This window comes from Microbacterium murale (genome assembly GCF_014635185.1).
Lineage (GTDB): Bacteria > Actinomycetota > Actinomycetes > Actinomycetales > Microbacteriaceae > Microbacterium > Microbacterium murale.
The window spans coordinates 1-223,372 of the sequence record NZ_BMCM01000006.1 but is presented as its reverse complement, the minus strand read 5'-3'; the positions used below and the strand labels follow the sequence as shown (position 1 = coordinate 223,372).

The window sequence follows — 223,372 nt, the reverse complement described above, 5'->3', positions numbered from 1 at the left end:
AGGCTGACGCATCGAAGATCATCATCGAGAACGTCAACCGTCGACTCGGCACCGACTATTCGCCGCGCAAGGTTCAACGTCAACGCGCGGCACTGGAAGCCTCCGGGGTCGGCGGCCTACTCGATGGGCGACGCTTCGGGCTCGCCAACATGCCGCCCCGCGCCTACGATGCTCGCCTCGTAGAAGCGTTCGCACACGTGGTCGGCGACCAGACCCGAAAATCCACCGGGACCGGGACACGGGTGATCTGGCTCGCCTTGCGGGAGCTCGAACAACGCCACGGCCCTGGCGTCGTCCCGGTACCGAGCCGAGCCACACTCTTTCGGCTTTTGGGGGAGATTGAGGGAGGCAGGTACACCTTCGGCAGCGCGCGAACCCGGCGCACCAAAGCAAACCAACCGTCGCATATGTTCGGGAACCGAGTAGGTGTCAGGCCTGGTGAGCAGGTACTGATCGACACCACCCCAATGGAAATCATGGTCGAATGTGACGGCCAGTCCGTGCGGCCTGACCTGACGATTCTCCTCGACGAGGCGTCCCGCAGCGTGCTATCGGCCATCGTGACAGTCGGCACCCGAAGCATCGACCTGGTGGTCGTACTCGCTCGTGCCCTCGTTCCGTACGCATTCCGACCTGAGGGAGTCCGAGCAAACCGCCGCGCCACGTCGGAAGCCTGGATAGGAGAGGACGAGCTCCTAGCTCAACGGTTCGAACACGCCAGGGACGCGCAGGCGTATATCTTCCCGGAAACCATCACCACAGACCACGGATCCGCCTATGTCTCACGCCACTTCACTGACGCCTGCCGATCCCTCGGCATCTCTCTCACTTTGGCCGCAAAGTACACGCCGACGCACAAGGCCAAGGTCGAGAAGATGTTCGACACGATCAAGGTCCTGTTCACCCAATACGCCATCAGCTTCCTCGGCGAAAGCCCTGACATGCGAGGTGACGAGTCGATCTCGACCAGCGAACTTCTCACCCTGGAACAGTTGCAGGAACTACTCGAAGACTGGATCGCAGTCGCTTGGCAAAACCGTCCTCACAGTGCGCTTCGAGATCCGCGGAACCCGAGACTGAAGTTGACCCCCAACCAGATGGTTGACGCTTTCCGAGAAATCGCGCCTGAGTTCCACGTACCTCTGGACGCCGATCGATACCTGGCCATGCTGCCCACAAGGTGGCGCACAGTGCTGCCGTACGGTATCAACCTCGATCTCCGGATCTACGACTCCGAGGCCCTCAGCGCAATCCGCAACGTACGCTCTCGACACCGCAACCACGGCGGCAAGTGGCCGATCCATGTTGACCCTTACAACCCCATGACCGTTTGGATAGAAATTGGAGATTCCTTCGTTCCGCTCACCTGGCGTTCGCCGCACAACGGTGCGCCCATGGCAAACGAGGTCTGGCGCGTGGCCCGGGCGCAGGCGGCCACCCGGGGTGAGGAACCGAGTCAGGACGACCTCAATGAAGTCATGCGTCGCTTCATGAACACCGGCAATAAGCCGCTCACCGCACGCGAAAAGAAGCGCGAGAAATCAAACGCGTCCGACCTGCTCGGGATCACAAACCAGATCGCGAAAACCAACTTTCAAGAGGCGACCGCTGAGGCCGCGACCTCCGCGGATAGCGGTATCGCCCCCACGACTGTCCACGACGACAAGAAGCCCATCTGGCCGGTGGCCCCGCCCTTCGGCTTCACGCGACAAACAGAAGGCGGATAGCCATGTTTGACGACCTGCTGACCGACTTCGACTTCGATGCCCCCACCGTCAACTTCGAATACACGACGAAGGAGGGTTGGCGAGAGTTCGTTGAGTTCGAGGCGGATCAACCGGTTCCTTGCAGCATGCGCGAGTACGACGCGATGGCCTCTTCTGACCGCGCGCTCTACAACATCGCCCGGGAAAGATTCATGTCCGTCGGCGCGCGAATCTCCACCCCCTCGCTACGTAGCTTCGCTGCCGCAGCTCGTAACGCCATGGCCGACAACCGTTCACCGGACGCCAGCAAGTCCGGTGTGATTATCTCTGGCCGCCCCAGCATGGGCAAGACCACCGCGGTCCAGGAGTTCGGCCGCGCATTCGAGCGGGCACGCCGCGCCAGAAGTATCCAAAAGAAGCGAGATCTGATTCCCGTCGCCTTCGCCCAGGTGCCGACCCACGCGACAGAGAAGACAATGATGAAGAAGCTCGCTGACTTCTATGCACTTCCCTACTCGCAGACGGCCTCCTACGAGACCCTCCTGGCTCGCGTCTGCAACGTAATGCGGGAATGCGCGACGGAGATCGTCATCATCGATGACATCCATCGACTCGACCTTCGATATCACGCGAACGAGGGAGCGGCCGACGCCCTGAAGGAATTGTCTGAACGGTTCCCTGGCACGATGATCTACGCCGGAGTAGACGTCGCACGCAACGGGCTGTTCTGGGGTTCACGCGGAGAACAGATCATGGCGCGATTCGAGACCGTGCAGTTCGACGAGTACGACATTGCGACCAACGAAGGCGCCGCCGTATGGGGCAGGATCCTCGCTGAGCTGGAAACGTCACTCTGCCTCATCGATCAACCGGAGGGCGATATCTTGAGGATCGCGGCCGAACTCCGCGACATCTCACGCGGATCGCTGGGGCGCATGGCCAAAGCAATCCGCCGCTGCGCCCGCGATGCGATACACGATGGATCAGAACGACTGGACCTGGACAACCTCCTGGTTGTGCTCGCGACCATCCGAAAACTAGAAGACCGCGTCGCCGACGAGGCTGGAACAGGGGCGAAACGCCGCAGAGGTCGGCGGGAAAAAGTCCGGCAATGAGGGCACTGCCCGCGCCCGTGCGAGCATTCCGGGGCGAAACAGTCGCGAGCATCTATGCCCGTCTCGTCACCCGCAACGCACTGACACCCGGAGAACTCTGGACCGCCATACGGAAGTCGCAGCGGGGGCTTCCGTTGCGGACAACACCGGAGGCCGTGCCTCGAGTGGTCGCACAGCTCGCCGGTTTGCCCGCGAACTGGTTCGACGAGGATGACACCAGGAGCCGACTTTTCACCCGTTGCATGCACAGCGGATGGGCCCACTCGCAATGCGCAACCTGTGCTGCGCTCCCCAAGCCGCTCACGATGTGTCGACGCTGCGCGGGTGGCGCGCACGTCGAAGTCCAGTCCCGAGCTGGCGCCTTCTGCGCACGCCACGGACGTTGGCACTACGACGGACGCGACGACGGCATTGGGACCCGAGCCGCATATGCACGCGCGGAAAGATGCCTGACAGGAACTCTATGGGCGCGCGGGATCGGCCTCGACACGGGTGAGCTCGAGCTCGCTTGCGAACTCATCTCGACCTACCGTGGACTTGTCGACCGCGATAGCTCCGACCGCAGTGCAGACCAGCGCCTGCGCGACTTCTATCCTGACGCCGTCGAACTGACCGCATTCCTCACGGCGCCTTGGGCACAGGCGTTCCTTCGCAACAGACAGATCGGACACCTGCCCGTCGCCGCAATGGTCGAGGCAAGTGCGGCGGCAGTCGCGTCGAGATCTCGGAGCAGGCTCAGTTCCGTGCGTGAGACGTTCCTGGCGTCCGGTCGCGAACTGCGACTGGGCGAATCAGCGACGAGGCCCCTGCGGCACGGCCGTTCCGTTGAAATGGGGACGCTTGGCATCCTGGTCCGTGACAGTGTTCCGCGCATTCGAGCTGTCTTTCTGCGCCATGACGATGCCCGTCGTCCACTGACGGCGGGGCGCGGCCGACCTCCACGCCGTCAATAGACGCGATGCGCACCCTGCCGATCTACGTCGAACCGGTGCCCGCCGAGACCATCAGCGGGTATATCGGACGCCTAGCCGAGAGCCATTGTCTGGAAGTCGGCGAAATCCGTCGCGCGCTGATTCGGGAGGCGGGACGGTCAACGTGGAGCGACAGTGATCCACGTGTCGCGGTCGCGCTAGCCCGGCTCTGCGGCTTGCCGGATGATGCCCTCGAGGTGTCTTTCGAAGAGCACGGGATGTGGACTCGCTGCGGTCATCCGCGCTGGGTGCCACAGAAGTGCTGGCGGTGCCGCACGCTTGCCGAACCACACGCTGCTTGCGCAGAATGCGCCGGCGGATTCACAACCACTACCAGAGCGAGAACCGGACCTCTCTGCCTGATGCACAGTCGCTGGACCCTACGGGGTCTGGCCGTCAAGCTCCCCGCCGGGACGTACATGAGTCAGGCGGAACGGAACCTGCGTGGACCCCTGTGGGAACGTGGCATCGCAATACATACCGGCGAATTCAACCTCGCGGCCGCAGCGATACTCGCATGGGCCCAAGGAAACGATGGTGGCACATTCCTCGAAGAGCGCGCCCAACGGTTCGGCTTAGCTGGCCCCGCCAGCTTCGAGGAAGTGATGCTATGCGGCTATCCCGAAGTAGTGAGAATCGTCGAGGTCGCCATGAGCCCACGGATACTTCGCGGCGTCCTCCAAGTGTCGCGATCGGCGCTGCCACAGATCGACGGCTTCGCAAACGTCATCGCAAACACGCTTGGTGCAACCGTAAACGACAGTCTTCACGACTGGGCTGGTGCGGTCATCGGTCACGCGCACCGTGCGGTTCTCTACGCTGCTGGGCTCAGACGAACCAAGAGCGCCAAGAACGCGCTATGCCCGCAAGATCGCGCGCTAATCGTCGCTTCGGGCACGAAACGGGCATGCCTGCTGCGGCACGTCTCGCCACGAATACTGGACGGACTCAGGCGAGGCCATACTGAGGGCACGTCTCGACTGAGCGTGACCCGAAGATTTCCCCTGGAACCAGATGAGTTGGCGCTGCAGTGACTTAGCGGCTTCGAAGATCGGGGGCGTCTCCCGGAACCAGATCCGCCAGCGAAGTCCCGAGCACCTGCGAGAGAGCGAGGACGGTGCGAAGCGTCGGGTTCGCCGGAGATCCGGGGCGAGACTCGCCCTTTTCGTACTTCTGGTACGTGTAGCGCGTGAGGCCGGCGCGGTAAGCGACATCCTCTTGACTCAGTCCGGCGCGCTGGCGCGCGGAACGAAGCGATGTCGCGAAGCGTTGCGAATACACGCTCCACTCCGCTTCAGTCTTGTCGTTCCGTCGAGGCACCTAACCAGCGTCGCGAGTAGGAGCAAGTGGTGTGGCCTAATCGGTATGGCATAATTTGGAAGGCCATACGAAACAATCTCGTCCTCGTCGGATCGCTCCGCCATTCCCTGCACGTGTGCTGCCCATCCCGATAAAAAGCGGTCGCATCCCGGGGTAGGCCCGTGCATGCGACCGCGAATGCGATGGTTGAGATGGGCGAGTCATATCCAGTCTGGTGGCAGGGCATAGCAGCGCCCCCACCCGCCGCATGGGTTTACGTTTTCGAGGAGTTCACCGGCGACGACACCGCTGAACAATGGGCGCTTGCCGCGGCGATCTTCGTCGCTCAGACGCGCCGGCGTACTGCTGCTGGACCGACTTACGCGGAGCTGTTCACGCATCTGCTCCCAGACACCGGCGGTCTCCCTGGGCCGATGCCGCGGAGCCTTGATTTCATCGAGCGTAGGCGAGCAGTCGCGGGGTTTCGTGGCCAAGCCGCGATCGAGTGGCGGAGGCGAGGAATGATCAGCTTCGACAAGGGAGTCATGCGCAGCCTTCGTGTCGGGCGTGAGTTTCGCGAACGGTCACGGCGACGGCAGCAGACTCGCGCAGGGGTGATCGCGGGAAACAAAATCGACGTATCTGCGATGTCGGTGCTTACCGATATCGATGAAGGTGTGAGATGAAGGGAGAGGCAAGATGCTCGGATACTCAGCGACTGTGTACCAAGTCGCGCCAGGCGTTGGTGATGCGAAATTCGATCGGATCCGCGAGGTTCCGTATCGGCAGGTGACGACATACTTCCAGACGCTGGCTGCCGAGACGCTCGCCGACGTCCCGTATCGAACGTGGGTCGATCATCTCCTCAAAGCTTCCGAGGAAGGAAGAGCGAGAATGCTGCACGGCGGTGGATACCCGTTCCTCTTCCACGCGCAGGGCCGAGACATCAAGAATGACTTCGCGGCCTCCGGCGTCGAAGCCATCGCCGACCTCGATGACGAAAAGTGGTACCTCGTCGAGGCGTGGGATCAGAGCTGACATGGAGGAGAACTACCCGCCGGAGGTCCAACGGATCGTCGCTCGCATCGAGCCCAGCTGGCTCGCAGCCGTTGACGTAAGCCCGGGCTGGTACCCGCTCCTCGGACGTCTCGACGAGCGGCTGTCATCGATCGCGCCGGCGTACGTCGTGCAGCAGGTCAAGTCGAAGTTCGGGTCGCTGAGCTTCTACGCCAGAGCCTCTGAGGACCCGTACGACTACAACGAAGAGTTTCACGAGGCGATCCGAGCCGCGGAATGGGAGAGCATCGAGACTTGCGAAGAATGCGGCGCGCCAGCACGGACCTACACAATCCGAATGTGGGTGTGGACCCTTTGTGGTGATCACGCCCGGGAGAGGGCCGCCTCGCGGGCGTGATCTTCGACGGTGCTAGGCGCAACGTTACGATCGGGGCTCCAGATGTTCGTCTAGGAAGTCCCGGATGCAGTCGATGTCGGCGACCGTGAGTCCGACGAACTTGTCGGGCACCACAACGAACGAAGGAACTTCCGTCATTCCGGTCAGCCGGCTCACCGCATCGTCTGGCGCCCGATCGTCTGCCCATGCGACCGCGCTGGTGTTTGACCTCCGAACATAGGAGATCAGGCTTTGCATCCGCCATCCCTCGTTTGGCCAGTTTTGCCACGGTACGTATGCGCCGTCGAGTTTGCCCCGTAACGGTCCTTGGATCAGCCACCTGACCTGATCATGCGACCAGGTTGTCAACCAGGCGACCTGAACGCGGGGGTGCAAGGTGAGCGCCTCCAGAGCATCGACGACCTCGTCGCTGACAGCCATCCACGAGTGCCAACCAGGTGCGGTGCGCTGGCTCTCTTGCTCATGATCGTGATAGATCCTCGCGATCGTGCCGTCGACGTCCAGCGCGATCAGGACTCCGCGGGCCCCGTCAGAGGCGTGCAACACGATGGGTGCCTTCCAGTCGCTACGGCGTTCAATAGCTACCTTGAATGTATCGGTGCAGCACGCGAGATGCGACCGAGCCAACTGATTTGGTTGTCGATACTCGAGATCGTCAGCGCGGTCTATTCGGCGTATTCTGACGTGCGCGATCGCGGAGCGGGGTGGATTTAGAGCAGCGTCATTTCACCGGATCAGACGACCGATGGCTTGAGATGCTTCCCGAATCTTGTCCTCGGCGGTGTCTCTGCCGGCGCGGACGGCGTCGGTGACGCAGTGGCGGAGGTGGTCTTCGAGGAGCCCGACGGCGATGCTTTGCAGGGCGCTGGTGAGGGCTGAGATTTGGGTGAGTATGTCGATGCAGTATTGCTCTTCTTCGACCATGCGGTGCACGCCGCGTGCTTGGCCTTCGATGCGTTTGAGGCGGGCGAGGTAGCGGGATTTGTCGGTGATGTAGCCGTGCTCGCCGTGGTCACACGAGGTTGCAGGCGCGATGACGTTGGTCATCATCTTCTCCGGATTCGACATGGTCATCGGTCGAGGATGGCGCGGGTCGTGGTCTCGGGACGAAGGTCCAGGCGGCGCAGCAGCTGGGCGTTGAGGGCGACGACAATTGTGGACAGCGACATGAGGACCGCGCCGACCGACATCGGCAGCACGAACCCAATGGGGGCGAGGACACCGGCCGCGAGGGGGACGGAGATGAGGTTGTAGCCCGCAGCCCACCAGAGGTTCTGCTTCATCTTCCGGTACGCGGCACGGGACAGTTCGATCACCGAGAGCACGGAGCGGGGGTCATCGCTGGCGAGGATGACGCCAGCCGAGGCAATCGCAACGTCAGTGCCGGCCCCGATTGCGAGCCCGACATCGGCTTGGGCGAGGGCGGGGGCGTCATTGACGCCGTCGCCGACCATCGCGACCTTCCGACCTTCTCGCTGGAGCTCCTGGACCTTCGCGGCCTTGTCTTCTGGGCGCACGCCGGCGAAGACCCGATCGATGCCGAGATCTTGAGCGACGGCGTGTGCGACCGCTTCGGCATCGCCGGTGATCATGACCACTTGCACGCCGAGGACGTGTAGGGCGTCGACCGCTTCGCGCGACTCCGACCGCACCTCGTCGGCAAGCTTCAGCGCACCGATCACTCGTCCGTCTTGAATGACGTGGAGGATGATGGCGCCGTCCGTGCGCCAGGTGTCGGCGATGGGGAGTTCGTCCGCGCTTTCCTCCGCGAGAAGGTGTGGTCCGCCAACGCGGACCGTGGTGCCGTCGACGGTGGCGGTGACACCAACCGCGGGAGACGAGGTGAAGTCGTGGCTTCCGGGCACCGTGAGGTTCTTCTCTGCGGCGGCGCGGACGATCGCTTTCGCCAGAGGGTGCTCACTGTCGGCTTCCGCGGCGGCCGCAAGGGCGAGAACCTGGTCGGGGTCGCCTCCATCGGTGACCGATACTTCGGAGATGCTGGGCTCGCCCTTCGTGAGGGTGCCGGTCTTGTCGAACAGCACGGTGTCGACGGTGCGCATGCTTTCCAATGCCAGACGGTCTTTGACGAGCACACCGCCGCGCGCGGCGCGCTCGGTCGCGATGGACACGACCAGCGGGATGGCCAGTCCGAGTGCGTGGGGGCAGGCGATTACTAGGACGGTGATGGTGCGGATGACGGCGGCGTCGGGGAATCCCACCAGTGTCCATACGAGTGCGGTGATGGCGCCTGATCCGAGTGCGAACCAGAAAAGCCATCCGGCGGCGGTGTCGGCGAGGCGTTGGGCACGGGACGATGAGCTCTGCGCTTCGGTCACCAGACGCTGGATGCCGGCGAGGGTGGTGTCGTCGCCGGTCGCGGTGATTTCGACACGGAGCCCGGAATCGGTGGCGACAGTGCCCGCCGCGACCGGGTCGCCGGTGCCGCGGGTGACGGTGCGGGATTCGCCGGTGACCATGGATTCGTCCATTGACGCGCGTCCATCGACGATGCGCCCGTCTGCCGGCACGCTGCCTCCGGGTCGGATGACGACGACGTCGCCGACGGCGAGGTCGGTGGGTGAGACGACGACGACTTCGTCGTTCTCGACGCGTTCTGCCTCGTCTGGCAGGAGTGCTGCCAGGGAGTCGAGGGCGGAGGTGGTTTGGGCGAGGGAGCGCATCTCGATCCAGTGGCCGAGCAGCATGATGACGATGAGGAGCGCCAGCTCCCACCAGAAGACGAGCTCATGATGCAACAGGCTGAGAGTCGCACCCCACGACGCGACGAATGCGACGGTGATCGCGAGGCCGATCAGAAGCATCATGCCCGGTTTGCGGGAGCGGATCTCGCTGACGGCGCCGACGAGGAACGGTTTCCCTCCCCAGACATACATCACTGTTCCCAGCACCGGGGACACCCACTTGATCCCTGGGATGTCCGGGAGCGGGTAGCCGAGGATCATCGAGAACATGCCCGACAAGGCAACGGTCGGGACCGCCAGAATGAGCATGATCCAGAACAACCGACGGAACTGACCGACATGGTCTCCGTGTCCCGCATGGCCACCGTGCCCCTCGTGGGACCCGTGAGCGTCGTGCCCTCCTTCGGCGCCGTGCGCGCCGTGCGACATCGTGTCGGGATGTGGAAGGTGCGAGGAGCCCTCGGTGTCGGCATCGGCAACATCCGCATGGGCATGATGCGCCATCTCGTGATGGGACTCGTGATGTCCGTCGGTGTGTTCAACGCCGTCGTGGTGCGAGTTGCTCATGGATCGATCCTCCTCGGAATGGTGACGCCGTGCAGGGTGCTTTTGGTGGCGGTGGGTGTGCTCAGGCGGCTGCGACGTACTTTGCAGGGTCCGCGTCGAACCGGGGGCCGCATCCTGCGCAGCAGAAGTAGTAGCGGGCGCCCTCGTAGTCACGGAACAAGCCCGCGGCTTCTGCATCTGCCTTGACGACGGTGCTGCCGACCATCACCGGACATTCGGCGAGCTCGTCCGCGGATGGGGCGAGCAGATCCTTGCGCCCATCGGCGGCGACCGCACCGTGGCTGTTGTGGCTGCAGCAGGATCCAGCGGGGGAATCGGACATGGTGTGTTCCTCTTTCAGGCTTCGCGGTTCGACTCTGACACGCACAACCATATACCCCCTAGGGGTATTCCTGTAGAGTGAGCGGAACAGGCTTCACCACCATCGGGCGACCGTCTGATCGGCGAGATCCGCGCATTGTGTCAGACCCATCACGCGCTCGGCGGCGGCGGGTTTCTCCCCAGGGTGTTCGCGAAGTCGGGGTGTTAGCGTGTGTGAAGGAGCGGAGGGTCGAGCATGCAGATCACGCTACGCATCGCGCGTCAGCAGCTATCGTTGCGCGCACTTTTGCTGATCGCCGGTGCTGCACTCATGATCATCGTGGGGCTGCTCGGCATGCACACCTTCAGCGCCGACATGGCAGGCCACGACGCCCACCATTCCGCGACAGTGTCAACGGCCACCGATCACTCCGCGCCGATGGCAGCCACCTCTGAAACTAGCGGCTCTGTCGCGTGTGATGACACGTGCGTGATGGGAACAGGGCAAAGCCATTCGGACATGGTCACCGCGTGTGTCCTCGCGCTGCTCGCCGGTCTTCTTCTGCTGTTTCGCCCGATGCTCCTGGAGCATCTCGGACCGCCCCTGCAGGCACTGGTATCTTCTTTGCGCTTGCGGGCTGTGAGCATCCTGCCGCGCACACCCTCACTCATATTCCTTTCGATTAGTCGTACCTGATCGGTCGTCGTCGGCGTCTTGCCGACATCGTGGCGTCGCCTCTGCGCGGCGCTGTATCTACGACCCCTCATATCTGACTCAATCGAAGGAATTACTCATGAAGAAGCTTCCCCTTGCCCTCGGCACTGGCGTGCTCAGCCTCGCTCTCGTTCTCACTGGCTGCTCTGACGCATCTGCGCCGACAGGCGAAAACACCGCCTCGTCGGACACCTCCTCGGCCGCCACCGCGAATGACGCCGACGAGATGTTCGTAACGATGATGATCCCGCACCACCAGCAGGCCATCGAGATGGCCGACATCGTGCTGGCGAAGGACGGACTCGACCCGGCCGTCGCTGAGCTCGCCCAGCAGATCAAGGATGCCCAAGGCCCAGAGATGGAGCTGATGCTCGGCTGGCTGGACGACTGGGGCGTCGAATACGACCCTGACGGCATGGGCGGTATGGACCACGGATCGATGGACGACTCCGGTGACGGCATGATGTCCGAGGAAGACATGGCAGCGCTGGAAGACGCAGATGCGACGCAAGCAAGCCGCATCTTCCTCGAGCAGATGATCGTGCATCACGATGGCGCCGTGGATATGGCGCGCACCGCGCTCGAAGACGGCCAGAACCAGGACGTCCTTGACCTTGCCCAGCAGGTGATCGACGACCAGACCGCCGAGATCTCCACCATGCAGGACCTCCTCAACGAGCTCTGACATACCGGGCGGGCCGACACTCGACACGGCCCGCCCGGACACCGCCGGCCCTCACGCAGCAGGTCCCGGCCCTGAACCTCTCAGCCGCATCCCACGAGCTGCGATCTGCTATCTCGTCGGACCGCGATGTACCTCTATCGGAGCACCCATGAACCGCCTCCTGCCCCTGACCGCACTCACCGCATTCGCTCTCGTTACGACCGGATGCGCCAGCACCCAAACCACCGAACCCGACGTTGCCCCGCCACGGATTGAGCATGTCCATGGCATCGCCGAGGACCCCCGCGGCACTGACTTGCTCGTCGCCACCCATAACGGCATCTTCACCGTCACCCCAGCCGGTGACGTCTCCGGCCCCATCGGCGATCACGACTTCGACGCGATGGGATTCACCATCACCGCCGACACCTTGTACGCATCCGGACACCCCGGACCCGACACCGATGCCGAGCTCGGCGCCCCCAACCTCGGCATCATCCAAAGCGACGACTACGGCCAGACATGGTCTCCGGTTGCGCTGAACGGCAGCACCGACTTCCACGTCCTCACCGCCGGCCCCGACGGCACCCTCTACGGGATCGCGTCCAGCGACATCGATCTCCTCGTCAGCACCGACGGCGGCCACGAATGGACCATAGGAGCACCGATCGGAGCGGCGGATCTCGTCGCCACGGATAACGGCCTCTACGCCGCCGCTGAAGAAGGACTCCTACGCAGTGACGACGACGGCGTGACGTTCGTTCCGGTCGAGGGTGCCCCGCTGCTGTACGCGCTCGACGCCCGCCCGGACGGCACCCTCGTCGGTGTCGGCACGGACGGCGCTCTGTGGGAACAGGGCGCCGACCAGAGCTGGCAGCGCCTCGAGGCCGTCGATGGTGCTGTACAGGCCTTCGCCGCGATCGGCGATGAACGAATCGTTCTCGTCGACGATCGCGGCATCGTCGACATCAGCACAGATGACACCACCGTCCTCAGCCCCGCACGGTAGGCAACATTGCACTCTTCGGATCGAGGCATCATGACCCAACGAAAGAACCCGCTCAGTAACCCGGTGATCTTCATCGCGGCCGCGACCATCGCCCTCATACTCGTGGCGATCGCGAGCTACCTCGCCATCGGGGCTATCTTCCAATGACCCGCCGCCTACCCCCAGACGGGAGACCCACGGATTCAATGCGGCACCTCCGGCATCTTGCTGACATCTCGCCGTCCCCGTCCGTACCGACATCGACGGTCTCACATAACGAACGGACGCACCGCCGGCTCGTGCGCCTGGGACGAGTGCTGTTGGTGCTCGGACCGGCGCTCATCGTGAGCCACATCCTCAGCGATACACAGCTTGCTGGCGAGACCGCGGTGTGGATCTACACCCTGGCAAGCTACGACGTCGCTGTCGTCGTCACGATCATTGGCGCAGCCCTCACCTGGCGAACCCCACCCGCCGAGCAGATCCGGAGCAGATGAATCGAGCAAGACCTCGCAGCGCTTCGAGTACCCACTCGCCCCCCATAAGCGAAGCTCCGTGTGCAATAATCTGCGTATGGATGCAGATAAGCAGGTGTGCGGGCGTGAACCGGACAGCCAGTTCGTCGAGTTGGCGGTTGAAGTCTTCTCGATGCTCGCCGATGCGACTCGCGTTCGGATCGTCCTTGCGCTTCGCGAGGAGGAACTCTCGGTGAATCACCTGGCGGACATCGTCGACAAATCTCCGGCCGCGGTGTCTCAACACTTGGCGAAGTTGCGTCTGGCGCGGATCGTCGCCACACGACAGGACGGGCAACGCGTCTTCTACCGACTCGAGAACGAGCATGCGAGCCAGCTCGTCACGGACGCCATCTTCCAGGCAGAGCACACCCTCGGTGGCACACCTCGCCACCACCACCCCACAGGCGAGGCCGGCCAGTGAGTGTCCCCGCCGACCACACCATCCCGCACGACCACGACCACAGTCATGACCACGATCACAGTCATGACCACGATCACGCCTCGGGTGTTCACTCACACCCGACTGGGCTCAAGGGGTTCTTCTACGGCCTATTCGTACCGCACAGCCACGATGCCGCCGACTCGATCGATGACGCTCTGGAGGCAAGTAAAGAAGGAGTTCGGGCGCTGAAGATCAGCCTGGTCATCCTCCTCGCCACGACGGTGCTCCAACTCGTCGTTGTTCTGATCAGCGGCTCGGTCGCGCTGTTGGCCGATACCATCCATAACTTCTCCGACGCCCTCACTGCTGTGCCACTGTGGATCGCATTCATCCTCGGTCGTCGCGCTGCCACCCGCCGATACACCTTCGGCTACGGCCGCGCCGAAGACCTCGCCGGCCTGTTCATCGTCGCCGTGATCGCCCTGTCCGCGATCCTCGCCGCATGGCAGTCCATCGAACGCCTCTTCAATCCGCAGCCCCTGCAGAATCTGTGGTGGGTGCTCGCCGCCGGCATTATCGGATTCATCGGGAACGAAGCCGTCGCGATCTACCGCATCCGCGTCGGACAGAAGATCGGATCAGCTGCGCTCGTCGCCGATGGCGTACATGCCCGCACCGACGGGTTCACCTCCCTCGCGGTGGTTCTCGGCGCGATCGGCGTCATGCTCGGCTTCCCGCTCGCCGATCCCATCGTCGGCCTCATCATCTCCGCAGCCATCATCATCTTGCTGTGGGGCACCGTGCGAAACATCGGCCGTCGCCTCATGGACGGAATCGAACCGGAACTCATAGACCGCGCCGAAACCGCACTCACCGCCACACCCGGGGTGCTCGCTGTCCTCAAACTGCAGCTGCGCTGGGTCGGCCATCGGCTCCAGGGGGCGGCCGTCGTGAAAGTCGAAGACTCTGCCCTGTCGAACGTCGAGAAGGTGCTGCACGACGCCGAGCATCGGCTCACAGATGCGCTCCCTAACCTCGACGACATGGTCATCCGCGCCGTGACTGCGGATCTAAACTCGTAGCCAGCTTCGACACCGAACCTAGATCGCATGACTGCGTGCGCAGCAGATCCGGGCGCGGATCAAACAACGTTTGAGTCAGCTGTCCTAATGGGCGATCCGACAACTGGCTGTACGCCCCAGAGGCTGACGATGGAACGCGCAACGTAGCTTGCAGCCTTTGCGTTCTCGAGCTTGCCGTTGACGACCTGGTCGAGGGCAAGTTTCATTAGTGCGTGGAGCGTGTCGACGAGCCATTCGGCGGGAAGGTCGGTGCGAAACAACCCCATGTGCTGACCGCGCCGTAGCAGCAGGTGCGCGCGCTCGGCCGGCTGGTCGTGGAGCGTTCGTACCTGGGTGGGGCTGAGGTGTTCGTGGGCGGCCACCCAGACGTTGCTGCTGATCGCTGAGAGCTCCCAGCTGGCGTCGATGAACCGGTCGAGCGCCTCTTTCGGGTCGCCGTCGAGGTCGATGGAGGAGAGAACGGCCTCGCCTCGGTCTATGGTGCGCGCGAGTGCCGCTTCGACGAGTGTGGCGCGGGAAGAGAAGTGGGCGTAGGCAGTCACGCGGCCGACGCCGGCTTCTGAGGCGATCTCTTGCATGGTCGCGTTCGGATCCCGACCGAGGCACGTGATTGCCGCATCGAGGACGCGGTCGACGTTGCGTTGCGCATCCGCGCGAAGAGTTTTCTGTTCTCCCATGACACCTCTCCGATCCCGTACGGGAATGTACGAGTTAGTCTAGTCGTTGATAACCCGTACACGATTGTTCGACTAATTGGAGGACCGCATGACTTCGCCCGGCCAGGCCATTATCGCGACTAGCTCACCCCATCCGCGACGATGGGGCATCCTGTGGCTGCTCGCCACCGCGCAACTGATGCTCATCCTCGACATCACCGTGGTCGCCATCGCGCTGCCACATATGGGCGCGGAGCTCGGCCTGGCGCGAGAACCGCTGACGTGGATCATCAGCGCCTACACACTCACGTTCGGCGGGCTGATGCTCCTCGGCGGTCGCCTTGCTGACGTTGTCGGGGCTCGAACAATCGTCTTGATCGGCGTGGGCATCTTCACAGTCGCATCCCTCACGATCGGCCTGGCGCCGGATGGTGCATTCGCGATCGCTGGTCGCGTGGCACAGGGCGTCGGTGCAGCGCTGCTTTCACCGAGTGCCTTGTCTTGGGTCGTGACGCTATTCGATGGGAAGGAACGGGCAAAAGCACTCGGAATCTGGTCTGCACTCGGCGGAGGCGGGGCCGCACTCGGTGTGCTCGTCGGTGGCGTCGTCACCGCTCTCGCCGGGTGGCGCTGGGCGTTCTTCCTCAACGTCCCAATCGGGCTGGCATTATTCATCGCTCTGATCGTCCTGCTACCCAAGAGCATCCGCCGGACCTCTTCGCGCAGCATCGATCTGCTCGGCGGGCTATTGGCTACAGCTGCGACTGGCGCGCTTATCTGGGCGATCATCAACGCCGGCGAGCTCGGTGCCTGGCACTGGGCCAATGGCGTCGCGGTCCTCGTTTCGCTGCTCTTGTATGGCATGTTCATCATCCGCCAACGCACGGCGAAGACTCCCTTGATGGACCTAGGCATTCTCACTCGTAGGCCCGTCACCGCCGGGATCTTCCTCATCTTCATGGCTACGGCTCTGATGATCGCGGTGTTCTTCCTCGGATCGTTCTACTTCCAACAGCACCTGGGCTACGGTCCCCTTGTCACCGGGCTGCTGTTCCTCCCCGTCGCGATCGCGACGATGGTCGGCGCGAACCTCGCCGGAACGCTTGCCGCTCGCATCGGCCTACCAGCCCTTGCCGCGGCAGGGCTTGTAGTCGCCGCCATCGGCCTGGGCGTGACGGGGCTGTGGTTGCACCCGGTTGTGGCAACGATTGGAATCGCCGTGGCCGCCGCTGGGACCGGTGTTCTTTTTGTTGCCGCATCTGCATCTGCGTTAGGGAACGTCGCACCACACGAAGCGGGCATCGCTTCTGGCATTGTCAGCACGTTCCACGAGTTCGGCGCATCGACCGGTGCAGCGGTGATGTCTAGCGTTGCCGCGGTGAGTCTCGCCGGAGGCACAACAATCGGATTCTCGAGCGCGCTGATCGTCGCCGGTATTGCCGCGCTCGTTGCTGCCGTGATCGCCGTGATGATCACACCCCGCGCACCGAAATCTGTATCGGCCAACTGATTCCGCCGATGACTAATCAGGAGAGTCCCGTGATAACTGAAAGTCGCACTGCTCTTGGGCTGCTGCGCGGATAAGAGACTGCATCCAGCCACCCATCCACCGTGGCTGGTTTGTTCATGGTCGCGAAAATTCTAAGATCGTCGAACAGCAAGCGAGTCGACGTCCGGAGTATCCAATAGCATCCAGTCATGACCGCCGCTTCTAAGTCTCCGGGACCCGATCCGCTCAAGTTGCGCAGTTTGGCGCCCGAGTATGACGAAGATCAGCATGGCGTCTACGTCTCCGCATTGGTTCACGCCATTACCGAGCAGCCGGATGTGCGGAACATTGCTCTCACCGGACCGTACGGCACCGGGAAGAGCAGCATCCTCGAGCGCCTCGCGGAACTCGATCCCTTCGAAGACCGAGTGCTTCAGCTCTCCTTGTCGACCGTCGGACACGAGGTTGATCCTGCAGAAAACGAGTCAAAGTCGAACCCAGCAGCGCGAACGAAAACGAATGCCATTCAGAAGGAGATCGTCAAACAGATTCTCTATCGAGACGCCCCGAATCGTACCCGCGGGTCGAGGTTTCGTCGCATTTCACGCTTCGCGTGGGGCCGCGAGAGCATTATTGCGGTGGGCGGTGGTGCGGCGCTTGGCATCGCTCTGTACGTCCTGCAGCTCCTCCAGCCGCAAGTAACGAGTCTCGGTCAGGCTCCGCTGGAGATCGCGCCCGTGGCCGCCTACGGGATGATTCTCCTTGTGCTGTGCGGACTTGTATACCTGGTTCGTTGGGCAACACACAATCGCGTGTTCCTTGAGCGATTCAGCGCCGGACCTGCGACCGTTTCACTATCGGCGACGTCTTCCAGCTTTTTCGACCAGTACATGGACGAGATCGTCTACTACTTCGAGCAGAGCGGCCGGGACATCGTCGTGTTCGAAGACATCGATCGCTTCCAGGACATCCACATCTTCGAAACGCTCCGTGCGTTGAACTCTCTACTCAACGGCTCAGAACAGGTCCAACGCCGACGCTTGGCCAAGCGACCTGGTCGATGGAAGCAACCCCGACCCGAAGTGAAGTTCATCTACGCGCTGCGTGACAGCGTATTTGAGAAACTTGGCAATGAGATTATTGGGGAGGATGCTGCCGATGATGAAGTTAAACGCGCCAACCGAACTAAGTTCTTCGATCTCGTCATCCCGGTTGTCCCGTTCATCACACATAGGAACGCACGTGATCTAATGGCTCGCGCCTTGGATGGGGCGGGCGTGTCGGCCGCGCTGGTCAATCTCGCGGCCCAGCACGTTGCCGACATGCGGTTGATCAAGAGCATGCGCAACGAGTTCGACGTGTATGCCAGCCGCCTGCTCCACACCCCAAACCGCATGCCCGGCCTGGACGCTGATCGGTTGTTCGCAATCATCCTGTACAAGAGTGTTCACATGGGGGACTTCGAGGCCATCCGGTTCGGAAACAGCGAACTCGACAACCTCCACAAGATCTGGCGCAATGTCGTTGACGCGTCGATCTCTAGTGCCGGTGATCGCCTGCGCAACACGAATGCGAACATCGAGCGAGCAGGCATCCTCGATGCGCGTGCGAAAAAACTCGGCGACCGACTCGAAGCCGTGGCCCGCAGCCTCGCTGACCCACGTTTCGCCGACCAATGGACGATCCAGATCGGACCAACTACGCACGACGCCGCTACGATCCGCTCGCCCTTGTTCTGGAGCGAACTTACAGCGGCCGAGCACACGGTCAACATCGGTACACAACGTAACGGCACGGTTCCTATGCAGTTCGTAAGACTTGAGGGGCTGATGGGCCTGACCCTCGATACGACAGCCTGGGCGAACGTCGACCACGCCGCCGAACAGATTCGTAAGAACCACGCGCTGGACGACATTGCGTTCCTCCGCCACCACTCGTGGCAGGAAGTCTATCGGCGCACGGACTTCACTCATGCGTACGGCGAAGGCCAAGAGTCTTTCGCAGAGGCGACGGCACGCTTACTGAAATCGAAGCTCGCCAGAGAACTTGTTTCCGGCGGCTACCTCAACGACTACTTCGCCCTATACATCTCGTCCTACTACGGCGATCATCTTCGCCACGATGCGCAAAACTTCATCGTGCACGCTCTCGACCGAGGGCAAGCCGACGTTCACTATTCACTGAATGGCGCGGATGTCGAATCAATCATCACCGACAAAGGCACAGACATCTTCCGGGACCGGGCTGCCTACAACATCGGCGTGCTCGACCACCTGCTCGAGGCGCGAGAGGTCGAAGCCAAAATGATGATCGCCGAGATCGCCACGTGGGCACCGGAGGATCGCGAGTTCTCCGATCAATACATTCAGAGCGGTTCTGCGCAAGTCAAGTTCACCCAGCTTCTCGCGCCGATGCTCGCCGACGTGCTCCGGTACCTCGTCGAGGACGCCCCTGCATCGCTCGACGAACGCCCAATGCTGGTCGACGCAGCCCTGAGCGAGCTCAGCGAGGACGTTGACTACGTCACAACCGCTGACGTGCTTGCGTACGTCCGCGACCACTACTCCAATTTCCCCTCTTTAATCACGGAGCCTAAGAACGGAAATGAACTGGGTGCGCGCTCTGTGGATGCGATGGCGCGGCTTGGCGTTCGAATACCCCGCGTTAAGGGTCTCAGCGCTGCCGCGATCAAACGGGTGATCCACCACGGCACCTATGATCTGACCGCAGAGAACCTTCAGGATCTGACCAGTCAACCGTCACTGGCACTCGACACGATCCGCGCCAAGAGCCCGCAGGTTCACAGCACGACGCTCGCCAGATTGACGGACTATCTTGCCGTACTCGAGTCCGAGCACGAGGCAGTCTCGGTGGATACGTCAAATGAGTTTTCGGCGGTCTTGACCGAGGTTGATCGCGCCGCTGACGAGGACGAAGGGGTGGTCGGAGCGATTGTCCAGCGAGCAGCCGCGGACTGTCACATCGTCAATCTGGATGAAGTGCCACAGTCCGCCTGGCCGGCACTGGCGGCCCAGAAGCGCATGACGTTATCGGCCAGCAATCTGCTGGCCTACCTCGACGTCTTCTGCGAGATCGATGACGAGATCGCAGCGCTCCTGATCGCCGATATGGCGATCTCGGCTCCGGAGCAGATCGAACCAGCGGAACGTATCCGAATCGCGATCGAGATCATCAGTGCACGCGACACCATCAGTTCGCCCCAAGACCGGGTTGCGATCGCACGAAGCTTGGAACTGACGACGCCCCTTCCTTGTTCCGTGCTCTCACCCGAGTCCGGACCGCTCGTGGGCGTGCTGATCGACGCTCAGTTGTTGGCTGACAGCGAGGAAACGTTCGAAAGTCCACTCGTCGCTGACTGGCCCACGTGGGAGTTTGCCTGTACAAGATCAAAACAGATCAGTGAGTTCATCGTCCCAAGCGTGCTGCCGGCCGGCTATCTCAGATCCTTCTTCAGCAGTGATCTAATATCGCAGGCATTGAAGGAAACAGTGCTCGCAGATATCGCCGACTATGCAGCCGATGGCGGTGCGCCCGACATCCGCGCCGCCGCCACATACGCGATCTCCTCGCAGGCCGGGCTGGAGCCCGAACAGATCGAGTTCCTTCGAGCCGGCGGCGCGTCAGCCCGAAGCATTATCAACCTGCTCGCCGCTACCACGCTGGTTCCCATCAGTGATCTCCGAGCGATACTGCGTGAGATGCCGTACCCATACGATGTCATCGCCGACCGAGGAACGGTGCGACCGCTCGTGCCCGATGACGCTCAGCACATCACTGTGCTCAACCGGCTGAAGGTCGCTCGCATCGTGAGCGCCCACAAGGCTGATAAGAACCAGCGGCGAGTGTTCCTCAGGCGACGTTAACGAAGGTGATCATTTTGGATCCGATCGGGAGCGATTTTGATACCGAGATAGACGGTGTCATGCTTTTCTCGCAGGTTCCCACGGATTGACTTGCGGACTACAGTTGCTGTTCGACCCAGGCGAACGCGATGCGGAAGGCTTCGGTTTCGAGGCGATCCTTCGATCGGAGCAGGAATGTCTTCAATCGTGCCGCCGCCTGTTGGCGCCGCGTGAGTGGCAAATCGTCGTCGGACAGCTCTGCGATTGTCCCCATCTGCCTGGGCGATATCCCGCCGTCCGGGAGGTCGGAGAGCGCCTGGGCGACAATCGTCGGTGCGGGCACGTCTCCCAAGGTCTGCTGCACGTTCCCATATACGGCATGAAACGTTTGATTGTTGATGTACACCGAAGTAGCACCACCGTCCCTCGGTCCCGCCGTGGACGGCCCCGGGAGAATCTCTACCACCAACGCACGAATGCTGTCCGTTGATGCATCTGCCCGGGCAAGTTCGATCAACTCTGATTCGGCGCTCTGGCGGAGCGAGAGTTCGCGTCGCTCACGTTCATGAGTGATGTCTATTCTGATGCGCTTCAGAAGCATGCCGTGGCGCAACACGAACTCGCTCGCGTCGTTCTCGCCCACTCCGAGACCCTGCAGCATCGCCGTCGCAGCCTCTGGACTTGAGACCAAGTCGACGTAGTCCTGGAACTTCGCGAGCTCTTTTTGAAAGTCCGCGTGACTGGTCGAGTCGCTGGCAAAGAACTCGATGACTTCGCCGTGCTGAGTGCGATGAGTCGAGAGCCGCACTCCCATATGCCGTACGTTCACAAGCCATTCCCGGAATACGTCGAGCAAACGGGACCCTTCATCTGAGTGCGGTGCAGTGCTCGGAAGGTAAATCCTCAGAAGCAAGTGGGTTTCGGTGTCATCGAGGAAGGCTGACGCGAGTTCCGTCGCTTCCGCGTTTCGCCGGTATGCCGTCACTTGCACCCCGGCGGAGTCGAGCATTCCAAGCACGGATTGGCGGGCAGCATCGGACAGGGTCTCTTCGTACTCTTCACCCGAGTGCACCCACGCCGCAGGGGTCTCTGTTACCCAGTCGCTGCCACCGAGGATGTCCTGGTGGACCAGGACGAGGTGCGGCACGCCGGCGATGGCGCGAAGGAGGTCGGGTGCCACTTGCGCGTGTGGAGCATAGAGCGAATCGGTTGTCGCATTGCCCGTGTTGCCCGATAGTTGTTCAAAATTGTGGCGGTTGAACTTGAAAATCACCCCGTCGCTCTCGGCTACCGCATCAACGATTGCCCGCCAGTTGGCCGGCCCGGAGTTCAGATTCTTGTGCACATAGCGAATGCCGCGCGCCTGCAAACGAGATGTGGTGGCGTCCTCTGCTGCCCCGACCAGCACGAACTGCTTAGCAATGCCCATGCCTCATCTTCTCAGTGCGAGCGTGCTGGAAGTACTGCCCGACGTCATCGAACCGAAGATCGCTTCGCTCCGTGGCGTCGCCTTAAGCCCCCGGAGTGTGCCACCAGAATCCGACTCCTCCGGAACTCCAGGTCCACCGAAGAAAGTTGCTTGGTGAAGATTTCGACAACTCTCGTGAGACAGAGCACGTCACCATGTCATCGCGGCTCCCGCGTATTTCCGCAGGAGCCGCGTCTCACTTCGCGACAACTCTCGTGAGATCGGACATCGAGGGCCATCACCCCTAGGCTGGCGCGATGGCTGCCGCTTCCGAAGAGATCACTTCTTCGTTGGTTCGCTCCCTCGTGTCGGAGCAGTTCCCTCAGTGGTCGGAGTTGCCGATCCGCCCGGTGGAAGTTCAGGGGTGGGACAACCGCACCTTCCGGCTTGGCGACCGGATGACTGTCCGCCTCCCGAGCGCTGACGGCTACGTCGCCGGCCTAGTCCGGGAGGAGCAGACCCTCGCGATCCTCGGCTCCAGCTTTCACGTCGCGATCCCCCGCGTAGTAGCGACCGGGGCCCCCTCGGCGGCATTCAACCGACCTTGGTCCGTTCGCGAGTGGATTGAGGGGCACACTTTGGCCGCGGTTGAAACGCGCGAGCGAGAGAGCGCCATCAGTAGTTTGGGCGACGCCTTGAGGGAGTTGCAGGCTTGCGACACGGTCGGAGGCCCATGGGCGGGGAGCGCCTCTGCTTACCGCGGCTGTCACATCAGTGCGGTTGGTGAGGAGATTCATGGCCGGCTCTCCCTCCTGGCCAGGCGCCAGGCTGAGGGATGTCGGGCACTCTGGGATGCGGCCGTGGCCACAGTGTGGTCCGAGCCGCCGGTGTGGGTCCATGGCGATGTCGCGCCAGGCAACATGTTGTTCGATAGCAGCGGCCAATTGGCGGCGCTTATCGACTTCGGACAGACGTGCGTTGGTGATCCCGCCTGCGACCTGGCCTTCGCATGGTTGAGTTGCAGTTCTCGCGAACGTGATCGACTGCACGACCGGCTAGAGCTACCGGACGATGCATGGTTGCGAGGAGCTGCGTGGGCGTTGTGGAAGGCCCTCATCAGTTCCCCCGAAGAGGTGCTTACCAAATACGGGCGCTCACGTGATGCCGTGCTGAGCGACGTGGCGGACCTGACGACGGGATAAGAACGAGGCAGCTCGTATTTGCGAGCGATGGAGCGCTCACCGGAGGCTCCTCAGCCCAGCTCGGATTTCGCTGACCAGGAAGTCAGGCTGCTCCATTGCCGCGTAGTGTCCGCCTTTGGCCGCCTTGGCGTAGTGGAGCAGGTTGGTGTACTTCTTTTCGATCCAGGTTCGTGGCAGAAGGGGAATGTCGCGGGGGAACACCGTCACCGCGACCGGCAGAGTCAGGCGCGGTCCAGCCATACTGCTGCTCTTGTTCTCCCAATAGATGCGAGCTGACGATGCGGCACTGTTGGTGAACCAGTACAGCGAGATCGCGTCGAGGATCTCATCGGTGGTGAGGGCGTCTTCGGCGAGCCCGTTGTTGTCGGTTTTGGATTGGAACTTCTCGTAAATCCAGGCCGCCTGGCCAGCCGGCGAGTCCGCCAGAGCGATTCCGAGGGTTCGGGCTTCGTGCCTTGAAGGTGGTTCGCTCCGCCCATGTCGCCGTTGTACAGGACGAGCGTGTCCAGGGCCTTTTGCTCTTCGGGTGAGAGCGTGTCGGGGATCTGGGAGGGGAAGGCGTATTGGCTGTTGAGGTGAATCCCGAGCAGGCCGTCGGGCTGCAGAGCCCCGAGGGTGGTGGTGATGGCGGGACCCCAGTCGCCGCCCTGCGCGACCCAATGCGTGTAGCCGAGGCGATTCATGAGGGCTGTCCATGCCTTGGCGATACGGATGACATTCCATCCCGTCTCGGTCGGCTTGCCGGAGAATCCGAAGCCGGGCAGTGAGGGAATCACGACGTCGAACGAATCCTCGACGCTGCCACCAAATGCCACCGGGTCGGTCAGGGGGTCGATCAGCTTCAGGAACTCGGCGATCGAGCCAGGCCAACCGTGCGTCAAGATGAGCGGCAATGCATTGGGGTTCTTCGATCTGACATGGATGAAGTGGATGTCCACTCCGTCGATCTCTGTCAGGAACTGGGGATGACGGTTGAGTTCGTTCTCGAAACGACGCCAGTCGTACTCCTGCTCCCAGTATCGGATGAGCGACTGCGCGTTCTCGACGCGGACGCCCTGCGACCAGTCAGGGACGGTCTCCGGACTCGGCCACCGCGTCCTCGAGAGCCGCTCCTTCAGATCCTTGATCTCCGCCTCGCTGACGGCGACCGCAAAGGGGCGAATGAGGGCTGAGCTCGCTGGCGTTGAATCAGTCATGATCTGGACTCCCGGACTCGAATCTGTCCGTGCAACAACTCATTGCACACGCGTGCGCAATGCACACTGGTGTGCACTCTATCTCGTTGCACACCCTTGTGCAATACTGAGGACATGCAGACTGATACCGCCCGGGCACATGCCATGGAGGAGACCAGCAGGCGTATTCTCGACGTCGCACTCGAAGTCCTGGGGCGGAACCCGGACGCGGGCATGGCCGATATCGCTGCCGCCGCAAGGGTGGTCCGCCGCACTGTCTACGGCTACTTCCCCACCCGCTCCGTCCTCGTGCAGACTCTTGCACACCAGGCAGTGGACGAGATCGCCTCCGCTCTCGATTCGATTAAAGTCCCCGGACGAGCTCCTGAGGCGATCTGGGTGGGCTTCATCGAATACCTCTGGCCTGTGGCACACCGATACCGAGTGCTACTGGCACTCCGACGCGGCGAGTATGGCGAAGAGATTCACGCCGTTTTAGGGCCAGTGGACCGGGCCCTGGCCGAACTGGTCCAAGAGGGTCAAGACACTGGAGGCTTCGGCCGGCATCTGCCCGCGACCGTCCTCAGCCAAGTCGCTTTCGCTGCCGTGTTCGCCCTCGCGGACAGCAGCCTTGCCGGATCAAGCATCAGTAGCCAAGCGGCAGCAATAACGAGTCTTCTCATGCTGGGCGTTCCCGATGCGCGCGCGAAGATGCTCACCGAGGCGTCGTATGGAGAATCGTGACCTGACCGACGAATCGAGGACGGTGCTCCCGGCAGTCGAACGGCCACGCCGGCGAACTCATCAAGAAGTGACGTTGTCGGTGTGTTCACCGCTCTCGGCTCTGGCCGCTATCTTGTCGAGATGAGCGCGCTACCTGTCGTCGAAGTTCTTGTGTCCGTCACCGATGCCGACGCGTCCGATCTTGAGCATCTTCTCGGGCAGTTGTCGGCGACGGCGATCTTCGACCGGGCCCGCCTGGCGACGATCGTCACCCATGATGCAACTGAGTTGCTCGTGGTGCGGGATGGTGGACGAATCGTCGGTGCCGCAACGCTCGTGACGTTCCCTCTGCCGTCGGGAGTGCGGGGACATGTAGACGACGTGGTGGTCGACGAGGCGATGCGGGGGAAGGGGATTGCCCGAGCACTGCTCCTGCGGATGACAGAACTCGCGACCGATCGCGGACTGCGCACCCTCGATCTCACGTCACGACCGTCGCGCGAGTCCGCACTGCGACTGTACGAATCCGTCGGATTCGTGCCGCGGGAGACAAACGTGCTTCGCTTCACGCCAGCACTCGCGTAGGCGGCACTCGCGAGCACAATTGTTCGCGACCGAATCGGCTGCTACTGCCTGGGCGGCCGCAGTCGTATCGCCGCGCTCACCCATATCTTCGCGTCGATCAATCTGGCCCCGGGTTCGCGCTGCGAGAATAGCTGAGTGAGCTACGACGCGCGAGAGACGGTTTTCGAACACGCGGGGCGTCGCATCCGGATCGAGACGAACGCGCAGTTCGACGCACTGGTTGCGGCGTTCGAAGAGGCAGTGCCTGCGCTCTCGGATGACGAGACGCTGGCAGAGCTGTACGGCGGTGACTGGTCGCGGTTCGTGCGCGGCCTGCAGTGGGAGGCGCCGAGCGGATTCGTGCGGGCCTTGACGTCGCATCCGAGCGACATCATGCGACACGCGGGCAGCACCGACCGCAGCGTGGTCTGGATGATCGCGCACCACGCCATCGCGGCTCGGCTCTTCCGTCACGACCCGGGTGCGATGCTCTACTCCCCGGTGCGCATCGAGGCGCGGTCATGCGCGCCGATCTTCGCCATGATGCGCTTGACGTGGGTCTTCGCGGTGTGGGCGGAGATGTAGAGGGCAGCGGCGATCTCGTCGTTGGAGAGACCGCGGGCGACAAGAAGGAGGATCTCGGTCTCGCGAGGCGTGAGGATGCCGGGATCCGCGTTCGTTGAGTGCCGAGCCTGTACGGGATCGGCGTCAAGGTACCTGCCGATCAGGCTTCGCGTTGCCGCGGGCGAGAGCAGCGCGTCACCCGCATTGACGGCGCGCACGGCCCGGGCGATCTCGTCAGGGTCGGCGCCCTTTCCGATGAAGCCGCTGGCGCCTGCACGCAGCGCCGCGACGACGTACTCGTCCTCCTCGAACGTGGTGAGGATGAGCACGCGAGTGGAAGACAGCGTCGGGTCGAGGCAGATCTTCGCGGTGGCCGCGATGCCGTCCATGTTCGGCATCCGGATGTCCATCAGGACGACGTCGGGATGCGACTGCACCGCGAGATCGACCGCCTTCGCCCCGTCGTCGGCCTCGCCGACGACCTCGATGTCGGGCTCGGTCGCGAGCAACTGTGACACAGCGGTGCGGATGAGAGTCTGATCATCGGCGATCGCGACGCGGATCATGCGGGCGCCTGCGGCACTTCGACGGCGAGCGGGATGAACGCGTCGACCCGGAACGTGCCGCCGTCGCGGCCAGTACTGAGCGATCCGCCCACGCCGGTGACCCGCTCGCGGATGCCGAGCAGCCCATGCCCCGCGGAAGCTTCGCCGGCGGAAGCATTGCTCGACGTCGGATTCGTGATGACGAGGCGGAGCGCGCCTTCTTCGCGCTCGATCCAGACGTGGGCGCGCGGTACGGAGCCGTGCTTGTGGGCGTTCGTGAGCGCCTCCTGCACCAGCCGGTAGCCGGCCAGATCCACGGCGGCCGGCAGGTCGGTGAGCTCGCCCTCGATTCGAGCGGTGACGTGCAACCCGGATGCTTCGAACTCGTCGATGAGCGCGCCCACCATGCCCAGGCCCGGTGTGGGAACGAGCGACTGCGACTCATCGGGCGCCCTCAGCGTCGAGAGCAGGTCGCCGATCTCGCTGAGCACGCGCCTCGATGCCGTGCTGACGGTCGTCAGAGCGGACTTGGCAGCATCCGGATCGTCGTCGATGGCACGGCTGGCGACGGCGGCGTGCAGATTGATCACCGAGATCTGGTGGGCGACCGTGTCGTGCAGATCCCGTGCGATGCGGAGCCGGTCCTCCGCCACGCGCCGCGAGGCCTCGGCCTCGCGCGTCTGCTCCGCCTGCACCGCCCGCTGGGTGATCTCGTCGATGTAGGCCCGGCGAGATCTGATCGCGTCACCGGCGGCGGCGAAGAAGCCCACCATCACCAGCACGAGCATCGTCAGCGGATGCAGAGATGCCCACTCGTGGAAGACGGATGCTGGGATCATCACTGCGAGCACGCAGAGCACGGTGATGACGATCGTCCGGCGATTCGTGCGGGTGGCGATTGTGAACACCGCGAGGCCCGTCGGCAGGGCCGAGAACGGCGTGAGCATGAGCGTCAGGGATACGACGACGAAGCACGCAACGCATGCGACGAGCACGGCCCACGGATATCGGCGGCGCACGAACATGAGCGCGACCGGGAGGCCGACGACGATCCAGCCGACGGGCGAGAGGCCGTCGGTGAATCGCATCAGAGGCCCGAATGACGTCACCAGCACCACCGCGGCCGCGATGAGATCTCTCGCCCATCCCGGTATCCGGGCGCGCACAGCCGAGCCCTCCGGTGCTGGTGCGCTGCGCATGCTCCCATTATCGAACCGGACGGTGCCGCTTCTGCAGCTTCGGGCCCGAGATACCCCATTCGGGGTACGCAGCTGCCCTGCTGGGGCGACGCGCCGCCACTCCGCTCCGAGGGAGCCTGGATGCATCCGAATCAAGAGGAGACTCCAGTGACATATCCGGCGACGGTCGAAGACCGAAGCGCACCGATCCTTTCCGTCCGCGATCTGCACAAGACGTACGGGCGCGGCCCGAACAGGTTCGACGCGTTGCGTGGCGTCAGCCTCGACATCCGCGAGGGGGAGAGCATCGCGATCGTCGGCAAGAGCGGCTCCGGAAAATCCACGCTGATGCACGTGCTCGCGCTACTGGATCAGCCGAGTGAAGGGACCGTGTTCCTCGATAACCAGGACACGCGGAACCTGCGAGGAAAGCGGCTGAACGGGGCTCGGAACAAGACCTTCGGCTTCGTGTTCCAGCAGTTCTTCCTCACCGGCAGTCAGACCGCGCTCGAGAATGTGACGCTGCCGTTGAAGATCGCCGGTGTCGGGCGACGCGCTCGTCGCGACCGGGCAATGAATGCTCTCGAGCAGCTCGAGCTCGGCGACAAGGCGAAGAACAAGGCGATCGATCTCTCCGGAGGACAGAAGCAGCGGGTCGTGATCGCACGCGCCCTGGTCAATGACCCGCGGATCATCTTCGCCGACGAGCCCACCGGAAACCTCGACAGCAACACCGGCCGTGTGGTCGAGGACATCCTGTTCGCGCTCAACCGTGAGCAGGGCATCACCCTCGTCATCGTCACCCACGACGAAGAGCTCGCCGCTCGCTGCGACCGGCGCATCCACATCCGCGACGGCGTGATCGTCGACGGCGAGCAGGCGGCGGCATGAACGCCGGCGACCTGATCGGCACGGCGATCGCGAACACGTTCCGCTCCCGAGCGCGAACGACTCTCACTGTGCTGGCGATCTTCGTCGGAGCATTCACGCTCACCCTCACCAGTGGGCTCGGCACCGGCATCAACCGATACATCGACGACACCGTCGCCGGCATCGGCGCCGCCGACGTGATGACCGTCACCAAGACCGGCGATGCCTCCGCGGATCCCACTGACACCGGTCCGAGGGAGTACGACCCGAACTCTGTTCTCACCGGCAACGGCCCGGCGCAGAGTTCTGTCACGCTGATGACGGATGCTGACATCCAGGCGATCGGTGAGGTCGACGGCATCCTCGAGGTCGAACCGGTCAAGTCGGTGCAGCTCGACTACGTGCAGCACGAGGACGGCACCCCGTATGTCGCCACGCTCGGCGCGCTGGTCGCGGGGCAGAGCGTGCAACTGGCGGCCGGGGCTGAGCCCGACGACGACAGCGCCGAACTGCAGGTCACGATCCCGGTCAGCTTCGTCGAACCGCTCGGCTTCGCCGACGCCGACGCCGCGATAGGCCAGCCCCTGACGCTCGCCCTCACCGACGGCGCGTTCGCTCAGCACGGCGTCGAAGTCACGATCGTCGGAGTCGCAGAAGAAGCGCTCGCCGCAGCCAGCGGCACGGGGCTCGTCGCAAACCACGCGCTCGAAGACGACCTCTACCAACTGCAGAGCACCGGGCTGCCGGCCGACCAGTTGGATCGGTGGACTCAGGCGACAGCCTGGTTCGACGAAGACCTCACGACCACTCAGATCGACCAGCTGAAGGAACGACTGGCGGATGCCGGCTTCGGCGGCACCACGACCGCCGATCAGCTCGGCGCGTTCACCACCGTGATCGACACCATCGTGCTCGTGCTCAACGTGTTCGCCGCCATCGCGCTGCTGGCTGCCGCATTCGGGATCGTCAACACCCTGCTGATGTCCGTCCAGGAGCGCACGCGCGAGATCGGACTGATGAAGGCCATGGGGATGGGCAGCGGGCGCGTGTTCGCCCTGTTCAGCACCGAGGCAGTGTTCATCGGATTCCTCGGCAGCGCCATCGGCGTGGTGGTCGCGATGATCGTCGGCACCGCGGCGAGCACCTTCCTCGGCAGCGCGCTGCTCTCGGACCTTCCTGGTCTGACCATCGTCGCCTTCGATCCGCTCACTGTGGCACTCACCATCCTGCTGATCATGGCGGTCGCCTTCCTCGCCGGGACTCTCCCGGCCGCGCGGGCGGCACGCAAGGATCCCGTCGAGGCGCTCCGCTACGAGTGACCTCGCCCAACCGAAGACACCCAGCCGAAGTCACCCAGCCGAAGTCACCCAGTTGAAGTCACCCAACCAAGACACCGAACCCCAGGAGGAGATCATGAGCACCATCACCCAGCCCGACTACCGGGTCCGTACCGCAGTCCCATTGAGCGCACTGGTCGTCGCCATCGCGGCCGGCGCCGTCAACGCGCTCATCGCTCTCGGGGCCTCGGCTCTCGGCGCCGAGACCGTCGGCGGACTGCAGCCGATCGCCTACATCAGCTTCACCATCGTCGCCGCGATCGCGGGCGCAGTCGGCTGGCACATCATCAACCGACGCGCGGGCCGCCCCGCAAAGGTCATGCACTGGCTGGCGCCGACGTTCCTCGTGGTGTCGTTCATCCCCGACATCGTCGTGGGAGTCACGATGGGGTGGCTCATGGCCGGTGCTCTCGCGCTCATGCACGTCGCGACGATCACGATCGCCGTGCTGACCTACCGACGGTTCATGCCATTGCGCTCGGGCTCTGCTGAGCCGGTCGTCAGCGCAGGCTCTGAGCGAGTCCGATGAGGATTCCCTCGGGGCCGCGGATATAGCAGAGCCGGTAGACGTCCTGATAGTTCACGACCTCGTCGCCGACGAGTTCTGCGCCGAGCTCATACAGCCGGCCGAGCGTGTCATCGAGGTCATCGACCTCGAACATGACGCGCAGGTAGCCCAGCGCGTTCACGGGCGCCCTGCGGTTGTCGGCGATGACGTCCGGCCGCAGGAACCGGGAGAGTTCGACGCGGCCGTGTCCGTCTGGCGTGCGCATCATGGCGACCTCGACGCTCTGATCGCCGAGCCCGGTGACCCGCCCCGCCCATTCGCCCTCCGCCATCGCGCGGCCCTCGAGTTCGAGACCGAGCGCGGTGAAGAACTCGACTACAGGGGTGAGGTTCTCGACGACGATCCCGACGTTGTCCATCCTGATGCCCATGTGCTCAGCCCTCCAGCTCGCCGGCGAGGTGCCGGCCGAAGTTCGTGAGCGCCTCGTCCCAGCCGTCGTAGATGAAGCCGTCTCCTGGCGTGCCGGCGTGCCCGAGCAGGTGGAACAGGAGCTCGGTCCGATCTCCTCGCTCCGTGAGCGTCAAGGTGACGACCGGTGCCCCTTCGACGGGCGCGTCCGGTTCGCCCCAGGTGAAGACGAGGCGGTCGATCGGTTCGACCTCGAGATATTCTCCGCCGGTCGGGAACTCCTCGCCGGTCTCGTCGTTCGTCATCGTGTAGCGGTACCGGCCGCCGACACGGACATCGAACGACACGCTGTCGGTCGACACCCCGAACGGATGCAGCCACTGCGCCAACTCTGCTTCGTCGGTCCAGGCGCGCCACACGAGCTCGCGTGGCGCGTCGAAGGTGCGGGTGATCGAGAACTGCGGTGTTGCGTCGGTCGTGCTCATGATTCTTCCTTCCGGTCTTTCGTCGTGGTCTTCATGGTTCTGAGATGTGCATCGAGAGCATCCAGTTTCAGGTTCCACTCGCGGCGGTGCTTCTCGACCCAGGCCGACGCCTGGTCCAGGGGTTCCGCCTGCATCGAGAGCGTGCGCCACTGCGCGTGCGCCGTGCGCGTCACCAGGCCCGCGCGTTCGAGCACTTTCAGATGCTGCGAGATGGCGGGGGCGCTCATCATGAACGGTGCGGCGACCTCGCCGACCGTGGCCGACCCCTGGGAGAGGCGGGAGAGGATTTCGCGCCTGGTCGGGTCCGCGAGCGCGGCGAACACGAGGCTCAGCGGGTCGGCGATTTTCATTAGGAAAGTCCTTAATTAAGGTGTACCTTTATTTGAACGCCTCGAGCGTCCACGGGTCAAGGGTGAAGTTCCTGTCAGGCGAGGGTGAGCCCGAAGAAGCTCTCGATCTCCTCGCCCAGGTCGATGTCGCGATGCGACGGCCCGATGATGCGCGGAGCGGGCGACGTCGTGCGATTCGGGATCACGTGGCCGGTGCCGAACTGCGTGATGAAACGCACGCCGTCCCAGTCGGCGCGCTCGACATCGCCATCCCGCTGGACAACGGGCTCATCGGTCGGCGCATAGCTCCGGGCGGTCGCCGGGGCGGACTGCACCATCCCGCGTGTGGCGCGCCCGAGCATCCTGGGCATGCCCCCGTCATACGGCACGATCGGGTCGGCCGTTCCGTGCAGGAGCAGCACGGGAACGGGGCCCGGTTTGACGCCCGAGAACATGAAATCGTCGTCAACGGGCAGTCCGGCGGCGATGATCGCCGCCCCGGCGAGCAGGGTCGGCCTCTCCCTCAGGATGCGGTGCAGGAGCTGTCCGCCGTTCGAGTATCCGACGGCTATCGTGGGGCGGGCGAAGTGATCGATGACCGCGTGCACGAACGAGACATCGTCGACGTCGGACTTCTGCGCCTTGGACAGCTTCTGCCTTCGCCCGTCATTCCAGGCACGACCGTATCCGTTCAGGTAGACGAGGTCGGCGCCGATGCGTGAGGCCAAGGCGTCGAGGGTTCGGCCGCTGAAGCGTCGCATCGTCCGGCCCTGCTGCGAGGTGCCGTGCAGCGCGAGGAGCAGGGGAGCGTCGGATCTCGGTGAAGCAGGGGTGACGTGAAGATAGCTGCGCCGTCTGCCGGCTACGTCGATGAACTCTTTGCTCTGGTCGGTCATGACATCAGACTACGCCTAAAAACGGATAGGGTATCCGTTCGGATGAATGCTCCACTACAGTGGATTCATGCCTGCTCTTCGACGCGATGCGCTCCGCAACCGCGAGCGCATCCTCGATGCCGCGCGAGTGCTGCGCTCCGACGGAGACGCATTGCTGCTGAACGCCGTGGCGCATCGCGCCGGTGTCGGAGTCGGGACGGTGTATCGACACTTCCCATCGATCGAGGCGTTGACCGAAGCGCTCGTCGAGCACCGATTCGTCGAGATGACCGAAGCGGCGAAAGAGGCGGCTGACTCGACGAGCGAGTTCGTCGCCATCCGCCGGTTCATCGCTCAGTCGCTGCAGACCTTCATCGATGATCCGGACTTCGCGAGAGCCGTCGTGTCGTCGACCGCGGTGCGTGAGGAGACGCGTGCGCTCCGCGCCGATCTCTTCGATGCGTTCTCCGGCCTGATCGGGCGCAGTGCTCAGCACTTCCGATCCGACTTGGAACCTGCCGACATCATGATCCTGCTCTGTGGATTGGGCTATTCCGCACGTCTGCGCCCCGAGCGCTCCGCACACTACCTCGACGCACTGTTCGAGGGGATACTCGCCCGATAGCACGGCTCACGCGCTCACGCGCTCACGCGGTGTTCGCGCCGGGCCGGACGGATCTCGGCATCCATCGCGTCGATGCCCGAGCATGGGGCCATGGCAACGTTCGTACTGATTCACGGCGGCGGTTCGACCGCCTGGGACTGGCATCTCGTGAGTCCTCTGCTCGTGAGCGCGGCGCACGAGGTCGTGGCGGTCGACCTGCCCATCGAGGACCCGAGCGCTCAGCTCCAGGACTACGTGCGCACGGTCGTCGACGCGATCGGCGACCGCAGCAACATCCGTCGTGGGGCATTCGCTGGGCGGTTTCACTGCTCCCCTCGTCGCCGCAGAGATCCGGGCCGACGGCCTCGTGTATCTCGCGGGGATGATTCCCATGCCGGGGGAGAGCTTCATGGACTGGTGGGCGGGCACGGGTCATGTTCGCGAGAGCGTCGATGACGACCCGGCGGTGTCATTCTTCAACGGTGTGCCGAAAGCGCTCGCCGACGAAGCGCAGCGAAGGGATCGCGACCAGGACGGCGCGTGGCTGTCTTCGCCGTGGCCCGCCGATGCGCATCCTGATGTTCCCACGCGAGCCATCGTCTGCACCGACGACCAGTTCTTTCCCGCGCCGTTCATGAGGAGGCACATCCATGAGCGACTGGGGATCACTCCGGTCGAGATACCCGGCGGCCACTACGCGACGCTGTCAGAGCCGACCGCCGTCGCTTCGGCGCTCATCGGGTTCGCCGACGAGATCAGTTCTGCGCGTCGTCTGTGAGCACGGTTCGGCGAACAGGGCGCGTCCGCCGGATGTGGGCGCCGGAACTCGACGCCCCGTCGCCGGTCACTCTCCGTATGGCGCAAGGGCGAACCGACCCCAGGCGACGAAGACGAACAGCAGCAGGAAAGCGATGTCCCCGGCCATCAGCGCCCACTCGCTGCGGCGGAACCTGGTTGTGGCTGCTCCCGCCATCAGGAGCGCGAGTCCGCATGCTGCGATGGGAGAGAGGATCGGGGCGATGCCCACGAGCGGAGGCACGATCAATCCGACGACCCCGACGAGTTTGATCGTGGCGATCGCCTTGATGTGTCCGGCATCGAAGTCGTCTACCCAATGCTGACTGGCCGCGATTGATCGATAGCGCTCTCTGGTGAGCACGAGCTGGCTGACTCCACCGGCACCGAATGCCGCGGCCAGCAATCCCGTGATGATCCACAGTGCGATGTTCATTCGAGAGTCCTTCCTCGTTACCTTTGCCCTCCAGGGCCCGTCACATGAGTAACGGATGAAGAAGTGGAAAGGTAACGAAGGTGGAGGAGAACGAACTCAGCGCAGCGTTCGAAGAGCACCGGTCGCGATTGCTCGCGGTCGCGACGCGGGTGCTCGGATCGCGCACCGACGCCGAAGATGCCGTGCAGGAAGCCTGGTTCCGACTGCATCGGCATGCGCACGACGAGATCGAGAATCTCGGTGGCTGGCTGACCAGGGTCGTCGGCCGTATCTGCCTCGACACGCTGCGCAGCCGTTCGAGTCGCGCTGAGTCGACACTCGAGGAGTGGGAGAACGAGCCGATCGTGACGGATGACGTCGACGGTCCAGAAGATGCTGCGATCGAAGCAGACTCGGTCGGGCTCGCCATGCTCATCGTCTTGGATTCGCTGCAGCCCGCTGAGCGTCTCGCATTCGTGTTGCACGACGTCTTCGCCGTCCCCTTCGCCGAGGTGGGGCCGATCGTCGGGCGATCGACAGATGCTGCGAAGATGCTCGCGAGTCGAGCGCGTCGCAAGGTGCAGCAGCAGCCGCTGCCGAGCGAAGAACGGCGTCAGCGTCGCGAAGTCGTCGACGCCTTCCTCGCCGCGGCACGCGACGGCGACTTCGAGGCGCTGCTGCGCACGCTCGCGCCGGACATCACCTGGCACCACCACACCGCCCACGGCACGACCGTGAAGGTCGGGGCGAACGAAGTCCTCGCCGTCGTACGACAGGGCGATCCCGCTCGAATCGAAGCGCGTCGTGTCAGCGTGAACGGCCAGCCCGGCATCCTCGCGTGGGGCCCGTCGGGACGTCCGCTCGCGCTCATGTCCTGCTCCGTCGCTGACGGCAGGCTCGTCAAGATCGTCTCGATCACCGATCCGAAGCGTCTCGCTCGGATGCAGCTGCCGGCGTCTTCCCGCTGAGCGATCCATTCGCGGGTTGCACCCGACGGATGACATCCGAACCCGCGCGCGCCAGACTCGTGTCATGGCCGCATGGGTGCTGCACGTCGACATGGATCAATTCATCGCCGCGGTGGAGGTGCTGCGACGACCAGAACTCGCCGGGCTGCCGGTGATCGTCGGCGGGCGCGGCGACCCGACCGAGCGCGCGGTGGTGTCGACGGCATCCTATGAGGCCCGTGCGTTCGGCATCGGATCGGGGATGCCGTTGAAGATCGCCGCTCGCAAGGCCCCGCCGGATGCCGTCTTCCTCGCCGTCGACCACGCGGCGTATGAGCAGGCCTCCGATGACGTCATGACGACTCTGCGCGCGCTGCCGGGCGTCGTGCTGGAGGTCATCGGCTGGGACGAGTGCTTCCTCGGTATCGCGACAGACGATCCAGAGGCTGTGGCGCGCGAAGCGCAGGCGGCTGTACTGGCGGCCACAGAGCTGCACTGCTCGGTCGGCATCGGCGACAACAAGATACGTGCCAAGATCGCGACCGAGTTCGGCAAGCCCCGCGGGAGTTTTCGGCTCACCGAGGCGAACTGGTTCGAGGTGATGGGTGAGAAGTCCACGCGTGATCTGTGGGGCATCGGCCCGAAGGTGCAGAAGCGCCTCGCCGCCCACGGGATCACGACAGTGCGTGAGCTGGCCGATTCCGATGTCGAGGATCTGATTGGAGAGTTCGGACCGAAGATGGGCGTCTGGTATCACGGGCTCGGCTCCGGGATCGGCCCCGACGTGGTCGACGACACGCCCTGGATCGCCCGCAGCCACAGTCGCGAGACGACGTATCAGCAGAACCTCACGACGCCGGCCGAGGTCGACGCGGCGGTGCGGGTCCTCGCTTCGCAGGCGTTCGACGACTGTGCGGCCGAGGGGCGGCCTGTCATCCGCGTGCACCTGAAGGTGCGATACGCGCCGTTCGAGACGAAGACGTTTGGACGCAAGCTCCCTGATGCGACGACGGACCGCGAGACCGTGATGTCGGCCGCCTCAGCGCTCGCCGCCACCCTGGACGCCGAGCGCGAGGTGCGTCTGCTCGGCGTCAGGGCAGAGATGGCGATGCCCGAGGCCGGCGACACGGTCGAACGGACGCCGGTCCGCGGGCGGATCTGACCGTCTGTCCGCGCGGGTGCTCACGCGCGAGCGCGTCGTCAGTCGTCCGTGCGGAACCCGGCGACCTTGTGCGTGCCGTCGCAGTACGGCTTGATCGTCGAGAGCCCGCACCGGCAGAGCGCGACGGTACGGCGGTTGCGTTCGATCGGCTCGCCGTCTGCTGTGACGATGTCGACATCGCCGCGCAGCAGCAGCGGCCCGTCCGGATACGGTGTGACCGTCGCCCGTTCCCCTCTCATCGGAGTGCCCCTGCGCGCAGCGATGACTCCCCGCCGGTCCATGAGTCGAGCATGTGCAGGCCCGCCCACCCGTCGACGGCCAGGCACGCGGCCGCCCCGAACATGATGTCGGCGAGCAGATCGGGGCGATCCTCCGCGAGCGCTCCGGCCAGGTCGCGTCCTGCGATCTGCTCGTGAACGGCATCCGCTTCGACATGCTCGTCGAAGTAGTCGGTGACGTCCTCGCCGAAGCCGAGACGGCGCATGCCGTCGCCGTACATGCGGTTCGGAATGGAAGAGGTCATCTCGAACGCCGCGAGGTGCCCGACGATCGCGCCGAGCAGGCGTCGGTTCATGCCGAACATCGACATCATGTTGTGCGAGGCCAGCGTGATCGCAGGCACGACGTCGACGTAGCCGCCGTAGGAATCATCGAGACCTGCGCCGCGCATGGCCGCCGCGAAGATCGCGGCATGCACACGATCGGGACGCCCGCCACCGTACTCATCCGCCTGGATCTCCACGAGGGCCGCCTTGGCGCGTCCGTGCAGGCGGGGAATCGCCCACGAATGCGGGTCGGCCTCGTGCAGCGTGTAGATCGAACGCTGGATGAAGAACTCCCGCACCTGCTCGAGGGTCGCCTTCTTCGCCACGTGGCGCGAGAGGCTGGGGCCGGCATCCGCGCTGGTGAGCTCGAAGAGTGCTCTGGCCACGGCGTCCGCTGTCGGCTCCGGCAGTTCCGGCAGCGGCACCGCACTGCGGATGCCGCTCTCGAATCGCGCCTCGAGGATGCCGCGCGTCTCGATCAGCCGCGGATCCCATTCCAGATCCGGTGAGAACTCATCGAGCGACCCGTAGGAGGATGCGTACAGCATGAAGAGGGCGAGCTGGATGTCATCGTCTCGGAGGACGTCGCGCGTCTCGTCCGCGGCGAGACGGGCGAGCGCAACATGGTCCGTGTTCTCGGAGCCCGTGAGCCGATGCAGCACAGCGTTGCTGACGGGTCCACGTGCTTCGAACCTTCCGGCAGATGTGGCGGTCGGGGCGGGCTCGGCGGGGGAGGGAATGGTGAGTGACACGGATGCTCCGATTTCTCTGCGTGCATCCACCATGCCCGCTCGTGTGTCGGTGAGCGAGGGGCTTGACGACATCGGGCGCCGCGTCTAGAAGGTCCACCTCTCTCGCTGAGCCGCTGCCACGCCTGGGTCCAGGCGATCGCGCAGTGAGATTCGGTTACGGTTCGAGAATGGCAAAGGCAGATCGTATCGGGCGTCCTCCGGCCTCAGCTGACGACGCGAGCCTGCACCCCTACGCCGTCGTGTCGCCGCGCGCCGCCGTGGTCTACAACCCGACGAGCATGGCGATCGACCGGTTGCGCGAGCTCGTCGGAGCAGAGGAGCAGCGACTCGGGCGGGCGCCGACCCGCTGGTACCCGACGGATGCTGCCGACTCCGGCTCCGCGGCAGCGCGACGAGCACTTGCTGACGAACCGGATCTCATCATGATCGCCGGCGGTGACGGGACGGTGCGCGCCGTCGCCGAGGCGGTTCAGATGTCAGCGGCGATACCCATCGCTCTGCTGGCACTCGGCACGGGAAACCTGCTCGCGCGCAATCTGAACATCCCCGTCGGCGACCTCGCCGCTGCCGTGCGTACCGCCTTCGAGGGCGAGACGCGGAAGATCGACACCGGGGTCGCGGAACTGCGAGACGAGGGCGCCACCCGACGGCACACGTTCGTCGTGATGGCGGGGATCGGCCTTGACGCCGCGATGGCATCGGACACGCAGGCGAGCGCGAAGAAGCGCATCGGATGGTTGGCGTACGTGTCCCCGATCGCGCGGTCCGTGCTCGGCAACCGCCACGTCGATCTGAAGTACCGGATCGACGACCAGCGGATCAGGAGCGCACGAGCGCACACGATCATCGTGGGCAACTGCGGAACGCTCACCGGCGACATGCAGCTCCTGCCGGACGCCGACGTCGAGGACGGGCTGCTCGACGTCGTCATGTTCCGCCCGCAGACCCGGTTCGGGTGGGCGCGCATCGGAACACGACTCACCTTCCACAATGTCGCCCGCCGTTCCCGCCTCGGAAGACGAGCGCTGGACTCGGCGCCGGCTGAGCGAGCGCTGGTCTATACGAAAGGCCGTGACCTCCGCGTGCGTTTCGATGCCGCACAGCGCATCGAGCTCGACGGGGACGATTTCGGAACGGTGACCAGCGCCCGCGTCACCGTTCGTCCCGCGTCGCTCGCGATCCGCGTCTAGCGCGACCGTGGCCGATCAGTACCAGTTCACCGACTGCGAGTGGCCCCACGCCGCGCAGGGGCTGCCGTAGGCACGCTGGATGTAATCCAGCCCCCAGCGGATCTGCGTGGTCGCATTGGTCGCCCAGTCGCCGCCGAAACTGGCCATCTTGTCGCCGGGCAGCGCCTGCGGGATGCCGGTGGCACCGCCGTCCTGGTTGTAGGCCTGGTAGTTCCAGCCCGACTCCTTCTGCCACAGCGAGTTCAGGCACTCGAACTCGCCGCCGCCCCAGCCGTACTGGTCGGAGGCGATGGCGGCGGCCGTGGTCCTGGCGCCGTCGGGGGTGTTCGCGTTCGCGAGCGCGGCGGCTGCGGCTTCGGCGGCGGCTGCCTGCTTGGCGGCTTCGACTGCTGCCGCGGCGGCGGTCTGGCGTTCGCGCAGCGCGGCCGTCTGCGTCGTGACGGACGTGATCTCGGCGCTTGCCTTGACTCTCACGATGGGCAACTCCAGCGAGGTGAGCGCGTCGACGTCGTCGAGATCATCCATGGCCTCGAGCAGGCCGGAGGTGTCGACGGCCGTGCTCGCATCGCCGAGGTCCAGCCCGCTGCTCCGTGCTGCAGAGACCGCAGAGGCGGCGTCGGTCAGAGCCGAGCGTCCAGCGACGACGGCATCGGCGGCCGCGGCCATCTCGACGCCGGAGGCCTTGGCCTCAGTCACGGATGACTGTGCGGTCATGGCCGCGACGGCAGGAGCTGCGGCGGCGATCCCGGTGGCGGCGAGAATACCGATGGCGAGAGAGATACCGAGTCTGCGGCGACGGGCAGGGGAATTCGACTGGTTCTTGAGCATGACGAACGTAACGATCCTTAGGGTATTCAGGCCGCTTCGGGGCGGCATGCGCGCCCATCGGGTCGGACGCACAAAGTAACGATTCTGCATCAGTGCTTCTGTGCAGAACCTCCGCGTCCCCTGGATGTGCGGTGTGAAGCGCCCTCGTCAGTCGGCCGGGCTGCCTGCGGTTCGCCGCTGCCTGGTCGCCTCGTAGAGGATCGCGGCGGTCGCGTTCGCGGCGTTCAGCGAGGAGGCGTGACCGGTCATCGGGATGCGTGTCAGTACGTCGCACGCCTCTTTCCACGCCGCCGACATGCCGGAGTGCTCGTTACCGGTCACCAGCAGTGTGGGCTTCGTCAGGTCGACATCCCACACATCGTGGGTGCCGTCTTCGTCCGTTCCCACGATCTGGATGTCGACGCCATCGGCGCGCAGCTGCTCGATCCAGTCGAGGGCAGGCCGGATGCTGGGGAGCCGAACGGTCGGCGTCATGATGGCCGATCCGGTCGAGGCGCGCAGCGCGCGTGGGTCATAAGGATCGGCGGCGTGCCCGGTCACGATCACGCCGTGGCCGCCGAGCGCATCCACCGAACGCACGATCGACCCGATGTTTCCTGGGGATGCGGGGCGATCCAGCGCGACGTAGAGCGCATCGGCCGCGACCGGGAGGCGGGAGAGGTCGTCGGCGGGGATGGCGACGATCAGCACAAGCTCCGGCGGCTCATCCTCCTTCTCGCCGAGTTCGATCATGAGCTCAGGGGCGACCAGCCACGATGCGGCTCCCGTCGCCTGCACGGCGGCGATCGTCTCCGACGCCCAGGCGGAGCGGCCGTTCGTATGCGTGATCAGCACGGCTCGCACGTCGAGGTCGGATTCGAGTGCGAGATTGATCGGTCGTACGCCCTGCACGATCATCTCTCCGGCGCGATTGCGCTTCGTGCGGTTGCCGAGCAGCGTCTCCCAGTACTGGAACGTCGCGTTGCGAGTGGAGACCGCCTTGGTGTTCGAGACCGGCTTCGAGCGGTGCTGGCGGGGATCCGAAGGCATGGAGACGAGCGTACCTGTCGGGCGCAGAAGAATTTCAGTACTCACTGTTGCCAAGTACCGGTACCTAGTGTTACCGTCTAGTGGTAGTCAACATCACTGAGTAGAGGAAGGAAGTGATCCGATGGGCAACCAGATGACCGAGATGCTCAAGGGCACGCTCGAGGGCATCGTTCTCGCGATCCTGTCCGTCCAGCCGGCATACGGGTACGAGATCACGGCTCGGCTGCGCGACGAGGGATTCGCCGAGATCGCCGAGGGCACCGTGTATGCGCTGCTCGTCCGGATCGAGCAACGAGGCCTCGTCGACGTGGAGAAGGTCCCGTCCGAGAAGGGGCCGCCGCGCAAGGTCTACTCCATCAACCCGCAGGGGCGAGAGCAGCTCACTGAGTTCTGGGGGACGTGGAGCTTCATCGCAGAACGCATCGAACATCTCCGACACACCGACATCATCACCGACAGCACGACCACCGAAGGGAACTGATCATGGCAGCGAAGTGGATCGAAGTGGTCACCGGATCACTCGAGCAGAAGAAGCAGTACAAGCAGGACAAGGCCCGCATGGAGGCTCTTCCCGAGCCGTACCAGACCGTCGCCACAGCGATGCACCGGTACTTCATGTACTACGGCGGCATCACCAACGGCGACACCCTCACGCAGATGTTCACCGATCTCGTCGACCTGTGGGAGCGGGCGGCTGTCGACGGCACCCCGGTGCGCGACATCGTCGGCGACGACCCGGTGGACTTCACCGAGACGTTCGCCAAGTCCTACCAGGGCAAGGAATGGATCGACAAGGAGCGCGCCCGCCTCACGAAGGCGATCGACGGCGCCATCGGAAAAGAGAACCGCTCATGACCACCGCAGCCATCCAAGTGCGCGGCATCCGCAAGTCGTTCAAGGATCTTGACGTGCTGCGCGGCGTTGACTTCGACGTCGCATCCGGCAGCATCTTCGCGCTCCTCGGCTCGAACGGCGCGGGCAAGACCACGCTCGTGCGGATCCTGTCGACCCTGCTGAAGGCGGATGCGGGCACCGCGTCCGTCCACGGGTTCGACGTCGCCGCGACGCCGAACGACGTACGTCAATCGATCAGCCTCACCGGTCAGTTCGCGGCCGTGGACGAGGTGCTCACTGGACGTGAGAATCTCATCCTCGTCGCGAGACTGCGTCATCTTAAGGACCCGGATACGATCGCCGACGGCATGCTCGCCCGGTTCTCGCTCACGGATGCCGGTGGCCGGAAGGCCGCCACGTATTCCGGCGGCATGCGCCGCCGACTCGACATCGCGATGAGCCTGATCGGCGACCCGCCGATCATCTTCCTCGACGAGCCCACGACGGGGCTTGACCCGCAGGCGCGGATCGAGGTCTGGCAGACAGTGAAGGATCTCGCCAAGGCCGGTACCACGGTGCTCCTCACCACGCAGTATCTCGACGAGGCGGAGCAACTGGCCGACCGCATCGCGATCCTGCACAAGGGCACCATCATCCAGAACGGCACACTCGCCGAACTCAAGCAGCTTCTCCCCTCGGCGCAGGTCGAGTACATCGAGAAGCAGCCGTCGCTCGAGGACGTCTTCCTCGCACTCGTCGGAGAGACAGAAGGAGATCCGTCATGACCAGTCACGTCCTCAGCGACACCCGGGTCCTCACCGGCCGGTCGCTGCGCCACATCCTCCGCAGCCCGGACACGATCATCACCACCGCGGTCACCCCGATCGCCTTGATGCTGCTGTTCGTGTACGTGCTCGGCGGAGCGATCAACACCGGCTCCGATGAGTCGTACATCAACTACATGCTCCCCGGCATCCTGCTGATCACGATCGCATCCGGCATCGCCTACACGGCGTACCGCCTGTTCCTCGACATGCAGGGCGGCATCTTCGAGCGGTTCCAGTCGATGCCTATCGCGCGGTCGAGTGTGCTCTGGGCGCACGTGCTCACGTCGCTGGTGTCGAACATGATCTCGGTCGCGATCGTCATCGGTGTCGCAGCGATCATGGGCTTCCGCACCGGAGCATCCTTCGGCGCATGGCTCGCCGTCGCCGGCATCCTGATCCTGTTCACGCTCGCCCTCACCTGGCTGGCCGTGATCGCGGGGCTGTCGGCGAAGACGGTCGACGGGGCGAGTGCGTTCAGCTACCCGCTGATCTTCCTGCCGTTCATCAGTTCGGCGTTCGTGCCCACGACTTCGATGCCCGGCCCGGTGGCCTGGTTCGCGGAGCACCAGCCGGTGACCTCGATCGTCAACAGCATCCGCTCGCTGTTCGCCGGGCAGCCGGTTGGCGCCGAGATCTGGATCGCTCTCGCATGGCTCGTCGGCATCCTCGCGGTCGCCTATGGCTTCGCCATCGCGATCTACCGCAAGAAGATCAGTTGAGCAGCCGCACAAGGGGCCGCGTCCGTCTGGATGCGGCCTCTTCTGCATATACCCGTGGACAGCGGTGCGGCGCAGTGCAAATGTTGATGATGCACGAGTACCGATCGTGAGTCACAGAGGGAGCAGAGATGTTCGAGAACTCCGATGCGTTAAGCGGCATGTCGTCCGATGACATCGCGGCCTCGCGCCGCTTCTACGAGGGCGTGCTCGGCCTCACCGTCAAGGACGAGGGCATGGGCGGCCTGATCTCAGTCCAGCTGCCGAAGGGCGGCGCGGTGTTGATCTACCCCAAGGATGATCATCAGCCCGCGACATTCACGATCCTCAACTTCGCCGTCGAAGACATCGACGCGGTCGTGGACCTGCTGCTCGCCAAGGGCGTGGTGATGGAGCGGTACGACGGCATGGACCAGGACGCGAAAGGGATCATGCGCGGCAAGGCTGCCGGACGCGGCCCTGACATCGCCTGGTTCACCGACCCCGCTGGCAACATCCTCTCGGTGCTGTCGAGCTGACGTGGCGCGCAGCTGATCGGCCTCAATCGGACTGATAGGCCTCAATCGGACTGTGACGAGAACGAGTCCTCGATCGCGACCATCCAGGAGATGCCGAAACGGTCGACGAGCATACCGAATTCGCCGCCCCAAGGAGCCTCGGCCAGTGCAATGGTGGCGGTCCCGCCATCGACGAGGCCGTCCCAGGCGCGGTGCAGGTAGTCAGTGTCGACCGTGCCTCCGCTCAGGGACACCGAGATTCCCTGAGGCTTCTCGTATTCCATTCCGGTGGGAGTGTCGGATGCCATGAGCACGAGTCCGCCAGGAGCGTTCAGCTGCGCGTGCATCACGAGGTTCTCTTCACCTTCGGCGGTCCCGCTGCCGGGCATATCGCCGAACGTGCTGACGGCGAGGTCTCCGCCGAGGACGCCCTGGTAGAACTCCATCGCCTCACGGGCGGTGTCGCCGAAGGACAGGTAGGGGTTGAGATTCGGCATGATCGCTCCTTCGTCTGGGTGTGCGGATGCAACCAGTGTGCGCCGCGCGCCGACGATCCTCAATGGTGTTCGACGAGCGGTCACTCCACGAGCTTGCCCTCGGACGACACGTCGCGCATGAGTTCCCGGATCTCGGCAGGAACCGGCGGGATCTCCTCGCGGGTCACGCCGGTCGCGGGCGACCAGACGAGGTTCACCTGCAGGGTCGGGTCCTCGTCGGGGAAGTCGCTGCGATTGTGGGCACCGCGGGTCTCGCGCCGCTCCAGCGCCGCCTCGAGGGTCGCGCGCGCGGCAACGGCCGATCCCTTCAGATCGAAGGCGTGCGCGAGGTCCTGGAAGCCGGCGATGTCGGGGTGGATGCCGACGTCCTCCATCCGCCCCTCGATCATGTCGAGCTCGGCGAGACCGGCGCGCAGTCCCTCTGCGGAACGGACCACGCCGGCGTGCTCGGTCATCGTGTTGCGGATCGCGCGCTGCAGCGCGCGCACATTCTCGCGGCCGTCGGACGCCAGCAGGTCGTCGATCTCCGTACGTGCCTGCGTCACGGCCTCAGGTGAACGTCGTTGCGCATCGAGCGACGATGCGTGCTCGATCGCCGCCTGGCCGACGATCCGGCCATAGACGAGCAGCTCGATCAGCGAGTTGCCGCCGAGGCGGTTGGCGCCGTGCAAGCCGCTGGATGCCTCGCCGATCGCGTAGAGACCGTCGACACCGGTGCCATGGTCTTCCGGCCTGACCCACACCCCACCCATCGAGTAGTGCGCGGTGGGCGCGATCTCGATCGGGTCGGTCGTGATGTCGAGCATCTGCAGCTCCATCATCGTCTGGTACACCCGGGGGAGGCGGGTCATGATCGTCTCGCGAGGTAGGTGCGAGACGTCGAGCCAGACGCCGCCGTTCTCGGTGCCGCGACCCTCCTTGATCTCGGTGTAGGCGGCCAACGCGACGCGGTCGCGGGTGGACAGCTCCATCCGCTCCGGGTCGTACTTCGACATGAAGCGCTCGCCGAGGGCGTTGCGCAGGATGCCGCCCTCGCCACGTGCCGCCTCGGAGATCAGGGTGCCGGCGGCGTTCTCGGGTTCGATGATGCCCGACGGATGGAACTGCACGAGCTCTGGATCGCGCAGTCGCGCGCCGGCATCGACGGCCAGCCGGAACGCGTCGCCGGTGTTCTCGTCACGACGCGACGAAGTGCGGCGCCAGATGCGGGTGTGGCCACCGGCGGCGAGGATCACGGCATCCGCGTGAATGAGATACCGGGTGCCGTCGCTCTGATCGAATCCGTAGGCGCCGAACACGACGTTGTCCTTGACGAGGATGCGCGTGATGTAGATGCCGTCGAGGATCGGCACGTCGAGCTGTTCGGCGCGTCGAACGAGCGTGCGCTGGATCTCGAGCCCGGTGTAGTCACCGGCGAACGCCGTGCGCCGGAAGGTGTGTGCCCCGAAGAAGCGCTGCGAGATGCGTCCGTCGTCCTCGCGCGCGAAGTCCATGCCCCAGCGCTCGAGATCGCGGATACCGCGCTCGGCGCCCTGCGTCACGACCTCGACGGTGTGCGGGTTGGCGAGCAGGTAGCTCTCCTTGATCGTGTCGGCGGCGTGCTGCTGCCAGGTGTCGTCGGCATCCATCGTTCCCAGTGCCGCGTTGATGCCGCCGGCCGCGAGCGAGGTGTGGGCGTCGTCGCGCGGGCGCTTGCCGACTGCCAGCACATCCACGCCGCGCTCTGCGACTTCGATTGCGGCGCGCAGGCCGGATCCGCCCGTGCCGATGACGAGGACGGTGGTGGAGATCTGTCGTTCGCGAGTGCTCATGCTTCCACGCTAAGAACATCGCGTCGATAACTCCAATGCATTGTTCGACTTGTCCTGATAGCGTGAAGACATGAACCTGGAGCAGTTGCGCGGCTTCGTCGAAGTCGCCGATCTCGGACACTTCACGCAGGCCGCGGCGAAGCTTCATCTGGCGCAGCCGTCGCTGAGCCGCCAGATCTCGTCACTCGAGATCGAGCTGGGCGCCGAACTCTTCCATCGCGCCCGTGGGAACATCTCGCTCACCGACGCCGGCGAGACTCTTCTGCCCCGTGCGCGGCGGATGCTGGCGGATGCTGACACCATCCGCGCCGAGATGGGAGAACTCGCCGGACTTCAGCGTGGACGCGTGCGCCTCGGGGCCACGCCCACGCTCTGCATCAGTCTCGTCGCCGAGGCGATGGCCGCCTTTCATTCCGCGCATCCCGGTGTCGAGCTGCTGCTCACGGAGGCGGGATCGAACGTCCTGATCGAGCAGCTCGCCGCCGGCACGGTCGACATGGCGCTCATCACGCTGTCGGATGCGCTGCCCGTTGGTGGCTCTGCGCTCGTGCGCACGCCGTTGCTGACGGAGGAACTGGTGGTCGTGTCCTCCGCCGAGCACGCGCCAGTGGCCGAAGACGGCATCGATCTCGATGCGCTCTCGCGTCTGCCGCTCGTTTTCTTCGCGGAGAGCTATGACCTGCGAGCGGTGACGGATGCAGCGTTTCGCGCGGCCGCGCTCGCACCGACGCCGGTCGTGGAGGGCGCGGAGATGGATGCCGTGCTCCGATTCGTGGAGCGAGGGCTCGGCGTCGCCGTCGTGCCTGCCATGGTGCTGCTCGACAGGCCGACGCTGCGTTCGGTGCGGCTCGTCGATCCGCGACTGATCCGCACGATCGGTCTCGCGCACCGCTCCGACGTCAACCCGACTCGTGCCGCGGCCGCCATGCGCCGCGTCATCACGGCGACGGCCGGCGAACTCGTCGATCGCGATCCGACGACGATGGCGTTGGTGACCGGTCCGACCGGAGACGCACCGGCACGCTGAACCCTGTGGCACGCCGCCGGACGTTCACCAGCAGGATGCTGCCGAGAACGAGACCGATGCCCAGCAGCTGGAACGGGCCGAGGGTCTCGCCGCTGATCAGCACCCCGAGTGCGACGCCGGTCACCGGGTTGAGCAGTCCGATCACACCGACGACGCCGGCGGGCAGATGCCGGAAGCCGCTGAACCAGCAGAAGAATCCGAGCGCGGTGGCGATGAGGCTGATGTAGGCGAACGCCGCGAACTCCGTCGGCGTCACCGACGGCGGCGCGCCCTCGACCAGTACGGCGACGACAGTCAGTTCGATTCCGCCGACGAGCAGTTGCCAGGCGGTGATCGTGAGCACAGGGGTGCCGTCGTTCCATCGCTTCATGAGGATCGCGCCGAGTGCCGACATCACCATCGAGGCGAGGGATGCCGCGATGCCCCAGATGTCCAGTCGTCCGGTCGCGGTGCCGACGATGAGCAGGACCCCTGCGGCACCGACGACGGCACCGAGCAGCACCCGTGCGGTCGGTCGCTCACGGAGGATCAGCCAGGCGAATGCCGCGATCATCAGCGGTGCCACGGAGGTGACGGACGCTGCGACGCTGGAGGGCAGCAACTGCGCCGCGACGTAGACCAGGCAGAAGAACAGCCCCATGTTCAGCGTGCCGAGCACGACGGACCGCCACCACCACATACCGCGCGGGAGTCGTCTGACCACGAGCAGCAGCACGAGTCCAGCCGGGAGCGCGCGGATGGCCGATCCCCACAGTGGCGAGTCGGCCGGCAGGAACTCGCGGGTGACCCAGTACGTCGACCCGAACGCGATGGGCCCGATCGCGGCGATGAGGGGCCAGCGCGCGAGGTTCCAAAGTCGGAGCGCCCGCCGCGGATTGCTTTCCATGGAAACGAGTATACGTTCCGTGGAAAGTAAGATGGGTCGCATGTCGGAGATCGATCGAGTGGCGCGCTTCGTCGAGCAGTGGCGCGAGCAGCGACCGGATCTGGATCCGAGTCCGATGGCTGTCATCGGCAGGATGCGTCGGATCTCGGATGACTTCACCGCCGCGCTCGTCGAGAACTATCGCCGCTTCGGGATCGGCGAAGGCGAATTCGACGTGCTGTGCGCGCTGCGCCGAGCGGGGGATCCGTTCGCGTTGCCTCAGGGCGAGATCGCCGAGCACACCATGGTGACCGCGGGCGCGACATCGAAGCGGGTGGACCGGCTGATCGCCGGCGGCCTCGTCTCACGGCATCCGCTCGCCGACGACGGTCGCGGCCGCGCCGTGACGCTGACGCAGAGCGGGCGCGCGCTGATCGACAGGATGTATCCCGACCATCTGAAGACCGAGGAAGCACTGCTCGCGCCGCTCGACAGGGCCGAGCGTGCACAACTCGAGGCGTTGCTGGTCAAGCTCGCCGTCGGCTGACGTCGCCCCGGATCAGGCCTGCTTCGCCGCTCGCGGATGGAGGACTCCGGATGCTGCGCCGAGCGCTGCACCGACGAGCGTGTCGATGATCCGCTCCATCGCGACGTCCATCGACCCGATCTGCTCGGTCGCCGCGCCGGTGAGCAGCAGCACCAGCGGCGTGATGATCATCAGCGCGAGCGCGTAGTGACGCACGACCACGAGTTCGACCGAGAACTGCATGATGCCCAGCATGAGCGCGATCCAGAGCCCTGACGGATGCAGCATCGCCAGCAGCGCGTAGACGCCGACGCCCAATACGGTCCCCAGCATTCGGTGCAGTCCGCGCTGGAACGCGGCCAGGCGATCTGCGGCGACCCCGATCACGGCGATCGCCGCGCCGACGATCCAGTAACTGCGACCCGGATCGACGAACAGCCCGATCAGCACGCCGAGCACGGCCACGATCACGACACGCAGCAGCAGCATGCGGGAGGCGTCGTCGAAGGCGGGGCCGGGCAGCAACTCGCGCAGCGGGCGGGACGGATGCGAGCGCACGCGACGGATGAGCAGCGGCGACAGCGCCACGAGGTACGAGAAGAGGCAGCCGGCCGCGATCGTCGCGGTGTAGGCGAGTGGCGTGATCGCGGCGTGCGCTGTGACCTGGGCGGAAAGGCCGAAGACGAGGACGAAGAAGATCGGTCCTGGCGGGCCGAGGCGGAACCCGAACGAGAGCCCTGCCGCGGCCAGCGCGATCACGACGATGCCGACGGCGACCAGCCACGTGTTCCCCGCTGACAACGAGCCGAGCGCTGCGCTCACGATCAGTCCTGCAGCGACGATGGGCAGCACTCTGGCCCGTTCGACGACGGGAGACGCTCCTGCGAAGAGTACGGTGAAGGCGCCGGATCCCGCGATGTAGCCGAGCGTCGGATGGCCGAGCAGAGTCATCACGGCGATGGGCACCGCCATGCCGATCGCCGCCTGCAGTCCCAACTGCCACCGGGGGCCGCGCGATGGACCGAAGGCGAAGAGACTCACACGTCTATTGTCCTCCTCCCCCTCGGCCGCCCTCGCCGAGGAGCTGCCACAGACGTGCCCATTGTCCGGGAGTGAGATCCCTCGGCCGTGCTGCGCGCGCGACCCCGGCCCCGTTGAGTGCGCGATCGATGACCGCCGCAGAATGCCCGTCACTGCGGAGGATCTGCCGGATGTCGTTGCCGCGACTTCGGAACACCGCGCCGACGAAGCGTTCGAACCGTCGCCGGTCGCTGTACGGCAGGAGCGGCGCGGCACGACGTTCGATCGAGAGGATGCCACCGTCCACAGCCGGCATGGGTCGGAAGTGCTGGGCGGGAACGCGACCGTGCAGGCGGAATTCATACCAGGGGCCGGCCTGCGCAGTCATCATGGTCGCCCCTCCCACACCGGCGCGCTTGCGCGCGACCTCCCACTGCGTGAGCAGGATCGCGTGGCGCCATCCGTCGGCGGAGAGCAGACGGCGCAACAGCGGCGTCGTCAGATGGAAGGGGAGGTTCCCGACGATCACCGGACGATTCAACGGCTCGAGCAGGGCATCGGCGTGATGGATGCTCGCGCCGTCGATGCGGGAGCGCAGCCGATCCACACGATGTGCGTCGATGTCGATCGCACGCAGATCCCGGCCCAATCGGGCGAGGTGCCGTGTGAGGGCGCCGTCGCCGGCACCGATCTCGAGGATCGCTCCGTCAGTGGCGGCGGTGAGCGTCGTGAGTCGTTGGAGGGTCGGGCGGTGGGTGAGGAAGTTCTGGCCGAGTTCGTGTCGGCCACCGGTATGGGATCGAGGTCGCAAGGTGCGCTCCAGTCGTGAGGAAGGAGCACCCGGCAGCGGGCGTGCGAGAGCACAGCGAACGCGCCTCCGGGTGCAGGACATCCGGAACGACGGCGCGGCGTGGCGTTAGTCGACCATCAACGCGCCGTCAGGCGCGGCGGTCGCGGAACGTGAAGCAGCGCGCGTCGAACAGCGCGCTCTTGATCATCAAACCCATGGACGACAGTCTAGGACGCGTCTCAGCGTGCCGCGAGCCACTCCTCGAAGGGCGGACCCGCAAGCAGCGCGCCTGCGCCGGGCAGTGCGAACCCCGCACGCATGCCCTTCATCTGCGCGGTCGGCAGATTCACGGAGGGGATCCAGCCGCGATGCCCGCTCTTGCGCGCGAACGCCTTGATCATCGCGTCGAGCGCCTCTTCGCGCGGACCGGCGATGTCCTGCGCGCGACCCTGCGGATCACCGGTGGCAAGCGCGGCGAGATGTTCGCCGACGTCGTGTGCGGCGATCGGCTGCGTGCGCGCTCGCGGAGCGATGTGCAACGGCCCGATCTTCGCCCGCTCGAAGATCTGTCCCGCGAACTCGTGGAACTGCGTCGCGCGCTGGATCGTCCACGGCACTGCGGACTTCTCGAGTACCTTCTCCTGGGCGACCTTTCCGACGTAGTAGTCGTACGGCATCCGGTCGATGCCGACGATCGACAGCAGCACGATGTGCCCGACACCGGCATCGGCCGCAGCGCTGATCAGGTTGGCCGTCGCCGTAGTGAAGAACTCGATCGCATCGTCGGCCTTCATGGTCGACACGTTCGCCGTGTCGATCACGGCGTCGACACCCGTCAGCGCGGCTGCCAGTCCCTTTCCGCTGATGAGGTCGACTCCCTGCGAACGGCTGAGCACCACTGCCTCGTGTCCGCCGTTGCGCACGGCCTCGACGGTGTGGCGCCCGACGACGCCCGTTCCGCCTGCGATGGCGATCTTCATCGGTTGTTCTCCTTGTCGTCTGTTTCCGCAACCGAACGATCGGCTACGGGTCCTGGAAGCATCAGCACCATACCGAGCAGAAGGCTTCCGCCGAGCCCGATGATGTTGCCGATGACATCGATGAGCGGCATCCCGCCGAACTGCATCGCATGGTAGATCAGGTGCGGCAGGCCGAACACGGTCCATGCGACCCCCACGACGCGACCTGACTCCCGCGGTCGCCCACAGGAGGATGCGTCGTACAGTCATGCTCATACTTCTTCGACGACACAGGCCTGGACAATGTGAGGACGTGACTCACATTCGTCCTCGCCGCATCGTCGACACTGAGGAAGGATGTGACGGGATGGACGAGGTCGACGAACTGCTGAAGGAGCGGCGCACGCTGCTCGCACTCGCGTACCGCATGCTCGGCACGGTCGCCGATGCCGAGGATGCCGTGCAGGAGACGTACGTGCGGTGGTATCGGCAGTCGGACGCCGATCGAGAGCGGATCGAGAACCCCGCCGCATGGCTCACCAGGGTCGCAAGCCGCATCTGCCTCGACATGCTGGGCTCCGCCCGCGCTCGCCGAGAGCGCTACGTCGGCGAGTGGCTGCCAGAGCCGCTGCCGGGGGAGTCGGCGATCGCCGCAGCCGTGCCGACCGATCCGCTGGAGCGGATCACACTGGACGAGTCGGTGAGCGTCGCACTGATGGTCGTGCTCGAATCGCTCACGCCGGCCGAGCGCGTCGCCTTCGTGCTGCACGACGTGTTCGCGATGCCGTTCGCCGAGATCGCGGAGACCGTGGGACGCACTCCGGAAGCCACTCGCCAGCTCGCATCTCAGGCGCGACGGCGCATACGAGAGCGACGCGCCGGTGCGGCGTCCAGGCAGCAGCACGACGCCGTCGCGCGTGCCTTCGCCGAGGCGACGATGACCGGGCAGCTCTCCGCGCTGATCGCGCTGCTCGATCCGGACGTCGTGCTGGTCTCGGACGGCGGTGGGAAGGTCTCCGCGGCTCGCAGGCCGGTCGTCGGCGCGGACCGCGTCGCACGGTTCCTGCTCGGACTCCCGCACCTGGAGCCGACGGCCATCACCGAGCCGACTCTCACTCCTGAGGGGCTCGCGTTCCTCGTCACGATCGACGGTCGCGCGGATTCGGTCATCTCGGTGGATGTCACGGGCGAGCGCATCACGGACGTCTACATCGTGCGCAACCCCGACAAGCTCACGCTGTGGCGCTGAGCCCGGTCGATACGATGACGGCGTGACCACAGTGACAGTGCGCCCCGGCATCGCCGACCGGCTCTCCCGCATGATTCAGCTGCCGACCGTGTCGGCCGAGCTCGACGAGCGGGGCACCGCGCCGTTCGAGGACTTCGTGTCGCTGATCGCCGAGCTGTACCCGCTCACTCATTCGCTGTTGCGGCTCGAGCGGCACACCGCTTTCGGGTTGCTCTTCCACTGGAAGGGGGCGTCCGATGCCGACCCGCTCGTGCTGATGGCCCACTATGACGTCGTGCCGGTCGATGAGAGTGACGACTGGACGCACCCACCGTTCGCCGGAGCGATCGCCGACGGCCGTGTCTACGGTCGGGGCACCCTCGACGACAAGGGCCCGCTCATCGTGGTGCTCGAGGCCGTCGAGAACCTGCTCGCCAGCGGCTTCGTCCCCGCGCGGGACGTCTACCTCTCGTTCGGCGGCAACGAGGAGACCTTCGGCGCCGCCGCCGTCGAGATCGCGGATGTCATGAAGGAGCGGGGGATCGTGCCCTGGCTCGTGCTCGACGAAGGCGGGGCGGTGGTCGATGCCCCGCTGTCGTTCGTGGAGGGCCGTGCGGCGATGATCGGCGTGGGGGAGAAGGGCGTGGTGACGCTCAAGCTCAGCGCGCGCGGCGACGGCGGGCACGCCTCTGCACCTCCGACGCTCACCGCCGTGCGCCGCATCGCCCGCGCCGTGAATCGTCTCGACCCCGGCACGTTCCGCCCTCGAACTCCGAAGGCCATCTCACGGATGCTGTCGCAGTTCTCCGAGCAGGCGTCAGGGCCGTCCCGGCTTCTGCTGAAGATTCTCTCGCGCGTGCCCTTCCTCACCGCACGCGTGTTCGCCGCGCTCGGCGGGGAGCCGGCGGCGATGGTGCGCACGACGGTTGCGGCGACGATGCAGTCCGGCGGCACGGCGGCGAACGTCATCCCGTCGCGGGCGTCGGCGACGGTGAACCTGCGCATCGCGCTGGGGGAGAGCGTCGACAGCGCGGTCGCCCGTGTACGCCGCCGCATCCGCGATCCGCTCGTCGCGATCGAGGTCCTCGAGGGCAGCGAGCCTTCGCCGGAGTCCGCGACCGACAACGCGCAGTTCGCGCTGCTCGGCGAGGCGCTGGGTGTCGCATTCCCCGGAGTCCGTCCGGTGCCGTACGTCATGATGGCGGCCACGGACTCCCGCCATTTCCACCGTTTCACGCCGGCGGTGTACCGGTTCGCGCCCCTGGAGATGTCGAATGCGCAGCGCGCCTCGATCCACGGTGTGGACGAGAGTGTCGAGGTCGCCACGCTCGAACGCGGCGAGGCGTTTCACCGGGCGCTGCTCGAACGACTCCACTGAGCCTGAGTACCGGCATCCGCGGCACCCGGTGTGCCGTAGAGTGACCTCACCCGCCCCTTCGACACGCTCAGGGGCCGTCCGAAAGAAGGCGCAATGGTGCCCCGTTCTGTCAGCCTGAGCGCGCTCGCCGCGGTCGTCGGCTTCCTCGCGTTCGTCGAGTTCACCAGCGGCGTGCTGCAGGGCTATTACACGCCGATGCTCTCCGACATCGCGCGGCACCTGCAGATCCACGACGCCGACGTGAACTGGTTCGAGGGCACCCAGCTCATGCTCTCGGCGCTCGTCGTTCCGGCCTTCGCGAAGCTCGGCGACATGGTCGGCCACAAGCGGATGCTGCTGATCTCCACCGCGCTGACGGCTGCGGCCGCACTCGCGCTGCCGTTCACCGACTCGTTCTGGGTGTTCCTGGTGGCGTGGACGCTGATGGGCTTCTACGTCGTCTGGTTGCCGCTGGAGATCGCGTTGATCTGGTCGCGGTCACGGAGGATGGAGGGGCGCTCGATCCTCACCGCGCGGGCGGCAGGTCTGCTCGTCGCCGCACTGGAGACCGGCGCGATCGCGGGTGCACTGGTCGGTGGCGCGCTCATCGATGTTCTGCCGCTCACAGTCGTGCTGCTGATCCCTGCGCTGCTCGTTGTCGTCTGCTTCTTCGTCATCCTGTTCGGGGTGAAGGAGTCGCCCGATCCGACCGGCGGAGTCCTTGACACTGTGGGGCTCGTGCTCATCTCGATCGCGCTCATCTGCTTCACCGGCGGGCTGAGCCTGTTGCGCCTGGACGGCGGACTCGTCAATCCGTGGTCGTGGTTGGTCGTGGCCCTCGGGCTACTGCTGGTGGTGCCGTTCGTGCTCTGGGAGTTGCGCCACGACGATCCGCTGATCGATGTGCGGATGTTCCGCTCACCGGCGCTGTGGCCGGTCTTCGTCACGGCCGGGCTGTTCGGTGTCAGTGTGCTCGGTGCGCAGGCGCCGCTGTCGACCTTCGCCCGTACCGATCCCGCCGTGTACGGATACGGGCTCGGAACCACGGGCTTCGCGACATCGCTCATCATCGGCATCTACTTGATCGGCATGATCACGGGTGCCCTGCTGTTCTCCCGGATCGCCAGACTCACCACGCCACGGCTCACGCTGATCGGCGCCGCGTCGCTGGTCGCGATCGGATTCCTGCTGTTCCTGCCGTTCCACGATGCGTACGCGCAGGTGATCACGAACATGGTGATCGTCGGCATCGGATCCGGCGCCCTCGTCGCCGCTCTGCCGGCGGCTGCGGCATCCGCTGCTCCTGCGACGCAGACCGGTGTCGCGACAGGACTCACCAACTCCGTCAAGACCGTCGGCGGAGCGATCGCCTCGTGCGTATTCGGTATCGCGCTGCTGCACGGTGTCGCCACGACGGCCGGCGGAACGGAAGGCACAGCGGGGTCGCTGGAGGGCTACATGACGGTCTGGATCGTCTGCGGTGTGACGGCGCTCGCCGCGGCGGTGCTGCTGCTGTTCGTCCCGAAGGACTCGTTCACCGATCGCACGGCGGATGCCGCGGAGGCGCTGCCGGTCCTGCCATGAGCGTCAGCCCGCAACTGCCTCGCGCGGTGGGTTGTGCATGAACTCGATCCGGATGCCGCTATCGTCCTCGACGAATGAGGCGTAGTACCGCTCGCTGAATCGCGGATACAGCTTGGGGTCGCGAACGGCGGTCCAGCCCGAATCCATCGCGATCGCATGGAGGCGATCGACCGCTGCTCGCGACTCGACGGCAAACGCGAGGTGCTGCCATCCGACGTGGCCGTGCCGGTGCGGTCCGGACTCACCTTCGCGCGCAGGGAAGAGGATCAACTCCGGCTCATCATCCAACTGCCACGAGACCGAACCGTGCGCGTCGACTCTGGCGAATCCAAGGGCGGCCATCACCGGGTGGAACTGGTTGATCGCGTGCGGCAAGTCGTCGACGGTGATCCCGAGATGATCGAAAAGAGGCATCTCGTCAGTCTTGCCGATGTCTGCGCGCTCGTCGAGAGTGCGCTCAGAACAGCGCCGTCGGAAGCGCGCCCTCGAACTCCAGCAGCCAGCGCTTCGTCAAGAGCCCCTGCCCGCTGTCGCCGCCGGAGTAACCGCCGAGGCCGTCGCTGGCGACCACCCGGTGGCAGGGGACGATGATCGGGATCGGGTTCGCTCCCATGACGGCACCGACACCGCGGGCGGGGATGCTCGTGCCGCTCCTCGCCGCGAGTTCGCCGTACGTGACCGACTGTCCGTGGTCGACCGTCTCTGCGAGGGTCGTCAGGACCGCGCGGGTGACGTCGGTCTGCGAACCGAGGTCGAAGGGCAGGTCGAAACGGGTCAGCCGCCCATCGAAGTAGGCGCGTAGTTGTCGCAGCGCTTCGATCAGAAGCGGGTCGTGCGGCGAGTCGTTGTCAGACGAGCCAGATCGCCAGGCGACGCGCGTGATCGCTTCACCGCTGCTCATCACGGTGAGGTGGCCTACGGGCGAGGAGAGTGTGCCGGCCGACGACATGTCCACGACCCTACCCGCCGCTGCCGACGTCGGACTCTCGCTCCCACCGAGAGGCCGGATTTCGGTTCGGGAGCAGATCTGGGCTAGCCTGCCTTTGAACAAGCAAGGTAAGGCTTACCTTGCTTAGATCCCATTTCCTCGATCCAGGAGTCTTCTATGTCTTCGCGACGTCCGTTCGCCGCAGCATCCTTCCTTCTCGTCTCTGCACTCGCGCTCGCCGGTTGCGCGTCGACGACAGCAGAGGCTGAATCCGACACCGCATCGGCCGAGGAGGAAGCGCTGACCTTCACCTGGGATCGCAACGTCGCCGGTGAAGACGAAGACCCGGAGTACGAGGAGACGACCGTCGAGGTTCCGCGCAACCCCGAGAAGATCGTGGCCTTCGAGATGTCCAGCGTCGACACGATCGGTGCGCTGGGTGGCGAGGTCGCCGGCGCACCGCTCGAGTCGGTGCCGGAGTACCTGCAGGACAACCTCGCGGATGACGCCTTCAACGCCGGCACGCTCTTCGAGGCCGACCTGATCGAGATCGAGGCGCAGCAGCCCGATCTCATCATCATCGGCGGCCGCTCCTCTGGGCTGTACGAAGAGCTGAGCGAGATCGCGCCGACCATCGACCTGGGGATCACCGGCACGTACCTCGACACGCTCGAGCGCAACACGACGTTCTTCGGCGAACTGCTCGGTGCGGAAGAAGAGGCCGAGCAGGCGCTCAGCGACCTCAACGACGGAATCGACGAGGCCAAGGGCGCAGCCACGGACGCCGGCGATGGCCTGGCGATGATGGTCTCCGGGGGAGAGCTCAAGGCGATGTCTCCCGCTCCTGACGGGGCGGGCAGCGCGGAGGTTCGCGGCGGCCTGATCTACGACGTGTTCGGGGTCGAGCCCACGATCGAAGATGTCCACGCGGCGACGCACGGCGACCCGATCTCGTTCGAGTTCCTCCTCGAGAACGACCCGTCGACGCTGTGGGTCGTCGACCGTGATGCCGCGACAGGCGAGGCAGAAGAGGGCACCGCAGCCGCGCAGGTGCTCGACAACGAGATCGTCAAGCAGACCAGCGCCTTCAAGGACGACCACATCATCTACCTCAACCCGACCGCGTGGTACATCGTCTACGGCGGGATCGAGACGACGCAGCTCATGATCGACGACGTCCTGCAGATCGCAGAGTGACCGCCGTTCGGCACTCGCTCCTCCTGTTGTGACCCTCACCGCATCTGCGGCGCAGAGCACCCCCGCTCCGGTTCGACCTCGTCGGACATGGGTGGGGGTGCTCATCGGCGTCTGCCTCGTCATCCTCGCGATCATCAGCCTCTTCGTCGGCGTCTCCGATGTCTCCCCGATCTCCCTGCTCGAGGGCGGCGCGGACAGCACCTCGGCCTTCCTGCTGTTCGCCAGCCGTGTCCCTCGCACTGTCGCGGTGCTGCTCGTGGGGGCATCGCTCGGCATCGCCGGGCTCATCATGCAGATGCTAGTGCGCAACAAGTTCGTCGAGCCCGGAACGACGGGAGTCACCGAGTTCGCCACCTTCGGCATGCTTCTCGTGATGATCTTCGTGCCCGGAATGGCACTGCTCGGCAAGATGGGCGTCGCTGCCGCCTTCGGACTGCTCGGCACCTGGGTGTTCCTGCAGGTCGTGAAGGCCGTGCCGGTGCGTCAGCTCGTGCTGGTGCCGCTGGTGGGCATCATGCTCGGCGGCGTCGTCGCGGCCGTCACCGCCTTCTTCGCCTACCGACTCGATCTGATGCAGTCGCTCAGCACCTGGGCACAGGGCAGCTTCGCGTCGATCATGCAGGGACGATACGAGTTCTTGTGGATCGCCGGCGCCATGGTCATCGTCGCCTGGCTCGCGGCCGACCGTTTCAGCGTCATCGGCCTCGGCGAGGAGTTCGCCACGAACCTGGGACTCGACTACCGCAAGGTGGTCGCCGTGGGCATGGTCATCATCGCCATCATCACCGCCGCGGTGCTCGTGACCGCCGGCGTCATCCCCTTCCTCGGACTGGTCGTCCCGAACGTCGTCAGCCTCATCATCGGCGACAACGTGCGCCGCGCCATCCCGTGGGTCGCCGGGCTCGGCGCCGTCTTCGTGCTCGCCTGCGATCTCATCGCCAGAGTGGTCCGATTCCCCTACGAGATGCCGCTGTCGGTCATCGTCGGCGTCATCGGCGCTGGGCTCTTCCTCTGGCTGCTGCTGCGGAGGGGAAGCCGTGCTCACTGATTCCCTCACATCCACCTCTTCGCCTTCGCGCGTCGGCGTGCGGGCACGCATCCGGTCGGCCTGGGCGAAGCCGCAGGTGCGGATCGCTGTCCTCATCGTCATCGTGTTCGCGCTGGTGGCCGTGTATCTCTTCACCGACATCCCCGGTTCGCTGCTGTTCGCGCTCAAGGTACGCAGTCTCACGGTCATCGCGATGCTCGTGGTCGCCACCGCGGTCGGCGTCTCGACCGTGGTGTTCCACACCATCACCCAGAACCGCATCCTCACCCCGTCGATCATGGGATTCGATGCGTTCTACATGCTGATCTCCACGATCATCGTGTTCTTCTTCGGATCCGCGTCCTTCCTCGGCGCCGATGAATTCGTCCTGTGGATCGTGCAGGTCGTCGTCATGGTCGCTTTCAGCGTCTTTCTTTTCACCTGGCTGTTCGGAGGCAAGCGACGCTCGCTGCACCTCATGCTGCTGGTCGGCATCGTGCTGGGCACGTTCTTCCGCGGGTTCACGGAACTGATGCAGCGGATGCTGGACCCGTTGGACTTCCAGATCCTCTCGGATGCCATGTTCGCCTCGCTGACCAGGCCCGACCCGATGCTGCTCACGTTCACCGCCGTGCTCGTCGGCCTCGGCGTCATCGCCGTCATCCCGCTGATGCACACGCTGGACGTGCTGACGCTGGGCGAGCCGGTCGCGGTCGGGCTGGGAGTGAACCACAAGCGGGCGGTCATGGCACTGTTCGCGATCGTGTCGATCATGATCGCGGCATCCACCGCACTTGCCGGCCCGATCCTGTTCTTCGGCCTGATCGTCGCGAACCTCGCCTACTCCTACGCGGGCACCTTCCGGCATTCCTGGACGTTGCCAGCGGCGGCGCTGATCGGCGTCGGCTGCCTGCTGCTGGCGCAGATCGTGCTCGAGCAGATCTGCGGCTTCGGCGGCAGTCTGTCGATGGTCATCGAGTTCGCCGGCGGCCTGTTCTTTCTCTATCTCGTCCTTCGAAAGGGGGCGCGATGATCGCGCTCGAAGGCGCCACCAAGCGCTATCACTCCCAGACGGTCCTCGACGACGTCACCATCACGCTCGGAGACGAGGGGGTGACCGCGCTGATCGGCCCGAACGGCGCCGGCAAATCGACCATGTTCGGTCTGATCGGACGTCTCATTAAGCCGGATGCCGGCACCGTCTCCGTTGACGGCATGGATGTATCCGTCGCGCCGTCGCACGAGCTGGCGAAGATTCTCGCGGTGCTGCGTCAGGACAACCACATCGCCGCGCGGCTCACCGTGCACGACCTGGTCGAGTTCGGACGGTTTCCGCATTCACGCGGCCGACTCACGGTCGATGACCGCACACACATCGATCGAGCGATCGACTATCTCGCCCTGAACGATTTCCGCGACCGGTTCGTCGATGAGCTCTCCGGCGGGCAGCGCCAGCGTGCCTTCATCGCCATGGTGCTCGCGCAGGACACCAAATACGTGCTCCTCGATGAGCCGCTCAACAACCTCGACCTCAAGCATATGACCGAGATCATGAAGCTCGTCAGGCGGATGGCCGATGAGCTGGGGAAGCGAGTGATCGTCGTGCTGCACGACATCAACTTCGCGGCGACCTACGCCGACCGCATCGTCGCGATGCGAGACGGGCGCATCGTGGCGGATGCCCCGGCGGACGCGATCATGCGGCCCGAGGTGCTGGAGGAGGTCTACGGAACCACCGTGGACGTGCGAGAGATCGATGGTCAGCGCATCGCGCTCTACTACTCCTAGATCTCGATTCCGTTGGACTCGTCGTTCACCCCGGTGTTACCGCCCTTGCGCGATTCGACCGCGATGAGCCACACGAGTGAGACGACGGCGGCGAGCAGCAGCCCGAGCCAGACGTTCTGCAGGATGAGTCCGATCACCACTCCCAGCACGACGAGGACGATCGTGCCGCCGAGCCAACTCCAGCGCTGCTTCTTCGATGCCGCCATGGCCCCAGCATAGATGGCCGGCACCGCCCGTCAGCGTCGTCGGTGGTCTTCCGGCGCGAGGCGCGGGCCGCGCCGCGCTTCGATCAGACCGCTCGCGAGGATGAGGCGGATGACGCGGTGACGGTGGCCCGTCCAAGGCTCGAGGAGTTCCAGCATCCCGTCGTCGTCGACGCGTGCACCGGTCAGCGCGTAGCCGACCTGGTGCGCGAGATGGTAGTCGCCGACGCTCACGGCATCCGGATCACCCAGGGCGCGGCTGCGCGTCTCGGATGACGTCCATGCGCCGATGCCGGGAAGGCTGGTGAGGATGCGGTCGCGCTCTTCGCCGGTGCGCGCCGCGAGCACGACGTCGCTGATCCGCTGGCCGCGTTCGGCGGCGCGCACGATCGCCCTGGACTGCGGGGGTTCGACGCCGGCGCGGTGCCAGGCCCACGAAGGGATCAGGCGCCACCCCTCGATCGTCGGCGGCGCGAACATCGGCCTGGGCGTCGGACCAGGGGCGCGTTCACCGAAGCGGGTGATGAGCGTGCGCCATGCGCCGAAGGCCTGGAAAGACGTGACCTTCTGCTCGATCACCGAGCTGGCGAGGGCATCGAAGACGAGATCGGTGCGGGTCAGGCGCGAGCCGATCGTGCGGCGGGCGACGTCAGCGAGGTGCGGATGCCCCGCTGCGGACAGGCTCGACACGTCGAACCCGCTCGCATCGTCGTCGGCACCGCAGAGCGCGGGCAGTTGCGCGAGTGCCCATTCCGCTCCCGGACCCCACGCGGTTGCATGGATCCCATCGCTGCTCTGCCGCAGCGCGAGGGTCGCAACTCCCTCGGGAGTGCGGCTCGCGCGCCACAGCGTCATGCCGTCGACCAGCATCGTCGGATCCTTGGGCCCGCGCATGAGCACGCCGACCGTACGGAACAGGTTCAGTGGGTGCGCGGGGCGGTACACAGTGGCGCGCGGCGGGGTCGTCGCGGGTGCTGCGGGTGCGGCATCCGCTGTCGTCGTCATGCGAACACCCTACGTCGGACGCCTGACACTGCGCGGTTGGCGACGCGAATCGCCGCAGGCCCCTCAGAAGCGGTCGGGCGAAGGCGTGCCGTGGCCGTAGCGGATGACGACATCGGCGTGACGGTCGAAGCGGTAGCCGACGCCGCGGACGGTGCGCACGATGTCCTCGTAGCGGCCGAGCTTGGCGCGAAGGCGACGCACGTGCACGTCGATCGTGCGCTCGCCGGGGGTCTCGTCATCCGGCGACTGCCAGAGCGCGCCGACCAGTTCGGTGCGCTCGATCGTGCGTCCCTCGCGGAGTACGAGGTACTGCAGCAGTTCGAACTCCTTGTACGTGAACGCCGCCGAGTCACCGTCGATCAGTACGCGCTTGCGGGAGATGTCGACGGTGACGCCGTAGTCCTCGTCCTTCTCCTCTTCCTCCGCGGCCTTGGTGCGGGCGATCGCACCTGGTTCCTGCAGGGCGAGGCGCACGACGTCGAGGTCGCGTCCGCCCGAGCCGTGCGGCGCGAGGGCGACGGTGGCGTGGGTCTCGGCGCCGGGGGCGAGTTCGGCGAGTGTGCGGCGGAGGGCGTCGACGAGCAGCGGCAGGCTGACGCCTGCTTCGGCGGCCTTGATCTCATCGAGTCCGACGTAGAGGGCGAAGCCGCGCGGTGAGCGGGTCGCGGGAAGATCGGCGGGTGCGGCAGATGCCTGCTCGATGAGCGGCGGAACAGCACGGAGATGAGGGGCGCGGGTGGCAGAACGCTCGAGGGTTGCGATGTTCGACATGATGATGGGTTCCTTGCGAAGGGTGAGCCGATACGGCTCGGATGTGTTGCGTGAATGACCGAGAAGGCCGGGAACGAGCACGCAGGTGGGTGCTCGGGCTCCTTCTTCGCAGATCGCGAATACGGGGAGCGTGGCGGGGCGGCTGGGGTCAGCTACACATTCGGCAACACATGCCAACGCAGCCGGGCGTCATCATCCCGGCAGTCCTGTTCGCCTCCTGGGCGGACGAGGGGCGCGCGTTGGTGGTCATGGGTGGATTATTACTGAGAAAGTCGGGTCGTGTCAAAACGTAACCTTGTGTCCGTGTGTGGGCTTACCGTGGAATGATGACTGGTTCGCACATCGTCGACGGCTTCATCCTCACCGATGAGAAGGATGCTTCGCGATACACCCTCACCCGCGACGGGGTGCTCGTGAGCGCTCTCGACTACCGCGACGACGGCAGCACGATCGCCCTGACCAGGGCCTTCACGATCCCGACTTTCCGCGGGAACGGGCATGCGGCGCGAGTCGTCGAGGGCGCGGTCGACGACATCCAGAGCCGCGGCGATCGCAAGGTCGATCCTGTGTGCTGGTATGTCGCCGAGTGGTTCGCGCAGAACCCCGAGCGCACGGGGCTGTTGCGCCGTCGATGACCGCTCCGGCGTGTGACGCTCTGTTACGGATCGTGTCGCACCTGCAAGGATGAGGGCATGAAACTCGCTGAGGCGTTGACCGCCAGAGCAGACCTGCAGCGCCGTATCGAACAGCTGCGCGCCCGCATCACCGCGAACGCCCGCTTTCAGGAGGGCGAGGAGCCGGCGGAAGACGCCGCAGCACTCTTGGGCGAAGCCGAGGAGGCGCTCGGACAGCTGCGCGACCTCATCCGCCGGATCAACAGGACCAACGCCCGCCTCGCGCTCGGCGCAGACGGCACCATGACCGATGCGCTCGCCGCGCGCGATGTGCTGCGCCTGCAGCATTCTCTTCTGGCGGATGCCGCGGCCGCAGCATCCGGTACGAATTCGGGCATGCGGCAGATGCGATCGGAGCTGCGGCAGATCGCCGCGCTGCCCGTCGCGGAACTGCGGGCGGCCGCTGACGGCGTCGCACAGGAGCTTCGCGAGCTGGACAACAGCATCCAGCAGGCGAACTGGACACACGACCTGGAGGAGTAGAGCGGAAGTCGGTAGCCACGACGAGGCGGACACAAGCCCTGCCGGAGGGTCAATTCCGGCTCCTGCAGGGCGGAGGGCAGCCCAGATCTCGCATCGCGCAGCCCCGCACGCCGTACAGGTGAAAGTGCATCTCGCACACTGCATGACCGCGTGTCGATCGTCATGGTGAGGGTGGGTCAGGGGACCTTCCGGCTCGAATCCACAGGAACCCATCCGATACAATGGAACTCTGCTCAGCACCGTTCGCTGAGGCGGTCAGCGCCCAGAACGGTAGCTGGTCCGAGGCTTGAAACCTCCGGCATCCTCATACGACACCGGAGGTTTTTCCATGTCTTCACCCCTGCGCACCCATCCGAAAGCCAAATGGTGGGCGCTCTTCGTCATCTCTTTGACACAGCTCGTCGTCGTCCTCGACGGCACGATCGTCAACATCGCCCTTCCGCAGGCGCAGGCCGCCCTGAACATGGACGATCACCTGCGTCAGTGGGTCGTCACCGCCTATGCACTCTCGTTCGGCGCGCTGCTGCTCCTCGGAGGGCGTGTCGCCGACTACTGGGGCCGTAAGCGCACGTTCATGGTCGGCATGATCGGCTTCGGCCTGGCATCGCTGTACGCCGGCATGGCCGCCGCAGGCTGGGAACTCATTCTCGGACGAGCTCTGCAGGGCGTCTTCGCCGCGATGCTCGCGCCGGCGGCTCTCGCGCTGCTGACCACGCTGTTCCCCTCCGGCAAGGAGCGCAACACGGCCTTCGCCGTGTTCGGCACGGTCGCCGGAGCCGGAGCTGCGGTCGGCATGGTGCTCGGAGGATTCCTCACCGAGTTCCTCGACTGGCGCTGGTGCCTGCTCGTCAACCTGTTCTTCGTGGCGATCGGTCTCATCGGTGGTGCGCTGTTCCTCACGGAGAGCAAGGCCGAGGGCGACAACCGCTACGACATGTGGGGCGCGCTTCTCGTGACCGCGGGTCTCGGAACACTCGTCTATGGCTTCAGCCTCGCGGAGACCGGCTGGGGCAACCCGCTCACCATCACATTCATCGCCCTCGGTGTGATTCTGCTGGCCGTGTTCGTGTGGGTCGAGATGAAGGTGAGCAACCCGCTGCTTCCGCTGCGCGTGGTCACCCACAAGGTTCGCGGTGGCGCGTTCCTCATCCAGGCCGTCGCAGGCAGCGTCATGATCGGCGCGACGCTGTATCTCACGTTCCACCTCCAGATCGTGCTCGGCATGGGCGCGCTGGAGGCCGGCGTCGCGAGCCTGCCGCTGCCGCTAGGCACCATGGTGCTCGCGGGCGTCGCGACCAAGATGCTCGGCAAGATCGGTCCGCGTCCGATGCTCGTCGGCGGACCGCTCGTGGTCGCTGCCGCACTGATCTACCTGTCGTTCATCACACCGGGTGGCAACTACTTCGTCCAAGTCGCCCCGGCTCTGCTCGTCATGGGAATGGGCATGGCGTTCGTCTTCATCCCACTGCAGAACGTCGCGCTCACGGGTGTCGCGCCGCACGACGCGGGTGTCGCCTCAGCGGTGACGAACTCCGCCATGCAGATCGGCGGATCGATCGGACTGTCGGTGTTCACCGCGGTGTATGCCGCCGTGGTCGGTGGACACGCACAGGGTGAGGTCGGACTCGACACTCTCACCGGAGGCTACAGCGGAGTGTTCATCGCGGCAGCGGTCGGCATGGTCGTGGCATCCGTCATCGCCATCACGATGGTGCGCGGGCGCAAGGAGGATCTGCTGCCGCAGGGCGGAGTCGAATCGGAGAGCGCCCCGGTGCTCGTGCACTGATCCTCTGTCGTGCCGCGGCACCTTCGAAACTGGCCTGTGCCCGTCGAAGGATGCCGCGGCACGCCTCGGCGTGAATGTCCGTGACCGTCCGTACGGTGTGAATATGCGAATCCTGCACACCTCCGACTGGCACATCGGCCGCACGTTCCATGGCACCTCGACCATGGATGCGCTGGCCGAGGTGCTGCGTGCGCTGGTCGAGCAGGTGCGTGAGAATGCGGTGGATGCTGTGATCGTCGCAGGTGATGTGTTCGACTCCTCGACGCCCGCCGGCCCGGCATACACGCTGCTCGGCGACACGCTGGTCGCCCTCCATGACACCGGCGCCAAGGTCATCGTCACGAGCGGCAACCACGACTCCGCCGCGCGACTGGGATTCCAAGCGCGTCTGCTGCGCGACGGCATCCATGTCGTCACCGATCCGCGTGCGATCGGTACGCCGGTCACGATCTCCGACTCCGACGGTCCGGTGCACTTCTACGGCATCCCGTACCTCGAACCGGCGATCGTGCGCCAGTACTGGCCAGATCTCGCCCTGCGCACACAGGCGCAGACCATGGCGCACGCGATGGGGCTCGTGCGTGCCGGAATGGCAGCGCACGGCGGACGCTCGGTCGCGATCGCGCACTGCTTCGCCGCCGGGGTCGATGCCACGGCAGGCCTCGAACGCGAAGTGCGACAGGGCGGACTCGATGTCGTGCCGCTCGATGTCTTCGACGGCCCCGATTACGTCGCGCTCGGGCACATCCACGGACGGCAGCAGCTGAGCGACCGTGTCCGTTACGCGGGTGCGCCGCTGCACTACAGCTTCGGCGAGCAGCACAAGGAACGCGGCTCCTGGCTGATCGATCTCGATGCCGCCGGCCTCGCTTCCGTCGAATGGCTGGCGCTGCCGGTGCCGCGCCGACTCGTGACGCTTACGGGAACGCTCGACGAGATTCTCTCCGAGGCGAATGTCGAGGATCACGCCGACGACTGGGTGTGCGCGATCTACACCGACGTGCTGCCGCAGGCCGAGCCGATGCGGCGGCTGAAGGAGCGCTTCCCGCACTGCGCGATGGTGCAGCACGCTCCGGTCGGTGGTGCCGAGCGCGCGGAGCATTCGTATGCCGAACGCCTGAAGTCCGCAGTCACCGACACCGAGCGCATCGAGGCGTTCCTCGAGCATGTTCGTGCGGGGCAGGGCCCCAGTGAACGCGAGAGCGAGCTCATCCGTGAAGTCCTCGACGAGCGCGTGGCCGCCGAGGCACTCGTCTAGTGCGCCTCCACCGTCTCGAGATCGAGGGATTCGGTCCGTTCCTCGATCGACAGCTCGTCGACTTCGACGGCTTCGCCGACGACGGCATCTTCCTGATCGCCGGTCGAACCGGAGCGGGCAAGTCGAGCATTCTGGATGCCGTCTGCTTCGGCCTTTATGGCGGGGTTCCGCGGTACGAGAGCGGTGACAAGCGACTGCGCAGCGACTACTGCGCTCCTGAGGACGTCAGCGAAGTCGTCGTCGAGTTCAGTACGACAGCCGGTCGGTTCCGTGTCACGCGTTCGCCGGAGTACCAGCGTCCGGCGAAGCGCGGTGGCGGGCTCACGAAGCAGGCTTCGGCGGTCGCGCTCGACGAATGGATCGACGAGGGATGGGTAGGCCGGGCGGCCCGCGCGGTCGACGTCGGGAATGAGCTCGACGAGATCCTGCAGCTGAGCAGAGAACAGTTCCTGCAGGTGATCCTGCTCGCCCAGAACCGTTTCGCCCGCTTCCTGCTCGCCGACAGCAAGGAACGCCAGGCACTGCTGCGCCGACTGTTCGGTACCGAGCGCTTCGACGACGTGCAGTCGCGGTTCGACGAGCGGCGCCGGGCTGCCGAGAACGCCCTCGCCGGTCGCCTCGCCACGGTGATGGCACGTGTGGAGGAGGCCGAACGCGTCGTCACGATTGCGACGTTGTGGGGAGATCGCTCGGCTGATGACGAGGCGGCGCCCGCGGCGTCCGGTTCCGGCGGCACGGAAACTCGGCTCGAGGCGCTGCGCCTGGCGCTCACCCGCGCTGAGTATCAGGCCGAGCGCCGCGTCGCCGAACAGGACGGCGCCGAGAAGTCGCTCGCCATAGCGGATGCCGCACTCGTCGCGGCACGCGAAGAGAAGAAGGCTCAGCAGGAGCGCGATCGCGCACGCGCTGCGCTCGAAGCACTCGATGCCGAGGAACCGCAGATCATCGAGGCGCGACAGTCGCTCGAGCGCGCGCGGGCTGCCGAGGCGCTGCGCGCCACGATCAAGGCCACGACACATGCGGAGGACGCGCGGACGGCGGCTGCTGCCGCCGAGGAGACGGCGCGGTCGGCGTGGGAGGCGACAGGCGCAGACCTGCCGGACCTGATGGCGGACTCGCGCGACGACGAGTCAGGCGGCGATGCCGTCGCACTGCTGGAGGCCTGGGCCGCCGATCGTACCCGGGAAAGCGGTGCGTGGGCGCGTGCCGCCGAGCTGGAAGCCGCGGCTCCCGCACTGGCCGCAGAACTCGCGTCCGCCGAGAAGCAGGTCGCCACAGCATCCGAGCGCGTCGACGCAAGCGAGACAGAACGCGCTGCTCTGCCGGCCATGCTCGCCGAGCTGACAGGGCAGCGTGACGAGACCAGGCGCCTCGCCGACCGTGTCGATGATCTCGCGCGTTCCCACGACGCAGCGAAGGCGAGGCGCGACGCCGCTGTCGAGAGCGCGCGGCTCAGCGGTGAACTGGAGACCGCCGAGCGTCGACTTTCCGAAGCCAGCACTGCTCTGGCCGCCGCCCAGAACGAACTCGCCGAACTGCGTCGTCGACGCCTCGACGGCTTTGCCGGAGAGTTCGCGACGGCTCTTGTCGACGGCGAACCCTGTGCGGTGTGCGGATCGACATCGCATCCCGCACCCGCCACGCACACCGACCCCGTCTCGGCAGACGACATCGAGTCGGCCGAGGCGGTTCGAGATGCCGCGACCGAGGCAGAACGCGATGCCGCAGAACGATTCGCCACGGTGCGTGCAGAGCTCGCCGCAGCGGGGGCTCGCGCAGAGAAGCGCACGATTGAAGCGGCGGAATCCGAGGTCAACGCAGCCGCGGTCGCTCATGCCGACACGGTAGCGGCGGCCGCCGCACTGCCCGCACTTGACGCCCGGCTGTCGGAGGCGGACGCACGCGCGGTGCAGCTCGAGAACGAGCGCACGGAATCCGCCGCCGCGCTCGCCGCCGCGCGCGAGTCGCTCGCATTGATCGAACAACGCAGCCGCGAGGCGCAGGAGTCGATCGCCGACGGCCGCGGTGCATTCGGCTCCGTGCGGGAGCGTCTGGCCTCGGCGGAGGCGCAGATCGAAGCCGCACAGGCACTGGCTGCTGCCCTCGCCGAGCATGCCCGACGCACAACAGCGCTGATCGAGACACAGACAGAGCAACAGGCTGCCCTCGCCGCCTCCGATTTCGACGATGCCACGGCCGTGCAGCAGGCCCTGCGTTCATCCGCCGAGCAGGCAGAGCTCGATTCGCGCATCACTGCGCACAGCGTGCAGCGTGCGAAAGAGCGTGCGACCCTGCTCGAACTCGAACTGCGCACACTCCCCGAAGACCCGATCGACCTGGCGCCCGCGGAGCAGACGGCGGCCGAGGCTCGTGCGGCCTGGAAGTCAGCCGTCGACACCGCCAACCGTGCGCAGAGCACGGCTGAGCAGCTTGCGGGACTCATCGACTCCGCCGCAACCGAGCACGCGCGCAGCGCCGACCAGCAGGCCGAGTACGAGATCATCCGCGCTCTGGCCGACACGATCGCCGGCCGTGCGGGTAACACCCACAAGATGACACTCGAGACGTTCGTGCTCGCGGCGGAGCTGGAGGAGATCGTCCAGGCAGCGAACCGCCGCCTCGGCGACATGTCGACGGGGCGGTATCAGTTGCAGCACTCGGATGCGCTTGCGGCTCGGGGCGCAGCATCCGGTCTCGGCATCGTCGTATTCGACGCGTTCACGGGGCAGACCAGGCCCGCACAGTCGCTGTCGGGAGGGGAGACGTTCCTCAGCTCACTGGCCCTCGCGCTCGGCCTGGCCGAGGTCGTGACGGCGCGCGCCGGCGGCATCCAGCTCGACACTCTTTTCATCGACGAAGGATTCGGATCCCTCGACGCCGACACCCTCGACGTCGCGATGCGCACGCTCGACGAACTGCGCTCCGGCGGTCGAACCGTCGGGATCATCAGCCACGTCGAGTCGATGCAGGAGCAGATCCCGGCACAGCTCGTGGTCGAGCAGACCGAGAACGGCCCCAGCCGCATCCGCACCTGAGCCCCGGTTTCGACTCTTCGCTGCGCTCATCGCTCAACCCGTTTCGTCTCGCCTTCGGCTCGCTCAACGTCTCGCGAAGGTGCCGATGAGACTGCTACCACCGCGGGTCGTTGAGCGCAGGCGCGGAGCGCCGGAGCCGAAACGGGTTGAGCGAGCGTCAGCGAGTCGAAACCTTCGCCGAGCCCGCTGCCTCAAGCGTGCGCGGGGCTCCAGGCCGAGACATCGTCGAGCGCGCGCAGCTCTTCGTCCGACAGCTCGAGCTTCGCGCCGGCGAGCAGATCCGCCACCTGCTCGACCCGCGACGCGCTCGCGATCGGCGCGGCAACGGTCGGCTGCGACCGCAGCCATGCCAGCGACACCGACGTGATCGACGCCCCGTGCGCTGCGGCAATACTCTCCAGTTCGTCGATGATCCGCAGTCCGTGCGGGGTCGCATACTTGGCGGCTCCGCCGGCGCGTGCGGACTCCACCGCGGAAGCATCCGTCGAACGGTACTTCCCGGTCAGGAAGCCGCTCGCCAGCGCGTAGTACGGCACGAGGCTCAGTCCGAACTCCTCAGCGACCGGCACGATGCTCTCCTCGACATCGTTGCGATGCACGAGGTTGTAGTGCGGCTGTACGGCGACAGGAACGGCGGTTCCGGCATCCTGCGCAAGTGATATCCAGGAGCGGATGCGGCCCGCGGAGTAGTTGGAGACGGCGGTGTGCCGCACCAGGCCGTCGGTCACGAGCTGACCGAACGCCGCGACGGTCTCCTCGAGCGGCGTCTCGGCGTCGTCGAAGTGCGCGTAGTACAGATCGATCGTGTCGACGCCGAGCCGCTTGAGCGATGCCTCGGCGGCGGCGCGGACGTTCTTGGCGGACAGCCCCTTGAACTGCGGGTGGGAGCTGACCTTCGTCGCGATCGTGATGTCAGACGGCTTACGATCGGCGAGCCACTCGCCGACGATCGTCTCGCTCTCGCCACCGCTGTTGCCGGGCACCCAGGCGCTGTAGCCGTCGGCGGTGTCGATGAAGTCCCCACCGCCTGTTGTGAATGCGTCGAGGATCTCGAATGAGGAGTCGCGGTCGGCTGTCCAGCCGAACACATTGCCGCCGAGGGCGAGGGGGAACACGTCGAGGTCGCTGCTGCCGAGAAGAGTCATGAGGCTCGCTTTCTGTCGTCTGTTCCAGTCAAGCCGATGTGCGCCGGACATATTCCATCCGTGTCACAGGCGCGTAACAGTCAAGGTGGATACTGGACGCATGACGCTTCAGCAGGAGATCGCTCAGACACTCGGAGTGCACGCCGAGATCGACCCGGCCGTCGAGATCGAACGCCGCGTGCAGTTCCTCGTCGACTACCTGACCAAGGCCGGCGCGAAGGGATTCGTGCTCGGGATCTCGGGAGGGCAGGACTCGACGCTCGCCGGCCGGCTCGCGCAGCTCGCGGTCGAACGCGTGCGCTCCGCCGGCGGAGAGGCGGACTTCATCGCCGTGCGCCTGCCGTACAAGGTGCAGCACGACGCGGAAGACGCGACCGCCGCGCTCGGCTTCATCGCCCCGGATCGCACGGTCGAGGTGAACATCCAGAACGGCGTCGACGGCGTCGAGAAGGACATCGAGCAGGCGGCAGGCGCCGACATCACCGACTTCAACCGCGGCAACATCAAGGCCCGCATCCGCATGGTCACGCAGTACGCGCTCGCCGGACACGACGGACATCTGGTCATCGGCACCGACCATGCCGCCGAGGCCGTGACGGGCTTCTACACGAAGTTCGGCGACGGCGCCGCCGATATCCTGCCTCTTTCCGGCCTCACCAAACGCCAGGGCAAGGCGCTGCTGCGCGCGCTGGAAGCCCCGGAGCGGCTGTGGATGAAGATTCCCACCGCCGACCTTCTCGATGACCAGCCCGGACGCGCCGACGAGGACGAACTCGGCCTCACCTACGAGCAGATCGACGACTATCTCGAGGGCAAGCCGGTGGATGCTGCGGCCGCGGCACGCCTGGAGGGAAAGTACCTCGCCACTCAGCACAAGCGACACCTTCCGGTCGTACCCGACGACGACTGGTGGCGCTGAGGGCACTGCCCGCGGCCCCGCTACGCGGGGCGTTGGGCTGGCGACTGCTACGCGGGGCGTTGAGCGAGCCGTAGGCGAGACGAAACGGGTTGAGCGAGCGCAGCGAGTCGAAGCCTCGAAGCACCCGCAGCATCCGCTGTCTGAGCCCCCGGCTACGCTCGAAACATGCGGATCGACACTCAGGCGCAGCGCGTCATCTTCAGCGCCAGCGACCTGAAGGCGGCCGCCGAGTGCGAGTTCGCGTGGTCCCGTGCGATCGACGCGAAGCTGGGTCGCGTCCCTGTGGTCATCGAGCCTGAAGACGCCACGCTGGCGCGTGCGGCGAAGCTCGGTGATCTGCACGAGGTGAAGGTCCTCGAGGCCTATCGCGAGCGCTTCGGCGCGGATGCTGTGCACGAGGTCGCCAAGGTGTCGTCCGCCGCGGCATCGTCCCTCGCCGCGGTCGTCGCAGAGACCGGGGCCGCGCTGCGCTCCGACGCGAAGGTACTCTTCCAAGCAGCGTTCTCCACCGACGAGTTCGTCGGTTTCGCCGACTTCCTGCTGCGAGAAGACGACGGAACCTGGCGCGTTCAGGACTCCAAGCTCGCCAGGACGGCGCGCGTCACCGCTCTCATGCAGCTCGCGGCATATGTCGATCAGCTCGACGGGCTCGGCATCCCTCGCTCCGACTGGGTGGATCTCATCCTCGGTGATGGAACCATCAGCACCCACGCCGTCGATGACCTGCTGCCGTTGTTCCATGTGCGCCGTGCGCGGCTGCGCGCGCTGATCGCCGACCGGCGGGTCGAGACAGGTGCCGACGGCGAGGCGCTCGCTTGGGGCGATGACCGCGGCGACCTCGAGATCGTCGCCTGCGGGCGCTGCGCCACGTGCACCGAGCAGGTGGATGCGCATCGTGATCTGCTCATGGTCGCCCGGATGCGTCCCGTGCAGCGCGCCCGTCTGCGGGCCGCCGGCATCGAGACGATCGAGGACCTCGCCGCAGCTGTCGCCGCCCCGGCAGGCATGAACGTCGACACCTTCGAGTCGCTTCGCGCACAGGCGCGCTTGCAGTTGCGTGCCGATGCCGATGACGCGCCGACGTTCGACGTCTATCACCCCGGCGCCATTCACACGCTGCCCCGGCCGAGTCGTGGAGACATCTTCTTCGACTTCGAAGGCGACCCGCTCTACACCGAGCCGGCGGCCGATGGCCACGCGCAGTGGGGCATCGACTACCTGTTCGGCTGGGTCGACAACGAAGACCAGTACACGCCACTGTGGGCTCACACGTTCGCCGACGAGAAGATCGCGCTCGGGCAGTTCCTCGACTTCGTCGATGCGCGCCGCGCCGCTCATCCCGACATGCACATCTACCACTACGCACCGTACGAGACCTCGCATCTCGTCGCGATGGCCGCCCGCTACGGCATCCGTGAGTCTGACGTCGACAGGCTGCTCCGCGAGGGCGTGTTCGTCGACCTCTATCCGCTCGTGCTGCGCACCGTGCGCGTCGGCTCGCGCTCCTATTCGATCAAGAAGCTCGAACCGCTGTACATGGGCGAAGAGGTTCGCACCAGTGACGTGCAGAAGGGCGACGACTCGATCGTGCAGTACGTGGCCGCCCGTGCCCTCGCCGAGGCGGGGGAGAGCGCCGAGGCGGAATCCGTGCTCGCCGACCTCGCCGACTACAACCGCTACGACTGTGTCTCCACCCGGCGGCTGCGTAACTGGCTCATCGAGATCGCGAAGCAGAAGGGCGTGAGCCCTGCGCCACCCGACGAGACCGAAGAACTCGTCTACGAACCGTCGCACCGATCCGTCTCGCTGCTCGCAGATGCTGAACAAGACGTCGAAGCGGGAGGCGACGGCGAGGTGCATCGCGTCGCGGCGGCCGCGATCGATTACTACCCGCGCGAGGCGAAGAGCTTCTGGGTGGGGCATTTCCAGCGTCTGCGCGAGCCGGTGTCGATGTGGGATCAGACCCGCGACGTGGTCCGGGTGGATACCGGACAGAGCGCTCTTCGCCGCGATTGGAGCGTCGAAGAGGGCCGCCGCGTCGCCTCACGCGAGATCGAGATCCGTGGTGAGATCTCACCCGGCACCACGCTCGGCGAGGGCGCCAACCCCTTCGCGCTGTACCCGTTCCCGGCGCCGTTCGATGTCGAGGCGCCGTCACGCGCCGTGCATGTCGCACGCGCGGTCACGGTCGGCGAGGTGCTCGACGACGGCTACGTCATCGTCGAGACGGCGGCGGGCGGACAGACCTGGGACGAGTTCCCCGTCGCGCTCACTCCCGCGGCTCCGCCACGTGTGGTGTCGCTGCAGGGTGCGATCGACGAGTGGGCGGATGCCGTGCACGACGCAGCACCGTCGTTCCCTGCGGATGCGGCGACCGACATCCTGCGCCGCATTCCGCCGCGCACGCGGTCGGGGAGCGGGCTGCCTGTGGTGACCGGTGGTGCAGCGGGCGCTGATGGTGGCGTCGACAGGATCGACGCGATCGTGCGGGGTGTGCTCGATCTCGACCGCAGCTATCTCGCGGTGCAGGGCCCTCCCGGCACCGGCAAGACCTATACCGGATCCCGCGTCATCGCCCGGCTCGTCAACGAGTACGGCTACCGGGTCGGCGTCGTGGCGCAGTCGCACGCGATCATCGAGACGCTGCTCGATCGCGTGGTCGCAGACGGAGTACCGCCAGGGCAGGTCGCGAAGGCGCCGAAAGACAAAGACAGCGATCCGAAGTACACCGCGATCCCGAAGACCGGCATGGCGTCGTTCCTCGCCGAGCATGCGGGGCAGGGCGTCGTCGTCGGCGGCACGGCATGGGACTTCAGCAACACCGCTCGCGTCGAACGGGACGGCCTCGATCTGCTCGTGATCGACGAGGCAGGGCAGTTCTCGCTCGCCTCGACGATCGCCGTCGCGGCGGGAGCGAAGAGCCTGCTGCTGCTCGGCGATCCGCAGCAGCTGCCGCAGGTGAGCCAGGGTGCGCATCCGGAGCCGGTCGACACCTCGGCTCTCGGCTGGGTGATGGACGGCGATGCGGTCATCCGCCCCGAATACGGGTACTTCCTCGATCGCAGCTGGCGGATGCATCCGGCGGTCGCCGCGCCGGTGTCGCGGCTGTCGTACGCCGGACAGCTCGCGTCAGCGCCCGGCACCGATCAGCGCGCGGTCGCGGGCATCGAGCCGGGACTGCACGTCATCTCGCTGCGTCATCGCCGCAACGCGACCCAATCGCCGGAGGAGGCCGCCGAAGTCGTGCGGATCGTGCGCGATCTGCTCGGGCGGGAGTTCGCGGAGCCGGATGCCGCGCCGCGCCCTCTGACGGAGGGAGACATCATCGTCGTCGCGCCGTACAACGCGCAGAAGCAGCTGGTGATCGATGCTCTCGCTGCTGCGGGGATGGCCGGTGTCCCCGTCGGCACGGTCGACAACTTCCAGGGCAAGGAAGCAGTGGTCTCGATCACGACGCTCGCGGCGTCCAGTGGCCGGGACGCCCCGCGCGGACCGGAGTTCCTGCTGCTGCAGAACCGCCTGAACGTCGCGATCTCACGCGCACAGGTGGCGGCGTACCTGATCCACTCGCCGGCCCTGCTCGACGACCTGCCCCGCACACCTGAAGGCGTCGCGCGGATGAGTGCCTTCGCCCGACTGGTCGGCGCCGATCAGGACTGAGCAGCCGATCAGGACTGAGCAGCCGATCAGGACTGAGCACGGGTCTGCGGCTGAGTGGACGTCATGACCGGACGTATCGGGAAGCAAGGAGTATCAGTGCACACGATCGACGACATTCTGCGGGCATCCGCCGCGTGGGTGTGGTTCCCGCGCGACAGCGAGCAGGAGAGGGACCACCTGCAGCTGGTGCGCTACCCGCAGCGCTTCGGCGGCGGCGTGCGCGGCTCGCGGGTGGAATCCACCGCCGACGCCGCCGACGTGCTCGAGCACGCCGTCGCGCGCACGAGAGCATGGGGCGAATCGCAGCTCACTTTCTGGACGAACGCCTCGGACCAGCCGGATCTCGAAGACGAGCTTCGCCGACAGGGTGCGGAGCACATCGACACGGTCACCGTGTTCGCTCTGCCGATCGGCGAGATCGAGATCGATGTGCCGGCAGATGCCACAGCCGAGATCGTGCGAACGCTCGACCAGGTACGCGAGGTCGACTCCATCAACGTGCCCGTCTGGGAACAATCAGCACTCGATGAGGACGGGCTGCAGATCGAGCTGGAAGAAGTCGCGGCAGGGCTTGCCTCGGGAGAGGGGTTCAGGGTTCTCGGCCGCCTCGACGGTGAGGCCGTAAGCACCGGCGGCTGCACGATCGTCGACGGGTTCACACGGCTGTGGGGCGCCGCCACGCTTGAGAGGGCTCGTGGTCGTGGTGCCTACCGGGCCGTGCTGGCGGAGAGGCTGCGTGCGAGCGCCGAACACGGTGCCACGACGGCGCTCGTGAAAGGTCGTGTCGCCACATCAGCGCCGATACTCACCAGAGTGGGATTCGAGAGCTTCGGCGACGAACGCGCCTACCGTCTGAACGTGTCGTAGGCGATCTCAGACCGTGCCGTACAGGCGATCACCCGCATCGCCGAGGCCGGGCACGATGTAGCCCTTCTCGTTGAGCCGCTCGTCCAGCGCGCCGAGCACGAGAGTCACATCCCGATCGCCGACCATCTTCTCGATGGCCTCGACGCCCTCAGGCGTACCGAGCAGGCAGATCGCCGTGACATCCTGCGCGCCGCGCTTGAAGAGGAACTCGATCGCCGCGCCGAGTGATCCGCCCGTGGCGAGCATCGGATCGATCGCGAAGCACTGGCGGTCGCTGAGGTCGTCGGGGAGGCGCTCGGCGTAGGTCGTCGGCTCGAACGTCGTCTCGTCGCGCACCATGCCGAGGAATCCGACCTCTGCGGTGGGGAGGAGCTTGACCATGCCCTCCAGCATCCCGAGTCCGGCGCGCAGGATCGGGACGACGATCGGGCGCGGCTCGGAGATCTTCACGCCCATGGTGGTGGTCACGGGGGTGGTGATCTCGACCGGTGACACCTTGACGTTGCGCGTCGCCTCATAGGCGAGCAGCGTCACCAGCTCTTCGGTCAGTTGCCGGAAGACCGGCGAGGGTGTGCGCACATCGCGCAGCACCGTGAGCTTGTGGGTGATGAGGGGGTGGTCCGCCACGTGAACACGCATAGGTCAAGGGTAATGCGTCACGCGGTCGGATCCGGATGCTCGATGTCGAGCCGCACGCGCTGAGCGGCGAATCGTGTGACGAGGTGCTGCAGAGGCGTGCCATCAGGCAGGGCGTCGAGCGCTTCCGTGACCAGCACGATCGCCCCGGAGTCGAGTCCGAGCAGACCGGACTCCGTGGCAGTGGCGTGCCGAGCAGAGACCACTGTCGACACGCGAACGTAGTCATCGACGCCGCTCGCGCGCAACGCCGCCGTGATCGACGCGGTGCGTCGCAGCGACGCGGCGATGTCAGGGAGGCGAGCGGCGTCGAACCAGCGTGATCCGAGAGCGAACGGCTCGCCGTCGACCGTCCTGAGCGACTCGACGCGCACGGTCATGCCGCCCTCGACGATGCCGAGCCTGCGGGCGATGTGTGCGGGGGCGGGTTCCAGCGCACTCTCGATCACACGGCCGGAGGGCTGATGCCCGTCGCCCAGGCTCGTGGAGAGGCGCGTGCGCATGCCGATGCGGTGCACGTGCACTGCGCTGCTGGTGACGAAGGTGCCGCTGCCCCTGCGTGATTCGATCAGACCATCGGCCGCGAGAGAGGCGAGAGCCTGCCGCGCCGTGTGCCGATTGACGCCGAATCGCGTGGCCAATGCGCTCTCCGGCGGAAGCCGATCGCCGGTCTGCAGCCGACCCTCCGTGATGTCGACACGCAGCTCTTCGGCGATGAGCCGCCACGCGGAGTACCCGGTGGGTCGGGATGTCGTCGCATCACTCACGGCAGCCTCCTCGTGCTCGTTCATGGGAAGTTCACGTGATCGTCGCCGTAGCGACCCGTCTGCCGCTTCCCTTTCCCACATCCTGCCATTAGCGTGATAGTTGTCTAGACCAATAGACAACTATCGAGGAGGCGTGATGGATCGGCACGACGAGACAGGACCGGACGAGGCGGCACGGCGGCGCACCGCACGCGTGCTCGCCAATGCTGCGGAAGTCGACCTTGCCGCGCTCTGGGGTGCATGGCCGGACCAGCCGGAGATCGAGTTCGTCCGCGGCCCCGAGTCGGGACTGGTCATGGCGCAAGGACGCATCGGCGGCACCGGCGACCGGTTCAACGTCGGCGAGGCCACCGTCAGCCGCGCGACCGTCGTCGCACGCGGTTTCGGCCCGGAGACGGTGGGGACCGCGTACGTGCTGGGGAGTCATCCGGAGCACGCGGGTCTCGCCGCGATCTTCGATGCGCTGCTCGCGGGGGACGCGCGCCAACGCGTTCTCGACGAGGTCATCGTGCCGCTCGAGCGGGCACAGGTCGAGCGCGACGCCCGCTCGCGCGCCGACGCCCGCAGCACGGTGGTGGATTTCTTCACCGTCGCGAGGGAGAACTCCGGACCGGACTTCGGTCTCGAAGAGGAGGACGACGAATGACCACGCGAATCGAAGCGCGCACGACTGCCCTGATGTCGGCCGGCGAGCGGCACCTTCCGGGGTTCGCCGATCCGGTGCAGGATGCGCAGCACGTCTTCAGGGCAGTGCTCGGCGCATTCGCGCGTCCGACGCTCCCGCAGTCCCTCGAACCGGGAATGACGGACCGCGTCGCACCGCTGAGTCCCGGCGTGGGAGCGGTGCTTCTGGCGCTGTGCGACGAGCAGACTCCGATCTGGCTCGACCCTGCGCTGAGCGCCTCGGATGATGTGTGCGCCTGGCTGCGCTTCCATACCGGCGTTCGCCTGGTGGATGCTCCCGGTGATGCCCTGTTCGTCGTCGCATCCTCACCGTCGACTGTCCCGCGCCTCGGCGATCTCGCATCCGGAACCGACGAAGAACCGCACCGCTCCGCGACCGTCGTGATCGACGCGACCGGCGCTCGGGGTACCGGCGACTTCGTGGCGACCGGTCCCGGCGTGAACGGCTCGGTCTCGTGGGACGGCGCCGGCCTGCCGTCCGGCTTCCTGGTGCAGTGGCAGGAGAACCATGCGCGCTTCCCGCGCGGCGTCGACCTCATCCTCGTCGCCGATGAATCCGTACGAGCCCTGCCCCGCAGCATCCGTCTGCAGGGCGCCGAGAACAGGAGCGCCTGATGTACGTCGCAGTCAAAGGTGGCGAGAAGGCGATCGCCAACGCGCACGCCCTGCTCGCCCGACGCGGACGCGGCGAGGAATCGTCGTCGCGCGTCGACTACGCGCAGGTGCGTGATCAGTTGGGCGTGCTCGTCTCACGCGTGATGGCAGAGGGCTCGCTCTACGATCCCGACCTCGCGGCGAAGGCTCTGCTGCAGGCGCAGGGCGACGTGCTCGAGGCGGTGACCCTGCTGCGCTCGTATCGCACGACGCTGCCCCGGTTCGGTGTGACCGTCGCGATCGACACCGCCGAGCTGCCGCCTGAGCGGCGCGTCTCCGCGACGTTCAAGGACATCCCCGGCGGCCAGCAGCTCGGCGCCACGTTCGACTACACGCACCGTCTGCTCGCCGACGAACTCGTCGATGGCACGCCTGACGTTCCCGCCACGTCCGAGCCGTCGACAGCCGGTGACGATGCAGGGGATGCCGACACCGATCGGATGCCGCGCGTCACAGACCTGCTCGGCGTAGACGCGCTCATCGAGCCGGATCGCCCGGATGACGAGGACTGGACCGACCCGGATCCGGCCGACCTGACCCGCGAGCCCACCGTCTATCCGATGAGTCGAGCCGAGCGCCTGCAGGCACTGAGCCGAGGGGATGAGGGCTTCCTGCTCTCGCTCGGTTATTCGACCCAGCGCGGCTTCGGGCGCACGCACCCGTTCGTCGGCGAGGTGCGCGTGGGCGAGGTGGAGATCGAGTTCGACGCACCGGAGATCGGGCATCCGGTGCCGATCGGGCGCATCGAGGTGACGGAGTGCCAGATGGTGAGCCAGTTCGTCGGCGGCGCGGATCGTCCAGCGCAGTTCACCCGCGGATACGGACTCGTGTTCGGCCGCGCCGAGCGCAAGGCCATGTCGATGTCTCTCATCGACCGTGCGCTGCGGCACGAGGAGTTCGGAGAGAGGGCCGACGCGCCGGCCCAGGACGAGGAGTTCGTCATCAGTCACGCCGACAACGTGCAGGCGGCGGGGTTCGTGGAGCACCTCAAGCTCCCGCACTACGTCGACTTCCAGGGCGAGTTGGTGCTCATCCGCCGGCTGCATCAAGAGTTCAACGACCGTGTCAGCAAGCGGGCAGCGGAACAGGAGGAGCAGGCATGAGCGAACCGCGCATCGTCTACAACGAGGGCTACCTCGACGAGCAGACCAAGCGCGTCGTGCGCAGAGCGCTGCTGAAGGGTGCAGCCATCCCCGGCTTCCAGGTTCCGTTCGCCTCCCGCGAGGTGCCGATGCCGCGCGGCTGGGGCACCGGCGGAGTGCAGGTCACCGCCTCGATCATCGGTCAGTCCGACACCCTCAAGGTGATCGACCAGGGCGCGGACGACACGACCAACGCCGTGTCGATCCGGCAGTTCTTCGAGAAGGTGGCCGGAGCCGGTGTCACGACGCGCACCGATCACGCGACGATCATCCAGACGCGCCACCGCATCCCGGAGACGCCTCTGGCCGAAGGGCAGATCATCGTCTACCAGGTGCCGATCCCCGAGCCGTTGCGCTTCCTCGAACCTCGTGAGACAGAGACCAGGCGCCTGCACGCGCTCGAGGAGTACGGCCTCATGTACGTCAAGCTCTACGAGGACATCGCCCGATACGGGCACTTCGCGACGACCTACGACTATCCCGTGCTCGTCGGCGGCCGCTACGTGATGGCGCCCTCGCCGATTCCGAGTTTCGACAACGCGAAGATGCACCAGAGTCCGGCCCTGCAGCTGTTCGGCGCCGGACGGGAGAAGCGCATCTACGTGATCCCGCCGTACACCGACGTCGAGAGTCTCGGCTTCGAGGACTTCCCGTTCGAGCCGCAGAGCTTCGACACCCCGTGCGAGATCTGCGAGTCGGAGGGCGTGTACCTCGACGAGGTCATCATGGACGATCGCGGCACCGTGATGTACGTGTGCTCCGACACCGACCACTGCGAGCGGACCGCAGCTGCGAAAGGGGCCCTGCTATGAACGACACCGGCATGAACGACGAACAGCCGCTGCTGAGCGTGACGGACGCCGGGCACGCCTACGGAGACACCTTCGGATGCCGCGGCGTCGACTTCGACCTGTGGCCGGGCGAGGTGCTCGCGATCGTCGGCGAGTCCGGCTCAGGCAAGTCGACTCTGCTCGGGATGCTGTCGCAGCGGCTCAGCATCGACGAGGGGAGCGTGCAGTACCGCACCGCTCCCGACGGCGGTCCGGACCACGCGGCGCAACTCGTCGACCTCTCGACGCTCAGCGAACGCGAAGTGCGCCGACTCTGGCGCACCGAGTGGGGGTTCGTGCACCAGAACGCCACCGACGGGCTGCGCATGCACGTGAGTGCGGGCGGGAACATCGGCGAACCACTCATGGCCAACGGATGGCGTCACTACGGCCGCATCCGTGAGCAGGCCGAGCAGTGGCTCGCCCGCGTCGAGATCCCGGCGCACCGCATCGACGATGCGCCGACCACGTTCTCGGGTGGGATGCGCCAGCGGCTGCAGATCGCGCGCAATCTCGTCTTCGGACCCCGACTGGTGTTCATGGACGAGCCGACCAGCGGGCTCGACGTCTCGGTGCAGGCGCGTCTGCTCGATCTCATCCGCTCGCTCGTGGCGGACCTCGGCCTCGCCGTCGTGATCGTCACGCACGACCTCGCCGTGGCCCGCCTCATCTCACACCGCACGCTCGTGATGAAGGATGGCGTGGTGATCGAGTCCGGGCTGACCGACCGCGTACTGGACGATCCTCAGGCCGCATACACCCAGCTCCTCGTCTCCTCGATCCTCCAGGACTGACATGAACCAGAACAGCGATATGAACCCGGATGCCGTGCTGAGCGTGCAGGGCGTCTCGAAGAGCTTCACCCTCCACCTACAGGATGCGCAGCGGCTGCCGGTGGTGGACGGGCTGACCTTCGACGTGCGGCGCGGAACCTGCGTGGTGCTGGGCGGCGAGTCGGGATCGGGCAAGAGCTCGGTGATGAAGATGGTCTACGGCAGCTACGGCGTCGACGCCGGGAGCATCCTGCTCGCCCACGACGGCGGTGTCCTCGACCTGGCGACCGCGCAGCCTCGGCAGGTGCTGGCCGCGAGGCGTTCCACAATGGGCTACGTGAGCCAGTTCCTGCGAGCGGTGCCGCGCGTGCCGGCGATCGATGTCGTTGCCGAGCCGTTGGTCGAGCGAGGTGCGGGTCGTGATGAGGCACGCGAGCGCGCCGGCGAACTGCTCGCGCGTCTCAGCATCCCCGAGCGCCTGTGGGCGCTGCCGCCCGCCACATTCTCCGGCGGTGAACGGCAGCGCGTGAACATCGCGCGCGGCTTCGTCGTCGAGCGATCCCTGCTGCTGCTCGACGAGCCGACCGCATCCCTGGACGCCCGCAACCGCGAGGTCGTGATCGATCTGGTGCGCGAGAGTGTCGCGCGCGGCGTCGGCATCCTCGCGATCTTCCACGACGCGGATGTGCGCGACGTGGTCGCGGACGTCACCCTCGATGTGCAGGCGTTCGCGGCTCCGCATGAGCCGGACTCTGGCGCGCGCCGCGAAGCCGATCCGAGCCGAGAGGGGATCGCCGCATGACCCGTTATGCCGTGTATGCCGTGCCTGGACTGCTCGGCGAGAATGACGATCCGATCGCCGCGGATCTGCGGGACTCCGTCGAGGCCTGGTACGCGAGGCCGGAGTTCCACGAGCTCACCGTCGACGCGCGACGATACGGCTTCCACGCGACCCTCAAGGCGCCATTCCGTCTCGCGGGCGGACGCACCGAAGCCGAGCTGCGGGCCGCCGCCGACGCCTTCGCCGCCGCTCACCACACCGTGCTCCTCTCCGCCTTGCGACCCGCGAACCTCGGTCGATTCCGCGCGCTGCTCCTGCACGGCGATGAGGCGGAGGTCCGGATGCTGGCCGACGAGGCCGTGCGGGATTTCGATGTCTTCCGGGCAGAGCCCGACGACGCCGACATCCGCCGACGCCGACCCGAGATGCTCCCGCCGCGACAGCGCGCGCTCTTCGAGCAGTGGGGCTATCCGTACGTCTTCGAGGAGTTCCGCTTCCACCTGACGTTGACCGACCCCATCCCGCCGGCGCGCGAGAGCGAGATCGACGGTGCCCTCGCTGCGCATTTCGCGAGAAACGGCCAGGCCGTGGACTCCGATGTCCTGCTCCGCTCGATCGCATTGTTCATCGAGCGCGAGCCTGGTGCGCCGTTCGACGTGCTGTCCGTCCATCCTCTTGCCACCCCATCCGCTGACACCGACATGCAGGAGACCGCCTGATGCCCCTCGCGCCCTCATCCACGACTCTCACCAACGCCCGCATCGTCCAGGCCGACGAAGTGATCCACGGCTCACTGCGCATCGAGCACGGCGTCATCGCCGAGATCTCCGACGACCCGACGCGTGCGGGCACTGACCTCAACGGCGACTTCCTCATGCCTGGCATCGTCGAGTTGCACACCGACCAGGTCGAGACGCACTTCCAGCCACGGCCGAAGCGCTACTGGGATCCGATCACCGCGGTGATCGCGCATGACGCGCAGATGGCGGCGTCCGGCATGACGACGGTTCTCGACGCGCTGCGCATCGGCACCGGCCCGACCGACGGCAATCGCATGGCGGCGAACGCGAAGATGCTGATGGATGCCGTCATCCATGCCGCAGAGTCGGGGTTGCTGCGCGCCGATCACTTCGTGCACCTGCGCTGCGAGGTCTCCACTCCCGATGTCGTCGAGGTCTTCGATGAGGTCGGAGGGCACGAGCGGGTGCGGATGATCTCGCTCATGGATCACACGCCGGGTCAGCGTCAGTATGCGGATGTCGAGGCGTTCCGCACGTACATGGTCGGCAAGGGGCGGCTGCTCGAGTCCGAGTTCGACGCGCACGTCGACGAGCTGCATCGGCTGTCGGGGCTGTACGCCGACCAGCACCGGACGCAGCTCGCAGGGCGCGCCGGCGTGCGGAGCATCACGATGGCCGCGCACGACGATGCGACGCAGGCGCACGTGGACGAGGCCTCGGCGCTGGGCGTGCGGATCTCGGAGTTCCCCACGACAGTGGATGCGGCGCGGGCCGCGCGTGCAGCAGGGCAGCTCGTCGTGTCCGGCGCGCCGAACATCGTGCGTGACGGGTCGCACTCGGGCAACGTCGCCGCCGCCGAACTGCTTCGCGAAGGACTTCTCGATATCCTCTCGAGCGACTACGTGCCGGCGAGCACGCTCCAGGCTGCGTTCCTGCTCGTCGCGCGCGGTGAGACGACGCTGCCGCAGGCGTCGCGGCTGCTCAGCGCGAACCCCGCACGGGCGATCGGCCTCGACGACCGCGGCATCATCGAACCTGGCCTGCGGGCGGACCTGATCCGGGTGCACGCGTACGAGGGGGCATCGAGTGAACAGCATCCGCTCGGATCCCCGGTACCGATCGTGCGCAGCGTCTGGCGCGAGGGCGAGCGCGTCGCGTGAGCGGCGCCTTCGTCGCAGTGGTCGGGGCGAGCGGGTCGGGCAAGGACTCGGTCATCGGCGCCGCCCGTGAGCTGCTCTCCGGTCATGACGGGAGCTTCGTCTTCCCTCGCCGGCTCATCACCCGACCCGTCGGCGCGGGCGAGGACCATATGCTCGTCAGCGAAGCCGATTTCACTCGCATCGAGCACGAGGGCGGGTTCGCGCTGAGTTGGCGGGCGCACGGCCTCGCCTACGGGCTGCCTGCGGCAGTCGTCGATGCAGTGCGAGCGGGTGATGTCGTGGTGGCGAACGTCTCCAGGGGAGTGCTGGACCGGCTCACCGATCGCTTCGAGCACTCCGCCGTGGTCAGGGTCTGCGTGCCGGAGGAACAGCGTCGCGCGCGCCTCGCCCGCCGCGGTCGGGAAGCGGATGCCGAGATCGCGGCGCGGATGAACAGGGAGGACCCCGCGCCGAATTGCGCGGTCGATCTCGAGATCGTCAACGACGGCCCGATCGAAGACGCCGGACGCGCGTTCGCCGACTTCCTGCTCCGCCAGATGCAACGCGGCCAATAGGCTCGACACATGCGAGTGCCGGATAGCGATGGGATGCAGCGAGCGCTTGCGCTCGCCGCAGAGGCCGCAGCCGCGGGCGAGGTTCCCGTCGGTGCGGTCGTGCTCGACGGCACCGGCCGCATCATCGCCGAGGGCCGCAACACCCGCGAAGAGACCCACGATCCCACCGGTCATGCCGAGATCGTCGCGCTGCGGCAGGCCGCGGCATCCGTCGGCTCGTGGAATCTCGAAGGGCACACGCTCGTCGTCACTCTCGAGCCGTGCCTGATGTGTGCCGGCGCGATCCTGCAGTCGCGGATCGGGCGCGTGGTGTTCGGCGCCTGGGACGACAAGGCGGGGGCCGCCGGTTCGATGTACGACGTGCTGCGCGATCGCCGGCTGCCGTACCGTGCCGAGGTCGTCGGCGGGGTGGCGGAGGATGCCGCGACGGCACTGCTGCGCGACTTCTTCGAGCAGCGCCGCTGATCCGACAGGCTCAGGGATCGCTACTGGACGCGGCGCTCAGTCGGACGACTTCAACACGAACACGTCCGTCGGCGGCGTGGGGTCGATCGCCGGACGGTAGACGTCGGGCTCGATGTAGATCACGCGGGCGATGGGAACGGCATCCCGGATCCGCTTCTCGATCTCGTCGATGTCGGCGGCGGCCTCGCGCACGCTCTTGTCCGAGGTCAGAGCGATCTTCGCCGCGACGAGCAGCTCATCTGGACCGAGGTAGAGGGTCTTCAGGTGGATGAGCTTCTCGACGTCGGGGCCGCCGACGATGGCATCCATGATCAGGTCGAGGTCGGCCTGGTTCGCGCCCTCGCCGACCAGCAGGCTCTTCGTCTCGATGCCGAGGATCACGGCGATCAGCACGAGCAGCACACCGATCGCGAGCGTTCCGAGCGCGTCGAACACGCTGTTGCCGGTGATGATCGTCAAGCCGACGCCGAGCAGCGCGAACGTGAGGCCGGTCAGGGCGCCGATGTCCTCCAACAGCACCACAGGCAGTTCGGGGGCTTTCGCGCGGCGCACGAACGACACCCATGACTGGCCCTTCTCACGCACGAGATTGCTCTCCTTGACGGCGGTGCGCAGCGAGAACGACTCGAGCCCGATCGCGATGACGAGCACGACGAGCGGCAGCCACCACCAGACGGGATCGAGCGCGTGCGGGTGGGTCAGCTTGTCGACGCCCTCGTAGATCGCGAACAGGCCGCCGACCGAGAACAGGATGATCGACACGACGAATGCGTACACGTAGCGTTCGCGTCCGTATCCGAACGGATGCTCGCGATCGGCGGAGCGCTTGGCCTTGCGCCCGCCGAGCATCAGAAGCAGCTGGTTTCCGGAATCCGCGACCGAGTGGATCGCCTCCGCGAGCATGGACGCGGAGCCCGAAAGGAACCACGCGATGAACTTCGCGATCGCGATCCCCAGGTTCGCCAGGAATGCCGCGACGATCGCCTTGCTGCCACCGGATGCACTCATGGGCCGAGTCTAGTTCTGCTGGTCGCGATGCACGCGAGCGCCCTCGGCACTGTCGAATGCGGTGCATAGGATGGCGTCATGGCTGAATCACTTCCGTCCCTCGCGTTCCTCGGTGCCGGCTCGATGGGAGGTGCGATCCTCCAGGGTGTCGTCGCCTCAGGAATCGCCGTCGACGGCGGCATCACCGCCACCAATCGCACCGCGGCGAAAGCTGCGAGCCTCACAGCTCTGGAGGGTGTGACGGCGGTTGCGCTCGAAGATCAGCCGGACGGGAACACGGCAGCAGCGGCGTCATCCCGCATCATCCTCGTCGGGGTGAAGCCCGCCATGGTCGCCGATCTGCTCCGCGAGATCGCGCCCGTTCTGCGCGAAGATGCCATCGTCGTGAGCCTCGCCGCAGGCATCAGCCTGGCGAGCTTCGCCGAGGTCCTCGGCTCGGATGTCAGCGTGATCCGCTCGATGCCCAACACTCCGGCGACCGTCGGCAAGGCCGTCACGGGCATCGCCGCGAACTCGGCCGCCTCAGAAGACGACGTCGCCGTGGTCCGTCGACTGTTCGAGCTCGTCGGCTCGGTGGTCGAAGTGCCCGAGGACAAGATCGACGCGCTCGGCACGATCTCGGGCTCCGGTCCTGCGTACGTCTTCCTCCTGATTGAAGAGCTGACCAAGGCCGCGATCGGCAAGGGGTTCAGCGAGGCCGATGCGCGGCTGATGGCCGAGCAGACCTTCATCGGCGCCACGGCACTGCTCGACGCATCCGGGGAGAACCCCGCTGAGCTGCGTCGCAGGGTGACGAGCCCGAAGGGCACCACCGAGCGTGCGATCGCGGTGCTGCAGCACGCGAACCTCGACGAGGTCTTCGCCCGGGCGACGGATGCTGCGCTGGCGCGCTCTCACGAGCTCGCCGCCGGCGCGTGAATCGGCGGGCAAACCTCACCAGCGTCGTTCGACCTCCTCGACATGGCCGGGGACGTCGGTGAACCTCACCACGGCACCGTCCTCGAGCGTCACTTCACCGGTGTACGAGCCGTAGCACGTGTCGCCGCGGCTGAGGACGATCAAGCGGTTGAACATGTGGCGTACGTGGCGTTCGGGTGTGAAGCGTATGTTCACGCGTGGGCCGGTGATCGTCCAAGGCGCCAGCCAGTCTCCGGTGTCGTACTGCCAATCGAGGTGATCGCTCACCTTGTGCAGGCGGCCGTCGATGCGAAGCCAGTTCTCGGTCGACGGCGTCGCGTCAGTCCATTTGCCGCCCAGTTGCAGGCCGAGCGTGCGGCCGTTCTCGTCTTCGCCGCGCCCTGAACCCCAGTTCCAGAAGGTTCGGTACGGCCACCGGCCGCGACCTCGATCGTGCACGGCGGCTGAGGAGCCATGCTCCACACGGTGCTCGACACCGTCGACGATCACGATTCCTTCGACAGTGAGGTCGTTGTCCTTCTTCGTGTACTGGAACAACCGGTCGCTCCAGGGCACCAGCACGCCCATGGACTCATGATCCGGTTCTGCATGCACGGTGAGGTCCAGCGAGATGCGGGGCGAAGCGGCGTGAAGACGCGTGCCGCGTCCATGCGGGGTGAGCCTGACGACCACGTCGCGGCGGCGTGCCTCCATCGGAAGGCTGTTGTCCGGGTCGCGCATCCCGGCGTGACCGGGCAGCCAGGTGTTCCCGCCCTGGCGTATCTCGGACGTGCTCTCCCTGTCCCAGTACGAGACCGAGACGTTCGCCCTGTAATCGTGATGGGAGATGTTGAGCGTGATGATCGCGGTCGGAGTCGTGACGGCCCAGTACTCGAAGCGCTTGTTGCGTCCCCAGCCCCGCAGGTTGGTCCGATGCAGCGCGGAACGCGTCCAGCCGACGGCATCCGGATTGAGGCGACCGGACGGCAGGCACAGATCCACCGGATCGGTGATCTCGTGCTCGATGATGCTCTCTCCGCCGCGCAGCACCGGCCGCAATGGAAGTCTCACTGATGTCATCCCTTCGTCGCGCCCTCTGCGAGGCCGCGGATCAACCATTTCTGTACGAGAAGCGCGAGGATCACGACGGGGATGACCGTGATCATTCCCGCCGCGGCGAGCGCGCCCCAGTTGGCGCCGTTCTCCGTGTCGCCCGCCATCCCTGCGATCGCCACGGGGAACGTGGTCGCGTTGCGGTTCGTCAGCACCAGGGCGAACAGGAGCTCTTCCCACGCCAGGATGATGCTGAAGATGAACGTCGACAGCAGGCCAGGCAGTGAGATCGGCAGGATGATGCGGAAGAACGCGCCCATCCGCGAGCAACCGTCGAGCATCGCCGACTCCTCGAGCTCTTTCGGGAGGGCGAGGAAGAAGCCGCGCATCAGCCACATCACGTACGGGACGATGAACGAGCAGTACGCGATGATCAGCGTGATGTGCGTGTCGGTGATGCCCAGCGATCGTGCGACGAGGAACATCGGCACGGCGAGTGCGATCGGCGGCACGCCTCGCGAGGCGAGGATCAACGCGCCGATGACGCCGGCGCCGCGGATACGAAGCCGGGAGAGGGCATAGCCAGCCATCGCTCCGGCGATCAGCGACAGCACCGACGCGCCGACGGCGACGATGACGGTGTTCAGCATCTGCCCCGCGAAGCCGCCGCGTGTGAGCACATCGACGTACTGCGCGATGGTCGGCTCGAAGAAGAAGCTCGGCGGCGACGAGAAGATGTCGCGCTGCTGTTTGAACGAGGTCAGCAGCATCCAGACCAGCGGCAGCAGGAACAGGATGCACACGAGCACGCCTGACCAGATGCGTGTCCGATGCGCGTTGGCGCTTCGTCGGCGGTGCGAGGCGACGGGTGGTTTCACGAGAGTCACAGTCGGTCCTCCAGTTTCTTGCTGCCCCACAGGAACACGAACGTGAGCACCATGGTGATGACGAGCACGATGATCGCCATGGCCGAGGAGGTGCTGAACTCGAGCAGCTGGAAGGCCTGGCGGTAGATGTAGAGATTGACGACGTTGGTGGCCTGACCGGGTCCGCCGTTCGTCGTGGCGACGACCACGTCGAACATCTTCACGGCGCCCAACCAGCGCACGACGAACGTCGCCGCGATGATCGGCGCGAGCATGGGCAGGCTGATCGACTTCAGCGTCTGCCACCAGTTCGCGCCATCGACGGAGGCCGCCTCGAACACGTCCTTCGGCAGGGAGAGCATGGCCGCCGCCGCGATGAGCACGACGAAAGGCACGGATCGCCACGTGTCGATGATGACGATGCTGATCATCGCCATGCCGGCGTCGCCGAACCAGTCGATGGGCTGGACTCCGAAGAGCCCGAGGAACCAGGTCACGACTCCCCAGAGCGGATCGAGCATGATCTTCCAGATCCCACCCGAGACGACCGGGGCGACGACCATCGGGATGAGGAAGAGGGCGCGGACGACGCCGCGCCCTCTCCACTCGGCGTTCAGCAGGAACGCGATCCCGAAGCCGAGCACGATCTGCAGGGGGAGGGCGAGCACCAGGTAGATGCCGGTCACGACGAGCGAGTTGAGGAAGTTCTCGTCGCCGAGCGCATCCTCGTAATTGCCCGTTCCCGCCCAACTGGATGGAGCGAAGGTCGCGAGGTCGAAGTCGGAGAAGCTGATCTGAAGGGTGTAGAGCAGCGGGTAGGCCAGCACGGCCACCAGGAGGACGATCGCGGGGACCATGAACGTCCACCGGCTGATCACATCCTTCACGACCGCGCCGCGCCTCGTGCGCGACCGGTTCTGCTTCAACGATTCGACCGTCATGACTACTTCTCCAGCAGTTCCTTGATCTCGGCGGCTGCTCGATCGAGCGCCTCCTCGGCGGTGCGGTCGCCTTGGACGGCCGCGCTCGTCTCGTTCGCGAGGATCTCCTGGATCGCGTTCGAATCCGGCGAGCGGGGCCGCCACATCTCGCCCTCGGCTGCGACGTCGAATCCGCTCTGGATCGCCGTGTACACCGGGGCGAGCCATGGCTCGGCGGGTTCAGAGGCGAGCGTCGACTTACGTGCGGGGAATGATCCCAGGTTCGCTGAGGACCACAGCTCGCCCTCCTTCGAACTCATCCACTGCAGCAGCGCCCACGCGGCCTCGGGGTTGTCGCTGTTCTTGAACACCGAGCCGCTCCAGATCCCGCGATGCGCGCTCGCACCTTCGGATCCTGCCGGCATCGTCTGGATACCGACCTGTTCGGGCGTCAGCGTCGTCACAGTGGAGTCGACGGCAGCGCTCTTGTAGGCGCTGCCCCAGGTGAACAGGGTGGCGATCTTGCCCTGGCGGAAGGCATCGAGCGGCTCGTTGTAGTTGTACGTCGTGGCCCCGGGAGGCGCGTATTCGAGCAGATCCACCTGGGTCTGCAGGGCGGCTACGCCCTCGTCGGTGTCGAACGTCGGGTTCATGTCCTCATCGAAGAGCGTGCCGCCGTTCGAATTGAGCACCGTCTGCCAGAAGGGCGGGGAGAGCACTCCGCGGACCCAGGTGAGTCCGGCGGCCCAGGAGTCCACGGCACCGTCGCCGTCGGTGTCCTGCACGAGTTCAGGGGCCTGCTCCATGTACTGATCCCAGGTGAGCTCGGGCGTCGGCTCTGGCAGGCCGGCCTTCGCATAGAGATCCTTGTTGTAAAGCATGACGAGCAGGTTTGATCGCAACGGCACCCCGTACTGTCCGCCGTCCCATTCGCTGGAGGCGAGTGGCGCCGAGTTGAAGTCATCCCAGTCGTAGTCGTCTTCGGTCCACTGGTCGGCTTCCGACTTCAGATCGAGGAGGACGCCTGCCTCGGCCAGCTGCGGTGTCCAGGGGTCATCGAGCGTGATCAGGTCGTAGTCCGGGCTGGGACTCGTACCGTTGAGCAGCCCCTTGGCCAAGAGGCTGTCGTACGGAGTCGAATCGATCGTGACGTCGATGTACGGATACGCCTTGTTGAACTCCGGAACGAGCTGTTCCTGCCACGTCTCGGCGAAGGCGTCGTTCGACATCATCGTGATCTTGACGTGCTTGTCGGCTGTGCCGAGTCCGCCGCCGTCTGCGGCGGCTTCGGACCCGCCACTGCCGCTGCAGGCGGTGAGCGTGATCGCGAAGGCACTGATCGACGCGATCGCGATCACGGCCTTGCGGTGAGAACGTTGAATATTTCTGCGGGACATCTGGGTCGTCTCCTCGTCATTGAATAGAGCGTCCGCTTCGTCTGGATGGTGTCGCGGTCGAAGCATGTCGTCGTTTGCCGTCCGCTCTCGGTCGGGGTGCGGAGGCTGCGGGCGTTGACCTCTTGAATAAACCAGATATCCAGGCGTATTGCAACGTGGAAACACTCTTCGTGCACTTGGTGTGGGAAAACGTGCACAGCGCACGCATCGGGTGCGAAGACGAGGCTGGACTCGCGTGTTTCCGCGTTGCACGAATGTGCGGCATCAGCCTTCGCTGGACCGCGCTACGCTCCGACGCGGACGAATCCCGCGGTTGATTCGCGCACTATGAGCCGATGTCCGGCCACGTCTCCGACCGGAGAGACGGCAGGATCGCTGATCCGTCGAAGGAGAGCCCGCACAGCGAGTTCCGCGATCGCCTCCAGATTGGGGGAGACCGTCGTCAGCGTAGGCATGGAGAACGCCGACTCGGGGATGTCATCCCATCCGACGATCGCCACATCCTCCGGCACGCGGATGCTGTGCTGGCGGAATGAGTAGAGCATGCCGATCGCCAATAGATCCGTCGCGCACATGATCGCGTCGAAATCCTCGATGCGTCCGATCAGCGACTCCGCGATCGCGTGACCTTCTTGGCGCCAGTAATCACCCTCGGCTTCGATCGGAGCGGACGGCGCGCGTTTGAGGCCCGCATCGATGACGAGGCGAGGATCCATCGGCAGACCTGCTGACTCGAGTGCGAGTTTGTAGCCGGTGAAGCGCAGATCCCCGGTGCCGAGGGTGCCCTGAGGGAAGTACCCGACAAACCCGATACGGCTCCGGCCGAGAGAGATCAGATGCTCCGTGGCCTCGCGGCTGGAACCGACGTTGTCCACGACCACATTGTCCACGGCATCGTGGAGCGTGTGCTCGCCGAGCAGGACCAGTGGTGTCGAATCGCGTTCGCCCAGCAGTTCATCGATGGGAAGCGACAGCGGGCTGAAGATGATTCCGTCGGTGCGGATGCTGCCGTATCCGCGAGCGACGCGTCGTTCGCGTTCGGGCTGTCCGAGGGTCTCATCGACCATCACGTCGTAGCCCTCACGGCGCGCGGCGGCGACGACGGCATGGGCGAGATTGGCGAAGTAGGGGTGCGCGAGAGAGGGAATCGCGAGGGTGAGGAGGTTGCTGCGCCCGCTTCGGAGCTGCCTCGCTGCCGCCTGGGGGCGATACCCGAGTTCGGCGATGGCTGCCTCGACCTTGGCCTTCGTCTCGGGACGCAGATACCGATGGCCGTGGATCACATTGGACACGGTGCGCCATGACACCTGGGCGCGCGCGGCGACATCTTTGATCGTTGGTGGGCGGTCACCACGCGAAGCCGAGCTCGAGGTGTCGTCCATCCGGCAATTCTAGGCAGGTGTCGCCGCAGGCGAGTCCCCGGCGAAGGGATCCGGCTGGGTGGCCGAAGGTTCTGCTCAGCGGTCGAGGCTGGCGAACCGCTCGATGTCGCTGTTGGTGCCCGACACGATGATGAGGTCGTGGTTGGTCACCACGGTGTTCGCCTCGGCGTAGCGGAACGGCTTGCCGGGACTCTTCACTCCGACGACCGTGACCTTGTACTTCGAGCGCACGCCCGACTCGTTCAGGCCGACGCCGCGGATGAACTTCGGCGGGTACATCTTCGCGAGCACGAAGTCGTCGTCGAAGCGGATGAAGTCCAGCATCCGCCCGCTCACGAGGTGCGCGACGCGCTCGCCGGCCTCGCGCTCCGGATAGATGACGTGATTGGCACCGACGCGCGCGAGGATCTTGCCGTGCGATTGCGACACGGCCTTCGCCCAGATCTGCGGCACCTTCAGATCGACGAGGTTCGCGGTGATCAACACGGATGCTTCGATGAGCGAGCCCACTGCGACCACGGCGACCTGGAAGTCCTGTGCGCCGATCTGCTTGAGCGCATCGATGTTGCGGGCATCGCCCTGCACGGTGTGCGTGACGCGATCCGACCACTTCTGCACGAGCTCGAGGTTCTCGTCCATCGCGAGCACCTCGCGATCGAGTCGGTCGAGCTCGCCGGCGCACGCGGCGCCGAAGCGGCCGAGACCGATCACGAGTACGGGGGCGTCGCCCCGGAGGACTTCAACCAACGATCGGCCTTTCCACGGGCAGCGAGTAGAGCTGCGAACGCGATGTCGCGGCGACCGCCGCGGCGAGAGTCACTGTACCAATTCGTCCCATGAAGATGGTGGCCGCCATCACATACACCGCCGAGTCGGGCAGTTCGGCCGTGAGGCCCGATGAGAGCCCGACGGTGCCGAACGCCGAGATGACATCGAACAGCACGTCGCTGATCGGGGCTTTCGTGATCTGGGCGATCACGATGGTCGACAGTGCGACGATCGTCGCGCCCCACGCGACGACCGAGAGCGCGACGCGCTGCACGTCGCTGGGGATCCGACGGCCGAAGGCCTCCACGGACTGGCGACCGCGGGCTTCGGACCACACGGCGATCGCCAGTACGGCGAGGGTGGTCACCTTGATGCCGCCGGCGGTGGATGCCGAGCCGCCGCCGACGAACATCAGCATGGATGCGGCGAGCATCGAGGAGCCATTGAGATCCGAGATCTCGATCACGCTGAAGCCGCCGGATCGCGTCATGGCGGAGAGGAAGAAGGCCTGGAACGTCGTGTCGCCGGCATCCATCGACCCGAATGTTCGTGGGTTGTTGTATTCCAGGACGAGGAACACGACTGCGCCGAGGACGAACAGGATCACCGTGGTGATGAGGGTGAGCTTGCTGTGCAGCGACCAGCGCTTCACATGCCAGTGGTGCCTGGCGAGGGTGTAGATCACAGGGAAGCCGATACTTCCGAGGAAGACGCTGACCATCAGCACGGTGAGGACGAAGTAGTCATCGGCGAACTCGACGACGCCGGTGGCGTTCGGGGCGAAACCGGTGTTCGTGAATGACATGGCGGCGTAGTACGGCGCCTCCCACAGGGCCGCGAGCGGAGGGATGCCGGCCATCAGGAGGCCCGGGTACAACAGGATGGCGACCACGAGCTCGATGAGCAGCAGCGACATCGCGACGGTCTTGAGCAGTTGGCCGACCTCACCGAGCCGCACGGTCTGTCCTTCGTTGACCACGCCGCCGTGCGCGCGCAGCGGATTGCTGTCGCCTGCGGCGAGCAGCTTGGCGCGCAGACCGAGTTTCTTCGAGATCACGAGTCCCAGAACCGACGCCAGCGTCAGCACGCCCATGCCGCCGATGTTGACGCCGAGGAAGATGAGCACGTGGCCGAACGGCGACCAGTGCGTGGCCATGTCGACAGTCGCGAGTCCGGTGACGCAGATCGTCGAGACGGCGGTGAACAGCGCGTCGCTGATCGGTGTGATGGAACCCGTGGCTGACGCGATCGGCAGCGAGAGCATGGCGGTGAACAGCACGATCAACGTCGAGAAGATGAGGATCGCGAAGCGGGATGGCGATGAGGTGATGAGGTGGCGGGAGAAGCGCCAGAAATCGCGTGCGCGCGTGCCAGGAGATGTCGATGACCCGATACTCGACATCGACGCCCTCCTGAGCCAGTTCCGTCTTCGCTCGCCCGGAGACGTTCCGACGAGCCTTCGTCATGGTACTCCGCGCGTGGGACGACTACCCTGATCTCATGACCGACATCTTCGACGTGATCGCAGACGGCACGAGGCGAGACATCCTCCAGCTCCTCCTGCGGCGGGCCGCGGACGGAGATGCCGGCACCAGTGTCTCGCAGATCGTCAGCGAACTCGGTATCAGCCAGCCCACCGTCTCGAAGCACCTGAAGGTGCTGCGCGAGTCCGAACTGGTCAGTGTCCGCGAAGACGGACAGCGCCGGTTCTACAGCATCGAGGTGGAGCCGCTCGAGGTCGTCGACGACTGGCTCGTGCCTTTCCTCGTGGATGCCTTCGGCGACGACGCCCCCGACATCGACCTGTCACTCGCACCGCTGCCCGACGGCGCCGCGCACGCGGCCGAGGTCTTCGGCCGCGCGGCGGCATCTGCCAAGCATGTGGTCGCCACCGCTTTCAAGCGGCTCGGCAGCTGAGCCCGGCTTCTCTCTCCAGGACGCCGCTCAGCGCTGGCCGGCCTTACGGCGGAACAGCCACGCACCCCACACGGCCGCGACGACCAGGATCGCGATGCACCAGGCCAGGGCCCACCACGGCTCCGTGTCCAGCGGGGTGCCCATCAGCAGCCCGCGGATCGTCTCGACGATGGGCGTGATCGGCTGGTTGGCCGCGACGGGCTGCAGCCACTGCGGCATGCTGTCGACGGGGACGAATGCGCTGGAGAGGTACGGCAGGAACAGCAGGATGAACCCGTAGCCGTTCGCCCCCTCCGGCGATCCCGCGGCGAGGCCGATCGCAGCGAACAAGTAGGTGATCGCGAGCAGGTACAGCGTGAGGAAAAGCCCCATGAGCACCCACTCGCCGAAGGACGCTGTCGGACGGAAGCCCACCAGCACGCCGACGCCGATGACGATGCTCGTGGCGACGAGGTTGCGCACCAGGCTCGCGACGACGTGTCCGGTGAGCACGGCGCCCGCCCGAACCGGCATGGTGCGGAAGCGGTCGATGATGCCGGTGCGCATGTCGTTCGCGACATACACGGCTGTCGATGACGCGCCGAAGCCGGCGCAGGTGAGGATGATGCCGGGTACGACGTAGTCGACGTATGCGCCGGACGGATCGATGGCCCCGCCGAAGACCCATGTGAACATCAGCATCAGCATCACGGGGAGCATGATCGCCATGAGCAGCGACTCTCCGTCGCGCAGGGAGTGGCGCAGGCTGCGGCCGACGAACACGAGTTCGGCGGTGAGGCCGCGCAGCGGCGGTCGGACGGACGGGGCGTTGGATGCCGTGGCTACGGCGAGTGCGGTGCTCATGCGTTCTCCTTCGTGAGAGTGCGGTCAGCGGTGGTCGTGGCGGAGCCGGAGCCTGTTTCTGCGCCAGCGCCGGTGCCGGTGACGGAGAGGAACACGTCATCGAGCGTGGGACGTCGAAGCGTCACCGTTCCGTCCGCGCCCTGCTCGTCGAGCAGATCGAGCGCCCGTCGTAGGCCGGGCACGGTGCCGTCGGTGGCGAGAGAGCGGATCAGCTCGCCGTTCTCGTCGTGCAGCTCGACAGTGTCTCCGCCGATGCGTGCCTTCAGCTCGGCGGCGGTTCCGAGCGCTGCGACTCGTCCCTCGTGCAGTACGGCGATCCGGTCGGCGAGCTGATCGGCTTCTTCGAGGTACTGCGTCGTGAGGAACACCGTCGTGCCGACCGATGCGAGGGAACGGATGATGTCCCACAGGTCGCGGCGGCTGCGGGTGTCGAGGCCGGTGGTCGGCTCGTCGAGGAACAGCACCTCAGGGGTCACGACGAAGCTCAGCGCCAGGTCGAGGCGGCGGCGCATGCCGCCGGAGAAGGTGCCCACTCGGCGGGTCGCGGCATCCATCAGTTCGAATCGAGTCAGCAGCTCCGTGGCGCGCCGGTGCGCCTGCGTGCGCCCGAGACCGGCCAGGCGTGCGAACATCACGACGTTCTCGATGGCGCTGAGTGCGTCATCGACAGCGGCTGACTGGCCGGTGAGGCTGATCCGCCTGCGCACCTGCGCCGGTTCGGCGATGACATCGAAGCCGCACACCGCTGCAGTGCCGGCGTCCGCCTTCGTCAGCGTCGTGAGGATATTGATCGCGGTGGTCTTGCCTGCGCCGTTCGGGCCGAGCAGGGCGAACACCTCGCCGCGCGAGACGGTGAGGTCGAGGCCGTCGAGGACGGTGTGGGCGCCGAAGCGCTTGTGAAGGCCGTGGACTTCGATGGCTGGTCTCGTCATGATCGATCTTTCTGTGTAGGAGGGAAACTGTGTATGTCAGTAACTTCTGCGTATGACAGTAACACACTGTTTACGCAATAAACAGAACTAGAATCGTCAGCATGAGTGACACCGAACTGCCAGAGCTTCCCGAGCTCCCGCGAGGGATCGCGCTCGCCTGGGGGGTGGCTGCAGATCCGCAGCGCGGCCCCAAGCGTGAGATGAGCGTCGAGAAGATCGTCGCCGCCGCCGTGGAGCTGGCCGACGCTGAGGGTCTCGGCGCCGTGTCGATGGCTGCGGTCGCCGCGAAGCTGGGCTTCACTCCGATGTCGCTGTACCGCTATGTCACCGCGAAGGATGATCTCCTGCTGCTCATGCAGGAGGAGGCGACCGGTCTGCCGCCGGACGAGCACCGTGAGCAGGAGGGGTGGCAGGCGAAGCTGCGCGCTCTCTTCGACGCGCAGGTGCAGCACTACCTCGCGCATCCCTGGATCCTGTCGCTGCCGATCACGGGTTCGCCGATCACTCCGAACAGCTCGGCATGGCTCGACGCGGGGCTGACCGCTCTCGCCGAGACGCCGTTGAACGAATCCGAGCGTCTCGCCGTCGCGCTCGCCGTGACGGGGGAGGCCCGATGGTACGGCCAGGTGTCGGCCGGCTACACGGAGCAGGCGCGCTCCAGCGGGCTGTCGCAGGCAGAGGTCGCGGCTCGGGAATCGGCGCTGTTCGATCAGGTCATCACCGCGGACGAGTATCCGTCGCTGCGTCGTGCGATCGACGCCGGCGTGTTCACGGCGGAGGACGATCCGTTCCGGTTCGCCATGGAGCGGATCTTCGACGGCGTCGACGCGTACATCGCCGGCTTGGATCGCGGTGAGCCGCATGCCGTCGAGCAGGACTGGATCGATGTCGAGGATGCGGATGTCGCCGGCGACAAGAAGGTGCGGGAGGCGCGCAAGGCCGTGCGCGAGGCTGAGAAGGCGCTTCGCGCCGCGCGCAAGAACGAGCGCGTGGTGCTGCGCGATGCGCGGCAGCGGGTCGAAGGCGCCCGCGCCCGCGGCTGAGAGCCTGTGCCGACGTCCTGATCCCCACAGGTCACATCAGCCACTTGGGTTTACACGCGTCGCAGGTTCGCCATAGAGTGTGCTTCAGCAGAAAGGGGTACAGGGGATGCCCGAAGTTCCAGACGTCCGGTTCCTTACGGTTGCCGAAGTCGCCGAGATCATGCGCGTGTCGAAGATGACCGTCTATCGTCTCGTCCACGCGGGCGAGTTGCCCGCGATCCGATTCGGCCGCAGCTATCGCGTGCCCGAATCCGCCGTCACCGACGCCCTCCACAGGCCGATCTCCGACGTCGGCTGAGCTCATCCGCCTCGGTGATCAGCGGAGGTCCGCTGGTTTGCTAGACTGACCCGAGGCATTTTTTCCATGCCCTTACCCGGGCGTCCGACTTCGTGCGACGCCCAGCCACTGACGTAGTGAGGTTTCCGTGGGTTCTGTCATCAAGAAGCGCCGCAAGCGCATGGCGAAGAAGAAGCATCGCAAGCTGCTTCGCAAGACTCGCCACCAGCGCCGCAACAAGAAGTAAGCGGCTGGACACGAGCGCCTGTCTTCGGACGGGCGCTTTGTGTCTGTAGCCCCGTATCTCCAGACCCAGGCCTCGAGTTTCAGGGAGAATCCATGAAGTCGATCACTGTCGCAGAGCTCGCAGCCCGCACGGACACACCGTTGATCGATGTGCGCGAGCGGGATGAGTTCGCCGGTGGCCACGTGCCCGGCGCGGTGAACATCCCGATGTCCGAGCTGGGGAGCCGTCTCGAAGAGCTTCCCGCCGAGGCGTTCGACGTCATCTGCCAGGCCGGCGGACGCTCGGCACGGGTCGTGCAGGCGCTCGAGGCCCAGGGCCACGACGCCACGAACGTCGAAGGCGGCACGGGCGAGTGGATCGCCACGGGCCACCCGGTCGAAGCTCCCTCGGCGTGACGACCGTCACGGTCATCGGCAGGGCCGGGTGCCATCTGTGCCCGACCGCGCTCGCGATCGTCGAGACCGTCGTCGCGGATCTGCCGGATGAGATCGGCGACCGCATCGAGATCGTCGAGCGCTCGATAGAAGACGACCCCGCCCTGTACGAACTGTGGTGGGAGAAGATCCCCGTCGTGCTCATCGACGATGAACTGCACGCGCACTGGCGGGTCTCGCCCGACCGGCTGCGCCAAGCTCTGGAGGAAATCTGATGCTCAGGCACGTGGTCAGCTGGAAGCTCGCGAGCGAGGATGCTGTCGAACGCGGGGAGCAGGCCGCAGAGGTCGCCCGCCGCCTGAACGCACTTGACGGTGTCGTGCCCCAGTTGCGATCGATCTCGGCCGGCGCGAACTCTGTGTATCCGGAGACCAATTGGGACGTCACTCTGATCGCGGATTTCGACTCGGTCGAGGCGTTGGAGCAGTACCAGGTGCATCCTGCGCACGAAGAGGTCGTGGCCTACGTGCGATCCGTCGTCGCCTCGCGGGTCGCCGTCGATTTCGAGATCTGATCAGACTCGAAACGCAAACGTAACCATCCTGATCGGGCCTTGTGTGTCGCTCCGTGTCAAGATGATCTGCATACCCGTCCGTGGGCGTATACGCCCCAGTCACCCTGGAGCGGTCATGCCCCGTCGTCGTAATCTCACCTTCGGTATCGCGCTCGCCGCGACCGCCATGCTCGCTCTCTCGGGCTGCGCCAGCGGGGGAGGCGACGCCGGCGGCGACGATGCGCCGGCAGGCGACGACTACGGTCTCACCGAGGCTGGAACGCTGACGATCTGCTCCGACATCCCCTACGCGCCGTTCGAGTTCGAGGGCGGCGACAACGGCACCGGTTACACCGGCTTCGACATCGACTTGCTCGACGCGATCGCGAAGAACCTCGACCTCAAGCTTTCTGTGCAGGATGTCGGCTTCGATGCCCTGCAGTCCGGCACCACCCTGGCGGCGGGCACGTGCGACATCGGTGCCTCAGCGATGACCATCACGGACGAGCGCAAGGCGAACCTCGACTTCTCCGACCCCTACTACGACTCACTCCAGTCGCTGCTCGTGCGCACCGACTCCGGGATCAAGTCGATCGACGATCTGTCGGGGCGCAACGTCGGCGTGCAGCAGGGCACCACCGGCGAGACCTATGCGTCGGAGAACGCCACGGGCGCCGAGCTCGTGCAGTACCCGTCCGACGGCGAGCTGTGGCCGGCGATGCAGGCAGGTCAGATCGACGCGATCCTTCAGGACCAGCCGGTGAACCTCGAGCACGAGAAGGCCGATTCTGCCTACAAGATCGTCGAGGAGTACAACACCGACGAGCAGTACGGTTTCGCCTTCGCCAAGGGCGAGAAGGACGAGCTGCGCGAGGCGATCAACGGTGCGCTGCAGGAGCTTCGTGACAGCGGCGACTACCAGACGATCTACGACAACTACTTCACCGCGAAGTAGTCGGCGGGTCGAGTAGGACAGGGGTCCTTGACAATGGCGTTGAGGCGCACGACCAAGAGCAAGCTGTACAGATACATCGTCTATGCGGTGTTGATCGCCGTCGTCGTCTGGCTGGCCGTCAGCACCGACTGGGCCCGGATCGCGAAACTGTATTTCAATCCGGAGATCGCGGCGAAGATGCTCCCGGGCATCATCACGACCGCGCTCGTGAACACGCTCTGGTTCACGGCTGTGGCGTTCGTCGGAGGTCTGCTGCTCGGGATCGTGCTGGCACTGCTCAAGCTGTCGAGCATCGGACCGTTCCGGTGGATCGCCACGGCGTGGATCGAGCTGTTCCGCGGTCTCCCCGCGATTCTGACGATCTTCGCCATCGCGTTCATCCTGCCGATCGGGCTGGGTGTGCCGGGTACGAAACTCGGCGGGCCGGTGGTTCTCGGTCTGATCGGCCTCATCCTGGTCGCCTCGGCGTACATGGCGGAGACGATCCGTGCCGGAATCCAGGCCGTGCCGAAGGGGCAGACCGAGGCCGCCCGTTCGCTGGGCATGTCGCCGATGAAGACGACGTTCTGGATCGTCGTGCCGCAGGGGTTCCGCATCATCATCCCGCCGCTCACGAATGAGTTCGTGCTGCTGCTGAAGGACACCTCGCTGCTCTTCGTGGCGGGCACGTTCATCTGGTCGAAGGAGCTCACCAACTTCGCCCGTGACGCGAGTACCCAGAATGCGAACGGAACACCGCTGATCATGGCGGCGATCCTGTACCTGATCGTGACGATCCCACTCACGCGCTTCAGCGCGTGGCTGGAACGACGAATGGCGAGGCAGCGATGAGCACTGATCTGATCGATGTCCACGCCCCGGCGATCGACATCCAGGGGCTCGTCAAGAGCTTCGGCGACAACGAGGTGCTCAAGGGCATCGACCTGACCGTCAAGGCCGGCGAGGTCGTGTGTGTGATCGGACCGTCGGGTTCCGGTAAATCGACCCTGCTGCGCTCGGTGAACCTGCTCGAGGAGCCTACCGGTGGAAAGGTGCTGATCGAGGGGATCGACATCACCGACCCCGACATCGACATCGACCGCATCCGCACACGCATCGGCATGGTGTTCCAGAGCTTCAACCTGTTCCCGCACCTCGACGTGATGGGCAACCTGATGATCGCGCAGCAGCGCGTGAAGAAGCGCTCGAAGGCCGAGGCGGAGAAGGTCGCCCGCGCGATGCTCGGCAGGGTGGGACTGAGCGAGAAGGCCGACGCCTTCCCCGGTCACCTCTCCGGTGGGCAGCAGCAGCGCGTCGCGATCGCCAGGGCGCTGTGCATGAACCCCGATATGATGCTCTTCGACGAGCCGACCTCAGCCCTCGACCCCGAGTTGGTCGGCGAAGTGCTGCAGGTCATGCGCACGCTTGCCGATGAGGGGATGACGATGCTCGTCGTCACTCACGAGATGGGCTTCGCACGCGAGGTTGGATCGCGACTGATCTTCATGGACGGTGGCGTGATCGTCGAGGAGGGCGACCCGCGCGAAGTGCTCGCGACCCCGCAGCATCCGCGCACGCAGGACTTCCTCGCCCGCGTTCTCTGAACTCCGGCGAGACCCCGTGTTATCGCCGAGACCCCCTGCTGCAGCAGGGGGCCTCGGCATGAACCCGGGGTCTCGGCGTCAGTTTGCGCGCACGGCCACCGGGACGGGCTCGACGGTCAGGTGCACGCGGTCGCCGAAGGACGGATGCTGGTGCGCATCGTGCTGCACGCGAACCAGGTCGCCGGCATCCGTCTTGACGAGCGTGCGGCGGATGCTGCCGAGGAACGTGCTCTCCTCCACGACACCGCCGATCGCAGCATCCGCCTCGCCGGAGAAGCGCAGGTTCTCGGGGCGCAGGTGCACCTCGACCGGACCATCGGCGGGCGCGTTGGTCGGCAGCTCGCGACCCCACACCGTCACACGATCACCCGACGCCACACCAGGGACGACGCTGGAGAGGCCGACGAACGCGGCGACGTGCGCGGACGCGGGCCGCAGATAGAGCTCTTCGGGGGTGTCGATCTGGTCGATGCGTCCGGCATCCATCACCGCGATCCGGTCGGAGACGGCCAGCGCCTCCTCCTGATCGTGAGTGACGAACACCGTGGTGATGCCGAGCCGCAACTGGATGCGGCGGATCTCATCGCGCAGCTGCACCCGCACCTTGACATCGAGAGCCGAGAGCGGCTCGTCGAGCAGCAGCACACGCGGCTCGGTGACCAGAGCGCGAGCGAGCGCGACGCGCTGCTGCTGACCGCCGGAGAGCTGGTGCGGGTAGCGATCCGCGAAATTCTCGAGCCCGACCAGTGCCAGGGCGTCGAGGGCGCGCTTCGCCGCCGCAGCCTTGCCCACACCTCTGCGGCGCAGCCCGAACGCGGTGTTGTCGTCGACGCGCAGATGCGGGAACAGCGAGTACGACTGGAACACCATGCCGATGTCGCGCTTGTTGGTGGGGATGCGCGAAACGTCCTGTCCGCCCAGCAGCACCGCGCCGCCGTCCGCGGTCTCCAGACCTGCCAGCACGCGCAGTGCCGTGGTCTTGCCGCATCCGGACGGCCCGAGCAGCGAGACGAACTCCCCGGGCGCGATGTCGAGGTCGACGCCGTGAAGGACACGATTCGTGCCATAGCTCTTCTCGATGCCCTGGAACTGCACGCGGGTGCCCTCGCCGGCTTCAGCGAGGAGGACGTTGTCCTTGGTGGCGGGAAGAACGGTCATGAACGTGCCTTTCGGTTGCCGCGAGCAGCGCGGCCGATGATGAGCAGCAGCAGGAAGCAGAACAGCAGCGCGAGCAGGGTGAAGATCGCTGGGGCGTAGGCATCCTGCTTGTTGACGACGACCAACGCGGTCTGGAAAACCTGACGGTTGAGCAGCGAGGCGATCGTGAACTCGCCCAGGACGACGGCGACGGAGATGAGGGATGCCGCAAGCAGACCCTGACGAATGTTCGGTGCGAGTACCTTCAGCACGACGACCGGCCAGCTCGCACCGAGCGAGCGGGCGGCCTCTGCGAGGGTGCGGAGGTCGGCGGCATCGATGGATGCCTGGATCGACCGGAACGCGAACGGCAACACGGTGATGCCGTAGGCGAATGCCAGCGTCCAGGTGCCGGTTCCCAGCGTGCGTCCGATCTGCAGGTAGATCGGCGCGAGCCCGACCACGAGCACAATCGCGGGGATGGAAATCGGCAGCAGCACCATGAATTCGAAGAACGGCTTCAGCTTCGGGAATCGCAGGTTCACCAGGATCATGGTCGGCGCCAGCAGCAGCAGCACGATGAGAACTGTGATGACGGCGAGGACGAGAGAGTTGCCCAGCCCTGTCCAGATCGGCTTGATCGCCGCTGATGCCGCGGGATCGAACAGCGCCGTCCAGCGTTCGAACGTCCAGCCACCGTCTTTGAGCAGGACGGTGTAAAGGAACGTGGAGATCAGTGGAATCGCGAAGAATGCGCCGACGAGCATGCCGATGACCCAGCGAGTTGCGCGCGATGGGCTGAGACGATTCATGACTGCCACCTCGCGGCCCGACGCTGGACGAGGGAATAGAGACCCATCACGATGCCGACGACGACGATCATTCCGAGTGCCAGGGCGCCTGCGAGGTTCTCGCGGCCGAGCACCGTCTCGCTGGTGAGCGCGGCGCGGATCTGCAGCGGGACGATCTGTGAGCCCTGGCTGATGAGCGCCGCGGCGGTGGCGTAGGACGAGAAGGAGTTCGCGAACAACAGCAGCAGGCTGGCCAGGAACGATGGGGCGAGCACGGGAATCCCGACGCGCAGCCAGAAACTCGCGCGGGTGCCGCCGAGTGTGAGGTTCGCTTCGGCCCACTGCGGCTTCAGGGCGGCCAGCGCCGGCATGAACGTGATCACCATGAGCGGTACCTGAAAGTAGATGTACGGCATGATCAGACCGGGCACTTCGTAAAGCCACGTGCCGTTCTCGTAGATGTTGAGGTTGAAACTGTTCGTCAGGAACAGCGTGATGACGCCCTGGGCTCCAACCGTGGCGATGAACGCGAAAGCGAGCATGACCCCACCGAACTGCGCGAGTACGCCTGCCGCGGCATCCACGCTCGAGCGCACCGCGCCTTGCGGATCGATGCCGAGCAGGGCGTAGCAGACCAGTGCGCCGACCACCGCGCCGACGATGGCGGTCAGCAGCGACAAGCCCGCAGAGTTCGCGAAGGTGTTCAGCACGACCGGGTCGGCAAGAGCTGTGACGTTGGTCCAGGTGAACGAGCCGTCATCGGCGAAGAAACCGGATCCGATTGCGAGGATCGTCGGAACCGCCAGAAAGAGCAGCACGTAGGCGGTGAAGGGAACGAGGCCCAGCCAGGCCACGGACATGCCGGACCGCCGGGCCGCGCGAGACGGCCCGGCGGTCGAGGGGGCGGATGCCGCAGCATCCGCCCCCAGAAGCACAGTGGTCACTGGACCGCCGCTGCCCACTTCTCGCCGAGCAGGGTGCCGGCGTTCGTCGACTGCTCCTCGGTGGGGACGACAGTCTCGGACGGAACCTCGGGCAGGGCTGCCGCGAGGTCGGCGTCGATCGTGCCGGCCTCGGTCATGGCCTCCATGCGGGCCGGACGTGCACCGCCCTTGAGCCAGAGGTTCTGCACGTCGTCGCTGTACAGGAACTCCTGCCACAGGCGGGCGGCCGCCGGGTTCGGGGCGTCCTTGTTGATGGCCTGGTTGTAGTAGCCGGCGTAGCCGACGCCGTCGAGCACGGCGACCTTCCAGTTCTCGTTGTCGGCGCCCGCCGCAGCGTTCAGGTAGTCCCAGTCGAAGACGACGGGCGTCTCACCACTGGTGATGGTGGCGGGGGTGACGTCGACCTTGAGGAAGTTACCGGCCTTCTGCAGCTCGCTGAAGAAGTCGATGCCGGGCTGGAAGTCGTCGAGCGTCCCGTCGGACTGCACGGCTGCGAGGCCGACCGCTGCGAAGGCGGCGCCGGCCTGCGTCGGGTCGCCGTTGATCGCCACGGCACCCTTGTAGTCGGCACCGAGCAGGTCGTCGAGCGAGCCGGGCTCGTCGAACTTCGAGGAGTCGTAGCCGATCGACATGTATCCGCCGTAGTCGCCGACGAACAGGCCGGTCGACTCCTTGAGTGCGTCGGGGATCTCGTCCCACGTCTGCACCTGGTACGGCGCGAACTGGTCGGTGCTGGAGAGCGCGACGGCGAGGCCGAGGTCGAAGACGTCGGGAGCGGTGTCGAGGCCTTCGTTCGTCTCCGCCGCGGTGATCTCCTCGGCGCTGGAGATGTCGGGCGATGCCTCGTTGATGGTGATCTCGGGGTACGTCTCGGCGAACAGGTCGAGGATCTCGCCGTAGTTCGCCCAGTCGCGGGGGAGGGCGATCACGTTCAGCTGGCCTTCGGCCTTCGCTGCCGTCTCGAGGTCTTCGAACGAGCCGAAGTCTTCGATCGAGGTCGCGGTCGCGGCATCCGCGCCGGCGTCACCGGTGCCGTCGCCAGTGGCGGTGTCGGCCGCGCATGAGGTGAGAGAGAGCGCCGCTGTCGCGGCAAGGGCGATGCCGGCGACGAGTCGCGCGCGGCGGGGAATGGGGGCCATGGGTATCCTCTCGGCGTCCGGCCACGGGTAGGCCGGAATCGGGTTGCGAGAGCAAACTATTGGTCGGGGGTGACGTGCGGGCGCGGCTGTGGTGAACGGAACGTGTCCGATCCGTGGCCGGTCGGCGTCGTCTTCAGATCTTGTACTTGAAGCCGATGTGCGAGCCCGTGTATCCCAGGCGCTCGTAGAAGCGGTGCGCGTCGGTGCGGGCGGCGTCCGAGGTGAGCTGCACCATTGCCGAACCCAGTGCAGGTGCGGCCGAATCTGCCACCCAGTGCATCATCGCTGACCCGATCCCGGCGGAGCGCAAGTCGCTGCGGACCCTGACAGCCTCGACGAGCAGCCGTCGGGAACCACGGCGTGCCATCCCCGGGATCGAGGTGAGTTGCAGCGTGCCGACGACCGCGTCACCGAGATCGACGACGAGAAGATCGTTCGACGGGTCTGCAAGGATCTCGGTCAGGGCCGCCTCGTATGCCGGAATATCGTCGTCGGATGCGACGTCGCCGCGCGCGGCGCTGATGGGGTCGTCCGCGAGCAGGGCGATCAACGCATCCGTGTCCGCCGGCGTCGCCCTCCGCAGAAGTGCCAGACCGGCTCTGGAGTCGAACGGGTGGGGCAGGGGGAGAGCTGCGAGCATGCTCTGATCCTCGCAGGTAGCGGCGGTCTCGGCGGTTGACAAGCCGTCGGCGCCCCCGCCAGGGTGAGAGCCATGGATTCGAACCTTCTGTCAGAGCAGATCTTCTCGACGAGCTCCGCCGTTCTCGGCATCATCTTCTACGTCATCTACGCGATCACGATGTGGAAGGTGTTCGTCAAGGCGGGCTACCCGGGCATCCTCGCCCTGATCCCGATCGTGAACTGGGTGTTCCTGGTCAAGATCGCCGGCATGTCGGGATGGTTCGCGCTGCTCTACCTGATCCCGTTCGTGAACATCATCTTCGCGATCGTCGTCGCCATCAAGGAGGGCGCCAACTTCGGCAAGGGCGGCGTGTTCTCCTTCTTCCTGCTCTGGCTGTTCCCGTTCATCGGGCACCTCATCATCGGCTTCGGCTCGGCGCAGTACCGGAAGGTCTGACAACCACCCGCCGAGACCCCTGGAAACTGCCGAGACCCCCTGCTGCAGCAGGGGGTCTCGGTGATAAGACGGGGTCTCGGCGAGCCGAACGCGGGCTCAGGCCTCGTCGTCCTCCGGGACGAAGTCGACGCCGGCCTCTGCACGCTGCGCATCGGTGATCGGTGCGGGTGCGGCGGTCAGCGGGTCGAAGCCGTTGCCGGTCTTCGGGAACGCGATGACCTCGCGGATCGACTCGGTCTTGGTGAGGTGCTGCAGGACGCGGTCCATGCCGAGCGCGATGCCGCCGTGCGGCGGGGCGCCGAACTTGAACGCCTCCAGCAGGAAGCCGAACTGCTCGTCGGCGACCTCATCCGAGATGCCCATGACCTCGAACACGCGCTTCTGCACGTCTTCGCGGTGGATGCGGATCGATCCGCCGCCCAGCTCCGACCCGTTGCACACGATGTCGTACGCGTAGGCGAGGGCGGATCCGGGGTCGGTGTCGAACGTGTCGGCGAACTCCGGCTTCGGGCCGGTGAAGGCGTGGTGCACTGCTGTCCACGCGCCGGCTCCGACGGCGACGTCACCGGATGCCACGGCATCCGCCGCAGGCTCGAACATCGGGGCGTCGACCACCCACGTGAACGCGAAGACGTCGGGGTCGAGCAGACCGAGGCGGCGACCGATCTCGACGCGGGCAGCGCCGAGCAGTGCGCGGCTGTCCTTGGCGGATCCTGCGGCGAAGAACACGCAGTCACCTGCCGCAGCACCGACGAGGTCGGCGAGGCCGGCCTTCTCGGCATCCGACAGGTTCTTGGCAACAGGGCCGCCGAGTGAGCCGTCCTCGTTGAAGAGCACGTACGCGAGACCGCGGGCGCCGCGCTGCTTCGCCCAGTCCTGCCAGGCGTCGAGCTGCTTGCGCGGCTGCGATGCGCCGCCTGGCATGAGCACGGCGCCGACATAGTCGGACTGGAAGACGCGGAACGTCGTGTCCGCGAAGTACTCGGTCGCCTCGACGAGCTCGAGACCGAAGCGCAGATCGGGCTTGTCCGAGCCGTACTTCGCCATGGCGTCGGCGTAGGTGATGCGCGGCAGCGGAGTCTGCACTTCGACGCCGATGGTCGCCCACATCGCGGGGATGAGCTCCTCCATCAGCGTGATGACGTCTTCCTGGTCGACGAAGCTCATCTCGATGTCGAGCTGTGTGAACTCCGGCTGACGGTCGGCACGGAAGTCCTCGTCGCGGTAGCAGCGGGCCATCTGGTAGTACTTCTCGACGCCGCCGACCATGAGCAGCTGCTTGAACAGCTGCGGGCTCTGCGGCAGGGCGTACCAGCTGCCTGGGTGCAGGCGTGCGGGCACGACGAAGTCGCGGGCACCCTCCGGAGTCGACTTCGTGAGCGTCGGGGTCTCGACCTCGAGGAAGTCGCGACCGTGCAGCACGTCGCGGATCGCTTTGTTCACGTCGGAGCGCAGACGAAGAGCGGATGCCGACGAGGGGCGCCGCAGGTCGAGATAGCGGTGCTTGAACCGCACATCCTCGCCGATCGTGTCGGTGTCGCCGAGCCCGGTGGAGACCTGGAAGGGGAGCGGAGCGGACTCGTTGAGCACCTCGACCTCAGTCGCGATGACCTCGATCTCGCCGGTGGGCAGGTTCGGGTTCTCGTTGCCGGCAGGGCGGGCGGACACCGTTCCCGTCACCTTCAGCACGAACTCGCTGCGCAGCGGGTGGGCGGTCTCCTCATCACGGATGACCACCTGGGCGATGCCTGATGCGTCACGGAGATCGATGAACGCGACACCGCCGTGATCACGACGACGATCGACCCAACCCGAGAGGGTGACGGTCTGACCTATGTGCTCGGCTCGCAGGGAGCCGGTCGTGTGAGTTCGCAGCATTCCGCCATTCTACGTGGGTGCTCGCGGGCGTCAGAGGACGGCATCCCTAGACTGGGGCCATGCCAGCCGAACGCCTCCATCTGGTCCGCCACGGCGAAGTGCACAACCCCGGACGAGTGCTCTATGGCCGACTGCCGCACTATCGGCTCAGCGAGGACGGACGGCGGATGGCGCGAGACGCGGCCGAGTACATCGCCGGACTCGGCCGTCCGGTGACCTCGCTGCGGTCCTCTCCGCTGCAGCGCGCGCAGGAGTCGGCAGAGCCGTTCACGGAGATCTTCGGCCTGGAGCCGGTGATCGACGAGCGGGTGATCGAACCGACCAACGTGTTCGAAGGCACCCGCATGAGCCGGTCGCTGCGCGATCCGCGCAACTGGTGGCATCTGCGACGGCCGTCGCTGCCGAGTTGGGGCGAGCCGTACCTCACGATCGCGGCGCGCATGGAGGACGCGATGAACAGCGCCTGGCACGAGACCGACGGCGGGGATGCCGTGATCGTGTCGCATCAGGCGCCGATCTGGATCACCCACCTGCACGTGGCCGGTCTGCCCCTGCGGCATGACCCTCGCACGCGCCGTTGCGCGCTGTCGAGCGTGACGTCGTTCGAGCGTGTCGGCGATGTCTGGCGTGAGGTCGACTACGCCGAGCCGGCGGCGACCGGCGACGCGGTCGACGTCGGCGCCGTCTGAGCGACCCCCTACCAGGGGTGCAGACGAGTCGATACCCACGTGTGATGTGGAGCCCGACATGGCGCTCTTAATCTCCTGACACGGCCGGAAGCGCCGACCGCCGGGATCGCGCATCGTGAATCGCGCGTCCAGAGGAGATTCTCATGACCATCGTCGCCGACTCGCAGCTCGGTCCTGTTCGTCAGACCTACGCGCGCACTGGCGAGTTCCCGCCGGTCGCTCGCGCCTACACCCAGATCTCGCAGCGCGTGCGCGACACCGGACTGCTGCGCCGCGCGCCACGGTTCTACCTTCTGGTGGGCGCCGCCTTGGCGCTCGCATTCTCAGGACTCGTCGTCGGCTTCCTCCTGCTCGGCGACAGTTGGTACCAGCTGCTGATCGCGGCTGCATTGGGCATCGTGGCCACCCAGGTCGCGTTCCTCGCACACGAAGCCGCCCACCGCACCATCCTGGAGACCGGCCCCGCCAATGACCGGTTGGCACGCATCCTCGCCGGGCTCGTCGGACTGAGCTACTCCTGGTGGGATTCCAAGCACAGCCGCCACCACGCCAATCCGAACCGCGTCGGGCGCGACCCCGACATCGAGGTCGACACGATCTCCTTCCTCGACACGGATGCGGCCGAGGCGCGTGGGCTTCGCCGTTGGATCACGCGCCGGCAGGGCTGGCTGTTCTTCCCCCTGCTGACGCTGGAGGGCATCAACCTGCACTACCTCAGCCTCAAGCACCTCGTCGCACGCGGGCCGGTCAAGAACCGGGTGCCCGAACTCGCATTCCTCCTGATCCGGCACGCCATCGTTCTCGGTGCCGTGTTCTGGATGCTGCCTGCCGGGATGGCGTTCGCATTCATCGGGGTGCAGCTGGCCGTCTTCGGCGTCTACATGGGTGCGTCGTTCGCACCGAACCATAAGGGCATGCCCGTTGTGGCTGCGGATGCGCGACTCGACTTCTTCACCAAGCAGGTCCGCACCTCTCGGAACATCTCGGGAGGCTGGTGGGCCACTTGGCTGATGGGCGGGCTGAACTACCAGATCGAGCACCACCTGTTCCCCTCCATGCCCCGTCCGCACCTCGCGGCGGCGCGCATGATCGTTCGGGAACACTGCGCCGTCAACGAGATTCCGTACACCGAGACGACCCTGTGGCGCTCGTACGCGATCGTCATCGACTATCTCAACCGCGTCGGGCTGGCCGCCCGCGATCCGTTCGACTGCCCGGCGGCGTCGCAGTACCGGCGGATCTGACCTGTCATAACGTCGAGACAGCGAACAGAACACCATGAGAGGGACGTGGACGATGACCAGCACGATGTCACCCGAGCACCAGGCCGAACCGTTGCGCGTGCTCATCGCGACTGACACGTTCCCGCCGGACATCAACGGTGCGGCTAGGTTCGCCCGCGATCATGCTGTGCGCCTGGCTCGCCGTGGGCACGACGTTCACGTGATTGCACCGTCGCCCACGTTCACCGGCCACTCGGGAGTCACGATGATCGACGACCAGTTGATTCGGACGCATCGGCTGCGCAGCGTGAAGTGGCCTTCACATGAGTGGCTGCGGATCGCTCCGCCGTGGGAGGTCCGGCGACGCGTCGGGCGCATCCTCGACGAGGTCCGTCCTGACGTGGTGCACGTGCAGTCGTTCATCGGCATCGGCCGCGGTGTCGCATACGAAGCGCACGCGCGCAGCATCCCGATCGTGGCGACCAATCATGTGATGCCGGACAATCTGGCCTCCGTCGGTGGGCTGCCCAGCCGGATGGTTCCAGGGGTGACGCGACGCGGCTGGAACCTCGCTGCCGCCGTGTATGCGCGGGCCGACATCGTCACAAGCCCCACCCCGATCGCAGCGGACTACCTCGAGCGCAGTATCGGCATCGCATCCGTCACTCCCATCTCGTGCGGCGTCGACCTGCAGCGCTTCACGCCGAAGCACGCGAAACCCGCCGGCCCGCGCAGCATCCTCTTCGTCGGCCGCCTGGACCCTGAGAAGAATCTGCCGACCCTGCTGAGAGCGATCGCTCTGCTTGACCGCGACGTCGATGCGCATCTCGATATCGTCGGCGGTGGATCCGAGCGGTCGATTCTGGAACAGCTCGCCGCGCAGCTGGGGATCTCGGATGTCGTGCGGTTCCACGGGCGCGTGAGCGACGAGCAGCTTGCGGTGCTGCACCAAGAGGCGTCCGTCTTCGTCATGCCGTCGCCCGCAGAGCTGCAGAGCATCGCGACGCTCGAGGCATTGGCATCCGGAACTCCCGCCGTGGTCGCGGATGCGATGGCACTGCCGCACCTGGTCCACAACGGCATCGAGGGCTTCCTCGTCCCGACGTACAACGCCGAGGAGTTCGCCCGCCAGATCGTGAAGATCCTGAGGCTTCCAGACAGCGACTACATGGCGATGAGCAGGCACGCCGTGCAACGCGCCATCCAGCACGATGCCAGGACGATCGTGCGTCGGTATGAGGATCTGTACCGCGGTGCAGGAACCCGCCGCTCCGCACGCGCAGACGATGATGCACGCACAGACCGTGCCCGGACGGCGTACAGGGGCCGTCCAGAGTACAGGGGCCGCATAGATTCCCGCGTCTAGACTGGGAATGTGCCACTCGCCTCGACGATTCGACCGATTCGCAGCGGCCGCTCCTCCCGTACTCGACGCCCCGGTCGTCTGGTCGGAGCCGCGCTCGCCGCGCTGTTCGCCGTCGCTCTGACGGCCTGTGCACCGGATCCGGTCGCGCAGCAGTACCTCGACGGTGATGGCAAGGGCTACATCTCCGCGGATGGCGCCGTCGTCGAGATCGCACCGGCGGACCGCGGCGAACCGATCGTCTTCGGCGGAGTGACAGAAGACGGCGAGGAGTTCAGCAGCGCCGACATCGCCGGCGACGTCACTGTCGTGAACTTCTGGTACGCGGGCTGCGCCCCGTGCCGCGTCGAGGCGAAGGACCTCGAATCCGTCTGGCAGGCGAACGAGGATGAAGACGTCTCCTTCGTCGGCGTCAACATCTACGATCAGGCCGACACCGCCAAGGCGTTCGCCGAGACGTACGGCGTGACCTACCCGAGCCTCATCGACGTCGACAGCGGTGAGGCGAAGCTCGCCTTCGCGAGCGACGCACCCCTGCAGGGGACGCCGTCCACACTCGTGCTCGACAAGCAGGGGCGTGTGGCGGCCCGCATCGTCGGTCCGCTCGACGGGCCATCGATCCTCTCCACGCTCGTCAAGGACGCGCTCGCGGAGAGCGCGTGAACACCCAGGAGCTGATCGGCTCCGGCGCGCTCTGGCTCGCGATCCCGGTCGCGATGCTCGCGGGACTCGTGTCGTTCCTGTCACCCTGTGTGCTTCCGCTCGTTCCGGGTTATCTGGGGTTCCTCGGGGGAGCGGTGGCTCCACGTTCGTCGAACGGATCGACCTCTCAGACCGGCCGTGGTCGACTCGTGCTGGGCGTGCTGCTTTTCATCCTCGGCTTCGCCGTCGTGTTCGTCGCGTACACGGCACTCAGCGGAACGGTCGGCGTCTTCTTCCTGCAGTGGGGCGACATCATCACCCGGGTCCTGGGCGTCGTGATCATCCTCATGGGGCTCGTCTTCCTCGGACTGTTCGGCTTCATGCAGCGAGAGTTCCGCTTCCAGGTCGATTCCAAGGCCGGCATCATCGGTGCCCCACTGCTCGGCGTCGCGCTCGGCATCGGATGGGCGCCGTGCATGGGGCCGACGCTCGCGGCCATCGTCGCGCTGTCGATCAACGTCGGAGATCCCGTTCGCGCGGGTTTCCTCGGCCTCGCGTACAGCCTCGGTCTCGGCATCCCTTTCCTGCTCGTCGCTCTCGGCTTCGGCTGGGCGACCAGGGCCATCGGCTTCCTGCGCCGCCACATCCGCGTCGTGAACATCATCGGCGGCGTGCTGCTGATACTGCTCGGCGTGCTCATGGTCACCGGGATCTGGACCGACATCATGTCGCAACTGACGGCGGTGATGGGCAGTGTCATCCTCCCGCTCTGATTCCCGCGCCGACTCCGCTGACGACCAGAAGGATGCCGTGACGTCTTCCGATCCGCTTCGTCCGTCCGACCACATCGACGGCGACGACTCGATCACCCAGCCGCGTCTCGGCCTGATCGGATGGCTCCGGTGGGGCTGGCGTCAGCTGACATCGATGCGCACGGCGATCATCCTGCTGCTCGTGCTCGCGATCGCGGCGATTCCAGGATCGATCTTCCCGCAGCGCATGGCGGACCCGAACGGCGTCACGCAGTGGGAGGCCGACAACCCCGATCTGTTCCCCGTGCTCGACGCGATGAACATGTTCGACGTGTACCTGTCGCCGTGGTTCTCGGCGATCTACCTGCTGCTGTTCATCTCGCTCGTGGGCTGCGTCATCCCGCGCATCAAGCATCACCTCAAGGCGCTGCGTGCGCGTCCGCCGCGTACACCCGCGCGGTTGGGGCGTCTCGAGGATCACCGCGAGGTGACGCGCGATACTGCGGATGCCGACGCCGAGGCCGCCCGGTCGATCGATGTCGCCCAGAAGCAGCTGAAGGCTCTCGGCTACCGCGTCGAGCGCTATGACAAGGGACGCACGTACTCCGTGTCGGCCGAACGCGGGTACTGGCGCGAAACGGGCAACCTCGTCTTCCACCTCGCGCTCGTCGGCGTGCTGCTGGTGGTCGGCATCGGCGGCAGCTTCGCCTACACCGGCCAGCGCGTGGTCGTGGAGGGCCAGACCTTCGTCAACACGCTGCTCGACTACGAGTCGATGAACCGCGGACGCTTCGTCAGCGACGACGCGCTGAGCCCGTACGCGATGACGCTGGACTCGTTCGACGTCACGTACCAGCAGTACGGCTCGGCGGCATCCGGTCAGGCCGGCGACTTCTCGGCCAACGTCTCGGTGCGCGAGAACGGCGAGACGCGCGAGGATTCCGTGCGGGTGAACCATCCGCTCGGCGTCGCGGGCGACAAGATCTACCTGCTCGGCAACGGCTACGCCCCGACGATCACCGTGCGAAATGCCGACGGCGATGTCGTGTACAGCAACTCGGTGCCGTTCCTGCCGCAGGACACCAACCTGACCTCGCTGGGCGTCATCAAGGTCACCGACGGGATGCCGGAGCAGCTCGGCATCGCCGCGTTCTTCTACCCGAGCGCGGCCAAGCTCGAGACCGGTGCGTTCGCGTCGGCGCACGGCGACCTGCTCGCACCTCTGCTCACGCTCGACGTCTACGAGGGTGACCTCGGCATCGACGAAGGCACGCCCCGCTCCGTGTACGTGCTCGACACCGAAGAGCTCACCAAGCTCACCGGCCGCACGACGGATGTCGACTCCATCGAACTCGCGCCGGGGGAGACCGCCGATCTGCCGAATGGGCTCGGGACGGTCACCTTCGAGGACGAGTCGCCGGCCGGTGCGACGGATTACCGCGAGTCCGTGAAGCGGTTCGTCTCGCTTCAGATCCACCACGACGACTCGGCGGTCTGGGTGCTGGTGTTCGCGCTGCTCGCGCTGGCGGGCCTCATGCTCGCGCTGTTCGTTCCTCGTCGGCGGATGTGGGTCAAGGCGACATCCTCCGACGGCGCTGTCAACCTCGAGTACGCGGGTCTGGCTCGCGGTGAGGATCCGACGCTCGCCGCCGCCGTCGACGATCTTGTCGCGGGCCACGCCCGTCTGCTCGATGCGCCTCGACGCACCTCCCCCTCTGAGAAGACCCGAAAGTAGACTGGCACCATGCCCGACCTCGATTCCCTCTCGATCCTGTTCGTCTGGACGGCGATCGCGATCTACGCCGCGGCCTTCGTCGCCTACGCGTTCGACCTCGCGCGTCGCTCAGAGGTCACCGCCGACGCACGCCTCGCGCGTGAGACCGCACTGGTCGGTGCAGGGGGCGTCGCCGGCGTTCCGGGCGCTCCTGATGCGGCCGACGATGCAGCATCCGCTGAGCCGGCGAAGCCGCGCTACGTGATGGCCCGCATCGGCACCACCCTCACGGGCCTCGCGTTCGTGTTCCACCTCGCCGCGACCGTGCTGCGCGGTATCGCCGCCGAGCGCGTGCCGTGGGCGAACCTGTACGAGTTCGCGATGATCGGCACGCTGCTGGTCGTCTTCGTCTATCTGCTCGTGCTCACACGCATCGATCTGCGCTTCCTCGGCACGTTCATCACCGGCCTCATCGTCGTGCTGATGGGCTCAGCAGCGCTGAGCTTCTACGTCGGCGTCGTGCCTCTGATGGATCCGCTCAAGAGCGTCTGGCTCGTGATCCACGTGTTCGTGGCGTCGCTCGGCACGGCGTTCTTCGCCCTCACCGCTGCGTTGTCGGCGCTGCAACTCATGCAGCACCGGCGCGAGCGCCGCATCGCCGAGGAAGCGGAGAAGCCTGGCCCGGCGTTCCTCTCGACGCTCCCCGGCTCCGAGCGCCTGGAAGGGCTCGCGTTCCGCTTCGCGATCGTCGGGTTCATCCTCTGGACCTTCACGCTCATCGCCGGATCGATCTGGGCGCAGGACGCCTGGGGACGCTACTGGGGCTTCGACGTCAAGGAGACCTGGACCTTCATCATCTGGGTGCTCTTCGCCGGATACATCCACGCGCGTGCCACCCGTGGATGGCGCGGAAGTCGTTCGGCATGGCTGGCGATCATCGGCTTCACCGCTGTGATCTTCAACTTCACGATCGTCAACGTCTTCTTCAAGGGCCTGCACGCGTACTCCGGCCTGAGCTGAGTTCTACGGCGCCGTTTCGACTCGCCTCCGGCTCGCTCAACGCGTTTCGTCTCGCTCCGCTCGCTCAACGACCCGAACGGGCTGTGCGTGATGCCTAGGGGGCGTTGAGCGCAGGTGCGGACAGCGGGGCGTTGAGACAGGTGCGGACAGCGGCGCGTTGAGCGCAGGCGCGGAGCGCCGGAGACGAAACGGGTTGAGCGAGCGGAGCGAGTCGAAGCCCTCGCCGGATCAGCCCAGCGGCATCACCTCGTGGTGCTCGACACCGCCGGAATACCAGACGAACTCCGCCTCGCTGACGATCTCGGTGGGCCGCTCGGCGTACTCGCGCGTGATGGATCGTTCGAGAGCGGACCAGGCATCCGCATCGAGCGCCTTGCCGTAGACGACCGACATGTGGAACGTCCAGTCGTCGAGGCTGCGCTCGTCGAGACGCCGGAAATCGGTGATGGCGAGAGTATCCGTCAACGTCGCGTATGCCGAGACGAGGGATGCCGTACGCACGAGCCGCGCGATCACGATCTGCCACGGCGCGGGGAAAGTGTCGATCGCCTCGGTCGTGATCTCGATCGGATGCTGCGCCGCCGCCCAGGTGCGAACGACGGTGCGCACATCCTCCAGACGATCGGGCTCATAGAATCCGCGAAGCGTGACGTGCTCCGTGTGCGGATGCTTTGTTCCGGCGGGCAGCGTCGGCAGCACAGCATCCTGAACCGCTCGGTAGTCGGCGGCAACAGCTCCGCTCGGGCGCAGCACCAGGTACTGCTGACCTTCCAGAGACGCGAGCTGCCGAGGGTCATTCATGAACGGTCGCCGCATGGACCGAGCCTATGGTGCTCGTCGGCGTTGATTACGGCGCCGCCACCTCGGCATCCGCGTTGAAAGGAGAAAAGTGCCGGTCAAACTCGAGGATGACCGGCACTTTCCTCCTTCCAAGGAGCGTCAGGCGCCAGCGAGCACGGCCTTCGCCGACGTCGTCCGGCGGACGGCCACGATCAGCGTCGTCGCGATGAGCGACAGCACGCCCCACACCACGAGGCTCGCCAGCGCGCTGCCGTTCGCTGCGATCAGGCCTGTGAACGCGGGAGCCGTCGGCAACGCCTGACCGATCGACGCGAGCCACCCTGGCACGGTCGAGATCAGTCCGGTCGCGACGGCGACGACGCCGATGAGGGCGCTCACCCAGCGTCCGATCCCGCCGAACAGCGCGACGAGCGCTTGGTTGACAGCGGCGAATGCGATACCCGCCACGACCGCGGTGCCTGCGAATGCCCACCACGCGGCTGCGTCGTACGACGCCACGAACTGCACGATGAGTGCGACGAGCAGGCCCTGCCCTGCGCCGATCGCGGCTGCCGGAGCGAACGCCCGTAGCGCCAACCCTGCCGAAGAGCGCCGCGAGGTCAGCGTGCGCGCGGTGTGGGCGCGCATGACGATGAACGACGCCAGGCCGCCGAACCAGAGCACCACCGCCGCGAGCAGCGGAATCGCGGTCGGACCGAAGATCGTGTTCATCGACGAGTTCGACGACACCGGATCGGCGATGACAGATGCGAGCGACGACGATTCCTGATCGTCGAACGAGGGGAGCGACTCGGATGCCGTCTTCAGGCCGCCGGCGAGATCACCTGTTCCTGTGGCGAGCTTGTCGACTCCGGTGGCGAGCTCGGCCGCACCATCGGAGAGCTGTGTCGCCCCGTCGCTCAGAGCCACGGCCCCGGTACTCAGCGAATTGGCACCGGCAGCGGACTGGTCGGTGCCATCCGCAAGTTGATAGAGACCGTCAGCGAGAGAAAGAGCTCCGTCTCCGGCGGTGCGCAGCTGCCCGGCGATAGTAGCGGATGCCTCGGTGTTGAAAGCGCCGAGGCCCGATGCGGTGCCTGCGGCCGCCTGCGCTGCGCCATTCGCGCCTTCCTGCAGCTGAGGCATACCTGCGGCCATCTCAGCGAGCCCCACGCACACAGGGTCAGTCGTCTCGCGGCCGACGCATGCTGCGAGGAGTGCGTTGAGTCCGGTCGTCAGGTCGTCGACTCCGCTCTTGACTCCAGCCGTCGCCTGCTGGGCGCCGTTCGCGGCGGTGAACAATTCCGCTGGCACGAGACCGTTCTGCTCCAGCGCCGCCGCCCCAGACGTCAGTCCCGAACCGAGCGCCGAGGCGCCGTTGGCCGCATCCTGCGTGCCAGTTGCGATCGTGCCGAGCCCACCTGCGAGCTCCGACGCACCGGTGCCGAGTTGCGATGCGCCATCCGCGAGTTTCGTCGCACCGTCCGGAAGGGCGGCTGCACCATCCGCGGCGCTTCGTGCACCGGTCGCCAGCTCCTGCGCACCGGTCGCGGCTTCGCCGATCTGGTCGCCGATCGTCGTGAATCCGACCAGCACGTTCTCCATGGTCGCCTCAGACAGCATCGTTCCCATGGTGGACGTCGCGACGGACGCGATCTGCTGTGTGATGAGGTCGTCGGCCACGAGTCCGTCGTCCGGCGTGGTGACCTCGATCGTCGCCTGCTCAGCGGTGCCGCCACCGTCGGAGATCGCCTGTCCAGAAGAGGTGGCCGCTGCCGAGAACTCCGCGGGGATCGTGATGACCGCCTGGTAGCTGCCGTCGGCGAGCCCCTCGGCGGCGTCCTCCTCGTTGGAGATGACCCACGAGAGGTTCGAGTCGAGCTCGTCCGAGCCCTCCACGAGCCCGGACGCCAGCTGGCGCCCAAGGGGCGTGTACTGGTCGTCGATCGTGACGGGCTCGTCGAGGTTCACGATGGCGGCGGTCATGGTGTCCAGCCGCTCGGTCGGATTCTGCAACGCCGCGACCAGGATGCCGCCGACCGCAGCCGGCAGCAGCAGGATGCCGAGGATCGTCAGCCAGGTGATGGGTTTGCGCGAGCGGGCGCGCTCGATCGAGAGGGTCATGCGTTCACCTCGGTGATGTCGGTGGGGGCGTCGACGGAAGGGCGAAGATCGACGACGGGCGCGGCGGGCCAGGCGGCCTCCGCGAGGATCGTGCGTGCGAGGCTGGGATCGGATGCTGTCGCGAAGACCGCGAGCGGACGCGAGGTTCCCGCTTCCACTCGCGCCGCGGCTGCAGCCGCGGCATCCTGCAGCATCGCCGTCGCCTGATCGCGCTGGCCGCCGGTGAAGCGGTCGATGCCATCGATCACGACGAGAGTGGGGGCGCCGCGCAGAGCTTCGCGAAGGTCGATGAGCGCAGCATCCGCATCGTCGACCAGCACGCAGCCGACGTGATTTCGCACCCAGGCCGCCCGGCCGGGCAGCAGATGTCCTGCGACGCGGAGCCTCCCGGCATCCGGTGTCAGCCTGCCGGCGATCGCCAGCGCGAGTGCACGCCGTACACGGCCGTCGAGACCTGTGGCGATCACCGCCGCGCCGGGAGCGACCCGCAGGGTCACGCCCTCGAGGATCGGCGCATCAGCGCTCAGCACGAGATCGTCCGCCGCGACGATCGAGTTATCGCCCGGCCAGGAGAGAAGATGCCGCTCGCGCTCGACGGCCTCGCCCTCGATGTCTACGCTAGGCAGGATCTTCTCCAGCCACGCCGGGATCTCCCAGGCACGCTCGCCGAGGATCGCCATGAGCGCGGGGATCAGCGTCATCCGCACCAGGAACGCGTCGATCGCGATGCCGGCAGCGAGGCCGAGAGCGATCGGCTTGAGCGAAGAGTCGCCCTCTGGCACGAACGCCACGAACACCGCGAACATGATGAGTCCGGCAGCGGTCACGACCTTCGCAGAGCCCGTGAATCCGCTGCGCACGGCGCGCAGTGCTGCCGCACGACGCACGCTTCTATCGGGTGAGCGACCGTCCGGGTCGTGCACGAAGTCCTCGCGCATGCGGGAGACCAGGAACACCTGGTAGTCCATCGCGAGTCCGAACAGCACACCCATGAGGATGATCGGCATGAAGCTGATGATCGGACCGACCTTCGCGACATGCAGCAGATCGGCGAACCAGCCCCACTCGAACACCGCGCCGACGACGCCGAACGCCGCGACGATCGACAGCAGGTACCCGAGGGCGGCGGTGATGGGCACCCAGAGCGAGCGGAACACGATCGTCAGCAGGATGAGCGACAGCCCGATCACGAAGATGCCGAATGGCAGCAGCGCGTTTCCGAGCTGGTCGGAGATGTCGATCGCGACAGCGGTGAAGCCGGTCACCTTGACGTCGATGCCGAACTCATCGAGCCACTCGTCGTGATGCGAGCGCAGCTCACGCACGAGGTCACTGGTCGCCGGGTCGTCCGGCGCGGTCTCGGGGATCACCTGCACGATTCCGGTGTCCGCTGTCTCGTTCGGGACGGCGAGGGCGACCTCCTTCACGCCGTCGATCTCGGCGACGGCATCTCCGAGATCTTCCATCAGCGTGAGCGGATCGGTGGAGGTCACGATCGTGCCGGTGATGATGAGAGGGCCGTTGAATCCGGCACCGAACTCGTCCGCGACGAGATCGTAGCTCTGCCGGCCCTCATCGTCGGGGGCGAGCACGCCGGCGTTGGGCAGCGCGAGGTTGAGGCTGAGGGCGGGGACGGCGACGACGCCGAGGCCGATGACGACGGCGAGAGCAGTGAGGATCGGATGCTTCGTCACTCCGCCGACCCAGCGGTCGCTGAATCCGCGGCGGGGCTTCTTGCCCTTTTTCGCGGGGCGCTCCTTCTTCGGCCGGCCGACGATGCGGCCCTTCAGGAAGCCGAGCACTGCCGGAGTCAACGTCACGGCGATCGCGACGGCGACCGCGACCGCGACGGATGCCGCGATGCCCATGGTCGTGAGGAACGGGATGCCGGCGAAGCCGAGACCGATCAGCGCGATCAGCACGGTGATGCCGGCGAACACGACCGCCGAGCCCGCGGTGCCGACCGCGCGCGCGGCCGATTCCTCGGGATCGACGCCGTCTCGCACCTGATCCTGGTGTCTGGCCATGATGAACAGCGCGTAGTCGATGCCGACCGCGAGTCCGAGCATCAGGGCGAGCAGCGGCGTCGTCGATGAGACCGAAGCGAAGGCAGTCGCGGCGAAGATGCCGCACATCGAGATGCCCACACCGAGCATGGCGGTCAGCAGCGGCAGTCCGGCGACGACGAATGAGCGGAACGTGACGATGAGCACCAGCAGTGCGATGACGACGCCGACCGCTTCGGTGAGGGTGACCCCGGGGATCGAGATGGCGAACAGGTCTCCGCCGAGCTTGGTCTGCGAGCCGTCCGGCAGCTCACCCGCGAGCGCATCGACGTCTGCGGTCAGCGCGTCCTTCGTCTCGGCCGAGACATCGGTGGCCTGACCGTCGAACTGCAGTTGGACGATCGCCGCGGTCTCGTCCTCGTTGATCATCCCCTCGATCATCTCGTCGTAGGGGGAGGTGACCGCGAGGACTCCGTCGAGGTCGCCCAGCTCGTCCACGGCATCCGCGATCGGTTCCCGATACTCGTCATCCGTGATCGAATCGCCGTCCGCGGCGACCACGATGAACTGCGCATTCGTGCCGCTGACCTGGGGGAACGAGCGCGAGAGCTGCTCGAGGCCGTCCTGCGATTCCGTGCCGGGGATGCTGAACGAATTGTCGGTGCCCTGGTTGAGCACGAGCGCGCCGCCGCCGGCGACGCCGAGGACGATGAGCCAGGCGACGAGAACTCGCCACGGGTGACGGAACGACCAGCGTCCGAGTGACGACAGGAGAGTGGACACAGATTCCTCCGGGACGGCGGACGGCAGAATGGATACAGAGATGTATCCGATACACCTGTGTATCCTACGGTGAGTCGAACGTGCGAAACTGTGCGCAGGATGTGAAAGTGAGACCATGACGATCCCCGTGACGAAGCGGCGCGAGAACACACGAGCGCGACTGATGGATGCTGCCGCGCAGGTGTTCGCCGAGGTCGGACTCGAGGGCGCCAGTGTCGAGGCGATCTGCGAGCGCGCCGGGTTCACCCGCGGTGCCTTCTACTCGAACTTCGACTCCAAGGACGAACTGTTCCTCGAGCTCGCCTCGACCGTGGCCGAGCAGCGTCTGGCGTCTGTGCGCGGGCGCATCGAGGAGTTCGTCGCCGCCGGCGTGCTGAACGGCGATGCCGACCCCATCGAGCTGGTGCAGAAGGTCATGGACTCCGGCCTGGACGATCGGCTGAGCGTGCTCATGATGAGCGAGATCCGCATCCGCGCGCTGCGCGATGAGGGTTTCGGGAAGGCCTATCTCGCGCAGGATCGGGCGATGACCGCGAGCATCGAAGAGATCATCCAGGGCATCGTCGATTCGGGTCTTTTCGCGCTGCGGATCGACGTGCCCACCGCTGCGCAGATGCTCATGGTCCAGTGGGAGGGCTGCATGGCGCGCGCGGCGGTGTCGGGCTGGGACGGCGAGAAGCTGCACCGCGCTGGCGCCGAGGCGCTCGGCCAGCTCGTCGATCTGCTCATCGCCCCGGCCGCCGGCTGAGCGGGCGTCATCACTCCGCGGCGAGCAGTGCGTGGCAGCGTTCGAGGCGGCCCAGCCACCAATCGCGACGCTCGGCGGATGCCGCGAGCCGGTCGAGCCGCGCCGAGTCAGGGGTGACGCGGCCGACGGGAATCGCGCCGTCCGACGGTGAGAGGTCGGCGACGTCCTCGACGAACAGCGCGCCGGTGCCGAGTCCGCAGTCGTAGTCGAGGTGGGGGAGAGCGGCGGCCAGAGCCGCGCCCTGTGAAAGTCCGACGGCGGTGTCGAGTGCGCTGGAGACGACGGCCGGAAGACCTGCCGCGACGACGATCTGCAGCGCGCGCGTGAGGCCGCCAAGCGGCTGCGCTTTGATCACGATGAGATCCGCGGCACCTGCGCGGGCGACGGCGAGAGGATCCTCGGCCTTGCGGATGCTCTCGTCGGCGGCGATCGGAATGCCCATGTACTTCACGCGTGTGCGCAGTTCTGCAAGCTCGTCGACGGTGGCACAGGGCTGCTCGGCGTACTCGAGATCGAACTCCGCGAGTGCGTGGATCGCGTGCTCTGCCTCATCCACGTTCCACGCGCCGTTGGCGTCGATGCGCACGCGCCCCTCCGGCCCCAGCACGTCGCGCACTGCGCGCACTCTGGCGACGTCATCGCTCACCGACTGGCCGGGGTCGGCGACCTTGATCTTCGCCGTCCGGCATCCGGGGAATCGTGCCAGCACGCCGGCGACCTCGGCGGCGGCGACGGCCGGCACCGTCGCGTTCACGCCGATCGACTGTCGCAGCGCGGCCGGCTGCGCGTTCCATGCGTAGTCGATCGCCGCGCCCAGCCAGACGGATGCCTCGGCATCCGCATACTCGACGAACGGCGAGAACTCGGCCCACCCCTCGGGGCCCTCGAACAGCAGCGCTTCGCGCACATCGACGCCGCGGAAGCGCGTCGTCATGGGGAGGGCGACCACACGGGCCGTGTCGAGCAGCTCTGCGAGCGACGGGGTCATGTCACCATCATGCCCTTCCCGGTGCTCGGGGCGGCACTGCGCCTCGCGTATGTTGGTATCGATCGAGGGAGATCCAGTATGAATTCCCGGCCGCGCGTCGCCTTCGCCATGGAGCATGCGTCCCTTCTCTCACAGCTCCTGGACGACGATGCTCGCGCACGCCTCGCATCGGTCGCCGATGTGGTCGCGGACGACCCGCTCACCGAGTTCGCATCCGATCGCGCGCGGGACGTACTGGCCGAGATCGATGTGCTGATCACGGGGTGGGGATCGCCACGGGTCACCGCCGAGGTGCTCGCCCTGTCACCGCAGCTGCGGCTGATCGCCCACGCCGCCGGCACGGTCAAACCTCACCTGGATGAATCGGTGTGGGATCGCGGGGTCATCGTCACGACGGCGGCTGCGGCGAATGCCATCCCGGTTGCGGAATACACGCTCGCGTTCATCCTGCTCGCGGGGAAGAAGACCTTCGAGTCCGCACACGCGCTCCGCCGCAGACAGTCCGACTTCACCAGCGACGACGTGCCGCGCGACATCGGCAACCACGGCGCGACGGTCGGCGTCATCGGCGCCTCGCTGGTCGGCCGACGGCTCCTCACGCTGCTGCGAGCCTTCTCGTTCCGCGTGCTGCTGGCCGACCCGACCCTCTCCGTCGCGGATGCGGAGTCGCTCGGCGTCGAGCTCGTGCCCCTCGACGAGCTGATGCGGCGCAGCGCCGTCGTCACGCTGCACGCGCCGGTGCTGCCCGCCACGATCGGGATGATCGGTTCCGAACAGTTGCGAGCGATGAAGACCGGGGCGACCTTCATCAACACCGCCCGTGGGGCACTCGTCGACCACGACGCGTTGCGCCGTGAGCTGGTGAGCGGGCGCATCTCCGCCGTACTGGATGTCACCGACCCAGAGCCTCTGCCCGCCGGCGACCCGCTCTACGACCTGCCCAACGTCATCGTCACGCCGCACATCGCAGGATCGTTGGGCAACGAGCTCGCTCACATGGGCGGCTCCGCCGTACGCGAGGTCGAGCTGTTCGCGGCGGGCCTGCCGAACGAGCACGTCGTCACTCGTCAGGCACTGGCCGCGACGGCCTGACTCAGCCGACGCGCTTCTGCAGCTCGGCCATGAGCTCGGAGGGCGCGAAGCCGAGTCGGGTGTTGATGGCCAGCATGTGCTCGTTGACGCCGGCGTTGTACGTGTACACCGCTCGTACGTCTGAGGCGTGCTCCAGCAGCATTCGCAGATTCGCGATCTTGACGGCCATGCCCAGTCGGTTGCCGCGGGACTCGCGACGCACGAGCGTGCCCCACTGGTAGGCGTTCCCGTCATCGCCCGACACGACCAACTGCGTGAAGGCGACCACGAGGCCGTTGCTGTCGCATGCGACGGTTCCGAAACTGCGTCGATTCTGCTGGGCGATCAGCGTCTCGCTGTTGCGGATCTCACCGGTGTCCACCGTGGCGCGCTCGATCTCGAGGTCGCCGACCGGCGCCTCTGTGTCTACGGCGGCGTCGAGCTCGGCCCATCCGTCGACCAGCACCTGGGGAACGCTGCCGATCCACGAGCGCAGCGAGAAATCCTGGGAGCGAGCGGATGCCTCGGCGCCGAGCGCGTCGAGATGCGCTGCTGCGACGGGGAGCGACAGTCGACTCTGCACATCGCCGAGTGCCAGCGCGTAGCCGTGGCGTCGAGCGAACTCGCGCCCCGGAACCCCGGCGCCGTCGTCGCCCGCACTGCACGGCCATGACGCGCTCGCCTTCAGGATGCTGCGATCCGCACTTCGCGCTTCCGCCTCGAGTGCCGCGAGCACTGCCGTGCCGATGCCCTGGCGCCGCAGTTCCGGTGCGACGTGCACGCCGAGCGTCGCGACCCGCACGTTGTCACGCAACGGGAGCGCGAGGCGGGCGCCCGCGACGACGTCGCCGTCGATCCGGGCAAGGTACGCGCGGCGATCGATCGCCGCAGTGTCGTGCTGCAACTCGTGCCGGGATTCGTCGCGCGTCCACACCGCGGTGTCGGCGCCGCGGTCCGCGCGTTCGGCGGCGGCGTAGATGTCCCACCAGAGGTTCACCTCGCGGTTGTCGAACGGGTCGATCCGGATGAGTTCGAGCATCCTGCAACCGTAACCCGATCAATCGCCCATCAATGCGTCATTGACTATAGTGTGCGGCACACAGTAATGTAGTCGACATGAACGAGACGCTTGATACGCACCTGCAGGAACTGCGGCGCGGCACCGTGGTGCTCGCATGCCTGCAGCTGCTGCGCACTCCGGGATACGGCTACGGCCTGCTCGAGGAGCTCGAGCGCCGCGGCTTCGCCACCGACGCGAACACGCTGTACCCGCTGCTTCGCCGACTGGAGAAGCAGGAGTACCTCACGAGCGAGTGGAACACAGAAGAGGCACGGCCTCGCAAGTTCTACCGCACCTCGGACGCCGGCATCCGGCTCGCCGACACCCTCACTCAGGACTGGCTCGCGCTCACCGCCGCGATCGCCACGCTCACAGACCAGGAGAACTGACATGACTGAGACAGCAACACTCACCGAGCGGTACATCGCCGCGACGGTGCGGAGCATCACGCCGGCCGCCCAAGACGATGTCAAGGCCGAGCTCGCCGCATCCATCGACGACGCCATCGAGGCCAGGCTCGAGCAGGGCGAGCCGAGAGAATCCGCCGAGCGCGCCGTGCTGACAGAGCTCGGCGACCCGGGCATCCTCGCCGCCAGCTACGCCGACCGCCCACTGCACCTGATCGGTCCGCGTTACTACCTCACCTGGTGGCGACTGCTCAAGCTGCTGCTGTGGATCGTCCCGCCCTTCGCTGCCTTCGGCGTGGCGCTGGCTCAGGTTCTGAACGGTGCGAGCGTCGGAGAGGTGATCGGCCAGGTCGTCGCCGTCACTATCAGCGTCGTCGTGCACCTCGTCTTCTGGACCACGCTCGTCTTCTTCGTGCTGGAGCGCACCGGAGCAGACACCGGCGTGGGGTGGGACGTCGACCAGCTGCCGATGCCGACGGTCAACGGCGTCGGACGGGCAGACCTCATCGCTTCGCTCGGATTCCTCGTGATCGGCGTCGGCGCGATCTTCTGGGACCGCTTCGTCGGATTCTTCCCGACCGGAGGCGACCCCATCCCGGTGCTGAACCCTGGTCTGTGGCCGTGGGGGATCACGATCCTGTTCGCGCTCATCATCGCCGAGGTGCTGCTGGCCGTCGCGATCTACGCGCACGGGCGCTGGAACGCCCTGTTCGCCTGGATCAACACCGCGCTCGCCGTGGCGTTCGCGATCTGGTCGCTGACGCTGCTGGTGCGAGGCGAACTGGTGAACCCCGCGTTCCTCGACTTCGTCGTCAGCGCGGGTGGCGAGGGTCTCGCACGCGGCGACGCCGGAGCGGCGGAACAGGGCGGTGTCTTCCGCATCCTCGCGGTCCTCACCGGATTCTGCCTCGTGCTGTTCCCCGCGTGGGACATCATCGACGGGTGGCTCAAGACGCGTCGCGCCCGGCGCCAGGCATAGGCTTGGCTCATGGTCTCCGAGCTGTTCGATCCTGCTGAATGGGTGCTGGCGCCCGGCGCCGAGGATTACACCGACATCACCGCGCACGTCACGAACGACGGCGGCGTCGCCCGCATCGCCTTCAACCGGCCGGAGGTGCGCAATGCGTTCCGCCCGCACACGGTCGACGAGCTGTACCGGGCGCTCGACATCGCCCGCCAGGATCCGAAGATCGGCGCCGTGCTGCTCACCGGCAACGGGCCGAGCGCGAAGGACGGCGGCTGGGCGTTCTGCTCCGGCGGCGATCAGCGCATCCGTGGTCGGGATGGGTACAAGTACTCCGACGACGAGACGGCTGTGGCCGACCCGGCCCGCGCTGGGCGCCTGCACATCCTCGAGGTGCAGCGGCTGATCCGCTTCATGCCCAAGGTCGTCATCGCCGTCGTCCCAGGGTGGGCGGCCGGCGGCGGGCATTCGCTGCATGTGGTGTGCGACCTGACCGTCGCGAGTGCGGAGCACGGGAAGTTCAAGCAGACGGATGCCGATGTCGGCAGCTTCGACGCCGGTTACGGCTCGGCGTACATGGCCCGCCAGACCGGGCAGAAGTTCGCCCGCGAGGTGTTCTTCCTCGCCGAGGAGTACTCGGCGCAGCGCGCCTATGAGATGGGCGCCGTGAACCGGGTCGTGCCGCACGCCGAGCTCGAGCGCGAGGCGCTGAAGATGGCGCGCACCGTGCTGACGAAGTCGCCCACCGCGATCCGCATGCTGAAGTTCGCCTTCAATGCGGTCGATGACGGGCTCGTCGGTCAGCAGGTGTTCGCGGGCGAGGCGACCCGCCTGGCCTACGGCACCGATGAAGCTGTCGAGGGTCGCGACTCGTTCCTCGAGAAGCGCGACCCCGACTGGACATCCTTTCCCTGGCACTTCTGACGATGACCCACCTCATCGCCACTTCGGCCGACGACGCCGCCCAACTGCAGCAGGATCTTGCTCGAGCGCTCGACGGCGGCCCCGCACTGGCACTCGGGATGCTGGGCCTCGGCGCCTCGGATGATGAGCCGGAGGCCGTCGACGACGGCACGGCCGTGGTGATCGGAACGTCCGGATCCAGCGGCATCCCGAAGCGCGTCGTACTGAGCGCGGAGGCTCTGCGCGCCGGAGCCGAAGCGACCGCACTGCGCATCGGCTCCGGCAGTTGGCTTCTCGCGCTGCCGGCCGGATACGTCGCTGGTCTGCAGGTGCTGGCGCGCTCGATCCTCTCCGGTACCACTCCGGTGGTGCTGAGAGGAGGGTTCTCGGCCCGAAGCTTCGCCGAGGCGACCCTGCCGATGCTGCGCGGCCGCGGCGAGAAGCTGTTCACGTCGCTCGTGCCGGCGCAGGTCGCGACCCTGCTCGATGCGGCCATCGACGACACGACTGTCCTCGCCGCGCTCCAGGCGTACTCCGCGATCCTCGTCGGAGGTCAGGCGCTCCCGGAGCCGGTGCGGGAGCGCGCCGCCGAGCTCGGCGTGCATCTGGTGCGCACGTACGGCTCAACCGAGACGAGCGGCGGATGCGTGTACGACGGCGTGCCGCTCGAGACCGTCGCGGTGAAGACCGTCGACGGTGAACTGCGCATCGCCGGACCCATGCTCGCCGACGGCTACCTCGGTGACCCGGCCCTCACCGCGACCACGTTCGTGCGCGACGAGCACGGCATCCGCTGGTATCGCACCGGTGACCTCGGCATCGTCGAGGACGGTGTCGTGCGCGTGCACGGCCGCGCCGACAACGTGATCGTCTCGGGCGGCGTCAACATCTCCCTCGACAGGGTCGAGCGCATCGTCCGCGGCATCCCGGGTCTCACGAGTGCCGTCGTGGTCGGTGTCGACGACGAGCGATGGGGCGAAGCATCCGTCATCGTCGCCGAGCGCGGGGAGGCGCTCCGACGCAGCGAATCCGAACAGCTCGAGCATGCCCGCGAGGTGGTCGCGGAAGAGCTCGGCAAGCCTGCGCGGCCCGCGCGCATGATCATCGTCGACGAGATCCAGACACTGAGCTCCGGCAAACCCGATCGTGACGCGATCCGTCGCCTGGCCGCCGAGCTGCGCTGAGTCCCGAGAAGCCGAGCTCCGGAGAGGGAGACCATGGCCACATACACCCACGGGCATCACGAGTCGGTGCTGCGTTCGCACAGCAATCGCACGATCGCGAACTCGGCGGAGTACCTGCGTGCGCATCTCACTGCGGATGCGCGACTCCTCGACGTCGGCGCAGGGCCGGGGACGATCACGATGGATTTCGCGCAGCACGTCGGCCACGTCACCGCGACCGAGATCGGCGAGGCCGAACTCGCGCTCTCGCAGAAGCTCGCGGCGGCGCAGAGCGTCTCGAACATCGACTTCTCGGTGGAGGATGTGCACGCGCTGAGTTTCGCCGATGACAGCTTCGACATCGTGCACACCCATCAGGTGCTGCAGCACGTCGCCGATCCGGTGCAGGCGCTGCGCGCGATGCGCCGCGTCACGAAGCCCGGCGGGCTGGTCGCCGCGCGCGACGCCGACTACGCCGGGTTCATCTGGTTTCCGCTGGCACCAGGGCTCGACGAGTGGCTGCACCTGTACCGGGCGGCAGCGCGCGCGAACGGCGGCGAACCGGATGCCGGTCGGCGCCTGCTCTCATGGGCACGGGCTGCGGGGTTCGAGGATGTCACGGCGACAGCATCCACCTGGTGCTACGCGACGGCGGACGAGCGCGCGTGGTGGGGCGGCATGTGGGCCGACCGCATCGTCGAATCCGCGCTCGCGCGCCAGCTCGTCGACGACGGCTTCGCGACGGCCGCCGACCTGCAGCGGATCAGCGGTGCGTGGCGCGCGTGGTCGGATGCCGAGGACGGCTGGTTCCTCGTGCCGCACGGCGAGATCCTCTGCCGCGCCTGACGTTCTCGGGATACATCGCTGGACGGATGCTGACGCACCGGCGCCTCGCGTAGCGTGAGATGGTGATCCGTCCGCTGTCCCGCACTTCGCTCATCCTCGACATCGTCGGGGCGTTCGTGCTGTTCGCGGTCCTCGTGCCCACATCGCTCGCGTTCTACGCGCCGGGGAATCTCAGCACCACCGTCCCCGAGGCCGTCGGCATCGCTGGCCTGGTCGTCGCTGGAGTGCTGCAATTCGGCGCTGTCGCGATCGGGAGGCTCGCACCCGGCATCGCGCTGGCAGCGGCGTGGGTCGGTGCGATCGTGCAGATGGCCGTCGGTCTCGGACCGCTTCCGATCAATGTCGCGATCCTCGGCGTGCTGTACGCGACCGCCGCATGGGGCACGACCCGCGTTTTCTGGGCGGGCCTGGTCTCATCATTCGCCGGCGGCATCATCGCCTCGGCGTACATCGCCTTCAGCACCGGTCAGTTCTTCGCGGCCGGAATCTCCAGCACCGTCGCCACGTTCGTGCTGCTCGCGTTCATGTGCATCCTCGCGCTCGGCTCACCGTGGCTGGGTGGGTTCGGCTGGCGCATGGTGCTGCGGTGGCGCGCCAGCCGTGAAGCGCAGACGCTGGCCGAGATCGCCACGGCGGAGGAGCAGGAGCGGGTGCGCATCGCCCGCGACATGCACGACGTCGTCGCGCACTCGTTGGCTGTGATCGTGGCGCAGTCCGATGGCGCGCGTTATGCCGCGGCATCCTCGCCAGAGGTCGCAGTCGAGGCGCTGGGCACGATCTCGCAGACCGCGCGCTCCGCGTTGTCGGACGTGCGGATGCTGCTCACCCAGCTGCGGCATCGCCAGGGCGACGGGCCTCAGCCCACCATCGCCGACCTGGAGCAGCTGTTCGCACACGTGCGCCAGGCGGGCGTCGAGCCGCGGGTGACGGTCGATCCGATGCCGCCGGGGGAGCCGCCCGGCGCCATCCAGCTCGCCGTCTACCGCATCCTGCAGGAGGCGCTGACGAATGCCATCCGGCATGGGGCGGGCGGGGTGGTCGACATCCGCCTGGCGTGGCTGACGGATCGGGTCGAGGTCGAAGTGCGAAATGCGATCGCGGTCGCTCCCGTCGTGGGCGCTTCCGGCGGACACGGCCTGGTCGGCATGCGAGAGCGCGCCCAGCTCGTCGGCGGCTCGCTCACAGCCGAGCGCACCGGCGACGAGTTCGTGGTTCATGCGACACTGCCCATCGGGGCGTCGCAATCGTCGGAGGGACACGAATGATCCGGGTGCTGCTGGTCGATGATCAGGCGCTGTTCCGCGCCGGCATCCGGATGCTGGTGTCATCCCAGCCCGACATGGACGTCGTCGCAGAGGCGGGCAACGGGCAGGAGGCGCTCGCCGTCGTCGCGCAGTCGAGGCCGGACGTCGTGCTCATGGACATCCGGATGCCGGTGATGGACGGCCTGACCGCGACAGCCGAGATCCTGAAGTCGCCGGATGCGCCGAAGGTCGTGATGCTCACGACGTTCGACCTCGACGAGGCCGCAGCGCGTGCGATCAGGCAGGGGGCAAGCGGATTCCTGTTGAAGGACGCCGAGCCGGAGTTTCTGCTCGCCGCGATCCGCACCGTGCACTCAGGGTCGAACGTGATCGCAGCATCCGCCACGCGTGAGCTGTTCGCGCACTTCGCCGAGGCGGCGAAGCCGGTGCCGGCGGCTTACGCGTCGTTGACCGATCGCGAGCGGGAGATCTTCGCGCTCGCCGCGCGCGGGCTGTCGAACTCGGAGATCGCCGGGCGGGAGTTCCTCAGCGAGGCGACGGTGAAGACGCACATCAGCCGCATCCTCACCAAGCTCGCGCTGCGCGATCGCGTGCAGCTCGTGGTGTTCGCGTTCGAACACGGCCTGAACTAGCCCCGAACCCGCAAGACCACGCCGCGACAGCGCCGATTCGCCGCTGTCTCGGCGTGGTCTTGCAGTCTCGAGATCATCCTTGCGATGTAGGCGGATGCTGCGCACGGGCGATGCGGCGCAGCATCCGCTGTTCGTAACGTCGTGGGTATGGAGATCACGACCACAGACCTCGGGCTCGCAGCCCGCGTGCAGCACCTGACGAAGTCGTACGGCTCGGGTGAGAGCGCCGTCACGGCTCTCGATGACATCAGCGTCGGCATCCGCCGTGGGCAGTTCACGGCGATCATGGGACCTAGCGGCTCGGGCAAGTCGACGCTCATGCACATCATGGCCGGCCTCGATGCTCCGACCGAAGGGCGCGCGTGGATCGGCGACACCGAGATCACCGGCCTCGGCGACCTCGACCTCACGATCCTGCGGCGACGCCGCGTCGGGTTCATCTTCCAGGCGTTCAACCTCGTTCCGACGCTCGATGCGATCGGCAACATCCTGCTGCCGTTCGAACTCGACGGACGCCGGCCCAGCGCGATCGAACGCGCGCGGATCGACGGGCTCGTCGAGACGCTCGGCCTCGGCGCACGTCTGCGGCATCGCCCGCACCAGCTCTCCGGCGGACAGCAGCAGCGCGTGGCGATCGCCCGCGCGCTCGCCACCGCGCCCGATCTCGTGTTCGCGGATGAGCCGACCGGCAACCTCGATTCCGCCAGCGGACGCGAGGTGCTGCAGCTGCTCTCGACCGCGAGCCGCGATCACGGACAGTCAATCGCGATGGTCACGCACGACGCGATCGCGGCCAGCCACGCCGACCGGGTGCTGTACCTCGGCGACGGCCGCATCGTCGCCGACCACCCTCGTCAGAGTGCAGAGCAGATCGCGGCGTACATGCTCGCCGCCGAGGTGGCGGCATGAGCGCCGTGGCCTCGGTCGTCTCCGACACGAGTGCGACCGGACCTCGCCTCACCTGGCTGCGCGACCGCGGGATGGGAGCCAGCGTGCTGGTCGCCGCGCTCTCGTCGGCGCTCGGCGTCGTGCTCGTCCAGGCGACGATGTACATCGGCGCGATGCTGCAGGCCGACCCGTACATCGGAGACAGCGGAACGCTCGCCGTCGTAATCGCGCTGCTTTCTGTGCTGCTGATAGGGGTCGCGCTCTACGTCGGCGCCATCGTCACGGCCAACACCTTCTCGACGATCATCGCCGGGCGCACGCGGCACATCGCGCTGGTGCGCCTGATCGGTGGGAGTGCGCGCTCGCAGCGCGTCGAGGTCGCGAACCAGGGGCTGGTCGTCGGCGCCCTCGGCGCCCTGGTCGGTCTGGTCGCGGGTTTCGTCATGGTCTGGATCGGACTGGCCGTCGCCGACCGGATGCTGGGCGCGGTGCCCTCGTTCACGCTGGTGCAGCCGGCGATCCTGATCCCCGCGTTCGGGGTCGCGCTGACGACGTGGGCGGCAGCCTGGGTCGGCTCACGACGCGTGCTCGCGGTGACTCCGCTGCAGGCGATCGGAGGCTCGGTGGAACGCTCGCACGAGGATGCTGCGCGACGCCCCACGCGCCACGTCGGAGCGCTGCTGCTGCTCATCGCCGGCGCTGCGCTGCTCGCGTTCGGGGTGATCATCGGGCTGGTGACGCCGCTGGGTGTGGTCGTGGCGTTCTTCGGAGGGCTGCTGTCGTTCACCGGGATCTCGCTGGGCGCCGTGCTGGTGATGCCGCCGCTGCTGCGTCTGGTCGGAAAGCTGTTCGGACGCTCGGCGACCGCACGGCTCGCTGCGGAGAACGCATTGCGGTATCCGGAGCGCTCCAGCCGCATGGCGATCGGTGTCGTCATGGGCGTGACTCTGGTGACGATGTTCGCGGTCGCGCTGGAGTCGGTCAAGGTGCTGCTGGCGAAGGCTGCGGGTGGAGAGGTCGACTCGGAGTTCGCGCTGATCATGGACAGCTTCGCCGCCATCATGATGGTGCTGGTCGGCGTCTCGGCGGTGATCGCCGCGGTGGGGCTGGTGAACCTGCTCACGATCGGAGTGGTGCAGCGCCGCCGCGAGCTCGGACTGCTGCGCGCGATCGGGCTCTCGAATGCTCAGGTGCGACGGATGATCCTGCTCGAGGCGCTGCACATCACGATCACGGCGACCGCCACCGGGCTCGCGCTCGGCGTGCTCTACGGCTGGATCGCCGCGCAGTCGCTGCTCGGCTCTGTGCGGATGCCGCCGCACTTCGAGGAGACCGCGGGGCTCGTGGCGCCGGCGGTGCCGTGGATCCCGGTGGTCGTGATCGTCGTCGCGACTGCGGTGCTGACCCTCGTGGCCGCCGCGACGCCGACGCGGCTCGCGACCCGCGTGGCTCCGGTCGAGGCGCTCGCCGTGGACTGAGCTCGCTGAGACCCCACCTTGTTGCCGAGACCCCGCGGTACTTGCGCGATTCAGATGGGGTCTCGGCGGTAACACGGGGTCTCGGCGATGCAGGGTCTCGTAGGCTGGAGGGATGCCGCAGCCGTTCGATCAGTCCGCATACCAGGTCCGCTTCGAGTGGGGAGTCGCGGGCCTGCAGCGTCTCGCACCGGCCGACGTGGTCGTCGTGGTCGACGTGCTGCGATTCTCGTCGACAGTGACGGATGCCGTGGCCACCGGCCGCACGGTCGCACTCACGGATGCCGAGCGCTGGTCCCGCAACGGCGCAGCCGTGGTTGCCGCGGCCGCAGCGGGAGGCGAGCCGACTGTGCTCCTCGGTTCGCTGCGCAACGCCTCGGCCGTGGCCAGGACGGTGCTCGAACTGCAGAACCGCCGACAGCAGCGCACTTCGGTCGCCGTGATCGCGGCGGGCGAACTGACGGATGCCGGAGACCTCCGCTTCGCCGTCGAAGACCAGCTCGGCGCTGGCACGATCATCGCGGCGCTCAGTGATCTGGGCGCCGATCACACGTCGCCGGATGCCGCGGCCGTCTGCGAATCCGCGCGCGGACTGCGACGGGCGATGCGGCATCTGCTCACAGCATCCGGATCCGGCAAGGAGATCGCCGAGGGCGTTTCCGCGACCGGGCGGATCGAAGCGGCGGGTCTCGTCCCGACCGAGACTGCAGCGGCCGCCGAGGTGGATGCGACGGACGTCGTGCCCGTGCTCAAAGACGGAGTCTTCGTCGCGTTCGAGTGAGCGGGCTACTGCTCGCGCGGCATCTGCGCGGCCAGCTTCGCCGCCGCCGTGATCTCGCGGCGGGTCCAGGTGAACTCGAAACGCGGGTCGAACGTGCGCGAGCACTTGACGCACGAGGTCGCCCTGCTGGGTCGGCGGTGCCGGTACGTGACGTGGCCGGCGGGGCACGTGCCGATCCACGGCGCGAGCTCTTCCGCCGTCTCGCCGTGGTGCGTCGTGCCACCGACGTAGCCGATGTCGCGGGCGATGTGCTTCCATTTCGCCCCGTGCGCGGCCCGGTGTCCGGCAAGCGCGTGCGCCACTTCGTGCAGCAGCACCTGATGGATCTCATCATCTTCGAAGCGCGCAGCGAGATAGCGCGACACCGTGATGCGCTTCGCCCGGAAATCGCACTGCCCGGCACGACGCTTCGCGTGGTCGAAGCCGAACGACCACGAGTCGTCGAGATGCAACCGAATCAGTGCGTCTCCCCAGATGCGCACACGGTCAAGTTCCGCCATGCGCCAAGAGTAAATCATCCCGCCGACAATGGGGGAGTCGGCCAGGTCAGCTCCCGACGAGCTGCCCGGTGCGGCGCTTCTCCGCAGCCTCGATCGCGAGCAGCGCGACCTCGAGCTCGGCATCCGCGGCGCCGGCCTCGCGACGCAGGAACAGCGCCTGCTTGAGGCTCGTGCGCGCTTCATCGAAGTCGCCGGCGTCGTAGGCGTTCTTGCCGTGGTGCTGGTATGCGAACGCCGCGATCGACGCCCACCCCTGCCCTTCGGCCTCGGATGCGCAGGTCGCGAGTTCCTGCTCGGCTGCGGCGTACGCGCCGCGGTACTGCAGGATCGTCGCGTGCAGCACTCGTGCGCGCAGAACGTCTTTGCGGGTGCCGGCCATCCGCGCCACTCGCACGGATTCGTCCGAGAGCTTCAGTGCGTCGTCGAGCTGATCGAGCACTTTGAGGAGCCAGACGCGCTCGAGCAGCGCCGGCAGGCTGCGCTGCGACTCGATCTCGACCAGCCGCTGCGCGCACTCGATCTTGTCGACCAACTCACGAAGAGTCTCTGGATCGTAACCCTTGATGTAACCCATGTGCTCTCCCTCCGCAGCGCCTCGCTCCAGTCTGCCTGTCGGATCACCAGACGAGCCGGCGGCACGCCCCGGAGTGTGATTTCAACGCAGGAAGATCGACGCGTCCGGCTTCGGGGATGCCACAGCATCCGCATCCGTGACGATCCGCGCACCTTTCGCGAAGGCGGCGACCTCGGCATCCTGCGCGATCTTCGCCGGATGGGGGCCGGCCGCCAGCATCCGGGGCAGCCATTCGGTGGGCAGGGGAGAAGCGGATGCTGCGATCACCAGATTCCCGAACCGACGGCCTTTGAGCACTTGGGTGTCGGCGAGCAGCGCGACCTCGGGGAGCACGTGGGCGATCGTGGCGACCTGGCGTCTCGCGAACGCGAGGCCTGGGCCGTCGGCGACGTTGACGAGCAGCACTCCGGTCGGGGCGAGGAGCCCTGACAGCTCGCGGTAGAACTCCACGCTGGTCAGGTGAGCGGGCGTCTGCGCGCCGGAGTACACATCCGAGACGACAAGATCGCAGGCGCCGGTGAGCGCGGGCGGCAGCTTCTGAACACCAGCGCGCGCGTCCCCGATCCGGATGCGGATGGAAGCACCGCGCGGCAGCGGCAGGTGCTCGCGCACGAGAGCCGCGAGCGGCGCCTCGAGTTCGATCACCTGCTGACGCGACCCCGGCCTGGTCGCCTCGATGTAGCGCGGGATGGTCAGCGCTCCGGCGCCGAGGTGCACCGCGGTCAGCGGCGCACCCGCCGAGGTCAGCTGATCGATCACCGCGCCCATGCGGACGACGTACTCGAAATGCAGATGTGTGGCGTCGTCGAGGTCGACGTGCGACTGCGGTGTGTCGTCGACGATCAACTCGAAGCCGCTCGTGAACTCCGAGGGGATCACCCGAGCGATCCCGCCGTGGTCGAGGCGTGCCTCGGGGTGTTCGGCATCCCGAGCTCGCGTCCGTCCCATGCTCCTGAGCCTATGCGGGACGGGCGTGTTACAGGTCTATGACGATCCAGCGCACAAGTTGCAGGCATTTTGTTAGTGATGAATACTTTTTACTGATCGGCATGCAACCGTTGTGCGCCGAGGCACTTTTCAATGAGGAGATTCACCAGATGAAGAAGCGCATTCTTCCCATCGTGGCGCTGGGCGTCACGGCAGCACTGGGCCTCGCCGCATGTTCCGGCGACACGGGCAGTGGCTCGGCCGACGGTGAGGACCAGACCCTCAGCGTCTGGATCATGCAGGGCACCAACCCCGACTCCACCGCATTCCTCGACGAGGTCTCCTCGGCGTTCAAGGAGGAGACCGGCGCGACCGTCGAGTTCGAAGAGGTGCAGTGGGCAGACGCCCACGATCGCTTCGTGACCTCGATCGCCGGCGGCACGACCCCCGACATCGCCGAGACCGGCACCACCTGGACCGCAGAGTTCGCCGACGCCGGCGCGCTCGTTCCGCTCGACGAGTACGTCGACGCCGAAGACGGCCTCCGCGACGACCTCGTCGAGGGCCTCGAAGTCGCCGGCACCTACGACGAAGAGCTCTACGGCATGCCGTGGTACGCCGGTGTGCGCTCGATCGTCTACCGCGCCGACATCTTCGAAGAGCTGGGACTCGAGGCTCCGAAGACGTGGGACGACATCGTCACCGCTGGCGAGGCCATCAAGGCCGCGCACCCCGAGATGCTCGCGTTCCCCGTTGCCGGAGACTCCGAGTTCTTCGTGTACCCGTGGGTCTGGGGCGCCGGTGGCGAGATCGCCACGGAGAAGGACGGCGAATGGACGAGCGAGCTCGACAGCGAGAAGTCGCAGGCCGGCATCCAGTTCTACACCGACCTGGCCACGAAGCACGGCTTCTCCTCCGCAGGTGCGACCACGTGGAAGGAGACCGACATCCGTGACGCGTTCACGCAGGGCACGGTCGCGATGATGCTGTCCGGCTCGTGGACGCCGAACGCGCTGATCGAGACGAACCCCGACCTCGAGGGCAAGCTCGGCGCAGCCGTGATCCCGGGTGAAGACGGCGACATCGCCCCGTCGGTGCTCGGCGGATCGCACCTGTCGATCTTCAACACCACGAAGAACGCCGACCTCGCGTGGGAGTTCGTCAAGTTCATGACCACGGGCGAGTACGCCGAGCAGTGGGCTGAGCAGACCGGTTACTTCCCGGGCGTCGCCTCGGCAATGGAAGAGGCTCTCGCCTCGACCGACCCGCTCGTCGCACCGTTCGCAGAGCAGATGGTCGATGGTGGCGGATCCGTGCCGGTGACCCCGAACTTCGGAGCCGTCCAGGCGAAGAAGACCACCAACGCGATGATCCAGTCGATCCTCAGCGGGCAGAAGGACGTCGCCACCGCGACGAAGGATGCCGCAGCCGAGATGACCGAACTGCTCAACCAGTAACGACCAGTTAGGCAATAACTCTCCTATGTCGACGGTGCACGCACCGCTGCCGACACCCACGGAGGCGGGGAACACCCCCGCCTCCGTGGCCGGTGGCCGCCGATCAAATCGGTTCCTCTCCATTGCCAAGGCCCGTCCTTGGCTGCTCCTCGCCCCCGGGCTCGCGATCCTCGCGGTGCTCATGCTGTGGCCGCTGGTGCAGGTCTTCATCTACTCGCTGCAGGACTACGGGCTGCGGGAGATCAACACCGGAGAGTCGAACTTCATCGGCTTCGACAACTACGTCGAGGCGCTGACCAACCCGACACTGTGGACTGTCGTCCTGCCGAACACCGTCGGCTTCGCCGCCGTCGCGGTGCTGGCCACGGTCGCCGTCGGCACGCTCGTGGCGCTGCTGCTGCAGCGGCTCGGCACGACCTGGCGCCTGATCGTCTCCAGCTGCATCATGATCGCGTGGGCGATGCCGGCTGTCACCGGCACCTACGTGTGGACCTTCATCTTCGACGCCGATCGCGGCGTCTTCAACGACATGCTGCGCAGCCTCGGCCTCATCGACGAGTCGGTGAACTGGTTCACGAATCAGTGGTCCTTCTACGCGATCGTGCTGCTGAACGTCGTGCACCACGGTTTCCCGTTCGTCGCGATCACCGTGCTCGCTGGTCTGCTCGGCGTCTCCAAGGAGATGCTCGAGGCCGCAGCCCTCGATGGCGCCGGCGCCTGGCGCCGCTTCTGGGGCATCATCTTCCCGACTCTGCGCCCCGTGTTCTCCGTGGTGATCATCCTGTCGACCATCTGGGACTTCAAGGTCTTCGCGCAGGTGTATCTGATGCCCGGCGGCTCGGGATCGAACCGCTCTGTGCTCAACCTCGGCGTCTGGTCGTACGTCGAATCATTCGGTCAGAACCGCTACGGCTTCGGTGCCGCGCTCGCGGTGCTGCTGACCCTGGCGCTGATCGGCATCACGATCGTGTACATCCGCTCGCTCATGAAGGAGGACGAACTGTGAACCCGAACAACAAGTCCGTCCTGTCGAAGGTCGGCATCGGCGTCGCTGTCGCCGCGGTCCTGGTCTTCACGCTCTTCCCGGTGTACTGGATGATCTCCAGTGCGTTCGACAAGAACGCCTCCAGCGGCGGGCGCTCGTTCTTCCCCGAAGAGCTCACCTTCGACCACTTCACATTCGTCTTCACCGAGGGCGGCTTCGGCGTCTTCCTCCGCAACTCCGCGATCGTCGCGCTCGTGACGGTTCTGGTCAGCGCACTGGTCTGCCTGCTCGCCGCTGTCGCGGTGGCGCGGTTCAAGTTCAAGTTCCGCACCACCATCCTGATGATGATCCTCGTGGTGCAGATGGTGCCGCTCGAGGCGCTGGTCATCCCACTGTTCCTGCAGGTGAAGAGCCTCGGACTGCTCAACAGCATCATCGGTCTGATGATCGTGTACGTCGCTCTCTCGCTCGCGTTCGGCATCTGGATGCTGCGCGGCTTCGTCGCCGCCGTCCCGGTCGAGCTGGAGGAGGCGGCGTACATCGACGGCGCGAGCTGGTGGCGCATGTTCCGCTCGGTGCTGCTGCCGCTGGTGATGCCCGGCCTCGTCGCGACGAGCATCTTCAGCTTCATCACGGCGTGGAACGAGTTCATCTTCGCCATGACGATGCTCGGCGGAGCGAGCGACCAGTACACGGTCGCGATCGGCCTGAAGTCGTTCTTCGGCCTGCACTCCAACGACTGGGGCAGCATCATGGCCGCATCGACGATCATCACGATCCCCGTCATGATCTTCTTCGTGATCGTGCAGCGCCGGCTCGCCAGCGGCATGGTCGCCGGAGCGGTGAAGGGATGACGGACGAGCTCACCCGTCTCGCCAACAGCGTGCTGTGGCCGGGGTTCTTCGGGACCGAGGCTCCGGCGTGGCTGCGCGCGGCGCTCGAGGACGATCTCGCCGGCGTCGTGTACTTCGGTCAGAACATCTCCGCCGAGCTTCCGGCGCTCAGCGCCCAGATCCGTGCGGCCAACCCGCGCGCGCTGATCGGCATCGATGAGGAGGGCGGCAGCGTCACCCGACTCGAGGTCGGCACCGGCTCGACGCTGCCCGGAGCCGCGCAGCTCGGCATCGTCGACGACCTCGCCGCGACCGAGTCCACCGGAGCAGAGCTCGCCCGCCGTGCACGGGCGGCCGGCATCAACGTCGTACTCGGGCCCGTCGCCGACGTGAACACCGACCCGCGCAATCCGGTGATCGGCGTTCGTTCGTTCGGGGCGGACGCCGCGCTCGTCTCGCGCCACGTCGTGGCCACGGTAGAGGGCTTGCAGCACGGGGGAGTGGCCGCGTGCGTCAAGCATTTCCCCGGTCACGGCGACACGCATCTCGACTCGCACCATGCGCTGCCCGTGATCACGCTGGATCCCGCCGAGATCGAGGACGTGCACCTCGAGCCGTTCCGCGCTGCGATCGCCGCAGGCGTGGACTCGATCATGACCGCGCACATCGTCGTCCCCGCATGGGGAGAGCGACCGGCGACGCTGAACCCCGCAGTGCTGGGACGCCTGCGTGAGATGGGATTCGAGGGTGTGATCATCACCGACGCGCTCGACATGGCAGCAGTTCGCGAGTCGGTCGGCATCGGTGGCGGGGCGGTGCAGGCTTTGGCCGCCGGCGCCGATCTGCTGTGCATCGGCAACCCGACCAACCCGGGCTCTGCTGCCCATGCCGATCAGGACGAGCGCGACTATCTCTCGGCACGCGAGGCGATCGTCGCCGCGCTGCGCGACGGCACTCTGCCGCGCGAGCGCGTCGAGCAGGCACGCGATCGGGTGCGGATGCTGGCGACGAAGGTCGCAGGAACCGTCGCGGAGGCGCCGGACCGGGCGCCATATGACGCCGCGGAGATCGTGCGGCGTGGATTGCGCGTCACGGTTGCGACAGACGCGACGGCGGATGCCGCGGCATCCGCTCTTTCCGTCATCGACGCCCGCCGGCGCTCGACGCTCGCGGTCGACAGCGCCGCGTCGTACGTCGCCGAGAGTCTCGCGGAAGGCGGCTTCCGCGTGCGGCTGGACGTCGACCGCGCGACGGACGAGGAACGGGATGCTGCGCTGAACGCTGCCATCGCGGCTGAAGGGCGCGTCGTCCTGCTGATCGACCGACCCGACGTCGCCGACGCGCAGCGGGCGCTCGTGGAGCTCGCGGCAAGCCGTGATCCGGACGCCGTCGTCGTCAACGTGGGCCTGCCGGCCCGGCATCCGCTGCCTCTTCCGATCGTCGAAGTCTCGGCGGCCAGCCGCGTCGGTGCCGAGGCCGCTCGCGACCTGCTGCTCGGGCGCTGACGCGCAACACGCCGCAGGAGGTGGCGCGAATGGCCGCGTCAACCGAGCTCGGGCGACCATAAGCGACACCTCCAGAGCGACCACTTTGTGGGAGGTGGCGCGAATGGCCGCGTCAACCGAGCTCGGGCGACCATAAGCGACACCTCCCGAACGACTGAAGACGCGCCAGAGCGCCTCAGTTCAGGTTGCCCGCAGAGCAGGTGTCCTGCCCGACGTTCGTCCCGGAGAGCTCGGGAGGCAGCGTCGCCCGGTCGTCCGGCGCTGCCGGGTCCTCGGGGGCGGCGGTTTCCTCAGGTGCGGGCTCGTTCGTCGGGGTCACTTCCTCCACGCCGCCGTTGGGGCTCGCGCCGCCGGTGAGCTCGAGGGACTGATTCGCGGCGAGAGCATCCCACAGTGCGGTGGCGGCGTCGTAGTCCGGCACGACCTTGTTGGGATCGGACGGATCGGTGAAGCTCGGATACTGCACGAACACGAAGTCGTCGAACGGCACGTCCTTCACCGCGAGGGCGAGTTGGCCGAGCGTCAGAGGGTTGGAGAGCGTGTCGCTGGGCACGATGTTCTCCGCCACGGTGTTCGCCAGGCGCAGCACCTTCGACGGGTCGCTGAGCACCTCGTCGCTGAGGATCTTCTTCGCCAGGCGCGACATGTACTGCTGCTGGTTCGAGATGCGCGCGAGGTCGCTCCCATCGCCCACACCGTGGCGTGTGCGCAGGAACTGCAGCGCCTCGAGGCCCTGCACGTTGCGGGTGCCGGCCGGCCAGTCGATGCCGGTCTGGGTGTCGCTGATCCCCGGCTCGGCGATGCACACCTCGACGCCGCCGATCGCGTCGGTCATCTGGATCACGCCGTCGAAGCTCAGCTTCGCGGCGAAGCCGATCGGAACGTCGGTGAGCTCGGTGATGGTCTGCGCGACGCACGACAGCCCGGCATGCTCGTACACGCTGTTGAGCGACTGCGTTCCCTGCGCGGATGCCTCGGAGCCGTCCTCGCGCGTGCACTCGGGCACCTCGACCATCAGGTCGCGAGGGAACGACACGACCGTCACCCGCCGAGGGTTCTCAGACACGTGCACGAGCAGATTCGCGTCGTTCAGGATGCCGGCGTCGCTCTCCTCGCAGCGCTCGCCGAGCCACTGCTCGGAGATCGGGCCGCACTCGTCCGTTCCGAGCACGAGCACATCGAATGCACCGGGATACTCGCCGAGGGCGGGCGGCGCGATCTCGGGAGCGCCCTCGAGGCCGACGGAATCCGCCGTCGCTCGCGTGGCGAGGTCGATCGCGATGAACGCTCCGACGCCGATCGCCGCGACCAGCACGGCGGCGAGCGCAGCGCCCAGCAGCTTCAGGCCGGTCGATGTCCGGGTCGGCGACGGCAGCGTCGCATGGCGAGCGACCGTCGAGCGGTGGAGTGCATCAGGCACCTTCTTCATCCGTGGTCCTCCGATCCTGCCTGACGGTAACACGGGGCTGTTACGCAGCTGATACCGGATCGCAACATGGATGCGTTTGGATTCCAAGAGCGCGCTGGGTAACGTCGATGCATCACGTGTATCGCGGCAACGACGCCTCGGCACGCGCAATGAAGCGCCCCAACAGGGAAGGTACACAGCATGCACCACACATCCATGCGTCGACGAGGGCTGATCGCCGTCACCGGCACCGCGATCGCAGCGATGCTGCTCGCGGGTTGCGTCGCCAGCGATCGCGGCGATGACTCAGGAGATGCAGAGGGCGACGTCGACAGCACGTTCGTCTTCGCAGCATCCTCCGACCCGGCCAGCCTCGACCCCGCGTTCGCTCAAGACGGCGAGACCTTCCGCGTCTCGCGCCAGATCTTCGAGGGTCTCGTCGGCACCGAGCCCGGCACGGCGGACCCCGCACCGCTGCTCGCCGAGTCGTGGGAGCCGTCCGAGGACAACCTCTCCTACACCTTCACGCTGAAGGAGGACGTCACGTTCCAGGACGGCACTCCGTTCAACGCCGAAGCCGTCTGCGTCAACTTCGACCGCTGGTACAACTGGACCGGCCTCGCAGCATCCGAGGCCTTCGGCTACTACTACAACAAGCTGTTCCACGGCTACGCATCCAACCCCGCCGACGCGGTGTACAAGTCCTGCACGCCCGACGGCGACTACAGCGTCACGGTCGAGCTGAACAAGCCGTTCGCCGGATTCATCCCGGCACTGTCGCTGCCGGCATTCGCCATGCAGAGCCCGGCGGCCATGCAGGAATTCGCGGCTGACGAGGTCGGCGGCTCGGCCGAAGCCCCTGCTCTTTCCGAGTACGCCATGGGGCACCCGGTCGGCACCGGGCCGTTCCAGTTCGAGGAGTGGGCACCCGGCGAGCAGGTCACGCTGAAGTCCTACCCCGACTACTGGGGTGAGAAGGGCCAGATCGAGGAGATCATCTTCCGCACGATCGACGACCCGACCGCGCGTCGCCAGTCCCTCGAGGCCGGCGACATCGACGGCTACGACCTGGTCGGCCCCGCCGACACGGCCGCGCTCGAAGAAGACGGCTTCACCATGGTTCCGCGTCCGCCGTTCACGATCCTGTACCTGGCGTTCAACCAGCAGATCCCTGAGCTTCAGGACCCGAAGGTGCGCGAGGCGCTGTCGTACGCGATCGACAAGGATGCGCTGATCAGCCAGGTGCTGCCAGAGGGCACGCAGAAGGCGACGCAGTTCATCCCCGAGGTCGTCAACGGCTACAACGAGGACGTCACGACCTACGAGTACGACGTCGACAAGGCGAAGGCTCTGCTGGCCGAGGCCGGCTACGACGAGTCCAACCCGCTGAAGCTCGACTTCAACTACCCGGTCAACGTCTCGCGTCCGTACATGCCGGACCCCGAGCAGATCTTCACCGTGCTGTCGTCGCAGCTCGCCGAAGCCGGTGTGGAGACCACCCCGGTCTCGGAGGAGTGGGTCGAATACCTCGACCGCACTACCGGCACGTCGAACCACGGCATCCACCTGCTCGGCTGGACCGGCGACTACAACGACACCGACAACTTCGTCGGCGTCTTCTTCGGTGCGCAGAGCTCGGAGTGGGGCTTCGACAACCCGGAGCTGTTCTCGGCACTGGCCGAGGCACGTGGTGTCGCCGATCTCGATGAGCAGACTCCGCTGTACGAGGACATCAACGAGATGGTCGCCGAGTTCATCCCCGGCGTCCCGCTCGCACACCCCGCTCCCACCCTGGCCTTCGACTCGCGGGTCGAGAGCTACCCTGCCAGCCCGGTGAACGACGAGGTCTTCACGGACATCGTCCTCACCAAGTAAGGGTTCACGCGGCGTCACCCCGCCCCTGCACGGGGGTGGGGTGCCGCCGCACCTGAAATCGCTGGGAGTACTTCTTGCTGCGCACCATCGGCAGGCGACTGCTGTTCCTCATCCCCACCCTGTTCGGTCTGAGCATCCTGCTCTTCGCCTGGGTCAGGGCCCTCCCCGGCGGGCCGGCCGTGGCGCTTCTCGGAGAGAAGGCCACGCCCGACGCGATCGAACGGGTCAACGAGCTCTACGGATTCGACAAGCCCCTCATCGAGCAGTACTTCGTCTGGATCGGACGACTGCTGCAGGGCGACTTCGGCACATCCATCCAGACCAACCGCCCGGTGCTGGAGGAGTTCTTCCGGCGCTTCCCCGCGACGATTGAGCTGTCGATCGCAGCGCTGATCATCGCGATCGGCGTCGGCATACCCCTCGGCTATTGGGCCGCACGGCGGCACGGAAAGTTCAGCGATCACGCCGCGGTCGTGCTGAGCCTGGTCGGCATCACGATCCCGGTGTTCTTCCTGGCGTTCATCCTGAAGTACATCTTCGCGGTGCAGCTCGGCTGGCTTCCGGCCGACGGCAGGCAGAGCCCGAGGATCGACGCCACCCACCCCACGGGGTTCTACGTGTGGGACGGAATCATCACGGGCGAGTTCGACGCGTCATGGGATGCGATCCTGCACCTCATCCTCCCCGCGCTCGCGCTCGGCACCATCCCGCTCGCGATCATCGTGCGCATCACGAGGGCCAGCGTCCTCGAAGTGCAGAACGCCGACTACGTGCGCACCGGCCGGGCGAAGGGAGTCGCCAATTCGACGCTGCGGGGACGGTTCATCCTCCGCAACGCCCTGCTCCCCGTCGTCACCACGATCGGTCTGCAGACCGGTCTGCTGATCTCCGGAGCGGTGCTGACAGAGACCGTGTTCGCCTATCCGGGAATCGGATCGTTCCTGGCCAGGGCGATCTTCACGCGTGACTTCCCCGTGCTGCAGGGCTTCATCATCTTCATCGCGATCGCGTACGCGCTGATCAACCTCGCGGTGGATGTCTCCTACAGCCTGATCGACCCGAGAGTGAGGGTCCAATGAGCATTCCCCTTCCCCCCGCGCAGGGCGGCGAGATCATCGACACGGTCTCGCTCGCTCAGACCGATCTGAAGGATTCCGGCGGCGGCTTCTGGCAAGACGTCTTCCGGCGTCTCCGCCACAGCCCGACGGCGTGGACGGGCGCCGTGATCGTGCTGCTGTTCCTGCTCGTCGCGGCGCTCGCGCCGATCCTCGCGCCGTACCCAGAGACTGCGCTGCCCGGCGCGAAGTTCATCACGCCGACGCACATCCCCGGACCTGGGGAGCTCCCGGAGTTCCCGCTCGGACTCGACCGCTTCGGCGGAGACGTGCTGTCCAAGCTCATCTGGGGCGCACAGGCCTCTCTCATGGTCGGCGTCATCTCGACCGCGATGGGTCTGGTCGGCGGCATGATCCTCGGGCTGGTCGCCGGCACGTTCGGCGGCTGGGTCGACACGGTCATCATGCGCATCGTCGACATCATCCTGTCGGTGCCGAACCTGCTGCTCGCGGTCTCGATCGCAGCGATCCTCGGTCAGACGCCGTATGCGGTGATGATCGCGATCGGGGCGTCGCAGGTGCCGATCTTCGCGCGCCTGCTTCGCGCGTCGATGCTGCAGCAGCGCTCGAGCGACTACGTGCTCTCGGCGCAGACGCTCGGCCTCGGCCGTGGACGCATCACGATGTCGCACGTGCTGCCCAACGCGATAGGGCCGGTCATCGTGCAGGGCACGCTGACGCTGGCCACCGCTGTGATCGATGCGGCAGCGCTCTCCTTCCTCGGTCTCGGCGGCGGACGCCCCGAGACGGCCGAGTGGGGGCGGATGCTGACATACGCGCAGAGCGAGCTCGCGATCGCACCGTGGCTGGCGTTCTTCCCCGGCATCTGCATCGCGGTCACCGCGCTCGGCTTCACACTGTTCGGCGAATCGCTGCGAGAGTCGATGGACCCGAGGACGAGGGCGCGCTGAGATGGCTACCACTGACATCACCAAGGAACCGCACATGGGCACTCCGCTGCTTTCGGTCGAGGGCCTCGCCGTCGACTTCAACACCACCGACGGGGTCGTGCACGCCGTCGAGGGTGTCGACCTCGAGATCTCCGAAGGCGAGACCGTCGCGATCGTGGGGGAGTCCGGATCGGGCAAGTCCACGACGGCGATGGCCATCATCGGGCTCCTCGCCGGTGGCGGTCGCATCGCCGCAGGCAGCATCCGCCTCGACGGTCGTGAGATCTCGAAGGCGCCCGAGCACGAGATGCGTGCGATCCGCGGACGCCACATCGGCCTTGTGCCGCAGGACCCGATGTCGAACCTCAACCCGGTCGCGAAGATCGGGACGCAGGTCGCCGAGACCCTGCTCGCACACGGGCTCGCGAACCGGCAGAACGTCTCGGCGAAGGTCGTCGAGGCTCTCGAGGCCGCGGGCCTTCCCGACGCCGCGAAGCGCGCCAAGCAGTATCCGCACGAGTTCTCCGGCGGCATGCGGCAGCGTGCGCTGATCGCGATCGGTCTCGCCTGCAAGCCTCGGCTGCTGATCGCGGACGAGCCGACCAGCGCGCTGGATGTCACGGTGCAGCAGACGATCCTCGATCAGATCGGCGCGATGACCCGCGAGCTCGGCACGGCCGTGCTGCTGATCACGCACGACCTTGGTCTCGCCGCCGAACGCGCTGAGCGCGTGATCGTGATGCACCGCGGCAAGGTCGTCGAACAGGGCGCTGCGAAGCAGATCCTCGAGGACCCCCAGCATCCGTACACGCAGTCCCTCGTCGCTGCTGCTCCCTCCGTCGCGATCGCGCGCCTGCGCCCCGAGGCCTTCTCCGCTCCAAAGGATGGTGAGCCCTCGCGGGCCGACGGCACACCTTCGCGGGGGGATTCCGGTGACGGGTCGTTGAGCGAGCGGAGCGAGCGCCGTACTGAGCGAGCGAAGCGAGTCGAAGTGACGAAACGGGTTGAGCGAGCGCAGCGAGACGAAACCGCAACGCCTGACGGCGCAGCATCCGAGCCCTCAGCATCCGCCACCGACAACATCGTCGAGTTCGAGAACCTCACGAAGGTCTACCCGGTGCGCGGCCGTGGCGAGGACTTCGTCGCGGTGAAGGATGTGTCGCTCGTGATCCCGCGCGGCGAGACCGTCGCGATCGTGGGGGAGTCCGGCTCGGGCAAGACCACCACCGCGCGGATGCTGCTGAAGGTGATCGAGCCGACCAGCGGACTGATCAGGTTCGAGGGCAAGGACATCTCGACCCTCAGCCGCGCGGAGACGCGCGATTTCCGTCAGCGCGTGCAACCGATCTTCCAGGATCCGTACTCGAGCCTGAATCCGATGTTCACGATCGAGAGGCTGATCGCCGAGCCGCTGGAGTTCTACCGGCGGGGCAGCAGCGCCGATCGCCGGAAGCGCGTGCGGCAGTTGCTCGATGACGTCGCGCTGCCGCAGTCGATGCTGCGCCGGTATCCGTCCGAACTGTCCGGCGGTCAGCGTCAGCGCGTCGCGATCGCCAGGGCGCTGGCGCTCTCGCCGGACCTGATCGTGTGCGATGAGCCGGTCTCGGCGCTCGACGTGCTGGTGCAGGATCAGATCCTGCGGCTGCTGGGCGACCTGCAGCGCGAGTACGGGCTGAGCTACCTCTTCATCTCGCACGACCTCGCGGTCGTGCGACTGATCAGCGACTACGTCTGCGTGATGAAGGACGGCGTTCTCGTGGAGGCGGCGACGAGCGAGGAGATCTTCACGAATCCGCGCGACCCCTACACGCGTCGCCTGCTGGCCTCGATCCCCGGCAACGAACTGAACATCGCCTGAGGCTGCTTTTACCGCAGGTTTCAAGATTGGTCAAGGACTCTACTTGCCATGTCGTGAAATCGGACGTATAGTTGTTCTTTGCGCCTCGGTTCTCCCTGCCCTCATATGGTGGTCGGTAGATGTTGAGCAACAGAGTGCGCACTCCACCTGACGACAAAGGAATCGAGAAGCCCTGCGGGGCTCACGGAGGTTATTCCCTTGGCTGCTGCTCGCAACGCATCCACATCCACCACCAACAAGAACGGACGCGGAGCTTCCCGTCTTTCGTTCGCCAAGATCTCCGACACGCTGACGGTCCCTGACCTTCTCGCGCTGCAGACGGAGTCCTTCGACTGGCTCGTCGGCAACGACGCCTGGAAGGCTCGTGTCGCAGAAGGCAAGAAGGCCGGTCGCAAGGATCTCAACGAGTTCAGCGGTCTGGAGGAGATCTTCGAGGAGATCTCTCCGATCGAAGATCTCAGCGAGACGATGCAGCTGAGCTTCACGAACCCGTACCTCGAGCCTGAGAAGTACTCGATCGACGAGTGCAAGGAGCGTGGCAAGACCTACGCGGCCCCGCTCTACGTCGAGGCCGAGTTCATGAACCACCAGACCGGTGAGATCAAGACTCAGACCGTCTTCATGGGCGACTTCCCGCTGCAGACCAGCCGCGGAACCTTCATCATCAACGGCACCGAGCGTGTCGTCGTCTCTCAGCTGGTGCGCTCGCCGGGTGTCTACTTCGACAAGAGCCCCGACAAGACCTCCGACAAGGACATCGTCTCCGCCCGTGTCATCCCGAGCCGCGGTGCATGGCTCGAGTTCGAGATCGACAAGCGCGACCAGGTCGGCGTGCGCATCGACCGCAAGCGCAAGCAGTCCGTCACCGTCTTCCTCAAGGCGCTGGGTATGACCAGCGAGGAGATCCTCGTCGAGTTCGCCGGGTACCCCTCCATCGAGGAGACCCTGGCGAAGGACACCATCCTCACCAAGGAAGACGCGCTGCGCGACATCTACCGCAAGCTCCGTCCGGGCGAGCAGGTCGCCGCCGAGGCTGCCCGCGCGCTGCTGGACAACTTCTACTTCAACGCGAAGCGCTATGACCTCGCGAAGGTCGGTCGCTACAAGATCAACCAGAAGCTGGGCCTGAACCAGCCGCTGGACTCGTCGGTGCTGACCGTCGAGGACATCGTCGCGACCATCAAGTACCTCGTGCGTCTGCACCGTGGCGACGAGACCTTCGAGGGTCTCCGCAGCGGCAAGAAGGCCGAGATCCGCATGTCGACCGATGACATCGACAACTTCGGCAACCGTCGCATCCGCGCCGTCGGCGAGCTCATCCAGAACCAGGTCCGCACGGGTCTTTCCCGTATGGAGCGCGTCGTCCGCGAGCGCATGACCACGCAGGACATCGAGGCGATCACGCCGCAGACCCTGATCAACGTGCGCCCCGTCGTCGCCGCGATCAAGGAGTTCTTCGGAACGTCGCAGCTGTCGCAGTTCATGGACCAGAACAACCCGCTCGCGGGTCTGACCCACAAGCGTCGCCTGTCGGCGCTGGGCCCTGGTGGTCTGTCCCGTGACCGCGCAGGTGTCGAGGTCCGTGACGTTCACCCGTCGCACTACGGCCGCATGTGCCCGATCGAGACCCCTGAAGGCCCGAACATCGGTCTGATCGGCTCGCTCGCCACGTTCGCGCGCATCAACTCCTTCGGTTTCATCGAGACCCCGTACCGTCGCGTCGTCGACGGCCAGGTCACGGATGACATCGACTACCTGACCGCCTCCGAGGAGAACGACTTCATCGTCGCTCAGGCCAACGCGCCGCTCAAGGCCGACGGCCACTTCCGCGAAGAGCGCGTCCTGGCCCGCCGCCCCGGTGGCGAGGTCGACCTGTTCGCGCCGACGGAGATCGGCTACATGGACGTCTCGCCGCGCCAGATGGTGTCGGTCGCGACCTCGCTCGTGCCGTTCCTCGAGCACGATGACGCTCAGCGCGCGCTCATGGGCGCCAACATGCAGCGTCAGGCTGTGCCGCTGCTGCGCAGCGACTCGCCGCTGGTCGGAACCGGTATGGAGGGCTACGCGGCCATCGACGCCGGCGACGTCATCAGCGCCGACAAGGCCGGTGTGGTCATCGAGGTCTCCGCAGACCGCGTCGTGCTCCAGCTCGATGAGGGCGGCACCAAGGAGTACTACCTCCGCAAGTTCGACCGCTCCAACCAGGGCACCTCCTACAACCAGAAGGTTCTCGTGTCGGCCGGCGAGCGTGTCGAGGTCAACGAGGTCATCGCTGATGGCCCCGCCACCCAGAACGGTGAGCTCGCGCTCGGCAAGAACCTGCTGGTCGCGTTCATGACGTGGGAGGGCTACAACTTCGAGGATGCGATCATCCTCAGCCAGGACCTCGTGAAGGACGACACCCTCTCCTCGATTCACATCGAGGAGTACGAGGTCGATTCCCGCGACACGAAGCTCGGCAAGGAGGAGATCACCCGTGACCTCCCCAACGTCAGCCCTGAGCTGCTGAAGGACCTCGACGAGCGCGGCATCATCCGCATCGGCGCCGAGGTCCGCCCCGGCGACATCCTCGTCGGCAAGGTCACGCCGAAGGGCGAGACCGAGCTGTCAGCCGAGGAGCGCCTGCTCCGCGCGATCTTCAACGAGAAGAGCCGCGAAGTCCGTGACACCTCGCTGAAGGTGCCCCACGGCGAGCAGGGCACGATCATCGCCGTCAAGGAGTTCAACGCCGAAGACGGTGACGACGAGCTCGGCTCCGGCGTCAACCGCCGCGTCGTGGTCTACATCGCCCAGAAGCGCAAGATCACCGAGGGCGACAAGCTCGCCGGCCGCCACGGCAACAAGGGCGTCATCGCCAAGATCCTGCCGATCGAGGACATGCCGTTCCTTCCGGACGGCACCCCGGTCGACATCGTCCTGAACCCGCTCGGCATCCCCGGTCGAATGAACTTCGGCCAGGTTCTGGAGACCCACCTCGGGTGGATCGCCAAGCAGGGCTGGAAGGTCGAGGGCAAGCCGGAGTGGGCGGCGAACCTGCCGAAGGACGCGTTCGAGGCTGCCCCGGGCACCAAGGTCGCGACCCCGGTGTTCGACGGTGCGGAAGAGCAGGAGATCGCAGGTCTCCTCGATTCGACGCTGCCGACGCGCGACGGTGACCGCCTGATCGACTCGACCGGAAAGACGCAGCTGTTCGACGGTCGCTCCGGTGAGCCGTTCCCGGCGCCGATCTCGGTGGGCTACATGTACATCCTGAAGCTGCACCACCTGGTCGACGACAAGATCCACGCGCGTTCGACGGGTCCGTACTCGATGATCACCCAGCAGCCGCTCGGTGGTAAGGCGCAGTTCGGTGGACAGCGCTTCGGTGAGATGGAGGTGTGGGCGCTTGAGGCTTATGGCGCCGCATACGCCCTCCAGGAACTCCTCACGATCAAGTCCGACGACATCCTCGGCCGCGTCAAGGTCTACGAGGCGATCGTCAAGGGCGAGAACATCCAGGAGCCCGGCATCCCCGAGTCGTTCAAGGTGCTCATGAAGGAGATGCAGTCGCTCTGCCTGAACGTCGAGGTCCTCTCGGCTGACGGTACGACGGTCAACCTCCGCGACACCGACGACGAGGCATTCCGCGCAGCGGAGGAGCTCGGTATCAACATCTCCAGCCGATTCGAGTCCGCCTCGATCGACGAGATCTGATCCGGCCGATAACGAATTCTTATTGAGACACAGGAGAACTAGTGCTCGAGTCAAACACCTTCGATGAGCTTCGCATCGGCCTGGCCACCGCTGACGACATCCGCGGTTGGTCATACGGTGAGGTCAAGAAGCCCGAAACCATCAACTACCGCACGCTCAAGCCCGAGAAGGACGGTCTCTTCGGAGAGCAGATCTTCGGACCGTCCCGCGACTGGGAGTGCGCCTGCGGTAAGTACAAGCGCGTCCGCTTCAAGGGCATCGTGTGCGAGCGCTGCGGCGTGGAGGTCACCAAGAGCTCCGTCCGTCGTGAGCGCATGGGCCACATCGAGCTCGCCGCGCCCGTCACCCACATCTGGTACTTCAAGGGCGTCCCGTCGCGCCTCGGATACCTGCTGGATATGGCTCCGAAGGACCTCGAGAAGGTCATCTACTTCGCTGCCTACATGGTCATCTCGGTCGATGAGGATGCTCGTCACCGCGACCTGGCCACGCAGGAGAACAACATCCGCCTCGAGCTGAAGACGCTCGGGGATCGTCGCGACTCGAAGATCGCGGAGCGCCTGTCGCGTCTGGAAGAGGACCTCGCAGCCCTTGAGGCTGAGGGTGCCAAGGCCGATGCGAAGAAGAAGGTCAAGGACGCCGCCGAGAAGGAGATGACTCTCCTCCGCAAGGGCCACGACGAGCAGATCGCCAAGCTCGAGCGCGTGTGGGAAGACTTCCGCACGCTTCAGGTCGGCGCGCTTCGTCCTGAGGACGACGTGTTCCACGAGCTGCAGGACCGCTTCGGTCAGTACTTCGAGGCCCACATGGGTGCGGAGTCGATCCAGCGTCGCCTGGCAGCGTTCGACCTGAAGACCGAGGCGGAGAACCTGCGTCTGCAGATCTCCGAGGGCAAGGGCCAGCGCAAGATCCGTGCGATCAAGCGTCTGAAGGTCGTCAGCTCGTTCCTGGAGACCGGCATGAGCCCGGCATCCATGGTTCTCGACGTCGTTCCGGTCATCCCGCCGGAGCTGCGCCCGATGGTGCAGCTCGACGGTGGCCGCTTCGCCACTTCCGACCTCAACGACCTCTACCGTCGTGTGATCAACCGCAACAACCGTCTTCGTCGTCTGATCGACCTCGGTGCCCCCGAGATCATCGTCAACAACGAGAAGCGCATGCTGCAGGAGGCCGTCGACGCACTGTTCGACAACGGCCGCCGTGGTCGCCCCGTCACCGGTACCGGCAACCGTGCTCTCAAGTCCCTCAGCGACATGCTGAAGGGCAAGCAGGGTCGTTTCCGCCAGAACCTGCTCGGAAAGCGCGTCGACTACTCGGGCCGTTCGGTCATCGTGGTCGGCCCGCAGCTGCAGCTGCACCAGTGCGGTCTTCCCAAGACGATGGCGATCGAGCTGTTCAAGCCGTTCGTGATCAAGCGCCTGATCGACCTCGGTCACTCGCAGAACATCAAGGCCGCCAAGCGTTCCGTCGAGCGCATGCGTCCCGAGGTCTGGGACGTGCTCGAGGAGATCATCCGCGAGCGTCCGGTGCTGCTCAACCGTGCACCCACGCTTCACCGCCTCGGCATCCAGGCCTTCGAGCCTCAGCTCGTCGAGGGCAAGGCCATCCAGCTTCACCCGCTCGTGTGTGCCGCGTTCAACGCGGACTTCGACGGTGACCAGATGGCTGTGCACCTGCCGCTGTCGGTCGAGGCTCAGGCCGAGGCCCGCGTGCTGATGCTCGCGTCGAACAACATCCTGAAGCCGTCTGACGGTCGTCCGGTCACCCTGCCTTCGCAGGACATGATCATCGGCCTGCACCACCTCACGGTGGTCAAGGCCGGCGCGAAGGGTGAGGGCCGTGCATTCGGCTCCGTGTCCGAGGCGATCCTCGCCAAGGACGAGGGCACCCTCGACCTGCAGGCGAAGGTCCGCATCCGCATCCCGGGTCTGACCTTCCTCGAGGGCGAAGCACCTGAGGGCTACGAGCGTCACCACCTGGTCGACGCCTCGCTCGGACAGGCGATCTTCAACGCCACGCTGCCGAAGGGCTACCCCTTCGTCCGCGAGCCTGCCGACAAGGGCAAGCTGTCGCAGATCGTCAACAAGCTGGCCGAGGAGTACCCCAAGGTCGAGACGGCGGCGACGCTGGACCGCATCAAGGATGCCGGCTTCTACTGGGCCACGCGCTCCGGTGTGACGGTTGCGCTGAGCGATGTGCTCACGCCTCCGAACAAGAAGGAGATCGTCGCCAAGCACGAGAAGCTCGCCGCGAAGGTCCAGTCCCAGTACGAGAAGGGTCTCACCACCGACGCCGAGCGTCGTCAGGAGCTAATCAAGATCTGGACCGAGGCAACCGACGAGGTTCAGGTCGCGATGCGCGAGAACTTCCCTGAGGACAACACCATCAACCGCATGGTGTCCTCCGGTGCTCGTGGTAACTGGCTGCAGATCCGCAACATCGCGGGTATGCGTGGTCTGGTGAACAACCCCAAGGGTGAGATCATCCCGCGTCCGATCATCTCCTCGTACCGCGAGGGTCTGTCGGTGGCGGAGTACTTCATCGCGACGCACGGTACCCGTAAGGGTCTGGCTGACACCGCTCTGCGTACCGCCGACTCGGGTTACCTGACCCGTCGTCTGGTGGATGTCTCGCAGGACGTCATCATCCGCGAAGAGGACTGCGGCACGTCGAAGGGCCTCGAGCTCCCGATCGCCGCTCCGAACTCGCAGGGTGAGCTCGTGCGCGATGCGAACGTCGAGAACTCGGTGTTCGCTCGTACGCTTGCCGCCGACGTGATCGACAGCAAGGGCGAGGTCCTCGCCTCTGCCGGCGACGACGTCGGAGACGTTCTGATCGACAAGCTCGTCGAGCTCGGCGTCGACTCCATCAAGGTGCGCTCCGTGCTGACCTGCGACTCGGCTGTCGGCGTCTGCGCGCAGTGCTACGGCCGTTCGCTGGCGACGGGTAAGACCGTCGACATCGGCGAGGCCGTCGGCATCATCGCGGCGCAGTCGATCGGTGAGCCCGGTACCCAGCTGACGATGCGTACGTTCCACACCGGTGGTTCTGCATCGGCGGACGACATCACCCAGGGTCTGCCCCGTGTGCAGGAGCTCTTCGAGGCTCGTACGCCGAAGGGTGCATCGCCGATCGCCGAGGCCGATGGCCGCATCACGATCGACGAGACCGACAAGGCCAAGAAGGTCATCCTCACGCCAGACAACGGCGATGAAGAGGTTGTCTACCCGGTGCTGAAGCGTGCGACGCTTCTCGTCGAGGACGGCCAGCACGTCACGGTCGGTCAGCCGATCCTGGTGGGAACGCTCGACCCCAAGGAGGTCATGCGTGTCATGGGTGCCCGCGAGGTTCAGCGTTACCTCGTCGGCGGCGTGCAGGGCGTGTACCGCTCGCAGGGTGTGCCGATCCACGACAAGCACATCGAGGTCATCGTTCGTCAGATGCTCCGCAAGGTCACGGTCGTCGATCACGCCGACACGAACCTGCTCCCGGGTGAGATGGTCGACCTCAAGCGTTACCAGGCGATCAACCGCGAGACGGTCGCCGAGGGCAAGCGTCCGGCATCCGGCCGTTCGGAGCTGATGGGTATCACGAAGGCGTCGCTTGCGACCGAGTCGTGGCTGTCGGCTGCGTCGTTCCAGGAGACGACCCGCGTGCTCACCGAGGCTGCCATGCAGGGCAAGCGCGACCCGCTGGTCGGTCTCAAGGAGAACGTCATCATCGGTAAGCTCATCCCCGCTGGAACGGGCCTCGCGAAGTACCGCGACGTCACCGTCGAGGCGACTGAGGAAGCCAAGAGCGAGCGCTACCCGAACCGGATCTTCGCATCCGACGGCGCGTACGCCGAGGGCGACTTCGGTTACGTCGACTTCGACGCGTTCTCAACGGATGACGTGACGCCCGGTACCTACAACTGAGTGTTCTAGTCCACTGAAGAAGGTCCCAGGGTTCGCCCTGGGACCTTCTTCGTGCGTGGGGGCGGCGGTGGCGGCCCGCCCATGCTCGGGAGGTGGCGCTTGGTGCCGTGTAGTGGTGGTTTGAGCGGCACTATGCGACACCTGGTGGAGCGGTGCGTGGGGCGCCCGTGCGGGAGGTGGCGCTTGGTGCCGTGCGGCGGGCGTTGAGGCGGCACAAAGCGACACCTGCCCACCGAGGCGCGCGGCGGCGCGGCCCCGGGCGATGCGCCAGAATGGCAGGATGCAGCAGAACGCTCCCGCCGCCGTCGTCATCGGCGATGCACTGATCGATGAGATCCACGACAGCGGCGGCGTGCGCGAACTGGTCGGTGGCGCCGCACTGAACGTCGCCGTCGGACTCCGCCGGCTCGGCGTGCCCACGACGCTCATCGCGATGGTCGGCGATGACGAGGCGGGCGCCCACATCCGTGAATACCTTGCCGACCACGACGTGGGCCTGATCTCCAGTGACGCTCCGCTCGGCTCGTCGCGCGCGGTCGTGCAGCGCGATGCCGGCGGCGAGCCGACGTACGTCTTCAACGAGGCCGCTCAGCGGCGCAGCATCCGTTACGGCGACGAGGCGCGCACGGCGCTCGCGGACGCCGATCTCGCCGTGATCAGCTGCTTCCCGTTCGATGTGCCCGCCGAGGTGGATGCTGTCGCCGCTGCCCTCGAGGGCGTCAGGGTGGCGATCGATCCGAATCCGCGCACCGGCATGCTCAGCGACCGTGAGGAGTTCGTGCGCGGGTTCGAGCGGCTCGTCGCAGGTGCCGCGATAGTGAAGGTCGGAGCGGACGACGCGGCGCTGCTGTACGACGGGGATCTCGACGCGCTGCGCGCGCGGCTGCGGTCGTCGGGCGCCGACGCCGTGCTGGCGACGGCCGGCAAAGATGGTGCGATCCTCGAGGCGGATGCCGGCATCCTCACCGCTCCGATCGCGACCCTTCCCGGGCCAGTGATCGACACGGTCGGGGCGGGGGACGCAACGCTCTCCGCCGTGGCGGAGGGGCTGATCGGGGCGCGTCCGGAGGCCGCAGAGGACTGGCAGAAGCTGCTCGATCGAGCGATGGATGTCGCCGCCGCAACGTGCCGCGCGGAGGGTGGGCTGCTGCGCACGCCGGAGTCGCTCGAGGACGGCGAACGCGGGGTCCGCGGCAGCTGACCTGCCGATTTCTTACACCCGCTTCCGGCGGGTATGCTTGATTCTCGCGCCCCCGGTTGGCTGTACAAGCTGGACGGGTGTGCACTTGGCGAGTTACCCAAGCGGCCAAAGGGATCTGACTGTAAATCAGACTGCATCGCATTCGGGGGTTCGAATCCCTCACTCGCCACAGAACGAACGAAGGCCTCCGCGCAGCGGGGGCCTTCAGTCGTTCATCGAGCAAAGCAGACCAATGAGGGTATTCTCGACAGATCCCCGAACTCGAGCATCGAGAGGGAACGCATGAGGATCACACCCGACATCATCACCGAGCTTCAGTCGGACGAGGTGTTCGTGTTCGGCTCGAACGCTGAAGGACTCCATGGCGGCGGCGCTGCGAGGATCGCGCACGAGCGGTTCGGAGCAGCGTGGGGCGAAGGTCACGGCCATCACGGCCAGACCTATGCCATCGATACGATGAGCGGCCTGGACATTCTCGTGGCCGAGGCGCGCGCCTTCATCGACTACGCCGACGCACACCCCGAGCTGACGTTCCTGCTCACTCCGGTCGGCTGCGGCATCGCCGGGTACACGCCCGAGCAGGTTGCTCCCGCGTTCGTCGGAGCGCCGGAGAACGTGACCGCGCCCAAGCCGTTCCTGCCTTATCTGCGGTAGTCCACCGGCGTTCTGGCGTAGTCCACCGGACGATGCCGACTACGGCAGCGTCGGCTCGTCCGGGTGAGGCGCCAGCGGCTCCTCAGGATGCGGTGCCAGCGGTTCGTCGGGGTGCGGCGCCAGCGGTTCGTCGGGAACCGGCACGACCGGATCCGGCGTCGGCGGCCCGGCAGGCTCATCCGGTGACGGCGGGGCGACGGGCGCGGTCGGGTCAGGACCCACGGGAGGAGTCGGCGGCCCGGGCGGCACTTCGGAGGGAGTTGCAGGTCCGGGTCCGGGAGGGACTTCGGAGGGCCAGCTCTGGTCATTCGAGCTGCCGATGATTCCACTCATGAGTTTTTCCCCTTCGCTCATTGGCGACCTCGGCGGCCGCATCCGTTCGGTCTTCCGGGTCTGAAATGACAGCATGCGGCGCTTGCGTGCCTTTTCGGCAGGGCGTTGACGCGCACGCATGCGGGAGATAGCGAACAGGCTGAAGCCATCGCGCCTCGAAGGCCTGCCGCTTTCCTAGACTGGTGCGATGCGAGCGCTCACCGAATCCGACGTCCGTGCGTCGTTCGTCAACGCCACGGAGGAGGAGTTGCGGCTCATCGAGATGCCGCACGACTTCCTGCTCGTCGACTGGGACTTCCACGATTTCCTCGCCTGGCGCGATCCGGCGTCAAGCAAGCGGGGATGCGTCGTCGTCGAGATCGACGGGCGCCTCGTCGGCGTCGTACTGCGCTCCACCGACCCCGGACGTGCGCGTACGGGCATGTGCAACATCTGCCACACGATGCAGCCCGGCAATCAGGTCGCCCTGTTCTCTGCGCGCCGAGTGGGGGACGCCGGGCGCCGCGGCGACAGCGTCGGCACCTACATCTGCGCCGACCTCTCCTGTCATGAGAACGTGCGGCTCGCGCATCCGCTCGCCCCGAACGAGATCCGGGTCCCCGGCCAGGTGGACATGCGCCTCGACGGCACACGGCGTCGTATGGAGGGTTTCGCCAAACGAGTTCTGGAGTCGACGGACTGACGCATACGCTGGGCGCGACGAACTCACCTCGCGCTTCGAAGGAGATGCCATGAGCGATCCCATCCTGTTCTCGGTCGACGGTGGATTGGCGCGGTTGACACTGAACCGCCCGACGCGCCTCAACGCGTTCAACGCCGATCTCGCCCGCGCGTGGCGCGATGTCACGACCGAGGCGACCTCGCGGGATGACGTCAAGGCGATCCTCTTGGATGCCGCGGGGCCGGCCTTCTGCGCCGGCGGTGACGTGCTCGACATGGCGACCACGATGGGCGCAGGGTCCGACATCGCCGACCTCGCCGGGGTGATCAACGCCGGCATCCGCGCGCTCACGCAAGCGGCCGTCCCGGTGGTCGCCGCAGCACACGGCACGACGGCGGGCGGCGGCCTCGGCATCCTGCTCTGCTCCGACTATGCCGTCGTCGGCGGACGCTCCAAGATCGGCAGCCTCTACGCGAACATCGGCCTCACCCCAGACCTCTCGGTGTCTGCGCAGCTCGCCGCCGCCGTCGGCCAGCGGCGCGCGCTGCAGCTGGTGCTGCAGGATCGCCTCTTGAGCGCGGAGGAAGCGCAGGAATGGGGCCTGGTCGCCGAGGTCGTGAGCGGTGCGGATGCTGCGGACGAGGCCGATCGTGTGCGCGAACGCGCTGAGCAGGTGGCACGCTTCTGGCTCGCCGGTGCTGCGGGCGCATACGGGCAGGCGAAGCGGCTGGTGCGCTCGCGTCCCGAGCGGACGTTCGCCGAGCAGTTGGACGAAGAGGCGCGTTCCATCGGCGCAGCCTTCGACACTCCGGATGCCAAGGCTCGCGTCGCGGCGTTCGCCGCAGCATCCGCGAAGAAGGCGCGCTGAGTTCAGCGCGAGTTGCCCACAGGTCGGCGGCGATCCCTGCGCGCGCGCCGCACGGCGTGGCAGGATGAGAGCAGTCGGCCGAAGAGGGGAACGTCATGTCAGAGGTCAGCACGGAAACCAAGGGGAAGGCGAACGCCTCCCTGTTGATCCGAGGGGCGATCTGGATCGCCATCGGTGCGCTGATCGCGGCAGCGCTCGTCTGCGTGGTGTGGGTGCTGATCGGCGATCAGGACGGCATCATCGGTCGCGCTTTCCTGACGATTCTGCTGCTCGCGGGCTTCGCCGGGATCGCGATCCTCGAGGCGGGGCTCGCACCGAAGAGGCCGGACTGGCTGGCTCTTGCCAGCATGATCACCTGGATCGTCGCGCTGTTGGTCGGCGCCATCAAGATCTGGCTGCCCGAAGAGCCGGGGGAGTACGCCGGTGGCATCGGGCGCTTCTTCATGCTGCTGCTCGTGATCGGAGTGCTGCAGCTCGCACTGCTGCACGTGCGACTGTTCACTCCCGCGGTCAAGCGCTACGTCACGACGTTCACCACCGTCATCTACTACGTGACGATCGCGGTTCTCGTGCTGCTGGTCGCGATGCTCATCATCTACCTCACGCTTCCCGACACCTTCCACTACGGCGACCTCTACTGGCGCATCGTCGTCGCGCTCGCGATCCTCGCTGCAGTCGGCACGACACTGATCCCGCTGCTCAACGCGCTCTTCGCGCCGAAGAAGGCGCCTGCGGCGCCCGCGGGCTACTACGCGCCTCAGGCCTACGGCTCCGCTCCGGCGATTGCGGCACCGGTCCAGCAGCCTGCTCAGCAGCCCATCCAGCAGCAGTGGCCGACGTATGCCGACGGCGTGACGCCGCTTCCCGTGCTGCAGGACGGCTCGCCGGATTGGAACGCCTATTACACCGGGTATCCGACCGCGCAGCAGAGCCAGTACCAGGAGCCGAACCAGTACTACGGCCAGAGCCAGTCCCCAGACGCGAACCAGTACCCGGATCCGAACCAGTACCAGTACCAGTCGCAGGCGCAGTACCCCGATGCGAACCAATACCCGGGACAGGCGCAGTACCCCGAGCAGCCGTACGCGCCGTCACCTCCGCAGCGGGCCTTCGTCTCGTCTCCTGATGCTCCGATCGGACCCGATGGCCTGCCGGTTCCGCCTGCCGGGGCGCCGGCCGCTCCCGACGGCATCGCCGGCGACACGTCCGTTCTGAACGCGCCCTCGGCACCCGACGTTCCGCCCGCTCCCGACCTGCCGCCGTCCCCGGACGTGCCGCCGACCCCAGACGCGCCGGAGTCGCCGAACGTGCCTCCGGCAGCGCCAGGGGCGTTCCCGCCTCCGCCCCCTGCGCCGCCGCTGTGACGTCGGCGTCGCACCTGAAGGAATTCGCGGCCGACATCGCACGCGAGGCAGGTGAGCTTGCACGGCGCCGACGTGCCGAAGGCGTCTCGCTGGCGGCCACGAAGTCGACTCTCGCCGACATCGTCACCGAGGCCGATCGGGAGGTCGAGGCGCTGATCCGCGCTCGGCTGGACGCCGAGCGTCCCGGTGACGGGTTCCTCGGCGAAGAGTCCGGTGGCGGCGACGGCACGACCGGAGTGACCTGGGTGGTCGACCCGATCGACGGCACCGTGAACTACGCGTACGGCATGCCCGCGTACAGCGTGAGCATCGCGGCGGTCGAGGGCAGCGCCGACCCGAACAGCTGGCGACCTCTCGCCGGCGCCGTGTACGCGCCCGTGCTGGACGAGCTCTTCACCGCAGGTCGCGGTGAGGGGGCGTGGCTCAATGGAGTTCGCCTCGCCGTCACGGACGAGACGCCGGCGGGTGCGCTGCTGGCGACCGGATTCGGCTACGACCCGTCGACGCACGACGGCGACCTGCTGACCGTGCGACAGGTCATGCCGCTCGCACGCGACCTGCGCAGGGGCGGGTCTGCGGCGCTCGATCTCAGCTACGTTGCCGCCGGGCGACTCGACGGCTATTTCGAGCGAGGACTGCGCCCGTGGGACTTCGCGGCCGGTTTCCTTCTGGTCACCGAAGCGGGAGGCATCGTGACTCGTCTCGACACGGCATCCGCTCGTCCCATGTTGATCGCTGCAGGGGCGCCGTTGCACGCTCGGATCACCGGGGCCCTCGACAAGGAGATTTGAGGATCCGTACATGGCATTCTCAGTACGACCACGGTAGTGTTTACGCGATCGTTACCTTCGTTCGCCCCGAACTTCGAAGGTCTTTAGCCCCCCAGCGCGAATCCCGAGAGAACCGTTTTGGCCCTTGACGCCCCTATGGCTGAGCCTGCGCCCACGCGCCGTTCCAGCCGTCGCCAGGTTGCGGATTCGGTGACCCTGGCAGGCGTTCGAGTGGAGACTTCCTCGATCGAGGTCGTCATGCCGGTCCTCTCTCGTCGCGCTGCACGTGAGCGTCTGCGCTCGGCGATGGCTGAGTCTCAGGTCGTCGTGCCCGATGGGGTCGAACTTCAGAGCATCGAAACCGCCCCTGACAGCGTCGCGGAGGCCGTGTCCGACGGACCTGTCGTCGTCGAATTGACGGCAGCTGCCGAGGCAGGGCGCGAGCCGATCATCGAGATCGTCACGACGTCGGCGGATGCTGATGCGCACGCCGACGCGTTCGTCGCGGCATCCCGCGCCTTCCGTGCGGTGACGGGTGAGCAGCCGGTGGTGACTGAGCCCGCCATGCCGGTCAAGAGCGCGCTTCCCGCCGAGGCGACCGCCGTGCACGTCGCTCCGCGCAGAGGCCGCACGCGACGCAAACTCGTCGCGGCCGGCGCCACGGTGAGCATCATGGGCATCGCCGGTCTGCTCGCCGTCTCCATGACGCTGCCCGCTGAGGCTGTCGCCGCAGCTCAGGGCATTCCCGTCCGGTCGGCGACTTCGCTGGTCGCTGCGTCGGAAGGCCTAGCATCCGATGTCTCTGACGACGAGATCCAGGCGTACGTCGCGTCGTCCGATGTGCGCAACGACGCGATCCAGCGCGCGGAGAGCTTCTCGACGCTCTCGCTCGGCGACCTTGCCGCCGAGCAGGGCATCGCCTACTCGAACTCGGTGTACACGAATGACCCGACGGCGGCGATCCAGTGGCCGTTCGTCGTCGGCGTCGGCATGAGCTACGGGTACGGGATGCGCGACGGACGTCTGCACGAGGGGCTCGACCTCGTGCCAGGTGCCGGTGCGCCGGTGCAGGCGATCGCCGATGGAACGGTGCGCATAGCGACGGAGTCCGGCGGCAACTACGGCGTCACCGTCTACATCGATCACATCATCGACGGCGCGCTCATCACGAGCCACTATTCGCACATGCAGTACGGCTCGCTGCGGGTCGAAGCCGGCGAGACGGTCAAGGTCGGAGACGTCATCGGACAGGTCGGAAACACCGGTCGCTCCTACGGTGCGCACATGCACTTCGAGCTCATCGTCAACGACTCGACGATCGACCCGCTGCCTTGGCTGCAGGAGAACGCCGGACGCAGGTCTTACTGACCTCCTCAGTTTTTGAGAACGCCGAAGAAATGGTATTCTCGTGTGGTTGCCCTCGCGGGTGACAACGCCCCGATAGCTCAGTGGTAGAGCACTTCCATGGTAAGGAAGGGGTCGTCAGTTCAATCCTGACTCGGGGCTCGCAGCATTCGCTTTCATGTTCTTCATGGGCGGGGATGCCGTGCGGCAGGGTAGCTCAGTTGGTGAGAGCGCACGACTCATAATCGTGAGGTCGCGGGTTCAAGCCCCGCTCCTGCTACAGATAAAAACCCCCGGTCGACGGGGGTTTTTGCTTTTGCTGGTGTGGTGCTGTCAGCCCAAAATCGCCGTTCTGCCCACATTTTGCCCACAAACCATTCGGAACCGGTCCGTTTGAGCAGGTCTTTTCTGGTCTATCGCAGACCAGCTTGGGTTGGTTCTTGCCTGTTCCAACTTCCGTCGCCGAAGTGGGCGCTTGCGTCGCGATCGAGCGCTGTTGAGACTGCGTTGAGGTCGTCATCGAACAGGTCTGCGTAGACGTCGAGCGTCATGGCTGCCGAAGCGTGCCCGAGCATCCGTTGCACAGCCTTGACGTTCGCGCCGGCAGAGACGGCGAGGCTGGCTGCTGTGTGTCGAAGATCGTGGGGAGTGATCACAGGGAACGTGGGATCGATCTCCCGCACGTGCTCGAGCGCGGGGGCGAAGCTGCGGCGTCGGAAATTATTGTTGCGTAGGACGGCACCGTCGTGAGATGTAAACACTTGGTCTGTCGGTTGCTTGCCGCTCATGCGAGCTTGGATGGATTCAGTCAGAAACGCGGGGAACCCGACGACGCGTGATCGGTTGGTTTTCGGAGTGCCCCAGACGAGTGCGCCACCGACCTCGCTCACGCTCTGAGTGATCGAGAGTCGTCTTCTCCCGAGATCGACGCTATCGACGGTAAGAGCGGCAAGCTCACCCCATCGAAGCCCGGTATAGGCGAGCGTGGCGATGATGTCTCCGTCTGGTCCTGCGGCACGCACAAGTTCGCGCACTTGTGCGTGGTCGAGATACCCGCGCTTCGCTTTCGTCACCTTCGGGAGCTTGACCTCGGTTGATGGATTTCGGGTCAGCCTTCTGTCGCGTACGGCGAGCGTGAGCATGCTGTTCATGACGTGGAACACTTGCCTCGCGCTTGAAGCCGCTAGCGTTTCGGAGAGCTCGCCGGCCCACACTTGCAAGTCAGTATGGGAGATATCGGCTAAGTGGATCCTGCCCCATCGTGGAAGCACATGGCGGTTCAGGCTGTAGATGTATCCAGAGCGCGTCGTTGGCTTCAAGTGGGCGAGTGTCTGCTGCCAGGTGATGGCCCAGGTGTTGATATCGATTCTTGACCTGCTGGGGGCGATGTAGTCCCCTTGGGACTTCTGGGTCTCGACAGAAGTCAGGTACTCGGCTGCTTCGCGCTTGGTGCGAAATCCGCGCTTGTCCGTCTGTCGATTCTCGGGCGTACGGTATCGGATCCGGTACCGTCGGCCTGAAGTAGTCTCGTACGGCTCGATGCTACCCATCGGCCTGGCGGCCGACGGTGTACGACATGCCTTCCAGGCGCCCTGCGTCGCGGGCCTTTTTGATCCAGTCGGATGCAGTGCGGTGGGGGATGTCGAGTTCCACTTGCACGGCGCGTACGGGCGGGGTACCAGCAAGGGCGGCGGCGCCGTAAAGGATCTCTACGACCTCCATGCGTTCGTCCTTCATGCCGCGTTTCACCGCGGTGGCTGCCATCCATGGCGGGATGATGCGTCCCTCGGTGGAGGTGAGGTCCGCGATCGTCGTCCAGGTGGAGTCTGGTTCGTCGCTCAGGCGCACGGCGATGCAGTTAGGGACGGCGGCCTGCACGATGGCGGCTGATGCGGTGCGCCGTAGCGCCTGGTGGTCGAAGTCCGGTCGGGTTGCGCGGTTGAGGATCGTGGTGACGATGTAGCGCCCCTCGTCCGTGTTGTAGTGCGCCTCGATGGTGGTTTCGACTCCAGCGTCCTCGTCGACCACGGAGGCAACGAACTCAGGGGCAATGCGCAGCGCGGACCCGACGGGCTGTGTGGCGGAGTGCCACGTCATTGCTGTGCCGTCAGGATTCTTCACGTCGACCTTCACCCCCCTAGTTTGCCTTACCGCGCCAGAGATTCACAGAAACCCCTTGACTAAGTGTACGGCTAAGTCGTCTACTTGTGTCAATACGTAGTTTCGATACGCAAGAAGGGTGAAGACGATGTCAACGGTGACCACCATGAAGTCGCCCGACTTAGGGCATGAATTCGTGAAGCCGCAGGAGGTGGCCCGGCTCATCCCGGGGCTCACGGTCAAGAAGCTCGCTGAGTGGCGGTACGAGCGGCGCGGCCCGGACTACTACAAGTTCGGCCGAGTGATTCTCTATGACGTTGAAGAGCTCAAGTCGTGGATCGACGCGTCAGCGATGTCGTCCGGTGACGGCCATGCTCGCTGAACTTGCCATGCCGTCCAACGCGGCTGGCGCTGGAGGCATGAAGATCATCTCGGTCGTGAACCAGAAAGGTGGGATGGGGAAGACGACGGTCGCAATGCAGCTCGCCGCAGCGCTGTCGCGCCGACATCGCGTGCTGGTGGTGGACGTCGATCCTCAGCAGTCCACCGTGTGGTGGGCAGAAAATGCGGAGCGGCACCTGCCGTTCGACTTCGCGGGCAGCCAGCATTCCTCTGTCCTCTCCAGGCTGTCATACCTCGACCGCGAGTACGACGTTGTGATTGTGGATACGCCGGGGAGTTTGGAGGACCCTCACACACTGGAAGTCGTCGTCGATGCGTCGGACTTCGTCATCGTCCCGCTCACCCCTGAGCCGCTCGCCGTCGAACCAACCATGCGGACAATCCAGCGGTTCATCGAGCCGCGCGGAGTCCGCTTCGCGGTCTTGCTCAATCGGATCGATCCGCGAATCCAGGGCCAGCTGGAGGCCTGGAAGGAGCTCCTCGACGTCACGCTCGGGGTGCCGCGCTTCGACGCGTGCCTGCGCCAGTACAAGGCGCAGGCTGATGCGCCGGTGCTGGGGAGCCTCGTCACGACCGTCCGCGACAACCGGAGCACACAGGGCGCTATCTGGGATGTCACGCGGCTCGGGCTTGAGGTGACCGAGCAGCTGAACCCACAGTTGCAGGGAGCGTGGTGAATCATGGGCCAGGTCAACCTGAGTGAGCGTCTCAGCGGGACGCGGGTACGACTCGATCGTCAGCGAAGCCGGACGCCGGAGCCGGTGCCCAAATTTTTGAAGCTCACGCGAAAAGAGACCCGCGTTCGCGACGACCAGTACACGGAGCTGACGACGCTGACCCGGTCGCTCATGCGAGAGCGGACCTCGAGGCGCGATCGCATCACCGAGAACACCCTCATCCGCGTCACCATCGACCTCCTCCTGGCGCATCGGGACCAGCTCCGCGGCTCCGACGAGGACGAACTTCGCCGTTCGGTGACTTCCGGAGTTCCAGACTTCCGAAGTCTGCGAGCTACAGACACAGAAAGTCCGGAAGTCTCGCAGCCTAGGGCTCCAGAAGCTCGGGACTCCCTAAGTAACAGAGTCGCGAAGTCTCGAAGTCCCGGAGAGCGGAACCTCGGAAGCTCTGCGAAGTTCGGGCCAGAGCGGAGGAGCGCATCATGACGCACGTGACGGTGTACTCGAGCGGGCCCTCGTGCCAGCGCTGTCGGCTCACTTGTCAGCGCCTCGACGCGCTGGGCATTCGATACGACCTTGTCGACATCCACGCTGAACACAACGCTGAGATCCGTGCTTTCCTCGTCGACGGACTTGGTTTCCGCGAGGCTCCGGTCATCGAAGCAGGAGATGCGCGCTGGTCGGGCTTCCGCCCCGACCTCATCGACGAGCTAGCTTCTGATCTCGAAATCGGTTGAGACGGACAGGACGGCGGTGTTGAGCAGCACCGCCGGCTGCAAGAGGGTAGTGGACGGCGACCTGGTCCGTTCCGCGCTTTCGCGGCATATCCTCCCTCGCTGACGCTCGGTCCGGTATTCCACGACGCGGCACTCCCCAGCCCACCGCCCACTAGGCATCGGCAGCTATCCGGACGACGCCACAATGCGCGGTCAATTCACCGAGAGATCGAAGGCCGAGACTCCGCGGGTGTGACGGTAGGGGCGGCCACATCGATGACCTCTGGCTGCACCCGCATGCGTTTGAGTGCAGCGAGATCTGTTGCCAGCTTCTGTTGCTGGATCCTCGCGACCTCGGAACCGGGCGGCACGGGCAGCTCCGGCACGACGCGTCGGATCGCCATCTCATGCAGCTCGATGAGGGACTCGATAGCAGGGGTCGGGAGGGTTCGCAGCGACCGTGCGTATTCGGTCATGTGGCGAAGCTCGCTCAACCACTGCGTCGCCTCGAGAGCGCTCATCGCCTCTGATCGTGAAGTGCTCAGCGCGACGGATGCTCCGCTCAGCATCCCAGATTCTGACCGTTCGGCATCGAAAACTGTCACACCGTGCTGGTTGAGCACGGACACGCGCCGGACCAACGGGCTGTCAGCGGCAGCCACGATCAGCGCGGTCACGTCCCGCATGCTCTGCTCGTTCTCTGCAGGGGTGACAAATTCCGCCGGTTGTCCTTCCTGCATGCGGCGTAGACCACGCGACGTGGCGGTGAGCAGGCTTTGATCATCGCGCGCAGCGACAGTGACGACGTGCACGTCATACCCGGAATCGGCAAACCGTCGCGCTACGCCCAGCGCCGTGTCTGGAGTCCGGAACTCGCCCTCAAGAAGCAACGAGTACCCGTTCTCGCGCGTATGGCTGATGCAGGCCTGCAGCCAGGACGCCGCGAGCTGCGACAGCTCCTTCCGACCCGCAGCGGACTGCCGGAACTGCGTGTCCAAGTACCTCGAGTGGAAGGCCTGCAGATCCTCGATCGAGACCGGGACGAGGTCCCCGTCATGCTCGCGCCGCAGCCGCGCGATCGCACGTCCCGTGCCAGCGGCCGGCGCACCCGCCAGAAGCACGAAAGTCGGGGTCTCGCTCGGACGGGCGCCATCGAACAACGACCGCAGGATGACATCCTGCACCCGTCTGGCATCTACTGACTCACCGTCGGTCACGCGACCGCTCCGGGGTCGCTCGAGTCGGCGATCTCCCGGCAGCGAGGTGCGACGCCACCCCGCTGCGGTCAAAGCCGTCCGTGTCGTATATGTCGGACCGCAACTGCCGAATCAGGCCGACCGCCTCGTCGCCGGAGTCATCGGCAGCGGCCATCACCGCGGCGATGGCTGAGCGGAATTCATCGCGCAGGGCGTCGTGAAGCACTGCATCATTGACTCGCCATGGCGAGGGGTATCTTGGCATTTTGCTACTCCTCGTGGGAGCTTACCAACGGCGCAACGATCTGCGCGCCGTGTGACTCGGGTATTGCTTCGGCGGCGGCGGAGGGTACTTAGTTGATGCGAGGGCGGGCAACAGGACTCGCGTAGCATCGGCCGTACCATAGGATCATTTCGAGGCTAGCTGACGAAGGGGTGACAGGAGTGACCGCGACTGTGCCCCATGAGCAGATAATTCTTCAGCTTGGTGACCTACATTTTTGCGAGTTTCAGGCCGCAACCACTGATGTAGATACTCATGACTCATCCACACCGGGCCAACTTGACGCAACGCTCGGATATCCCATTCCGCGCGAGGTGCATCGTGCGATAGTCGACCAGCTTAACGCCTCCCCAGGGGCCATCGTCGCCGTGTGTGGTGACATCACATCGCGTGGTGACCGTGACGGATTCGTCGGCGGCGTTCGCTATCTTGCTGAAGTATTGGGGGACAGCCGTCTAGTCGAAAAGATAGGCCCTGACCGGTTGCACGTGGTTCCGGGCAACCATGATGTCAACTTCAAAGGAGACCAGCCGTTCGTCAGTTTCGAAGACCTGGATCGTTTTGAAGTGCTTGCGCAGATCTGCGTACATGAGGGCTTGGGTGACGTGTTCACAAGAAGCCATCGTGAGACTACGGTCGCCCTGCCTGATGGCGGAGGGGTCAGCGTCGTCAGCGTCAACACTTGTCGTGGTGTGGGCGCGACGAGGCGGGATCTGCCTGCTGGGGCGAAGGACCTAGTACTGGAGGCGGCGCTCAACGAACTAGATGGCTTGGACCTGGATGCGGCGATCGAGCGACACTCCCCAGGCGTGGCCCTAGAAGAGGTCCTTGACGTTCCGCTCCTCCACCCCGATGAACTCCAAGGAATCGCTGCTTGCTGGGGGCATCTGAACGGGACAGTCGTTCCCGTGTTGCTCGCACACCATGGGTTGCTCCCGCAGCATACTCCGCGCCTCAATCCTTATACCGAGATGGCGAACGCGGGTCAAGCTAGGCGACAGCTGACGAAGCTCGGACGCTCGGTGCTCTATCTGCACGGACACATCCATCAGCATGTCGTCGAGATCGTCGATTTTCCGAAGGCCAATGACATTCTGCCTCTGCATGACCGTGCGGTCATCATCGCGGCGCCAGAACTGCGCTCCGGATTCAATAAGATCGCGATCAAGTTCGACGCTCAGGGCCGTCCCCTTGGGATCCGCGTCGAGAAGTACCGAATCAGCCAAGGTGAGCAGACAATATCGCTGGAACCGGACCTAATCGAGGTCTCCTTAGCTCGACGGCCATCGCTCACGGCAGCCCAACGGAACCTTCTTGCATTTGTAGTGCAGAATAGCGCCGCGACCGGCGGTGAGCTAGTGGCAGAGGGGAGCCGGTTCAGTCCGCCAATGCCTGCCGACGAAGTGGAATCCCTGGTCGAGACGCTCTGCTGGACAGGGGTCTTGCGTCGCAACACCGTTCCAGGAACATCTTTCGCGGATGCGGGGTACCTCATTTGACAACTAAGACGCTCGCTCATTTCTTCGACGATCGCTGGGAGCAAGACCGCATCCAGCACTTCTACTACCTGGCGACTCCCGCATATCAACGATTATCCCGCCTAGCCAAACATGTTGTACTAAAAGGACACCGCGGCACGGGCAAGACGACACTTCTTCGTGCTCTCGATTGGCGTGAACGGTTAACCAATTCGCACTTGCGAAGCGCACTCGGTGATGAACCATTCGCTGACCATACCGTGGGTTGTTTCCTGCAGATCAAGCTCCTTCCCGTCGACATGCTCGATATCTGGCTACGTTCGAGCAATGACCAGGTGCGCTACGCAATCATCTCCAGCTATCTGCGCGCCAGCTGGATCGTCGAGATATGTGCCGCTATTCGGGGGCTCAATGACGCACGCCGCTTTGCGTCCTACGGCGAGGAGCTCGCTGATCTGGGCCCAGTCGCTCAAATGGTGTGGGAGTGGGTCCCAAAGGCGCTGAAAGTCGGCCCTGTCACCACCAACGAGACGATCAGCATCGTCGACATCGATAGAATCGCGCGCGGCATTATGCGCTATCTGCGAGACGCCGCTGCTATAGAGTTCCCGAGCCCGGAAGATGCGCTGACGCGTCTAGACCTATTAGATCTTGGTGTTGTTTCATCAAGGGTATTCTCCGCGCTTGCAACATTCGTCTCCAGGCTTGGTGGAGAAGGCCTCTGGACTTTCCGCATTTGCATGGACGAAGGTGAGTTTCTCTCGGAAGACTGGGCAGTTGCGCTCAGAACCCTGATTCGCGAAACCGACTCCCCTGTGTATCTCGCCGTCTCAGTGCTGAACTCGCTCGGGAGCTCCACGCGGGCTGCAGGTGCGTCGCTGTCGATCGATGATCGAGAGATCGTCGATCTCGACGACCGGCCACCGGAGCAAATGGTCGATTTGCTTAATGGCGTGATGCGTGCGCGCCTAGAGCTCGTCGGTGTCGCCCGCCCTCGGTTCGACTTGAAGAGCTTTCTTGGCAATCCGGATCTCGACGAACTATTCGAAATCGCAATCAGCCGCTCGGAGCGGCGCGCGGCCGAGCGCATGCGCCGACGGCCGCGCGGGGGAAGTCCGATCCGGGAACATCTAGAACAAGCTGGCGCAATTCGTGCAAACACGGCGCAGTCGAGACGAGATGAAAGCGTCGGGTACCGCAAGAAAAAGATCGCTGGTTACCTGCACCTTCTGGGTTCGCTAGGAATCGATCGTCCAACGTACGCAGGGTGGCGAATCGCTGTAAACATGGCGGACAACAGCGTTCGCGATTTCGTGCGCTTTCTTCGATACGCGATGGAATTGTGGAGCCGCGATGAGCCTGAGTCGATGACGGATAAGGACGTCGCCAAATTCTTGGCCGCCCCGCGGCTGGATTACAGATTGCAGGACGCGGCCCTCGACAGGCTCGGAAGGCAGAAGCTTGACTCGATGTCCGCAACTCTGGTTGATCATGTTGTAGCGAGTGCGGTCGTGAAGTTGTTTGGGGAAGTTTCGCATAGGAGTGACTTTTACGGCGACAAGCGCATGGGCAGACCCAACGCGAATCGGATCGTTGTCCGCGACCCTGGTCGACCAATTGAGGCGGGCGCTAGCTACGCTACGTTGATTCGCTTGCTCGAGCAGGCCGCCAGCTACGGATACATCTCAGACCTTGAAATAACGGAGGGGCGACTTAGTTGCCGAGTCAACCGCTCGTTCGCGCGACACTTTGGTTTTAGTTATTGGAAGCCTCAGTACGATACGACGCTCACATTTGATTTAGTTGGGCGGGCCATGACGGATTCTGCGGCGGCGCCAAGCAAGTGGCTTTCCTCCGTAGCGACCCAACCATCAGCACGACAGGGTCATCCGACTTTGCCCGGTTTGGGAGAATGGGAAGGAACCAGTCGTGGCTAGTCTGCGATCCGTCAGCCAGGAACTCTCGGTAGAGGCAAATCAAGTCGGCGTGCGTGACGTCGACTTGCTTATCGGGGCAGCAACCTGGGATCGCCGGTGCATGGCTTTGACTGAGATCTCATTGCCTTCCGCGGTTCCGTACGCTCTCTTGCTTCGGTATCAAAACCGGGGGGTATCTGGGCGTGTGGATGAGCACGAAGTCGTGCTCTTCGAAACAATGATGGCCGTAGCTGATAACCCTCCGATTGTTTTGGATGTCGACTCGGCTGACCTCGTCTCAGCGTGGCTGGCCGTTCGTCGTTCGGTCAGCTCGATCTACGAAAGTCTTGGTCGCCCTCTTCGCATCGCGATCGATCTGAATAGCGTGCCTCGTTATGTTGCGCTGAGTTTGCTGGGGTTCGGCGCGCGGACTGGTCTTATAGATACATACTCGGCTGTTTACACCGCCGCGCGCAGGTATGAGACAACCTCTGGCCCTGCCGCCTTCACCGAAGGCACGTGGATACCGCGGGCGATTCCGACCCTGGGGGATGGCGCGTCCCCGAGCGCGCGTTCGGTGATGGTGATCGCTGGGGGCTTCGAAGGCGAGCACACACGCCGCCTCGTCAATGCATTGGAACCTGACAGAGTCTTGGTCGCGCTGTCTACAGGTATCGATGAGCAACACGAGCGCGCCGCACGGCGCGCGAGCGCGGGGGTCGCGGAAGAATACCTCGTTGATAAAGATGGTGTGCTCTACCTTCCCTCGAACGACATGTCCGGATGCCTTGAAGTCCTAGAGCGCGCGCTCGCGCCGATAATCGCCGACCCGGAGGACCCCGCTGCGGTGAGCTTCGTGTTGTGCGGCACGAAGGTAGCTGCGTTGGCGATGGCACTGTATGCTATCGAGCATCCCGTCGCGCAGGTCTATTATTCCGATCCTGAGCGGCGTCTTGAGTCGAGCGCCGCGGAGATCGCATGGTACACGGTAGTCAGGGTGCGCCTGTAGTGGGTCAGTCGTCCGCGACGTGTGTCACGCCGTTGAGGTGGGCCGGAGGCAAACGCAAACTCGTACCACTCCTGAAGCAATTCTTGCCGACGCACATTCCACGCATCGTGGAACCTTTTTTCGGCGGGGGGAGCGTTTCTTTCGGGATCGCGGCGACATCTTCTATGGGCGCTGACACTAATGGCGAGCTCGTAAATTTTTTCGGTCAGTCCGCAACGCACGGCCAAGACATCGTCGCGATTCTCAGAAGCTTGCACGATGACCGCGACACATACTTGCAAGTACGCGACTGGTCGCCGCCGACCGATGTCGAACGCGCGGCTCGATTCGCTTTCCTCAATCGAACCGGTTATTTCGGCTTGTATCGAACCAACCAGAAGGGGCGTTACAACGTGCCGTACGGCGGCGGCGGCCGCCTCAACTTGGACACCTTCGCAAAAGGCATGGGTGAGCTCGAAGAGGTGATGCGACGAGTATCGGTTGAGCACGTGGACTATCTGGATCTGATGGCGCGCGTCACCGGGGGCGACGTTGTATTTCTGGATCCGCCGTATGGTGCATCAGGTGACTATCCCTTTAGGCGATACGGCTCACTGCTTTTCTCTCCGTCCGATCACCGGCGGCTCGCAGCGGAAGCCGAACGCTGTCGGCGGCTAGGGGCTAAAATCTACATCACCCTTCCGACGGATCCATCGCTGCTTCGGCTGTACCAAGGGTGGACCGTTGTGGGCGAAAGGAGACGCGGCAACCAGCTGGTAGAAGTCTGCCTGACGCACGAGCCAACCGGCTGCCGAGACATGGTGTCGTCGGGGCAATGGCGAGTGCCTGCACAGGTCAAGATCGTCGACGAATCTGAGGACGCACCGCTCACCGGTACAGACTTTTAGTCGGGCTCTTTTGGGCGTCGAACCTCCAGTGCACCCGTCGACAGGATCATTCTTCGATTCGAACCCTCGTGTTGTCGAGCTCACCGTACGGGCAGTCATCACCTGGCTGGCGGTGAATGGCTGGATACGGGGGTGGGGCTATGTCGATGAATCAATCCTCTCAGACGGTGAGGGATCTGCTTGGGAATCACAGCAAACCGAGCTTATTCGGCGCGGCAGCTTTGATCGTATTAGCGATGCACGCAGGCACTTTCTGTGAATACTCTGGCGTGATAGGCAAACTCGGCGTACGCTGATGGTGTGCGAGGAGGACTCGAACGTTGGAAACGGGGTACGGGCTCACAGGGAGTCCGGCAGGCGATGGCCTACGCGTTCCGGGGGTCCTGCGACTCACACATGCGCGCTATTGGGGTCGATGCGCTGGAAGCATACAGTCGTGTCGACGGCTCGACTGTCTCGCGGTTCAGCATCGAAGCCGGCGTGACCGCTCGCGACGAGCTGGACGCGCGGCAGCTGACAGAGTGGGTGGACGGGCGTGATCCCGAGACGGGGGAGCGCCGAGGGCGAGAGCTTGCGTCTCCTGCGTCGGATCTGATTCTTGACAGCACGATCAACGCGTGGAAGTCGTTCAGCATCGCCACGCTCTTGCACCCTGAGCTTGAGCGTGCGTACGAGGCATTGCAGGATCGCCTCCGAGACCGGATCATCATGACCTGGGAGCGCGAGCTGAATGCTCGGCGGGGCGCCGGCGGCCGCATCCGGGAGAGGCTCGCGCGACTGGAAGTAGTCGAACTTCAGCATCGTCGATCGCGCGCGCTGGATCCTCACATTCATCGTCACCTGTGGCTGAACGTGCGCGTTCGCGGCATAGACGGCCAGTGGTCGAACGTCGACTCGCGGGTAGCAATGCGGGTGCAGAACATCGTCAATGCCGAGGGAGATCTCGCAGCCCGCACGGACCCAGAGTGGATCGCAGCACTCGCAGCTCACGGTTACGACTTGAATGCGGACGGGGAGATCTCGCAGCTCGCCCATCTCGTCCGTGCGGTGTCGCGTCGGTCGAATCAGATCGAAGCGAACAGGGCCGTGCTGTTCGAACAGTGGAGGGTCAGCCATCCGGGCGAGACTCCGAGTTCGGACGTCGTGCAAATGATTGATCGGCATTCGTGGGCGATCAACCGCCCGGGCAAGCCGAGTGAGGTGGACGAGGACGAATGGTCCGATCTGACGACACAGGAACTGCTGCGTATTGACCCCAAAGTCCTCATCCCGCGTCAGCCGCTGACCATGCCGGGGTCGAGGCTCGACTGGGTGGATCACGACCTCCTCGCGCGGCGGGCGGTGGCGGATGCGGATCAACGATCCCGAGCGAGCAACGGACGATTCAGCGTGCTGGACATCCGCGCTGGTGCCGGTCGTGCAGTAGCGTCGTCGGGAGTAGTCGGCGGCCGTGACCAGCTGCAGTACCTCGTCGACGACGTCACCGCGCGGGCTCTTGCACACACACGAGATCTGATCCCCGATGACCTGGATAAACCGCAACATGTGAAGGCGCTTGTCACGCACGAGTTCGCGCGTCTCAAGGTTGATCTCGGAGCGCGACTCGTCTGCCTGAGTAACGCGCCAATACCGAACTCAGTGAACCCTGGGGTAGATCTAACCGCGGGACGGATGCTCGCGGGTGGCGAACTGGATCCTTCCCAGCGCCTCGCCGCCGGCGTAGTCGCGGGTTTGGATCGGCTCGTGACAGTCACAGGGCCGGCGGGGACGGGGAAAACCACGATGTTGCGCGTTGCGCGCTCGGCGCTAGAAGTGCAGAAGCGGCGCCTGCTGATCGTGGCGCCGACGCGAAAGGCAGCGGCGGTTGCGAGTCGCGAGATCGGTGCAACTGGTACCAGCATCCATGCGCTGCTCGCTGACCACGGCTGGCGGTGGGGGAAGGATGACGCTGGTGCCGATCTGTGGTGGAGACTGTGCCCCGGGCAACGAGACCCTTCCACGGGTAGCACTTATCTGGGTCCGCGACACCACTCCCTCGACCCACGCGTCCGCGTTGTCGTTGACGAGGCGGGGATGCTAGATCTCAACGCTGCTGACGCGCTGACACAACTGGCCATCGAAACGGGAGCTGGTATCGCCCTGGTTGGTGATCCCCACCAGGCGAGCCCTATCGGTCATTCCGGGGCGATGGCTCTTGCCGAACGCCGTGCCGGGCACGCCGTCGAACTGACCGGCGTGCATCGTTTCGAAGACCCGGAGTACGCGGCGCTCACATTGCGGGTACGCTCACCCGCAACCATCTTTGACGCGTTGGATACCGCTGCGACACTTCAAGAACAGAATCATGTGCGACGCGTGGGCGATCTTGATGCTGCGCGCGCGGCGCTCGTCCACGGGTATTTCTACCATCACGATCGCGGCCGGTCGGTCGCGATCGTCACTGCGACGAATGAGGAAGCGTCGTACATCAATGACGCGATTCAACAGGAGCGCGTCATCCGCGGCCAGATCCGTGCGCACCGGATCGCGGTCGGCGGGGAGGAGCAGCGGCTCCTAGAAGGAGACGTTGTCCAGACCCGCCGAAACGACCGCGATGCAGGTGTGGAGAATCGCGCGATTTGGATGGTTACGCGGATCGGCCCCACAGCCTTGGAGCTCCAGCGAATCGACGATGCTGCCGACACAAGAGTTGTGTCCCGAGAGTACGCTGCGGACTACGTTCACTTGGCGTATGCCACGACTGTGCACGGCATCCAGGGGGAGACGACCGACATCTCGCTCGTCGGCCCGGACGTCGATGCATCGGGGCTGTACGTGGGCTTGACCCGCGGTAGACGGCACAACGAAGTCGTCGTCGTTGCCCCCTCCGACGCTGGGGCGACCGAAGAACTCGCAGGAGCGATGATGCGGGGACTCCCCGAACCTGATGTGGAGGACGCCATCCGAGAAGCGCACCGCGACTTGCGCAGGTCGGCACGCGACGAGACCGCTGCACTCGCCAGACCAGAGGTCGCACCTGGCATCTCCACGTCGCCCGACTCGCCCGATCTCACGGACTGGCTCTGTGCTGCTCGAACCGTGTTGCTCACCGCGGATGCTGATGCGGCAGACCGCGAGGCGCGGCACCACGGCCGGGCCCGTCGGTTCGGCGACGAAGAACGTGCTGCACTCGACGGCACCGCGCGGGCACAATTGGAGGAACGGCTACACGCGGCCCTGGCAATCGAAGCGCGCGGCTTGGCGCCATTTCTCGCTGATGACCGGATGTCACGTCTTGAACCAATTGACGAACGAACCCACCACCGCGAGCTGGTCGTCCAGGCGCCAGCATCTCACCAAGGAGGAATCCGATGAAACTCGACGATGCCGATGCGTTGCTGCAGCGGGTCGGAACGATCGCGATTATGTACTACCCGGCACTGCCTGCAGACTCCCCGGGGTATCAGCTCAATGAAGACATCGACTGGTGCCTGGATGATCTCGCCGCAGAGCACGTGAGCGCTGAACTGCGGGATCTGATCGGACGAACCGTGGTTGATCCCACACGTCACAGGGAAGCCTTGACAGCGTTCGTCTACGGCACCGTGGCGGGTACCTCGCCCGCGGAATGATCGCATGTGCCCGACAGAGAATGCGGGAGAGCCAAGGAACTCGCGCAGTCGACTTACGTGGAATCAGAAAAATCCAGAAGCGGCAGCGGAATATCGGCGACGGTACCGTGAAGCGCACCCCGAGGAGATCGCGGCACTACATCGGGCATGGCGAGAACGGAACCCCGAACGGACCCGCGAACTGAACCGTGAGTCCGCAAGACGACAGGCTCATCGACGCCGGCAGCGGCTGAAGCGCAATGCGCACAGCCGACAGTGGTACGCCGAGAACAGAGACATTGCAGTTGAGAGGTCCCGTCGATTTCGGGCGGAGCATCCGGAGAAAGTTCGCGAATACCAGCGCCGGTATAAGGAACGACACCCCCAGCGGTCGCGAAACCAAAGCCGGACGGGCGCGCAACGCTACCGCGATGCGCATGCTGATGAGACCCGAGAACGTCAGCGGTCGGCCGCTGCCGCGCGCCGTAGTCAGAACCCCGACGCGTTCAAGCAGTGGTACGAGAAGAACATCGAGGAACAACGCGCGCGAGGCCGTGAAGCATCGAAGTTGCGAAGCCGACTAAAGAGGCTCGGGTTGCCTCCGCGACGGATCCATCGGGTCTACGCGAACGAGCGTCGGGCACACGACGCAGCGGCGGGACAGTATTTTGCTCGTCGCCGAACGGTCGCCGAGCGGGGCGCTATCGCAGCCGAAGGGGTGGACGAACGCCGGTTGAACCTTCCCCAGATCGTAGCCGTACGTCGGCGGGTTGTGCTGAGGATGCAGTCAACTCCGCTCGAAACCGCGGAAGGTGACCCACTCGTGGGCGACCCCGATGGAACTCTTCCCCCGGAAGTGTTCCAGTGGCGTCGCGCGCGGGACTTGCATGCGTTGAAGGAATCGCACGAGCGGCTGGTGGAGAAGATCAATGCGGAGCGGCCGCAGATTTTCGCGCATCACCGTGGACGGCGTGAAGCGCGACTGCGTGAGGAGATCCGGATGGACTCGATCGCCCGAACAGCGAGGGGCTTGCCGGCGTACGAGATGGATGCCGAGGTCAAGGCCCGACTCGATGACGAGGTCTCATCCGTCATCAACCGCCGCTTGACCGCGCTGCGCGACCACACCGTTGAGCGCGCCAAAGCAATCGCCCAGCGACGCGACGCGGAACGTGATGCTGCTGCGCCGCACAGAGCGCCAGCCGTTGGCTCAGATCCGTACCGGGGGATACGGTAAACGGATCGACTCTCGCACGATGAAGCGGACGGGAGTAGTATCGCTCCCGTCCGCTTCTGTATGGATTCTCAGCGCGCGACACCTGCTCCGGCGTAAGAGGCCGGTGCTGCTACCGGCCCCGAAGCATCTGCTGCGGGGCCGCTAGCTTTTGGGACGCGGTTCACGGTTGCACCTGCGAACTTAAGCGAGGCGCCAACGTTGTCAGCGACGACATCGCGGGTTTCGCGGGTCTGACCGGTTTCCTTATCCGTGTAGCTGCCGAACCGAAGCTCGCCGACCACGATCGCGGAGTCGCCCTTGTGGAGCGAGTCGGTGACGTGTCGGGACTGCTGGTTGAACACGACGACGCGGTGGAAAACCGTGCCGGCGTCTTCCCATCGACCCGTGCTCTCGTTGAGCTTCCTGTCGTTGACGGCCAGGTTGAATCGGGCGTACTCGTTGCCTGATTCGCCTGCGCCGTGTTCGGGGTCGGCAGTGAGGTTTCCCTCCAGCGTCACTGGAATTTTGGTAGTCATCATTTGTTCCTTTCGTCGCGGACGCGGGCGCGTCCTTATTGAGCGTGGGCCTTGTTAGCCCATGCCTCCCATTCCTGCTCATCGGTCGCTTGGGCCCATGAGCGGGGCCTTGTGGGTTTATGCCCGTTGTTGCATCCGCCTCCGTAGGAGCGGTTCAATCGGGGAATCGCGATCGCGAGTCGTTCGTGCCAGCCGATCGGGCCGAAACCGCTGTCGCTGGGATCGAACGCGGCAAGATGGGCGGCGTGCAGGGCAGAGAGTTCTTCGACGAGTGGACCGTGTTGCCACCAGCAATCCGGCACGACGCTGATCGCAATGTTGTAACGGACGGTGAGCCATTCGACCCAGGCGCGCAACGCACGCCAGTGCTCTGTGGCTTCGGCATCCGAGAGCTCTCGCCAGTTGGTGACCGGGCCCCCGATGATCCCTGAGTCGCCCGTGCGCGAGTTTGGGTCGAAGCCGCTGAGCTCCTGCGCGAGCAGCGCGTCGACATCCTCGGGGTCGAATCTGGTCATGATGCGGCATCCATGTTGCGGAGCTTGAGCTGCAGCATCCGTAGCGCGTGGTCGGATGCGTCGGGTCGGGTGCGGTGCAGCGCGAGGACGACGTCGCGATCGATGAGGCGGTGAAGGAGTTCGTGGCAGTGGCGATGCAGCGGGACGAGGTCGGCGTCGTCTTCCCACGCCTGCCAAGTGCCCTGGATAATGCGGACGCCGCGGTAGTCGCGATGGTGCAGCTCAAGCTTGGCCTTCGGGGTCATCACTCCGCATGCCGCGCACGGGACTGTGCCATTCGCACTGTGAGCGCGGAACCAACGATCCCGGCGAGCGAACCAGGCTGGAGAGCGGAGGAACTCTTCCCTATACAGGTTTTTCAGGCCGGTGCGGCGCGTATTGGTCATTCGTCATTCACCACCTCAGCGGAAAGCTCCGTGTCCTCGACATCAAGCGGCGGTGGCGGTGATGTGTGTCGCTTCGCAGCGTCGAAGACGGTACGTTGCTCAGCTTCGGTGCTGAATTTGCCGTGTTGAATCGTTTTCGCATCTCGTCGCGCGTCCCAGCCGGCGAGGTCCAGAAGCACGCCGCGGCGGTTGCGGTATGCCAGTAGGCCGAGGGTTTCGGGCATGCGGCGGATTTCGTCGACGGACATGAGCGGCAGCCGGTCTTGCCGTTCACTGGTGTGGTAACCGTGCTGCGCAGTGTTCCAGGAGCGTTCGGTGCGGCGGGCGTCGCGCGTGCCAAGCAGCGCTTCGACGTCGCGAAGGTGCGCGACGTGGGATGCGCCGCCGAGGAGAACTTTTGCAGTGGCGGCGGCCCAGATGGTGTCGGCTTCGGCACGGGACCAGGCCGTCTCTGCTTGGGAGAGTGCCTGCAGGACGACGAAAGTGCAGATCCCGCGGCCACCACCGTCGGCCATCGTCCGCGGTAGCGCATCCCAGCGGAAGATGTTCGCGATCTCGTCGAGGATCAGCCCGAGCGGGTGCGTCAGCCGGGAGCCTGGGGAGGCGAGGGCGCGGTCCCTTGCGACGTCGACGATGTCGTCGAGGAGGGCGCCGAGGAATCCACCCATCGCGGAAGCCCCGGATGAGGACCCGATCAAATACAACGAGTTCGCCCCGTCCAGAAACTCACGGGGGTCGAGGATCGAGTCGCCGCGCCGGGGCATCAGTGAGTCACGGATCTGGGGAACAGCGAGTGGGGCGACAGCCCCTTGAACGCCGAACCAGATCGACGAGACAAGTTTCTCATCTCCACTGATCGTCGCCTCGAGGTTGTCGCCCCACCCTGGTGCTCCGTCGGAGCGCAGTACGTCCACGGCCGTGCGGGCGAACGCCGGACTAGATCCCCAGTCATACACGTCCGCGATCGTGCGGTCGCCTATGGCTGCGGCGTGCAGGAGCCTGCCGAGAACCACACCGGATGCTTGGGCCCACTCTCCGTTCGTCGTAGACGATCCGAGCGCGGTTCCCGTGATGATGGCGTTGCCGCGTTGCATCGCGACTAGTGGGTCCTCGCACCCGGCGAGCGGACTCACCCGTAACGGATGCCGCACACCGGACAGCCCCTGCGGGTCGAACACATGAACCTCGCCGCGCTCTTGCCTCAACCTCATCGTTGCCGTCAGGTTGTCGTTCGTGGTGGACGTGGTGATGAGCGGACCGGACCAGTCAAGGATCGCGGAGATGAGGACGCGATATCCCTTGCCTGAGCGGGGCGGACCTTCGAGAGCGACGGAGTCCTCGATCGATACATAAACGTCGCGGCCACGGGATCGTCCCACCCGCCACCCGACATCCGTCGGCTGTGGCTTGTCAACATCTGGGCGGAGTTGACGCGCGCGACGAAGTACAGCCCGGGCAGACAGATGCTGACGCACCTCAGAGTTTGTTGCGAATCCTGGACGGTTGCGCAGATCTACGATGAACGCACGGTCGGAGGATAGGTATCGCCGGTAGAACACCAGGATCATGATTGCGGCGGAGATCAGTATGAGCAACAAGAGGAGATCGAGCGCACGGATTTCCCAAACGGGCATTGGGCACGCCGAGGTGTACGGAGACGGGTCGCCGGTAATCGCGAGCAGAAGACCAGCGAACAGGCTGTCGGGTCGGGGGCGCTCGCCGCAAACGAGGGTCGAGACCGACTCCGCGATGAAGGCCGCGCCGAGACTCAGCATGAACCCCGTGGCGATGACAACCGCTACGGCTTTTCCTGCCCACCCGGTGTTCATGAGTATGCTCCCCTCACTCCATTCCGGCGCTGACAGCGCTCGCAACCTGGAGCCAGGCGTCTCGTGTGTGCGGGCGAAGTGCGTCGAACCGCAACGGACCGCTCTTGAGTGCTGGGTCGAACGGGACGGTATCTACGACACGCACCTGATGGTTGAACCCTGCAGCGATTCGCTCCGATACTCGTCGGGCTCCGGTCTCTGGCTGCGTGACGACCATGACGGCATTCTCAGCGAGTCGAGCGGAGTGTTCATCCCGCTCCCGCAGTGCTTCGAGTAGCAGCGCGGCGGACTCAGCGGATTCCGGGGAGGGGAGCGTGGGGACGACGAGCTGATGCGATCCGTCGATCATCCTCAGCCAACGGTCGGCGGACTCGTCGTTGCCGGAATCGAAGACAACAAGACGGTAGTACCGGGTCGCAACCCGCATCAATTCGTCGAACTGCGCGGATTCGATGCGCTGGTGCGTGGCGAGGAGCTCGGGATTCGACCGCAGCACGTCGTAGCGGTCCGCTGACTGATGATGCACGAACCGGGAGATGTCGGAGACGGTGGCAGTCGGGGCAAGGAGGTCGTTCGTTGCCGTCAGCAGATCGCGGACCGTCGTGTCGTAGGAGCCTTGCTCGGTTCTCCATCCGAGCGTGCCACGAGTGTCGTTATTGTCCCAAGCGAGGACGTTGCCACCGCCGATACGCGCGAACATCGCCGCGAGCATCGCCGTTGTCATCGTCTTTCCAACCCCGCCCTTGCCGTTCGCGACTGCGATCGCCCGGTACCCGGCCCAGTGCCGCGAGACGTTCATCTCCGCGACGCGACGCCGACGCGTGCTCGCGCTCTCAGGAACGCGAATGCCAATCGACGATACAGCTGCCCGCCATCCCATCGGATGCCAGTCGTCGAGTGAATCGTCCGCGACGATGAAAGAGGCGCGCTGCGGATCCTCGGAAAATTCCTTGTTCGCCATATCAGTTAGCTTCGGGATGGAGTCGGACTCGACTGCGTGCGAGGGGACAGGCGCTGACCAATCGGAGGCTTCGCGGTGCCGTTTAACTGTCGACGCCGCTGTCGGTGTCGTGGGCACGGTCGTCAGTTCACCGGTGCCGCTGACCATCAGACGGTGCTCGCCGCGGTCGCCGGAGGTGACGAGTTCGAGTGCGGTGCCCGTCCGTCGAGCCTCGGCAGTCGCGCGTTGCACGACGACGCGACGGATGTCTTCGTCGGGCGATGCGGAGATAGGTTCATGGTGCCCGTCAGGCGTGATGAATGTGGCGTCAGTGCCTGTGACGGTTGCGTAGGCGCGGGGGAGGGCGTCGAGGGTCATTTCAGCTCCTTGCTTGAAGTCAGCCAGCCGTCCACATCGCTATCCACCGGCCAGACAGAATCGAGGTCGTGGGGTTCGAAGTACTGCAGTTCACCGGGGCTGCCGCCGGGGAGTTCCATGGCGTCGTCCGTCTTGAAGAGTTCGTACTCCCAGTCCGTGGACGTAGCAAACGCATCGACCAGATAGGAGTACTGCCCGACATATGCCAGGAACTCACCTTTGCGTAGCTGGCGGGCCATATCGGCGTGCGCTGGCGGTACATTGAGGCGTTGCTGGATGCTGGCGCTCTCTTGCTGATTGATGCGGAAGATGAACTTGTTCTCGATGTCTCCGGCGATCGAGTAGGCGAGGTTGCGTTCTTGCGAGTCGGCTTCTCCGACAGCATCCAGGTCGCCCATTTTGTGCAGGATGACGATGTTGCTGATCCCGTAGTGGCGGGACAACTTCAACCACTGCTGATACATCTGCAATGACGCCAGCGACGTCATATCCCGCCAGCCCTCCTCACGGATGACGTATCGGGTCTTGTGCGCGTCCCGGTCCGAGATCACGGCCTGGTTCCACGCCGTCGTGCAGATCTGCGACAGCTGCGCGACAAGGTCGCCGCGTGCGAATAACTCGGACGTATCGACCACCACGATTGGGGCGTCGTCATCGAAGCTCACCGTGGAATGGTCTTCGAACAGCCCCGAGAGATCGCCGTTCACGAACCGCCGCAGAACAAAGCTTGGCTGTATTGCTCCGTGAGCAAGATGTCGATCGCGATCGGTCTCCGAGGTGATCTGAGACAGCTCCGTGAATACTGTGCGGAGCGTGGGGCGATCACCAGTGTGGGTGATGCATCGCTCCAGCGCCTCAAGAAGCGCCGCGTGCTCGACAGCGCTGAGGTGGGCGCCGGGGAGCGCGGCCTGGACCAGAGAGGTAAGGACGGTGATGCGACGCTGCTTCACCATCTGCTCGTGCTGCTCATCAGACACTCCGGTGCGTCGTGGTCCGCGATCGAGGGGGTTCAGGCGGGTGTCGAATGCGCCGCCCAGCCGGATGACGTTTCCACCCGGGATTGCCTCGGCGACAGCCCGCCATTCGCCCTTGGGGTCGGAGGGGACCACGGCCTGGTGGCCGAAGGCCATGGACCTGCTGACGAGTGTCTTGATCACCGCGCTTTTGCCTGCACGGTAGGCGCCGAGAACGAGGACGTTCGTTGAGAACGAGCCGCGGTCGGTGCTGTCGGCATAGGTCTCCCAGGGGGAGAAATGCCAGAGGGCGTCCGCGTTGAGGTCGACACCGAGGATCGGGCCGCGATGTCCGAGGCCGGCATCAGCAACGAAGGGGTAGATGCCGGCGACGTGCTGGGATGTCGCCTGGTGCGGCGGAACATTCACGGGGGCGAGATTCCAATACCCTGACTCTGCCAATCCCGGACCGAAGGGGCCGGAAACTGCGGGCTCCGGGAGGGCCCTCTCGCGAGGTTGCGTGCGGGGTGCGTCGTGGTGGCGCTGATCACTCGCACGTTCCCGGCGTCCCTGTCGCCGCTCCTTCCCGGAAAGGCCGCCGGGCTCGAAGTCGATCCGTTGGCGCGTCATCACTTCATCCCCAAGCCCATCGGGAGCGCGTTGACCATGAGCGCTTCGGCCTGCTGGCAATACAGGATCTGGGCTTCCATCTCTGCCTGCGCGAGCGCATTCCGCATCCCGGCGATGGCTTGATCGAGCTGCTCTTCATCCGGCGCAGTGACGGTGAGGTATCCGCCGTACCGGAATTCGCCGTGCCCGGCGATCAGCTCCTGCTCCTCCTTCTCAAGGGCCGTCCAGTCCGCGGCATCCGCCGCCGATCCGTCCACCCCGCGCTTGGCGCGCAGCCGCTCGTTGCCGCGCCACACCTTCTTCTCATCGCGGACGCGCTTGAGTGCTCGCTTCAGCGGGACCGGAGTGAGGACCAGGGAGAGGATGTGGGTCACAGCGTCACCGGTGTGCGGATGCCGGGCGAACACGATCGGCGATACAAACCCGACGTGCGCGTCCGATCGTGGCCATTCGTGGATCCACATCGTCGTGTGCACACCCGAGTCAGTGCGCACGAGATGGTTCACGCCCCGTGGTTCTTCCAGATACATCGGCCCAATCGCCGCGAGGTCGACACCCGCATTGTCATCGGTACGGTTCTGAACCGTTGATGCGAACTCCGGGTCGAAGGTGATTCGCGTGAGAGCCGAAATCTCGCGTGGCGACAGCCAGCTCCGGACATTGATCTTCGCGACGCTCAGAGCATCCGAAAGGGTTCGGGTCTCGATGAATGCCAGTGCCTGGGCACCTTCCTGGCCGCCGCCGAGCGCTTTCACCTGCGCGCTCAATGCGACGAGGTCCAGGGTGAAGGTGAGGTAGTTTTTGTGGGCGACGGCGAACCGCTCCGAGTCGTTCATCACACGCTCGTAATTCTCCAGGAGAACTGATTCGCGGTCTACCTCACTCCGCTGGGCTACGGTGTCGTAGTGTTCGCGGGCGCTGCGGATCGTAGTCGGCAGCGTGCGCTCCTGCAGTGTGACGCGCTTGATACCGGGGCGTTGAGTGAACGATGCGAGGACACGGGACCACTGCTGGGCAAGATCCAGCCGCTCAGATTCGTCGTGCATGAGGAAACCCTGAACCTCAAGCTCTGCGGTGACCGAGACAGTGCGATTGTGCGGATCATAGACGCAAGCGATCCCCTCGACCTCCCACAGCTGCACGGACGCCCGGATACCCGGAAGGTTCAATGTGCCGACGAGCTGCGGCCGCTCCGGTCGGTAGGCCTGCGTGGTAGCTCCTGTCGTGTGACGGACCTGCTTCAACAGCCACAGGCCCGCCATCTTCGGAGCTGACATGCCGTGGAGCGTGACCACGGCAGAAATCCCCAGGCCGAGGTAGATCGGTGATGCGTACAGAAGACCCACGGGACCGAACCGATTCACGAAAACGAGAACGACAACTGCGGCGGCCGCGATGAAGGTGAGTTGCCAGCCATCCATGCCCAGGACGATTCCCTGGCGGGACCGTCCTGGCAGCCGGACGGGTCGGGTGCTGTCGGATGCGGATGTCATGACGGCTTTCCTCCAGGAGACGGTGACGGTGATGGTGATGGTGGCGCCAGTGTCGTGGTTGCTGATGTTGCTGCCGGTGCCGATCCCCGACCTGCCGTCGATCGATTTGAGGCGGACGTAGCGGATGCTGTCGCCGCCGTTGTGCGCGAGGCAGAAGCACTCACTCCGGCGGGCCGCGCAGTTCCTCGACGAATCGAGCTCGTCGCGGAATGTGCGGCAACGCGGCCGGGGCCTGCGGTCCTGGCAATTCCGGACGGTAAGGAGCCAAGTCGGGAAGGCAGCCGCGTCGCGGAGCGTGCGGCGTTGGATGCGACGCGACCGGCGCCAGCACCCAGACGTGATCCGAGAGCATCCGAGGCGGATGCTCCAACGAAGCTGAAAAGACCGAAGACCGCGAACGGCGCGAAGGCGGCGAGAGCGAGACCGATCATCAACGGCCATGATTGCGGATCCCAGATCGTGTCGACTTCAGCGAGCCCGTTGATGATCAGAGTCACGAAGCCGATCGTCAATGGCCCGGCCAGCAGCAGAGCAACGGTGGCGGACACATAGCGCACGACCCACTGCGGCCCGACGCTCTTGGCGGGAAACAGCATCCAGGCGACCGGCCCGACAGTGATCAGCGCGGCCAGCGCGATGTTGCGGAAGGTGAAAACGAGCATCAGCAGCAGCATCGAAAGCAGTAGCAGTCCGTGGATGAGGAAGGCGAAGAAGTAGTTCGCGTTGCCTCCCGCCCACATGACCTTCTGGAGCGTGGTGAGCAATGTTATTGGGCCATCACGGTTCAGGATGTACCAAGTGAGATCATCCACTGCATTGAGGAGGTGTCCCAGCATCCACAGGGTGAGTGGGACGGCAGGAACCGCGAGGAAGCTGCGGATGATCGCCCCGACAAGCTCTTCTCGGTCGCCAGAGACGACCGCGGAAGCGATCGCCCAGACCATGGCGCCGAACAACACCACCAAGACAGCCCATTGCCAAAACGACCATTCGCTCACGGCAGCTGTCCACAAGACGGTGCTCGTGTCGAACCGCATGCTCGATGCCACCAGCATCATCACCGCGGTGGCGGTGATCGCCATACCACGTCCCGCATTCTCAAAAGTTACACATACGACGTCACCAACGCTGCAGTCGTAATCGACGAAGAGTTGTTTGCCGCCGGCGGACTGAATCGCCGCGACGTGACCCTCGTACGTCGTGCACACCGTTGTATTGGCGCCATTCATGAGCACTTCTCTGAAACACACCTGGGGCTTGACTTCGCTCGCGGTCGTGGGCGTGCACGAGACTTGACCCGAGGCTTCGTTGCAGATCACTGGGAACGCCGGTGCGGACCAAGACTCGCCGTTCACCGGGTTCAGCTGAGTGCGTGGCTGCACGACGGCGGTCGTGGTCGATGACGGCTGACCGGTCGCGTCTGCAGGTGTGATCGCGCACAGTGCGGCGAGGAGTCCGAGGAGGACGCCTGCCAATACCGTGCGACCAGTGCGCATCAGAAGCCGAAGTCGAAGTTCACGAACCATGCGAACAATCCGCTCGCTGCACCAAGGATGGCGGCGGCGATGAAGATCCAAAGGATGTTCTCCCCAGCCCACGTTCGAACGCGATCAGAGGCCAGCCCGCGAAACGCGAGCGCCGCGCCCGCGATGATCAGCATGATCAACACGACGAGCATCGCGCCAGCGAGAATGTAGGACGCGATGACCTGGAACCCCTGAAAGAACGGGGCTGAGAAGTCCGGGCTGATGTCCGGGATGGTGACGTCGAACGGCAGATTCACAATGATTCTCCTTCTGTATCACTTCAATGGCAGGCCCAGAGCGGCCATGAACGGTTGCGGATCGATCGCGACGCCGTCCTCGCGGACTTCATAGTGCAAATGGCAGCCGAACGATCGGCCAGTGTTGCCTTCGGCGCCGAGGGGGGTTCCAGCGGTGACGTGTTGCCCGACTGAGACGCGGATGGACCCCCATTGCATGTGGCCATAGAGAGTCTCGACACCGCTTCCGTGGTCAATGAGCACGGTGTTGCCCCACCCATAGTGCGAGCCGGCGACGATCACAACGCCGGCTCCTGCGGCATGAACAGTGTTTCCGCACCCCTGGGCCATGTCGTAGCCTTTGTGATCGGTCGAGCAGTAGCTGCATCCATTGACGGGGTTGTAGCCGTACCCGCGTCCCTTGGAATATTCGCCAGCAAGCGGGTAACCCCATTCACCGCTGGCGACGGGCCCGGAGTTGGTGCCTGGCGGCGGCACCGTCGGTAACGCGTAGCCAGCCAGCGCAAGGGGGACCGCTATCAGCGGTGCGAACACGATCAGCGCGACAAGCGCGACGGTGGAGAAGAACCCCAGCACTACCCGGCGTCCGGTCCTCGACGTCGCGAGGGCCGGAATGGACAGCAAGGGTGCGCCCATGTCAGGGCTCCATCGGCTCCGGGAAATAGCGGACGATCTTGCAATCGCCCGGCTGCTGGTCGCTATCGGGAGTGGGCACCGACTCTCCGTCGCATAGAACCTGCACGCTCACCCGCACCTGCTCGTCGTACGCGTGCTCCGCACCGTCGCTATCGACGCGGGTGAACGTAAGGACAACGTCGGCGGTCCCGATTTCCATCAGTCCGGTCTTGTCTTCAGGGACCTGGGTGTAATCGATGTCGCCGTGAACAGCGGCAGTGACCCGTCCGTCCTCGCCCGCGAGCGAGGTCCAATCGTTTTCGGGAAGCACAACAGATTGGCGCAATTCGAGTTGTGCAGTTGACATGGCATCCTGCTGGTCAGCTTCAGATGCATAACGGGTATCGGGAGTGAACCAGCTGTCGAGGTAGGTCAGCCATGCGTCTCGTTCGCTGCGCTGCGTATCGAAAGTCGCTGCTGCCTCGAGCGCGCTGCGGATGTAGACGTTCGCGTCCGTGGTGATCGGTTCTGGAACCCAGCCACGATCCGCCACCGACGGATCAACGACCACGGACGAGGCGGCCGTCGGCGGATCGGATGCGGGCACCGATGGCGTCATCGTGTGCGACCGCCCAGCTGTTGGGTTCTGCGAGTTCAAGATTGAACTGACGGTGATCGCGACGATTCCAGCGATCAGGATGCCGCCGCCGACCCACGCCCACAGCAGACGTCGTCCTTGCTTCCGCTCCCTGACCACGATGGTCAGCCCTCCCGAAGTTTCAGGATGGCGACGATGCCCGGTCTGCACTGCCCCGGCAACCGCCGCAGTGACGAAGTGGACATTACTCCAGTTCGGTTCACCGTGTCTGTAGGCCATTTGGGGGACAAGCACGCAAGACCGCTCCCGAAACGGAGCAGATTTGGCTGCGCTGCACTGATCATGGAGTGAACGTTACACCCGTTCACTTTAGAAGTAAACGGGTAATTGGTGCGCTTTGTCTGGACGCACAACGACAGGGCGAGCACAATAGAAAGATGCCGAAATATGCGCGTCCAGCCGACGGTGACGGAGCCGAGGGGCCCCTCGCGATCCTCGGTAATCGTGTGATGGCTGGCATCATTCGTCAGCTACGAAAAACGCCGAACGTCGGGCGGAAGGCGGTCGCCGATGCACTGCAGGTGCCGCACTCGACGCTTGTTCCGTACCTCGGAGAGCTGGAGGCCGCAGGGCTGTTACTTGCCGATCCGCCGCGGGGTGAGCGGAAGCGTGGGGAGTGGGTTGTGTACCGCGTCAACGATGAGGCTGTTACGGACATCTATTTGAGGCTGGGGCAGGAGATTGGGGAGATCTGACGTTAGCGTGGACCAGCTAAGAGACGTCGGTGTGAACATCGTCAGCTGGCCGGGGTTGATCGAGTGGGGGCTCGAACCGACATATACGCAAATTGCCGCGTACCTGCAACAGCGTGGAACGAACCTGTTCCGGTCGCGGTGGACCTGTATGGAGAACGGTCACCGATATGTGCAGGACGCGGCGGTGTTCGAAGGATTGAGAGCTCAACCCTGTGGAAGATCGGTCAGAGGGAAGCAGACTGATGGTCGAGTCGAATGCGCCCGGGGGTGGGAGATGTGCGCTGCTTTGTGACAGCGCGTTGGACGTAGACTCGGCTTGATGTCGTCGCTTCCGAAACCCAAGGCCCAACTAGGTGGTGCCCTGGATCGTGGTGCCGCCGAGGAGCTGGCGCGTACGCTGCGGGCGGTAGCTGATCCGACGCGGCTTCAGATCCTGAGCATCATCCTGGGCTCCCTTGAAGAGCGCGCCACCGTGAGTCAGCTGGCTGATGCTCTGGGGTTGCGGCAGCCGACTGTGACTCATCACGTCCGGATACTGCTCGACGACGGGTTCATCACACGTCAGCAAGACGGGAAGCTCGGGTGGCTATCGGTGGATCCCGCTCGACGCGGTGCGATCGAGGACTTCCTGCAGTGAGAAATGACGCGCGCCATCGTGTAGGTAAGCCGCTCGACGAGCGATCCGCGCGGGATCGCGCAGCGCAGGTTTCGGTCCTGGGCAATCCCGATATTCTGCGCGTCCTCAGCGCTCTCGCGTCAGACGTCGCGGTAGCGTCGATCCCCGCGGAGTTGGGGTTAGATCAGGCAGTGGTCGATGCGGCGCTGCAGTCTCTGCTGATGACGGCGCTGGTCCGCAACGACGAGGGCCGCGTGACCCCAACGGTCGATGCGTGGGTGCGGTTTGGGCGATTGCTGTCGAGTGAGTCGCTGCAGACTGTGCCGGCTGCTCCGGCGGTCGCGGATCTCCCGCAGGGAGTGATGACGATCGTCGCGGATCTCGCGTATCGGTTCAGCTCCACGTTCAGCCCCGAGACCGTGGCGAGCTATGTTGCGCAGAGCTATTTGCTGTTGAGTCAGCGCGCACGTGTCCGAGAACACCTTCTGACGATGACTGAACGTTATGCCGCCGACCGGTTAGAGGCTCTGGCCACCGCGCAGGGGTTGCTGCTCCGCGATACACCGGAGGTGCTGTTCGTCTGCGTGCAGAACGCGGGCCGCTCGCAGATAGCTGGAGCCTTCTTGCGTCACCTCTCCGGCGGGAAGGTGCACGTTCGGACGGCAGGTTCATCACCGGCCGAGGTCGCGCATCCCCGTGTGGCTGCGGCGTTGTTGGAAGCGGGGGTGGAGTTATGGGGCGAGTTCCCGAAGCCGCTGACCGATGACGTCGTCCGGGCCGCCGACTATGTGATCACGATGGGGTGCGGTGACGCCTGTCCGGTGTTTCCGGGGCGTCGCTACATGGAGTGGGATCTTCCGGATCCGCTGGAGCTTGATGATGTTGGTCTCCGGGATGTGCGTGACGACATTCGCTCGCGCGTTCTGGACCTGCTGGTTGAACTCGGGGTCGAGCCTCAGGACGCGAGCCGGTAGCCCGCTACCCGCACCGTTTCGATGAGTGCTTGTGCGGGGGCGAACGCCGCCAACCGTGCACGCAGTTTCGTCATGGCGACCCGCACCGAGGCATGGGGGTCTTCGAGGTCGGAGCCGAAGGCGAGTGCGAGGGTGTCAATGCTCACGCTCTCCGGGTATGCACGAATGATCTGGTGCAGGAGCTCGAACTCCCGCGCGGGCAGGAGCAGCGACTGATCTTGCCATCGAAGGCTGCGGTGTGGGATGTCGAGAGTCAACTCGCCGATGGTGAGGATCCGCTCTATTGGGCCGGTTCGCGGGTGCAGGCGTGCGACGTCACGCAGTCGCTGTGGGGTCATGGGCAGACGTACAGTGCCGCGCACTCCTGCTGTCATCGCGGCGGCTATCGTCGCCGTCGAGGTGGTGTCGGATACGCCAAGGAAGATGGAGCCGCCGCATACGGGCTGAGCGATCTGGAGGATGGCGCTGAGCTGCTCGAAGGCTTCGCCGCCGGCGAGGATGAGTGACGCGTCGTCATCGTGGGCGAGATCGGCGAGAGCGCCGACGACTTCTGCATGCATCGTGATCGGTACTCCCGCGTGTCGGAACTCGGCGAAGCTACCCCGGAGGATATCGGTGCTGTTGCCGTGTACGACGAAGCGGGCATTGCCGGTCCGGGGGATGTCGTTCATCCGAACCGTCCGCTGATGTAGTCCTCGGTGCGCTGATCCTGAGGCTGCTCGAAGATGTTCTTAGTGAGGTCGTACTCGACGAGGACGCCGGTGCGGTCGCCGGTGGTGTCATCGGCGAGGGCCGTGAAGAATGCTGTCCGGTCGGCCACACGCGCCGCCTGCTGCATGTTGTGGGTAACGATGATGATCGTGTAGTCCTGGCGCAGGTTGTACATCAGATCCTCGATCCGGGATGTCGCGATGGGGTCAAGGGCCGAGCAGGGCTCGTCCATGAGGATCACGTCCGGCCGTACGGCGATGGTTCGTGCGATGCACAGTCGCTGCTGCTGACCTCCGGAGAGCCCGAACGCGGACTGCTTGAGTTTGTCCTTCACTTCGTTCCACAGGGCCGAGCGGGTGAGGGCTTCTTCGACGAGGTCATCCATGTTGTCGACTTTCATGCCGGTGACGCGGGGGCCGTAGGCGATGTTGTCGTAGATGGATTTCGGGAACGGGTTTGGCTTCTGGAACACCATGCCGATGCGCCGACGAACCTCGATCGGGTCGACGCCTTTCGCGTAGATGTCTTCCTCTTGGAAGAGGACGTTGCCTTCGACGCGGGCGCCGTCGACGAGATCGTTCATCCGGTTCAGCGAGCGCAGGAGGGTGGATTTGCCGCATCCGGAAGGGCCGATCAGGGCGGTGATCTCGTTGCGTCCGAACTCGAGGTTGACGCCAGTGACGGCGCGGAAGTCGTTGTAGTAGACGTTGACGTCTTCGCAGCGGATGAGTCCGCTGGGGGTGTCGGCCAGGCGTCGTGATTCGGCGGCGCGGAAGTGGGTGTGCGCTGCGGCAGCGTCTGTGGGGGTGCTCATGGTTACCACCGTTTCTGGAACTTGTTGCGGATGAAGATGGCGAGGGCGTTCATCAGGACGAGGACGGCGAGGAGCAGCACGCTGGTCGCGCCTGCGAGCTCGTGGAAGCCTTCCTGCGGGCGGCCGGTCCAGTTGAAGATCTGGATCGGCAGCGTGGTGTACCCGCTGAGGAGTCCGTTCGGGTCGAAGGTGATATACACAAGGGCGCCGAGGACGAGTAGCGGTGCGGCTTCGCCGAGGGCTCGGGACAGGGCGAGGATTGAGCCGGTGGCGATGCCGGGGACGGATGCGGGGAGCACCTGCCGCCATGTCGTTTGCCACGGCGTCGCGCCGAGCGCCAGCGACCCGTCCCGGATCTCTCGGGGCACGGCGCGAAGAGCCTCCCTGGTGGCGATGATGATGACCGGGAGGATGAGCAGGGTCAGTGCGAGTGCGCCGCCGATCACGATGTTCTTGTTGGCAACACCCAGCATCGACAAGAACGCGAGGGCGAGCAGGCCGTAGACGATCGATGGGACGGCGGCGAGGTTCTGCACGTTGAGTTCGACGAACTTGTTGAACCAGCGTTTCCGGTCGGCGAACTCCTCCAGGTGCACGGCGGCGGCGATACCCAGGGGCAGGGTCAGCACAGCGGTCGTGCCGATCGCCCAGACGGAGCCGAGGATCGCGGGGCGAGCTCCGGCTTCTTCTGGATCGGCGGACGGGAAGTTCGTTATGAGGTTCCAGGAGAGCTTGTTCTGTCCGGTGAGGAAGATGGTCACCAGCAGAGTGATGAGCACCGCGAACGCGACGAACAGTGAGAACCACAGCAGCAGCAGGAACAGAAGTGCGGTGGGGCGCATCTCGCCGTTGCGCCCGGTAGCGAGTGGGCGGGTCGCGCGGAGCGTGCGGGGTCGCGTGGTCGTGGGCGCGGACATCAGTAGGCCTCCCGGAATCGGCGCACGAAGCGGATGCTGATGAAGTTGATGAGCAGCGTGATGAGGAACAGCAGCAGTCCGACGGCGAAGAGCGTGTTGTACTCCAGGCTCCCGACGCGGGAGTCGCCGAGGGCGGCGTTCGCGATGAAGCCAGTCATTGTCTGTCCCTGCTCAAGAGGGTTGCTCACCAGTTGCGCCTGGCTGCCCGCGGCGATCGCGACGATCATCGTCTCTCCGACCGCGCGGGAGATCCCCAGGACGACGGCGGCGACGATGCCTGACAGTGCTGCGGGGAAGACGACGCGCAGGGTGGTCTGCATGCGGTTGGCGCCGAGGGCGGCGCTTCCTTGGCGGAGGGCGCTGGGAACGGCGGACATGGCGTCCTCGGCGATTGAGGCGATGGTGGGGATGATCATGACGCCCATCACGAGGCCTGCGGCGAGGACGCTGAATGCGCCGGTGGGCAGTTGGAGCCAGTCCCGCAGTACCGTGCCCTGTACGAACTGAAGGGCGAAGAACCCGTAGACGACGGTAGGGATGCCGGCGAGGATCTCCAGCAGCGGCTTGAGGATCTTTCGGACGCGGGGTTTGGCATATTCCGCGAGGAGGATCGCGGCGCCGAGACCGAATGGCACGGCGACGAGGAGCGCGATCACGGTCGTCCACAACGTGGCGGTCACCAGGGGCAGGACGCCGAAGGACGCGTCGGCGAATCGGGGTGCCCAGCGTGTGCCGAAGAGGAACTCAATCACGGGCACTTCGGCGAAGAAGCTCAGCGAGGGAATCAGCAGCGCGATGAGGATGCCGACCGTCGTGACGACGGTGATGGCGGCGGCCGCGCGCAGCCCGAGCTTGATGAGGAACTCACCAGGCCGGCGGCGTCCGGCGAACGAAGTGGCGGGGGCGGGGGCCCGACCAGTGGCCGGACCCCCTGTCCGCTCAGTGACGGTGGTCATGGGAGGCGTCGTGAGCGGGCGGATCAGCCGAGTGAGGCGAGCTCGTCCGAGGCCGTGGTGACCTGCTCCTCGGTGAGGGGGACGAACAGGGCACGCTCGGCGATGTCGAGCGAGTTCGCGACGTAGAAGTCGACGAACGCTTTCACCTGTTCCTTCTCAACGTAGGCGGCGTTGTTGACGTAGATGAACAGCGGACGCCCCAGAGGCGTGTACGTGCCGTCCTGGACGGTCTCCGTGCTCGGCAACACACCATCGATCATGGCGGCCTTGATGACACCCTCGTTCTCTTCGACGTAGCTCAGGCCGAGGAAGCCGATCGCGCCGACGTCGCCCGAGACGCCCTGGACAGTGATGTTGTCGTCTTCCGAAGGGCTGTAGTCGGTGCGGATCGCGCCTTCTTCGCCGTTGATCGCGTCGGTGAAGTAGTCGAACGTGCCAGAGTCCGTGCCTGCACCGAAGAGGGTAATGGCCTGATCGGGGAAGCTTGAGTCGACCTGGTTCCAGTTGGTGATCTCACCCTCGGCTTCCGGGCTCCAGATGGTGTTGAGCTGCTCGACGGTGAGGTCCTCAGCCCAGTCGTTCTCCGGGTTGATGATGACCGAGAGCCCGTCGTTGGCTGCGACGATCTCGGTGTACTCGACACCCGCAGCTTCGCACTCCGCGGCCTCTTCGTCCTTGATCGGACGGGACGCGTTGGAGATGTCGGTCTCGTCGGCGCAAAAGGACTTGAACCCGCCGCCGGTGCCGGACGTGGCGACGGAGACGTTCACACCGGACTCTTCGTCGCCGAACAGGTCGGCCGCTGCCTCGGTGAGCGGGGCAACGGTCGACGAACCGTCGGTGGTCACCGCACCAGACAATCCGCTTGCGGAGTCGCCCGATCCGTTGGAGTCGCCTTCCGCGGATTGTCCGCCGCAAGCGCTCAGCGTGAGCGCGCCGATGACGACCAGCGCCGTCGACGCGAGAATCTTTGCTGTGGTCTTTCGCACGATTGCTTCCTTCATCTCAGATACGTGTCAGGCAGCCAGTGGACCGCCTCAAATAGATGCTTGTCTATTTGACGTATTCATAGAAGGTCATCTATGTGAACGTGAGGTGAACGAACGTGGAAGAACTCTCTTGAATTACCGCGTCAGGAGAATCGGGCGAAGGTGAGCGAGAGCGCAGTCGGTGCGACGGTGACGACCGCCATCGCTGAATGGGAACCGGTCGCGACGGCGAAGAGCGGTCCGATGGCAGGGTCGACCGCGCCGACGAGGGTGATCGGAGCGGCGAAGACACCGTTGATGGCGCCGTAATTGTGGGTACCCTAGTGGTCTGCGACCGCAGTTATACGGAGCGGATCGCGTCGGCGGCCGCGTCCAGTGCGCCGTTGTTGACAGCGAAGTATGCCCACTTGCCTCGTTGCTCCCGCGTCACCAGCCCCGCATCGGTGAGGAGCTTCATGTGATGCGAAACCGTGCCCTGCGAGAGTCCGACCGGCTCCGTGAGGTCGCAGATGCATGCCTCACCACCCTCGCCGGCCGCGATCAACGACAGCAGCCTGACTCGCGTGGGATCGCCGAGCGCCTTGAACACGCGTGACACCCGCTCCGCATCCTCAGCCGTGAGCGAGGAAGTGATGCGCGGCACGCAACAGGCGCTCGCTTCAATGATCGTTGGCAAGCTCACGAGGCTAGTCTGACACGTATTGACAATCTTCAACAGATGCGAAACAGTTTTCGTATTGAAGAACTTCGATTTGAGGAGATGTGATGGATGAACTTCCTGTTGTCGTGATCGGAGCGGGTCCGCAGGGTCTTGCCGCCGCGGCGCACCTTGCCGAACGCGATGTGGACGTCGTTGTCCTCGAGCGTGGTGAGGGGCCTGCAGCAGCAGTATTGGAATGGGGCCACGTGCGTCTCTTCTCGTCATGGCCGGAGCTGACGGACACCGCCGCACGACGACTTCTCGAACCCACAGGCTGGAGCGCACCCGTCTCGGGATACCCGACCGGGGCGGAATGGGTGAGCGACTACCTCGCCCCGCTCGCGGATGTTCTGGGGCAGCGGGTGAAATACGCCACAACCGTGACCGGCATCTCTCGCCAGGGGCGCGACAAGGTCGTCGACGGCGGACGAAAGAGCCAGCCCTTCATCGTGCACGTGGTCGACTCAGACGGGCATGAATCCCGCCTGGGCGCCCGGTCCGTCATTGACGCAAGCGGCACGTGGGGTCTTCCGAATCCGGCGGGCAGCGATGGGTTCCCGGCGCTCGGCGAAGCAAGGGCCTCGGCTTCGATCTCGTACCGCATCCCTGACGACGTGTCCGAGCTCGCCGGGTCGCATGTCGTCGTCGTGGGCGCCGGGCACTCCGCCACGCATGCCGTGCTGCGCCTGAGCGAACTGGTCAGGCGATCGCCCGGCACCCAGGTCACGTGGCTTCTGCGTCGGGGGAGCGCCACAAATGTCTTCGGTGGTGGGCTCGGCGATGAGCTCCCGGAGCGCGCCGCGCTCGGCTCTCGCGCCCGCAAGATGATCGATGAGGGTCTGGTGAACCTGGTCACCGGATTCCGGGTCGCGGAAATCCGTCAAGAGGATGAGGCGTTGACGATCATCGCCGAGGACGGACGTGAGGTCGTGGGCGTCGCTCATGTGTTCGCTCTGACCGGGTTCCGGCCTGACACGGAGATGCTGCGCGAGCTGCGTATCAGCCTTGACCCCGCTCTCGATGCCGTCGCCGGGATCGCCGCGGAGATCGACCCGAACATCCACTCGTGCGGATCAGTGGGGGCCACCGGCGTCAGGGAACTCGCGCAGCCGGAGCAGGGCTTCTTCATCGTCGGTGTGAAGTCATACGGCCGCGCGCCGACGTTCCTCGCGATGACGGGGTACGAGCAGGTACGAAGCGTCACCGCGCACATCGCGGGAGATCACGAGGCCGCCGCACGCAATGAACTCGTCCTTCCCGACACTGGCGTGTGCGGTGGATCCGGCGACTTCGATAACAACGCGGGAAGCTGCTGTGCAGCCCCGGCTCCGGCCTTGGTGCAGATCGGTTTGCGCCCCGTCACCGTCGGCTGACCGTCACGTCACGAAGGGCCGGAGTCCCCGGCGAGGAGGACCCTGCCCTTCGTGTCCTCAGTCCGCGAGACGCGCGGCGAGCCCGCGCACGCTCTCATTGACAGCATCGCGCAGCTCGCGCACTCCGTCGGCTTCCCAGTTCGATGGATCAGGGAATGACCACTCGACGAGTTCTCCGCGCACCGGGCCTGGTAGCGACAGGCCCGGCTTCATCAGAACCACGACATCAGCGGTGTCGAGATCTTCGGCCGTCACCGCACGCGGATTTGCGCCGCTTGTGTCGATGCCGAGTTCTTGCAGTGATGCCGCGACCGCCGGGTTGATTGCCTCGGCCGGGTTGATGCCCGCGCTCGTAGCTACCAGGTGCTCGTTTCCGACGTGGGTGAGCAGGTGGGCGCCCAGCTGCGAACGCCCCGCGTTGTGAGTGCAGATGAAGAGGACGGTCTTAGGCTGGGGCATCATTTTCGCGACTTTCTTGGAGGAGGGAAGAAGGGGGTACTGCACTGGCATGATCTGCTTGCCGGGTGACGGGCAGGTGAACTCTTTTCAGCATGATTGCATTCGGCATCGATGGATGTCAATATAGACACATGTCGATTCAAGAGGTTGAGCTGGTCATCATCGGTTCCGGACCCGCCGGGTACACCGCCGCGGTCTACGCTGCTCGCGCGGGCCTCGAGCCGGTCGTTCTCGCAGGTTCCGTCGCCGCGGGCGGCGCGCTGATGACGACGACCGAGGTGGAGAACTTCCCCGGGTTCGTCGACGGAGTGCAGGGGCCAGAACTGATGGAGTCGATGCGCGCCCAGGCCGAACGTTTCGGCGCGCGCATCCTGCTCGACGATGCCATCCGGGTCGACCTCGACCGTCCGATCAAAGTCATCGAGACCGGCGCCGGCGAGACCATCCACGCCCGCGCCGTCATCCTCACGATGGGGTCCGCTTACCGCAAACTCGGACTGCCCGAAGAAGAACGGCTGACCGGCCACGGTCTCTCGTGGTGTGCGACGTGTGATGGGTTTTTCTTCCGCGAGCAGGAGATCGTCGTCGTCGGCGGTGGCGACTCCGCGATGGAGGAAGCACTGTTTCTGACGCGCTTCGCCTCGAAGGTCACCGTCGTGCACCGCCGCGAAGAGTTCCGCGCCTCGAAGATCATGGCGCAGCGGGTGCTCGACCACCCGAAGATCGACGTCACATGGAACAGCGAGGTCGCCGAGATCATCGGCGCCGAGAAGGTACACGCGGTCACCCTCCGCGACACCGTTGCCGGAGCAGAACGCGAGCTTTCGGCAACCGGCGTCTTCGTGGCCATCGGCCATGACCCGCGCTCCGAACTCGTGACCGGGATCATCGACACGGACGCCGACGGATATGTGCTCGTCGAACATCCTTCCACCCGCACGAACCTTCCCGGAGTGTTCGCAGCGGGCGACCTCGTCGACCACACCTACCGGCAGGCCATCACCGCCGCCGGCACCGGATGCGCGGCAGCGCAGGACGCACAGCACTATCTGTCCGCTCTTGACGAGAGCACCACGATCGAACTCGAAACCGAGGAAGTGTTCGCATGAGCGCCCCCACACCTGTCACCGACGCCACATTCCAGACCGAAGTCCTCGATGCGGATCTCCCCGTCGTCGTGGACATCTGGGCCACCTGGTGCGGCCCCTGTAAGCAGGTCGCACCTCTGCTGGATCAGCTCGCAGCGGAGTACGACGGCCGGATCAAGGTCGTCAAGCTCGATGCCGACCAGAACCCGGAGACAGTGATGGCCGCCGGCGTCACCTCGATCCCCACACTGGGTTTCTACAAGAACGGTGTCCGCACCGACATCCTCATCGGCGCACACCCGAAGCCCGTCATCGCCGAGAAAATGGAGGCGCTGCTCGCATGAGTGCTGCAACCGTTCCCGCACCGACGTCAACGACGCGACGCCTGTCCACCCTGGACCGCTGGCTGCCGCTGTGGATCGGGCTCGCCATGGTCGCCGGCATCCTCCTCGGACGCTTCGTCCCCGGCGTATCGCCGCTGCTCGCAAGCCTCGAAGTGGGCGGGATCTCGATCCCCATCGCCCTCGGCCTACTGGTGATGATGTACCCGGTGCTCGCGAAGGTCCGCTACGACAAGGTCGCAGCTGTCACCGGCGACAAGAAGCTGCTCATCTCCTCGCTCGTGCTGAACTGGCTGATCGGTCCCGCGCTGATGTTCGCCCTTGCCTGGATGTTCCTCCCCGACCTGCCGGAGTACCGGACCGGCCTCATCATCGTCGGGCTCGCCCGATGCATCGCGATGGTCGTCATCTGGAACGACCTCGCCTGCGGCGACCGCGAAGCCGCCGCAGTACTCGTCGCGATCAACTCGGTGTTCCAGGTCGTGGCGTTCTCGCTGCTCGGCTGGTTCTACCTCACCGTCCTCCCCGGATGGCTGGGCCTGGATACCCAGGGGCTGAACTTCTCTGTCGGGGCGATCGCCCTCAACGTGCTCATCTTCCTCGGCATCCCGCTGTTGGCAGGATTCGCATCCCGCTTCATCGGCGAACGCCGCAAGGGCCGCGACTGGTACGAGGAGAAGTTCCTGCCGAAGATCGGCCCGTGGGCCCTCTACGGGCTGCTGTTCACCATCGTGCTGCTGTTCGCCCTGCAAGGCGAGCAGGTGACGTCCCGCCCGCTCGACGTGGCGCGGATCGCACTGCCGCTGCTGGTGTATTTCGCAGTGATGTGGTTCATCGGACTCTTCACCGGCAAAGCGCTCGGGCTGGGCTATGCCCGCTCATCGACGTTGGCGTTCACTGCAGCCGGCAACAACTTCGAACTCGCGATTGCCGTGGCCATCGGCACGTTCGGGGCGACGTCGGGTCAGGCCCTCGCGGGCGTCGTTGGTCCGCTAATCGAAGTGCCCGTGCTTGTCGGGCTCGTCTATGTCTCGCTCTGGGCAGCCAGGCGCTGGTTCCACACTGACCCATACACCGCAGCTCCATACACCGAGGTAAGGACGCCATGATGAATGTCACTTTGACCGCTGAAGATACCTGCAGTCCGGTCGCCTCGCACGCGATAGGGCAGGACGCGGCGTCATCCGTCGCAGCCACATTGAAGGCGCTCTCCGACCCGCTGCGCCTGCGGATGTTGTCCGCGATCGCCTCCGACCCGCGCGGCGAATCCTGCGTCTGCGACCTCGCTGAGCTCGCCGAGGTGTCACAGCCGACGGTGTCGCATCACCTTAAGGTTCTCAAGGACGTCGATGTGCTGACGTCCGAGCGTCGCGGCACCTGGGTCTGGTACAAGATCAACCCGAACCGCCGCCGCGCCGTCACCACCCTGCTGGATTCATTCGCGCCCGCGACAGTCGCAGGACCCTGGACAGAAGACGCAGTCGATGAGGCGCGCCGACCAGACTTCGACGCCCGCGTCACTCACCTCGCCGACGAGCTGGCTGCAGAGATCCCGGAGCTCGACTCAGCGACCGTCTTGACCATCGTGCGAGAGTCATACAGCGCTCTCGCCCGCACCGCCCGGGTGACCTCAGCGCTGATTCCGCTCACGGAGCGGTTCGCCAGGCAGCGGCTGAGCGACCTCACTCGAGACCGTGACACGGCCGTCCCGCAGGTGCTGTTCGTCTGCGTCGCCAATGCCGGTCGCTCGCAGCTCGCCGCCGCACTGGTCAATCAGCTCGCGGGTGGCAGAGTCATCGCGCGGTCGGCAGGCTCCAGCCCCGCCGACGTCATCCACCCGCACGTGCGCTCACTGCTCGCAGAGATCGAAGGCGACGGCGCCACCGACAGGTTCCCGAAGCCTCTGACCGACGACGCCGTCCGCGCCGCGGATGTCGTCATCACTATGGGATGCGGCGATGTCTGCCCGATCATCCCCGGGGTCCGCTACGACGACTGGGCCGTCGGCGACCCAGCCCTCGCGTCCCGCGAAGGCGTCGAAGCCATCCGCGATGACATCGCCGCCCGCGTCCGTACCCTCGTCGACAACCTTCTCAACTGACCACTTTCTCAAAACTGGAGTCACGATGACCGACACCACCGTAAAGCCCTCCGTCCTCTTCGTATGCGTGCACAACGCTGGCCGCTCTCAAATGGCCGCGGGATTCCTCCGCGATATCGCCGGCGACCGCATCGAGGTGCGCTCCGCCGGATCCATGCCGGCCGATCAGATCAACCCCATCGCCGTCGACGCCATGGCCGAACTTGGCATCGACATCACTGCCGAAGCCCCGAAGGTACTCACCACCGAAGCGGTCCAGGCCTCCGATGTCGTCATCACAATGGGCTGCGGCGACGCCTGCCCATTCTTCCCCGGCAAGCGCTACGAGGACTGGGAGCTCGACGACCCGGCAGGTCAAGGTATCGACTCGGTGCGCCCCATCCGCGACGACATCCGTGCACGCATCGAACAGCTGGTGGGCGAACTCATCTAACTTGGGCATGGCCTACGGGCTGCGAATAGTTCTCTCGGGAACACTTCTCTCCGCCGACACACGGCGCGAGTACTTGCCGCCATGCTGACGGCTCTCAGTAAGCACCGGACGGTCACTCAATCACCAGCTCGCCAGAAACTATCGTTTCTGGCGAGCGCACCAAGGTCGCCGGCCGACCGCACGGCACGCCGGTTGCGCACCTGCCGAAACCCCCTGCCGGAACCTGCTGCGCCGAAACTGTCCACCCGACCTTTTAGGCAGCGTGAGGGCGAAACGCGATTGCCGACTTTTTTCGTGAGACTAACCGGCAGTCTCGGCAGCGCACCACTCACCCGTCTTTTCGTGGACGAGCTGTCTCACCGATCGACAACTCTCGTGAGATCGGACAGAGGCTTTGCGAGTTTCCGGGATCTTCAGAGCTTCGGCCCGCCGAGACTGAGTGGCGATGGATTCAAAATCCAGACCGTTAGTTGTGAGCGGTCAGGTGTCCGAAAAGTGTCCGGAGCGTCCCGAGTGAAGCGATTCTGACGAGTATTCGAGTGTCTCTCGTGTGCAAGGTGCGAGAGCTCACGAAGCCGAGAACCCACAGAAACTCAGGCTTCTCGGCGGTTCCAAGCGCACTATCTGCGAACGGTCCAAGGGCAGCGTGAGGGCGCACACCACCCTGCTAAGGTGGAGTCCTCGCAAGGGGACCGAGAGTTCAAATCCCTCCGTCTCCGCCATTAAATGCCTGATCAGAAGCTAGATTCCGAAGGCATTTCAAATCTGGATTTGAGTCGTTTGCGAGGCTGTCTGGCCCGAAGTTGCCGGGATGTGGTGAAAGCGATATGGACCTCGCGCCTCGCCACGACTTCGGATCCTTCTCGGAATAGCGATCAGAGTGGGAACGCTCCACATTGCGTTGGCGGAGCGTGATCTCGCTCATCCAACTGACTGTGCTGCGCTCGCCTCACCTGGCCGGATCCCTCTCAAGGCCGTCGGCGATGTCGGAACGTCGCTCGCGCAGTGCGCCCAAGACGCTTACGATCTTTTTTACAGGTGCCGCACTCGACTTTCGTTCCTTATCTCGGAGAACTGGAGGCCGCAGGGGCTTTTGCCTGCCGATCCGCGACGGGGTGGGCGCACGCGTGGGGAGACCTGAAGGCCTCACATGTGGTCGGAGCTTTTGTCCAGAAGTTTGCCCGTATTCGACTGATATCATGGTGGAGAAATGAAACCGACGGCTAGCAAACGCATGAAGACGTTGCTGGCCGAAACTTCGCTGATAACGAAGATCATTACCGGGCTCGGGCTGGCGCTGCTTCTGATCGTTGGGGCATGGTCGGGAGAGATTCACGAGTCTGAGGCGTCCATCTCGACTGCCTCGTTCGCGGGTGTGCCGGTTACGACACACGACTTATCCTCTGTCGATAGCGCAGAAGCCGCTACCGCTGGCACTGTGATCGGCGAAGGATCCGACGACTCGCTAATGCTCGGCGTCGCTGGATGTTTGCTGGGCATCATCTGCTGCGTACTTGTCCTTGTTGTCGCGCGCGTTCTCTCCGTGCGAGCGGCTCCACGCATCCTGTTTCGTCTGCCGCGCATGCTTGCGCTCGCTCGGGCGACGGGCCGACCTTTCACTGCTCCTCTGTATTTGACGCAGCTCTCCATTTCACGCACCTGACACACACGCCGCACGCGCGCCATCTGCGTGTGATGGCGTCCACCCGGCTGTAGCTGGGATCCGTGTGTCCTTTGTGTCTGTGTTTGGAGTGTCTGTGAAAAATTCTGTGAAGGCGGCCATCGCGGCCGTGGCGCTTGTGATCGTGCTGTTTGTTGGTGCGCTGATCTATATCCTCGTCAACCAAAATAATGCTGCGTCCGTCGCTGAGAGCGGTGACGGCCCGCAGGTGATGCGAGAAGGGTCGCATGTCCTTGATGATGGAGGTGAGGGCTCGGTGACCGTGGTCGAGTTCTTGGACTTCGAGTGTGAAGCTTGCGGCGCGTTCTACCCAGTTGTCGAGGATCTCCGTGAAAAGTACGACGGAGAGATCACCTACGTGGTCCGGTACTTCCCCTTGCCTGGTCACTTCAACTCCAAGAACGCTGCGATCGCCGCCGAGGCGGCCGCGCAGCAGAACCGGTTTGAGGACATGTACCATCGGCTGTTCGAAACTCAGACGCAGTGGGGTGAGGCGCAGGAGTCACGCGCCGAGCTCTTCCGAAGCTTCGCTGAGGAGATCGGGTTGGATATGGCGGTGTTCGATGAATCTGTCGCTGACCCTGCAACGGCGGACCGGGTCGAGCTGGATCTCAATGAAGGCGAGCGGCTCGGGGTCAGCAGCACTCCCACGTTCTTCATCGACGGTGAACCGGTCACCCTCCAGAAGTGGGATGACCTTGAGAAAAGCATCGAGTCAGCGGTGAACGGCGATCGATGAAGGCGCGGGCATTATCGCACCGACGGGTCATTATCGTGGGGTCCGGACAATCCGGCTTGGCTGTTGCAGCCGCGCTGAGAAATCAGGGCATGGAGCCGCAGAAGGACTTCGCGGTTATCGACGCCGCACCTGAAGGGCAACGTAGCTGGGCGAATCGATGGCATTCCATGGTGCTCCTCAGTGATGCACGTCGCAGTGCGCTTCCTCAGTTCCCATTTCCGGGAGAGCAGAGCCGCTATCCGAGACCCGATGAGATGCTCGATTATCTGGCATCGGTGGAAGCCGAGCTCGGTGTGAGAACCGTGTGGGGAGTGCGAGCCCAGAAGGTGACGCAGATTGGCGCTGGCTTCACGCTGCAACTATCGACCTCCAGCGGGGATATCCAAACGCGCAACGTCGTCTGTGCGACTGGTGCCGCCACAGTGCCGCAGGTCCCGGAATGGTCTCAGGCGTTGACGGTGCCTGGCATCGTGTTGCACTCCAGCGAATACCAGTATCCGGCGCAGCTCCCGCCTGGCAGCGTATTGGTCGTCGGCGGGGGAAACAGCGGTGTCCGGCTCGCTGAGGAGCTCCGCGGCTCACATGACGTCACTCTCTCGTCGCGGACACGACGTCGGTATCGGGCACGGGAACACTACGCATCGGCTGCCGGGTCGACGCTGTCGTGGCTGTCACGCGTGCGACGCCCTGAGCCAGTTTTCAGTGACCAGGCTCACCTTTCTCCGGAGATCACGCGGGCGTCGGCCGTCGTGGGTGCGGGTGGCGCGACAGTGACGTTTGCCGACGGATCACAGATGCAACCAGTATCAGTGATCCTCGCCACTGGCTACGCCCCCGGTGTTTCTTGGCTCCCTGAACAGCATTCGGGCCGACCATTGCGTACGAAAACCAGCGTTCCTGGCCTGTTCGTCGCTGGGATACCTAGCCACAGCCTGCGGGGTGCCGACACGATCCCCGGAGCCTGGCGAGACGCGCTCACCATCGCCCACCAGATCACCGACCGTCCCTGAAAGGAAGGCCAATCATGACGGAAATGGGTCACAATCACGGGACCGGAAACGCCACCCCCCGCAAACGCCTGATTATCGCGTTCTCGATTACCGCATCATTCTTCGTCGTCGAAGTAATCGGCGCGGTTATCACCGGCAGCCTCGCGCTGCTTGTGGACGCGGCGCACATGCTCACCGATGTCATCGGGCTCGCGATGGCCGTCACCGCCGCGCATCTGATGAACCGGCCACCGACTCCCCGCTACACCTTTGGACTGCGACGCACGGAAGTACTCGGCGCGCTCGCGCAAGCCACACTGCTGCTTGGCGTCGGCCTCTTCGCACTCGTCGAAGGGGTCAGGCGACTGTTCGAGCCTCCGGAGATCGCGTCAGGGAGCCTGCTGTTCTTTGGCATCGTGGGGTTGGTCGCCAATGTCGTATCCCTGCTTGTCCTCGTGGGCGGACGCAAGCAGAACCTCAACATGCGTGCCGCGTTCCTCGAAGTCGTCAACGACGCCCTCGGATCCGTCGCCGTCATCGCAAGTGCGATCCTCATCGTGCTCTTCGGCTGGTATCAAGCAGACGCTGTAGCCGGCGTTCTTATCGCACTGCTTATCATCCCGCGCACAATCATCCTGCTGCGGGCTTCCGGTCGGGTGCTGCTGGAATCTACCCCGCGGGGTCTCGACCTTGACGAGGTCCGCCGACATATCCTCGAGCTCCCGCACGTCGTTGCCGTGCACGACCTGCACGCTACGCAGGTATCGACAGATCTCCCCACGCTGAGCGCTCATGTCGTCGTCGACACCGCGGCGACCATGGAGGACTCCGCTGCGCTGCTGACAAAGCTCCAGCAATGCGTCACCGAGCATTTCACCGTCAGCGTCGAACACTCCACATTCCAGATCGAACCCGAATCGCACCCCGGAGAACACGTCACTCATGCGTAAGAAGCACTCAGCCCCCTGCGCCGCCCTGGTCACTCTTCTTATCGCGCTCGCCAGCGTGTTCGGCATATCTTCCCCCGCTGCAGCTCACGACGATTTCATCTCGTCCTATCCACAAGCGGACTCCACCATTAACAGCTCTCCGGATGAGATCACACTGTCGTTCAGCGGGGAGCTCACGGATACGGAAGGTGCGTCGGACATCGAAGTGCTCGATGAGCGGGGGTCCAATGTCGCAATCGATGCTCCCAGTATCAGTAACGCTTCGATTACTCAGCACCTCTTGCCGGAGACCGCCACGGGCGTGTTCATCGTGCGCTGGAAAGTCGTATCCGCCGATGGGCATCCAGTCAATGGCGAGTACACCTATGCCGTGGAGCCTCTGACCGCGAGCTCCGACGTCAACGAACCGGAAGGTGCCAGCCCCAGTCCTTCAGCGCCCGAAGGGGCCACGGAAGAGCCGACGCCCGCGGCCTCTGCGTCCTCCGCTGAAACGACGAAGGAATACGGCGGTGTGCCCTCCGGCGGACTGGAGTTCCTGCCCATTATCGCGCTCATTGGCGGTGGCGTTATCCTCGGTGGCAGCGTCATTGGAGTACTCCTGATGGGGCATCAACGCCGGCAAAGAGACCGTGCTGAAGCTGCAGCGGATGCCCGCGATGACGCGTAACCGTCTGCGCCGATTCGCCACGGCGCTTATCGTCGCCGCGGGCGTCGTCCTGGTAGACCAGGGGTCGAAGATCCTGGCTGTCAGCGAACTGAGTCAACACCGACGTATACCTCTTCTTGGTGACCTTCTGGGGCTTCAACTGGCATTCAATCCCGGCGCAATCTTCTCATTAGGCTCCAGCGCCACAGGACTCATCACAGTAATCGGAGTTGCCGCGACGGCCCTCTTGTTCGTTGCAGCTGCGCGAACTCGAAATAGAGGATCGGCCATCGGAATCGGGTTCATCTTCGGGGGCGCGGTCGGCAACCTCATCGACCGGCTCTTCGCGCCGCCCGCATTCGGCAGAGGCCACGTCACAGATTTTCTGGCGTATGCGGACCTCTTCATCGGCAATCTCGCCGACGTCGCCCTCGCTATCGGCGCTGTCCTCCTCGTTGTCGGCAGCCTTCGAGGGAACGACCGACGCACCACACAACCAGGCCCGACTGTAGTCGGGCGCCCAACAGTAGAGGAGACGGTGAGCTGACCATGAACCGGAAAACACCAACCCCTTCGCGATATCAGCGAAACGCTCTCGCGCCCAGCCTCATCGCGGCAGCCATCTTGTTCCTCGCCCCGGCACTGATCCTTGCGGACTGGGAGCCCCTGGTCCAGTTTGTCGCCTCGATCTTTGCTCTGATCGTGGGCTGGTTCGCCATGCAGGCACGGCACTGGTGGTGGATTCCGGTGTTCGTAGCCATCGCGGTGATCTGGAACCCTGTGGCGCCCTTCCCGTTCTCCGGGTCTGTTTGGACAACAGCTCAACCCGCGGCGGCCGTCGTGTTTATTGTTGCCGGTGCGACCATCAAGGTGAAACGGAAATGAAACGAGACCTGCTCACCGGTTCCGCACCTGCCGCCACCAATCGTGATGTCGACGCCCACGGCAATGCACAGCTCGACGCCTACAACCAATCCCTGAACACGCTGAGTTCCCGTGACGTTGAACGCTGACTCTTCGATGCTTCATCCTGCGCAGCGAGAGTGGCGACCCTCCCAACCTGGGGTTGCGCCGAGAACGATCCCGCCAGCATTGCCACTGCGCTTCGCGGTGGTCGCGGCGCTTCTCGCCGGTGCATCCCTGGACCTCGCCTACCCCGAAATCGGCTGGTGGCCCGTTGCTTTCGTGAGCGTGACGGTCAGTCTCTGGACGTTGCGCGGGCGTTCGCTCCCGTCCGCTTTCCTCGTTTCTCTCGTGTACGGGGCGTCTTTCTATTTCACACACCTCGTGTGGGTGTCGAAGTTCCTGGGGCCGGTGCCTTGGGTGGCGCTGGCAGGCCTGGAATCGATACTGTTCGGTGCCGGTGGCGTGTTGATTGCGCTCGCATACCGGCTCGCTCATTCCACGCGAGGTCTCTCAACGGTCGTGCCCGCAGTGGTGGCCGGCGTATGGGTGCTGCGTGAAACGGTAATGGGCAGCTGGCCATACGGTGGCTTCCCCTGGGCGCGGACAGGCCTCACTCTCGTTGACAGCCCCTTCGCAGCCGCCGCCTCATGGGTAGGTACGACAGGGCTGTCCTTCCTGATGGTCTTCATCTGCGCCAGTGTCCTACAAGCATTGGGTCAGCGACGAGGGCGACGGTTGATTCCCGCCGGGCTGGTTGTTCTCCTCACCGTGCTCATCCCGCTGTTTCCGACCGAGCAAGTCGGGACCTTGAAAGTCGGGTGGGTGCAAGGCAATGGTCCGAGTGGCTATTTCGACGCGAAATCCGCTGGGGACATCCTGGACGCGCAGGAAGCGGCGAGCACGCCGCTAGCCGGACGCCCGATGGATCTTCTCGTCTGGCCTGAGGGGTCCGTCGATGCTGACCCTCTCCGCGACGCGGAAGCCGCCGCTCGGCTTGACCGGCTCGTCCGCGACATGGGGGCCCCCGCGTTGGTGAACGCGGCAACAGTGCGCGAGGGGGGCATATTTAACACCTCGCTGTTGTGGGGCGAGGACGGGGCGGCGCAGCTCCACGACAAAGCCAACCCGGTGCCGTTCGGTGAATACGTCCCAGATCGATGGTTCTACGAAGCCGTCGCTCCCGACCTCATTGGTCTGATCCAGCGGGAGTACGCCCCCGGTTCGAACGCACCTGCCATGGACGTCGCAGGCGCGCGCATCGGATTGGCGATCTGCTTCGACGTGATCTACGACAACGTCATTCGAGAAAGTGCGATGGCTGGTGCGCAAATGTACGTGTTCCAGACGAACAACGCCGACTTCCGAGGAACGGACGAGAACCTGCAGCAACTGGCCACAGCACGCATGCGTGCCATCGAAACCGGTCGGACAGTTGTGAACGTCTCCACCACGGGCACCAGCCAGATCATCCGGAAGGATGGAACGGTGCTCTCAGAATTATCCGTGGACACAACCGGCGCCCAGATCAGCGAAGTGTCCCGCTACACCGGCATCACCCCGGCAGTGGCACTGATGCCTTGGATCGGTCCCGTGCTCGGCGGCGCAAGTGTGTTGGCGCTGCTCGTTGCCACTTTCGCCCTGCGTCACACGCGCTATACCGGCGGTGCACGCCGCGAACGGAACAACCTATGAAAATGACGACTCAACTTCTCGTACTCTCCGCCGCGGTGGGAATGAGCCTGGGGCTCAGCGGCTGCACATCCACGATCCACATGGAACCGGCAGTGGACGCGAATGATCCGCTGTGCGCTGAGGTCACGGTACGCCTTCCGGACTCAGTCGGCGATCAAAGCCGCGTCTGGACCGACGCGCAGGCGACAGCCGCGTGGGGAACGCCGAGCAGCGTACTCGTCACCTGCGGCCTGGAGCCACCTGCCCCGACAACGCAGCAGTGTGTCAGTCTGAGCGGCGTGGATTGGATCGTCGACGAATCCGAGACACCCAAGCTGCGCTTGACAACGTACGGACGGGCGCCTGCCGTGCAGGTGTACGTGGACACGACGATCCTGTCTGCAGACAGTGTCCTTCAATCGCTGGCCGGAGCCGTCCAGCAACTGCCGAAGACTAGCGAGTGCACAGCGCCGGCCACTCAGGAGGACGGCGAGCAGGGCGAGGGAAGCACACCGTGAGCCCGACTTTCCTCCGTCTAACCGGGCCGACGATCCTGATCCTCGCCGCAATCATCGCGGCCGCCATCGCACTGATGATCGGCGGCGGCGCGGACCCCCGCTTCACCAATGATCCGGGTGCTCTGGTGCGCTGGGGTCTTCCGTTTGCCAAGTTGTTCGTGAACCTTTTTGGCGCGGTAATGGCCGGAGCGCTCGTACTCGCACTGTTCGGACTCGCAACCGGTACGAAGCCCTTCAACATTGCGCTCGACGTCGCTTCCACGGGTGCTGCGGTGCTCACCGTGGCAAGCGGAACGGTCGCGTTCCTCACGTTCCTATCATCATTCAACCCGGAAGTCAGCCTCGGATCAGAGTTCGGCGCGCAACTGGGACGGTTCCTTCTGGACACCGAGCTGGGGCGAGCATGGCTCATCACCACCGTCCTTGCGTCCGCCGTCACCGTGCTCACATTTGCCGTGCGCGGATACGGCGCCGTGCTCATCACCGCGCTGCTAGCACTTATCAGCCTGGTGCCGATGGCAACGCAAGGACACTCAGGCGAACTCGCCAATCACGACGCAGCCGTCATGTCTCTCGTCCTGCACGTCGTCTCAGCCGCAGTTTGGCTTGGTGGTTTGACGCTTCTTGCCGTTGTTCGCCCCGTCGTGCCGCAATCCGCACTCGAGGATCTCCTCCGCAGATACTCGACGCTCGCGCTGGTCGCTTTCATCATCGTCGCCGTATCGGGATACGCACGTGCGCTCACTGCACTCGGACGATGGGAAGACCTGGCAACTCCGTATGGGCTGATCCTGCTCGCCAAGATCATCGCTCTGCTGGCCACAGGGATCCTTGGGGCCCTCTACCGTGGTCGCCTCATCGCGAAAGCTGGCTCCGGACGAGGCATGTTCTGGGTGTTCGTGTGTATTGAACTGGCCTTCTTGGGCATCGCGAGTGGGGCGGCCGCCGCGCTTGCGCGGACGGCGGCGCCGTCCGAAACGGCGCCCCTAGCGAAAACGACGGCCGCGGAGATCCTCACTGAAGCGCCCGTGCCGCCCAACCTCACCATAGAGCGCTGGTTCACCGCATGGAGCCCCGATCTTCTGTGGGTATTTGTGGCCGCGTTCGGAGTGTTCTTCTACATCGCGGGCGTCCAACGTCTCCGACGAGAACAGCAACGTTGGCCCGTGCGACGCACGGTGTACTGGATCAGTGCCATGGGATTGCTGTTCTGGACGACCAGCGGGCCGATCGCCGTCTACGGGACATATCTGATCAGCATGCGTCTTCTGTCGCTTGTCTTATTGAGCCTTGTCATACCTCTTCTCCTCGTATCTGCCGCCCCGCTCACTCTGGCGATCGCTGCCATCCGTCCGCGCGAGGATGAAACCCGAGGCATCCGGGAGTGGGTATTGAAGGCAGCCGATAGCCCGATAGCGCGAGTGACGACAGGCCCTGTCTTCGCCGCGACGTTGTTCGCCGGCTCGCTGTGGTTGGTCCATTACACCGACCTATTGCGGTGGTCGCTGTACGACCAACTCGGCTACCAATGGCTGCTCACACATCTGCTCTTGACGGGGTGCTTGCTTGTCGCCGCTTTTTTCCGCCCAAATCAGTCAACACCTCAGCTCTCGCGCCCATGGCTGCTCAGCACGCTCATCGCGGTGACCCTGGTGTCGGCGCTGTTCGCCATTAACATCATCACCCGATCCGATCTCATGGTGTCGGAGTGGTTTGGGGCGATGGGCCGCACCTGGGGACGCACCCCGCTGCAGGACCAGGCCGTTGGCGGAGCCATTGCCCTGTCCATCGGAGGAACGCTTGCGGCATTGACCGTCGTAGTGGTTATCCGCTGGAAGCACAGTAATCCGCACGCCAACACCCTGGTCTCACAACGAAAGGACATTCACGCATGACTGCACGAAAATCCCCCTGGTTCGCTGGTGCCATCATCGCCCTAGCTGCGCTGGCGGCCATCAGCGGCCCCGCCCCAGCAGCCGTCGCACATGACACCCTTCAGGACGCCTCACCAGCAGCCGATGACACCGTCACACAGCTCGACGAAGTGGTCCTCACCTTCAGCGGTGAGCTTGTCGATTTCAGCCAGGCAAGCTTCGCGCAAATTCAGGGGCCCGATGGGCTGTTTTACGAGTCCACTTGCTCCACGATCGACCGCAACGTCCTCTCTACCGCGGTGAAGCTCGGCGAACCGGGCGTCTACTCGGTGGTATGGAACGCCGTGTCCAGTGATGGGCATCCCATATCCGAGGGATACGAGTTCACGTACGCGCCGTTGGACGAGGTTGAGCCGGCTCTCGGCTGGGATCTACCGGCGTGTGGGAACGAAGACAGCCGCGCACAGCCCGGAGCATTGACTCCCGATCCGACGACAGATACAGATGTCACAGCAAGCCCCGAAGCTTCGCCTTCGGCACTCCCAGATCAGGGAGAAGAATCCGCAGGCATCGTGATCCCCATCATCATCGGAGCGGTCATTGTGGGCGTGGGAATCGTGTCAATTGCGCTCATCGTGAGCCAGATCCGAAAACGACGGGCCCGAGATTGAGCTTGAGGATGCCACCGGTCATGGAAGACACCTCCCGCGTGGGACGGCTCGTGAAGTGGTGATGGCGTCGTGGCTCACAGTGGACTCTGGGTGAAAGCGCGCGCGAACTCTATTGGGGTGCATGAAATCAACTTTGGATGAACAGAGCGAGTCACCTCGAGACGAACTACAACCAGCTTTTGTGACTCGCGGCAGTCACCACCTCGATGCAGGCGGGCGATAGAAGGTGAGCGCCCGTCGCGATCCGAGAGTCGCCGCAGATACGTAGCGACGCTTCGCGGCTTCTTCTAGGAAAACTCAGACATAGACGCCTCGGGCCGCCATGAACCGGATCGGGTTGGTGTACCCGCCGTTGATGTAGACCTCGAAGTGCAGGTGGCAGCCGAAGGAACGCCCGGTATCACCGGCGTACGCGATGACCTGACCGGAGCTCACCCATTGACCGCTGCGAACGATGATGCCGCCGGGCTTGATGTGCGCATACCCGGTGCTGACGCCTCCACCGTGCTGGATCCGGATGTAATTGCCATAGTTACCGTTCGGGCCGGCGTAGTCGACAGTGCCGGAGTTCGCGGCGTAGATCGCTGCGCCGCACCCGTTGGCGAGGTCCGCCCCGTAGTGGTAGCTCGACGAGCAGCCCTGAGAGCCACACGCCGGAGTACGTGGACCGTAACTCGAACTGCGGGCGCCGCCGTGAGGGCGCACCCAACCGGCGGATCCTCCTGCCCCGCCGCCTCCGCTGTTTCCGCCGCCGTTGGCCGCGGCTGCGGCGGCTTCGCGTGCGCGGCGCGCCTTCTCCTCTGCGGCGCGGGCGGCAACACCGGCCTGGTAGTCAGACACTGTCTGGGTGGTGGTGTCTTTGAGTGCGGCGAGCTGAGCCTTCATCGTTTCGAGGTTCGCAGCCTGCTCGTCGAGCGCAACCTGTGCTGCCGCCGCTGCGTCCTGTGCTGCAACCATTTTCTGTTCAGCGACCTGCTGCAGGCGGTCGCGCTCGTCGCGGGCAACTTTCGCTTGGTCAGTCAACAATTGAGCGGCGTTGCGTGCGGAGATCGCCTCATCGTAGACGGACTGGTTGTAGTCAAGAAACTTGTCCATCGTGCCCAAACGCGAGAGCAATTCGTCGGCATTGGCCGCGGAGCCGGCAAAGAAGAGTTTGAGAACAGTGTCGTCACCGCCGTTGCGGTAGATCTGTGCTGCGACCTGACCCGCCTTGCGCGCTGAAGCATTCGCAATCTCGGCCTGCTCGTCGGCCTGCGACTGCAGGCTCTCAGCCTCGGCGATCGCGGCGAAATACTCCTGCTGTGCGGTGTAGAACCCATCGGATGCCGTTTTGGCGGCAGCTTGCGTCTCGACGACCTTCTGCGCTAGGGACTGGATCAGCCCCCGGATACGGGTGATCTCAGCGGTCTTGGCGGCTTCGCTGTTCTTGGCGCGTTGCACGTCGTCCCAGCTGGGATACGACGCGGCATACGCGGCGGAGACACCGGAGCTGACGCCGAATGCGGCGAGGGCGGCGACGCTGAGGACTCCGAGCCCGAACACTCCGCGCCGGGTCACGTCCTTCTTCCAGAGGGAGTCGCGTTCGGCGAGTGTAGGTGCACAGCCGCACTCCTCGGCTGCTGCTGCTGCAGCAGCAGCCTTCGTCTTCTCGTTCACACAGCCCCTCTGTCGGCCCCACAGGTTTCGCAATAACGACCGGTCTCACAGACATGGGTGGGAGTGGAGATCTGTTCAGCCCATGCTGACGTGTCTATCGTGCCTTGGAATTCCAGCGGCACGACGTCGGCTCGCCTCGATGCTCGATATTCACCGAGCTTCACTGACGCCAATACCTTGGCAGTCGCATCATCTGGTCCGACCTCGCGTCATCGGGGCCGACTCTTCTGATCGATCTGTTCGAGGTAGGCGTTGTACGCCACCAGCTCGGCGTCTTCATGGGACTCGTTCACACGGGCACGGCGCCGATCGCGCGAACGCCAACGGGATAGGCAGACGATGAGCACGATGAGCAGCGGCAGCTCGGCGTAGGTCCACAACAGCATCCCGGCAATGGCTTGGTCGTAACCTGGATCCGACCCTTGCTGCGGGGTTGCGTATGCGGCGAACAGCGGGGTGCCCGCTCGGATCAGGACGAGCCCGAGAACGGCGTGAATCTGTATCTCCACGAAGATGTCGACCAGCCGCGCCGGAAACGAGGGTGCCCGCGGAAGCGGGTCCGAGGACCACAGCGGCACTGCTGCGACGATGCCCGCAACCAAAAAGAAGGCGAGGAGGAGGTCTGCTCCGACCCGAGTCGCCATCACCAAGCTGATGAGATCCGTCAGGTAGAGGGCGGGGAACATCGCGAGCGCGATCGCGATGGGCATGAGGGGATGCAGCAGCGCACGCGCCCACCGCGATCGGAGTCCGGCGTGAGCCGCCCGCAGGACGAGCCGTCCTGCTCCATGGTGCGGGGTACTGCGAAGCAGGAGTCGACCGGGGGAACCAGCGATGAGCAGTGGTGGGATGACGGTCATCGCCGTGATCTGCTGGAACATCAACGCGGTGAGCGAGACGCTCGCGTAACGGTTCACGCCGAACGTCGCGATCACGAACATCAGCGCACAGCCGAGGATGAACGCGATCGTCCTTGGTATGGCCCACCTTCTGCCGTGCGTCCACATCCAGATCGCACCGTACACATACCACCCGCATAGGAGCAATGCCGCCACCGCGACGATGGGAGAGGCGCCTGTGGGGTCGAAACGGAACCAGTCAGGGAAGGAGGGAAGCATCACGTCAGTCAACACACAGTCTCCTTGGCTCGCCGGGTGTGCGCACTGAGCTCGGGGGTCGAGTTCCCGTGAGATGCGCGTGCATGGTGATCGTGATGCTCGGTGGTTTGTTCAGCATCCTCTCTGCGCGAGTCGCCATCGGTCTATCTTTCTTGAATCGGATGATGGTTGTCACCTGGCCACGCTGACGGTGGTGCTGGGAAAGGGAGCTTTCGCGAGATCTTCAGAGCCCTGAGTACGAGTGCAGGCCGGGGATGAAGACGTTCACGATGGCGTAATTGAAGATGACGGCGAGGAACCCGATGATCGCCAACCACGCGGAACGTGTTCCGCGCCATCCTCGGGTAGCCCGTGCATGAATGTATCCGGCATAGATGACCCAGATGATGAATGTCCAAACTTCTTTCGTGTCCCAGCCCCAGTACCGGCCCCAGGATCGCTCCGCCCAGATGGATCCGGCAATGAGAGTAAAGGTCCAGAAGACGAAACCGATCACGGTTGTGAAATAGGTGAGATTCTCCAGTTTCATGGCGTCGGGCAGTGTCTTCAACAGCGCAAGCGACTTCTTACCTGCTTCGCGTCTGGCTTGCAGCAGCTGGATAATTGCGAGACCGGCTCCGATGGCGAAAAGCGCGGTTCCCAGGGACGCGACGATGACGTGGATGATGAGCCAATAGGAGTCCAGTGCGGGCGGTAACGGCTTCACTGGAACGTAGAAGTTAACGGTACCGACACCCAATGTGATCAGGGTGAACCCGGTGATGTATACCCCCAGGAACTTCAGGTTCTGCCACCACTGTATGACGATGAAGACGCCGACGATAAGGGCGGACGAGATCAGCGCGAATTCGTACATGTTCGCCCAGGGCACGAAGCTCTGTGCCATCCCGCGCAGTGCAACTCCCGCGGCGTGGAACACCCAACCGAGCACGACAAGCGAGAATGCGATCCGCTCGAACTTGTAGCGTGACGGCTGTCGCGGAGGCTCGGTTTCTTGGAGGGTGGCGACGGCTCCTTGAGCGTCGCTCTGCCGACGCTGCGAGCCTACGCTGACTGGTACCGGTTTGCTGGTGGATCGCTTCGCCATGTCAATCGCGAACATCACGAACGCGAGCGTGTAGATGCCCATCGCGGTGTACACCGTGAGGAGTGAGTATTCATCGAGTATGAGGGTCATTATGTGTCCTTGATGTTGAGCTGTTGGCGGTGCCGTTGCTGGAGGTCGTTGACGGCAGGTTCAAGCCCCGGGTCATACCCGCGTGCAAGACCGGCGTACTCCAGCCGCACGGCGCCCGACGTCTCGATGGCCTTCACCCATACCCGGCGGCGAGGGATGAACAAGGCGATCAGGAGCCCGCTGAGGGATAGCAGAGCGAATGCGAGGACCCACCCTCGCGATGGGTCATGGGTGATGTCGAAAGTGGCGAACCGCAGGACGCTGTCTGCATAGTCTTTCGCCATCGATGGGGCGGGGTTCGCGTCCTCGAAGGTGACCGTTCCCAGCCCGTTGGGGAGTGGTGCGGTCTCACCGGGACGGAGCTTGATCGCCTCGATGCCGGTGTCCCCTCCAGCAACCTGGGTCATCCCGTCGACGTCGAGCTGATACACGTTGCGGGGAATGCCATCGTCGATGCCCAGGTCGCCCGTGTACACATTGAGTGTCAACAGTGGGTTGAGAAGGTCGGCGTGGATCGAGGTCAGTGCGCCGGTGGAGAGTTCTCCCGCAGTGGGATAGAAAAACCCGATCATGCCGATCTGTTCTGGCAGTGCGTCGGGGGCTTTGATGAACCCCATTGATGTGAGATTGGCATCCTGGGGCAGGAAGGGAACGATGTCGGTGAAGGCCACATTCCCTTCACCGTCCGTCACCGTGATCCGCGGTGCGTAGCCATTCCCGAGCAGGAAGACGTCTGAGCCGAGCAGAGGCAGAGGCTGATTGACTTTGACGGTGCCGCGGGAGACCGGTTCTCCTGGGATAGTGACGGAGACATCTGCGGTGTAGTCGATGGGGAACCCTAACGCGTTGACGTTTTCCTGCTCATACTCGACGGAGAAATCATCCAGCACCATCCGAAACGGTGGCAGCATGCTCTCATCGAAAAACCGCCCAGGGGTGAAGCTTGAATAGTCGCTCAGGATGTTCACGAAAGGTTGTCCTTCGACGATGACTCGCTGTCCGGTGTATGTGAAGCCTCCACCGATTCCCACTGCGAAGAGCACGCCGATCAACGCGGTATGGAACACGAGGTTGCCGGTTTCTCGCAGGTAGCCTCGTTCGGCCGATACGGAAAGGTTCGCTCCGTCGAACACGCGGACGCGGTAGCCGCTCTTGCGCAGAAGGGTGCGCGCGGACTCGATAGCGACGGCTGCATCCGTGTCCGTCGTTTCCACCGTGCTGAACCCGGGCAGACGTTCCAGCCGCGCCGGTGTCTTCGGCGGGGGTGTGCGCAGTGCTCTGAGGTGATGTGCGGTGCGCGGGATCACGCACCCGATCAGGGACAGGAACAGCAGCAAGTAGATGCTGGAGAACCACATCGAGGTGAAAACATCGAACAGCTGTAGGGCGTCGAGGATCGGAGCGAGATCAGGATTGTCCTTGAAGTACTGGATGACTCCGTTGGGATTCGAACTTCGCTGTGGCACCAATGAGCCGGGGACGGCGGCGAGAGCCAGCAACAACAGCAGCAACAGCGCTGTTCGCATGCTCGTCAGTTGACGCCAGAAGAACCGTAGGTACCCGCTCACACCGAGTGCCGGTTGCGATATCTCGTCGACGTTGGGTGTGTCGATGTGGTCAGATGGCCGGGACAAAACCGCTGATCACCCCTCCCAGGCTTGACATCAACGCAGTCCATAGCCCGGAGACCATGACAATGCCGACGAGGATCAGCAGTGCACCACCGATGATGTTGATGATGCGTATGTGGCGTTTGAGCCAGCTCACTGATCCGGTCACCCAGTTCAGCCCTAGGGCGACTAGGAGGAATGGTATGCCGAGGCCGAGGCAGTAGATGGCGCCGAGCAGCGCACCGCGGGCGGGAGAGCCACCGTTCAAGCTGAGTGCGAGAACAGCCGCCAGGGTCGGACCGATACATGGAGCCCAACCCAGGCCGAAGACAATACCTAAGAAGGGGGCACCGGCTAGGCCGGTCGCTACCTTCCAGCGGGGTTTAATCATTCGCTGCATCGACGTGAACATTCCGATGAAGACAAGCCCCATCAGGATAATGATCACACCTGCGATGCGCGTGATCATGTCCATCCACGGCACCAACAACAATCCCGCTGTCCCGAAGAGGAGCCCCAGCGTCACGAAGATCGCGCTGAAACCGAGGATGAAAAGGAGCACGCCCAGCAGCATCCTCCGGCGGTCTGCGCGGCTGCCGTTGTCGCTCAGACCGCCGACGTACCCGAGATATCCGGGGATCAGAGGCAATACGCACGGCGAGGCAAATGACACGAGCCCGGCGAGAAGTGCCAACGGGATGGCGATCAGCAGACTCCCCGACACCACGATCTGGTCGATCGTACCCACTACGGTTCCTCTGCAATGAGGTCGCTGATTATGGTGTCAAGTATCGAAGGTTCGTCGATAAGACCGATGAATCGTGCGGCAACACGGCCCTGCTTGTCAAGCACCAACGTCGTCGGCACCGCACTGGGTGGAGCGTGACCGGCGAACGCGAGCCGGACAGCCCCCGAGTTGGCATCGAGGATCGAGGGATACTCGATGTCGAAATTTCTCGCGAAAGCGAGCGATGTCTCTGCTTGGTCGTAGACGTTGACACCCAGGAAGCTGGCGCCGGCATCCTGATATTTGGTCGACAGGGCAGCAAGATCCGGAGCTTCAACTCGGCAGGGAGCACACGCCGCGTACCAAAAGTTGACCACCAGCACCTCGTCGGCATAATCACTGCTGGACACCGTGTTGCCCTCATCTGTGGTGCCATCGAACACAACGATTTCACCGCGATCACCTGGCGCGAATTCGGAGATGGTGCCATCCGCAGACGCGTACCCTGGGTCGCCGATCTCCGCGTACTGTTCGGAAAGTGGGTCGGCGGCGCAGCCCGATAGCAACAACGTGGCCGCCAAAACCGTTGCGATAGAAACGGGAACGATTCTCAATGTCTCTCCAGCGTGAACGATGATTCTTGGGAGCTAATGTGCGGTGCACGGCGTGGCCGTCACCAAAGAGCTGCGCTACGCAGCCCAGTACGGGAACGCGCTAGATATGCACATCGCTCGATTGAGCAGACATGGAAGCGCGTCAGCTCAGGAATCAGGTTCGGCTGATGGAGAGAAAAACCAGTGACGGGCGGATCGGCCAAGCCAGCGGCATGGGAGCAGATGCGACGGGTGACATACGACGCAGAGTTGCGACCCATGAAGATCTCTGCCCGCCCTGAAGATAGCGGCGGAGGAGAATCAATCCCAGAATGCAGCACCCGATCAACGCCGCACACACGCCAGCCGTGATCAAAGCAGGTGATGCAATGACAGTCGCAGAGCCCTCAACTGCCTGACCGACAATCATCTTTGTGGGACCGGACGCCGCATCCGCGGTATCTGCGCTAAAAGAGGGTGGGCTCATTGCCAGTGTGCTCGTGACGGCACTCTCTGCGCCGGGGGCTGAACCCGCGTGCGGCAGAGCGAAGGCGCCTATAACCGAAACAAGCACCAGCAGCGCAGCGGTTGCGATCTTCAGCATCAACGTCCGCATAGCACTCCCTTCGGATCACGGCACTTAACTAACGCATCACACTCAAGGATAACCGAGTCGGGTATGAACGCCTGCCGTCGCTCACTGCATGAGACTGGACGGTTGGCCTGCCTCATGAGAGGTGGCGGATTCTCACGAAAGTAGAGAGTGTCAGAACCAGACACGCCCGCGATTCGCCGCGGGTAGCCGGCATTGAGGGCGATGGTCGTCTCATGCATCGGAGGCGCTGCCAGGTGGTGTGCGGCAAGCGAGTGCGATTCCGATGATTGTGATCACGATGGCGATGGCTTCGGCCCACACCTTCGTTCCCTGATCGATCACCACGACGACCACGGCGATCGGGAGCGCTCCACCAGCGAGCTGCCACCGCCGCGCCGACGATAGTTTTCGCACAACGGATGGGTGGATCTCTGCCTCGGAGGAGGTCAGGCGAGGACCTCGATCAGACGGACGATGACCCCAGATTCGATCAGGATGAACAGGCCCAGACCGATGAACACGACCGGGACGAGCCAGTGCTCGACGCGTTCGAGCGTTTCGGTAACGGCCGTGTGGGTGCCGATCAGCCGCCCGGCCGCGCACCAGACGGCGACGAGGATGAGGAACACGACGATCATGATCGCGACGTCGCCGGGAGCGCTGGTGCGGAAGATCGGCGTGTACAGGGAGATGTTGTCGGCCCCGTTGGCGATCGTGATCCCTGCGACCCCCCACAGTCCGACCGCAGTGATCTTGTCGTCATCATCATCGTCATCGCCGTTACGACGCAGACCTCGGACGAGCGTCCAGATGCCGATGCCGAGCGGAATCAGGCCGAGGAACCCGACCCATTCGTCCGGGACGATGGTGAGGCCGAGAGCGGCGATCACGCTGATCACGACGAGGGTGATGAACCCGAGATACTGGCCCGCGACGATCTGCCACGGCCGGGGCTTCCCTCGACTGGAAGCCAGGAACAGCACGGTGAGCACGACAATGTCGTCGATGTTGGTTGCCGCGAACAGGCCGATCGCTGAACCGATAGTTGCGAGCATCAGCTTTCCAGTCGTGGCGTGCGGGTGCGTGCGGCGCGCAGACCGTTGAGGATCACGATGACCTCCGCGACCTCGTGGACCAGGACGACGGCCGCGAGCCCCAGGACGCCGAAGAGCGCGAGCGGGAGCAGTGCAGTGATGATCAGCAGCGACAGGATGATGTTCTGGTTGATGATCCGTCGACCGTGGCGTGCGTGATCGAACGCCCGCGGAATGAGGCGCAGATCATGGCCGGTGAAGGCCACGTCGGCGGATTCGATTGCCGCGTCGGAGCCGGTCGCTCCCATCGCGACACCGATGTCTGCGCCAGCGAGGGCCGGGGCATCGTTGATGCCGTCGCCGATCATCGCGACCGGCCCCGCCTTCGACAGCTCCCCGATCGCGCTCGCCTTATCCTCGGGACGCAGCTCCGCTCGCACGTCACTGATCCCAGCCTGTACCGCCAGTGCACGAGCGGTGCGGGCGTTGTCTCCGGTGAGCATCGTCACGCCGACGCCTTGGTT

228 protein-coding genes, 3 tRNA genes and 2 pseudogenes (1 of these 233 cut by a window edge) are annotated in these 223,372 nt (G+C 65.3%); 141 read left to right on the top strand and 92 right to left on the bottom strand.

Annotation, left to right across the window (positions count from 1 at the left end):
• The 3 genes from IEV67_RS16955 to IEV67_RS19195 all read left to right on the top strand — a co-directional run.
• A protein-coding gene (locus IEV67_RS16955) for a TnsB C-terminal domain-containing protein (RefSeq protein ID WP_188437887.1) crosses the window boundary here: on the top strand, positions 1-1,727 show its 3' portion. It extends 235 nt beyond the left edge of the window; 1,727 of the gene's 1,962 nt are visible here — the last part of the coding sequence; the start codon falls outside the window, past its left edge; the stop codon is at positions 1,725-1,727.
• A gap of 2 nt (positions 1,728-1,729) precedes the next feature.
• On the top strand, positions 1,730-2,821 hold the full coding sequence (locus IEV67_RS16950) for a TniB family NTP-binding protein (protein ID WP_188437886.1): 1,092 nt from the start codon (positions 1,730-1,732) through the stop codon (positions 2,819-2,821).
• Between the two features lie 958 nt (positions 2,822-3,779).
• Entirely contained in the window at positions 3,780-4,826 is a 1,047-nt protein-coding gene (locus IEV67_RS19195; protein ID WP_188437885.1) for a TniQ family protein, read from the top strand.
• A 1-nt stretch (position 4,827) separates the two neighbouring features.
• On the opposite strand, the gene IEV67_RS16940 is transcribed toward IEV67_RS19195, so the two are convergent.
• Positions 4,828-5,073, bottom strand: coding sequence for a helix-turn-helix transcriptional regulator (locus tag IEV67_RS16940; protein WP_229703273.1), 246 nt, complete (start codon positions 5,071-5,073; stop codon positions 4,828-4,830).
• A 200-nt stretch (positions 5,074-5,273) separates the two neighbouring features.
• Here IEV67_RS16940 and IEV67_RS16935 point away from each other — a divergent pair, with 200 nt between their 5' ends.
• Positions 5,274-5,777, top strand: coding sequence for a hypothetical protein (locus IEV67_RS16935; protein WP_188437883.1), 504 nt, complete (start codon positions 5,274-5,276; stop codon positions 5,775-5,777).
• Positions 5,778-5,802: 25 nt separating this feature from the next.
• Here the strand turns inward: IEV67_RS16935 and IEV67_RS16930 are convergent, their stop codons facing one another.
• Complete coding sequence (locus tag IEV67_RS16930; RefSeq protein WP_188437882.1) at positions 5,803-6,132, bottom strand: hypothetical protein; 330 nt, start codon at positions 6,130-6,132, stop codon at positions 5,803-5,805.
• Between IEV67_RS16930 and IEV67_RS16925 the strand changes: the two genes are divergently transcribed.
• A complete protein-coding gene (locus tag IEV67_RS16925; protein ID WP_188437881.1) occupies positions 6,131-6,505 on the top strand; it encodes a hypothetical protein in 375 nt (124 codons plus the stop codon). The two genes, IEV67_RS16930 and IEV67_RS16925, sit on opposite strands and share 2 nt — an antisense overlap.
• 24 nt (positions 6,506-6,529) lie before the next feature.
• On the opposite strand, the gene IEV67_RS16920 is transcribed toward IEV67_RS16925, so the two are convergent.
• The 4 genes from IEV67_RS16920 to IEV67_RS16905 form a co-directional block, all read right to left on the bottom strand.
• Complete coding sequence (locus IEV67_RS16920) at positions 6,530-7,051, bottom strand: hypothetical protein (protein WP_188437879.1); 522 nt, start codon at positions 7,049-7,051, stop codon at positions 6,530-6,532.
• 180 nt (positions 7,052-7,231) lie between these two features.
• Positions 7,232-7,579, bottom strand: a complete 348-nt coding sequence (locus IEV67_RS16915; RefSeq protein ID WP_188437877.1) for a metal-sensitive transcriptional regulator — start codon at positions 7,577-7,579, stop codon at positions 7,232-7,234.
• The gene (locus tag IEV67_RS16910) at positions 7,576-9,774 is read right to left on the bottom strand and encodes a heavy metal translocating P-type ATPase (protein ID WP_188437874.1); all 2,199 of its coding nucleotides are present in this window, start codon (positions 9,772-9,774) and stop codon (positions 7,576-7,578) included. Before IEV67_RS16910 ends, IEV67_RS16915 begins: the two co-directional genes overlap by 4 nt.
• Positions 9,775-9,835: 61 nt before the next feature.
• On the bottom strand, positions 9,836-10,096 hold the full coding sequence (locus IEV67_RS16905; protein WP_188437872.1) for a YHS domain-containing protein: 261 nt from the start codon (positions 10,094-10,096) through the stop codon (positions 9,836-9,838).
• A gap of 234 nt (positions 10,097-10,330) precedes the next feature.
• Between IEV67_RS16905 and IEV67_RS16900 the strand changes: the two genes are divergently transcribed.
• The 6 genes from IEV67_RS16900 to IEV67_RS16875 all read left to right on the top strand — a co-directional run bounded on the left by IEV67_RS16900 (position 10,331) and on the right by IEV67_RS16875 (position 14,423).
• On the top strand, positions 10,331-10,771 hold the full coding sequence (locus IEV67_RS16900; RefSeq protein ID WP_188437870.1) for a DUF6153 family protein: 441 nt from the start codon (positions 10,331-10,333) through the stop codon (positions 10,769-10,771).
• A 97-nt stretch (positions 10,772-10,868) separates the two neighbouring features.
• Positions 10,869-11,474: a DUF305 domain-containing protein gene (locus IEV67_RS16895; RefSeq protein WP_188437868.1), complete on the top strand. Its 606-nt coding sequence runs from the start codon at positions 10,869-10,871 to the stop codon at positions 11,472-11,474.
• Between the two features lie 148 nt (positions 11,475-11,622).
• A complete protein-coding gene (locus IEV67_RS16890; RefSeq protein WP_188437866.1) occupies positions 11,623-12,462 on the top strand; it encodes a F510_1955 family glycosylhydrolase in 840 nt (279 codons plus the stop codon).
• Positions 12,463-12,761: 299 nt separating this feature from the next.
• Positions 12,762-12,938, top strand: coding sequence for a hypothetical protein (locus IEV67_RS16885; protein ID WP_188437865.1), 177 nt, complete (start codon positions 12,762-12,764; stop codon positions 12,936-12,938).
• 76 nt (positions 12,939-13,014) lie between these two features.
• Positions 13,015-13,380 carry an ArsR/SmtB family transcription factor gene (locus IEV67_RS16880; protein ID WP_188437864.1) on the top strand — a complete coding sequence of 122 codons (366 nt, stop codon included), beginning with the start codon at positions 13,015-13,017 and terminating at the stop codon, positions 13,378-13,380.
• Complete coding sequence (locus IEV67_RS16875) at positions 13,377-14,423, top strand: cation diffusion facilitator family transporter (RefSeq protein ID WP_229703271.1); 1,047 nt, start codon at positions 13,377-13,379, stop codon at positions 14,421-14,423. The genes IEV67_RS16880 and IEV67_RS16875 overlap by 4 nt, the downstream gene beginning before the upstream one ends.
• 59 nt (positions 14,424-14,482) lie before the next feature.
• Here IEV67_RS16875 and IEV67_RS16870 read toward each other — a convergent pair whose 3' ends face one another.
• Positions 14,483-15,100: a TetR/AcrR family transcriptional regulator gene (locus IEV67_RS16870; protein WP_188437863.1), complete on the bottom strand. Its 618-nt coding sequence runs from the start codon at positions 15,098-15,100 to the stop codon at positions 14,483-14,485.
• A 76-nt stretch (positions 15,101-15,176) separates the two neighbouring features.
• Between IEV67_RS16870 and IEV67_RS16865 the strand changes: the two genes are divergently transcribed.
• Positions 15,177-16,589, top strand: a complete 1,413-nt coding sequence (locus IEV67_RS16865) for an MFS transporter (protein WP_229703270.1) — start codon at positions 15,177-15,179, stop codon at positions 16,587-16,589.
• Positions 16,590-16,777: 188 nt separating this feature from the next.
• Positions 16,778-20,452, top strand: coding sequence for a YobI family P-loop NTPase (locus IEV67_RS16860; RefSeq protein WP_188437862.1), 3,675 nt, complete (start codon positions 16,778-16,780; stop codon positions 20,450-20,452).
• 97 nt (positions 20,453-20,549) lie between these two features.
• Here the strand turns inward: IEV67_RS16860 and IEV67_RS16855 are convergent, their stop codons facing one another.
• The gene (locus IEV67_RS16855; RefSeq protein WP_188437860.1) at positions 20,550-21,860 is read right to left on the bottom strand and encodes a hypothetical protein; all 1,311 of its coding nucleotides are present in this window, start codon (positions 21,858-21,860) and stop codon (positions 20,550-20,552) included.
• Between the two features lie 296 nt (positions 21,861-22,156).
• Here IEV67_RS16855 and IEV67_RS16850 point away from each other — a divergent pair, with 296 nt between their 5' ends.
• On the top strand, positions 22,157-23,041 hold the full coding sequence (locus IEV67_RS16850) for an aminoglycoside phosphotransferase family protein (protein WP_188437858.1): 885 nt from the start codon (positions 22,157-22,159) through the stop codon (positions 23,039-23,041).
• Between the two features lie 36 nt (positions 23,042-23,077).
• Here IEV67_RS16850 and IEV67_RS19040 read toward each other — a convergent pair whose 3' ends face one another.
• Together IEV67_RS19040 and IEV67_RS16845 are read right to left on the bottom strand one after the other, a co-directional pair.
• Positions 23,078-23,281, bottom strand: a complete 204-nt coding sequence (locus IEV67_RS19040) for a hypothetical protein (protein ID WP_229703269.1) — start codon at positions 23,279-23,281, stop codon at positions 23,078-23,080.
• Positions 23,263-24,237 (bottom strand): epoxide hydrolase family protein, encoded by a 975-nt coding sequence (locus IEV67_RS16845; RefSeq protein ID WP_229703267.1) that lies wholly within the window; start codon positions 24,235-24,237, stop codon positions 23,263-23,265. Before IEV67_RS16845 ends, IEV67_RS19040 begins: the two co-directional genes overlap by 19 nt.
• A gap of 114 nt (positions 24,238-24,351) precedes the next feature.
• On the opposite strand from IEV67_RS16845, the gene IEV67_RS16840 reads away from it, so the two are divergent.
• The 3 genes from IEV67_RS16840 (at position 24,352) to IEV67_RS16830 (ending at position 26,088) form a co-directional block, all read left to right on the top strand.
• A complete protein-coding gene (locus IEV67_RS16840; RefSeq protein WP_188437856.1) occupies positions 24,352-24,960 on the top strand; it encodes a TetR/AcrR family transcriptional regulator in 609 nt (202 codons plus the stop codon).
• A 120-nt stretch (positions 24,961-25,080) separates the two neighbouring features.
• Entirely contained in the window at positions 25,081-25,524 is a 444-nt protein-coding gene (locus IEV67_RS16835; RefSeq protein ID WP_188437854.1) for a GNAT family N-acetyltransferase, read from the top strand.
• Positions 25,525-25,659: 135 nt separating this feature from the next.
• Entirely contained in the window at positions 25,660-26,088 is a 429-nt protein-coding gene (locus IEV67_RS16830; RefSeq protein WP_188437852.1) for a hypothetical protein, read from the top strand.
• Here IEV67_RS16830 and IEV67_RS16825 read toward each other — a convergent pair.
• Both IEV67_RS16825 and IEV67_RS16820 read right to left on the bottom strand, forming a co-directional pair.
• Positions 25,995-26,633 (bottom strand): response regulator, encoded by a 639-nt coding sequence (locus IEV67_RS16825; RefSeq protein WP_188437850.1) that lies wholly within the window; start codon positions 26,631-26,633, stop codon positions 25,995-25,997. The genes IEV67_RS16830 and IEV67_RS16825 overlap by 94 nt on opposite strands.
• On the bottom strand, positions 26,630-27,811 hold the full coding sequence (locus IEV67_RS16820) for a sensor histidine kinase (protein WP_188437848.1): 1,182 nt from the start codon (positions 27,809-27,811) through the stop codon (positions 26,630-26,632). The genes IEV67_RS16825 and IEV67_RS16820 overlap by 4 nt, the downstream gene beginning before the upstream one ends.
• A gap of 147 nt (positions 27,812-27,958) precedes the next feature.
• On the opposite strand from IEV67_RS16820, the gene IEV67_RS16815 reads away from it, so the two are divergent.
• The 3 genes from IEV67_RS16815 (at position 27,959) to IEV67_RS16805 (ending at position 30,526) form a co-directional block, all read left to right on the top strand.
• The gene (locus IEV67_RS16815) at positions 27,959-28,681 is read left to right on the top strand and encodes an ABC transporter ATP-binding protein (RefSeq protein WP_229703265.1); all 723 of its coding nucleotides are present in this window, start codon (positions 27,959-27,961) and stop codon (positions 28,679-28,681) included.
• Positions 28,678-29,979, top strand: coding sequence for an ABC transporter permease (locus IEV67_RS16810; protein WP_188437844.1), 1,302 nt, complete (start codon positions 28,678-28,680; stop codon positions 29,977-29,979). Before IEV67_RS16815 ends, IEV67_RS16810 begins: the two co-directional genes overlap by 4 nt.
• 94 nt (positions 29,980-30,073) lie before the next feature.
• On the top strand, positions 30,074-30,526 hold the full coding sequence (locus tag IEV67_RS16805) for a DUF6069 family protein (protein ID WP_188437842.1): 453 nt from the start codon (positions 30,074-30,076) through the stop codon (positions 30,524-30,526).
• Here IEV67_RS16805 and IEV67_RS16800 read toward each other — a convergent pair.
• The 4 genes from IEV67_RS16800 to IEV67_RS16785 all read right to left on the bottom strand — a co-directional run bounded on the left by IEV67_RS16800 (position 30,498) and on the right by IEV67_RS16785 (position 32,623).
• Positions 30,498-30,935, bottom strand: coding sequence for a VOC family protein (locus IEV67_RS16800; RefSeq protein ID WP_188437840.1), 438 nt, complete (start codon positions 30,933-30,935; stop codon positions 30,498-30,500). The two genes, IEV67_RS16805 and IEV67_RS16800, sit on opposite strands and share 29 nt — an antisense overlap.
• A gap of 4 nt (positions 30,936-30,939) precedes the next feature.
• Positions 30,940-31,398 carry an SRPBCC family protein gene (locus IEV67_RS16795; protein ID WP_188437838.1) on the bottom strand — a complete coding sequence of 153 codons (459 nt, stop codon included), beginning with the start codon at positions 31,396-31,398 and terminating at the stop codon, positions 30,940-30,942.
• A complete protein-coding gene (locus IEV67_RS16790; protein WP_188437836.1) occupies positions 31,395-31,748 on the bottom strand; it encodes an ArsR/SmtB family transcription factor in 354 nt (117 codons plus the stop codon). Before IEV67_RS16790 ends, IEV67_RS16795 begins: the two co-directional genes overlap by 4 nt.
• Before the next feature lie 74 nt (positions 31,749-31,822).
• The gene (locus tag IEV67_RS16785) at positions 31,823-32,623 is read right to left on the bottom strand and encodes a CE1 family esterase (RefSeq protein WP_188437834.1); all 801 of its coding nucleotides are present in this window, start codon (positions 32,621-32,623) and stop codon (positions 31,823-31,825) included.
• 67 nt (positions 32,624-32,690) lie between these two features.
• On the opposite strand from IEV67_RS16785, the gene IEV67_RS16780 reads away from it, so the two are divergent.
• The 3 genes and pseudogenes from IEV67_RS16780 (at position 32,691) to IEV67_RS16775 (ending at position 33,984) form a co-directional block, all read left to right on the top strand.
• Positions 32,691-33,227 carry a TetR/AcrR family transcriptional regulator gene (locus IEV67_RS16780; protein ID WP_188437832.1) on the top strand — a complete coding sequence of 179 codons (537 nt, stop codon included), beginning with the start codon at positions 32,691-32,693 and terminating at the stop codon, positions 33,225-33,227.
• A gap of 72 nt (positions 33,228-33,299) precedes the next feature.
• Positions 33,300-33,428 (top strand): annotated as a pseudogene (locus IEV67_RS19130) (alpha/beta fold hydrolase); the annotation flags it as partial.
• A gap of 79 nt (positions 33,429-33,507) precedes the next feature.
• A complete protein-coding gene (locus tag IEV67_RS16775) occupies positions 33,508-33,984 on the top strand; it encodes an alpha/beta fold hydrolase (RefSeq protein WP_268238596.1) in 477 nt (158 codons plus the stop codon).
• Between the two features lie 66 nt (positions 33,985-34,050).
• On the opposite strand, the gene IEV67_RS16770 is transcribed toward IEV67_RS16775, so the two are convergent.
• On the bottom strand, positions 34,051-34,437 hold the full coding sequence (locus tag IEV67_RS16770) for a DoxX family protein (protein ID WP_188437830.1): 387 nt from the start codon (positions 34,435-34,437) through the stop codon (positions 34,051-34,053).
• Between the two features lie 80 nt (positions 34,438-34,517).
• On the opposite strand from IEV67_RS16770, the gene IEV67_RS16765 reads away from it, so the two are divergent.
• Together IEV67_RS16765 and IEV67_RS16760 are read left to right on the top strand one after the other, a co-directional pair.
• The gene (locus IEV67_RS16765) at positions 34,518-35,384 is read left to right on the top strand and encodes a sigma-70 family RNA polymerase sigma factor (RefSeq protein ID WP_188437828.1); all 867 of its coding nucleotides are present in this window, start codon (positions 34,518-34,520) and stop codon (positions 35,382-35,384) included.
• A gap of 64 nt (positions 35,385-35,448) precedes the next feature.
• On the top strand, positions 35,449-36,525 hold the full coding sequence (locus IEV67_RS16760; protein ID WP_188437826.1) for a DNA polymerase IV: 1,077 nt from the start codon (positions 35,449-35,451) through the stop codon (positions 36,523-36,525).
• Between the two features lie 38 nt (positions 36,526-36,563).
• Here the strand turns inward: IEV67_RS16760 and IEV67_RS16755 are convergent, their stop codons facing one another.
• Positions 36,564-36,764 (bottom strand): CDGSH iron-sulfur domain-containing protein, encoded by a 201-nt coding sequence (locus IEV67_RS16755; protein ID WP_188437824.1) that lies wholly within the window; start codon positions 36,762-36,764, stop codon positions 36,564-36,566.
• Complete coding sequence (locus tag IEV67_RS16750; protein ID WP_229703263.1) at positions 36,761-37,894, bottom strand: iron-containing redox enzyme family protein; 1,134 nt, start codon at positions 37,892-37,894, stop codon at positions 36,761-36,763. Before IEV67_RS16750 ends, IEV67_RS16755 begins: the two co-directional genes overlap by 4 nt.
• Before the next feature lie 95 nt (positions 37,895-37,989).
• On the opposite strand from IEV67_RS16750, the gene IEV67_RS16745 reads away from it, so the two are divergent.
• Positions 37,990-39,012 (top strand): diacylglycerol/lipid kinase family protein, encoded by a 1,023-nt coding sequence (locus IEV67_RS16745; RefSeq protein WP_188437822.1) that lies wholly within the window; start codon positions 37,990-37,992, stop codon positions 39,010-39,012.
• A 15-nt stretch (positions 39,013-39,027) separates the two neighbouring features.
• Here the strand turns inward: IEV67_RS16745 and IEV67_RS16740 are convergent, their stop codons facing one another.
• Both IEV67_RS16740 and IEV67_RS16735 read right to left on the bottom strand, forming a co-directional pair.
• On the bottom strand, positions 39,028-39,840 hold the full coding sequence (locus tag IEV67_RS16740; protein WP_188437820.1) for an aggregation-promoting factor C-terminal-like domain-containing protein: 813 nt from the start codon (positions 39,838-39,840) through the stop codon (positions 39,028-39,030).
• 147 nt (positions 39,841-39,987) lie between these two features.
• Entirely contained in the window at positions 39,988-40,869 is an 882-nt protein-coding gene (locus tag IEV67_RS16735; RefSeq protein ID WP_188437818.1) for a TrmH family RNA methyltransferase, read from the bottom strand.
• Positions 40,870-40,990: 121 nt separating this feature from the next.
• On the opposite strand from IEV67_RS16735, the gene IEV67_RS16730 reads away from it, so the two are divergent.
• The 5 genes from IEV67_RS16730 (at position 40,991) to IEV67_RS16710 (ending at position 43,764) form a co-directional block, all read left to right on the top strand.
• On the top strand, positions 40,991-41,350 hold the full coding sequence (locus IEV67_RS16730; RefSeq protein WP_188437816.1) for a PadR family transcriptional regulator: 360 nt from the start codon (positions 40,991-40,993) through the stop codon (positions 41,348-41,350).
• 2 nt (positions 41,351-41,352) lie between these two features.
• Complete coding sequence (locus IEV67_RS16725; protein WP_188437815.1) at positions 41,353-41,724, top strand: DUF1048 domain-containing protein; 372 nt, start codon at positions 41,353-41,355, stop codon at positions 41,722-41,724.
• On the top strand, positions 41,721-42,488 hold the full coding sequence (locus tag IEV67_RS16720; RefSeq protein WP_188437813.1) for an ABC transporter ATP-binding protein: 768 nt from the start codon (positions 41,721-41,723) through the stop codon (positions 42,486-42,488). The genes IEV67_RS16725 and IEV67_RS16720 overlap by 4 nt, the downstream gene beginning before the upstream one ends.
• On the top strand, positions 42,485-43,249 hold the full coding sequence (locus IEV67_RS16715) for an ABC transporter permease (protein ID WP_188437811.1): 765 nt from the start codon (positions 42,485-42,487) through the stop codon (positions 43,247-43,249). Before IEV67_RS16720 ends, IEV67_RS16715 begins: the two co-directional genes overlap by 4 nt.
• Positions 43,250-43,377: 128 nt before the next feature.
• Positions 43,378-43,764, top strand: coding sequence for a VOC family protein (locus IEV67_RS16710; RefSeq protein ID WP_188437809.1), 387 nt, complete (start codon positions 43,378-43,380; stop codon positions 43,762-43,764).
• A 41-nt stretch (positions 43,765-43,805) separates the two neighbouring features.
• Here IEV67_RS16710 and IEV67_RS16705 read toward each other — a convergent pair whose 3' ends face one another.
• Both IEV67_RS16705 and IEV67_RS16700 read right to left on the bottom strand, forming a co-directional pair.
• Positions 43,806-44,240, bottom strand: a complete 435-nt coding sequence (locus IEV67_RS16705; protein ID WP_188437807.1) for a VOC family protein — start codon at positions 44,238-44,240, stop codon at positions 43,806-43,808.
• An 80-nt stretch (positions 44,241-44,320) separates the two neighbouring features.
• A complete protein-coding gene (locus IEV67_RS16700; RefSeq protein ID WP_188437806.1) occupies positions 44,321-46,051 on the bottom strand; it encodes an L-aspartate oxidase in 1,731 nt (576 codons plus the stop codon).
• Positions 46,052-46,121: 70 nt separating this feature from the next.
• On the opposite strand from IEV67_RS16700, the gene IEV67_RS16695 reads away from it, so the two are divergent.
• Positions 46,122-47,078: a LysR family transcriptional regulator gene (locus IEV67_RS16695; RefSeq protein WP_188437804.1), complete on the top strand. Its 957-nt coding sequence runs from the start codon at positions 46,122-46,124 to the stop codon at positions 47,076-47,078.
• On the opposite strand, the gene IEV67_RS16690 is transcribed toward IEV67_RS16695, so the two are convergent.
• The gene (locus IEV67_RS16690; RefSeq protein ID WP_188437802.1) at positions 46,990-47,964 is read right to left on the bottom strand and encodes a DMT family transporter; all 975 of its coding nucleotides are present in this window, start codon (positions 47,962-47,964) and stop codon (positions 46,990-46,992) included. The genes IEV67_RS16695 and IEV67_RS16690 overlap by 89 nt on opposite strands.
• Before the next feature lie 40 nt (positions 47,965-48,004).
• Between IEV67_RS16690 and IEV67_RS16685 the strand changes: the two genes are divergently transcribed.
• Positions 48,005-48,490, top strand: coding sequence for a MarR family winged helix-turn-helix transcriptional regulator (locus IEV67_RS16685; RefSeq protein WP_188437800.1), 486 nt, complete (start codon positions 48,005-48,007; stop codon positions 48,488-48,490).
• Between the two features lie 12 nt (positions 48,491-48,502).
• Here the strand turns inward: IEV67_RS16685 and IEV67_RS16680 are convergent, their stop codons facing one another.
• From IEV67_RS16680 to IEV67_RS16665, 4 genes are all read right to left on the bottom strand, one after another.
• On the bottom strand, positions 48,503-49,510 hold the full coding sequence (locus tag IEV67_RS16680; RefSeq protein ID WP_188437798.1) for an FUSC family protein: 1,008 nt from the start codon (positions 49,508-49,510) through the stop codon (positions 48,503-48,505).
• A 4-nt stretch (positions 49,511-49,514) separates the two neighbouring features.
• On the bottom strand, positions 49,515-50,300 hold the full coding sequence (erm, locus tag IEV67_RS16675; protein WP_229703261.1) for a 23S ribosomal RNA methyltransferase Erm: 786 nt from the start codon (positions 50,298-50,300) through the stop codon (positions 49,515-49,517).
• Between the two features lie 218 nt (positions 50,301-50,518).
• Positions 50,519-51,259 carry an SDR family oxidoreductase gene (locus IEV67_RS16670; protein WP_188437795.1) on the bottom strand — a complete coding sequence of 247 codons (741 nt, stop codon included), beginning with the start codon at positions 51,257-51,259 and terminating at the stop codon, positions 50,519-50,521.
• Positions 51,256-51,456, bottom strand: coding sequence for a hypothetical protein (locus IEV67_RS16665; RefSeq protein ID WP_188437793.1), 201 nt, complete (start codon positions 51,454-51,456; stop codon positions 51,256-51,258). Before IEV67_RS16665 ends, IEV67_RS16670 begins: the two co-directional genes overlap by 4 nt.
• Before the next feature lie 149 nt (positions 51,457-51,605).
• On the opposite strand from IEV67_RS16665, the gene sigJ reads away from it, so the two are divergent.
• The 3 genes from sigJ to IEV67_RS16650 all read left to right on the top strand — a co-directional run bounded on the left by sigJ (position 51,606) and on the right by IEV67_RS16650 (position 55,407).
• The gene (gene sigJ / locus IEV67_RS16660) at positions 51,606-52,487 is read left to right on the top strand and encodes an RNA polymerase sigma factor SigJ (protein ID WP_188437791.1); all 882 of its coding nucleotides are present in this window, start codon (positions 51,606-51,608) and stop codon (positions 52,485-52,487) included.
• 22 nt (positions 52,488-52,509) lie between these two features.
• The gene (locus IEV67_RS16655; protein ID WP_229703259.1) at positions 52,510-53,844 is read left to right on the top strand and encodes a M20/M25/M40 family metallo-hydrolase; all 1,335 of its coding nucleotides are present in this window, start codon (positions 52,510-52,512) and stop codon (positions 53,842-53,844) included.
• 93 nt (positions 53,845-53,937) lie between these two features.
• Positions 53,938-55,407, top strand: coding sequence for an MFS transporter (locus IEV67_RS16650; RefSeq protein WP_188437787.1), 1,470 nt, complete (start codon positions 53,938-53,940; stop codon positions 55,405-55,407).
• A 3-nt stretch (positions 55,408-55,410) separates the two neighbouring features.
• On the opposite strand, the gene IEV67_RS16645 is transcribed toward IEV67_RS16650, so the two are convergent.
• Positions 55,411-55,821 carry a VOC family protein gene (locus IEV67_RS16645; protein ID WP_188437785.1) on the bottom strand — a complete coding sequence of 137 codons (411 nt, stop codon included), beginning with the start codon at positions 55,819-55,821 and terminating at the stop codon, positions 55,411-55,413.
• Between the two features lie 43 nt (positions 55,822-55,864).
• Positions 55,865-56,356: a methylated-DNA--[protein]-cysteine S-methyltransferase gene (locus IEV67_RS16640; RefSeq protein WP_188437783.1), complete on the bottom strand. Its 492-nt coding sequence runs from the start codon at positions 56,354-56,356 to the stop codon at positions 55,865-55,867.
• A 156-nt stretch (positions 56,357-56,512) separates the two neighbouring features.
• On the opposite strand from IEV67_RS16640, the gene IEV67_RS16635 reads away from it, so the two are divergent.
• The 4 genes from IEV67_RS16635 to IEV67_RS16620 are packed head-to-tail and all read left to right on the top strand — an operon-like array spanning position 56,513 to position 60,347.
• Positions 56,513-57,532 (top strand): siderophore ABC transporter substrate-binding protein, encoded by a 1,020-nt coding sequence (locus IEV67_RS16635; RefSeq protein ID WP_188437781.1) that lies wholly within the window; start codon positions 56,513-56,515, stop codon positions 57,530-57,532.
• 28 nt (positions 57,533-57,560) lie between these two features.
• Positions 57,561-58,580: an ABC transporter permease gene (locus IEV67_RS16630; protein ID WP_229703257.1), complete on the top strand. Its 1,020-nt coding sequence runs from the start codon at positions 57,561-57,563 to the stop codon at positions 58,578-58,580.
• Complete coding sequence (locus tag IEV67_RS16625) at positions 58,570-59,592, top strand: iron chelate uptake ABC transporter family permease subunit (RefSeq protein WP_188437779.1); 1,023 nt, start codon at positions 58,570-58,572, stop codon at positions 59,590-59,592. The genes IEV67_RS16630 and IEV67_RS16625 overlap by 11 nt, the downstream gene beginning before the upstream one ends.
• A complete protein-coding gene (locus IEV67_RS16620; protein WP_188437777.1) occupies positions 59,589-60,347 on the top strand; it encodes an iron ABC transporter ATP-binding protein in 759 nt (252 codons plus the stop codon). Before IEV67_RS16625 ends, IEV67_RS16620 begins: the two co-directional genes overlap by 4 nt.
• Here the strand turns inward: IEV67_RS16620 and IEV67_RS16615 are convergent.
• The 3 genes from IEV67_RS16615 to IEV67_RS16605 all read right to left on the bottom strand — a co-directional run bounded on the left by IEV67_RS16615 (position 60,344) and on the right by IEV67_RS16605 (position 62,326).
• Complete coding sequence (locus IEV67_RS16615) at positions 60,344-60,553, bottom strand: hypothetical protein (protein WP_188437775.1); 210 nt, start codon at positions 60,551-60,553, stop codon at positions 60,344-60,346. The two genes, IEV67_RS16620 and IEV67_RS16615, sit on opposite strands and share 4 nt — an antisense overlap.
• Positions 60,554-60,583: 30 nt before the next feature.
• Positions 60,584-61,555, bottom strand: coding sequence for a DNA-3-methyladenine glycosylase family protein (locus tag IEV67_RS16610; protein WP_188437773.1), 972 nt, complete (start codon positions 61,553-61,555; stop codon positions 60,584-60,586).
• A gap of 63 nt (positions 61,556-61,618) precedes the next feature.
• The gene (locus IEV67_RS16605) at positions 61,619-62,326 is read right to left on the bottom strand and encodes a winged helix-turn-helix domain-containing protein (protein WP_188437771.1); all 708 of its coding nucleotides are present in this window, start codon (positions 62,324-62,326) and stop codon (positions 61,619-61,621) included.
• A 326-nt stretch (positions 62,327-62,652) separates the two neighbouring features.
• Here IEV67_RS16605 and IEV67_RS16600 point away from each other — a divergent pair, with 326 nt between their 5' ends.
• From IEV67_RS16600 to IEV67_RS16580, 5 genes are all read left to right on the top strand, one after another.
• Positions 62,653-62,961, top strand: coding sequence for a GNAT family N-acetyltransferase (locus IEV67_RS16600; protein WP_188437770.1), 309 nt, complete (start codon positions 62,653-62,655; stop codon positions 62,959-62,961).
• Between the two features lie 57 nt (positions 62,962-63,018).
• Positions 63,019-63,483, top strand: coding sequence for a DIP1984 family protein (locus IEV67_RS16595; protein ID WP_188437768.1), 465 nt, complete (start codon positions 63,019-63,021; stop codon positions 63,481-63,483).
• 328 nt (positions 63,484-63,811) lie between these two features.
• Positions 63,812-65,269, top strand: a complete 1,458-nt coding sequence (locus IEV67_RS16590; protein WP_188437766.1) for an MFS transporter — start codon at positions 63,812-63,814, stop codon at positions 65,267-65,269.
• A gap of 103 nt (positions 65,270-65,372) precedes the next feature.
• Complete coding sequence (locus IEV67_RS16585; protein ID WP_188437764.1) at positions 65,373-66,527, top strand: exonuclease SbcCD subunit D; 1,155 nt, start codon at positions 65,373-65,375, stop codon at positions 66,525-66,527.
• Complete coding sequence (locus tag IEV67_RS16580) at positions 66,527-69,562, top strand: AAA family ATPase (RefSeq protein WP_188437762.1); 3,036 nt, start codon at positions 66,527-66,529, stop codon at positions 69,560-69,562. The genes IEV67_RS16585 and IEV67_RS16580 overlap by 1 nt, the downstream gene beginning before the upstream one ends.
• A 191-nt stretch (positions 69,563-69,753) precedes the next feature.
• Here IEV67_RS16580 and IEV67_RS16575 read toward each other — a convergent pair whose 3' ends face one another.
• Complete coding sequence (locus tag IEV67_RS16575; RefSeq protein WP_188437760.1) at positions 69,754-70,707, bottom strand: aldo/keto reductase; 954 nt, start codon at positions 70,705-70,707, stop codon at positions 69,754-69,756.
• 100 nt (positions 70,708-70,807) lie between these two features.
• Here IEV67_RS16575 and nadE point away from each other — a divergent pair, with 100 nt between their 5' ends.
• The 3 genes from nadE to IEV67_RS16560 all read left to right on the top strand — a co-directional run bounded on the left by nadE (position 70,808) and on the right by IEV67_RS16560 (position 76,153).
• Positions 70,808-71,626, top strand: coding sequence for an NAD(+) synthase (gene nadE, locus IEV67_RS16570; RefSeq protein WP_188437758.1), 819 nt, complete (start codon positions 70,808-70,810; stop codon positions 71,624-71,626).
• A 165-nt stretch (positions 71,627-71,791) separates the two neighbouring features.
• Positions 71,792-75,286 (top strand): TM0106 family RecB-like putative nuclease, encoded by a 3,495-nt coding sequence (locus tag IEV67_RS16565; RefSeq protein ID WP_188437757.1) that lies wholly within the window; start codon positions 71,792-71,794, stop codon positions 75,284-75,286.
• A 96-nt stretch (positions 75,287-75,382) separates the two neighbouring features.
• Positions 75,383-76,153 (top strand): hypothetical protein, encoded by a 771-nt coding sequence (locus tag IEV67_RS16560; protein WP_229703255.1) that lies wholly within the window; start codon positions 75,383-75,385, stop codon positions 76,151-76,153.
• Between the two features lie 6 nt (positions 76,154-76,159).
• Here IEV67_RS16560 and upp read toward each other — a convergent pair whose 3' ends face one another.
• Entirely contained in the window at positions 76,160-76,792 is a 633-nt protein-coding gene (gene upp, locus IEV67_RS16555) for a uracil phosphoribosyltransferase (protein WP_033105138.1), read from the bottom strand.
• A 17-nt stretch (positions 76,793-76,809) separates the two neighbouring features.
• The gene (gene phnF / locus IEV67_RS16550) at positions 76,810-77,556 is read right to left on the bottom strand and encodes a phosphonate metabolism transcriptional regulator PhnF (RefSeq protein WP_229703253.1); all 747 of its coding nucleotides are present in this window, start codon (positions 77,554-77,556) and stop codon (positions 76,810-76,812) included.
• Between the two features lie 136 nt (positions 77,557-77,692).
• Here phnF and phnG point away from each other — a divergent pair, with 136 nt between their 5' ends.
• Genes phnG through tadA form a run of 10 tightly spaced genes read left to right on the top strand, consistent with a single transcriptional unit; the run spans position 77,693 to position 85,339 of the window.
• Complete coding sequence (phnG, locus tag IEV67_RS16545; protein ID WP_188437751.1) at positions 77,693-78,202, top strand: phosphonate C-P lyase system protein PhnG; 510 nt, start codon at positions 77,693-77,695, stop codon at positions 78,200-78,202.
• The gene (gene phnH / locus IEV67_RS16540) at positions 78,199-78,855 is read left to right on the top strand and encodes a phosphonate C-P lyase system protein PhnH (protein ID WP_229703252.1); all 657 of its coding nucleotides are present in this window, start codon (positions 78,199-78,201) and stop codon (positions 78,853-78,855) included. Before phnG ends, phnH begins: the two co-directional genes overlap by 4 nt.
• The gene (locus IEV67_RS16535) at positions 78,855-79,997 is read left to right on the top strand and encodes a carbon-phosphorus lyase complex subunit (protein ID WP_188437749.1); all 1,143 of its coding nucleotides are present in this window, start codon (positions 78,855-78,857) and stop codon (positions 79,995-79,997) included. Before phnH ends, IEV67_RS16535 begins: the two co-directional genes overlap by 1 nt.
• Positions 79,994-80,848 carry an alpha-D-ribose 1-methylphosphonate 5-phosphate C-P-lyase PhnJ gene (locus IEV67_RS16530; protein ID WP_188437747.1) on the top strand — a complete coding sequence of 285 codons (855 nt, stop codon included), beginning with the start codon at positions 79,994-79,996 and terminating at the stop codon, positions 80,846-80,848. The genes IEV67_RS16535 and IEV67_RS16530 overlap by 4 nt, the downstream gene beginning before the upstream one ends.
• Positions 80,845-81,660 carry a phosphonate C-P lyase system protein PhnK gene (gene phnK / locus IEV67_RS16525; RefSeq protein WP_229703250.1) on the top strand — a complete coding sequence of 272 codons (816 nt, stop codon included), beginning with the start codon at positions 80,845-80,847 and terminating at the stop codon, positions 81,658-81,660. The genes IEV67_RS16530 and phnK overlap by 4 nt, the downstream gene beginning before the upstream one ends.
• Position 81,661: 1 nt before the next feature.
• Complete coding sequence (gene phnL, locus IEV67_RS16520) at positions 81,662-82,441, top strand: phosphonate C-P lyase system protein PhnL (RefSeq protein WP_229703248.1); 780 nt, start codon at positions 81,662-81,664, stop codon at positions 82,439-82,441.
• Positions 82,438-83,139 (top strand): DUF1045 domain-containing protein, encoded by a 702-nt coding sequence (locus tag IEV67_RS16515; RefSeq protein ID WP_188437745.1) that lies wholly within the window; start codon positions 82,438-82,440, stop codon positions 83,137-83,139. Before phnL ends, IEV67_RS16515 begins: the two co-directional genes overlap by 4 nt.
• Positions 83,139-84,320 carry an alpha-D-ribose 1-methylphosphonate 5-triphosphate diphosphatase gene (locus tag IEV67_RS16510; RefSeq protein WP_188437743.1) on the top strand — a complete coding sequence of 394 codons (1,182 nt, stop codon included), beginning with the start codon at positions 83,139-83,141 and terminating at the stop codon, positions 84,318-84,320. Before IEV67_RS16515 ends, IEV67_RS16510 begins: the two co-directional genes overlap by 1 nt.
• The gene (gene phnN, locus IEV67_RS16505; RefSeq protein WP_188437741.1) at positions 84,317-84,874 is read left to right on the top strand and encodes a phosphonate metabolism protein/1,5-bisphosphokinase (PRPP-forming) PhnN; all 558 of its coding nucleotides are present in this window, start codon (positions 84,317-84,319) and stop codon (positions 84,872-84,874) included. The genes IEV67_RS16510 and phnN overlap by 4 nt, the downstream gene beginning before the upstream one ends.
• A gap of 9 nt (positions 84,875-84,883) precedes the next feature.
• Positions 84,884-85,339 (top strand): tRNA adenosine(34) deaminase TadA, encoded by a 456-nt coding sequence (gene tadA / locus IEV67_RS16500; RefSeq protein ID WP_229703246.1) that lies wholly within the window; start codon positions 84,884-84,886, stop codon positions 85,337-85,339.
• Between the two features lie 36 nt (positions 85,340-85,375).
• On the opposite strand, the gene IEV67_RS16495 is transcribed toward tadA, so the two are convergent.
• A complete protein-coding gene (locus tag IEV67_RS16495; protein ID WP_188437739.1) occupies positions 85,376-86,347 on the bottom strand; it encodes a cation diffusion facilitator family transporter in 972 nt (323 codons plus the stop codon).
• A gap of 78 nt (positions 86,348-86,425) precedes the next feature.
• Between IEV67_RS16495 and proC the strand changes: the two genes are divergently transcribed.
• Entirely contained in the window at positions 86,426-87,265 is an 840-nt protein-coding gene (gene proC / locus IEV67_RS16490; protein ID WP_188437737.1) for a pyrroline-5-carboxylate reductase, read from the top strand.
• A gap of 15 nt (positions 87,266-87,280) precedes the next feature.
• Here the strand turns inward: proC and IEV67_RS16485 are convergent, their stop codons facing one another.
• The 7 genes from IEV67_RS16485 to IEV67_RS16455 all read right to left on the bottom strand — a co-directional run bounded on the left by IEV67_RS16485 (position 87,281) and on the right by IEV67_RS16455 (position 95,032).
• Positions 87,281-88,315 carry a DUF2804 domain-containing protein gene (locus tag IEV67_RS16485; protein ID WP_188437735.1) on the bottom strand — a complete coding sequence of 345 codons (1,035 nt, stop codon included), beginning with the start codon at positions 88,313-88,315 and terminating at the stop codon, positions 87,281-87,283.
• A 5-nt stretch (positions 88,316-88,320) separates the two neighbouring features.
• The gene (locus IEV67_RS16480) at positions 88,321-89,184 is read right to left on the bottom strand and encodes a carbohydrate ABC transporter permease (RefSeq protein ID WP_229703244.1); all 864 of its coding nucleotides are present in this window, start codon (positions 89,182-89,184) and stop codon (positions 88,321-88,323) included.
• Positions 89,181-90,104 (bottom strand): carbohydrate ABC transporter permease, encoded by a 924-nt coding sequence (locus tag IEV67_RS16475; RefSeq protein ID WP_229703242.1) that lies wholly within the window; start codon positions 90,102-90,104, stop codon positions 89,181-89,183. The genes IEV67_RS16480 and IEV67_RS16475 overlap by 4 nt, the downstream gene beginning before the upstream one ends.
• Before the next feature lie 2 nt (positions 90,105-90,106).
• Positions 90,107-91,480 (bottom strand): ABC transporter substrate-binding protein, encoded by a 1,374-nt coding sequence (locus IEV67_RS16470; RefSeq protein ID WP_188437733.1) that lies wholly within the window; start codon positions 91,478-91,480, stop codon positions 90,107-90,109.
• 284 nt (positions 91,481-91,764) lie between these two features.
• Positions 91,765-92,862 (bottom strand): LacI family DNA-binding transcriptional regulator, encoded by a 1,098-nt coding sequence (locus tag IEV67_RS16465; protein ID WP_188437732.1) that lies wholly within the window; start codon positions 92,860-92,862, stop codon positions 91,765-91,767.
• Between the two features lie 75 nt (positions 92,863-92,937).
• A complete protein-coding gene (locus IEV67_RS16460; RefSeq protein ID WP_188437730.1) occupies positions 92,938-93,609 on the bottom strand; it encodes a potassium channel family protein in 672 nt (223 codons plus the stop codon).
• Positions 93,602-95,032, bottom strand: coding sequence for a TrkH family potassium uptake protein (locus IEV67_RS16455; protein ID WP_188437728.1), 1,431 nt, complete (start codon positions 95,030-95,032; stop codon positions 93,602-93,604). Before IEV67_RS16455 ends, IEV67_RS16460 begins: the two co-directional genes overlap by 8 nt.
• A gap of 98 nt (positions 95,033-95,130) precedes the next feature.
• Here IEV67_RS16455 and IEV67_RS16450 point away from each other — a divergent pair, with 98 nt between their 5' ends.
• Entirely contained in the window at positions 95,131-95,547 is a 417-nt protein-coding gene (locus tag IEV67_RS16450) for an ArsR/SmtB family transcription factor (protein ID WP_188437726.1), read from the top strand.
• A 27-nt stretch (positions 95,548-95,574) separates the two neighbouring features.
• Here IEV67_RS16450 and IEV67_RS16445 read toward each other — a convergent pair whose 3' ends face one another.
• Positions 95,575-96,390 carry an ABC transporter permease gene (locus IEV67_RS16445; protein ID WP_188437724.1) on the bottom strand — a complete coding sequence of 272 codons (816 nt, stop codon included), beginning with the start codon at positions 96,388-96,390 and terminating at the stop codon, positions 95,575-95,577.
• Entirely contained in the window at positions 96,387-97,322 is a 936-nt protein-coding gene (locus tag IEV67_RS16440) for an ATP-binding cassette domain-containing protein (RefSeq protein WP_188437722.1), read from the bottom strand. Before IEV67_RS16440 ends, IEV67_RS16445 begins: the two co-directional genes overlap by 4 nt.
• Before the next feature lie 101 nt (positions 97,323-97,423).
• Here IEV67_RS16440 and IEV67_RS16435 point away from each other — a divergent pair, with 101 nt between their 5' ends.
• The 9 genes from IEV67_RS16435 to IEV67_RS16395 all read left to right on the top strand — a co-directional run bounded on the left by IEV67_RS16435 (position 97,424) and on the right by IEV67_RS16395 (position 102,354).
• On the top strand, positions 97,424-98,365 hold the full coding sequence (locus IEV67_RS16435; RefSeq protein WP_188437720.1) for a TetR/AcrR family transcriptional regulator: 942 nt from the start codon (positions 97,424-97,426) through the stop codon (positions 98,363-98,365).
• 106 nt (positions 98,366-98,471) lie between these two features.
• Positions 98,472-98,663, top strand: coding sequence for a helix-turn-helix domain-containing protein (locus tag IEV67_RS16430; protein ID WP_188437718.1), 192 nt, complete (start codon positions 98,472-98,474; stop codon positions 98,661-98,663).
• Positions 98,664-98,790: 127 nt separating this feature from the next.
• Entirely contained in the window at positions 98,791-98,889 is a 99-nt protein-coding gene (locus IEV67_RS16425; RefSeq protein WP_003792170.1) for a 30S ribosomal protein bS22, read from the top strand.
• A 92-nt stretch (positions 98,890-98,981) separates the two neighbouring features.
• Positions 98,982-99,284: a rhodanese-like domain-containing protein gene (locus IEV67_RS16420; protein WP_188437717.1), complete on the top strand. Its 303-nt coding sequence runs from the start codon at positions 98,982-98,984 to the stop codon at positions 99,282-99,284.
• On the top strand, positions 99,281-99,538 hold the full coding sequence (locus tag IEV67_RS16415; RefSeq protein WP_188437715.1) for a glutaredoxin family protein: 258 nt from the start codon (positions 99,281-99,283) through the stop codon (positions 99,536-99,538). The genes IEV67_RS16420 and IEV67_RS16415 overlap by 4 nt, the downstream gene beginning before the upstream one ends.
• Complete coding sequence (locus tag IEV67_RS16410) at positions 99,538-99,837, top strand: Dabb family protein (RefSeq protein WP_229703240.1); 300 nt, start codon at positions 99,538-99,540, stop codon at positions 99,835-99,837. Before IEV67_RS16415 ends, IEV67_RS16410 begins: the two co-directional genes overlap by 1 nt.
• A gap of 115 nt (positions 99,838-99,952) precedes the next feature.
• A complete protein-coding gene (locus IEV67_RS16405) occupies positions 99,953-100,771 on the top strand; it encodes a basic amino acid ABC transporter substrate-binding protein (protein ID WP_188437713.1) in 819 nt (272 codons plus the stop codon).
• 33 nt (positions 100,772-100,804) lie between these two features.
• The gene (locus IEV67_RS16400) at positions 100,805-101,602 is read left to right on the top strand and encodes an amino acid ABC transporter permease (RefSeq protein WP_188437958.1); all 798 of its coding nucleotides are present in this window, start codon (positions 100,805-100,807) and stop codon (positions 101,600-101,602) included.
• Positions 101,599-102,354, top strand: a complete 756-nt coding sequence (locus tag IEV67_RS16395; protein WP_188437712.1) for an amino acid ABC transporter ATP-binding protein — start codon at positions 101,599-101,601, stop codon at positions 102,352-102,354. The genes IEV67_RS16400 and IEV67_RS16395 overlap by 4 nt, the downstream gene beginning before the upstream one ends.
• Positions 102,355-102,432: 78 nt before the next feature.
• Here IEV67_RS16395 and IEV67_RS16390 read toward each other — a convergent pair whose 3' ends face one another.
• The 5 genes from IEV67_RS16390 to IEV67_RS16370 all read right to left on the bottom strand — a co-directional run bounded on the left by IEV67_RS16390 (position 102,433) and on the right by IEV67_RS16370 (position 107,005).
• On the bottom strand, positions 102,433-103,512 hold the full coding sequence (locus IEV67_RS16390; protein WP_188437710.1) for an ABC transporter ATP-binding protein: 1,080 nt from the start codon (positions 103,510-103,512) through the stop codon (positions 102,433-102,435).
• Complete coding sequence (locus IEV67_RS16385) at positions 103,509-104,303, bottom strand: ABC transporter permease (protein WP_188437708.1); 795 nt, start codon at positions 104,301-104,303, stop codon at positions 103,509-103,511. Before IEV67_RS16385 ends, IEV67_RS16390 begins: the two co-directional genes overlap by 4 nt.
• A complete protein-coding gene (locus IEV67_RS16380; RefSeq protein WP_188437706.1) occupies positions 104,300-105,244 on the bottom strand; it encodes an ABC transporter permease in 945 nt (314 codons plus the stop codon). Before IEV67_RS16380 ends, IEV67_RS16385 begins: the two co-directional genes overlap by 4 nt.
• Positions 105,223-106,365 (bottom strand): ABC transporter substrate-binding protein, encoded by a 1,143-nt coding sequence (locus IEV67_RS16375; RefSeq protein ID WP_188437704.1) that lies wholly within the window; start codon positions 106,363-106,365, stop codon positions 105,223-105,225. Before IEV67_RS16375 ends, IEV67_RS16380 begins: the two co-directional genes overlap by 22 nt.
• A 133-nt stretch (positions 106,366-106,498) precedes the next feature.
• A complete protein-coding gene (locus IEV67_RS16370) occupies positions 106,499-107,005 on the bottom strand; it encodes a GNAT family N-acetyltransferase (protein WP_188437702.1) in 507 nt (168 codons plus the stop codon).
• A 72-nt stretch (positions 107,006-107,077) separates the two neighbouring features.
• Between IEV67_RS16370 and IEV67_RS16365 the strand changes: the two genes are divergently transcribed.
• On the top strand, positions 107,078-107,443 hold the full coding sequence (locus IEV67_RS16365) for a DUF5684 domain-containing protein (RefSeq protein ID WP_188437700.1): 366 nt from the start codon (positions 107,078-107,080) through the stop codon (positions 107,441-107,443).
• A 96-nt stretch (positions 107,444-107,539) separates the two neighbouring features.
• Here the strand turns inward: IEV67_RS16365 and aspS are convergent, their stop codons facing one another.
• Positions 107,540-109,321: an aspartate--tRNA ligase gene (aspS, locus tag IEV67_RS16360; RefSeq protein ID WP_188437698.1), complete on the bottom strand. Its 1,782-nt coding sequence runs from the start codon at positions 109,319-109,321 to the stop codon at positions 107,540-107,542.
• Positions 109,322-109,380: 59 nt separating this feature from the next.
• Between aspS and IEV67_RS16355 the strand changes: the two genes are divergently transcribed.
• From IEV67_RS16355 to ccsB (IEV67_RS16325), 7 genes are all read left to right on the top strand, one after another.
• Positions 109,381-110,010, top strand: a complete 630-nt coding sequence (locus IEV67_RS16355) for a histidine phosphatase family protein (RefSeq protein WP_188437696.1) — start codon at positions 109,381-109,383, stop codon at positions 110,008-110,010.
• Between the two features lie 143 nt (positions 110,011-110,153).
• Positions 110,154-111,254 carry a fatty acid desaturase family protein gene (locus tag IEV67_RS16350; protein ID WP_188437695.1) on the top strand — a complete coding sequence of 367 codons (1,101 nt, stop codon included), beginning with the start codon at positions 110,154-110,156 and terminating at the stop codon, positions 111,252-111,254.
• A gap of 52 nt (positions 111,255-111,306) precedes the next feature.
• Positions 111,307-112,599: a glycosyltransferase gene (locus IEV67_RS16345; RefSeq protein WP_188437693.1), complete on the top strand. Its 1,293-nt coding sequence runs from the start codon at positions 111,307-111,309 to the stop codon at positions 112,597-112,599.
• 9 nt (positions 112,600-112,608) lie between these two features.
• Entirely contained in the window at positions 112,609-113,259 is a 651-nt protein-coding gene (locus IEV67_RS16340; protein ID WP_188437692.1) for a TlpA family protein disulfide reductase, read from the top strand.
• A complete protein-coding gene (locus tag IEV67_RS16335) occupies positions 113,256-114,011 on the top strand; it encodes a cytochrome c biogenesis CcdA family protein (RefSeq protein WP_188437691.1) in 756 nt (251 codons plus the stop codon). The genes IEV67_RS16340 and IEV67_RS16335 overlap by 4 nt, the downstream gene beginning before the upstream one ends.
• Positions 113,992-115,725 (top strand): cytochrome c biogenesis protein ResB, encoded by a 1,734-nt coding sequence (resB, locus tag IEV67_RS16330; protein ID WP_373284501.1) that lies wholly within the window; start codon positions 113,992-113,994, stop codon positions 115,723-115,725. The genes IEV67_RS16335 and resB (IEV67_RS16330) overlap by 20 nt, the downstream gene beginning before the upstream one ends.
• Positions 115,726-115,734: 9 nt before the next feature.
• Positions 115,735-116,724, top strand: coding sequence for a c-type cytochrome biogenesis protein CcsB (ccsB, locus tag IEV67_RS16325; RefSeq protein ID WP_188437690.1), 990 nt, complete (start codon positions 115,735-115,737; stop codon positions 116,722-116,724).
• Positions 116,725-116,952: 228 nt separating this feature from the next.
• Here ccsB (IEV67_RS16325) and IEV67_RS16320 read toward each other — a convergent pair whose 3' ends face one another.
• The 3 genes from IEV67_RS16320 to IEV67_RS16310 form a co-directional block, all read right to left on the bottom strand.
• A complete protein-coding gene (locus tag IEV67_RS16320; protein ID WP_188437688.1) occupies positions 116,953-117,540 on the bottom strand; it encodes a 2'-5' RNA ligase family protein in 588 nt (195 codons plus the stop codon).
• A 123-nt stretch (positions 117,541-117,663) separates the two neighbouring features.
• On the bottom strand, positions 117,664-119,628 hold the full coding sequence (locus IEV67_RS16315) for a YhgE/Pip domain-containing protein (protein ID WP_188437686.1): 1,965 nt from the start codon (positions 119,626-119,628) through the stop codon (positions 117,664-117,666).
• Positions 119,625-122,417: an efflux RND transporter permease subunit gene (locus IEV67_RS16310; protein WP_188437684.1), complete on the bottom strand. Its 2,793-nt coding sequence runs from the start codon at positions 122,415-122,417 to the stop codon at positions 119,625-119,627. Before IEV67_RS16310 ends, IEV67_RS16315 begins: the two co-directional genes overlap by 4 nt.
• A 115-nt stretch (positions 122,418-122,532) precedes the next feature.
• Here IEV67_RS16310 and IEV67_RS16305 point away from each other — a divergent pair, with 115 nt between their 5' ends.
• Entirely contained in the window at positions 122,533-123,165 is a 633-nt protein-coding gene (locus IEV67_RS16305; protein WP_188437682.1) for a TetR/AcrR family transcriptional regulator, read from the top strand.
• Between the two features lie 10 nt (positions 123,166-123,175).
• Here IEV67_RS16305 and IEV67_RS16300 read toward each other — a convergent pair whose 3' ends face one another.
• A complete protein-coding gene (locus IEV67_RS16300) occupies positions 123,176-124,153 on the bottom strand; it encodes an o-succinylbenzoate synthase (RefSeq protein ID WP_188437680.1) in 978 nt (325 codons plus the stop codon).
• 78 nt (positions 124,154-124,231) lie between these two features.
• Between IEV67_RS16300 and IEV67_RS16295 the strand changes: the two genes are divergently transcribed.
• The gene (locus IEV67_RS16295) at positions 124,232-125,245 is read left to right on the top strand and encodes a hydroxyacid dehydrogenase (protein ID WP_188437678.1); all 1,014 of its coding nucleotides are present in this window, start codon (positions 124,232-124,234) and stop codon (positions 125,243-125,245) included.
• A gap of 1 nt (position 125,246) precedes the next feature.
• On the opposite strand, the gene IEV67_RS16290 is transcribed toward IEV67_RS16295, so the two are convergent.
• Positions 125,247-126,263, bottom strand: coding sequence for a GNAT family N-acetyltransferase (locus IEV67_RS16290; protein ID WP_188437676.1), 1,017 nt, complete (start codon positions 126,261-126,263; stop codon positions 125,247-125,249).
• A gap of 77 nt (positions 126,264-126,340) precedes the next feature.
• On the opposite strand from IEV67_RS16290, the gene IEV67_RS16285 reads away from it, so the two are divergent.
• The 10 genes from IEV67_RS16285 to IEV67_RS16240 all read left to right on the top strand — a co-directional run bounded on the left by IEV67_RS16285 (position 126,341) and on the right by IEV67_RS16240 (position 135,608).
• Positions 126,341-126,673: a PadR family transcriptional regulator gene (locus IEV67_RS16285; protein WP_188437674.1), complete on the top strand. Its 333-nt coding sequence runs from the start codon at positions 126,341-126,343 to the stop codon at positions 126,671-126,673.
• A 1-nt stretch (position 126,674) separates the two neighbouring features.
• Entirely contained in the window at positions 126,675-127,670 is a 996-nt protein-coding gene (locus IEV67_RS16280; protein WP_188437672.1) for a permease prefix domain 1-containing protein, read from the top strand.
• A gap of 9 nt (positions 127,671-127,679) precedes the next feature.
• On the top strand, positions 127,680-128,579 hold the full coding sequence (locus tag IEV67_RS16275) for a 1,4-dihydroxy-2-naphthoyl-CoA synthase (protein WP_188437670.1): 900 nt from the start codon (positions 127,680-127,682) through the stop codon (positions 128,577-128,579).
• A gap of 2 nt (positions 128,580-128,581) precedes the next feature.
• Positions 128,582-129,742 carry an AMP-binding protein gene (locus IEV67_RS16270; RefSeq protein ID WP_188437668.1) on the top strand — a complete coding sequence of 387 codons (1,161 nt, stop codon included), beginning with the start codon at positions 128,582-128,584 and terminating at the stop codon, positions 129,740-129,742.
• Between the two features lie 33 nt (positions 129,743-129,775).
• Complete coding sequence (locus tag IEV67_RS16265; RefSeq protein WP_188437666.1) at positions 129,776-130,567, top strand: class I SAM-dependent methyltransferase; 792 nt, start codon at positions 129,776-129,778, stop codon at positions 130,565-130,567.
• A gap of 62 nt (positions 130,568-130,629) precedes the next feature.
• Positions 130,630-131,832 carry a sensor histidine kinase gene (locus IEV67_RS16260; protein WP_188437664.1) on the top strand — a complete coding sequence of 401 codons (1,203 nt, stop codon included), beginning with the start codon at positions 130,630-130,632 and terminating at the stop codon, positions 131,830-131,832.
• Positions 131,829-132,464, top strand: coding sequence for a response regulator (locus IEV67_RS16255; RefSeq protein ID WP_188437662.1), 636 nt, complete (start codon positions 131,829-131,831; stop codon positions 132,462-132,464). The genes IEV67_RS16260 and IEV67_RS16255 overlap by 4 nt, the downstream gene beginning before the upstream one ends.
• A gap of 147 nt (positions 132,465-132,611) precedes the next feature.
• A complete protein-coding gene (locus tag IEV67_RS16250) occupies positions 132,612-133,373 on the top strand; it encodes an ABC transporter ATP-binding protein (RefSeq protein WP_188437660.1) in 762 nt (253 codons plus the stop codon).
• Positions 133,370-134,830, top strand: a complete 1,461-nt coding sequence (locus tag IEV67_RS16245) for an ABC transporter permease (RefSeq protein WP_188437658.1) — start codon at positions 133,370-133,372, stop codon at positions 134,828-134,830. Before IEV67_RS16250 ends, IEV67_RS16245 begins: the two co-directional genes overlap by 4 nt.
• A 112-nt stretch (positions 134,831-134,942) precedes the next feature.
• Complete coding sequence (locus tag IEV67_RS16240; RefSeq protein ID WP_188437656.1) at positions 134,943-135,608, top strand: 2-phosphosulfolactate phosphatase; 666 nt, start codon at positions 134,943-134,945, stop codon at positions 135,606-135,608.
• Between the two features lie 5 nt (positions 135,609-135,613).
• Here IEV67_RS16240 and IEV67_RS16235 read toward each other — a convergent pair whose 3' ends face one another.
• The 3 genes from IEV67_RS16235 to IEV67_RS16225 form a co-directional block, all read right to left on the bottom strand.
• Positions 135,614-136,108, bottom strand: coding sequence for a SprT-like domain-containing protein (locus IEV67_RS16235; protein WP_188437654.1), 495 nt, complete (start codon positions 136,106-136,108; stop codon positions 135,614-135,616).
• 46 nt (positions 136,109-136,154) lie between these two features.
• Positions 136,155-136,682 carry a hypothetical protein gene (locus IEV67_RS16230; protein ID WP_188437653.1) on the bottom strand — a complete coding sequence of 176 codons (528 nt, stop codon included), beginning with the start codon at positions 136,680-136,682 and terminating at the stop codon, positions 136,155-136,157.
• A gap of 81 nt (positions 136,683-136,763) precedes the next feature.
• Positions 136,764-137,630 (bottom strand): spermidine synthase, encoded by an 867-nt coding sequence (locus IEV67_RS16225; protein WP_188437651.1) that lies wholly within the window; start codon positions 137,628-137,630, stop codon positions 136,764-136,766.
• A 149-nt stretch (positions 137,631-137,779) separates the two neighbouring features.
• Here IEV67_RS16225 and IEV67_RS16220 point away from each other — a divergent pair, with 149 nt between their 5' ends.
• From IEV67_RS16220 to IEV67_RS16205, 4 genes are read left to right on the top strand one after another with little or no spacing between them, the layout of a single operon-like run.
• Positions 137,780-139,066 carry a sugar ABC transporter substrate-binding protein gene (locus IEV67_RS16220; RefSeq protein WP_188437649.1) on the top strand — a complete coding sequence of 429 codons (1,287 nt, stop codon included), beginning with the start codon at positions 137,780-137,782 and terminating at the stop codon, positions 139,064-139,066.
• A 25-nt stretch (positions 139,067-139,091) separates the two neighbouring features.
• A complete protein-coding gene (locus tag IEV67_RS16215; RefSeq protein WP_188437648.1) occupies positions 139,092-140,072 on the top strand; it encodes a carbohydrate ABC transporter permease in 981 nt (326 codons plus the stop codon).
• Complete coding sequence (locus tag IEV67_RS16210) at positions 140,069-140,905, top strand: carbohydrate ABC transporter permease (RefSeq protein ID WP_188437646.1); 837 nt, start codon at positions 140,069-140,071, stop codon at positions 140,903-140,905. The genes IEV67_RS16215 and IEV67_RS16210 overlap by 4 nt, the downstream gene beginning before the upstream one ends.
• Positions 140,902-142,389, top strand: coding sequence for a glycoside hydrolase family 3 protein (locus tag IEV67_RS16205; RefSeq protein ID WP_188437645.1), 1,488 nt, complete (start codon positions 140,902-140,904; stop codon positions 142,387-142,389). The genes IEV67_RS16210 and IEV67_RS16205 overlap by 4 nt, the downstream gene beginning before the upstream one ends.
• A 175-nt stretch (positions 142,390-142,564) precedes the next feature.
• Here the strand turns inward: IEV67_RS16205 and IEV67_RS16200 are convergent, their stop codons facing one another.
• Positions 142,565-143,818: an LCP family protein gene (locus tag IEV67_RS16200; protein ID WP_188437644.1), complete on the bottom strand. Its 1,254-nt coding sequence runs from the start codon at positions 143,816-143,818 to the stop codon at positions 142,565-142,567.
• Positions 143,819-143,998: 180 nt separating this feature from the next.
• Between IEV67_RS16200 and IEV67_RS16195 the strand changes: the two genes are divergently transcribed.
• The 9 genes from IEV67_RS16195 (at position 143,999) to IEV67_RS16155 (ending at position 159,000) form a co-directional block, all read left to right on the top strand.
• Positions 143,999-145,672: an ABC transporter substrate-binding protein gene (locus IEV67_RS16195; RefSeq protein ID WP_188437641.1), complete on the top strand. Its 1,674-nt coding sequence runs from the start codon at positions 143,999-144,001 to the stop codon at positions 145,670-145,672.
• A 74-nt stretch (positions 145,673-145,746) separates the two neighbouring features.
• Complete coding sequence (locus IEV67_RS16190; RefSeq protein WP_188437640.1) at positions 145,747-146,751, top strand: ABC transporter permease; 1,005 nt, start codon at positions 145,747-145,749, stop codon at positions 146,749-146,751.
• Positions 146,748-147,698: an ABC transporter permease gene (locus tag IEV67_RS16185; RefSeq protein WP_188437638.1), complete on the top strand. Its 951-nt coding sequence runs from the start codon at positions 146,748-146,750 to the stop codon at positions 147,696-147,698. Before IEV67_RS16190 ends, IEV67_RS16185 begins: the two co-directional genes overlap by 4 nt.
• A gap of 1 nt (position 147,699) precedes the next feature.
• Positions 147,700-149,535 carry a dipeptide ABC transporter ATP-binding protein gene (locus IEV67_RS16180; RefSeq protein ID WP_188437636.1) on the top strand — a complete coding sequence of 612 codons (1,836 nt, stop codon included), beginning with the start codon at positions 147,700-147,702 and terminating at the stop codon, positions 149,533-149,535.
• A 198-nt stretch (positions 149,536-149,733) separates the two neighbouring features.
• Positions 149,734-153,228 carry a DNA-directed RNA polymerase subunit beta gene (gene rpoB / locus IEV67_RS16175; RefSeq protein WP_188437635.1) on the top strand — a complete coding sequence of 1,165 codons (3,495 nt, stop codon included), beginning with the start codon at positions 149,734-149,736 and terminating at the stop codon, positions 153,226-153,228.
• Between the two features lie 41 nt (positions 153,229-153,269).
• A complete protein-coding gene (gene rpoC / locus IEV67_RS16170) occupies positions 153,270-157,145 on the top strand; it encodes a DNA-directed RNA polymerase subunit beta' (RefSeq protein ID WP_188437633.1) in 3,876 nt (1,291 codons plus the stop codon).
• 280 nt (positions 157,146-157,425) lie between these two features.
• Positions 157,426-158,346, top strand: a complete 921-nt coding sequence (locus tag IEV67_RS16165) for a carbohydrate kinase family protein (protein ID WP_188437631.1) — start codon at positions 157,426-157,428, stop codon at positions 158,344-158,346.
• A gap of 87 nt (positions 158,347-158,433) precedes the next feature.
• Positions 158,434-158,515 (top strand) — tRNA-Tyr (locus IEV67_RS16160).
• A gap of 113 nt (positions 158,516-158,628) precedes the next feature.
• Positions 158,629-159,000, top strand: a complete 372-nt coding sequence (locus IEV67_RS16155; RefSeq protein WP_188437629.1) for an A1S_2505 family phage non-structural protein — start codon at positions 158,629-158,631, stop codon at positions 158,998-159,000.
• A gap of 39 nt (positions 159,001-159,039) precedes the next feature.
• Here IEV67_RS16155 and IEV67_RS16150 read toward each other — a convergent pair whose 3' ends face one another.
• Positions 159,040-159,222, bottom strand: a complete 183-nt coding sequence (locus IEV67_RS16150; RefSeq protein ID WP_188437979.1) for a hypothetical protein — start codon at positions 159,220-159,222, stop codon at positions 159,040-159,042.
• A gap of 298 nt (positions 159,223-159,520) precedes the next feature.
• On the opposite strand from IEV67_RS16150, the gene IEV67_RS16145 reads away from it, so the two are divergent.
• The 7 genes from IEV67_RS16145 (at position 159,521) to IEV67_RS16115 (ending at position 164,620) form a co-directional block, all read left to right on the top strand.
• A complete protein-coding gene (locus tag IEV67_RS16145; RefSeq protein ID WP_188437627.1) occupies positions 159,521-160,015 on the top strand; it encodes an FBP domain-containing protein in 495 nt (164 codons plus the stop codon).
• Between the two features lie 49 nt (positions 160,016-160,064).
• Positions 160,065-160,862 (top strand): enoyl-CoA hydratase/isomerase family protein, encoded by a 798-nt coding sequence (locus IEV67_RS16140; protein ID WP_188437625.1) that lies wholly within the window; start codon positions 160,065-160,067, stop codon positions 160,860-160,862.
• Between the two features lie 95 nt (positions 160,863-160,957).
• Complete coding sequence (locus tag IEV67_RS16135) at positions 160,958-162,226, top strand: YhjD/YihY/BrkB family envelope integrity protein (RefSeq protein WP_188437623.1); 1,269 nt, start codon at positions 160,958-160,960, stop codon at positions 162,224-162,226.
• Positions 162,223-163,017 carry an inositol monophosphatase family protein gene (locus IEV67_RS16130; protein WP_188437621.1) on the top strand — a complete coding sequence of 265 codons (795 nt, stop codon included), beginning with the start codon at positions 162,223-162,225 and terminating at the stop codon, positions 163,015-163,017. The genes IEV67_RS16135 and IEV67_RS16130 overlap by 4 nt, the downstream gene beginning before the upstream one ends.
• Before the next feature lie 210 nt (positions 163,018-163,227).
• Positions 163,228-164,364 carry a M23 family metallopeptidase gene (locus IEV67_RS16125; protein WP_229703236.1) on the top strand — a complete coding sequence of 379 codons (1,137 nt, stop codon included), beginning with the start codon at positions 163,228-163,230 and terminating at the stop codon, positions 164,362-164,364.
• A gap of 66 nt (positions 164,365-164,430) precedes the next feature.
• A tRNA-Thr gene (locus IEV67_RS16120) sits at positions 164,431-164,502 on the top strand.
• A 44-nt stretch (positions 164,503-164,546) separates the two neighbouring features.
• A tRNA-Met gene (locus tag IEV67_RS16115) sits at positions 164,547-164,620 on the top strand.
• Between the two features lie 133 nt (positions 164,621-164,753).
• Here the strand turns inward: IEV67_RS16115 and IEV67_RS19035 are convergent.
• The 3 genes and pseudogenes from IEV67_RS19035 to IEV67_RS16105 form a co-directional block, all read right to left on the bottom strand.
• Entirely contained in the window at positions 164,754-165,491 is a 738-nt protein-coding gene (locus tag IEV67_RS19035) for a tyrosine-type recombinase/integrase (protein ID WP_229703298.1), read from the bottom strand.
• A 267-nt stretch (positions 165,492-165,758) separates the two neighbouring features.
• A pseudogene (locus IEV67_RS19030) lies at positions 165,759-165,890 on the bottom strand (Arm DNA-binding domain-containing protein); the annotation flags it as partial.
• Positions 165,883-166,473 carry a hypothetical protein gene (locus tag IEV67_RS16105; protein ID WP_229703234.1) on the bottom strand — a complete coding sequence of 197 codons (591 nt, stop codon included), beginning with the start codon at positions 166,471-166,473 and terminating at the stop codon, positions 165,883-165,885. The gene IEV67_RS16105 and the pseudogene IEV67_RS19030, both read right to left, overlap by 8 nt.
• A 124-nt stretch (positions 166,474-166,597) precedes the next feature.
• On the opposite strand from IEV67_RS16105, the gene IEV67_RS16100 reads away from it, so the two are divergent.
• The 3 genes from IEV67_RS16100 to IEV67_RS16090 all read left to right on the top strand — a co-directional run bounded on the left by IEV67_RS16100 (position 166,598) and on the right by IEV67_RS16090 (position 168,256).
• Entirely contained in the window at positions 166,598-166,822 is a 225-nt protein-coding gene (locus IEV67_RS16100; RefSeq protein WP_229703233.1) for a helix-turn-helix domain-containing protein, read from the top strand.
• Positions 166,812-167,519, top strand: coding sequence for an AAA family ATPase (locus tag IEV67_RS16095; RefSeq protein WP_229703231.1), 708 nt, complete (start codon positions 166,812-166,814; stop codon positions 167,517-167,519). Before IEV67_RS16100 ends, IEV67_RS16095 begins: the two co-directional genes overlap by 11 nt.
• Positions 167,520-168,001: 482 nt before the next feature.
• Positions 168,002-168,256 (top strand): glutaredoxin family protein, encoded by a 255-nt coding sequence (locus IEV67_RS16090; RefSeq protein WP_188437613.1) that lies wholly within the window; start codon positions 168,002-168,004, stop codon positions 168,254-168,256.
• 197 nt (positions 168,257-168,453) lie between these two features.
• On the opposite strand, the gene IEV67_RS16085 is transcribed toward IEV67_RS16090, so the two are convergent.
• Positions 168,454-169,452, bottom strand: a complete 999-nt coding sequence (locus IEV67_RS16085) for a zeta toxin family protein (RefSeq protein ID WP_188437611.1) — start codon at positions 169,450-169,452, stop codon at positions 168,454-168,456.
• Positions 169,453-169,875: 423 nt separating this feature from the next.
• On the opposite strand from IEV67_RS16085, the gene IEV67_RS16080 reads away from it, so the two are divergent.
• From IEV67_RS16080 to IEV67_RS16050, 7 genes are all read left to right on the top strand, one after another.
• Entirely contained in the window at positions 169,876-171,213 is a 1,338-nt protein-coding gene (locus tag IEV67_RS16080; RefSeq protein ID WP_188437609.1) for a metallophosphoesterase family protein, read from the top strand.
• On the top strand, positions 171,210-173,129 hold the full coding sequence (locus IEV67_RS16075; RefSeq protein ID WP_188437608.1) for an ORC-CDC6 family AAA ATPase: 1,920 nt from the start codon (positions 171,210-171,212) through the stop codon (positions 173,127-173,129). Before IEV67_RS16080 ends, IEV67_RS16075 begins: the two co-directional genes overlap by 4 nt.
• 184 nt (positions 173,130-173,313) lie before the next feature.
• Complete coding sequence (locus tag IEV67_RS16070; protein ID WP_188437606.1) at positions 173,314-174,117, top strand: hypothetical protein; 804 nt, start codon at positions 173,314-173,316, stop codon at positions 174,115-174,117.
• Positions 174,087-175,004, top strand: coding sequence for a DNA adenine methylase (locus tag IEV67_RS16065; protein WP_229703229.1), 918 nt, complete (start codon positions 174,087-174,089; stop codon positions 175,002-175,004). Before IEV67_RS16070 ends, IEV67_RS16065 begins: the two co-directional genes overlap by 31 nt.
• Positions 175,005-175,364: 360 nt before the next feature.
• On the top strand, positions 175,365-178,358 hold the full coding sequence (locus tag IEV67_RS16060) for an AAA family ATPase (RefSeq protein WP_229703227.1): 2,994 nt from the start codon (positions 175,365-175,367) through the stop codon (positions 178,356-178,358).
• Positions 178,355-178,615, top strand: coding sequence for a hypothetical protein (locus tag IEV67_RS16055; protein ID WP_188437600.1), 261 nt, complete (start codon positions 178,355-178,357; stop codon positions 178,613-178,615). The genes IEV67_RS16060 and IEV67_RS16055 overlap by 4 nt, the downstream gene beginning before the upstream one ends.
• An 802-nt stretch (positions 178,616-179,417) precedes the next feature.
• Positions 179,418-179,831, top strand: coding sequence for a hypothetical protein (locus IEV67_RS16050; RefSeq protein WP_188437598.1), 414 nt, complete (start codon positions 179,418-179,420; stop codon positions 179,829-179,831).
• A gap of 68 nt (positions 179,832-179,899) precedes the next feature.
• On the opposite strand, the gene IEV67_RS16045 is transcribed toward IEV67_RS16050, so the two are convergent.
• The 11 genes from IEV67_RS16045 to IEV67_RS15995 all read right to left on the bottom strand — a co-directional run bounded on the left by IEV67_RS16045 (position 179,900) and on the right by IEV67_RS15995 (position 190,745).
• Positions 179,900-180,328, bottom strand: a complete 429-nt coding sequence (locus IEV67_RS16045) for a single-stranded DNA-binding protein (protein ID WP_188437596.1) — start codon at positions 180,326-180,328, stop codon at positions 179,900-179,902.
• Positions 180,329-180,381: 53 nt separating this feature from the next.
• Positions 180,382-180,861, bottom strand: coding sequence for a hypothetical protein (locus tag IEV67_RS16040; RefSeq protein ID WP_188437595.1), 480 nt, complete (start codon positions 180,859-180,861; stop codon positions 180,382-180,384).
• Positions 180,858-181,106, bottom strand: a complete 249-nt coding sequence (locus IEV67_RS16035; RefSeq protein WP_188437593.1) for a hypothetical protein — start codon at positions 181,104-181,106, stop codon at positions 180,858-180,860. The genes IEV67_RS16040 and IEV67_RS16035 overlap by 4 nt, the downstream gene beginning before the upstream one ends.
• A gap of 137 nt (positions 181,107-181,243) precedes the next feature.
• The gene (locus IEV67_RS16030) at positions 181,244-183,022 is read right to left on the bottom strand and encodes a type IV secretory system conjugative DNA transfer family protein (RefSeq protein ID WP_229703226.1); all 1,779 of its coding nucleotides are present in this window, start codon (positions 183,020-183,022) and stop codon (positions 181,244-181,246) included.
• Positions 183,023-183,089: 67 nt separating this feature from the next.
• Positions 183,090-184,394 carry a MinD/ParA family ATP-binding protein gene (locus IEV67_RS16025; protein ID WP_188437589.1) on the bottom strand — a complete coding sequence of 435 codons (1,305 nt, stop codon included), beginning with the start codon at positions 184,392-184,394 and terminating at the stop codon, positions 183,090-183,092.
• Positions 184,391-185,776: a putative type IV secretion/conjugal transfer ATPase gene (locus IEV67_RS16020; RefSeq protein ID WP_188437587.1), complete on the bottom strand. Its 1,386-nt coding sequence runs from the start codon at positions 185,774-185,776 to the stop codon at positions 184,391-184,393. Before IEV67_RS16020 ends, IEV67_RS16025 begins: the two co-directional genes overlap by 4 nt.
• Before the next feature lie 200 nt (positions 185,777-185,976).
• Positions 185,977-187,470 (bottom strand): SCO6880 family protein, encoded by a 1,494-nt coding sequence (locus IEV67_RS16015; protein ID WP_188437585.1) that lies wholly within the window; start codon positions 187,468-187,470, stop codon positions 185,977-185,979.
• Positions 187,467-188,699: a hypothetical protein gene (locus IEV67_RS16010; RefSeq protein WP_229703225.1), complete on the bottom strand. Its 1,233-nt coding sequence runs from the start codon at positions 188,697-188,699 to the stop codon at positions 187,467-187,469. Before IEV67_RS16010 ends, IEV67_RS16015 begins: the two co-directional genes overlap by 4 nt.
• Before the next feature lie 266 nt (positions 188,700-188,965).
• Positions 188,966-189,253 carry a hypothetical protein gene (locus tag IEV67_RS16005; RefSeq protein WP_188437581.1) on the bottom strand — a complete coding sequence of 96 codons (288 nt, stop codon included), beginning with the start codon at positions 189,251-189,253 and terminating at the stop codon, positions 188,966-188,968.
• Between the two features lie 18 nt (positions 189,254-189,271).
• Positions 189,272-189,889: a M23 family metallopeptidase gene (locus IEV67_RS16000; protein ID WP_188437580.1), complete on the bottom strand. Its 618-nt coding sequence runs from the start codon at positions 189,887-189,889 to the stop codon at positions 189,272-189,274.
• A 1-nt stretch (position 189,890) separates the two neighbouring features.
• The gene (locus IEV67_RS15995) at positions 189,891-190,745 is read right to left on the bottom strand and encodes a hypothetical protein (protein ID WP_188437578.1); all 855 of its coding nucleotides are present in this window, start codon (positions 190,743-190,745) and stop codon (positions 189,891-189,893) included.
• Between the two features lie 158 nt (positions 190,746-190,903).
• Here IEV67_RS15995 and IEV67_RS15990 point away from each other — a divergent pair, with 158 nt between their 5' ends.
• The 3 genes from IEV67_RS15990 to IEV67_RS19025 all read left to right on the top strand — a co-directional run bounded on the left by IEV67_RS15990 (position 190,904) and on the right by IEV67_RS19025 (position 192,811).
• Positions 190,904-191,221 (top strand): helix-turn-helix transcriptional regulator, encoded by a 318-nt coding sequence (locus IEV67_RS15990; RefSeq protein ID WP_188437577.1) that lies wholly within the window; start codon positions 190,904-190,906, stop codon positions 191,219-191,221.
• A 319-nt stretch (positions 191,222-191,540) separates the two neighbouring features.
• Positions 191,541-191,858 carry an ArsR/SmtB family transcription factor gene (locus IEV67_RS15985; RefSeq protein WP_188437576.1) on the top strand — a complete coding sequence of 106 codons (318 nt, stop codon included), beginning with the start codon at positions 191,541-191,543 and terminating at the stop codon, positions 191,856-191,858.
• The gene (locus IEV67_RS19025) at positions 191,855-192,811 is read left to right on the top strand and encodes an arsenate reductase ArsC (protein ID WP_229703224.1); all 957 of its coding nucleotides are present in this window, start codon (positions 191,855-191,857) and stop codon (positions 192,809-192,811) included. The genes IEV67_RS15985 and IEV67_RS19025 overlap by 4 nt, the downstream gene beginning before the upstream one ends.
• On the opposite strand, the gene IEV67_RS15975 is transcribed toward IEV67_RS19025, so the two are convergent.
• The 5 genes from IEV67_RS15975 to IEV67_RS15955 all read right to left on the bottom strand — a co-directional run bounded on the left by IEV67_RS15975 (position 192,793) and on the right by IEV67_RS15955 (position 197,198).
• A complete protein-coding gene (locus IEV67_RS15975) occupies positions 192,793-193,482 on the bottom strand; it encodes a winged helix-turn-helix domain-containing protein (protein WP_188437575.1) in 690 nt (229 codons plus the stop codon). The two genes, IEV67_RS19025 and IEV67_RS15975, sit on opposite strands and share 19 nt — an antisense overlap.
• Positions 193,479-194,249, bottom strand: coding sequence for a phosphate ABC transporter ATP-binding protein PstB (gene pstB, locus IEV67_RS15970; RefSeq protein ID WP_229703296.1), 771 nt, complete (start codon positions 194,247-194,249; stop codon positions 193,479-193,481). The genes IEV67_RS15975 and pstB overlap by 4 nt, the downstream gene beginning before the upstream one ends.
• An 89-nt stretch (positions 194,250-194,338) precedes the next feature.
• Positions 194,339-195,253 carry a phosphate ABC transporter permease PstA gene (pstA, locus tag IEV67_RS15965; protein ID WP_188437573.1) on the bottom strand — a complete coding sequence of 305 codons (915 nt, stop codon included), beginning with the start codon at positions 195,251-195,253 and terminating at the stop codon, positions 194,339-194,341.
• The gene (gene pstC, locus IEV67_RS15960) at positions 195,253-196,209 is read right to left on the bottom strand and encodes a phosphate ABC transporter permease subunit PstC (RefSeq protein ID WP_188437572.1); all 957 of its coding nucleotides are present in this window, start codon (positions 196,207-196,209) and stop codon (positions 195,253-195,255) included. Before pstC ends, pstA begins: the two co-directional genes overlap by 1 nt.
• 23 nt (positions 196,210-196,232) lie before the next feature.
• The gene (locus IEV67_RS15955) at positions 196,233-197,198 is read right to left on the bottom strand and encodes a phosphate ABC transporter substrate-binding protein PstS family protein (protein ID WP_229703223.1); all 966 of its coding nucleotides are present in this window, start codon (positions 197,196-197,198) and stop codon (positions 196,233-196,235) included.
• 162 nt (positions 197,199-197,360) lie between these two features.
• Between IEV67_RS15955 and IEV67_RS15950 the strand changes: the two genes are divergently transcribed.
• Positions 197,361-197,507 (top strand): hypothetical protein, encoded by a 147-nt coding sequence (locus tag IEV67_RS15950; protein WP_188437570.1) that lies wholly within the window; start codon positions 197,361-197,363, stop codon positions 197,505-197,507.
• Positions 197,508-197,538: 31 nt separating this feature from the next.
• On the opposite strand, the gene IEV67_RS15945 is transcribed toward IEV67_RS15950, so the two are convergent.
• On the bottom strand, positions 197,539-197,880 hold the full coding sequence (locus IEV67_RS15945) for an ArsR/SmtB family transcription factor (RefSeq protein WP_188437569.1): 342 nt from the start codon (positions 197,878-197,880) through the stop codon (positions 197,539-197,541).
• A gap of 83 nt (positions 197,881-197,963) precedes the next feature.
• Here IEV67_RS15945 and IEV67_RS15940 point away from each other — a divergent pair, with 83 nt between their 5' ends.
• Positions 197,964-199,271, top strand: coding sequence for an FAD-dependent oxidoreductase (locus IEV67_RS15940; RefSeq protein ID WP_229703222.1), 1,308 nt, complete (start codon positions 197,964-197,966; stop codon positions 199,269-199,271).
• A 57-nt stretch (positions 199,272-199,328) separates the two neighbouring features.
• On the opposite strand, the gene IEV67_RS15935 is transcribed toward IEV67_RS15940, so the two are convergent.
• Positions 199,329-199,733, bottom strand: coding sequence for an arsenate-mycothiol transferase ArsC (locus IEV67_RS15935; protein ID WP_229703221.1), 405 nt, complete (start codon positions 199,731-199,733; stop codon positions 199,329-199,331).
• A gap of 128 nt (positions 199,734-199,861) precedes the next feature.
• Between IEV67_RS15935 and trxB the strand changes: the two genes are divergently transcribed.
• The 17 genes from trxB to IEV67_RS15855 all read left to right on the top strand — a co-directional run bounded on the left by trxB (position 199,862) and on the right by IEV67_RS15855 (position 214,338).
• Positions 199,862-200,839, top strand: coding sequence for a thioredoxin-disulfide reductase (gene trxB / locus IEV67_RS15930; protein ID WP_188437567.1), 978 nt, complete (start codon positions 199,862-199,864; stop codon positions 200,837-200,839).
• On the top strand, positions 200,836-201,162 hold the full coding sequence (gene trxA, locus IEV67_RS15925; RefSeq protein ID WP_188437566.1) for a thioredoxin: 327 nt from the start codon (positions 200,836-200,838) through the stop codon (positions 201,160-201,162). The genes trxB and trxA overlap by 4 nt, the downstream gene beginning before the upstream one ends.
• A complete protein-coding gene (gene arsB / locus IEV67_RS15920; RefSeq protein ID WP_188437565.1) occupies positions 201,159-202,268 on the top strand; it encodes an ACR3 family arsenite efflux transporter in 1,110 nt (369 codons plus the stop codon). Before trxA ends, arsB begins: the two co-directional genes overlap by 4 nt.
• Positions 202,268-203,260 carry a metalloregulator ArsR/SmtB family transcription factor gene (locus tag IEV67_RS15915; protein WP_188437952.1) on the top strand — a complete coding sequence of 331 codons (993 nt, stop codon included), beginning with the start codon at positions 202,268-202,270 and terminating at the stop codon, positions 203,258-203,260. Before arsB ends, IEV67_RS15915 begins: the two co-directional genes overlap by 1 nt.
• Before the next feature lie 25 nt (positions 203,261-203,285).
• Entirely contained in the window at positions 203,286-203,693 is a 408-nt protein-coding gene (locus IEV67_RS15910; RefSeq protein WP_188437564.1) for an arsenate reductase ArsC, read from the top strand.
• 1,234 nt (positions 203,694-204,927) lie between these two features.
• Positions 204,928-205,356, top strand: coding sequence for a hypothetical protein (locus tag IEV67_RS15905; protein ID WP_229703219.1), 429 nt, complete (start codon positions 204,928-204,930; stop codon positions 205,354-205,356).
• 94 nt (positions 205,357-205,450) lie between these two features.
• The gene (locus IEV67_RS15900; RefSeq protein ID WP_188437562.1) at positions 205,451-206,113 is read left to right on the top strand and encodes a DsbA family protein; all 663 of its coding nucleotides are present in this window, start codon (positions 205,451-205,453) and stop codon (positions 206,111-206,113) included.
• Positions 206,110-207,123, top strand: a complete 1,014-nt coding sequence (locus IEV67_RS15895; protein ID WP_188437561.1) for an NAD(P)-binding domain-containing protein — start codon at positions 206,110-206,112, stop codon at positions 207,121-207,123. Before IEV67_RS15900 ends, IEV67_RS15895 begins: the two co-directional genes overlap by 4 nt.
• A gap of 14 nt (positions 207,124-207,137) precedes the next feature.
• On the top strand, positions 207,138-208,052 hold the full coding sequence (locus IEV67_RS15890; RefSeq protein WP_188437560.1) for a cation diffusion facilitator family transporter: 915 nt from the start codon (positions 207,138-207,140) through the stop codon (positions 208,050-208,052).
• Positions 208,045-208,719, top strand: coding sequence for a copper resistance CopC family protein (locus IEV67_RS15885; protein WP_188437559.1), 675 nt, complete (start codon positions 208,045-208,047; stop codon positions 208,717-208,719). Before IEV67_RS15890 ends, IEV67_RS15885 begins: the two co-directional genes overlap by 8 nt.
• Positions 208,709-209,245 (top strand): signal peptidase II, encoded by a 537-nt coding sequence (gene lspA / locus IEV67_RS15880; RefSeq protein WP_188437558.1) that lies wholly within the window; start codon positions 208,709-208,711, stop codon positions 209,243-209,245. Before IEV67_RS15885 ends, lspA begins: the two co-directional genes overlap by 11 nt.
• A 2-nt stretch (positions 209,246-209,247) precedes the next feature.
• Positions 209,248-209,583: a DUF6804 family protein gene (locus tag IEV67_RS15875; RefSeq protein ID WP_188437557.1), complete on the top strand. Its 336-nt coding sequence runs from the start codon at positions 209,248-209,250 to the stop codon at positions 209,581-209,583.
• The gene (locus IEV67_RS19105; RefSeq protein ID WP_268238595.1) at positions 209,580-209,711 is read left to right on the top strand and encodes a hypothetical protein; all 132 of its coding nucleotides are present in this window, start codon (positions 209,580-209,582) and stop codon (positions 209,709-209,711) included. Before IEV67_RS15875 ends, IEV67_RS19105 begins: the two co-directional genes overlap by 4 nt.
• Positions 209,712-209,790: 79 nt before the next feature.
• Positions 209,791-211,296, top strand: coding sequence for an apolipoprotein N-acyltransferase (gene lnt, locus IEV67_RS15870; RefSeq protein ID WP_229703217.1), 1,506 nt, complete (start codon positions 209,791-209,793; stop codon positions 211,294-211,296).
• A gap of 2 nt (positions 211,297-211,298) precedes the next feature.
• Entirely contained in the window at positions 211,299-211,793 is a 495-nt protein-coding gene (locus IEV67_RS15865) for a DUF3515 family protein (protein WP_229703215.1), read from the top strand.
• Positions 211,790-213,688 carry a bifunctional copper resistance protein CopD/cytochrome c oxidase assembly protein gene (locus IEV67_RS15860; protein WP_188437555.1) on the top strand — a complete coding sequence of 633 codons (1,899 nt, stop codon included), beginning with the start codon at positions 211,790-211,792 and terminating at the stop codon, positions 213,686-213,688. Before IEV67_RS15865 ends, IEV67_RS15860 begins: the two co-directional genes overlap by 4 nt.
• Entirely contained in the window at positions 213,685-214,338 is a 654-nt protein-coding gene (locus IEV67_RS15855; protein WP_188437554.1) for a copper resistance CopC family protein, read from the top strand. Before IEV67_RS15860 ends, IEV67_RS15855 begins: the two co-directional genes overlap by 4 nt.
• Before the next feature lie 297 nt (positions 214,339-214,635).
• On the opposite strand, the gene IEV67_RS15850 is transcribed toward IEV67_RS15855, so the two are convergent.
• From IEV67_RS15850 to IEV67_RS15815, 8 genes are all read right to left on the bottom strand, one after another.
• Entirely contained in the window at positions 214,636-215,994 is a 1,359-nt protein-coding gene (locus IEV67_RS15850) for a peptidoglycan DD-metalloendopeptidase family protein (protein WP_188437553.1), read from the bottom strand.
• Positions 215,995-216,203: 209 nt separating this feature from the next.
• Positions 216,204-217,115: a cytochrome c oxidase assembly protein gene (locus IEV67_RS15845; protein ID WP_229703294.1), complete on the bottom strand. Its 912-nt coding sequence runs from the start codon at positions 217,113-217,115 to the stop codon at positions 216,204-216,206.
• A 220-nt stretch (positions 217,116-217,335) separates the two neighbouring features.
• Complete coding sequence (gene ccsB, locus IEV67_RS15840; protein WP_188437552.1) at positions 217,336-218,241, bottom strand: c-type cytochrome biogenesis protein CcsB; 906 nt, start codon at positions 218,239-218,241, stop codon at positions 217,336-217,338.
• Between the two features lie 47 nt (positions 218,242-218,288).
• Positions 218,289-219,923 (bottom strand): cytochrome c biogenesis protein ResB, encoded by a 1,635-nt coding sequence (gene resB, locus IEV67_RS15835; protein WP_188437551.1) that lies wholly within the window; start codon positions 219,921-219,923, stop codon positions 218,289-218,291.
• Positions 219,907-220,638: a cytochrome c biogenesis CcdA family protein gene (locus IEV67_RS15830; protein WP_188437949.1), complete on the bottom strand. Its 732-nt coding sequence runs from the start codon at positions 220,636-220,638 to the stop codon at positions 219,907-219,909. Before IEV67_RS15830 ends, resB (IEV67_RS15835) begins: the two co-directional genes overlap by 17 nt.
• 8 nt (positions 220,639-220,646) lie before the next feature.
• Entirely contained in the window at positions 220,647-221,240 is a 594-nt protein-coding gene (locus IEV67_RS15825; RefSeq protein ID WP_229703213.1) for a TlpA family protein disulfide reductase, read from the bottom strand.
• A 1,020-nt stretch (positions 221,241-222,260) separates the two neighbouring features.
• Entirely contained in the window at positions 222,261-222,869 is a 609-nt protein-coding gene (locus IEV67_RS15820; RefSeq protein WP_188437550.1) for a cadmium resistance transporter, read from the bottom strand.
• On the bottom strand, positions 222,869-223,372 hold a 504-nt coding region (locus tag IEV67_RS15815), incomplete at its 5' end, for an HAD-IC family P-type ATPase (RefSeq protein WP_188437549.1). The genes IEV67_RS15815 and IEV67_RS15820, both read right to left, overlap by 1 nt.

What these genes read in the sequence shown, in the direction of transcription:
- IEV67_RS16950 (WP_188437886.1), top strand. Translation starts at nt 1,730, where the DNA reads ATGTTTGACGACCTGCTGACCGACTTCGACTTCGATGCCCCCACCGTC.
- IEV67_RS19195 (WP_188437885.1), top strand. Translation starts at nt 3,780, where the DNA reads ATGCGCACCCTGCCGATCTACGTCGAACCGGTGCCCGCCGAGACCATC.
- IEV67_RS16925 (WP_188437881.1), top strand. Translation starts at nt 6,131, where the DNA reads ATGGAGGAGAACTACCCGCCGGAGGTCCAACGGATCGTCGCTCGCATC.
- IEV67_RS16930 (WP_188437882.1), bottom strand. Translation starts at nt 6,132, where the DNA reads ATGTCAGCTCTGATCCCACGCCTCGACGAGGTACCACTTTTCGTCATC.
- IEV67_RS16915 (WP_188437877.1), bottom strand. Translation starts at nt 7,579, where the DNA reads ATGACCATGTCGAATCCGGAGAAGATGATGACCAACGTCATCGCGCCT.
- IEV67_RS16910 (WP_188437874.1), bottom strand. Translation starts at nt 9,774, where the DNA reads ATGAGCAACTCGCACCACGACGGCGTTGAACACACCGACGGACATCAC.
- IEV67_RS16905 (WP_188437872.1), bottom strand. Translation starts at nt 10,096, where the DNA reads ATGTCCGATTCCCCCGCTGGATCCTGCTGCAGCCACAACAGCCACGGT.
- IEV67_RS16900 (WP_188437870.1), top strand. Translation starts at nt 10,331, where the DNA reads ATGCAGATCACGCTACGCATCGCGCGTCAGCAGCTATCGTTGCGCGCA.
- IEV67_RS16895 (WP_188437868.1), top strand. Translation starts at nt 10,869, where the DNA reads ATGAAGAAGCTTCCCCTTGCCCTCGGCACTGGCGTGCTCAGCCTCGCT.
- IEV67_RS16890 (WP_188437866.1), top strand. Translation starts at nt 11,623, where the DNA reads ATGAACCGCCTCCTGCCCCTGACCGCACTCACCGCATTCGCTCTCGTT.
- IEV67_RS16880 (WP_188437864.1), top strand. Translation starts at nt 13,015, where the DNA reads ATGGATGCAGATAAGCAGGTGTGCGGGCGTGAACCGGACAGCCAGTTC.
- IEV67_RS16870 (WP_188437863.1), bottom strand. Translation starts at nt 15,100, where the DNA reads ATGGGAGAACAGAAAACTCTTCGCGCGGATGCGCAACGCAACGTCGAC.
- IEV67_RS16860 (WP_188437862.1), top strand. Translation starts at nt 16,778, where the DNA reads ATGACCGCCGCTTCTAAGTCTCCGGGACCCGATCCGCTCAAGTTGCGC.
- IEV67_RS16855 (WP_188437860.1), bottom strand. Translation starts at nt 21,860, where the DNA reads ATGGGCATTGCTAAGCAGTTCGTGCTGGTCGGGGCAGCAGAGGACGCC.
- IEV67_RS16850 (WP_188437858.1), top strand. Translation starts at nt 22,157, where the DNA reads ATGGCTGCCGCTTCCGAAGAGATCACTTCTTCGTTGGTTCGCTCCCTC.
- IEV67_RS19040 (WP_229703269.1), bottom strand. Translation starts at nt 23,281, where the DNA reads ATGGCTGGACCGCGCCTGACTCTGCCGGTCGCGGTGACGGTGTTCCCC.
- IEV67_RS16845 (WP_229703267.1), bottom strand. Translation starts at nt 24,237, where the DNA reads ATGACTGATTCAACGCCAGCGAGCTCAGCCCTCATTCGCCCCTTTGCG.
- IEV67_RS16840 (WP_188437856.1), top strand. Translation starts at nt 24,352, where the DNA reads ATGCAGACTGATACCGCCCGGGCACATGCCATGGAGGAGACCAGCAGG.
- IEV67_RS16835 (WP_188437854.1), top strand. Translation starts at nt 25,081, where the DNA reads ATGAGCGCGCTACCTGTCGTCGAAGTTCTTGTGTCCGTCACCGATGCC.
- IEV67_RS16825 (WP_188437850.1), bottom strand. Translation starts at nt 26,633, where the DNA reads ATGATCCGCGTCGCGATCGCCGATGATCAGACTCTCATCCGCACCGCT.
- IEV67_RS16820 (WP_188437848.1), bottom strand. Translation starts at nt 27,811, where the DNA reads ATGCGCAGCGCACCAGCACCGGAGGGCTCGGCTGTGCGCGCCCGGATA.
- IEV67_RS16810 (WP_188437844.1), top strand. Translation starts at nt 28,678, where the DNA reads ATGAACGCCGGCGACCTGATCGGCACGGCGATCGCGAACACGTTCCGC.
- IEV67_RS16805 (WP_188437842.1), top strand. Translation starts at nt 30,074, where the DNA reads ATGAGCACCATCACCCAGCCCGACTACCGGGTCCGTACCGCAGTCCCA.
- IEV67_RS16800 (WP_188437840.1), bottom strand. Translation starts at nt 30,935, where the DNA reads ATGGGCATCAGGATGGACAACGTCGGGATCGTCGTCGAGAACCTCACC.
- IEV67_RS16795 (WP_188437838.1), bottom strand. Translation starts at nt 31,398, where the DNA reads ATGAGCACGACCGACGCAACACCGCAGTTCTCGATCACCCGCACCTTC.
- IEV67_RS16790 (WP_188437836.1), bottom strand. Translation starts at nt 31,748, where the DNA reads ATGAAAATCGCCGACCCGCTGAGCCTCGTGTTCGCCGCGCTCGCGGAC.
- IEV67_RS16785 (WP_188437834.1), bottom strand. Translation starts at nt 32,623, where the DNA reads ATGACCGACCAGAGCAAAGAGTTCATCGACGTAGCCGGCAGACGGCGC.
- IEV67_RS16780 (WP_188437832.1), top strand. Translation starts at nt 32,691, where the DNA reads ATGCCTGCTCTTCGACGCGATGCGCTCCGCAACCGCGAGCGCATCCTC.
- IEV67_RS16770 (WP_188437830.1), bottom strand. Translation starts at nt 34,437, where the DNA reads ATGAACATCGCACTGTGGATCATCACGGGATTGCTGGCCGCGGCATTC.
- IEV67_RS16760 (WP_188437826.1), top strand. Translation starts at nt 35,449, where the DNA reads ATGGCCGCATGGGTGCTGCACGTCGACATGGATCAATTCATCGCCGCG.
- IEV67_RS16755 (WP_188437824.1), bottom strand. Translation starts at nt 36,764, where the DNA reads ATGAGAGGGGAACGGGCGACGGTCACACCGTATCCGGACGGGCCGCTG.
- IEV67_RS16750 (WP_229703263.1), bottom strand. Translation starts at nt 37,894, where the DNA reads ATGTCGTCAAGCCCCTCGCTCACCGACACACGAGCGGGCATGGTGGAT.
- IEV67_RS16745 (WP_188437822.1), top strand. Translation starts at nt 37,990, where the DNA reads ATGGCAAAGGCAGATCGTATCGGGCGTCCTCCGGCCTCAGCTGACGAC.
- IEV67_RS16740 (WP_188437820.1), bottom strand. Translation starts at nt 39,840, where the DNA reads ATGCTCAAGAACCAGTCGAATTCCCCTGCCCGTCGCCGCAGACTCGGT.
- IEV67_RS16735 (WP_188437818.1), bottom strand. Translation starts at nt 40,869, where the DNA reads ATGCCTTCGGATCCCCGCCAGCACCGCTCGAAGCCGGTCTCGAACACC.
- IEV67_RS16730 (WP_188437816.1), top strand. Translation starts at nt 40,991, where the DNA reads ATGGGCAACCAGATGACCGAGATGCTCAAGGGCACGCTCGAGGGCATC.
- IEV67_RS16725 (WP_188437815.1), top strand. Translation starts at nt 41,353, where the DNA reads ATGGCAGCGAAGTGGATCGAAGTGGTCACCGGATCACTCGAGCAGAAG.
- IEV67_RS16720 (WP_188437813.1), top strand. Translation starts at nt 41,721, where the DNA reads ATGACCACCGCAGCCATCCAAGTGCGCGGCATCCGCAAGTCGTTCAAG.
- IEV67_RS16715 (WP_188437811.1), top strand. Translation starts at nt 42,485, where the DNA reads ATGACCAGTCACGTCCTCAGCGACACCCGGGTCCTCACCGGCCGGTCG.
- IEV67_RS16710 (WP_188437809.1), top strand. Translation starts at nt 43,378, where the DNA reads ATGTTCGAGAACTCCGATGCGTTAAGCGGCATGTCGTCCGATGACATC.
- IEV67_RS16705 (WP_188437807.1), bottom strand. Translation starts at nt 44,240, where the DNA reads ATGCCGAATCTCAACCCCTACCTGTCCTTCGGCGACACCGCCCGTGAG.
- IEV67_RS16700 (WP_188437806.1), bottom strand. Translation starts at nt 46,051, where the DNA reads ATGAGCACTCGCGAACGACAGATCTCCACCACCGTCCTCGTCATCGGC.
- IEV67_RS16695 (WP_188437804.1), top strand. Translation starts at nt 46,122, where the DNA reads ATGAACCTGGAGCAGTTGCGCGGCTTCGTCGAAGTCGCCGATCTCGGA.
- IEV67_RS16690 (WP_188437802.1), bottom strand. Translation starts at nt 47,964, where the DNA reads ATGGAAAGCAATCCGCGGCGGGCGCTCCGACTTTGGAACCTCGCGCGC.
- IEV67_RS16685 (WP_188437800.1), top strand. Translation starts at nt 48,005, where the DNA reads ATGTCGGAGATCGATCGAGTGGCGCGCTTCGTCGAGCAGTGGCGCGAG.
- IEV67_RS16670 (WP_188437795.1), bottom strand. Translation starts at nt 51,259, where the DNA reads ATGAAGATCGCCATCGCAGGCGGAACGGGCGTCGTCGGGCGCCACACC.
- sigJ (WP_188437791.1), top strand. Translation starts at nt 51,606, where the DNA reads ATGGACGAGGTCGACGAACTGCTGAAGGAGCGGCGCACGCTGCTCGCA.
- IEV67_RS16650 (WP_188437787.1), top strand. Translation starts at nt 53,938, where the DNA reads ATGGTGCCCCGTTCTGTCAGCCTGAGCGCGCTCGCCGCGGTCGTCGGC.
- IEV67_RS16645 (WP_188437785.1), bottom strand. Translation starts at nt 55,821, where the DNA reads ATGCCTCTTTTCGATCATCTCGGGATCACCGTCGACGACTTGCCGCAC.
- IEV67_RS16640 (WP_188437783.1), bottom strand. Translation starts at nt 56,356, where the DNA reads ATGTCGTCGGCCGGCACACTCTCCTCGCCCGTAGGCCACCTCACCGTG.
- IEV67_RS16635 (WP_188437781.1), top strand. Translation starts at nt 56,513, where the DNA reads ATGTCTTCGCGACGTCCGTTCGCCGCAGCATCCTTCCTTCTCGTCTCT.
- IEV67_RS16620 (WP_188437777.1), top strand. Translation starts at nt 59,589, where the DNA reads ATGATCGCGCTCGAAGGCGCCACCAAGCGCTATCACTCCCAGACGGTC.
- IEV67_RS16615 (WP_188437775.1), bottom strand. Translation starts at nt 60,553, where the DNA reads ATGGCGGCATCGAAGAAGCAGCGCTGGAGTTGGCTCGGCGGCACGATC.
- IEV67_RS16610 (WP_188437773.1), bottom strand. Translation starts at nt 61,555, where the DNA reads ATGACGACGACAGCGGATGCCGCACCCGCAGCACCCGCGACGACCCCG.
- IEV67_RS16605 (WP_188437771.1), bottom strand. Translation starts at nt 62,326, where the DNA reads ATGTCGAACATCGCAACCCTCGAGCGTTCTGCCACCCGCGCCCCTCAT.
- IEV67_RS16600 (WP_188437770.1), top strand. Translation starts at nt 62,653, where the DNA reads ATGACTGGTTCGCACATCGTCGACGGCTTCATCCTCACCGATGAGAAG.
- IEV67_RS16595 (WP_188437768.1), top strand. Translation starts at nt 63,019, where the DNA reads ATGAAACTCGCTGAGGCGTTGACCGCCAGAGCAGACCTGCAGCGCCGT.
- IEV67_RS16590 (WP_188437766.1), top strand. Translation starts at nt 63,812, where the DNA reads ATGTCTTCACCCCTGCGCACCCATCCGAAAGCCAAATGGTGGGCGCTC.
- IEV67_RS16585 (WP_188437764.1), top strand. Translation starts at nt 65,373, where the DNA reads ATGCGAATCCTGCACACCTCCGACTGGCACATCGGCCGCACGTTCCAT.
- IEV67_RS16575 (WP_188437760.1), bottom strand. Translation starts at nt 70,707, where the DNA reads ATGACTCTTCTCGGCAGCAGCGACCTCGACGTGTTCCCCCTCGCCCTC.
- nadE (WP_188437758.1), top strand. Translation starts at nt 70,808, where the DNA reads ATGACGCTTCAGCAGGAGATCGCTCAGACACTCGGAGTGCACGCCGAG.
- IEV67_RS16565 (WP_188437757.1), top strand. Translation starts at nt 71,792, where the DNA reads ATGCGGATCGACACTCAGGCGCAGCGCGTCATCTTCAGCGCCAGCGAC.
- upp (WP_033105138.1), bottom strand. Translation starts at nt 76,792, where the DNA reads ATGCGTGTTCACGTGGCGGACCACCCCCTCATCACCCACAAGCTCACG.
- phnG (WP_188437751.1), top strand. Translation starts at nt 77,693, where the DNA reads ATGGATCGGCACGACGAGACAGGACCGGACGAGGCGGCACGGCGGCGC.
- phnH (WP_229703252.1), top strand. Translation starts at nt 78,199, where the DNA reads ATGACCACGCGAATCGAAGCGCGCACGACTGCCCTGATGTCGGCCGGC.
- IEV67_RS16535 (WP_188437749.1), top strand. Translation starts at nt 78,855, where the DNA reads ATGTACGTCGCAGTCAAAGGTGGCGAGAAGGCGATCGCCAACGCGCAC.
- IEV67_RS16530 (WP_188437747.1), top strand. Translation starts at nt 79,994, where the DNA reads ATGAGCGAACCGCGCATCGTCTACAACGAGGGCTACCTCGACGAGCAG.
- phnK (WP_229703250.1), top strand. Translation starts at nt 80,845, where the DNA reads ATGAACGACACCGGCATGAACGACGAACAGCCGCTGCTGAGCGTGACG.
- phnL (WP_229703248.1), top strand. Translation starts at nt 81,662, where the DNA reads ATGAACCAGAACAGCGATATGAACCCGGATGCCGTGCTGAGCGTGCAG.
- IEV67_RS16515 (WP_188437745.1), top strand. Translation starts at nt 82,438, where the DNA reads ATGACCCGTTATGCCGTGTATGCCGTGCCTGGACTGCTCGGCGAGAAT.
- IEV67_RS16510 (WP_188437743.1), top strand. Translation starts at nt 83,139, where the DNA reads ATGCCCCTCGCGCCCTCATCCACGACTCTCACCAACGCCCGCATCGTC.
- tadA (WP_229703246.1), top strand. Translation starts at nt 84,884, where the DNA reads ATGCGAGTGCCGGATAGCGATGGGATGCAGCGAGCGCTTGCGCTCGCC.
- IEV67_RS16495 (WP_188437739.1), bottom strand. Translation starts at nt 86,347, where the DNA reads ATGAGTGCATCCGGTGGCAGCAAGGCGATCGTCGCGGCATTCCTGGCG.
- proC (WP_188437737.1), top strand. Translation starts at nt 86,426, where the DNA reads ATGGCTGAATCACTTCCGTCCCTCGCGTTCCTCGGTGCCGGCTCGATG.
- IEV67_RS16475 (WP_229703242.1), bottom strand. Translation starts at nt 90,104, where the DNA reads ATGACGGTCGAATCGTTGAAGCAGAACCGGTCGCGCACGAGGCGCGGC.
- IEV67_RS16470 (WP_188437733.1), bottom strand. Translation starts at nt 91,480, where the DNA reads ATGTCCCGCAGAAATATTCAACGTTCTCACCGCAAGGCCGTGATCGCG.
- IEV67_RS16465 (WP_188437732.1), bottom strand. Translation starts at nt 92,862, where the DNA reads ATGGACGACACCTCGAGCTCGGCTTCGCGTGGTGACCGCCCACCAACG.
- IEV67_RS16455 (WP_188437728.1), bottom strand. Translation starts at nt 95,032, where the DNA reads ATGTCGAGTATCGGGTCATCGACATCTCCTGGCACGCGCGCACGCGAT.
- IEV67_RS16450 (WP_188437726.1), top strand. Translation starts at nt 95,131, where the DNA reads ATGACCGACATCTTCGACGTGATCGCAGACGGCACGAGGCGAGACATC.
- IEV67_RS16445 (WP_188437724.1), bottom strand. Translation starts at nt 96,390, where the DNA reads ATGAGCACCGCACTCGCCGTAGCCACGGCATCCAACGCCCCGTCCGTC.
- IEV67_RS16440 (WP_188437722.1), bottom strand. Translation starts at nt 97,322, where the DNA reads ATGACGAGACCAGCCATCGAAGTCCACGGCCTTCACAAGCGCTTCGGC.
- IEV67_RS16435 (WP_188437720.1), top strand. Translation starts at nt 97,424, where the DNA reads ATGAGTGACACCGAACTGCCAGAGCTTCCCGAGCTCCCGCGAGGGATC.
- IEV67_RS16430 (WP_188437718.1), top strand. Translation starts at nt 98,472, where the DNA reads ATGCCCGAAGTTCCAGACGTCCGGTTCCTTACGGTTGCCGAAGTCGCC.
- IEV67_RS16420 (WP_188437717.1), top strand. Translation starts at nt 98,982, where the DNA reads ATGAAGTCGATCACTGTCGCAGAGCTCGCAGCCCGCACGGACACACCG.
- IEV67_RS16410 (WP_229703240.1), top strand. Translation starts at nt 99,538, where the DNA reads ATGCTCAGGCACGTGGTCAGCTGGAAGCTCGCGAGCGAGGATGCTGTC.
- IEV67_RS16405 (WP_188437713.1), top strand. Translation starts at nt 99,953, where the DNA reads ATGCCCCGTCGTCGTAATCTCACCTTCGGTATCGCGCTCGCCGCGACC.
- IEV67_RS16400 (WP_188437958.1), top strand. Translation starts at nt 100,805, where the DNA reads ATGGCGTTGAGGCGCACGACCAAGAGCAAGCTGTACAGATACATCGTC.
- IEV67_RS16395 (WP_188437712.1), top strand. Translation starts at nt 101,599, where the DNA reads ATGAGCACTGATCTGATCGATGTCCACGCCCCGGCGATCGACATCCAG.
- IEV67_RS16390 (WP_188437710.1), bottom strand. Translation starts at nt 103,512, where the DNA reads ATGACCGTTCTTCCCGCCACCAAGGACAACGTCCTCCTCGCTGAAGCC.
- IEV67_RS16385 (WP_188437708.1), bottom strand. Translation starts at nt 104,303, where the DNA reads ATGAATCGTCTCAGCCCATCGCGCGCAACTCGCTGGGTCATCGGCATG.
- IEV67_RS16375 (WP_188437704.1), bottom strand. Translation starts at nt 106,365, where the DNA reads ATGGCCCCCATTCCCCGCCGCGCGCGACTCGTCGCCGGCATCGCCCTT.
- IEV67_RS16370 (WP_188437702.1), bottom strand. Translation starts at nt 107,005, where the DNA reads ATGCTCGCAGCTCTCCCCCTGCCCCACCCGTTCGACTCCAGAGCCGGT.
- IEV67_RS16365 (WP_188437700.1), top strand. Translation starts at nt 107,078, where the DNA reads ATGGATTCGAACCTTCTGTCAGAGCAGATCTTCTCGACGAGCTCCGCC.
- aspS (WP_188437698.1), bottom strand. Translation starts at nt 109,321, where the DNA reads ATGCTGCGAACTCACACGACCGGCTCCCTGCGAGCCGAGCACATAGGT.
- IEV67_RS16355 (WP_188437696.1), top strand. Translation starts at nt 109,381, where the DNA reads ATGCCAGCCGAACGCCTCCATCTGGTCCGCCACGGCGAAGTGCACAAC.
- IEV67_RS16350 (WP_188437695.1), top strand. Translation starts at nt 110,154, where the DNA reads ATGACCATCGTCGCCGACTCGCAGCTCGGTCCTGTTCGTCAGACCTAC.
- IEV67_RS16345 (WP_188437693.1), top strand. Translation starts at nt 111,307, where the DNA reads ATGACCAGCACGATGTCACCCGAGCACCAGGCCGAACCGTTGCGCGTG.
- ccsB (WP_188437690.1), top strand. Translation starts at nt 115,735, where the DNA reads ATGCCCGACCTCGATTCCCTCTCGATCCTGTTCGTCTGGACGGCGATC.
- IEV67_RS16320 (WP_188437688.1), bottom strand. Translation starts at nt 117,540, where the DNA reads ATGCGGCGACCGTTCATGAATGACCCTCGGCAGCTCGCGTCTCTGGAA.
- IEV67_RS16315 (WP_188437686.1), bottom strand. Translation starts at nt 119,628, where the DNA reads ATGACCCTCTCGATCGAGCGCGCCCGCTCGCGCAAACCCATCACCTGG.
- IEV67_RS16305 (WP_188437682.1), top strand. Translation starts at nt 122,533, where the DNA reads ATGACGATCCCCGTGACGAAGCGGCGCGAGAACACACGAGCGCGACTG.
- IEV67_RS16300 (WP_188437680.1), bottom strand. Translation starts at nt 124,153, where the DNA reads ATGACCCCGTCGCTCGCAGAGCTGCTCGACACGGCCCGTGTGGTCGCC.
- IEV67_RS16295 (WP_188437678.1), top strand. Translation starts at nt 124,232, where the DNA reads ATGAATTCCCGGCCGCGCGTCGCCTTCGCCATGGAGCATGCGTCCCTT.
- IEV67_RS16290 (WP_188437676.1), bottom strand. Translation starts at nt 126,263, where the DNA reads ATGCTCGAACTCATCCGGATCGACCCGTTCGACAACCGCGAGGTGAAC.
- IEV67_RS16285 (WP_188437674.1), top strand. Translation starts at nt 126,341, where the DNA reads ATGAACGAGACGCTTGATACGCACCTGCAGGAACTGCGGCGCGGCACC.
- IEV67_RS16280 (WP_188437672.1), top strand. Translation starts at nt 126,675, where the DNA reads ATGACTGAGACAGCAACACTCACCGAGCGGTACATCGCCGCGACGGTG.
- IEV67_RS16275 (WP_188437670.1), top strand. Translation starts at nt 127,680, where the DNA reads ATGGTCTCCGAGCTGTTCGATCCTGCTGAATGGGTGCTGGCGCCCGGC.
- IEV67_RS16270 (WP_188437668.1), top strand. Translation starts at nt 128,582, where the DNA reads ATGACCCACCTCATCGCCACTTCGGCCGACGACGCCGCCCAACTGCAG.
- IEV67_RS16265 (WP_188437666.1), top strand. Translation starts at nt 129,776, where the DNA reads ATGGCCACATACACCCACGGGCATCACGAGTCGGTGCTGCGTTCGCAC.
- IEV67_RS16255 (WP_188437662.1), top strand. Translation starts at nt 131,829, where the DNA reads ATGATCCGGGTGCTGCTGGTCGATGATCAGGCGCTGTTCCGCGCCGGC.
- IEV67_RS16250 (WP_188437660.1), top strand. Translation starts at nt 132,612, where the DNA reads ATGGAGATCACGACCACAGACCTCGGGCTCGCAGCCCGCGTGCAGCAC.
- IEV67_RS16245 (WP_188437658.1), top strand. Translation starts at nt 133,370, where the DNA reads ATGAGCGCCGTGGCCTCGGTCGTCTCCGACACGAGTGCGACCGGACCT.
- IEV67_RS16240 (WP_188437656.1), top strand. Translation starts at nt 134,943, where the DNA reads ATGCCGCAGCCGTTCGATCAGTCCGCATACCAGGTCCGCTTCGAGTGG.
- IEV67_RS16235 (WP_188437654.1), bottom strand. Translation starts at nt 136,108, where the DNA reads ATGGCGGAACTTGACCGTGTGCGCATCTGGGGAGACGCACTGATTCGG.
- IEV67_RS16230 (WP_188437653.1), bottom strand. Translation starts at nt 136,682, where the DNA reads ATGGGTTACATCAAGGGTTACGATCCAGAGACTCTTCGTGAGTTGGTC.
- IEV67_RS16225 (WP_188437651.1), bottom strand. Translation starts at nt 137,630, where the DNA reads ATGGGACGGACGCGAGCTCGGGATGCCGAACACCCCGAGGCACGCCTC.
- IEV67_RS16220 (WP_188437649.1), top strand. Translation starts at nt 137,780, where the DNA reads ATGAAGAAGCGCATTCTTCCCATCGTGGCGCTGGGCGTCACGGCAGCA.
- IEV67_RS16215 (WP_188437648.1), top strand. Translation starts at nt 139,092, where the DNA reads ATGTCGACGGTGCACGCACCGCTGCCGACACCCACGGAGGCGGGGAAC.
- IEV67_RS16205 (WP_188437645.1), top strand. Translation starts at nt 140,902, where the DNA reads ATGACGGACGAGCTCACCCGTCTCGCCAACAGCGTGCTGTGGCCGGGG.
- IEV67_RS16200 (WP_188437644.1), bottom strand. Translation starts at nt 143,818, where the DNA reads ATGAAGAAGGTGCCTGATGCACTCCACCGCTCGACGGTCGCTCGCCAT.
- IEV67_RS16195 (WP_188437641.1), top strand. Translation starts at nt 143,999, where the DNA reads ATGCACCACACATCCATGCGTCGACGAGGGCTGATCGCCGTCACCGGC.
- IEV67_RS16185 (WP_188437638.1), top strand. Translation starts at nt 146,748, where the DNA reads ATGAGCATTCCCCTTCCCCCCGCGCAGGGCGGCGAGATCATCGACACG.
- IEV67_RS16180 (WP_188437636.1), top strand. Translation starts at nt 147,700, where the DNA reads ATGGCTACCACTGACATCACCAAGGAACCGCACATGGGCACTCCGCTG.
- IEV67_RS16165 (WP_188437631.1), top strand. Translation starts at nt 157,426, where the DNA reads ATGCAGCAGAACGCTCCCGCCGCCGTCGTCATCGGCGATGCACTGATC.
- IEV67_RS16155 (WP_188437629.1), top strand. Translation starts at nt 158,629, where the DNA reads ATGAGGATCACACCCGACATCATCACCGAGCTTCAGTCGGACGAGGTG.
- IEV67_RS16145 (WP_188437627.1), top strand. Translation starts at nt 159,521, where the DNA reads ATGCGAGCGCTCACCGAATCCGACGTCCGTGCGTCGTTCGTCAACGCC.
- IEV67_RS16140 (WP_188437625.1), top strand. Translation starts at nt 160,065, where the DNA reads ATGAGCGATCCCATCCTGTTCTCGGTCGACGGTGGATTGGCGCGGTTG.
- IEV67_RS16135 (WP_188437623.1), top strand. Translation starts at nt 160,958, where the DNA reads ATGTCAGAGGTCAGCACGGAAACCAAGGGGAAGGCGAACGCCTCCCTG.
- IEV67_RS19035 (WP_229703298.1), bottom strand. Translation starts at nt 165,491, where the DNA reads ATGAACAGCATGCTCACGCTCGCCGTACGCGACAGAAGGCTGACCCGA.
- IEV67_RS16095 (WP_229703231.1), top strand. Translation starts at nt 166,812, where the DNA reads ATGCTCGCTGAACTTGCCATGCCGTCCAACGCGGCTGGCGCTGGAGGC.
- IEV67_RS16090 (WP_188437613.1), top strand. Translation starts at nt 168,002, where the DNA reads ATGACGCACGTGACGGTGTACTCGAGCGGGCCCTCGTGCCAGCGCTGT.
- IEV67_RS16065 (WP_229703229.1), top strand. Translation starts at nt 174,087, where the DNA reads ATGGTACACGGTAGTCAGGGTGCGCCTGTAGTGGGTCAGTCGTCCGCG.
- IEV67_RS16060 (WP_229703227.1), top strand. Translation starts at nt 175,365, where the DNA reads ATGGCCTACGCGTTCCGGGGGTCCTGCGACTCACACATGCGCGCTATT.
- IEV67_RS16055 (WP_188437600.1), top strand. Translation starts at nt 178,355, where the DNA reads ATGAAACTCGACGATGCCGATGCGTTGCTGCAGCGGGTCGGAACGATC.
- IEV67_RS16040 (WP_188437595.1), bottom strand. Translation starts at nt 180,861, where the DNA reads ATGACCAGATTCGACCCCGAGGATGTCGACGCGCTGCTCGCGCAGGAG.
- IEV67_RS16035 (WP_188437593.1), bottom strand. Translation starts at nt 181,106, where the DNA reads ATGACCCCGAAGGCCAAGCTTGAGCTGCACCATCGCGACTACCGCGGC.
- IEV67_RS16030 (WP_229703226.1), bottom strand. Translation starts at nt 183,022, where the DNA reads ATGCTGAGTCTCGGCGCGGCCTTCATCGCGGAGTCGGTCTCGACCCTC.
- IEV67_RS16025 (WP_188437589.1), bottom strand. Translation starts at nt 184,394, where the DNA reads ATGACCCTCGACGCCCTCCCCCGCGCCTACGCAACCGTCACAGGCACT.
- IEV67_RS16015 (WP_188437585.1), bottom strand. Translation starts at nt 187,470, where the DNA reads ATGACATCCGCATCCGACAGCACCCGACCCGTCCGGCTGCCAGGACGG.
- IEV67_RS16010 (WP_229703225.1), bottom strand. Translation starts at nt 188,699, where the DNA reads ATGAATGGCGCCAATACAACGGTGTGCACGACGTACGAGGGTCACGTC.
- IEV67_RS16000 (WP_188437580.1), bottom strand. Translation starts at nt 189,889, where the DNA reads ATGGGCGCACCCTTGCTGTCCATTCCGGCCCTCGCGACGTCGAGGACC.
- IEV67_RS15995 (WP_188437578.1), bottom strand. Translation starts at nt 190,745, where the DNA reads ATGGCCTACAGACACGGTGAACCGAACTGGAGTAATGTCCACTTCGTC.
- IEV67_RS15990 (WP_188437577.1), top strand. Translation starts at nt 190,904, where the DNA reads ATGCCGAAATATGCGCGTCCAGCCGACGGTGACGGAGCCGAGGGGCCC.
- IEV67_RS15985 (WP_188437576.1), top strand. Translation starts at nt 191,541, where the DNA reads ATGTCGTCGCTTCCGAAACCCAAGGCCCAACTAGGTGGTGCCCTGGAT.
- IEV67_RS15975 (WP_188437575.1), bottom strand. Translation starts at nt 193,482, where the DNA reads ATGAACGACATCCCCCGGACCGGCAATGCCCGCTTCGTCGTACACGGC.
- pstA (WP_188437573.1), bottom strand. Translation starts at nt 195,253, where the DNA reads ATGTCCGCGCCCACGACCACGCGACCCCGCACGCTCCGCGCGACCCGC.
- pstC (WP_188437572.1), bottom strand. Translation starts at nt 196,209, where the DNA reads ATGACCACCGTCACTGAGCGGACAGGGGGTCCGGCCACTGGTCGGGCC.
- IEV67_RS15940 (WP_229703222.1), top strand. Translation starts at nt 197,964, where the DNA reads ATGGATGAACTTCCTGTTGTCGTGATCGGAGCGGGTCCGCAGGGTCTT.
- IEV67_RS15935 (WP_229703221.1), bottom strand. Translation starts at nt 199,733, where the DNA reads ATGATGCCCCAGCCTAAGACCGTCCTCTTCATCTGCACTCACAACGCG.
- trxB (WP_188437567.1), top strand. Translation starts at nt 199,862, where the DNA reads ATGTCGATTCAAGAGGTTGAGCTGGTCATCATCGGTTCCGGACCCGCC.
- trxA (WP_188437566.1), top strand. Translation starts at nt 200,836, where the DNA reads ATGAGCGCCCCCACACCTGTCACCGACGCCACATTCCAGACCGAAGTC.
- arsB (WP_188437565.1), top strand. Translation starts at nt 201,159, where the DNA reads ATGAGTGCTGCAACCGTTCCCGCACCGACGTCAACGACGCGACGCCTG.
- IEV67_RS15915 (WP_188437952.1), top strand. Translation starts at nt 202,268, where the DNA reads ATGAATGTCACTTTGACCGCTGAAGATACCTGCAGTCCGGTCGCCTCG.
- IEV67_RS15910 (WP_188437564.1), top strand. Translation starts at nt 203,286, where the DNA reads ATGACCGACACCACCGTAAAGCCCTCCGTCCTCTTCGTATGCGTGCAC.
- IEV67_RS15905 (WP_229703219.1), top strand. Translation starts at nt 204,928, where the DNA reads ATGAAGACGTTGCTGGCCGAAACTTCGCTGATAACGAAGATCATTACC.
- IEV67_RS15895 (WP_188437561.1), top strand. Translation starts at nt 206,110, where the DNA reads ATGAAGGCGCGGGCATTATCGCACCGACGGGTCATTATCGTGGGGTCC.
- IEV67_RS15890 (WP_188437560.1), top strand. Translation starts at nt 207,138, where the DNA reads ATGACGGAAATGGGTCACAATCACGGGACCGGAAACGCCACCCCCCGC.
- IEV67_RS15885 (WP_188437559.1), top strand. Translation starts at nt 208,045, where the DNA reads ATGCGTAAGAAGCACTCAGCCCCCTGCGCCGCCCTGGTCACTCTTCTT.
- lspA (WP_188437558.1), top strand. Translation starts at nt 208,709, where the DNA reads ATGACGCGTAACCGTCTGCGCCGATTCGCCACGGCGCTTATCGTCGCC.
- IEV67_RS15875 (WP_188437557.1), top strand. Translation starts at nt 209,248, where the DNA reads ATGAACCGGAAAACACCAACCCCTTCGCGATATCAGCGAAACGCTCTC.
- IEV67_RS19105 (WP_268238595.1), top strand. Translation starts at nt 209,580, where the DNA reads ATGAAACGAGACCTGCTCACCGGTTCCGCACCTGCCGCCACCAATCGT.
- IEV67_RS15865 (WP_229703215.1), top strand. Translation starts at nt 211,299, where the DNA reads ATGACGACTCAACTTCTCGTACTCTCCGCCGCGGTGGGAATGAGCCTG.
- IEV67_RS15855 (WP_188437554.1), top strand. Translation starts at nt 213,685, where the DNA reads ATGACTGCACGAAAATCCCCCTGGTTCGCTGGTGCCATCATCGCCCTA.
- ccsB (WP_188437552.1), bottom strand. Translation starts at nt 218,241, where the DNA reads ATGGGCATCTACACGCTCGCGTTCGTGATGTTCGCGATTGACATGGCG.
- IEV67_RS15820 (WP_188437550.1), bottom strand. Translation starts at nt 222,869, where the DNA reads ATGCTCGCAACTATCGGTTCAGCGATCGGCCTGTTCGCGGCAACCAAC.